This is a genomic window from Variovorax sp. 10N412, assembly GCF_056394985.1.
On sequence record NZ_JBFTIO010000006.1, the window covers coordinates 167,807 to 390,128 of the forward strand.

A 222,322-nucleotide genomic window follows, 5' to 3' on the forward strand; every position below is an offset into this window, starting at 1 on the left:
GCGCGAAAACCGTGCTGCGCTGCGGGCAGCCCTGGTATTGCAATCCCGTGACAGCTTGGGCATAGTGAATCGACCGCTCCAATTTCTGTCTCATTTCTCTTTCTTCCCCCCTTTCTCCCCCTTCTTTCCCACGCACACCAGTTCCCCCGGCCACGCTTCATTCCGGAGCGCGGCCATTTCCCCAACCGTCAATTCCAGGAGGTCATTCATGAATTTGACGATCAGCGGCCATCACCTCGACGTCACACCTGCCTTGCGGACCTATGTCACGAGCAAGCTGGACCGGATCACCCGGCATTTCGACCAGGTGGTCGATGTGAAGGTGATCCTCACGGTGGAAAAGCAGAAGGAAAAGGAACGCCGCCAAAGGGCGGAATGCAACATCCACGTCAAGGGCAGCGACATGTTCGCCGAATCGAGCCATGCTGATCTCTATGCCGCGGTCGACGACCTGGTCGACAAGCTGGACCGCCAGGTGGTGCGCCACAAGGACCGCCTGCAGGATCACCATCACGCGGCGCCCAAGCGCCTGATGTAGATCGGGCGCCTCGCGCTCCACTCACAGAGCCGCCTCCGGGCGGCTTTTTGTTTTCCGACTGTCACGCAAGGGCTTTGGCAGGCGCCCCAGGCGCCAAGGGGCCTGCGGGCAACATGTAGATAAAAAGTAAATACAGGGACTGGGGGTTTTTACCAACCGGGTGCATAATCGCCCCCGCTCTGCACCCACCATGAATCGCCTCGCGTCCATCCTGCCGCCCGCCCAAGTGCTTGTGAGCGTTGACGCTACCAGCAAGAAACGTGCTTTCGAAGAAGCTGGCCTTCTGTTCGAAAGCCTTCATGGGCTGGGACGCGCCCTGATCACCGACAGCCTGTTTGCGCGCGAGCGCCTCGGTTCCACCGGCCTCGGCCACGGCGTTGCCATTCCGCATGGCCGCATCAAGGGCCTGAAGGCGCCGATGGCCGCCGTGTTCCAGCTGGCCAACCCCATTGGGTTCGACGCACCCGACGAACAACCCGTCGCGCTGCTGATCTTCCTGCTGGTGCCCGAAGCGGCCACGCAGAAGCACCTCGAAATCCTGTCTGAAATCGCCGAGCTGCTGAGCGACGCCAGCCTGCGCGAACAGATCAAGTCCAGTACCGACGCGGCCGTGCTGCACGGCCTCATTGCCGGCTGGCAATCCACGCAAGTCGCCTGAGCGCATGCGTCGGCACGCGCGGCTGCTGATAAGCTGCGCGGCTCTTTCCGTCACTCCAACGCAATGCTGGCGCCCGTGCGCCGGTGCCTGAACGCATGAAGCCGACCGTCATCAGCGCCGATGCCATGTTCGAGGAGTTCCGCGGCTCGCTCCGCTGGGAATGGCTCGCAGGGCTTGGCGCGTCAGAACGCCAGTTCGACCCCGAGGTCATCAGCCGCGCGCAATCGGCGGCCGACCTGGTCGGCTACCTCAACTACATCCACCCGTACCGTGTGCAGATCCTGGGCGCCCGCGAAGTGGCCTACCTGACGCGTGGCAGCCCCGAGGACTGCGCCCGGCGCATCGCGCGCATCGTCACGCTGGAGCCGCCGATGCTGGTGCTGGCCGACGGCCAGGCCGCGCCGGACGAACTGCTCTCGATCTGCGAGCGCGCCCAGTTGCCGCTCTTTGCCACGCGCGAGTCGTCGGCGTTCGTGATCGACCTGCTGCGCGCCTACCTGTCCAAGCACTTCGCCGAGCGCACCTCGATGCACGGCGTGTTCATGGACATCCTGGGCATGGGCGTGATGATCACGGGCGAGTCGGGCCTGGGCAAGAGCGAGCTCGGGCTGGAGCTGATCTCGCGCGGCAACGGCCTGGTGGCCGACGACGCGGTCGACCTGTACCGCATCAACCAGAACACCATCGAAGGGCGCTGTCCCGACCTGCTGCTCAACCTGCTGGAGGTGCGCGGCATCGGCCTGCTGGACATCCGCGCGATCTTCGGCGAGACGGCGGTGCGCCGCAAGATGCGGCTCAAGCTCATCGTGCACCTGGTGCGCCGCGACAGCTTCGAGCGCGACTACGAGCGCATGCCTTCCGCGCCGCTCACCCAGGACGTGCTGGGCATTCCGGTGCGCAAGGTGATCATCCAGGTGGTGGCGGGGCGCAACATCGCCGTGCTGGTGGAGGCGGCGGTGCGCAATTCGATCCTGCAGCTGCGCGGCATCGACACCTACGCCGATTTCGTGGCGCGCCACCACAAGGCGATGGAAACCGGGCAGGATTGACGCGGCTTCAACCGCGCGGCTTCAGCGTTGCTTGACGCAGTCTCCGCAGAGGCCGTAGAGCGACATGGCGTGGTCCTGCAGGATCCAGCCCTTGTCCTTGGAGATCATCTGCTGGCGGCGTTCGATCTCGGCGTCGTAGAACTCCTCGACCTTGCCGCACGAGGTGCAGATCAGGTGGTCGTGGTGCGTGCCTTCGTTCAGTTCGTAGACTGCCTTGCCGCTCTCGAAATGGCTGCGTTCCAGGATGCCGGCCTGCTCGAACTGCGTCAGCACGCGATAGACCGTGGCCAGGCCGATGTCGGAGCGTTCGTTGAGCAGCACGCGGAACACGTCTTCCGCCGTCATGTGCCGTTGGCTGCCGGTCTGGAAGATCTCGAGGATCTTCAGGCGTGGCAGTGTGGCCTTGAGGCCGGTGTTCTTGAGTTCGTCGATGTTGGCCATGTTGGTTCCTGCGCCCTGGGCTGCGGCAAAGGCCCCGGAAAAGGGGCAGCCGCTACAATGGCCGATCATATCGCTACCCCCTTTTCCTCCCATGCCTGCCATTCTCCAACGCCGTTCCTGGCTGCTGGTCGCCGCCGTGGCCGCCACGCTCTGCCTGGGTGCCTGCAGCGGTTTCAGCGATCGCACGCGCAGCGCGCTGTCCGCGGTCACGCCCTACAAGGTCGAAGTGGTGCAGGGCAATTTCGTGTCGAAGGAACAGGTTGCGGCGCTCAAGCCGGGCATGTCGCGCCAGCAGGTGCGTGAAATCCTCGGCACCTCGCTGCTGAGCGACGTTTTCCACAACAACCGCTGGGACTACGTGTTCACCATCCGCCGCCAGGGCGTCGACCCGCAGGAGCGCCGCCTGACGGTGTTCTTCAACGGCGAACTGATGGACCGTTTCGAAGGCGACGAGATGCCGAGCGAAGAAGACTTCGTCGCCACGCTCGACACCCGCAAGAAAGCCGGCAAGGTGCCCCCGCTCGAGGCGTCGGAAGACGACCTCAAGAAGTTCGCCCCTTCCAAGGACGAGAAAAAGGGCGATACCGCCGGTGCGCAGGCTTCGCTCCCGCCACTGCCGGCCGCCTACCCCCCGCTCGAAGCCGCGCGCTGAAACGCGCCAGCAGCCAGACAGACAGCCGTAGCGGGCGGCGCCCGCCGAGCCAGGCAGTGCCCGTCCCGTGTTCCCCGTGTTTTTGCATGACTGAATCCGCGTGACCGAATCCACTTCCGCCTCCTCCCCTTCCGCTTCCGGCGCGCGCCGCATCGCCATTGCCGGCGCATCGGGCCGCATGGGCCACATGCTGATCGAGGCCGTGCGCAACGCGCCCGACCTGCGCCTGGCCGGCGCACTCGACATCGCGGCCAGCCCGGCCCTGGGCACCGACGCCGGCGCCTTCCTGGGCTTCGACAGCGGCGTGTCCATCGTGTCCGACCTGCGTGCCGGCCTGAAGGATGCGCAGGTGCTCATCGACTTCACCCGCCCCGAAGGCACGCTCGCGCACCTCGCGGTGTGCCGTGAACTCGGCGTGCAGGCGGTCATCGGCACCACCGGCTTCAGCGACGCGCAGAAGGCCGAGATCGCCGAGATCGCAAAAGACATCGCGATCATGATGGCGCCCAACATGAGCGTGGGCGTCAACGTCACCTTCAAGCTGCTCGAAATGGCGGCCAAGGCCATGTCGAGCGGCTACGACATCGAGATCATCGAGGCGCACCACCGCCACAAGGTCGACGCACCCTCGGGCACCGCGCTCAAGATGGGCGAGGTCATCGCCGACGCGCTGGGCCGCGACCTGAAGGAATGCGCCGTGTACGCCCGCGAGGGCATCACCGGCGAGCGCGACCCCTCGACCATCGGCTTCTCCGCCATCCGCGGCGGCGACATCGTGGGCGACCACACCGTGCTGTTCGCCGGCACGGGCGAGCGCATCGAAATCACCCACAAGTCGTCGAGCCGCGTCACCTACGCCCAGGGCAGCCTGCGCGCGGTGCGCTTCCTGGCCGGACAGCGCGCCGGCCTGTTCGACATGTACGACGTGCTCGGTCTTCGCTGAAGACATGCCGGGTCTTCGCTAAACAAAAGGACCGCCGATGAGCGTGCTGGAACTGCTGACCCATGGCGACGGCGTCAGCCGTTCGGTGGCCGCGCTGCTGCTTGCGATGTCGATCGCGAGCTGGGTCATCATTCTCTGGAAGGCCTGGCTGCTGCGCGGCGGTACGCGCGACGTGCTGCGCAGCATCGCGGCGTTCTGGCAGTCGTCCACGCTGGCCGACGCCGAACAGAAGCTCAAGGGCTTCGACAAGGCCGTGCTCGTTTCGCCCGCCGTGTCTGCCATCAAGGGCGTGGCCACCAGCGCGCCCGATGGCACGCTCGGCGCCACGGTCGAGCGCAACCAGCGGCTCACGCGCGTCCTGCGCGACGCCCTGCATGGCGCCCTGCGCCGGCTGCAGGCAGGCCAGATCGTGCTTGCCACCGTCGGCGCCACGGCGCCCTTCGTCGGGCTGCTGGGCACGGTGTGGGGCATCTACGGTGCGCTGTCGGGCATTGCGGGCCAGACCGGCGGCTTCACCATCGACAAGGTGGCGGGCCCCGTGGGCGAGGCGCTGGTCATGACGGCCTTCGGCCTGGCCGTGGCCATTCCCGCCGTGCTGGCCTACAACGTGTTCGGCCGCGTCATCGGCCGCATCGAAGCGGAACTCGAAGGCTTCGCGCACGACCTGCTGGGCAGCTTCGGCACCCCGCCGGCACCGCCAGCGCCGCCGCCCGCGCGGCCGATGCCGGTCTAGGCAGGCAAGGCACGCCGCACCATGGCCTTTGGACGCACATCACTGGGCAGCAGCGCCGGAGGCGGCGGGCGTGCCATGGGCGCGGGCGCGCAGCGGCCGCTGTCCGACATCAACGTGACGCCGCTGGTCGACGTGATGCTGGTGCTGCTGGTGATCTTCATCATCACCGCGCCGCTGATGGCCAGTTCGATCAAGCTCGACCTGCCGCAGACCGACGCGGGCCAGCCCAACGACGCGCCCAAGTTCGTGAGCCTGGCGGTCGATGCCGCAGGCAAGGTCTTCGTCAACGACCAGCCCGTGACCGACGAAGAACTGGCCACCCGCCTCGAGAAGGCCGCGGCCGACAGCAAGGACACCGAGGTGCAGCTGCGCGCCGACCAGACCGTGCCCTACGGCAAGGTGGTGGCGCTGATGGGCATCGCGAACAAGGCGGGGCTGAGCCGCATCGGCTTCGTGACCGACGCGCCGCCGCCCGCCACCGATTCCGTCAAGCGCTGAGCGCCGTCGGCCCGCCCTGAAGGCTCAGGGCTTGACCTCGACCATCGCCGTGTCGTGCGCCACGCCGTTCGTGAACTGCACGTCGTAGTCGAACTGGTCGCTCCCGCTGAACCCCGGCTCCGGCACGAACCAGATGCCCAGCCCTGACAGCGAGCGGCCGCTGCAATCGGTCGCACCGAACCGGGAGGGGCCGATGGCCACGGTGTCCGGCCGCACGGCCGTGGTGCCGTGCGCGGGCGGTGTCCGCAGGGTGATGCGCGGATCGGGGCCCTGGGAGCAATCCGAGCGGTGCTGCACGTAGGTGAAGATGCGCACCTCCTGCCCCGCCTGGGTGTTGCGCCGCCAGGTGCGCTGCTGCGGCGTGTTCTTCTGCGCATGGACGGCGGGGCCCAGCGCGAGGGCGGCCAGCAGTGCCATGGTGAAAGTCTTCATCGCAAAGCGTGTCATGGGAAATCCCTCTCAGGGCGTTGGCGGCCCCACGCAATGTCAAAGTCTGTTCAGCAGGCCGCCACCGCGGCAGGCCCCGTGTCGCGGCTCAGCCCAGCACCACCGGCTTGGTGTGCCAGATCTCGTGCGCGTACTGCGCGATCGTGCGGTCCGACGAGAACGCGCCCATTCCCGCCACGTTCAGGATCGCCTTGCGCGTCCACGCGTCCGAGTCGCGGTACAGCGCGTCCACCTCGCCCTGCTTGGCCACATAGCTCACGTAGTCGGCCAGCAGCAGGTAGTGGTCGCCCCAGTTCACCAGCGCGTCGTAGATGCCCTGGTAGCGCGCCGGCTCGCCCGCCGAGAACGCGCCGTCGCGAATGTCGTCGAGCACGCGCTTGAGCTCGGCGTTCTGCTCGTAGATGTCGCGCGGCTGGTAGCCGTGCGCGCGGATGTCCGCCACCTCCGGCGTCGTGTTGCCGAAGATGAAGATGTTCTCCGGCCCCACGTTCTCGCGCATTTCCACGTTGGCGCCGTCCAGCGTGCCGATGGTCAGCGCGCCGTTCAGCGCGAACTTCATGTTGCCGGTGCCCGAGGCTTCCGTCCCTGCGGTGGAAATCTGCTCCGACAGGTCGGCCGCCGGCATGATGATCTCGGCCAGGCTCACGCTGTAGTTCGGCAGGAACACCACCTTCAGCAGCTTGCCCACGCGCGCGTCGGCGTTGATGGTGCTCGCCACGTCGTTGATGAGCCGGATGACCAGCTTGGCCATCACGTACGCCGACGCCGCCTTGCCCGCGAACACCACCACGCGCGGCACGATGTCGATGGGCGCGCCCGTGGCGTGCGCGTCCAGGATGCGGTGGTAGCGCGCCACCACGTGCAGCACGTTGAGCAGTTGCCGCTTGTACTCGTGGATGCGCTTGACCTGCACGTCGAACATCGCGTCGGTGTCGATGTCGATCTTCAGGTTCTGCTCGACCCAGTTGGCCAGGCGCAGCTTGTTCTCGCGCTTGGCGTGGCGAAAGGCGCGCACGAAGGCCGGTTGCTCGGCCATCGGCCTGAGCGCCTCGAGCTGCGACAGGTCGCGCCGCCAGCCCTTGCCGATGCGCTGGTCCAGCAGCCCGGCCAGCGGCGGGTTGGCCTGCGCGAGCCAGCGGCGCGGCGTGACGCCGTTGGTCTTGTTGTTGAAGCGCTCCGGAAAGATCCTGTCGAAGTCGGCAAAGATCGACTGCTTCATCAGCTCCGAGTGCAGCCCCGACACGCCGTTGATCGAGTGGCTCGCCAGCACCGCCACGTAGGCCATGCGCACGCGCCGTTCGCCGGCCTCGTCGACCAGCGACAGCCTGCGCAGCAGCTCGACGTCGTTGCCCGCCTTCTGCGTGACCGTGGCGAGGAACTTCGCATTCATGTCGTAGATGATCTGCAGGTGCCGCGGCAGGATGCGCCCGAGCATCTCCACCGGCCAGGTTTCCAGCGCCTCGTGCATCAGGGTGTGGTTGGTGTAGCTGAACACCTTCTGCGTGTGGGCCCACGCGGTGTCCCAGTCGAGGCCGTGCTCGTCGAGCAGCAGGCGCATCAGCTCGGGCACCGCGAGCACCGGGTGCGTGTCGTTCAGGTGGATGCTGACCTTCTCGGACAACTGGTCGAAGGTCTTGTGGCTGCGCAGGTAGCGGCGCAGCAGGTCCTGCACGCTCGCGCTGCAGAAGAAGTATTCCTGGTGCAGCCGCAGTTCGCGGCCCGAGGGCGTGGAGTCGTCGGGGTAGAGCACGCGCGACACGTTCTCCGACTGGTTCTTGCTCTCGACCGCGCCCATGTAGTTGCCGCGGTTGAAGGCCGAGAGGTCGATTTCCTCGGTGGCGCGCGCCGACCACAGCCGCAGTGTGTTGGTGGCCTGCGTGCCGTAGCCCGGAATGATGGTGTCGTAGGCCACGGCGCGCACGTCGTGGGTGTCGACCCAGTCGGCCGCGCCGTAGGGAGCGTTGGTGCCTTCCCGCCTTTGCACGCGACCGCCGAAGCGCACGCGGTAGTTCACCTCGGGCCGCTGGAACTCCCAGGGGTTGCCGCGCGTGAGCCAGTAGTCGGGCGTCTCGACCTGCTGGCCGCCGACGATCTGCTGGCGGAACATGCCGTATTCATAGCGGATGCCGTAGCCCATGCCGGGCACGCCGAGCGTGGCCATCGAGTCGAGGAAGCAGGCCGCGAGCCGGCCCAGGCCGCCGTTGCCCAAGGCCGCATCGGGCTCGCGCTCGGCCAGCGCGTCCATGTCGACGCCGAAGTCGGCCAGCGCCTCGCGCACGGTGTCGAACAGGTCCACGGCCAGCAGCGCGTTGGTGAAGGTGCGCCCGATGAGGAACTCCATCGAGAGGTAGTACACGCGCTTGAGGTCCTGCGCGTAGTTGGCGCGCGTGGTCATCATCCAGCGCTCGACCAGTTGGTCGCGCACCGCCTGCGAGGTGGCGTTGAGCCAGTCGTCCTGGCTGGCGGCGACGGGGTCCTTGCCGACCGCATAGATCAGCTTGTTGGCCACCGCGCGCTTGAAGGCCGCCACGTCGCGGTCGGGGTGGTCGTAGGCGAAGTCTTTGATCGTCATGGTGGGCGCTCTGTGTGAGTGATCAGGTTTGAAGTCGAGGGGTCTTTGCGAGAACACCGCGGATCCGGCTTTGCCGGGCCGCAGGTGTTGCCCCCCGCAAGGGGGTTGGCGCAGCGACACGAAGTGCGCGAAGACCGGGGGTCATTCCACACTCTGCCGGTAAACGCCGATGTACTGCGCGGCCGCGCTCGCCCAGTCGGCAGGCCGCCGCATGGCATGGCCGCGCACGCGGCGCCAGTCGGGCGCGCGTTGGTAAAGGGCGAAGGCGCGCCGCACGGCGCGTTCGTAGTCGGCCACCTCGAAGCGGTCGAACACGAAGCCGGTGGCCTCGCCGCTGGCCATGTCTTCGAGCGAGCTGTCGACCACCGTGTCGGCCAGCCCGCCGACACGGCGCACCAGCGGCAGGCTGCCGTACTTCAGCCCGTACATCTGCGTGAGGCCGCAGGGCTCGAACAGCGAGGGCACCAGCGTCACGTCGCCGGCACCGAAGAGCTGGTGCGCCAGCGCCTCGTCGTAGCCGATGGTCACGCTGACCGACTGCGGCGCCGCGGCTGCACGCTGGCGGAAGGCTTCCTCGAGCCAGGCCTCGCCGGCACCCAGCAATGCGAGCTGGCCGCCCTGCGCGAGCAACGCGTCGAGCCCGCCCAGCACCAGGTGCAGGCCCTTCTGCTCGGTGAGCCGGCTCACGAGAATGAAAAGCGGCGCATCCGGCCGGTCGGCCAGCCCCAGTTGATGTTGCAGCACCGACTTGCATCGCGCCTTGCCCGCCATGTGGCGGCCTTCGGGCGTGTGGAAGCCCTGCACCAGCGCGGCGTCGCTCGCCGGGTTCCAGACCTTGTCGTCGACCGCGTTCAGGATGCCGCCGAGCACGCCGCTGCGCTGGCGCAGCAGGCCGTCCAGGCCGCAGCCCTGCTCGGGCGTCTGGATTTCCTGCGCGTAGGTCGGGCTCACCGTGGTGAGCCGGTCGGCGTAGCTCAGGCCGGCCTTCATAAACGACACCTGGCCGTGGTACTCGAGCCCGTTCATCTGGAACGCCGTGGCGGGCAGGCCCAGGTCGGCGAAGTTCCACGGCGCGAAGATGCCCTGGTAGGCCAGGTTGTGCACGGTGAACACGCTGCCCACGCGGGGGCCGCCGGCCTGCCGCGCGAAGTGCAGATAGGCCGGCGCGAGCGCCGCATGCCAGTCGTGCGCGTGCACCACCTCGGGCTGCCACAGCGGGTCGAGTCCCTGCGCCAATTGGGCCGCGGCCCAGCCGAGCAGCGCGAAGCGGCGGTGGTTGTCGCCGTAGGGTTGGCGCGACGCGTCTTCGTAGGGGTTGCCGGGCCGGTCGTAGAGCGCCGGCGCGTCGATCACGTAGGCCGGAAGGGCCGGCGCGCCGTCGGTGGCGATGTGCCCGAAGCGCAGCGCGAAGCGTTCGCCCCAGGGCGCGTTGAATTCGGCCACCAGCGCCAGGTCGCGCACGCCCGCCACGATGGCCGGAAACCCCGGCAGCAGCACGCGCGCGTCCTCGCCTTCGGCCCTGAGCGCGAGCGGCAGCGCCCCGGCGATGTCCGCCAGGCCGCCGGTCTTGAGGAGAGGGAACAGTTCGGCGCTGACCTGGAGGATTCGCATCGTGAAAAAAGCGTGGGCGTGGGGTGCAGTGGGCGTCGGTGGACCGGCGGTCAGTCGGTGCCCAGCCGCTTGAGCATCTCGCGCGTGACCAGCACCACGCCGGTCTCGGTGCGCTCGAAGCGCGCGGCATCGGCCACGGCGTCCTCGCCGATCACCATGTCGTCGGGGATCACGCAGCCGCGGTCGATCACCACCTTGCTGAGCCGGGCGCCCCGGCCCACTTCGACATCGGGCAGCAGCACCGCCTCGTTGATCTCGCAGAAGGAGTGGATGCGCACGCCCGAGAACAGCACCGAGCTGCTCACCTTGGAGCCCGAGACGATGCAGCCGCCCGACACGATGGTGTTCACCGTCATGCCGTGCTGGCCGTGGCGGTCGAGCACGAACTTGGCCGGAGGCAGCTGCCGCTGGTAGGTCCAGATGGGCCAGTCCGTGTCATAGATGTCCAGCTCCGGGGTGATGGCGGCCAGGTCGAGGTTGGCTGCCCAGAATGCATCAATCGTGCCCACGTCGCGCCAGTAGGTCTTGGCACCCGGCCCGCGCGAGGCCCGCGTGACGCACGACATGCCGAACGGGTGCGCCAGCGCGCGGCCCTGCGCCACGGCGCGCGGAATGATGTCCTTGCCGAAGTCGTGGCTCGAGTCGGGGTTGACGCTGTCTTCCTCCAGCAACTGGTAGAGGTAGGCGGAGTCGAACACGTAGATGCCCATGCTGGCCAGCGCCAGGTCGGGGTTGCCCGGCATGGCGGGCGGGTCGGCCGGCTTTTCGAGGAACTCGGTGATCTGGCGGTCGTCGTCCACCGCCATCACGCCGAAGGCCGTGGCCTCCATGCGCGGCACTTCGATGCAGCCGACCGTGCAGCCCAGGCCGCGCTCGGCATGGTCCTTCACCATGAGGGAGTAGTCCATCTTGTAGATGTGGTCGCCGGCCAGCACCACCACGTAGTCGTGCTTGGTGGAGCGGGTCTGGATGATGTCCAGGTTCTGGAACACCGCGTCGGCCGTGCCGCGGTACCAGTGCTCGTCGCCCACGCGCTGCTGCGCGGGCAGCACGTCGACCATTTCGTTGAGCTCGGCGCGCAGGAAGCTCCAGCCGCGCTGCAGGTGGCGCATGAGCGAGTGCGACTTGTACTGCGTGACCACCGCCATGCGCCGGATGCCGGAGTTCAGGCAGTTCGACAGCGCGAAATCGATGATGCGGAACTTGCCGCCAAAGTACACCGCCGGCTTGGCGCGCCGGTCGGTCAGCTGCTTGAGGCGGGAGCCGCGCCCGCCGGCCAGCACCAGGGCGATGGTGCGACGAACCAGTTGATGGGCCTGCAGCTCGTGCTGCGGCTGGGGGGGTGTGAACTTGTCCATCCTGTGTCTCCGTTCGTTCGTTTGTTCGTTGGAATTCGTCGTCAGAGTTTCTGCATCGAGACTAGCACTGCGACATGCATCTGGCTCCTACGTTCTTGCAATGCAGATGCCTGAGAAGGGGACCGTTGCCGTGTCGCCGAGGGGTGCGGCCGCATGGCCCGGGTCGAGCGCGGGATCGCTCGCCAGGCACAGGCGCCACGCACCGGGGGGCATGCGGAAGGCGACGTCCTGCGGGCCCGCATTCACCATCACCAGCCAGTCGCTTTCGTCGGGGTTCGTCGGGGTTGCTGCATTCGGAAACAGGAGTGCAAGGGCCGTGCCCGTCTGCCAGTCGCCGGGTGTCATCGGCGCGCCGTCGGGCCGCAGCCAGCGGAGGCCCGGCGGCATGCCTTGCGGGGGCTCGGTGGGCCACCAGCGGTTGCTGCGCAAGGCGGGGGCCTCGCGGCGCAGGGCGGCGAGCCGGGCGACGAAGGCGCTGAGCTGCGCCGCGCCGCCGTCGGGTGCCGACGCGCTCTGCCACGCGAGCCAGGTGGTCTCGTTGTCCTGGCAGTAGGCGTTGTTGTTGCCCTGCTGGCTGTGGCCGAGTTCGTCGCCGGCCAGCAGCATGGGCGTGCCCTGCGACAGCATCAGCGTGGCGAGCAGCGCGCGCTGCAGCCGGACGCGTCGGGCTTGCACGCCGGGGTCGTCGCTCGGGCCTTCGACGCCGCAGTTGTCGCTCAGGTTGTGGCCGTGGCCGTCGCGGTTGTCTTCGCCGTTGGCCTGGTTGTGGCGCTCGTTGTAGCTCACGAGGTCGCGCAGCGTGAAGCCGTCGTGCGCGGTGACGAAGTTGACGCTGGCCGTCGGCGCGCGGCCGTGGTGGGCGAACTGCGTGCTGGAGGCGGTGACGCGGTGTGCGAAGTCGCCCAGGCCGGCCTTGTCGTCGTGCGCCTGCCGCAGCCAGAAGCCGCGCTGCGTGTCGCGGTAGCGGTCGTTCCATTCGAGCCAGCCGGGCGGGAACTCGCCCAGCCGGTAGCCGCCGGGGCCGATGTCCCAGGGCTCGGCGATGAGCAGGGTGCGCGAGAGCACCGGGTCTTGCGCGACGGCGGCAAGGAAGGGCGCGCGCGCATCGAATCCGCGCTGCGCGTCGCGTCCGAGGATCGGTGCCAGGTCGAAACGGAAGCCGTCGACGCCCATTTCGCAGGCCCAGAAGCGCAGGCTGTCCATCACCATCTGCAGCACGCGCGGCTCGCCCAGGTTCAGGCAGTTGCCGCAGCCGGTCCAGTTCTCGTACAGGGCGCGGTCGTCGGGGCGCAGGTGGTAGTACAGGGCGTTGTCGATGCCGCGCAGCGACAGCGTGGGGCCGAGCTCGTCGGTCTCGGCGCTGTGGTTGTAGACCACGTCGATCACCAGCTCCATGCCGCGCGCGTGGATGGCGTCGGCCATCGCGCGGAACTCGCCGGCGGGGGTGGTGCCGGGGCGGCCGCTCCAGTAGCGGGCCTCGGGCGCGAACCAGCCGATGGTGGTGTAGCCCCAGTAGTTGCTCAGGCCCATGCGCTGCAGGCGCTGCTCGTCGGCGCGGTGCTGCACCGGCATGAGGCTCAGCGTGGTGACGCCCAGGCGCTGCAGGTGGTCGAGCACGGCGGGCTCGGCGAGGCCGGCGTAGGTGCCTCTGAGTGCTTCGGGCACCTGGGGGTGCAGCCTGGTTTGTCCCTTGACGTGGAGTTCGTAGAGGACGCGGTCTGCGGCGGGGATGCGGACGTGTCCTGGGCTTTCTGCTGCTGCTGCTGCTGCCGGGGCCACACGTGCCTTGAGGGCGACGGCGGCGTTGTCGCGCGGGTCCCGCTCTGCGGGGGCCGCGGGCACGTGACCCAGGAACAGGTCGCTGCCGTCGTAGCTGCCGACGATCTCGCGGGCGTACGGGTCGAGCACCAGCTTGGCGGGGTTGAAGCGCTGGCCCTCATGCGGTGTCCATGGGCCGTGGACCCGGTAGCCGTAGACCAGGCCTGGGCGGGCGCTGGGGAGGTGGCCGTGCCAGATGCCGTCCGTGCAGGACGGTAGTTGCAGGCGCTGCTGCTCGTTCTTTCCGGTGCTGTCGAAGATGCAGAGGTCTACGGATTCTGCGGAGGGGGCTGCCAGGGCGAAGTTGACGCCTTGTGGTGACGTTGTCGCGCCGAGGGGGAATGGGTTGCCGGGGCTCAGCATGCTGCTTGCTTTCTTTGGGGCTTGCTTCCCGAGGCCGGGACTCGCCCCGGCAGGCGAGCTACTTTCTTTTGCTTCGCCAAAAGAAAGTAGCCAAAGAAAAGGCGACCCCACTGTCTGCGACCCCTGCGCTTCGCTACGGGGCAACCTGCGGTGCTCGCGTTTCGCGGGGTCTCGCAGAACTCGCTTCGCTCAAACAGCTGCGAGCCCTGATCCGCGAAACACTCCGCTCCTCGGCGCAGCCAGAGGGGGTGGAGACCACCCGGGCCTTTGCTTCGCTCGGCCACCAAGTCGCCGCTGGCGCTGCGCGCCAGCGGCGGTTGGTATTGGCTCTTTGGGGTTGGCTGCTGGATGTTTGCTGTTGGGAGCCGAGCACAGCGAAGGCGTGTCGGTGTCCCAACCCCTTCTGGATGCGCCGAGGAGCGCAGCGTTTCGCGGGTCAGGGCTCGCCCTTGTTTGAGCGAAGCGAGTTTGGGCGAGACCCCGCGAAACGTGAGCACCGCAGGTTGCCCGGAGCGAAGCGCAGGGACGCAGCCAGCAGGGTCGCCTTTTCTTTGGCTACTTTCTTTTGGCGAAGCAAAAGAAAGTAGCTCGCCCGCCGGGGCGAGTCCCGGCCCCGGAACAAAAACCAAGCCCAACGCCCTCAAACCAGAACCCACATCACAGTCCCCAACGGCGGCAAGCTCACGGAAACAGAGTCCGCCTTCCCATGCCAGGGCAAAGAATCGCTCTGAACCACCCCGTTGCCAACTCCACTCCCGCCATAAACCGAAGCATCCGTATTGACGATCTCGCGGTAAGCCCCCGCACAAGGCACCCCCAGCCGATAGCCATGCCGAGGCACGGGCGTGAAGTTGCACACGGCAACCACGAACGACCCGTCGCGTGCCCGCCGCACGAAGGCAAACACCGACTGCTCCGCATCGTCGTGCACGATCCACTCGAACCCCGCCCCCTCGTTGTCCAGCTCGTGCAACGCGGGAAAGTGCCGGTACACATTGTTCAGGTCGCGCACCAGCCGCCGCACGCCTTGGTGCGACGCATGCTCCAGCAGGTGCCAGTCCAGCCCGCGGTCCGCGTTCCACTCCGCGTACTGGGCGAACTCGCCGCCCATGAACAGCAGCTTCTTCCCCGGATAAGCCCACAGGTACCCATACAGGTTGCGCAGGCCGGCGAACTTCTGCCATTCGTCGCCCGGCATCCGCCCGATCATCGAGCCCTTGCCGTGCACCACCTCGTCGTGCGACAGCGGCAGCACGAAGTTCTCGCTGTGCGCATACATCAGCCCGAAGGTGATCTGCTGGTGATGGTGCCTGCGGTAGACCGGGTCGGTGCCGGCATACGCCAGCGTGTCGTTCATCCACCCCATGTTCCACTTGTAGTGAAACCCCAGCCCCCCGTCTTCCGGCGGCCGGGTCACGCCGAGGAAGCTGGTCGATTCTTCGGCCACCGTGATGGCGCCGGGCCGCTCGACCCCCACCACATGGTTCATGCGCCGCAGGAAGTCGATGGCCTCCAGGTTCTCGCGCCCGCCGAGCACGTTGGGTACCCACTCGCCGGCCTTGCGGCTGTAGTCGCGGTACAGCATCGAGGCCACCGCATCCACCCGCAGGCCGTCCACGCCGTAGCGCTCCAGCCAGTACAGCGCATTGCCGACCAGGTAGTTGCGCACCTCGGTGCGCGCGTAGTTGAAGATCAGCGTCTGCCAGTCGTTGTGGAAGCCCTCGCGCGGGTCGGCGTACTCGTACAGCGGCGTGCCGTCGAAGTTGCCCAGGCCGTGCGCGTCGGTCGGAAAGTGCGCGGGCACCCAGTCGAGGATCACGCCCAGCCCCGCCGCGTGCGCGGCCTCGACCAGGTGGCGGAAGTCGCCCGGCGTGCCGAAGCGCGAGGTCGGCGCGTACAGGCCGATGGGCTGGTAGCCCCACGAGCCGTCGAAGGGGTGCTCGCTGATCGGCAGCAGCTCGATGTGCGTGAAGCCCAGGTCGCGCACGTAGGGCACCAGCGTGTCGGCCAGCTCGCGGTAGTCCAGCCACTCGTGGCCGTTCTTGCGGCGCCACGAACCCAGGTGCACCTCGTAGATGCTGATGGGCGCATGGCGCTCGTTCGCCTCGGCGCGGCCCTCGGGCAGCTTCACCGGCGCGGGCAGCGGCTGCACCACGCAGGCGGTGTCGGGGCGCAGCTGCGAAGAGAAGGCGAACGGGTCGGCCTTGCGCAGCACCTCGCCCTGCGCCGAAAGAATCTCGAATTCGTAGCGGTCGCCCACCGTCACGTGCGGCGCGAAGATTTCCCACACGCCGCACTCGCGGCGCAGCCGCATCGCATGGCGCCGGCCGTCCCAGTTGTTGAAGTTGCCGACCACCGACACGCGCCGCGCATTCGGCGCCCAAACGGCGAAGGCCACGCCCTTCACGCCGTCCATCTCGCGCAGGTGCGCGCCCAGCCGCTCCCAGGGCCGCAGGTGCGTGCCCTCGGCCAGCAGCCATACGTCGGTGTCGCCCAGCACGAAGGGAAAGCGGTAGGGGTCTTCGAGCCGCGAGGTGTGCGAGTCCCAGTCGACCTGGAACAAATACCCCATGCGGGCCTCGGCCGCGGGCACGAGGCCGCTGAACAGGTCCGACTCGTCGTGCCGCGTGAGGATGGCCAGCGGCCAGCCGGTGCGCGCGTGCAGCACGGCCACGCGCTGGGCGCCGGGCAGCAGGGCGCGCACGACGAGGCCCTCGGGCGTCTCGTGCGGCCCCAGCACGGCGAACGGGTCGCCGTGCTCGGCGCGCATCAGCGCATGGATTTCGGACTCGGGCAGCGGCTTCAGGGGCATGGTGGTCAGTGGTTTCCTGCGTCGGCGGGCGCGCCGATGAAGACGCCGTACGGCGCCAGCACCAGCATGCGCCTTTCACCTTCGCCCTGCACGGCGGCGGTGGTCGACAGCGGTTGCCCGGCAAGGGGCGACAAGCCCTTCGACCCGGACATCGGCAAGGGAATCGACACCGGCTCGCCGGCGAAGTTGAAGACGAGGTGGAGCGACCCGCCGGCGCCGCGCCGCTCGAAATGCAGCAGGGGCTCGGGCGCGTCGATGAAGGCGATGTCGCCGGTGCGCAGCAGGGGCTGGTCATGGCGCCAGTGCAGCAGGGCGCGGGTGAAGGCGAGCATCGAATCGGGGTCGTCCGCCTGCCGTTCGACGGCCAGCGGCAGGTGCGGGCCGTACACCGGCAGCCAGGGCGTGCCGGTGCTGAAGCCGCCGTTCGGCGCCTCGGCGGTCCAGGCCAGCGGCGTGCGGCAGCCGTCGCGGCCCTTGAATTCGGGCCAGAAGGCGCGGCCGTACGGGTCCTGCAGCAGTTCGAACGGCACCTCGGCCTCGGGCAGGCCCAGCTCCTCGCCCTGGTAGATGCTGGCGCTGCCGCGCAGCGTGAGCAGCAGCGTCAGCCAGAGCCGGTCGCGCCGGGTGTCCGCCGGGGCGGAGACCCGTGTCGATGTGCCGCCGCTCCAGCGCGTGGCCACGCGCGGCACGTCGTGGTTCGACACCGCCCAGCAACCCCAGCCGCCGGTGGGCGCCAGCGCATGGTCGAGCGCCTCGACCTGGTGGCGCAGGTGCTTCGGGCTGTGCTCGGCCGTCAGCAGGCTGAAGCTGTAGGCCAGGTGCAGGCGCTTGCCGAGTTCGGTGTACTGCGCCATGACGGGCGGTGCGTTCTCGTCGCCCACCTCGCCCAGCGCCACCGCGCCGTAGCCGTCGAGCAGCCGGCGCAGGTTTTCGAGGAAGGCCAGGTTCTCGGCCTGGCTCTTGTCGTACAGGTGCTGCTGCATTGCGTAGGGGTTGTCGGCGCGCACCGTGCTGACCTCGTCGATGGACGCCAGCGTGGCCGGCGGGTTGTCGCGCAGCAGCGCGTCGTGGAACTGGTGGTTGCAGGCGTCGAAGCGGAAGCCGTCCACGCCGCGCTCGCACCAGAAGCGCACCTCGCCGAGCAGCGCTTCCTGCACCTCGGCGCAATGGAAGTTCAGGTCGGGCTGCTCGGCCAGGAAGCTGTGCAGGTAGTACTGCCTGCGGCGCGCGTCCCACTGCCAGGCCGAGCCGCCGAACACCGACAGCCAGTTGGTCGGCGGCGTGCCGTCGGGCTTGGGGTCGGCCCACACGTACCAGTCGGCCTTGGGGTTGTCGCGGCTGCTGCGGCTCTCGGCGAACCAGGCGTGCTGGTCGGAGGTGTGCGAGAGCACCTGGTCGATGATGAGCTTCAGGCCCAGCGCATGCATGCGTGCGAGCATGGCGTCGAAGTCGGCCAGCGTGCCGAACAGCGGGTCGACCGCGCGGTAGTCGGACACGTCGTAGCCGAAGTCCTTCATCGGTGAGCGGAAGAAGGGCGAGACCCAGATGGCGTCGACACCGAGGCTGGCCACGTGGTCGAGCCGGGAGGTGATGCCGGGCAGGTCGCCGATGCCGTCACCGTTGCTGTCCATGAAACTTCGGGGGTAGATCTGGTAGATCACCGCGCCGCGCCACCAGTCGCTGTGGCTGTTCCTGATGTCGCTTTTGCTGCCCATGCCGGTCCCTGTGGTCGAAAAACATTGTGGCATGCGAAATTCGGGCCAGTGATACGGCCTTGCCCCGTCCTGCGCGCTGCGCGCCGCCGGTGACCACGGCGAGGTGTTTCAGGCGCAGTTGCAGGGGCGCGGGCGGCGCGAAAACCCGCGGCGCGGCAGGCGTTACCCGCACAACACACAGGTTACGTACCCCAAGTCCGGAGTCTGCGGGCCGGGGGCTTTGCCCGGGCGCGATAATCCGCCGTTCCCGGCCGCCTTGCGCCGGGCTCTTGCCGAACCGTCATGAACCCCAGCTACAAACCCAGCGACGTCGAGTCCGCTGCCCAGGCGCAATGGAGCGCCGCCGATGCCTACCGCGTCACCGAAGACGCGAGCCGCAAGAAGTACTACGCCTGCTCGATGCTGCCGTACCCCAGCGGCAAGCTGCACATGGGCCATGTGCGCAACTACACCATCAACGACATGCTCACGCGCTACCTGCGCATGAGCGGCTACAACGTGCTGATGCCCATGGGCTGGGACGCCTTCGGCCTGCCTGCCGAGAACGCGGCGCTGAAGAACGGCGTGCCCCCGGCCAAGTGGACCTACGAGAACATCGCCTACATGAAGGGCCAGCTGCAGGCCATGGGCCTGGCCATCGACTGGAGCCGCGAGATCGCCACCTGCGACCCGAGCTACTACAAGTGGAACCAGTGGCTGTTCCTGAAGATGCTGGAGAAGGGCATTGCCTACCGCAAGACCCAGGTCGTGAACTGGGATCCGGTCGACCAGACCGTGCTGGCCAACGAGCAGGTGATCGACGGCAAGGGCTGGCGCACCGGCGCCACGGTCGAGCGCCGCGAAATTCCGGGCTATTACCTGAAGATCAGCGACTACGCCGAAGAGTTGCTCGAGCACACCCAGCACAAGCTGCCGGGCTGGCCCGAGCGCGTGAAGCTGATGCAGGAAAACTGGATCGGCAAGAGCGAAGGCCTGCGCTTCGCCTTCACGCACGACATCAAGGACGCGAGCGGCAAGGCCATCCAGGACGGCCGCATGTACGTGTTCACCACGCGTGCCGACACCATCATGGGCGTGACCTTCTGCGCCGTGGCGCCCGAGCATCCGCTGGCCGCGCACGCCGCCACGCTCGACCCCAAGGTCGCGGCCTTCATCGAGGAGTGCAAGAACGGCGGCACCACCGAGGCCGAGCTCGCCACGCAGGAGAAAAAGGGCGTGCCCACCGGCCTCACGGTGACGCACCCCATCACCGACGAGCAGGTGCCGGTGTGGGTCGGCAACTATGTGCTGATCGGCTACGGCGACGGCGCCGTGATGGGCGTGCCCGCGCACGACGAGCGCGACTTCGCCTTTGCCAACAAGTACGGCATCGAGATCATCCAGGTGGTGCTGGTGGACGACGAACCGCACTTCGACTATCACAAGTGGCAGGACTGGTACGGCGACAAGCAGCGCGGCGTGACCATCAACTCCGACAACTTCAGCGGCATGACCTACAAGGAGGCCGTGGCCGCCGTGGCGCATGCGCTGGGCCAGAAGGGCCTGGGCGAGCTGCAGACCACCTGGCGCCTGCGCGACTGGGGCGTGAGCCGCCAGCGCTACTGGGGCACGCCGATCCCGATCATCCATTGCGACGAGCACGGCGCCGTGCCGGTCCCCGAGAAGGACCTGCCGGTGGTGCTGCCCACCGACTGCGTGCCCGACGGTTCCGGCAACCCGCTGAACAAGCATGAAGGCTTTCATGCCGGCGTGGTCTGCCCCGTGTGCGGCAAGGCCGCGCGGCGCGAGACCGACACCATGGACACCTTCGTCGATTCGTCGTGGTACTTCATGCGCTACTGCGATCCGAAGAACGACCAGGCGATGGTCGCCGAGGGCGCCGACTACTGGATGCCGATGGACCAGTACATCGGCGGCATCGAACACGCCATTCTTCACCTGCTGTACGCGCGCTTCTGGACCAAGGTGATGCGCGACCTGGGCCTGGTGAAGGCCGACGAGCCCTTCAGCAAGCTGCTGACGCAGGGCATGGTGCTCAACCACATCTTCTACAAGCGCAACGAGAAGGGCGGCAAGGACTACTTCCCGCCGACCGAGGTCACGACCGTGCTCGACGCGCAGGGCCGTATCACCGGCGGCACCACCGCCGACGGCACGAAGGTCGAGTACGGCGGCGTCGGCAAGATGGGCAAGAGCGAGCGCAACGGCGTCGACCCGCAGGACCTGATCGAGAAGTACGGCGCCGACACCGCGCGCCTGTACACCATGTTCACCGCGCCGCCCGAAGCCACGCTCGAGTGGAACGACGCGGCCGTGGAAGGCAGCTACCGCTTCCTGCGCCGCGTATGGAACTTCGGCGCCGCGCAGGCGGAGGCGGCCCCGGTGGCCCTTGCCGGCCAGACCTTCGGCAAGGGCGCCCAGGCGCTGCGCCGCGAGGTGCACACCGTGCTGCGCCAGGTCGACTACGACTACCAGCGCATGCAATACAACACCGTGGTGTCGGGCGCCATGAAGCTGCTCAATGCGCTGGAAGGCTTCAAGCCCGACGGCAGCAAGGGCGACGCGGCCGCGCTGCGCGAGGGCTTCGGCATCCTGCTGCGCTGCATGTACCCGGCCACGCCGCACATCGCCCAGCAGCTGTGGAACGAACTCGGCTACGACAAGGACCTGGGCGGCCTGCTCGACGCGGCCTGGCCCACGGTCGACGCCGGCGCGCTGGTGCAGGACGAGATCGAGCTCATGCTGCAGGTCAACGGCAAGCTGCGCGGCAAGCTGCTGGTGCCCGCCGGGGCCTCCAAGGACGAGATCGAGAAGCTGGCGCTGGCCTGCGACGACTTCGTCACCTTCGCCGAAGGCGCGCCGCCCAAGCGCGTGATCGTGGTTCCCGGCCGCCTGGTCAACGTGGTTCTCTGACGAACGACTCAAGCATGAACACTCGCAATGTCTCGCTGCCGCGCCGCGGCTTTCTCATCGGCCTGACGGTGGCGGGCGCCTCGCTCGGCCTGGCCGGTTGCGGCTTCGAGCTGCGCAAGGCGCCGGTCTTCGCGTTCAAGACGCTGTCGATATCGGGCAACACGGCCATGATCAACCAGATCCGGCGCGAGCTGCGGGCCACGGGCTCGGTGACGCTGGTGGCCGTCGAGCCTGCCGTGGCCGGCAGCCCGCCCCCGGTGTCGACGGCCGACGTGATACTCGAGATCCTGGGCGAGGATCGCGACCGCCTCGTCATCTCGACCAACTCGGCCGGCCTGGTGCGCGAGCTGCAGCTGCGGTTGCGCGTGCGCTTTCGGCTGCGTACGCCGGCCGGCAAGGACCTGCTGCCGTCCACCGAGGTCTCGCAGACGCGCGACCTGAGCTTCAACGAGACCAACGCGCTGGCCAAGGAAGGCGAAGCCGACCTGCTGTTCCGCGACATGCAGTCGGACATCGCCCAGCAGTTGATGCGCCGCATTGCCGCCGTCAAGGAGCTCTGAGCCGCTGCGCCCAGGTCATTCCCCGGTCATTCCATTTCCATGCAACTTGCCAGCGCCCAACTCGGGGCCCACCTGCAAAAGGGCCTGAAGCCGCTCTACACGATCCACGGCGACGAGCCGCTGCTCGCGCAGGAGGCGGCCGACGCCATCCGCGCGGCCGCGCGCGCGCAGGGCTACACCGAACGCAGTTCGTACACCGTGGCGGGCGCGCACTTCGACTGGAGCGCGGTGCTGGCGGCCGGGGGCTCGCTTTCGCTGTTCGCCGACAAGCAGATCGTGGAGATCCGCATCCCCGCGGGCAAGCCCGGCAAGGACGGCAGCGCGGCGCTGCAGCACATGGCCGAGGCCGCGCCTGGCAACGACAGCACACTCACGCTGGTGATGCTGCCGCGCCTGGACAAGGCCACGCGCACCGGCGCCTGGTTCTCCGCGCTGGAGAACAACGGCGCGAGCATCCAGGTCGACCCGATCGAGCGCAATGCGCTGCCGCAATGGATCGCGCAGCGCCTGGGACTGCAGGGCCAGCGCGTGATGCCCGGCGACGAAGGCCAGCGCACGCTGCAGTTCTTTGCCGACCGCGTGGAGGGCAACCTGCTCGCCGCGCACCAGGAGATCCAGAAGCTCGCACTGCTGCATCCGGCCGGCGAGCTGAGCTGGGAGCAGGTGGAAGGCGCGGTGAACAACGTGGCGCGCTACGACGTGTTCAAGCTGTCCGAGGCCGTGCTCGCCGGCAACCCGCAGCGCGTGGCGCGCATGCTCGACGGCCTGCAGGCCGAGGGCGAGGCCGAGGTGCTGGTGCACTACACGATCGCCGAGGACATCCGGGCGCTCAAGCGTGTGAAGGACGCCATGGCGTCGGGCCGCCCGCTGCCGATGGCGCTGCGCGAGAACCGCATCTGGGGGCCCCGCGAGCGCGCGTTCGAGCGCGTGCTGCCGCGGCTGGACGACCGCATGCTGGCGCGGCTGCTGCGTGCTGCCCACCTGGTGGACGGCATCGTGAAGGGCCTGAAGCAGCCCGACTGGCCCGCGAGCGGCTGGCAGTCGCTGCAGCGGCTGGCGCTGATGCTGTGCCGCGCGTGCAGCAGTGCGGCGGCTGCACCGCGACGCGGCTGATCCACGTCGAAGGCGTCTGTTCCGGTGGTGCGAGCCATCAAAAAGCCTGTGTCATCCGGGCCACAGGTTGGCATGGGAAAATGCGCAGATGAATGCGTTCAACGTCAGCGAGCACATGCAGACCCTCGGTCTGCAAGCCAAAGCCGCTGCATTCCTCATGGCCCGTGCGGATGCAGCTACCAAAAACATAGCATTGAAGGCGCTGGCCCGGCGCTTGCGCGAAGCCGGGCCGGCGCTGGCCGCCGCCAACGAGAAAGACCTGGCGCGCGCCACGGCCGCCGGCCTGTCGGCACCGATGGTGGACCGCCTCAAGCTCACGCCGAAGGTCATCGAGACCGTGGCCCTGGGCTGCGAGCAGCTCGCCGGCATGGCCGACGTGATCGGCGAGATCATCGGCATGAAGCAGCAACCCAGCGGCATCCGCGTGGGCCAGATGCGCGTGCCGATCGGCGTGTTCGGCATGATCTACGAGAGCCGCCCCAACGTGACCATCGAGGCCGCGAGCCTGGCCATCAAGAGCGGCAACGCGGCCATCCTGCGCGGCGGCTCGGAGGCCATCGAGTCGAACAAGGCGCTGGCGCTGCTGGTGTCCGGGGCGCTGGCCGAGGCCGGCCTGCCGGTCGAGGCGGTGCAACTGGTGCAGACCACCGACCGCGAAGCCGTGGGCCAGCTCATCGCCATGCCCGAATTCGTCGACGTGATCATTCCGCGCGGCGGCAAGGGCCTGATCGAGCGCATCAGCCGTGACGCCAAGGTGCCGGTCATCAAGCACCTGGACGGCAACTGCCACGTCTACGTGGACGACACGGCCGAGTTCGACATGGCGCTGCGCATCGTCGACAACGCCAAGACCCAGAAGTACAGCCCCTGCAACGCCGCCGAAGGCCTGCTGGTGTCGGCCACGGTGGCCGAGCACTTCCTGCCCGACATCGCCGCCATCTTCGCGGCCAAGGGCGTGGAAATGCGCTGCGACCCGGCCGCCGCCGCGATCCTGCGGGCCAGCGAGGCGCTGGGCGCCGCCGGTGCCAATGCCAAGATCCTCGATGCGGTGGAGAGCGACTGGTCCGAGGAATACCTCGCCGCCGTCATCAGCATCAAGGTGGTGTCGGGCGTGGACGAGGCCATTGCCCACATCAACCGCTATTCGAGCCACCACACCGACGCCATCGTCACGCGCGACCACGTGCATGCGCAGCGCTTCCTGCGCGAGGTCGATTCGGCCAGCGTGATGGTCAATGCGAGCACCCGCTTCGCCGATGGCTTCGAATTTGGCCTGGGTGCCGAAATCGGCATCAGCACCGACAAGTTCCACGCCCGCGGCCCGGTGGGCATCGAAGGCCTGACCTCGCTCAAGTACGTGGTGCTCGGGCAGGGCGAGGTCCGGACTTGATGCGCCCGCGCGCAGTCTTGTCATTGGGGCGGCCATCCCCAAATCCTACAATTCCGCTCCACCTTTAAGCACAAAACCAACAAGGCCGCCGCATGGTTCCGCATCTCGTCACTGCCCTGACCGGCCCGATCAATGAACTGGAGCAGCGGGTGCTCGACTCGATGCCCGCCATCGAGCGCTGGTTCCGGCTCGAATGGATGGAGCACACGCCGCCGTTCTACAGCGCCGTGGACATCCGCAACGCCGGCTTCAAGCTGGCGCCGGTCGACACCAACCTGTTTCCCGGCGGCTGGAACAACCTCACCAAGGAGATGCTGCCGCTGGCCGTGCAGGCCGCGCAGGCCGCCATCGAGAAGATCTGTCCGGAGGCGCGCAACCTGCTCGTCATTCCGGAAAATCACTCCAAGAACACCTTCTACCTGGCCAACGTCGCGCAACTGGTGCGCATCTTCCACATGGCGGGGCTCAACGTGCGCATCGGGTCCATCGACCCGGCCATCAAGGCGCCGAAGAAGATCGAGTTGCCCAACGGCGAGACCGTGACGCTCGAACCGGTGGTTCGTACCAAGCGCCGCCTGGGCCTGAAGAACTTCGATCCCTGCACAATCCTGCTCAACAACGAGCTTTCGGCAGGAACGCCCGGCATCTTGGAAGACCTGCACGAGCAGTACCTCTTGCCGCCGCTGCATGCGGGCTGGTCGGTGCGGCGCAAGAGCAACCACCTGCACAGCTACGAAGAGCTGTCCAAGCGCTTCGGCAAGCTGCTGGGCATCGACCCCTGGCTCATCAACCCGATCTATGCGCGCGCCGAGGGCGTGGACGTGGCCGAAGGCCGCGGCATCGACGTGCTGACCAGCCACGTGGAAGCGGTGCTCACCAAGGTGCGCCGCAAGTACAAGGAATACGGCATCAACGAGAAGCCGTTCGTGGTCGTCAAGGGCGGCCACAGCGGCAGCGGCAGCCCGGGCGTGGTGACGGTGCGCGACGCCAAGGAGGTCGAGGCGCTGATCGGCAAGTCGCGCACCAGCACGTCGTCGGCCGCCAGGATCTCGGGCGGGCGCGACCTGCGCGAACCCACCGAGCTGATCGTGCAGGAAGGCGTGCTGACCAACGAGCGCGTGCACAACGGCGTGGCCGAGCCGGTGGTCTACATGATGGACCGCTACGTGGTGGGCGGCTTCTACCGCGTGCATGCCGAGCAGGCCGCCGACGAGAACCTCAAGCTGCCGGGCGCGAGCTTCGTGCCGCTGGCCTTCTCCGAAAGCGCGCACATGCCGCAGCCCGGCGCCAAGCCCGGTGCCAGCGCGCCGAACCGCTTCTACATGTACGGCGTGGTCGGCCGGCTGGCCATGGTGGCCGCCAGCTACGAGATGGAGGCGACCGACCCGGACGCCGAAATCTACGAATGAAGGTCTAAATGAAGGGCCGCAGCTTGCGGCGGCGGCGGGCGACGGCAAAATAGCGGCCCCACAGCAAACGGAAACAAAAGGGCGGGAGGGGTGATGCGGGCGAGCGTACGGACGTTCGCCTTCGTCGCACCCCGGCGTGTCTGACGCGTCGATTCCAGCAGCCTGCCCTTTTCCCATCGACTTCGTGTCAGCCCCCAAAAACCTCTCAGCCGGCCTGATCGTCGGCGCCATCGGCGTCGTCTACGGCGACATCGGCACCAGCGTGCTGTATGCCGTCAAGGAAGTGTTCGGCCACGGCCACGTGCCGTTCACGGTCGAGAACGTCTACGGCATCCTGTCGATGTTCTTCTGGACGCTCACGGTCATCGTCTCCATCAAGTACGTGGTGCTGGTGCTGCGGGCGGACAACGAAGGCGAGGGCGGCCTCGTCGCCATGCTCGCGCTGGCGTCCCGCGCGGTGGCCGACAAGCCCCGGCTGCGCCACGTGCTGCTGGTGGTGGGCATCTTCGGCACATCGCTGTTCTATGGCGACGGGGTCATCACACCGGCCATCTCGGTGCTCTCGGCGGTCGAGGGCCTGGAGGTGGTGTCGCCGCACTTCTCGCACTACGTGATCCCCATCACCCTGGTCGTGCTGTTCTGCCTCTTCGCGGTGCAAAAGCGCGGCACCGCGGGCATCGGCAAGTTCTTCGGGCCGGTCACGCTGGCGTGGTTCGCGGCCATTGCGGTGCTGGGCGTGTGGCAGATCCTGCACCACCCCGAGATCGTCAAGGCGCTCAACCCCTGGTATGCGCTGAAGTTCATCTGGGACAACCCGGGCACCAGCTTCATCCTGCTGGGCGCCATGGTGCTGTGCGTGACCGGCGCCGAGGCGCTGTACGCCGACCTGGGCCACTTCGGCAAGAAGCCGATCCGCATCGCGTGGTTCTCGGTCGTCATGCCGGCGCTCACCCTCAACTACCTGGGCCAGGGCGCGCTGCTGCTGGAGAACCCCGAGGCCGTGAAGAACCCCTTCTTCATGATGGCGCCCGAGTGGGCGCTGGTTCCGCTGGTGCTGCTGGCCACGCTGTCCACGGTGATCGCGTCGCAGGCGCTCATCACGGGCGCGTTCAGCGTCACGCGCCAGGTCATCCAGCTGGGCTACCTGCCGCGCCTGAACATCGAGCACACCAGCGTGCGCACGGCCGGGCAGATCTACATTCCGCTGGTCAACTGGGGCCTGTTCGTGGCCATCGTGCTGGCGGTGGTGATGTTCCGCACGTCGAGCAGCCTGGCGGCCGCCTACGGCATCGCGGTGACCACCGACATGCTGATCACCACCATCCTGACCTTCTTCGTGATCCGCTACGCGTGGAAGCTGCCGCTGGTGCTTTGCATCGGCTCGACGGCCTTGTTCTTCTTCGTCGACTTCATGTTCTTCGCGTCGAACCTGCTCAAGCTGTTCGAAGGCGGCTGGTTCCCGCTGATGATCGGCGGCTTCGTCTTCACGCTGATGATCACGTGGAAGGAAGGCCGGCGCCTCATGGGCGAGGCGCAGCATGCCGATGCCATCGACCTGAAGTCCTTCCTGGGCTCGGTGTTCGTCAGCCCGCCGGTGCGCGTGGAAGGCACGGCGGTGTTCCTCACGGCCGAGCCCGGCACCGTGCCCAACGCGCTGCTGCACAACCTGAAGCACAACAAGGTGCTGCACGAGCAGAACATGTTCGTCACCGTGCGCAACCACGAGGTGCCCTGGATCCCGATGGACAAGCGCATCGAGATCGACGCGCTGGGCAACCACTGCTGGCAGGTGATCGTGCACTACGGCTTCAAGAACGACATCGACCTGCCGCGCGCGCTCGACAACGCGCGCCTGCGCGGCTGCCAGCTGGAGCCGATGACGACCAGCTACTTCCTGTCGCGCGACGTGGTGATTCCCACGCTGGGCAGCGGCATGGCGCCGTGGCGCGAGAAGCTGTTCGCGCAGATGCACCACAACGCGAGTGGCGCGGCCGCGTTCCTGGGGCTGCCGAACAATGCGGTGGTGGAGCTGGGCTCGAAGATCGAGATCTGACGCGGCCGCAGGCTGTGCGGCCGGGGCGGTTCAGCCCAGGCCCAGCATCTGCCCCAGGCTGCGCTGCGCGGCCGGCCGGTCCAGCGCGATGTTCCGCTCCAGCACCAGCAGGTGCGCTTCCATCAGGTGCACGGCCGTGTCCGCATCGCCGCGTGCGATGGCGTCGACCACTTCGGCATGCTCGCCGTGCTCGCACGCGGCGTTGCCGGGCGGCTCGTACAGCGCCACGATCAGCGAGCAGCGCGACATCAGCTCCGTGAGGTAGCGCTCCAGGATCGGATTGCGCGCGAGCCGCGCCACGCGCAGGTGGAACGAGCTGGCCAGCCGCGCCCATTCGGGCTGCGTGTGGCGGTGCATGGCCGCGTGTTCTTCCTTCAGGTGCCGACGCAGTTCGGCCACTTCGGCCTTGGTGGCGTTGCGCACCGCCATGCGCACCAGCGCGGCTTCGAGCGCGCGGCGCGCCTCGAAGATCTGCCGCGTTTCTTCCGGCGAAGGCATTGCGACGATGGCGCCGCGGTTGGGCCGCAGGTCCACGATGTGGTCGTGCGCCAGCCGCTGCAGCACCTTGCGCACCAGCGCGCGGCTCACGCCGAACAGCTCGCACAGCGAGGCCTCGGGCAGCTTGGTGCCGGGTGCCAGGCGCTGGTTGGTCACGCCCTCGAAGACCGAGCGGTAGATGCGCTCCTCGATGTCGCCTTCGTCACCTTCGCCCCCTGCCGGCGTGACCGGCGCGGCCGCCGCGGCCGCCGCGGTGGGTTCGGCGGCTGGCGACGGCTTGCGCCGGGCGGCGGCGGGCTTCGGCGGCGAGGGGGAACGGGCCATGGGGAGGAAAGCAGGCGGTGGGAACGCGCAGATTATCGAGCCCGCCCATGCACCCTGTGGTTCAGTCGAATTCTCCGGGCCGCTCCGCGGCCAGTTGCGTCATGTGCGCCGCAATGGCCCCCGGCGTGGTGAACCAGATGTCGCCCCGGTCGCGCGCCTGCGCCAGGTGCGCCAGCGCGGTGCGCAAATGCCGCAGCCGGTAAGGCTGGCCCACGATGTACGGATGCAGCGCCAGGCCCATCACCAGCGGCTGGTTGCGCGACTGCGCGAGCATTTCTTCGAAGTTGTCGACCACCATCGCGCTGAAGTCCTTCGCGTCCATCAGGCGGCCGACGATCATCGGAATGTCGTTGAGCTCCTGCGGGTAGGGCACCGACCACAGTGCACCGCCGCCGCGCGTGCGCATGAGAATCGGCTGGTCGTCGTGGCACCAGTTCAGCGTGTAGCCGTAGCCTGTCTCGGCCAGCAGGTCGGGCGTGACGGCGCTCTCCGAGATCCACGGCGACAGCCATCCCGAAGGCGCCTGCCCGCTCTCGCGCACCATGCGGTCGCGGCAGCGCTGCAGCAGCGCGCGCTCGTGCACTTCGTCGAGCACGCCCTGGCGTTCGGCGTTGCTGTGGCCGTGGCCGATCAGCTCGTCGCCGCGCGCCACCAGCGCCTGCACCAGCTCCGGGCAGTGGTCGTACAGCGCGGTGTTGATCAGCGCACCCGTGGGCAATGCGAGCGCGTCGAACAGCTCCAGGCAGCGCCATGCGCCCACGCGGTTGCCGTACTCGCGCCAGCCGTGGTTGAGCACGTCGGGCTGCGGCGAGGCCGGGCCGATGCAAGCGCCCAGCCCGTCGCCGAAGGCGAAGTGCTCCACGTTGAAGCCCAGGTACACCGCCAGCCGCGCGCCGTTGGGCCACACGTGGTCGGGCCGCCGGGTGATGGGCCGGTAGTCGAAGCGGTCGTGCGTGGGCAGCAGTTCGGGCCAGCGCGTGGTCATGCGCCGGTCCTCACAGCACCGCGAGGCCGGCGCGCACCAGCAGCCATTCGGCGCTGTCGTTCCACACGTCCATCTGCACGATGAGGCCGTGGCTCACCACGTAGCGGTCGACGTAGCGGTTGTCCTCGAAAGCGGTGCCGTCGGGCCATGCGCCGTACAGCGTGCCCAGGCTGTAGACCACGGTGGCCTCGGGCGTGCCGCCGGCCACCGTTTCGGTGCGCTCGATCTTCTTCTTCACCCACGCATAGCGCTTGGCATTGAAGGCCGAGGTGTCGCCGGGCGCCTGCATCGGCCGGTTGCCGGTGAAGCGGATGCGGATGCCGGGCGCGGTGAAGCGCGAGGCCGACTGCGGGTCGGGAATCATCACCAGGCGAAGGAACTCGTCCACCACGGCGGCGGGGTCGAGCGTGTGGGGTGCTGGTGCGGCGGGCGTGGTCATGCGGTTCTCCAGTCGTTGTGAGCCATGGCGGTGCACGGCGGTATGTCGTGGCGGAATCGTGCAATTCCTGTGCCTGATTGTTGACACGCTCGAATTTGGATTGTCGACAATTCGATGGATAAATTGTCAACTTGGCATGCCGCTTGCATCCGGGGCTGGCCAGTCGCTTCGGCGCATTTCGATGCACCTTGTTGGGTGCCTCATCCCTTGTCCATCCCCTGCTTCTCTTCGACCCAGGAGTCCGCCATGTCCCGTTCGCCTAGCTTCAACCGCCGCACGCTGTGCCTTGCAGCCGTTGCCGCTGCCTGCCTTTCCCACGGTGCGGCCTTCGCCGCCGAGCCGATCAAGATCGGCCTGGTCACGGCCCTGTCGGGCCAGTCGGCACTGGCCGGCGAAGCCATCACGCGCGGCCTCACGGTGGCCATCGACGAGATCAACGGCAAGGGCGGGCTGCTCGGCGGGCGCAAGCTCGAGCTGGTGCGCCGCGACGACGAGGCCAACCCCGCCAAGGGCGTGGTGGCCGCGCGCGAACTCATCTTCAAGGAGAAGGTGGCCGTGCTGTTCGGCGGCCTCGACACGCCGGTGTCGATGGCCATCGTGCCCATCGCCAACCAGGAGAAGACGCCCTTCATGGGCCCCTGGGCCGCGGGCACGCCCATCACGAAGAACGGCGCCAACCCCAACTACGCCTTTCGCGTGTCGGCGGTCGACGAGATCGTCAACGTGGGCATGCTCGACTACGCGCAGAAGAACTTCAAGGCGAGCAAGTTCGGCATGATCCTGGTCAACAACCCGTGGGGCGAATCGAACGAGAAGGGCCTGCACGCCGCGCTCGCCGCCAAGGGCCTGAAGGCCGTGGGCGTGGAGAAGTTCGACGGCAACGACGTCGACGTGGTGCCGCAGCTCACGCGCCTGAAGGCCGCTGGCGCCGACACGCTGTTCATGGTCGGCAACGTGGGCCCGTCGGCGCAGGTGGTGAAGTCGCTCGACCGCATGGGCTGGCAGGTGCCCATCGTGTCGCACTGGGGCCCGGCGGGCGGCCGCTTCACCGAGCTGGCCGGCCCCAACGGCAAGAACGTGCACTTCGTGCAGACCTACAGCTTCTTCGGCAAGCAATCGCCGGTGGGCGAGAAGGTGATTGCCGCGCTGAAGGCCAAGTACCCCGCCATCAAGGGCCCGGACGACATCACGCCCGCCGTGGGCGTGGCCAACGCCTACGACGGCATGCAGCTCGCGGCGCTGGCCATCGCGGCGGCCGGCTCGACCGACGGCGACGCGGTGCGCCAGGGCTTCTACAAGATCGGCAGGTACGAAGGCCTGATCAAGACCTACGACAAGCCCTTCTCGCCCGCCGTGCACGACGCCGTGACCGCCAACGACTACGTGTGGGCGCAGTTCATCGACAACCGCATCCTGCCCGTGGGCATGGTCGCGGCCAAGTAAGAAAAGAAGAGGGCTGCGCGCAATGCTGCTTTCCGCATGGATCAGCGGGTTGGGGCTGGGGAGCATGTACGGGCTGATCGCCCTGGGCTTCTACGTCACCTACGCCGTTTCGGGCACCGTCAACTTCGCGCAGGGCAGCGCGATGATGCTGGGCGCGGTCTTCACTTTCTGGTTCGCGCAGACCCTGGGCTGGCCGATGCCGCTGGCCATCGCGCTGGCGCTCGTGCTGTGTGGCGTGTACGGGCTGGTGGTCGAGTTCGTGGCGGTGCGTCCGTTCGCGAGCCGCGGCTCCGAAGCCTGGCTGATGGCCACGGTGGCGCTGGGCATCGTGGTCGACAACCTCGTGATGTTCACCTTCGGCAAGGAGCCGCGCAGCCTGCCGTCGCCGCTGGCGGTCACGCCGCTGCAGGTGGGCGACGTGGGGCTGGGCGTGTACCCGCTGCAGTTGCTCATTCCCGTGGCGGGCCTGGCGCTGGCCGCGGCGCTGCACATCGTGGCGCGGCGCACGCGCTGGGGCGTGGGCATGCTGGCCGTGGTGCAGAACCCGGCCGCCGCGCGGCTCATGGGCATTCCGATCCGGCGCGCGGTGGCCGCGGCCTTTGCGCTGTCGGCCGTGTTCGCGGGCGTGGCGGGCGTGCTGATCGCGCCGCTGTTCAACGTGCAGGCGGACATGGGCACGCTGTTCGGCCTGAAGGCCTTCGCGGTCGCGATCCTGGGCGGCATCACCAGCGCATGGGGCGTGATGGGCGCGGGGCTGCTGTTCGGCCTGGCCGAAGCGCTGATCACCGCCACGCTGGGTTCGGGCTACACGCAGATCCTGACCTTCGCCCTGGTGATCGTGGTGCTCGCGCTGCGGCCCCAGGGGCTGTTCGGCCGTGCGGCGGTGAAGAAGGTATGAGCGCCGCTCCTGGCATTTTGGGCATGCGCTGGCCCGCGCTGTTCGTGCTCGTGTCGGCAATGGCCGTGGGCGTGGCGCTCGCGGCCACGGTCAACGGCTACTACGTGTTCGTGCTCGCCAATGTGGCGCTGTTCGCGATCGTCGGCATCGGGCTCAACGTGCTGCTCGGGCTCACGGGGCAGATGTCGTTCGGGCATGTGGGCTTCTATGCGATCGGCGCGTACGCCGTCGCCATTCTCACGAGCAAGGCCGGCTGGAGCTTCTGGGCCGCATGGCCGGTGGGCGCGCTCGTCGCGGGCGCCATGGGTGCGCTGCTCGCGCTGCCCGCGTTGCGCGCCAAGGGGCCGTACCTCGCGATGATCACCATCGCCTTCGGCTTCATCGTGGAGCACGCGATCGTCGAGGCGCGCGACCTCACGGGCGGGCAGAACGGCATCATGGGCATTGCGGGTCCTACGCTCTTCGGGCTGGCGCAGGGCGAGCGCGCGGCGGCCATGCTGGCGGTGCTCACGGCAGGCGTGGCGCTCGTGGCCTTCGCGCTGCTGTCGCGCGGCGGCTGGGGCGCTGCAATGCGCGCGGTGCGCGACAGCGAGACGGCGGCCGAGTCGATCGGGCTCGATCCGCTGCGCATCAAGACCGTGGCCTTCGCGCTGTCGGCGCTGTGCGCGGGCGCGGCGGGCGGGCTGTTCGCGCCGCTGTCGGGCTTCGTCACGCCGCACACCTTCGGCTTCGGGCAGTCGATTCTGTTCGTGCTGGTCGTGATGATCGGCGGCGCGGGCTCGGTGGCCGGGCCGGTGGTCGGCGCGCTCGTGGTGGCGCTGCTGCCCGAGGTGCTCGCGAGCCTGGAGGAATACCGGCTGCTGTTCTTCGGCCTGCTGCTGCTGGTCGTGCTGTGGGCGGCGCCGGACGGTGCGGCCGGGCTGTGGCGGCGTGTGATGGCCCCCGTGCTTGCGCGCTTCGCCAGGCAGCCGGCGCCGCTGCCATTGTGCGCGGATGCCACGGGCCTGCCGCCCCGCGCGCCTGGCGCATCGGGCGCACCGATCCGCACCGAAGGCCTCACGATGCAGTTCGGCGGCGTGCGCGCCGTGAGCGACCTGGCCTTCGGCACGCACGCGGGCGGCATCACCAGCCTGATCGGCCCGAACGGCGCGGGCAAGACCACGGTGCTGAACATGCTGAGCGGCTTCTACAGGCCCACGGGTGGCGGCTTCCGCCTGGGCGAGGCGCCGCTGCAGGGCCTGCGCGCCTTCCGCATCGCACGCGCCGGCGTGGCGCGCACCTACCAGACCTCGCAGCTGTTCGGCAGCCTGAGCGTGGAAGACAACGTGGCGCTCGCACTGGGGCGCGGCACGCTCGGGCCCTTGCTGGGCGCGCGGCGCTACCGCTCGGCCGCGGCGCGCGCGCAGGCGCGGCAGCTGCTGGCCTTCTGTGGCTACGCGGGTTCGCCCGACACGCCGGCCGCCGACCTCGCGCACGTCGACCGCCGCCTTGTCGAGATCGCACGCGCCCTGGCCACCTCGCCGCAGGCGCTGCTGCTCGACGAGCCCGCGGCCGGCCTCTCGCGCGAAGACAAGACGCAGCTTGCCGCACTGCTGCAGCGCATCGCGGCGGCCGGCATCGGCGTGCTGCTGGTCGAGCACGACATGGAACTGGTCATGGGCATCTCCGACCACCTCGTGGTGCTCGACGCGGGGCAACGGCTGGCGGTGGGGGATGTCGCGGCCATCCAGGCCGACCCGGCGGTGCGCAAGGCGTACCTGGGCGAGGCGATGACGGCCGGCGCGTCCCCGAAGGCGCCGCGCCCCGCCTTGCCGGCGGACGCGCCCGAGGTGCTGGGCATCGGCGCGCTGGTGGCCGGCTACGGCGCCGAGCCGGTGCTGCACGGCATCGACCTGCGCGTGCGGCGCGGCGAACTGGTGGCACTGCTGGGCGCCAACGGCGCGGGCAAGTCCACCCTGATGCGCTCGCTGGCCGGGCTGCACCGGCCGGTGCAAGGCGGCATCCACCTCGAAGGCGCGGAACTGGCGGGCCTGCCCGCCGAGCGCATCGTGGCGCGCGGGCTGGTGCTGGTGCCCGAAGGCCGGCAGGTGTTCCCCGAGCTCAGCGTGCGCGACAACATCCGCCTGGGCGCGTTTCTCGACGGGCGCGACATCGACGCGCGCACCGAGGCCATGCTGGTGCGCTTCCCGCGCCTGCGCGAGCGGCTGCACCAGCGTGCGGGGCTGCTGTCGGGCGGCGAGCAGCAGATGCTGGCCATCGCGCGCGGGCTGATGTCGCAGCCGCGCGTGCTGCTGCTCGACGAGCCCTCGCTCGGGCTGGCGCCGAAGATCATCTCGGAGCTGTTCGAGGCGCTCGACACCTTGCGTGCCGAAGGGCTCACCGTGCTGCTGGTCGACCAGATGGCCGCGCTCGCGCTGGCGCTGTGCGACCGGGCCTATGTGATGGAAGGCGGGCGCATCGTGGCGCAGGGCAGCGCGGCGGACATCGCGGCAGACGGCGCCTTGGCCAAGGCCTACCTGGGCGCGGCCTGAGGCTATGAAACCCTGAAGCCGCCGTGCCGGCGCCCCCCGGCGCGGCGGCACAATCGCGCGATGCGATTTTTCAAGGACCTGAGCCTTTCGGCTTTCACCGCGGGCTTCGTCGCCGTGCTCGTGGGCTTCACCAGCTCGGTGGCCATCGTGTTCCAGGCCGCCCAGGCTTTCGGCGCCACGCCGGAAATGGCGGCCTCGTGGATGTGGGCGCTGGGCATCGGCATGGGCCTGGCCTCGGCGCTGCCCTCGCTGTGGTGGCGCCAGCCCGTCATGATCGCCTGGAGCACGCCCGGCGCGGCCGTGCTGGCGGTGGCGGGCATGGGCTACAGCATGAACGAGGCGGTCGGCGCCTTCATCGTCTGCGCCGTGCTGATGGCGCTGGCGGGCGCCACCGGCTGGTTCGAGCGCGTCATGAACAAGATCCCGATGGCCATCGCGTCCGCGTTGCTCGCCGGCGTGCTGGCGCGCTTCGGCCTCGGCGCCTTCATCGCTGCGCAAACGGCGCTGCCGCTGGTGCTGCTGATGCTCGGCACCTACCTCGTCGCCAAGCGGCTGCTGCCGCGCTACGCGGTGCCGCTCACGCTGCTGATGGCCATCGTGTTCGTCGCGGCCCGCGGCCAGCTGGCGTGGTCGGCGGTGCATTTCTCGCTCACCTGGCCGGTGTTCACGATGCCGGTCTTCAGCTGGCAGGCCATCGTCAGCCTGGCGCTGCCGCTGTTCGTGGTGACCATGGCCTCGCAGAACCTGCCGGGCGTGGCCGCCATCCGCGCGGCGGGCTACGGCGGGCTGCCGGTCAGCAAGCTCATCACCATCAGCGGGCTGACCACGCTGGTGCTGGCGCCGTTCGGCGCCTTCGCGCTGAACCTGAGCGCCATCACCGCGGCCATCTGCATGGGCCGCGAGGCGCACGAAGACCCGGCGCGGCGCTACACGGCCGCCGTGAGCTGCGGTGCGATCTACGTGGTGATCGGCCTGTTCGGCGCAGCCGTCACCGGGCTGCTGACGGCCTTTCCCAAAGAGCTGGTCGCGGCCATCGCCGGACTGGCGCTGCTGGGCACCATCGGCGGCGGCCTGGCGGCTGCGGTGCGCGACGAGTCGCACCGCGAGGCGGCGCTGATCACCTTCCTGGTCACGCTCTCGGGCGTGACGCTGGCGGGCATCGGCTCGGCCTTCTGGGGCGTGGTGGCCGGGGCGGTGGCGCTGGCGGTGCAGCAGATCGGCCGGTCGCCAAGCTCGAAAGCCTTTGAAAAGGCCCCGCCCGGCAAGGAGATCGCGCCTTCCGGCAACATCGCGCCCGACATCCCTGAGGCTGCCGCTCCCGGCGCCGGAAAGAACATCTGATGAAAAACATCCTCTTCGTCGCCGATCCGCTCGACCAGTTCAAGATCTACAAGGACACGACCTTCTCGATGATGCGCGAGGCCCAGCGCCGCGGCCACCGCATCGCCGCCTGCCTGCCGCAGGACATCCAGTGGAAGTCGGGCGGGCTGGTCACGGCCGTGGTGCAGCAGATCACGCTGACCGGGGATGCGAAAGACTGGTACACGGTCGATATCACCGAAAGCAAGGCGCTGAAGGACTTCGACGCCGTGCTGATGCGCAAGGACCCGCCCTTCGACGCCGAGTACATCTATTCGACGCACCTGCTGCAGCAGGCCGAGCGCGAGGGTGCGCAGGTGGTCAACTCGCCGCGCGCGCTGCGCGACCACCCCGAGAAGCTCGCGATCATGGAGTTTCCGCAGTTCGTCACGCCCACCCTGGTCACGCGCAGCGCGCAGGCCGTGCGCGACTTCCATGCGGAGCACGGCGACATCATCCTGAAGCCGCTCGACGGCATGGGCGGCATGGGCATCTTCCGCGTGAAGCAGGACGCGCTGAACCTGGGCTCCATCGTCGAGACGCTCAACAAGGACGGCGCCGAGACGATCATGGTGCAGCGCTTCGTGCCCGAGGTGGTGCAGGGCGACAAGCGCATTTTGATCATCGCGGGCGAGCCGGCGCCCTTCGTGCTGGCGCGCATTCCGCAGGGCACCGAGGTGCGCGGCAACCTGGCGGCCGGCGGCAAGGGCGTGGCGCAGCCGCTGACCGCGCGCAACCGCGAGATCGCCGAGGCCATCGGCAGCGTGCTGGCGCCGCGCGGACTGCTCCTGATCGGGCTGGACGTGATCGGCGACTCGGTCACCGAGATCAACGTGACCAGCCCGACCTGCTTTCAGGAAATCACCGAACAGACGGGCTTCGACGTGCCGAAGATGTTCATCGACGCGCTGGAGGCGCACCTCGCGCGGTAGCGCGAGGGCGCCGGCGGTCAGAAGTCGATCGTGCCGCTCACTGCAAAGGTTCGCGGCGCGCCCAGCACCAGGTAGTTGGATCCCTGCGTGCCGCCCACCGACGCCCAGTACGACTTGTTGAACAGGTTGTCGATGCGCGCACGCAGCGTGAGCGCGCGGCCGTTGCCCAGGTTGACCAGGTAGCGCGCGCCGATGTCAAAGCGCGTCCACGACGGCACCGACTGCGTATTGGTGGCATTGGCGTACTGCTTGGAGGTGTAGAGCACGCGAGCGTTCAGCGACAGGTTGCGCAGGCCGGGCACGTCCCATTCGGCGCCCAGGTTGGCCTGCTGCCTGGCCACGCCGATGGCGTCCAGGCCGTCGGTGGCACCGCCTTGCGTCTGCTTCTGCTTGGCGTCGAGCAGCGTCAGGCCGCCGAGCAGGCGCAGGCCCTTGGCGGGCTGGCCGAACACCGAGAACTCCAGGCCCTGGTTGCGCTGCTTGCCGTAGAGGCCGTAGGTCTGCCCCGAGTAGGCGTAGGTGGGCTGGTCGGTGGTGAAGAACGCGGCGCTGGCGCCGAGCGTGCCGCCGTCGTACTTGACGCCGACTTCCTTCTGCTTGGCCTGGTACGGCGCGAAGATCTCGCCGCTGTTGGTGACCGGGCGGTTGTTCACCGTGCCGGGCGCCACGTTGCCCTTGACCAGGCCTTCGATGTAGTTGGCGTAGGCCGACACGGTCGGCGTGATCTTGAACACGATGCCGGCCACCGGCGTGGTCTTGCTCTTGTCGTAGGTGCTCGTCTGCTGGAGCGTGGTGTAGGCGAAGCTGGTCTGCTCGATGGTCTGGCGGCGCGCGCCGAGCGTGACGAGCAGGCGGTCGTCCATGAAGGCCATGGTGTCGGCGACGGCCACGCTGGAGGTGTCGATCTTGTCGGTCAGGCGCGGGTCTGCCAGCGTGTTGCCGACGAAGCCGCCCGCGCCGTTGGCGATCGGATAGATCGAGGCATACGGCGCGTAGATGTTGTTGCGCACGCTGCCCGACGAGATGGCGTAGGCGTTGTCGCGGTCGTTGCTGTACTTGGCCACCGAGGCCACCACGGTGTGCTTCACGGGGCCGGTGGCGAAGGTGCCGCGCACGCCGAGTTCCGCCGTGCCGATGCGGTCCTTGCGGGTGTTGCTGAAGCGCGTGTTGCTGGTGTCGCCGAAGGCGTTGGTGAGCGTCGGGTTCGACAGCACGTTGTCTTCGTCGCTGCGGCGCACGCCGCCGGCGGCCCAGGCCGTGATGTTGTCGGTGATGTCGACTTCGCCGCGGAAGGTGGCGAACTTGTCCTTTTCCTTGGAATAGGTCCAGGGCTGGGCGAAGTTGGCGCGGGCGTCGGGCGCGCGCGGGATCGGCAGCGTGGAAGATGGCGTGACGCTGGGGCGGCCGTCCTTCAGGTCGAAGTCCTGGTAGCCGAAGTCGGCCGACAGGCGCACGTTGCGGTTGTGCCAGTCGAGGCCCACGCCGAAGGCGCTGACCTGCTGGCTCTCGTTCTTGATGCCCGTGCCGCCGTCGCGGCGCACCGCGTTCACGCGCACGCCCAGGCTGTCGTCGGGACCGAAGCGGCGAGCCAGGTCGAGGTTGACGAAGCCCTGGCCGCCGGTCTGCACGCCGAAGCCCACGCGCGTGAGCGGTTCGTTGGGCGCGCGCTTGGGCAGCAGGTTGATCGCACCGCCGATGCCGCTGCCGCCGGGGGCCGCGCCGTTCAGGAAGGTGTTGGCGCCGCGGAACACTTCCACGCGCTCGAAGAATTCGGAGGCGATGTACTGGCGCGGCAGCATGCCGTAGAGGCCGTTGTAGGAGACGTCGTCCGAGTACACGGGGAAGCCGCGCACCACGTACAGCTCCTGGAAGTTGCCGAAGCCGCGGGCCTGGCGCACCGACGGGTCGTTCAGCAGCACGTCGGCCACGCTCTTGGCCTGCTGGTCCTGGATCAGTTCGTTGGTGTAGTTGGTGCTGGAAAACGGCGCGCTCATCATGTCCTGGTTGCCCAGGATGCCGACGCGCCCGCCGCGCGCCACCTGCCCGCCCGCATAGGGCTTGGTGAGGCCTTCGGCCGAGGCGTCGGCGCTGGCTTCCACGTTCACCGTAGACAGCGTGCCGCTCGACGCCGCCGCAGCAGCGGGTTCGGCCGCGGGGGTCTGGGCCTGTGCTGCCACGGCGTTGAGCGCGAGCAGCGACGCGACCACGGTCGGCCGGAAATAGAACGAAGGAGTGGGCATGGGCGGATCGAAAGATGCAAATGAGAACCGTTATTGTTCCTATGTTTGCACCTGCCCACCGATACTTTCATGCACTGTTGCTAAAAAGTGTCAGGCTAAAGGCCGCACTTTGTCTGCAATCAGACCCCCGACAACCGCCCGTCCACGAACACATGCAGCTCGCCCGGTGCGAACTGCGTCCACGTCTCGTTGGTGGTGAGCGGCGCGGTCACCACCACGGCCACGCGGTCGGTGGGCGTGGTGTGCTGCGCGAAGTCGATCGCCAGGTCTTCGTCCGACAGCTGCGCCGTCACGAAGGGGTGCTGGCGCTCCACGTACCAGAGGTTGGTGGAGGCATGCGCCCACAGCGCTTGGCCGTTGGACAGCATGAAGTTGAAGGTGCCGTGGCTTGCGAGCTGCGGCGCCAGTTCGCGCAGCGTCAGCGTGAGCTCCTCGATGCTCGGCACGCCGGCGTGCGACTTGGCCAGCTCCTGCATCAGCCAGCAGAAGGCGTGTTCGCTGTCGGTGTTGCCCACCGGGTGGAAGTTGCCGTGCAGGCGCGGGCGAAAGTCCTTCAGGTCGCCGTTGTGGGCGAACACCCAGTAGCGCCCCCACAGCTCGCGCACGAAGGGGTGGCAGTTCTGCAGGTTCACCTCGCCCTGCGTCGCCTTGCGGATGTGCGCGATGACGTTGCGGCTCTGTATGGGGTAGCGGCGAATGAGCTCCGCCACCGGCGATTCGCACGCCGGCTGGTGGTCCACGAAGTGGCGCAGCCCCAGGTCCTCGAAGAACGCGATGCCCCAGCCGTCTGCATGGTGGTCGGTGCGGCCGCCGCGCTGCGCGAACCCCGTGAAGCTGAAGGTCACGTCGGTCGGCGTGTTGCAGTTCATCCCTAGCAATTGGCACATGGCAGTGATTAGACCGCGATTCGCGCCGGCCCCTGCACGCCGGGCGACTTGCCCGACCATCCGGTTGCCGCTAGCGGATGAATTTGCCTTCCTTGGTCACCCGCACCATCTCGATGAAGCGCGAACCCGTGTTGCTCGTGCCGGTGAAGTCGATCTCCATGCCGCCGATGCGCAGCTTCATCGCCTTCAGCGCGGTGTGCAGCCTGGCCCGCGTCAGGTCGCGGCCGGTGCGGCGCAGGCCCTCGATCATGACCAGCGCATTCACATAGCCCTCGTAGGCCAGGTAGCCGATGTCCACCTTGGCGCGTTCGGCCAGCTGGCGGAACTCGCGCGCGGCCGTGTCGACCTCGCTCCACGGGTAGGGCACGATCTGCGAAATGGCGAGCCCGCTGGTCTTGTCGCCCACGAGCTTGGCCGTGACGTCGCCCGGCACGATCGACATGCCGTAGTACATCTGGCGCCCGCCGGCCGCCCAGGCCGCCTTCATCACCTCGCCGCCGATGCCGCCGCCCAGGTACATGATCACGGCCTGCGCCTTGCTGTCGGCAAGCGCCTTGCCCGATGCCTCGTTGCCCGTGCCGTCGCCCTTGACCGCCACGGCGGCCTCCGGCTTCAGCTTGAGCGTGGCCAGCGCGGCTTCGACCAGCTGGGCCACTTCCGCGCCGCCGGGGTTGTCCAGGTACGCCACGCCGATGCGCGTCACGCCGATGGTGGTCAGGTGCTGCACCAGCGCCTGGGCCTCGCGGGCGAAGGTGGCGCGCACGAAGTACCCGGCGCCGCCCATCTTTTCGCGGGCCGAGTCCGACACCGCATAGCCGCCCACCGTCGGCGCGCCGCTCTGGTTCACCACCTTGGCGCCCGCGGCCGTGGTGCCCGAGCCCACGCAGCCGAAGAAGGCGAAGACGCGGTGCTCCGCCAGCAGCTTCTCGTAGTTGGCGAGGGCCTTCTCGGGCTTGAGTTCGTCGTCGAGCGAAACCACCTTGATCTTGCGGCCCGACAGCCCGCCCTGTGCATTGACCGCATCGAAGGCCAGCCCGGCCCCCGCCATCACCACCTTGACCGGCACGCCCAGCGGACCGCTCAGGATGCCGGTGTGGCCCAGCACGATGTCGGTGTCGGTGACACCGTTTTCCGCGGCGAAGGCGGACGAAAGAGGGGCAAGAGGGCCAAAGACGGCCCCGGCCGCGGCCGAGGCGGCGATGAAATTTCTGCGGTGCATGGGAACCCGATTGCGATCTGGACCATTTGGATACAACTGATAACAATTGAATGCCAAAGTCCCGCCATCCGTCGCCGGGGTTTACCCCGTGTTGCGTACAGGCCCACCGGCCGGTGTGGCGCCCGTGCGCAACTGCCAGGCGGCGCAGATGGCCAGCGCGCACAGCCCGGCCAGCATCGCGAACACCTCGTCGAAGGCCGCCAGCCGCGCCGGGCTGGTCATGGGGTTGGCCAGCGAATCGCCGTGCGCCGCCAGCCGCCACTCGAGCACGATGGCGCACAGGCTCACGCCGGCCGCGCCGCCCAGCATGCGCACGAAGTTGATGGCGCTCGCGCCCTGCGGAATCAGCGGCTTGGCCAGCGGGCGCATCGAGCCCAGGTTGAGCGAGGGCAGGATGAAGCCCAGCCCGATGCGCCCGACGACCGCGAAGACCACCAGCAGCCACAGCGCGCTGTCCAGCCGCAGCACGATCATCAGCGCGAACGACGCGGCCAGCAGCGCCAGGCCGATGGTCACCAGCAGCCAGGTCGGGTGCCGGTCGGCCAGCCGGCCCACGCCGGCGATGGTCAGCGCCAGCACCAGGCCTGCCGGCAGCAGGATCGTGCCCACGTGCGATGCAGACAGCTGCAGCCCCAGTTGCATGTACACCGGCAGCAGGTAGGTCGAGCCGAACAGCGCCGTGCCGTAGATGAAGGCCACCACGCCGCCCATGGCGAACTGCCGGTACTGGAACAGCGCCAGGTTCATCAGCGGCGTGCCGCCCGAGGCCGCCAGCCGCCGCTGCCACCACACGAACGCGGCGAACCCCGCCAGCGCGCCCGCCAGCAGCAGCGCGGCCTGCAGCGGCGAGTCGCCGCGCAGCGCCACCAGCCCGTGCAGCAGGCACAGCGTGCCTACCGTGCCCAGCGCCAGCCCGCGCGCGTCCAGCCCGCTGCCGCGCACCGCGGCCACGCCGCCGGGCGCCGTCTTCGGCACGAACTTGTAGGCCAGCCAGATCGAGGCCAGGCAGAACGGCACCACCATGAAGAAGATCGAGCGCCAGCCGAACAGGTCGACCAGCACCCCGCCGATGCTCGGCCCGATGGCCGGCGCCAGCACCACGCCCATGCCGAAGATGCCGCTCGCGCGCCCCTGCTCGTGCGGCTCGAAGGCGCGCAGGATGATGATGGCCGGAATGGGCTGCACCACGCCCGCCGCCAGCCCTTCGGCCACGCGCGCGAACAGCACCAGCGAGAAGTTGTTGGCCAGTCCGCCCACGATGCCGCCCAGCAGCAACAGCAACATGGTGCCGACGTAGGTGCGCCGGTAGCCGTAGCGCGACAGCAGCCACGGCGTGGTGAGCATCGACACCGTCATCGCCACCATGAAGCCCGAACTCACCCACTGCGCGCGCTCCTGGCCGAGCGAGAAGTGGTAGCTCATGCCGGGGATCGCCACGTTGACGATGGTCGAGGACATGATCGACGCCATCGTCCCCACCATCACAGACAGCAGCAGGTACCAGCGGTAGCGCTCGCCGTAGCGTTCGCGCAGGGTGCCGATGGACGGTGGGGCCGGCGCGGTCGCGGCTTCGGAAGGCTGTGGGGAGGTCATGGGGCGGCGGATGGTGTGGGGGTCCGTCGTCCTACAAGCATATCGGCGATTGCATGGCGAAGGGCGCGGCGGGCAATTGCACAATGCAGCGGCTGCGCCCTCCGCGTCAAGACCGACACCCCATGAATTCCCCCGTGAACGAACAAGCCGCCCCTGCACAAGACCTGGCGCCACAGTCCGAAGGCGCGACCACGCTCGCCACCGAACTGGCCGCACCCACCGTCAGCCGCTCTTACCGCTGCCAGTGCGGGCGCCCCGTGTTCCTGCGCAACAGCCAGTGCCTGGCCTGCCGCACGCCGCTCGGCTACGTGGCCGACCGCCTCGGCGTCATGCCGTTGGCACCGGCGCAGGGCGAGGGCGCGCCGCCCGACACCTTCACCGTGTTCGGCGACCCGCAGGGCCCCGTCTACCGCCGCTGCGCCAACCTCATGACCCCCGCGGCCTGCAGCTGGATGGTGCCCGCCGCGCGCGACGGCGATGCGCTGCCGGTCGACGTGCACGGCCTCGCGCCGGGCTATTGCCTGGCCTGCAGCGTGACGCGCACCATTCCCGACCTCTCGCAGGAGGCCAACGGCGTCTTCTGGGGCAAGCTCGAACAGGCCAAGCGCCGGCTCATCTCGCAGCTGCTGGCGCTCGGCCTGCCGGTGGTGAGCCGCCACGCCGACCCGGTGCACGGCCTGGCCTTCGACTTCCTGAGCAACATGCCCGGCGGCCCGCACGTGATGACGGGCCACGACGACGGCGTGATCACGCTGAACGCCGAGGAGGCCGAAGACGCGGTGCGCGAGCGCATCCGCGCCGAGATGCGCGAGCCCTACCGCACGCTGCTGGGCCACTTCCGCCACGAGATCGGCCACTACTACTGGGACCTGCTGGTGCTGCCCACGCCGTGGATCGACGACTTCCGCGCGCTCTTCGGCGACGACCGCGCCGACTACGCGGCCGCGCTGCAGGTGCACTACGACCAGGGCCCGCCGCCCGACTGGGCCGACCGCTTCGTGAGCAGCTACGCCAGCACGCACCCGTGGGAAGACTGGGCCGAGACCTGGGCCCACTACCTGCACATGGCAGACACGGCCGACACCGCGATGAGCTTCGGCGTCGACGCCTCCAACGTCGAGCTGACCAGCGACCTCTTCACCGTCGAAGACCTGTGGCAGCCCGACCATGCCGACGCGGGGAAGTTTCTCGATTTCATCAACGGCTGGGTCAAGCTCACCAACGTGCTCAACGAGCTGTCGCGCAGCATGGGCCAGCCCGACTACTACCCCTTCGTGCTGCCGCGCGCGGCGGTGGGCAAGCTGCAGTTCATCCACCGCGTGGTGACCGAGCAGCGGCCGGGCAGCGCGCCGACGATGGTGGTGGCCAGCGAGGTGACCGCGGCACCCGCGCTCGATGCCGTGGCGCCCATGCAGTCGCCATCGCAGGGCCAGTCGCAAAGCCAATCGCAGTCGCAATCACAGTCGCAGTCGCAGACGCAGACCCAGCCGCAGGATCTCGTTCAGTCCTGAGGCGCGGGCGCGTCCGTCGCGTCCATTGCACCCCTTGCGCAGCGCGCGCAGATGCATGCCAGGCCGCGCATGTCGGCCGGCAGGTTCGTCAGCGGCGCGTTGCTGAAGTCCACCTGCATGCACCAGCACGCGGGCTGCACCTGGCCGGTCTCGCGCTCGATCTCCATCGCGCAGCGGTTCGGGGCGCCGCACAGCGGGCAGCGCGTGGCGTCGATGACCGCTGCAGTGGGGGTCATGCGATCTCGAAGGCCTGCAGCTTCTTCGCCACCGCGACGTTCTTCAGCGTCACGTACACCGGCAGGCCGCCGCTGTAGGCCGGGTAATCCTCGCCCTCGATCAGCGGCAGCAGGTAGCGCCTGCATTTCTCGGTGATGCCGTAGCCGTCGTCCGAGATGAAATCGCGCGGCATCGGCTTCTCGACGTTGGCGACCGACTCGAGCGGCGCGCTGCCCAGGCGGTAGGCGTAGGGCACGTCGGACGTGCGCTCGATGGTCGGCATCACCGCGTTGCGGCCTTCCAGCGCGAGTTCGACCGCGCGCTGGCCCAGCTCGTAGGCCTGTTTCACGTCGGTGGCCGAGGCGATGTGCCGTGCCGCGCGCTGCAGGTAGTCGGCCACGGCCCAGTGGAACTTGTGGCCCAGCGCGTCCTTCACCATCTGCGCCACCACCGGCGCCGCGCCGCCGAGCTGCGCATGGCCGAAGGCGTCGCGCGTGCCCTGCTCGGCCAGGAAGGTGCCGTCGGGGTGGTGGCAGCCTTCGGACACCACCACCGAGCAGTAGCCGTGCTGCTTCACCAGTTCGTCGACGCGCGCGATGAAGCGCGCCTTGTCGAACTCGATCTCCGGGAACAGCACCACCACCGGAATGCCCTGGTCTGCCGCCAGCCCGCCGGCCGCGGCGATCCACCCCGCATGCCGGCCCATCACCTCGAGCACGAACACCTTGGTGGAGGTGGCCGCCATCGAGCGCACGTCGAACGAGGCCTCGATGGTGGACACCGCCACATACTTCGCGACCGAGCCGAAGCCCGGGCAGCAGTCGGTCAGGGGCAGGTCGTTGTCGATGGTCTTGGGCACATGGATGGCCTGCAGCGCATAGCCCATCGACTGCGACAGCTGGCTCACCTTGAAGCAGGTGTCGGCCGAGTCGCCGCCGCCGTTGTAGAAGAAGTAGCCGATGCCGTGCGCCTTGAACACCTCGATGAGCCGTTCGTACTCGCGCCGGTTCTTCTCCAGCGACTTGAGCTTGTAGCGGCACGAGCCGAAAGCACCCGAAGGCGTGGAGCGCAACGCCGCAATGGCCTCGGCCGATTCGGCGCCGGTGTCGATCAGCTCCTCGGTCAGCGCGCCGATGATGCCGTTGCGTCCGGCGTAGAGCTTGCCGATGCGCTGAGGGTGCTGGCGTACCGTTTCGATCACACCGCAGGCCGACGCGTTGATGACCGAGGTGACACCGCCCGACTGGGCGTAGAAGGCATTGGTGAGGTCGTTGGGCATGGAGATCCTTCGCGCGCAGGGAGGGCCATTCTGGCGCAATCGCCGTCCGCAGGCCAATGGCCGGGCCGGCGATCCGGGCGCGATTACAGTTCTTTTCCTTGTGCGCCGTGCACCGGTGCTGCAGAGCAATCCAAGGAGTCCTCGAGTGAGCATCTTTTCCCGTTTCTTCGGCCGCAAGGACGAGCCGGCCGACGCTGGCGCGCTGGTGGCGAACCCCGATCTGGAAGATCCCGTCGCGCTGACGGTCCTGTTCCCCGATTCGCAGAAGATCGACATCGCCGCGCTCGGCCAGGCGCTGCGCGCCTACCACCGGTCGACCGGCGACGCGCGTTGCGAGATCTCGCCCGACCCGGGCGCCTTCATCGCGCTGGTGGGCTGGCGAAAGCACGTGGTGCGGCTGGTCGGCTTCGATGCGCCGATGCCGGCCGACGCGCTCGAGCCCTGCGTCGCGCCGGCGCACTACCCGCAGGAACTCAAGGCGCAGGTGCGTGCCCACCGCGGCCACGTGATCCTCTACTACGCCGGGCGCGAGGCCTCGGTGCTCGAGCAGTACGTGGCGCTGGCCACCGTGGCCGGCGCGCTGGCCCGCCTCGGTGCGCTGGCGGTGGTGAACGAGGCGGCCCGCACCTCGATGCCGGCGGGCGTGTTCGACGCCGAGGTCGAGGGGGACCGCATCGAGCTGCTGCGCGAGCTCGACCTGCCCGCGCTGTACTGCGGCTTCGTCAAGTACGAGGTCGAAGGCGTCCAGGGCGTGTGGATGCGCACCCATGGCGCCGACCGCTTCGGCCATCCCGACTTCGCCGTGCTGGCCGAAGGCCATCACGAGGGCGAGACGTACTTCCAGCTGTTCGGCAATGTCCTGCGCTACCTGGTCGACAGCGGCGCGGACATGGGGCCGGGCCACACCATGCAGGTGGGCGAAGACCGCTTCATGCGGGTGCGCGCACCGGCCGCGACCGAGTACTTTCTCGACGGCCCCGGCACGGTGATGGTGGCCGAGCTGATCGGTGCCGACGAGATCGCGCAGCGGTCTCATTGACACGCCCCCGGGCTCACAGGCGCACGGTGGGGCCTGCCGTTCAGCGGCTCGGGAACTCGGGGGCGCGCTTCTGCAGGAAGGCGCTCACGCCTTCGCGGAAGCTGGGTCCGTCGATCAGCACGCGCTGGCGCTCGCTTTCGTAGTGCAGCTGTTCCTTGAGCGTGTGGCGCTCGGCGGCCTCGAAGGCTTCGCGCGCCTCGACCACCGCGTGCGCGGGCAGCCGTGCCAGGCGCTGCGCGATGGCGCGTGCTTCGTCCATCAGTTGCTCGTCGTCGGCGCAGGCCCAGATCAGGCCCCATTGCACCGCGCGCCCCGCGCTCAGGCGCTCGTCGAGCAGTGCCATGCCCATCGCGCGCGCCTTGCCGGCGAGGCGCGGAATGGCCCAGGTGCAGCCCAGGTCCGGCACGATGCCCAGCTTGGGCAGGAAGGGCAGGTAGAAGTAGGCGCTGCGCGCCGCAATGGTCACGTCGGCCGCCAGCGCCAGGCCCACGCCCGCACCCGCCGCCGGTCCGTTCACCGCGGCCACCACCGGCACGGGCAGCGTGCGCAGCGTTTCGATGAGCGGGTTGCTCAACGCCTGCATCGCCTCGGCGGTCTGCGTGCCGAGCGACTTGCCGGCCTCGCCCGGCGCCATCGCACTCAGGTCCGCGCCCACGCAGAAGGCCTTGCCCGCGCCCGTGAGGATCACGGCGCGCACCGCGCGGTCGTCGCGGATGCGCTCCAGCGCGTCGCGCAGTTCGACCTGCAGCTCGCGCGCGATCGGGTTGAGCTTGGCGGGCAGGTTCAGCGTGAGCGTCGCGATGCCGTCGGTCAGGTCGTACAGGATGAATTGCGGCTCGGCCATCACAGCCTCTCGACGATGGTCACGTTGGCCATGCCGCCGCCTTCGCACATGGTCTGCAGGCCGTAGCGCTTGCCGCGCTGGCCGAGCGCATGGATCAGCGTGGTCATCAGCTTGGTGCCCGAGGCGCCCAGCGGATGGCCCAGCGCGATGGCGCCGCCGTTCACGTTCAGCCGCGCCGGGTCGGCATCGAGCGCCTGCAGCCAGGCGATGGGCACGGGCGCGAAGGCCTCGTTCACTTCGTACAGGTCGATGTCGGCGATGTTCATGCCGGCCTTCTTCAGCGCGCGCTGCGTGGCGGGCAGCGGTGCCTCCAGCATGATCACCGGGTCGTGCCCCATCACGCTCATGTGGTGGATGCGCGCCAGCGGCTTCACGCCCAGTGCCTTCAGGCCGCGCTCGTTGACCACCAGCACGCCGCTGGCGCCGTCGCAGATCTGGCTGGCGGTGGCGGCGGTGCAGCGCCCGCCCTCGGCGATGAGCTTCACGCCCGCAATGCCTTCCAGCGTGGCCTCGAAGCGGATGCCTTCGTCCACCAGGTGCTGTTCGCCGGTGCTGGTTCCGTCGGCCGAGAGGATCTCGATCGGCACGATCTCGTCGGTGAACGCGCCCGCGCGGCTCGCGGCAATGGCGCGCCGGTGGCTTTCGAAGGCGTAGCGGTCCAGCGCGTCTTTCTCGATGCCGTAGTTGCGCGCGATCATCTCCGCGCCGGTGAACTGGCTGAACTCCACGCCGGGATAGCGCGCCTTCATCGCCGGGCTCATGTAGGTGCCCAGGCCCGCCTTGGCCGGCAGCGCATTGGGCGTGAACATGGGCACGCGCGTCATGCTCTCGACGCCGCCCGCGATCACCGCGTCCATCGCGCCCGACATCACGGCCTGCGCCGCGAAGTGCAGCGCCTGCTGCGACGAGCCGCACTGCCGGTCGACCGAGGTGCCCGGCACCGACTCGGGCAGCTTCGACGCCAGCACCGCATTGCGCGCGATGTTGGTCGCCTGTTCGCCCACCTGGCTCACGCAGCCCAGGATCACGTCCTCCACCGCCGCGGGGTCGATGCCGCTGCGCGCCACCAGCGCGTCGATCACCTGCGCCGCCAGGTCGGCCGGGTGCCAGCCCGCGAGCTTGCCGCCGCGCCGGCCGCCGGCCGTGCGTGCCGCGGCCACGATGTATGCCTCTGCCATGTTCAAGTCCTTCAGGTAACGGGAATGCGGGGTGCCCCAAGGCAGGAAGGCCGCCCGTCACAGACGACGGCGGCCTTCGAAGCGCAGTGACCCATGGGCATCGATGGTTCGATGCCCATGGGGTCCGGTCAAGCCGGGGACAACCCGTGGGACAGGAGTCGCCAAGGCGACCGCGCCGGCGTGCGCCGCGTCAGGGGGATCGCGGCGGCTTGCGCGTCCGACACGGTGATGCACGACGCCTCCAGCGCGGAGACCAGCACGCGCCGGTGGTCGGTGCTTTCGAAGCGCTCGCCGGGTGCGAGCACGATGTCGCGCGGGTCGCGGTCCAGCGTCACCCAGACCGAGCCGCTGCGGCATTCGATGCCCACGCCGGCGCCGTCGGGCACGGCGAAGACGGCGCGGTGCGGCAGGCTGACGTGGAAGCGGGAGGCGTCCGAAGACGGATAGGACAAGGGGTAGGAAGAAAGGCGGGCGGTGCTCATGGCAAGCTCCATTGCATTCGTGATACGAATGAATATAGTGAGCCGAGCTTGCCTTTACACACGGTCATTCGGAACTTGTTGCATGCATCCAGAGAATGCGAAAGCCTCCACCGCCGAACTGCCGCCGCTCGAGTTGCTGCGCAGTTTCGAGGCGGCCGCGCGCCGGTTGAGCTTCACGCTGGCGGCCGGCGAACTGCACCTGACGCAATCGGCCGTGAGCCGGCAGATCCAGCAGCTGGAAGCCAGCCTGGGCGTGCCGCTGTTCGAGCGCCGGCACCGCGCGCTTGCGCTCACCGAGGCCGGCGGCGTGCTGCAGCGCGCCGTCACCGACAGCCTGGAGCGGCTGCGCGACGCCACCGCACGCGTGCGCGCGGCCTCCGCGCCGCGCCAGGTCGCGATCACCACCACGCCGGGCTTCGCGTCGCTGTGGCTCATTCCGCGTCTTGCGCGCTTCACCGGCAACCACCCGCAGGTCGACGTGCGCGTGTCGGCCACGCTGGACGTGCTCGACATGGAGCGCAGCCGCATCGACGTCGCGGTGCGGCTCATGCCCGTCGGCAAGGGGGTGGGGCCGGCGCTGTTCGAGGAGTCGGTGGTGCCGCTGTGTTCGCCCGCGCTGGCCGATGCCTTGCGCGTGCCTGCCGACCTGGCCACGCTCACGCTGCTGACGGTCGACTATCCCGACCACAGCGAGGCGCCCCTGGCCGACTGGGAGCCCTGGCTCAAGGTGATGGGGCTGGAAGACCTGCGCATGAAGAGCACGTTGCGCTTCACGCAGTACGCCGATGCGGTGGCCGCCGCGGTGGCGGGGCAGGGCGTGGTGATCGGGCGCCTGCCCTTGCTGCGTGAACTGCTGCGCGAGGGCCGGCTGGTGGCGCCGCTGGGCGAGCAGGCCGTGTCGCGGCGCGGCTACTTCGTGGAAACAGCAAAGCGCGCCGCAGGCAACCGCGACGCGCTCGAGTTCGCGCAGTGGCTGCGCGACGAGGCAGAGGCTGCGCAGCAAACCTGAAGGCCCGCCGCGCCGGTGCCTCGCCGGGAAAGAATCAACCCGGCAGCAGCACCTTGTTCACGACGTGGATCACGCCGTTCGACTGGTACACGTTGGCGATGGTCACCATCGCCGTGCCGCCCTTGGCGTCGGTCACCAGCACGTTGCCGCCGCTCATCGTGGCGGTCAGCGTGCCGCCGCTGGCGGTCTTCAGCACGGCCTTGCCGCCGCCTGCGTTGATGGCGCTCATCAGGGCGGGGCCGTCCATCTTGCCGGGCACCACGTGGTACGTCAGCACCTTGGTCAGCGTGGCCTTGTTCTCGGGCTTGAGCAGCGTGTCGACGGTGCCGGCCGGCAGTGCGGCGAAGGCCGCGTTGGTCGGTGCGAACACGGTGAACGGGCCGGGGCTCTTGAGCGTGTCGACCAGGCCGGCGGCCTTCACTGCAGCCACCAGCGTGGTGTGGTCCTTCGAGTTCACGGCGTTGTCGACGATGTCCTTCGTCGGGTACATCGCGGCGCCGCCGACCATCGGGTTCGACGTCATGCCGGTGCTGCCGCTGCCGCTCATGCCCATGCCGCCCGCGCAAGCGCCGAGCAAGACCGAAACGCCGACTGCAATCATGAGTTTTTTCATTGGAGGCTCCTGGAAAGAATGGTTCTTGAGGTGTCTGTGGAAACCGCCAACAGCTCGGAGGCGCGATGCGCTTGGATCGAATACGGGGGCGCTTGGCGTTTGGATTCGCAGCCGGTTTCAGATTTGTTGCGCGTCGGCTTTGCGCCACAGCCGCGCAGGGCGCGCTTGCGCATCGCGCGCGTGCTCGCCAGAATCCGCCCTTCGTTTTTCAGCAACAGTTTCTTTTCACCGCGCCTGGTGACGATCGACCTCCCGGGCGCTCAACGCAATCAATGAACCGTTTCCTGAACACCTGACCCGCACACCGACCGCCCCGGCCGGATGTGCACCCATGCATCCGCCCGAGGCCCTGACGACAAAGGCCCCGCGCAGCCATTCGCCGGGGCTTTCTTGTTTCTGGAGTGTGCGCACATATGAGTGCTCAACGAAGGGCCCGCGACGACGACAAGCGTCTGGGCCGGTTTTACTTTTCGGTGCCCATGGCGGCACCGCGCAATCCCGTGGTGGCCGCGATGGCCCGGGGCGAATCCAGCCAGGGCGCTGGCCGCCACCTGCGCACGCACCGCGCGGAGCGGCGTGCGCAGAAGGTGGCGCTGCAGAAGGCGGCGCGCAGCCTGCACGCGGAGGACTGACGGCATGCGTGAAGACATGGACAAGGTCATCGTCGAGCGGCCGCGCCGCGGCGGCGGCGTGCAGGGCGACGGACGCCAGTGGCGCAACAGCAAGGAACGGGGCTCGCACCTGGGCATGACGCGGGGCTACAGCCATCCGAAAGGGCTCAACGAAAACCTCGCGCCGCTCAGGCGCTGGCTGCACAAGCAGGTGCACCGGCCGTGGGACAAGGTGTATGCCGAACTGTGCAGCGGCATCGACCGGCGCAGCACGGTGCAGGCGCACATCTTCGAGCACATCGACGACTTCGTCGAACGCAGGGCGGTGCTTCGTGACGGCCAGGTGTGGGTGCGCTCACGCCAGTGGAGCGACGTTGCTCGTGTGCCGCTGAGCGATGCCTCGCGCGTCGAGCTGTTCGTGCATCCGGCTACCGGCATCCTGCTGCCCAACCGGCTGCGACTCAAGGCGCGGCAGCGGGCGGTCGGGCAGGGCAAGACGCAGGCCGTGGATCGCCTCGTCGTCGACGCCTTGACCGAGTGGCATCGCGTCGACGGTTGCTGGTTCGAGGTTCGCCTGGCGCCGTTTCCCCCCAGCGGGGACGGTACCGACGACGACAAGCGCTTCGACGTGATGCGCGGCTGCCTCGTGACGCGGCACGGCGTGTGCCACGTCATGGCCGGCATGTCGCACCGGCCGGTGAGCTATGCGCGCGCGTTCGTCTACGCCGTGGGCAAGCGCCAGCTCAACCGCCGCGAAGTGCGTGCGCGGCTGGGTGACAGGCAGTGAAGGCGCTAGGCGGCCGGCGCCGATGCGGTGTCCGGCGAGCGCGGCAGCAGAAAGAACGCGACGGTGCCTGCGGCCAGCATGCCCGCCACCGTGAGGAACACCGCGCGGAAGGGCTCCGCGCCGTGGTCCACGGCCCACGACGCAGCCACACCGGTGGTCCATTGCATGAGCGACACGCCGAGGAACATGGCCATGTTCATCAGCGCCAGGGCGCGTCCCGTCATGGCCGCGGGGTAGGCGTTCTTGGTGTACGCGTACTGCAGCACGCTGTAGCCGGAGAGCAGGCCGTAGACGATCGGCAGGCCGATGTCGATCGCGCTCGAATGCGTGAACGCCATGGCCGCGAACATCAATGCGCCGGCGAGCGCGCAGCCCATCATCCAGCGGGCGCGCCGTGCGCCGCCCGGGTCCATGCGCCCGAACAGCGCCGGGCTGATCATGCCGGCGACCGTCATCACCAGCGCCACGTTGCCGCTGGCGACCAGCGACAGGCCGTGGCGATCGTGCAGCACCGGCCCGAGCCACAGGCCGCGCAGCGTGATGAACGCCGCGTACGACACGCAGGCGAAGCACACGAGGCCGAGCGTGTGGGGCATGGCGAACAGCGGCAGCAGTTCGCGCACCGCCTTGCCCAGCGACTTGCGTTCGGCCGGTGCAGCCTGTGGATCCGCGTGGTCCGCCTGGTCAGACGCACGCGCAGGTTCGCGCACGCGCCAGAAGATGACCAGCCACGAGAGCACCGCGAAGCCGGCCAGCACCGCATAGCCTGCGCGCCATGACGCCGCCTCGATCAGCAAGGCCAGCGGCGTGCCGGTGAACACGATGCCCAGGCCGGCCATGCTCATCACAAGCCCCGACATGGCGGTGAAGCGCGAGGCATCGAAGTGCCGCGCGATGAACACCGTGCACGCCAGGAAGGCCGGCGCGCAGCCGATGCCGATCAGCGCCTGCCCCAGCAGCAGCGCGTGGTAGTTCGGCGCCACCGCGCACAGCGCGGCGCCGGCGACGGCCAACGGGAAGGCGGTGAGCACGGTGCGGCGCACGCCGAACATGTCGATCGACACGCCCATCGCGAGTTGCATGATGCCGAAGGCGAAGTGAAAGGTGCCCGCCCACATGCCGAGTTGCTGCGGCGTGAGTCCGAAGTAGCCGGTGAGCGGCGTGGCCATCATGGCGCCGACCGTGCGGAAGGCCTGGCTCAGCGCAAAGGCCGAGGCCAGCGCGACCAGCATGGCGGCTGCCGAAGACGACCAACGGGGACGGGGAGGAGGCGATGCCTGCGCGGCATGGCCGGGGCGCGGCGGGGGCGGCGGGGCCGCGTTCGTGTTCATCGAGAGGGGAGGGCGCTGGAAGAAGAGAGAGCGGCATGGATGCTAATGGCATGCCGCCCTTCATGCAGAACGGCGCCCAGGGGCGCCGTTCGTTCGCTTCGTTCGCTCCAGCCCGGCGGGGTGCCGGGCAGGGAAAGGATCAGGCCTCGCCCTTGACCTTCAGGCGCCACGCATGCAGCAGCGGCTCGGTGTAGCCGCTCGGCTGCTCGATGCCCTTGAAGACCAGGTCCTGCGCCGCCTTGTAGGCCGCCGAGGTATCGAAGTGCCCGGCCATCGGCAGGTACTGCGCGTCGCCCGCGTTCTGTTCGTCCACCACCTTGGCCATGCGCTGGAAGGTCTCGTCGACCTGCGCCTTGGTCACCACGCCGTGCAGCAGCCAGTTGGCGATGTGCTGGCTCGAGATGCGCAGCGTGGCGCGGTCTTCCATCAGGCCCACGTTGTGGATGTCGGGCACCTTGGAGCAGCCCACGCCCTGGTCGATCCAGCGCACCACGTAGCCCAGGATGCCCTGCACGTTGTTGTCGATTTCCTGCTGGCGCTCTTCGGCCGTCCACTTGGCCTCGGCCGCGATGGGCACCTGCAGCAGCGCGTTCAGGATGTTGTCGCGCTCTGCGTCGGCGTCGATCTTTTCCAGCTCCTGCTGCACCGCGGTCACGCTCACCTGGTGGTAGTGCAGCGCATGCAGCGTGGCGGCGGTGGGCGAGGGCACCCAGGCGGTGTTGGCGCCGGCCTTGGGGTGGGCGATTTTCTGCTCGAGCATCGCGGCCATCAGGTCGGGCATGGCCCACATGCCCTTGCCGATCTGCGCCTTGCCGCGCAGGCCGCACGACAGGCCCACCAGCACGTTGTTCTTTTCATAAGCGCCGATCCACGCGCTGGACTTCATGTCGCCCTTGCGGATCATCGGGCCGCCCTGCATGGCGGTGTGCATCTCGTCGCCGGTGCGGTCGAGGAAACCGGTGTTGATGAAGGCCACGCGCGCAGCCGCCTCGGCGATGCAGGCCTTCAGGTTGACGCTGGTGCGGCGCTCCTCGTCCATGATGCCGAGCTTCACGGTGTTGGCGGGCAGGCCGAGCAGTTGTTCGACGCGGCCGAACAGCTCGCTCGCGAAGGCCACTTCGGCCGGGCCGTGCATCTTGGGCTTGACGATGTAGATGCTGCCGGTGCGCGAGTTGCCCTTGCGCTTCAGGTCGATGGTGGCGATGGTGGTGGTGACCACGGCATCGAGGATGCCTTCGGGAATCTCCTTGCCGCCGGCGTACAGCACGGCCGGGTTGGTCATCAGGTGGCCCACATTGCGCAGGAACATGAGCGAGCGGCCGTGCAGCTTCACGGGCTGGCCGTTGGCGCCCGTGTATTCGCGGTCGGGGTTCAGGCCGCGCGTGAAGGTCTTGCCGCCCTTGGCGACTTCCTCGGTGAGCGAGCCTTCGACGATGCCCAGCCAGTTCGAGTACGCGACCACCTTGTCGGCCGCGTCGACCACGGCCACGGAGTCTTCCAGGTCGAGGATGGTCGAGAGCGCGGCTTCGAGGACCAGGTCGCTCACGCCGGCCGCGTCGGTCTTGCCGATGGCGGTGCTGCGGTCGATGCGGATGTCCAGGTGAATGCCGTTGTGCTTGAGCAGCACCGAAGACGGTGCGGCCGCATCGCCCTGGTAGCCGATGAATTGCGCGGGGTCGGCCAGGCCGGTGCTGCTGCTCTGCAGGGTGACGACGAGCTTGCCGTCCTTCACGCTGTAGCCGGTCGCCATCTTGTGCGAGCCGTTGGCCAGCGGTGCGGCCTGGTCGAGCACATCGCGCGCGAAGGCAATGACCTTGGCGCCGCGCACGGGGTTGTAGCCCTTGCCCTTTTCAGCGCCGTCGGTTTCGGGAATCGCGTCGGTGCCGTAGAGCGCGTCGTACAGCGAGCCCCAGCGCGCGTTGGCGGCGTTGAGCGCATAGCGCGCGTTCAGGATCGGCACCACCAGCTGCGGGCCGGCCTGCAGCGCGAGTTCGGAGTCGACGTTCTCGGTGGTGGCCTTGGCGCCCTTGGGGGCGGGCAGCAGGTAGCCGATCTGTTCGAGGAAGGCGCGGTACGCCGGCATGTCGCTGATCGGGCCGGGGTTCTTCTTGTGCCAGCCGTCGAGCTCGGCCTGCAGGCGGTCGCGCTCGGCCAGCAGGGCGATGTTCTTCGGAGCGAGGTCGCTCACGATGGCGTCGAAGCCCTTCCAGAACACGTCGCTGGCCACGCCGGTGGCGGGCAGGACCTTGTCTTCGATGAAGCGGTGGAGCTCGGTCGCGACCTGGAGTCCGTGGGCGGTGGTGCGGGCAGTCATGGGGGTTCTCCTTGAGAAAGATGCAGTCTTGGGTCGAACTTTATTCGATACTTTGCTGGCCAGTAAGAGCCGGCGGCGGGATTTATCTGTGACAAAAATGCATGTAATCGGCGGCGTGCGGCCCGGTGTGCAAAGGGTAGGCACTGACGGGCCGTCGGGATGCGCGGGATATATTTAACTTCTTAAATGAATCCGGATTCGCTCCCATGATCCCCACGATCCTCCTCGCCTCCAACGAAAACCCCCTCGGCATGCCCGAATCGGCCCGGCGCGCGGCCGCCGCGGCGCTCGAAGGCGCGGGCAACTATCCCGACAGCAACGGCACCGCGCTGAAGAACGCGCTCGCGGCCCGGCTCGATGTGCCGCCCGACTGGCTCACGCTGGGCAGCGGGTCGAGCGAGATCCTCGAGCTGGCGGCGCAGGTGAGTGTGAAGCCGGGCGAGGGCGTCGTCTATTCCCAGTACGGCTTCGTCGTCTATGCGCAGGCCGCGGCGCACGCCCATGCGCGCGCCACCGTCGTGCCGGCGCGCGCGTTCGGCCACGACCTGGGCGCCATGCGCGCCGCCATCGGCGACGACACGCGGCTGGTGTTCGTCGCCAACCCGAACAACCCGACCGGCACCTTCATCGACGCCGGGCCCCTGCTGGCCTTCCTGCAGTCGGTGCCGTCGCACGTGACGGTGCTGCTGGACGAGGCCTACACCGAATACCTGTCACCCGCGCAGCGCTACGACAGCATCGCGTGGGTGCGGCGCTTTCCGAACCTGATCGTGGCGCGCACCTTTTCCAAGGCCTTCGGCCTGGCCGGGCTGCGCATCGGCTACGGCGTGTCGCAGCCGCCGCTGGCCTTGCGCATGAACGCGCAGCGCCCGCGTTTCAACGTGACCACGCCGGCGCAGGCCGCGGCGGTGGCCGCGCTGGGCGATGCGGACTTTCTGGCGCGCACCTACGAACTCAACACCGCCGGACGCGACCAGCTTGCCGCGGGCTTCACCGAACGGGGCCTGGCGTACATCCCGTCGTCGGGCAACTTCCTGATGGTGCAGGTCGGCGATGCGCAGGCCGTGCACGCGCGGCTGCTGGCCGCGGGCATCGAGGTTTCGCTGCTCGGCCCCTACGGCCTGCCGGAGTGGCTGCGCGTGAGCGTCGGCCTGCCGGATCAGAACAAGGCTTTGCTCGCCGCGCTGCGCTGACCTTGTTTGTGTTTCTCCCTCCCCCGCTGGGGGAGGGTCGGGGTGGGGGCAAGCGGCGTATCAAAGATCAGCCGCTGCTTGAAGGCCGCGTGCCCCCATCCCAGCCTTCCCCCGGGAGGGGAAGGAGCAATACCGAAGACCGCGTCAGACCTGCCCGCCGAGTTCCTTCGCCGCGGCGCGCACGGGCTCGATGTGGCGCTCGTCGTAGCGGTGCGTGGGCATCGTCAGCGTGACGGCCGCGGCCAGGCTGCCGTCCGCATGGAACACCGGCGCCGAGATGCCGGCCAGCTCGGCCGTGCGGTCGCCCACCACTGCGCAGTAGCCGTGCGCGCGAATGCCGTCGTACAGCTTTCGCTCCTTCGCGCCGCGCGGCAGCTCGGCCTCGGGCCCGAAGGCGATCAGCACCCGCGCGCCCGCGCCACGGTCGTTGGGCAGCAGGTCGCCCACGCGCACGTGGTCGCGCACCACGTGCGACGAATCGACCCGGAACTGGCACAGCCGCGCCCAGCTGTCGCCCTGGACTTGCCGCACGTGGTACGCCGCGCTTTCGCCCGTGGCCGCGGCCAGCGCGCGCAGCACCGGCAGCACGATGCGGTCGAGCGATTGCGACGCCGCGTACAGCCCGTGCAACCGCGCGATCTCCATGCCCAGCGCATAGCGTCCGTCGTCCTGCCGGCGGATCAGCCGCGCGTGCTCCAGCGAGGCCAGCAGCCGCAGCACCGTGCTCTTGTAGAGCTGCGTGCGCTCGGCGAACTGCGCGAGCGACAGGGCCTCGTCGCCCGGCTGAAAAGCCGACAGCAGGCTCAGCGCGCGGTCGACCGCGGCGGCGCCGCCGGGGGCGGCATTGAGGTCGGACACCGACTCGGTCTGGGCTTTGCGGGGCATGGGTGGACTTGACAGTGAAAGTCGATCGGCGGTCTAATTCTGTTTAACGGAATTTAGTTCTGTCTAACAGAACTGTCAAGCGGTCCAAGCCGGACTGCTTCAAGGAGACAAAGTCGATGACACCCCCCGACGTCCTCATCAGCGAGGTCGGCCCGCGCGACGGCCTGCAATCGGTCAAGGCCACCATGCCGACCGCGGACAAGCTGCGCTGGATCGACGCGCTCTACGCCGCCGGCGTGCGCGAGATCGAAGTCGCCTCTTTCGTGCCCGCGAAGCTGCTGCCGCAGATGGCCGACGCGGCCGACGTGGTGCGACACGCCGTCACGCTGCCCGGCCTCGTGGTGATGGCGCTGGTGCCCAACCGCAAAGGCGCGCAGGCCGCGCTCGAGGCCGGCGTGCACAAGCTCACGATGCCGGTGTCGGCCAGCGTGGCGCATTCGCTGGCCAACGTGCGCAAGACGCCGACCGAGATGGTCGAGGAGGTGCGCGCGATTGCCGACCTGCGCCGCGCCATCGCGCCGCAAGTGAAGCTCGAGGCCGGCATCTCCACCGCCTTCGGTTGCACGCTGCAGGGCCTGGTGCCCGAGGACGACGTGATCCGCCTGGCCGCGCAGTGCATCGAGGCCGGTGCCGACGAGTCGGGGCTTTCAGACACCGTGGGCTATGCCAACCCCGCGCAGGTGCGCCGCCTCTTCAAGCGCCTGCGCGCCGAGATCGGCAAACACGCCGGCGCGGCCCACATGCACAACACGCGCGGCCTCGGCATCGCGAACTGCCTGGCGGCATGGGACGAGGGCGTGCGCACCTTCGACGCCTCGCTTGGCGGCCTCGGCGGGTGCCCCTACGCGCCCGGCGCCTCGGGCAACGCCGTGACGGAAGACCTCGTGTTCATGTTCGAGGCCATGGGCGTTCGCACCGGCATCGACATCGAAAAACTCATCGCGGCGCGCGCGCCGCTCATGGCCGGCCTGCCCGGCGAACCGGTCTACGGCATGACGCCCGAGGCCGGGCTGCCCAAGGGTTTTGTCCAGGAATACACCGCACATGTCTGAAGCCCCCACCAGCAACCCGCTTGCGAACACCTTGCCCTACGCCGGCATCCGCGTCGTCGAGTTCACCCACATGGTCATGGGCCCGACCTGCGGCCTGCTGCTGGCCGACCTGGGCGCCGAGGTCATCAAGGTCGAGCCCATCGAGGGCGACAACACGCGCCGCCTGCTCGGCTCGGGCTCGGGCTTCTTCCCGACCTTCAACCGCAACAAGAAGAGCATCGCGCTCGACCTGAAGCAGCCCGAGGGCGTGGAGGCCGCGCTGCGCCTCATTGCCACGGCCGACATCGTGAGCGAGAACTTCAAGCCCGGCACCATGAAGAAGCTGGGGCTCGACTACGACACCTTGGCCAGGCTCAACCCGCGGCTCATCTACGTGAGCCACAAGGGCTTCCTGCCCGGCCCGTACGACCACCGCACCGCGCTCGACGAGGTGGTGCAGATGATGGGCGGGCTGGCCTACATGACCGGCCGTTCGGGCGACCCGCTGCGCGCGGGCACCAGCGTGAACGACATCATGGGCGGCATGTTCGGCGCCATCGGCGCCATGGCCGCGCTGCGCCAGCGCGAGCTCACGGGCAAGGGCTGCGAGGTGCAGTCCGCGCTGTTCGAGAACAACGTGTTCCTGGTCGCGCAGCACATGATGCAGTTCGCCGCCACCGGCAAGCCCGCCGACCCGATGCCCAGCCGCATTTCGGCCTGGGCCGTGTACGACGTGTTCACCGTGAAAGACGGCGAGCAGATCTTCCTGGCGGCCGTGAGCGACAAGCAGTGGGCCATCTTCTGCAAGGCCTTCGGCCTGGAAGACATGCTGGCCGACCCGCGCCTGAAGACCAACAACGACCGCGTGCGCGCACGCGACTGGATGATGCCGATCCTGCGTTCGCACCTCGCGAACCACGGCGCGGCGGAACTGGCGGCGGTGTTCGAGCAGAACGAACTGCCCTTCGCCCCCATCACCAAGCCGCAGGACCTGTTCGACGACCCGCACCTGAACGCCACCGGCGGCCTCGCGCCGGTGCGCATGAACGACGGCAGCATGGCCAAGGTGCCGCTGGCGCCGTTCACGCTGGGCGGCGAACGGCCCGGCATCCGGCTGCAGCCGCCGCACATCGGCGAGCACAGCCGCGAGCTGCTGAAAGAAGTGGGCTACAGCGATGAAGAAATCGCTGCGCTCGAGACACGCCACATCACCCTCGGAGACTGACCCCATGTTCATCACCACACGGCGTGCAACGCGCGTCGTCTTCACTGAACGGCGCGCACTGCTCGCCTGCGCCGCGGCCGCCGCATGCCTGAACGCCGCGCCCGCCCTCGCCGACACGGCGTGGCCCGACAAGCCCGTGCGCCTCGTCGTGCCCTACACGCCCGGCGGCGCCACCGACATCGTGGCGCGCCTCATCGCGCAGAAGCTGGTGGAGGACACGAAGTGGACCTTCATCGTCGACAACCGCGCCGGCGGCAACGGCAACATCGGCATGGACGTGGTCGCCAAGTCCAAGCCCGACGGCTACACCGTCGGCCTGGGCCAGACCGCCAACCTGGCGATCAACCCGACGCTGTTTCCCAAGATGCCCTACGACGCGCTGAAGGACCTGGTGCCGGTCGCGGTCGTGGCCTCGCAGCCGGTGGTGCTGGTGGTGCGCGCCGACGCGCCGTACAAGTCGCTCGCCGAGCTGGTTGCCGCCGCCAAGGCCAAGCCCGGCGAGATCAAGCAGGCGCTCGCGGGCACCGGCACGCTGGGCCACATGGCCGGCGAGGTGCTGGCGCAACGCGCGGGCTTCAAGGTGCTGAACGTGCCGTACAAGGGCGCCGCGCCCGCCATCACCGACCTGCTCGGCGGGCAGACCGACTACATGTTCGCCACGCCGCAGGGTGCGCTGGCCATGGTGAAGGGCGGCAAGCTGCGCGCGCTGGCCGTCACCTCGGCCAAGCGCCTGCCGGTGATGCCCGAGGTGCCGACCGTGGGCGAAAGCTACAAGGGCTTCGAGGCCGTGGACTGGAAGGCGCTGGTGGTGCCGGCCGGCACGAGCGCCGACATCGTGAAGAAGCTCAACGCCGCCGTCGACAAGGCGCTGGCCGAGCCGGCCACCATCTCGCAGCTGCTGGCCGAAGGCAGCACGCCCGTCGGCGGCAGCCCGGAGCAGGCGGCGCAATACGTCAAGTCGGAACACGCGCGCTGGGGTGCGGCGGTGCGCGCGGCCGGCGTTCGTCCTGAATAGGCCGGAACCAGCCGTGCGTGCCCGGCGGCGGGCGATATAGTTCCGCCGCCATGGACCGCCTCAAGCAGCTCGAATCCTTTGTCTCGGTCGCAACCCGGGGCGGGCTCACGGCCGCGGCCAAGGCCGAGGGCGTGGCGCCGGCCATCATGGGGCGGCGGCTCGACGCGCTGGAAGAGCGCCTGGGCGTGAAGCTGCTGGTGCGCACCACGCGGCGCATCACGCTCACGCACGAGGGCAGCGCCTTTCTCGAAGACTGCCAGCGGCTGCTCACCGAGTTCGCCAATGCCGAGGCCAGCGTGAGTGCCGGGGGCGTCAAGGCCAGCGGCCATTTGCGGGTGACCGCGCCGGCCGGCTTCGGCCGCCGCCACGTCGCGCCGCTGGTGCCGCGCTTTCATGCGCTGCATCCGGAAGTGACCATTTCGCTGAACCTGAGCGACCGCGTGGTCGACGTCACCGGCGAGAGTTTCGACTGCGCAGTGCGCGTTGGCGACCTGCCCGACTCTTCATTGGTGAGCGTGCGGCTGGCCGACAACCGCCGCCGCTGCGTTGCCACGCCCGAGTTCGTGCGGCGCCACGGCAGGCCGTTGCACCCCGGCGAGCTGTCGCGCTTTGCCTGCCTCACGCTGTCGAGCGACGCCTCGCAAACGCGCGGCTGGGCTTTTCGCATTGCCACCGAGGGCGGCGCGCAGGAGCTGATCCACCTGCGGCCCAGCGGCCCGCTCGACTGCTCCGACGGCCAGGTGCTGCACGACTGGTGCCTGGCCGGCCACGGCATTGCCTGGCGCAGCACCTGGGAGGTCGAGGCCGAGATCGACGCCGGCCTGCTGGTGCCGCTGCTCGACGACTTCGCCGCGCCGCCCAACGGCATCTACGCGGTGTTCGCGGGCGCCAAGCACCTGCCGCTGCGCGTGCGGCTGTGGCTTGATTTCCTCAAGGATCAGTACGGCAACCCGGAATTCTGGGGCGGCAGGGCGTAGCGCAACCTGGCGGCGGCACAATCTGTTCTCAATTGCAAACCCAGTGCATTGAGCAGAAAGCCATCGAATGACCCTCGAAGCCATCCTCGCGTACCTGCACCTGCTGTCCATCCTCACGATGGTCGTGTTCATTTCGAGCGAAGCGGCCCTGTGCCGCGTGCAGTGGCTCAACGCCGCGGTGGTGGAGCGGCTGGCCAAGGTCGACATGGTCTACGGCATCGCCGCCATCGCGGTGCTCGCCACCGGTCTCGCGCGCACCTGGTGGGGCGTGAAGGGCACGGCCTGGTACTGGACCAACCCGCTGCTGCACGTGAAGCTGGGGCTCTTCATCATCGTCGGCGTGCTCTCGATCTTTCCGACGCTGACCTACTTCCGCTGGCGCAAGACGCTGCGCGCCACCGGCAAGCTGCCGGCCGAAGAAGACATCAGGAAGACGCGCAAGCTGGTGATGGTGCAGGCCCACCTGATCGCGCTGATTCCGCTGGTGGCCGTGTTCCTGGCGCGCGGTTTCGGCAAGTAGGCCCGCGCCTCGCGCATGAAAAAGGCCCGCACTCGGCGGGCCTGCTGGGCGACAACTTCAGCGCAACGCTGTTTCAGCCCTTGGCTGCGTCCGCTTCGCACTTCTTGACGAAGCTGTTCTTGGCGGCGCCGGCCAGCGGCTTGCCGTTCTTGTCCATGGCCTTGGCGGCGCAGGCGGGAGCGGCGGCAGCCTTGGTGTCTTTCTCGCACTTCTTGATGGAGCTGGCCTTGGCGGCGCCGGCCAGGGGCTTGCCGTTCTTGTCGATGGCCTTGGCGTCGCAGCTGCCGCCGGCGGCGGGGGCGGCCATGGCGGCGGGTGCTGCCGCGGGCGCGGCGGCCTTGTCCTGCGCAAAGGCGCTGAACGACAGGCAGGCGCCGAGCGCAACGGTGGAGGCGACCAGGGAAAGGAGCTTTTTCATGGTGGGATGTGTCCTTGCAAGGTTGGGTGGAGTGACGGTTGCCCCGCCCCGGGGCCGACCACCCTAACGAGCGAAGGCAACAATCGGATGACGATCGTCAACTGAGTCCGGGTTTGCCCCCGGTAAAATTCCCGGATGCTATTGGTCAAACAGGAGCTGCTCGCGGCGCTCGCGAACACGCTCGAATCCCTCTCGCCCGGCGCTGGCTCCAAAGCCGCGTTCGAGTCGCCCAAGGTGGCTGCCCATGGCGATTTCGCCAGCACGGCCGCCATGCAGCTTGCCAAACCGCTGGGGCGCAAGCCCCGCGAACTGGCCGAGCAACTGAGCACCGCGCTGCTCGCCACCCCCGCTTTCGGCCAATGGGTCGAGGCCATCGAGATCGCCGGTCCCGGTTTTCTCAACATCCGTCTCAAGACGGCCGCCAAGCAGCAGATCGTGCGCGAAGTGCTGGCCGCGGGCGAAGCCTTCGGCCGGCAGCCGCCCACGGGCGAAAAGGTGCTGGTCGAGTTCGTCTCGGCCAACCCGACCGGCCCCCTGCACGTGGGCCACGGCCGCCAGGCGGCGCTGGGCGACGCCATCTGCAACCTGCGCGCCTCGCAGGGCGAAAACGTCTGGCGCGAGTACTACTACAACGACGCCGGCGTGCAGATCCAGACGCTGGCCAACAGCACCCAGCTGCGCGCGCGCGGCTTCAAGCCCGGCGACGCCGAATGGCCCAGCGGCGAAAAAGCCCCGGCCTACAACGGCGACTACATCGCCGACATCGCCGAAGACTTCAAGGCGAAGAAGACCGTCAAGTCCGAAGACCGCGAGGTCACCGGCAGCGGCGACATCGAGGACCTGGACGCCATCCGCGAGTTCGCCGTGGCCTACCTGCGCCGCGAGCAGGACCTGGACCTGCAGGCCTTCCGCGTGCGCTTCGACCAGTACTACCTGGAGTCCAGCCTGTACACCAGCGGGCGTGTCGAGGCGGCCGTGGCCAGGCTGGTGGCCGCCGGCAAGACCTACGAGCAGGACGGCGCGCTGTGGCTCAGGTCGACCGACTACGGCGACGACAAGGACCGCGTGATGAAGAAGCAGGACGGTACGTACACGTACTTCGTGCCCGACGTCGCGTACCACATCGCCAAGTGGGAGCGCGGCTTCCACAAGGTCATCAACATCCAGGGCACCGACCACCACGGCACCATCGCGCGCGTGCGTGCCGGGCTGCAGGCGGCCGGCGAAGGCATTCCCGAGGGCTACCCCGACTACGTGCTGCACACCATGGTGCGCGTGATGAAGGACGGCGAAGAGGTCAAGATCAGCAAGCGCGCGGGCAGTTACGTGACGCTGCGCGACCTGATCGAGTGGACAAGCACGGATGCGATCCGCTTCTTCCTGCTGAGCCGTAAACCGGATACCGAGTTCTTGTTCGACATCGACCTGGCGCTGGCGCAGAACAACGACAACCCGGTCTACTACGTACAGATGGCGCATGCGCGCATCTGCAAGATGATCCGGGACTGGGCCGGCGACACCGCGTCGCTGGGCGCGGTCGATCTGTCGTCGCTGGAGGCGCCGCAGGCCCAAACGCTCATGCTGCAGCTGGCTAAGTATCCCGAGATGCTCACGGCGGCTGCCAAGGATTTTGCGCCGCACGACGTGACTTTCTATCTGCGCGAACTCGCGGGCAACCTCCACAGTTACTACGACGCGGAGCGCGTGCTGGTCGACGACGAAACTTTGAAAAAGGCCCGCCTGGCGCTTGTCGCCGCCTGCGCGCAGGTGCTGCACAATGGCCTCGCGATTCTCGGCGTCAGTGCGCCGAGCAAGATGTGAACCTCACCATGAAGAAGACAACCAGACAACGCGGCAACATCGTCATCGGCCTGATCATCGGGCTGGTGCTCGGCCTTGGCGTCGCGCTGGGCATCGCGGTCTATGTGACCAAGGTGCCGATCCCGTTCGTGACCAAGACGCAAAAGGGCGGCGCCGAACAGGACGAGGCCGAAGCCCGCAAGAACCGCGACTGGGACCCGAATGCGCCGCTGGCCGGCAAGGCCGGCGCAGCCAAGCCCGCGCCGGTCGCCACCGGTCCGGTCAACCCGGTCACCGGCGAGCCGGCCGCCGCCGTGGCCCCAGGCGCCCCGCCGCCCACGACCGCACCGCCGGTGCCCGTGGTGGTGGCGCCCAAGCCACCACGCACGGCGCCGGTGCCGGCCGAGGCCAACGCGCTGCCGGCTTCGAACGACCCGCTGGGCGACCTCGCCCGCGCGCGCTCGGGCAGCGTGACCACCGCGTCGGCTGCGCCGAGCAGCAGCACCAACAGCAACGCCGCCAGCAGCTCCGGCGCCGATCCGTTCATGTACTTCGTGCAGGCCGGCGCCTTCCGCACCACCGACGACGCCGAGGCGCAGCGCGCCAAGCTGTCGCTGATGGGCGTGGAGGCCCGGGTCACCGAGCGTGAGCAGGCGGGCCGCACCGTCTACCGTGTGCGCGCCGGCCCGTTCAACAAGAAGGACGATGCCGACCGCCTGAAGGACCGGCTCGACGGCGGCGGCATGGAGTCGGCGCTGGTGCGCGTGCAGCGCTGACCCCGGCCTCCGACACGAATAGCCCTTAAGCTTCGCGCCGCGGCGTTTGCCGCCACGATTCATCGACCCGATCGCGCCCGGGCGCACCGGCTGCGGGGGAACTCCCCGCCGCGCGCCGGCTCAGTCTGCCGTACCAACTGGAGAACCCTTTCAATGAAACGTCGTGACTTTTCGCTGGCCGCCACTTCGCTCGGGCTGCTGTCCCTGGCCGCCAATCCGGCCCACGCCCAGGCGCGCGCGCCCAAGGCAGGCACCGAGTACCTGGTGCTCGACAAGCGCGCACCGGTCGACGCACCGGCCGGCAAGATCGAAGTGGTCGAGTTCTTCTCGTACAACTGCCCGCATTGCAACGACTTCGAACCGGCGCTGGAAGCCTGGGCCAAGACGCTGCCGAAGGAAGTCGCCTTCCGCCGCATTCCCGTGCCGTTCGTGGGCAACGACGTCGAAGCCAAGCAGCGTCTGTACTACGCGCTCGAGGCCATGGGCAAGGTCGACGAGTTCCAGCCGAAGGTGTTCAGCGCCATCCATGCCCAGCGCCAGAACGTGAACGGCGACGCCAACATCATTGCCTGGGCTTCGGCCAATGGCCTGGACGGCGCCAAGTTCAAGGAAACCTTCACCTCGTTCAGCGTCGCCAGCAAGGCCAAGCGCGCCTCGCAGATGACCGACGCCTACAAGGTGGCGGGCGTGCCGGCGATGGCCGTGGCCGGCCGCTGGTATGTGGATGGCGAGACCGCCGGTAACATGACCAAGGTGCTGCAGGTCGTCAACTACCTGATCGGCGAAGCGAAAAAAGGCTGACCCCCGGGGCTGCGCGCATTGACTGCCGCTGCCTTCTCCCTTTTTGCAAGGGATACCTGGCCCGCTTCGGCGGGCTTTTTCATCTGTGCGTGCGGGGCTGGCGCAATCAGCCGCATACAATGCCGAGCAAGTTTCGTGCCTCTATGACATTGCATTCTTACCCCACCACTCCCTCCTTCCTCCGTTGCATCGGCCGCCTGGCTGCCGCCGCGCTGTTGCTGGCCGGCTTCGCCTCGGGCGCCCTGGCCGAAACCGCCGACCGCACCAAGCCGATGAACATCGAGTCGGACGCCATGCGTTACGACGACCTGAAACAGACCAGCGTGTTCACCGGCAACGTGCTGGTCACGAAGGGCACGATCATCATCCGCGGCGCGCGCATGGACGTGCGCCAGGACGCCGAGGGCTACCAGTACGGCGTGGTCACGGCGGCGCCCGGCAAGCGCGCCTACTACAAGCAGAAGCGCAACGCGCCCGACGAATGGATCGAGGGCGAGTCCGAAGTCATCGAGTACGACAGCCGCGCCGACAACGTCAAGTTCATCCGCAACGCCGTCATGCGCCGCCTGCTGGGCGCCACGCCGAACGACGAGAGCCAGGGCGCGCTGATCGTCTACGACCAGAGCAACGACACCTACACCGTCAACGGTTCCACCGTGCCGGCGAACACCGCCGTCAACGCGTCCACCCCGGGCGGGCGCGTGAGGACCATCCTGACACCCAAGGCCGCGGCCGCGCCGGCCGCCGGTGCCTCGGCCCCGGCGGGCGCGAAGGCTGCGCCGCCGGCACCCACCCCGGCGCCCGGCAAGGGCCTGCGCCAGAGCACCACGCTCGACGACGGAGAAACCCGCAAGTGATCGAAACCGCTGGAACGCACGACGCCAACGGCGCGCCGGGCAGCCGCCTGGTGGCGCGCGGCCTGAAGAAGAGCTATGGCAGCCGCACGGTGGTGAAGGACGTCTCGCTCGACGTGCAGAAGGGCGAAGTGGTTGGGCTGCTCGGGCCCAACGGCGCGGGCAAGACCACGTCGTTCTACATGATCGTGGGGCTGGTGCGTGCCGACGCGGGCCAGATCACCATCGACGGCGAGCCCATCGCGCACATGCCGATCCACCGGCGCGCCCGCATGGGCCTGAGCTACCTGCCGCAGGAAGCCTCGATCTTCCGCAAGCTCACGGTCGAGGAAAACGTGCGCGCCGTGCTGGAGCTGCAGAGCGAGCCCGACGCCAACGGCAAGATGGCGCCGCTGTCCAGGCAGCACATCGAGGAGCGCCTGTCCGAACTGTTGTCCGACCTGCGGGTCGATCACCTGCGCGATTCGCCCGCGCTGGCGCTGTCGGGCGGCGAGCGCCGCCGCGTGGAGATTGCACGCGCGCTGGCCACGCAGCCGCGCTTCATCCTGCTGGACGAGCCCTTCGCCGGCATCGACCCGATCGCGGTGATCGAGATCCAGCGGATCATCAGTTTCCTGAAGGAACGCGGCATCGGCGTGCTCATCACCGACCACAACGTGCGTGAGACGCTGGGCATCTGCGACCACGCGTTCATCATCAGCGACGGGCATGTGCTGGCACAAGGCACGCCTTCGGAGATCGTCGACAACGCCGAGGTACGACGCGTCTACCTTGGCGAGCACTTCCGGATGTAAGGGCGGGTGGGCTCTCCATGAAGCAAGGGCTGTCCCTTCGCGTCTCGCAGCACCTGGCATTGACGCCGCAGCTGCAACAGTCGATCCGGCTGCTGCAGCTCTCCACGCTCGAACTGAGCCAGGAGGTCGAGCAGATGCTGGACGAGAACCCGTTCCTCGAACGCACCGCGGAAGAGGCGGCGCGCGAGGAATTCGGGCTCGACGCGGCCGATGCGCCGGTCCCGCGCGATGACGGCGGCGGCGATGGAGGCGACGGCATCGAAGGTGAAAGCGACTTCGCGCCGCCGGCGGCCAGCACCTCTCCTTCTTCCACCGAGACGACGACCAGCACCGCCGACTCCGACGGCCCGGCCACGGAAATCACCGAGCGCGAGCCCGACTGGGAAGGCGACGGCACCGTCGACATGGCCGCGCCCGACGACAGCGAGTGGGGCAGCGACGCCCCCGCGCGCCAGAACAATCTGGGCGACGACGAGCGCGCCGACGCCACCGAGCTCGCGCGCAGCCAGGAGTCGCTGCAGTCGTTCCTGCACCGCCAGGCGCTGAGCCTGCGCCTGAACGAGAACGACAGCGCCGCGCTGCGCTTCCTGATCGAGTCGCTCAACGACGACGGCTACCTCGAAGACTCGCTGCCCGCGCTGGCCTCGGGCCTGGCCGGCGACGACAACGACCAGTTCGACGACCTCGTGCACCACTTCCAGGTGGCGCTCGGCCTGCTGCAGAGCCTGGAGCCCGTGGGCGTGGGCGCGCGCGACCTGGGCGAATGCCTGGGCATCCAGCTGCGCGCGCTGGCCCGCCAGGACGAGACCGAGCAGGAACAGCTGGTCCGCAAGACCGCCATGGCCGTGTGCAAGCAGTCGATGGAACTCTTGGCGCGTCGCGACTTCAAGCGCCTGGCCACGCTCACCCGCACCAGCGAAGAGTTGGTGCGCCTGGCGCTGCAGATCATCGCGCGGCTGGAGCCCAAGCCGGGCCGGCGCTTCGTGGACGTGGAGCGCAACATCGTGGTGCCGGACGTGATCGTCACCAAGACCGGCCGCGGCACCAACATCAAGTTCCGCGTCATGCTGAATCCGGAGGTCATGCCGCGCCTGCGCGTGCACGACATCTACGCGGGCGCTCTCAAGGCGCACAAGGGCGAGGGCAGCCAGGCGCTGTCGCAGCGGCTGCAGGAGGCGCGCTGGTTCATCAAGAACATCCAGCAGCGCTTCGACACCATCCTGCGCGTGAGCAACGCCATCGTCGAGCGGCAGAAGAGCTACTTCGTGCACGGCGAGCTCGCGATGCGCCCGCTGGTGCTGCGCGAGATTGCCGACGAGCTGGGCCTGCACGAGTCGACCATCTCGCGCGTGACCACGGCCAAGTACATGTCCACGCCGTTCGGCACGGTCGAGCTCAAGTACTTCTTCGGCTCGGCGCTGGGCACCGAGACCGGCGGCAATGCGTCGAGCACCGCGGTGCGCGCGCTCATCAAGCAGTTCGTCAGCTCGGAAAGCATCAAGAAGCCGCTGTCGGACAGCCAGATTTCCGAGATGCTGAAAGAGCAGGGCATCGAGTGCGCGCGCCGCACCGTGGCCAAGTACCGCGAGGCGCTGCGCATCGCGCCCGCCAACCTGCGCAAGGCGCTGTAGCAAGCCGACCATGAGCCCTGGCCGCCAGCATCCGATGTCGCGCCGGGGGCTCGGGTTCTTCGCCTTGGTGGCCGTGCTGCTGTTCGCCGGCTGCGCCACCTTGCCCGACGAGGCGCCGCGCCCCGCCGTCAAGGCCATGGCCGTGTCGGCCGATACCGCCCTGGGCAAGATCGCGCTGGCGGCCCAGCCCGACCCTGACCTGAGCGGCTTTCGGCTCATGCCCGGCGGCGACTTCGCCTTCGATACCCGCATCCAGCTGGCGCGCCGCGCCCAGCGCACGCTCGACGTGCAGTACTACCAGATCGAGAACGACGAGACCGGCCGCTACCTGTTGCGCACCCTGCGCGACGCCGCGCTGCGCGGTGTGCGGGTGCGCCTGCTGATGGACGACCTCTACACCTCGGGCGAGGACGAGCTGCTGCTGGCCTTTGCCGCCACGCCCAACGTCGAGCTGCGCCTGTTCAACCCGTTCCCGGCCGGGCGCGGCAGCATCCTGAAGCGCTTTACCGCCTCGCTGTTCGACTTCAGCCGCGTGAACCGCCGCATGCACAACAAGCTGTTCATCGCCGACGGCGCGATGGCGGTGGCGGGCGGGCGCAACATCGGCAACCAGTACTTCCGGCGCACCGCGGGCGAGAACTTCCTCGACCTCGACACCTTCGTGACCGGCGCGCTCATACCGCGGCTGGGCAGCCTGTTCGACCAGTACTGGAACAGCGTCTACGTGCGGCCCATCGGCTCCGTGGTGCGCACCGATGTGCCGCGCGACGAACTGCAGCCCCGCTTCGAGGCCGCCACCGGCCCCGACACCACGCCACCCCCGCCGCCCCCCGCGCCCAACGACCTGCTCGGCTACAGCCCGATGGCGGACGACCTGAACACCGGCAAGCTCAACCTGATCTGGACCCTGGCCGAGGCCTACGCCGATTCGCCCGACCGCGTGATCGGCAAGACGGCTTCCTACGGCGGCGTGCCGCTGCTGGACGTCGACAGCGTGCGCTACAACGTGGTCGAGCAGATGCGCCGTGCGCGCTCCGAGGTGACCATCGTCTCACCGTACCTGATTCCCGGCGCCACCGGGCTGGAGGTGATGCGCGAGATTCGCCGGCGCAACGTGAAGATCAGCGTGGTCACCAACTCGCTGGCCGCCACCGACGAGCCGCTGGTGCACACCGCCTACCGCCGCTACCGGCCCGACATGCTCAAGCTGGGCGCCGACCTGTACGAGCTGAGTTCCAGCCGCACCCGGCGCAGCGTGCGGCTCGGGCTGTTCGGCACCTCGGTGGGGCGGCTGCATGCCAAGTCGGCGGTGATCGACCGGCGCACGCTGTTCGTCGGCTCGATGAATTTCGACCCGCGCTCCGAGTCGGCCAACACCGAGATCGGGCTGATCATCCACAGCCCCGAAATGGCGCAGCAGATGCTCAAGCTGCTCGACGTGCTCAAGCAGCAGGGCGCCTACCGGCTGCGCTTTGCCGAGGGCAGCAACGAGTCGCGCATCGAGTGGACCAGCGACGACGCCGGCAAGCTCACCGTGCTGACCGAGGAGCCTGACTCGGGCTTGTGGGACCGCACGATGCTCGAGATTTTGGCGCCGCTGACGCCCGAAAGCCTGCTCTAGCGGTGCGCTTGCCGCCCGTCACTTGCCGCTGACGGCCGACCACACCAGCCGCAGGCCCAGCAGTCCCATCACGCCGCCCGCGGCGCGGTCGATCCAGGCCTTGTAGCGCAGGTAGGCCGAGCGCGGCGCCGCTGAAGAAAGGGCCAGCGCGACGACGGTGTACCACCCGGTCTCGATGCAGAAGATGACCACCGGCACGGACAGCGCCAGCACCAGCGGCACGTCGCGCGGCAGGAAGGCCGCGAAGATGCTGGCGTAGACCACCGCCGTCTTCGGGTTGCTGACCTGGGTGGCCAGGCCGACAAGGAAGGTGCGCAAGGGGTGTGCGCCACTACCCTGCGCGCCTGGCGAGGTACCCCCCGGGGGCACCGCCGCCATGGCCAGCGGCTGCCGCGCGCCGCGCCAGATGCGCACGCCCAGGTACACCAGGTAGGCGCCGCCGAAGCCCTTGATGGCGAGGTACAGGCCCGGCACCGCCAGGAACGCCGCCTGCAGGCCGGCCAGCGCGGCGATGGCGAAGACCAGTCCGCCCGCGCCCATGCCCAGCGCGGCTGCCAGCCCGTCGCGCCTGGAAGCCACCGCCGTGCGGGCGACCATCACGAAACTGGGACCGGGACTCATCGCGCCGACGGCCATGGCGCCGGCAATGCCGAGCAGGGAAAGGGTGGTATTCATGGACTGAAAGGCGTGGCGTGGAGATCAAATGCGCGATCAGCGTGCATTAGTGCACGCTGATCGGGGGTTTGAAAACTAAACTTTAAGTAGTACTAGGGTAACTTTTGGTTTACATTTTCTGCACCGGAGTTACTGCGATGCAAAAAATGAAAAACCTCATCCTTCTGGCCGTCTGGGCTGTGGTGCTGTCGTTTTTGCTGAGTTTCTTCTACTGGAGCGACGCCCCGCTGGCCGAGCAGCTGCTGTTCGGGGCGTTCATGACGGTGGTCACCGGTGCCTGGATGCTGGTGCTGCTGAACCTGCCGCGTGCGTTCGTGGCCTCCCGCAACTGGCTCAAGGCCTCCAAGGACGACGAGCGCAAGCGCCTGGCCGGCCTTCATCACCCCGGCGCCTAGGGCTGGATGTTGACGGCTTCGACCTGCACCAGCAGTTTCACTTTGTTCTCGAAGCCGAAGTTCAGCCCCCAGGTCATTCCCCAGTCGCTGCGCTCCACGGTCGTCTCGAAGTCGCCGCCGCAGACCTGGCGGTTGATGAGCGGGCTCAGGTAGCAGTTGAAACGCGCGGCCTTCAGCGTCACCGGCCGGGTCTGGCCCATCAGGGTGAGCGTGCCGGGCACGTCGGCCACCTTGTCGCCGCTGAAGTCGATGCGATCGGCCACGAAGCGCGCAGTCGGAAACTCCGCCACATTGAAGAAATCCTTGCTCTGCACGTGACGGTTGAGCAGGTCGACGCCCGTGTTGATGGAGCTGATGTCCATCGTGATGTCGACCGCGCCGCTGGTGCCCGTGCCGTCGATCTTCACCGTGCCGTCCTTGGTGCTGAAGCGCCCCCGGTTGGTGGTGGTGCCGTAGTGGCCCATTTCGTACATCACGAAGGTGTGGGTCGGGTCGACCACGTAGCTGGCGTTTTTCACCGGTCCGCCCGCGGGCTTGGCGGCCACGGGCAGTGCCGTGTAGTCCTGGGCCGCGGCGGGGGTGCCGGCGAGGGCGCAGGCCGAGAGCGCCGAGGCGAGGATGAGCTTCTTCATCATGGCGTGAGGTGTGTGAGGCATGGCGGGTAGGAGAGGCGGTGCGGCGGTTCCGGGTCTCAAAGCGGCCCGAGGCCTGCGAGCGTGAACTTGAAGCGCACCTGCACTTCGTTGCCGACCATCGAGGTGTCGGTCCATTCGCCGTCGCCCACCTTGAAGTCGAGCCGCTGGATCGTAAAGCTTCCGGTGGCCACCGCGAAGCCGCCAGCCGCCGTGATGCTGACCGGCACCGTCACGGCCCTGGCCGTGCCTTTGAGGGTGAGCTTGCCCGCCATCTCGAACCTGCCGTCGCCCAGCGCCTTGATGGCGCTCGACTGGAAGCTCGCCTGCGGGAAGTGCGCGGCGTCGAACCAGGGCGCCTTGGGCAGCTCGGCGTCGCTCATGGGAATGCCGAAGCCGGCGCTGCCCGTGTCGATCTGCAGTGCCACGGTGCCGCCTTCTGGCTTCTTCGGGTCGAAGGCCACCTGGGCGTCGAACTTCTTGAAGGTGCCTTCCACCGGCACGCCCATCTGTTTGGTGACGAAGACGATCTGGCTCTTGTCGGCCGCCAGCTTGGTGGCCGTGGGCTCGGCAACAGCGAGCGCGGGCATGGCCGCCGCGAAAGCCAGTGCCGCGCAGGGCAGCAGGCGGTAGAAAAGGCGCGTCATCGAGCAGATTCCTTGCGTGGTGCGGGCCACATGCGTTTCATGAGACCGTCGCGGTCGATCCAGTGGTGCTTGAGCACCGCCGCCACGTGCAGCAGCGTGACGCCCGCCAGCGTGAAGGCGCTGTACTTGTGCAGCGGCTGCAGCGCCGCCTCGGCGAAGACCCGGTCGACCGGCACGAAGTCGGGCAGCGCCAGCACGCCGAACCACCCGACCGGCATGCCCATGGCCGAGCTGTAGGCCCAGCCCGAGAGCGGCACCGCGAAGAACAGCAGGTACATCAGCGTGTGGCTCACGCGGTAGCTCGCCAGTTGAAGGCGCGACATGCCCGCCGGCAGCGCGGGGGGCCGGTGCCCGATGCGCCACAGCAGCCGCACGGCCGACAGCGCCAGGATCGTGACGCCCGCCCACTTGTGCCAGCTGTACACCTTCAGGCGCAGCGGCGAGAACGGCAGGCCCGTCATGTAGAGCCCCACGCCGAGCGAGCCGACGATCAGGGCCGCGAGCAACCAGTGCAGCGCGATGGCGAACCCGTCGTAGCGCAGGTGGCGGGCCTCGGCGGGAAGGGAAAGGGAGGGGGTGTCGGCGGACATCGGAAGCAGGACCGGCGGCCTGTGCGCGAAGCATATATCGGAAGCAGTGACAGCTGCACTGCACGGCCCGTGCCAGCCGGGCCGCGCGCCTTCAGCCCTGCTGCTGTGCCCTCAGCAGCACCCCGTGCAGGTCGTCGGGCTGCACCGGCTTGCGCAGCGCATGCCAGCCGCGCTCGGTGGCGAGCCGTTGCGTGCCTTCGTTGATGTCCGCCGAAATCAGCGCGATGGCCAGCGAGGGCTTCTGTTCCTGCAGCGCCTGCGCCAGCGCAATGCCGTCGAGCGAGCCCGGCAGGCGGATGTCGCACAGCGCCGCGTCGAGCGCGCGCAGGTCGGCCAGCGCCAGCGCCTCCGCCGCGCTGGCGTACACGCGCGGCTCGACCTGCCATTGCCGCAGCAGCGCGCACAGGCTGTCGGCCACCACGGTGTTGTCTTCCACCACCAGCACCGCCAGCCCCGGGCGCAGCGTGCGCGCAGACGGGGCGCCGGCGGTGGGCGGCGTGCAGGCGGCGTGCGCGGGCACCACCGCGCCCTGCGACGCGGCCGGCAGCTCGAAGCTGAACACCGACCCCCGCCCCGGCGCCGAGCGCAGCGACACCTCGATGCCCAGCTGCGCCGCCAGCCGCCGCACGATGGCCAGGCCGAGCCCGTGGCCGCGCTGCAGGTTGCGCTCCACGTTGCCGATCTGCTCGAAGTCCTCGAACACGCGCGCCTGCGCGTCCGCGGCAATGCCGATGCCGCTGTCGCGCACTTCCACGCGCCAGGCCAGGGCGTGTCCGCGCCGGCGCGCGCGCACCGCCAGCAGCACCCGCCCGCGCGGCGTGAACTTGACGGCGTTGTCGACCAGGTTGGCCAGCACGCGGCGCAGCGACACGGCGTCGGTGAAGGCCACGGCACCGGCCGGGCAGCGCACCCGCACGCGGGCGTCGCCGGCCTGTCGCGCCAGTTCGTGCAGCAGCGGCGCCAGCGCCACCGCCGCCGGCCGCAGCGGATCGACCGCCGCCTCGATGCGGCCGATTTCCAGCAGCTGGTTGGTCAGCCCCTCGAGCGCCTGCTGCGCGCGCGCCAGCGAGCCCACGGTGTGCTGCACCGCCTGCAAGTCGGCGCCGCCATCCAGTTGCTGGCGCAGCACCTCTGCCTGCAGCCCGATGGCCATCACCGGCTGGCGCAGGTCGTGGTTGGCGGCCGAGAAGAAGCGCAGCCGCTCGGCCTGCGCCTGCTCGGAGGCGCGCAGGCCGGCCAGGGCCTGTTCGCGCAAGGTGCGTTCGTTGAGCCGCAGGCCGATGTTTTCCTCGAGCTGGCGCGACCGCTCGGCCACCAGCTTCCACATCATCGCGATCAGCCCGCAGCCGATGGCCGACACCGCCATCATCACCGGCGCCCCCAGCCAGAGGCCGGTGACGATGATCGGCGCCAGCAGCAGCGTGATCGCCAGCTGGGTGGCCGGCGTGTAGAACGACACCGAGAAGGCCGACGACAGCGTCATGCCCATCAGGATCAGGCCCAGCAGCAGTTGCAGGTCGGCACGCTCGGGGTTGAACAGCAGCAGCCCGGCCAGCCCGTGCGCCAGCTCCCAGACGGCCGTGCGCAGCGTGTGCGTGCGCTGCGCCTCGCGCAGGCTGCGCGCCGTGAAGGGCTGCGGCAGGCGCTGCGGGAAGAAGCCGCGCATGGCCGTGACGGCGGTGATCAGCGCGATCCAGACCAGCGCGCGCGGCAGCGAGTACTGCCAGGCGAACAGCGCCGCCACGCCGCAGTTCAACAGGTACTGCACCAGCAGCACCGGCCCGATGGGGCGGATGGACAGCCGCAGCACCTCGCACTGGATCTCGAAGCGGTCGCTGCCGCCGGCGGGTTCGGTCATGGGTGCGGGGGTGGGCGTGGGGGTCATCGGCGAATTGACTATATAGAGAAGGACTGTGACGCGGCGACAATGGAGCCCCCGAGTCGGGCTTCCCGATAGCGAAATTTCCCGTGAACGATCTCTCCTTATTCCTGCCTTGCGCCGCCGGCGTCGAGGAATTCCTCGCCCAGGAGGTCCATGCCCTGACCGGCCGCGCCGGGCAGGACCTGCTCACGCTGCGCGGCGGCGTGCGCGTGCGCGCCGACTGGCGCGACGCCCTGAAGCTCAACCTGCACAGCCGGCTTTCGCAGCGCGTGCTGGTCGAACTGGCCCATGCGCCCTACCGCAACGAGAACGACCTGTACGCCATCGCCAACGGCGTGGCCTGGGAGATCTGGTTCACGCCCAAGCAGACCTTCAAGATCGAGACCACCGCGCAGCACAGCCCGCTGCAGAGCCTGAACTTCGCCACCCTGCGCATCAAGGACGCCATTGCCGACCGCTTCCGCGCCAAGGCCAACGGCGTGCGCCCCAGCATCGAGACGCAGTGGCCCGACTGCCGCGTCTTCGCCCACCTGACCACCGAGACCTGCACGCTCTACATCGACACCTCGGGCGAGCCGCTGTTCAAGCGCGGCTGGCGCCAGGACAAGGGCGACGCGCCGCTGAAGGAAACCCTGGCCGCCGCCATGCTGGCCGCCAGCGGCTGGTGGAACCCCGAAACCGGCGACGTGTCGGCCCAGCCGCTGTACGACCCGTGCTGCGGCAGCGGCACCATCGCCATCGAGGCGGCGCAGATCGCGCGCGGCATCGCCGCGGGTTCGCTGCGGCGCTTCGGCTTCGAGAAGCTGCTGCCGTTCCAGCCGCACGTGTGGACGGCCATCAAGCAGGAAGCCGACGCGAAGGTGCGCGAGGGCAGCGTGGCGATCTTCGGCTCCGACGTGTCGCACCGCATGGTCGATTTCGCCGAACGCAATGCCGAGCGCGCCGGCGTGGCGCAGGCCATCGAGTTCCGCGGCGGCGACGCGCTGCAGCGCATGCCGCCGGTCGAGGCCGGCGTGATCATGCTCAACCCGCCGTACGGCGAGCGCATCGAGGTGGGCGGCGTGGCCGGGCCGGGCCGCTCCGGTGCGCGCGAATCGGCGCAGACCGCGCAGACCGCGCAGGGTGCGGGCGGAGAAGAAGGCGACGGCGGAGAGTTTTTTCCGCAGCTCGCCACCCACTGGAAGAAGAACTACGCCGGCTGGACCGCCTGGGTGCTCACGCCCGACCTGAAGCTGCCCAGGCAGATGCGCCTGAAGGAGTCGCGCCGCGTGCCGATGTGGAACGGCCCCATCGAATGCAGGCTGTTCCGCTTCGACATGGTGGCCGGCTCAGCGCGGAAGTAGCTCGCCCTCGGCCGCCGGCGGCGCTTTCGGCTCCCTTGGCCGCACGCTGCAGGCCGCGTTGACGGTGCGTCCCGCCAGGTCGCGCGGCGCGTTGCCCAGCGTCATGGGGCGCACGTCGTCGTCGGCGAAGTGCCGCACCGCGATGGGCTCGCCCACGAAGTTCGGCTGCCCGAAGTAGGTAGCGCTCACATAGCGCGCGTTGCGCGCCGCGCAGTCGACGTCGACCCTGGCGTCGAACGACCGGAACACGATGCCGTCGCGCGTGGTGCGGTCCTGCGCCAGGCTCAGGCGCAACCTGACGGTGCGGTGCGCGCCGTCGACTTCGACGCTGGTCGGATCGACCTGCACATAGCTGTTGCCTGCGTCGCCCGGCGAACCCACCAGGGTCAGCCACTCGGCCCGGGCACCCGCGCAGGCGAGCAGGGCGAGGCAGAGTAGCGGAAGTCGTTTCATGAAAGAAGAAATAAGAGGCTGGAAGGCGGGAGGGTACGGCCGCAGGCATTGTCCGCCCGCGAACCGACACCAGCCTGACGCGACCTCCCGATGGTGCAACATCGGGAGTATTCCCCCCACATTCCATGACGTTGACAGAACCCGCCCCCGTCGTCATCGACACCAACATCGCGCTCGACCTGCTGGTGTTCGACAACCCCGACTGCGTGCCCCTGCGCGCCGCGCTCGCGGCCGGCGCACTGCGCTGGCTCGCCACCGCGCCGATGCGCGGCGAACTCGCGCGGGTGCTCGGCTACCCGCTCATCGTGAAGCGCCTCGCGCAGCGGCAGATGGCTGCGGCCAGCGTGCTCGAAGCCTTCGACGCACGCGTGCATCTGGTGGCCGACACGCCGCCGCGTGCACCGTGCGTGTGCAAGGACCCCGACGACCAGGTGTTCATCGATCTCGCGGTCGCGCAGCGTGCGCGGCTGATCAGCAAGGACCAGGCGGTGCTCGCGCTGCGCAAACGTTTGGCTGCGCACGGCGTGGAGGTGCGGGCGGTGCTGGCAGCGGCCTGAACCTTCGTGGACGAGCGAAAAAAACTGACTTTGCGACGGCATCGCAACGGCTTCTAGACAACCACGGCCCGCACGTCTACTGAGCGGCAAATCACAGAGGGAGTTGCCGTTGCCCCAGCTGTCTAGACAACGCCGGCAGGTGTGCATGCCGCCTGCAGGACGCGCTTGCCATGCGCGCATATCTTCTGCCGTCGATCGCATAGGGTCTGGCAATTGCATGGCCCCGCCACTATCGTCCGGCGCGCCGAAGTGGTTGACGCACACCTCTTGCGGGCCCGTGTGAAGCGGGCCATGCCGACTTCGAAGACCGCGACCGTTTGCAGCGCTTTCGCGCCGTGCATCCGAGCGCTGCAAATGCCTTCCGTCCTTCAAGAAAAGTCATGCCGAGTTCACACCAGCGATCGCCGCGCCAACTGTTGCCCGAGCTCGAAGTCGAGCTCGCCCGTTCCACCGAACTGGGCTACGAACCCTCGGAAGAGGTAGGGCTGGTGCGCTGTCTCGAGCACGGCTTTCCCACGCCGCTGGCGCGCTGGCACTGCCACGAGGAGTACGAGCTGCACCTGATCGTGGCAACGTCGGGCCAGGCCTTCGTGGGCGACTGGATCGGATCCTTCGACCCCGGGCACCTCGTGCTGTGCGGCCCCAAGCTGCCGCACAACTGGATCTCGCTGGACGCGCCCGCCGAGGGCGTGGCGCAGCGCGACCTGGTCATCCAGTTCCTGCACGACCCGATCTTCGAAGCCGCCGAGCGCATTCCCGAGCTGCAGGAAGCCGTGCGCATGCTCCAGCGCGCGCGCTACGGCATCGAGTTCTTCGGCATGGCCGCGTGCGCGGAACAGCACTGGCACCGGGTGAAGGACGCGCGCGGCCTGAAGCGCTTCAGCCTGTTCTGCGACTTCCTGGCCGACATGGCGCAATGCACCGACTACCGCCTGCTGTCGGGCATGCAGACCGACGGGGAGAACCCGCTGGAAGCCATCAACGACATCGTGACGCGCATCGCGAGCGAACCCGCCAAGGACGTGAGCGCGGCCGACATCGCCGCGGAGCTCGGCATGAACGCGGGGCGCTTCGGCAGGCTGTTCCGGCGTGCCACGGGCCACAGCTTCCTGAGCTACGTGAACCAGGTGCGGGTGAACAAGGCATGCCTGCTGCTCATGCACAGCGACCGCTACGTCACCTCGATCTGCTACGACGTGGGGTTCAACAACGTGTCGAACTTCAATCGGCAGTTTCTCGAAATCAAGGGCGTGACGCCCACGGAATTTCGCAGGCAGAGCCAGCTGCGATTGGAGGGTGCAACGAGTTCCGCGAACTAAAGACCGCGAATTTCTTACGCCCAGTTGCAAACTGTTTCGCGAAAGTTATTTCGTATCGGCAATCGCAAAAAGTGTATCGAACGCAGTGCGAGAGCGTCCCTACGATCCGGCTGTCCTTTCAGCCACCTTTCAGGAAACTCTCTCATGCAAACACTTCGTCTGACCTCGCTGAGCCGCCGTATCGCCTCGCACATCAAGATCCGCGGCCAAGGCATGACCGAGTACCTCGTGATCCTCGGCCTGATCGCCATTGCCGCCATTGCGGTGTTCAGCTTCTTCGGCCAGACCATGCGCAACCAGGTCGCCGGCATGGCGCAGGAAGTGGGCGGCAAGACGGGCTCCGCGGAAGTCACCAACGCACAGACCGCCGCCGGCAAGGCTTCCACCAATGCCCAGGTCAACATGAACATGAGCACCTACACCAAGGGCGGGGCGGACGGCGCGAAATAAGCAGCGCGCCACACATCACGGCCTGACCGACATCGCGTGATGCCCCCAGGTAGCGCTTCGCTCCCCCTGGCACCCGCCCACGCGCCCACGCGCCGGCGCCAGTCGGGCCAGGCGATCGTGTACCTGGTGGCGATGCTGCCGATCATCTTCCTGAGCGTGCTGGTGGTCTACAACACCGCCACCTCCACGCGCGAGAAGATGAAGCTGCAGAACACGGCCGACGCAACCACCTACAGCGCCAGCGTGCTCACGGCGCGCAGCCTCAACTACCTGGCCTACACCAACCGCGCGATGGCCGCCAACGAGGCGGGCATCGCCACGCTGGCGAGCGTGCAGACCTCGGTGGCCATGCTCATCACCAGCGCGGCCAACATCCAGGAGGGCCTGGTGGTCGCCGAGGGCCTGAAGGGCGCGCGCAATCTGGAGAAGGCCCGCCTGCCGGTGGTGGGCCCGATCTTCCTGCTGGCGTGGTTCAACAACTTCCTGCGCGCGCAGCGACTGCAGCGCACGGCCGACCGCATCGCCAGCTTCGTCGAGCCCTCGGCCAAGCCGCTGCAGATCGGGGTCGACCTGCTGCGCGTGCTCAACCAGGGCATCTCCGCCAGCCAGGCTGCCATGCTCGTGGGCACCACGGCGCAGCTGCCCCAGCTCGTGAAGGACGTACTCAACGCCAACGACCCCGACGCGTCGGTGCCGCCGGCGGAAACCGCCATCTTCGTCACCAAGTTCGTGGCCGACGTGGGGCTCTATCTCAAGAGCTATCACCAGTCGGGCAGCGTCACGTTCAACGACGACGAATTCAACGAGGTGCTGCGCTTCGCGCATGCCGCGCAGGCCACGCGCGACGACTGGACCAAGAACCGCCGCTTCCTGCCCGACATCGGCAACTGGATCGCCACGGGCCTGTCGGGTGCCATGCAGGGCATGATTTCCGGCAGCCCGACCGCGCCGCCGGGCCTGGCCGACATCACCGGCGACATGATGGGCGGGCTGCTCGAGTGGAAGGGCGGCACCGAGATCGTCGCCACCGAAGGCCTCCCCGGCGACGAGACCGGCCGCATCCGCTGGCAGTCGGCCGATTCGATCGAGATCAAGCTGCCCCTGGGCGTGCTCTACACCGACATCTTCGGCCTCAGCGACGCGTTTCGCGGCCGCTTCGGCCTGGGCGCCGGCGCCGCCGCCGCGGGCGGCCCCAACTACAGGAGCAGCTGGGAAGGCCAGCGACTGACCCTGCGCACCTACAGCCGCGAAGGCCGCACCTACGGCGGCCTGAACCGCGAGGTGGGCGACACCGCCTACATGGAGCGCGACTCCTTCGACAACGCGTCGCGCGACAAGGACGGCGGCATCCTGCCGGGCACCTGGCCGGTGCTGGTGTTCAACGCCAAGCTGCACTACAGCCCGCGCACCGACATCGGCACCAGCTTCACGAAGAACTGGGCCATGCCCCGCTTCGTCGACATCAAGGACCATCCGCCGATGGTGGCCAACGAGTCCGACAACTGGCTCGCCGAAAACGGCTTCAAGGGCGCCAACCCGCTCAAGTGGGGCAAGAACACCGACAAGGGCCCGGCGTTCACGCTCGTGGTGCGAAAGGGCGGCGACAAGGTGCGCACGGGCGAGGTCGCCGGCTTCGGCAACTCCGCGGCGGACGGCAAGGCGGGCCTGCGCGACAACTTCCAGGGCCGCGAGATCAAGGCGGTGTCGACCTCGCAGATCTACTTCCGGCGGCCGCAGGACCGCTGGGCGCGCCGGGACAACGCGGTGTCCGATCCGGCGTCGATCGGCAAGTACAACGTGGGCTTCGCCGGCGGCTACATCGAGCACCGCAGCCTGTTCAGCCCCTACTGGCATGTGCACAACGTGGAGCCCTCGCTGTGGGCACGCGCCATCGCCATGGGCGGCGCGGCCGTCAGCGGCTCGCCCGACGAAGACAACGGCAACTGATGAAGGACGCCCGCGCATGACCCGCCAGCATCGACGCATGCCACTACGCCTGGCGCGTGCAGGCGCTGCCGCCGTCGCCGGTCACGCCATGGTCGAGACCCTGCTCATCGTGAGCTTCGCGGCCGTCACGCTGGCGGCAATTCCGGCGATTGCCGAGTACGGCACCAAGCGCATGCAGACCGTGGCCGCCGCCAGGCTGGTGGCCTGGCAGCGCACCGTGTGGATGCCCGAAGCGCAGGGCATCACGGCCGAGGAAGCCAAGGGCGCATCGGGCGCCATCAAGAAGACCGATGCCGAAGTCACGCGCGACCTGCGCCGCCATATCTTTCGCGACCGCACCGAGCCGGGCATTGCCATCCATGCGGCGAACATCGCCGAGTTCGAGCCGCTGGCGCCGCCCATCGACTACCGCACCACGGCCGTCACCGCATCGAGCACGGCCGCGCCCATGCCGTCGCTGCTGAATGCAAGCGACGTGGTGTTCAACGGCATCCGGGAGGCGCAGGCCGCGCTGGGCTCCAACGTGATCACGGGCTCGCTGAGCAAGTTCCAGTTCGTGAACAGCGGCTACATGCGCCACGAAGTGAAGGTGAGCCAGACCAACACCAAGTTCGACCTGGTGCCGGCGCTGGACATGAGCGAGCAGGTCACCATGCTCACCGAAGCCTGGAATGCCGGCGGCACCAACCGCGAGGAAAGCAAGATCGACGGCCTGGTGCCCATGAAGCTGCTCGACAGCGTCTTCTACCAGCAGCTGCGCGGCGGCATGCACCAGACGGCCTACCAGATCAAACAGGTCTATCCCGCCTTCGACATGAACAACCTCACCATGGGCTTCACGCCGGGCGATGCACTCGAGAAGACGCCGCTGGACCGCTTCGAGCGCATTCCGGCCGGCGCGACCGGCGAGACCGGCGGCGACGGCACGGGCAACGGCGCCAGCGTGAAGGACCATTTCCGCTACTACCGCGCCTTTCCGCCGACGCCCGTGGTCAACACGCTGCCCTGATGAGCCTGCCCGCAACGCTCCTGCGATGGATGTTCGCCGCCGCCTGGCTGTGCCTGTGCGGCGCGGCCGCCGCGGCACCGCCGCAGCGCGACTGGCCCGCCATTCCGTGGCCCTCGGGTGCCAAGGTGTTCTGGATCGCCGAGTACCTCGAGCAGAACACCGTGCCCATGCAGATCCGCGGCATCGAGTCGACGGAACCGGTGGCGGCCGTGTCGCGCTACTACGAGAAATGGCTGGCCGACAAGATGGGCTACGGCGTGAGCACCGTCGGCCCCCTGCGCGTGCTCGGCGCGCGCTTCGGCGAGTACCAGGTCACGGTGCAGCTGCGCGCGGGCCCGTCGGGCACGGTGGGCCGGCTGGTGGCCGCGGTGGTCTACGACAAGGCCGGGAGCGAGCAGGCCATGCAGGAGCGCGCCGAGCGCATCGGCAAGGGCTTTCCGCGCCCTGCCGGCTCGCAGGTGGTGTCGGACACGCTCTCCTTCGACGAGGGCCAGCGCAACCGCACCATCGTCGTCACCAACGGCGTGAGCGTGGAGACCAATGCGCTCTACCTGCGCGAACAGATGGTCCGCCTGGGCTGGTCGCTGCTGCAGGACCGCACCGTCGAGGGCGGCCTGCGCTCGGCGCTGGTGTTCCGTCGCAACAGCGAGGAGATGGTCGTGACCATCACCCGGCGCGACGACGCCTACTTCATCGTCGCCAGCCAGACCACGCCGGAATGAGCGCGCGCGCCATGCACCCCCGTCACCGCCCGCGCCAACGCCGTCCTTCTCCTTCTTCCCGCCGCGCCCAGCGCGGGCAGGTCATCGCCGAATACGTGATCGTCGCCGGCATCCTGGCTGTGATGCTGTTCGCCACCTTCCCCGGCTCCGACCGCTCGGTGATCGCGCTGCTCATCAAGGCCTTCCGCGATGCCTGGGCGACCTATTCGTACACCCTTTCCTATCCTTTGTAGCCAGGCATGAAATCATCTCCGGGACTTCTGAAGTTCAAGCAAAGCGTCAAACGGCTGTCCCCTCTCATCGGTGCCCTGATGCTCGGCCTGCTGGCCGCGGGCCTGGGCTGGTACTACCTTCGGGCCAGCGAGCGCGAAATTGCGGCCAGCCTGGAGAAGGACGCCGACAGCCAGCGCCGCGACGTGGTCGTGGCGCGCCAGGCGCTGGGAGACGGCACCACGGTGCTGCCCGGCATGGTGGCCAAGCGCTCGGTGCCCAACGAGTACGTGCACAACGACGCGCTCACGCCCGAGACCTTCGCGCAGTTCGCGGGCCGCCAGCTCACCGTGCCGGTGGCCGCCGGCAAGCCGCTGCTCGCGTCGTTCTTCTCCACGCCGCGCAAGGTCTTCGCGCAGGAGATCGAGCAGGGCGTTCGCGCCATCACCATTCCGGTGGACGAGATCAGTTCCATCTCGGGCATGCTGCGCGCCGGCGACCGCATCGACTTCATGTATGTGGTCGAGAAGACCGCCGCCAACGATCCCTCGGTGGTGATCCCGCTGCTGCAGGACGTCGAGGTGCGCGCCACCGGCCAGATCACCTCGGAGCAGTTCGCCTCGATGCGAAAGCGCGCCGACGTCTCGGCCGACACCGACCCCTATGCGCAGCAGCGCTACTCCACCGTCACCGTCGCCATCCAGCCGCAGGACGCGCAGAAGCTCATCCTGGCCCAGCGCCTGGGCAAGATCATCGCCACGCTGCGCAACCCCGACGACCGCGCCACCATGACCAGCGGCGTCGATGCCGTCGACCTCGACGCCATCGTGGCCGGTTTCAGGCCGCAGCGTGCGCGGCCGATGGTCGCCAGCGGACCTGCGCGGCCCGCGAGCCCCGGCGTCGAATACATCGTCGGCGGTTCGGGCAACCGGGGCATACCTGGTGCGCCCGGGCTGGGCGCCATGCTGCCGACGGGCGACGCCTTGCCGCGCTGAAGCCCCATCGCCCCGAACGCCGCCCCACTTCGCCTTCTTCGCCTTTAGGCGTGCCCGTTTTATTGATTTCCAGAAAAGTTCGATGAATCTCAAGCGATGCTCCCTGGCAGCGACGGCGCTGTGTCTTGTCTTCCAGGCCCAGGCCCAGGGTCCGTACCCCGGCATGCCCGCAGTACCCTCGTTGCCCCTGGGCACCGTGGCGCCCGCGCCCTCGGCGCAGCCCTCGGGCGCACCGGGCGCCACCGGCGCCACGGGTTCGGGCGGCGGCGAACGCTCGCCCGGCATCCGTGCGGCCGCGCCGCCGCCGCCGGCCTCCATCACCGAGGGCGAGCTGGCGCGCATCGCGGCGCGCGCCACGGTGATGCAGCGGCTGCCCGACACGCTCACGCTCTACGTCGGGCAGATGGTGCTGGTCAAGATGCCGGGCGTGGCGCGCGTGGCCATCGGCAACGGAAAGATCATCGAGGCCCGCGTGCTCGACGGCGCCAACATGCTCATCACCGCGCAGGACGCGGGCGACAGCACGCTGCATGTCTGGGACAAGAACGGCACCGTGCGCAAACTGAAGGTGCGCGTCAACGTGGTCGACCTGGACCGCATCGCCGACGAGTTGCGCGAGATCACGCACGGCATCTCGGGCGTGAACATCCGGCGCATCGGCGAACGCATCATCATGGACGGCAACAGCCTGGACCCCGCCGCGGTCGAGCGCCTGAACACCGTGGCCCACCTCTATGCGCCCGCGGTGGTGTCGCTGGCCACGGCCGAGCGCATCCGCGTGGACCGCATGGTCGACATCCAGGTGCGCATCGTGGAGTTCAGCAAGACCGCGCTGGACGACCTGGGCGTGCGCTGGCAGACCGGCGGCGACGGCTTCAACTTCGGCCTGTTCTCGGACATCGCCTCCAGCGGCAGCTACCGCATCCTGCCCGACGGCTCGGCGTTCAACGGGGCCAACACCGCCAACCTGCTGAGCCAGAACCGCCGCACGCCGGAGGCCTACTTCGGCATCGGCCTGAGCCTGACCTCGCGCATCAACCTGCTGGTGCAGCGCGGCAACGCCTTCCTGCTGGCTTCGCCCAACCTCTCGACGCGCAGCGGCGGCGAGGCCAAGTTCCTGGCCGGCGGCGAAATCCCGCTGCCCGCGCTCAGCACGCAGGGCGCCGGCTCGGTGGAGTTCAAGCCCTACGGCGTGCGGCTGAACATCAAGCCGATTGCCGACGGCGAAGGCAACGTGTCGGGCAGCATCCTCACCGAGGTGAGCAGCATCGACCGCAGCGTGGCGGTGCAGGGCATTCCGGGCCTGCTGATCCGGCGCACCGACACCGAGTTCAACGTGAAGGCCGGCGAGACCATCGTGCTGTCGGGCCTGCTGAGCCGCGAGTCCACCCGCTCCAGCGACGGCGTGCCGGGCCTGCGCAAGGCGCCGATCATCGGGCGCGCCTTCCGTGCCGACAACGACACCGACAAGGAACAGGAGGTGGTGGTGTTCATCACGCCGCGCGTGGTCGGCCCGGCGGACAGCCGCACGCGCATCGAGCGCGCGCGCCAGCTGGAGCAGGACGTGGGCAGCAACTTCGGCACGCTGACCGAAGACAGGTCGGACCCGCGCGGCGAGCGCCCGCCGCCCGCTGCCGCCGACATCGGCGGCATCCCCGCCGGCACGCCCGGCCAGCCCGTCGCTCCCTGACTCCCCGAGGCTCCATCGCCATGCACAAGGTCTTCGTCAATTCTCCGCAGCAGGGCGTGCGCGAGGTCCCGATCGACGTCGCTGAACTCCAGGTCGGCAAGGACAGCACCAGCCACATCGTGCTGTCGGGCTGGAACGTCGCCAAGCTGCATGCCCAGTTCGTGCTGCACGACGAGGAGGTGTTCGTGCAGGACCTGGGCAGCCTCTTCGGCACCTGGGTCGACGGCAACCGCGTCACGCGCTTCGGGCCGATGAAGGGCGGCGAGGAAATCATCATCGGCGGCCACACGCTGGTGGTGTCGCTCGACGTGGCGCTCAGGCCGGCGGGCAGCGACCCGCAGGACGCGGCCGATGCCGCGCAGATGGCCGAAACCTCGCTGGCCATCGAAGACCCGCTGCTGCAGTGGCGGCGCACGCTGCACCGCACCCTGCTGCAGCAGCTGGACAACCGCCGCATCGACACCGCGCAGATGAAGGACGAGGAGCTGCGCTCCAACATCCGCGCGCTCATTGCCGAGATCATTCGCGACACGCGCGAGCTGCCGCCCGAGCTCGACCGCGCCCTGCTGAGCCAGCAGCTGCTCGACGAAGCCATCGGCCTGGGCCCGCTCGAAGTGCTGCTCAAGGACGAGAGCGTGACCGAAGTGATGGTCAACCGCTTCGACGAGATCTGGATCGAGCGCGCCGGCCGGCTGGAGCGCACCAACGTCGCCTTCACCAGCAACATCGCGGTGCTGGGCGCCATCGAGCGCATCGTCACGCCGCTGGGCCGGCGCATCGACGAGAGCTCGCCGATGGTGGACGCGCGCCTCAAGGACGGCTCGCGCGTGAACGCCATCATTCCGCCGCTGGCCCTGCGCGGGCCCAGCATGACGATCCGGAAGTTTCCGAAGAATCGCATGGGCCACGAGGGGATGATCCGCACCGGCTCCATCACCGCGCAGATGGTGGAGTTCATGCGCATCGCGGTGGAAGAAAAGCTCAACATCATCGTCTCGGGCGGCACCGGCACCGGCAAGACGACGCTCTTGAACATGGTGTCGAACTTCATTCCGCCCAACGAGCGCATCGTGACCATCGAGGACGCGGCCGAGCTCTCGCTGGGCCAGCCCAACCTGGTGTCGCTCGAATCGCGTCCGGCCAACATCGAGGGCAAGGGCGCCATCGCCATTCGAGACCTGGTGCGCAACTCGCTGCGGATGCGGCCCGACCGCATCGTGGTGGGCGAGTGCCGCGGCGGCGAGGCGCTGGACATGCTGCAGGCCATGAACACCGGCCACGACGGCTCGCTCACCACGCTGCACAGCAACTCGCCGCGCGACGCCATGTCTCGCCTGGAGGTGCTGGTGACCATGGCCGGCATGAACATTCCGGTGGCGGCGATCCGCGAGCAGATCGCCTCGGCGGTCGACCTGATCGTGCAGCTTACGCGCTTTCCGTGCGGCAGCCGCAAGGTCACGCAGATCACCGAGATCACCGGCTTCGCCGACGGGATGATCCAGATGCAGGACGTGTATGCCTTCCGCAAGACCGGCGTGGACGAGTCGTTCAAGACCGTGGGCCACTTCACCGCCGCCGGCACCGTGCCCGAGTTCTTCGCGCGCCTGCAGGAGCACGGCCTGAAGCTCGACCTGGAATACCTCTTCGGGGAGACCGTGCCATGAAGGGAATGATCCTCTTGGCCTCCGTGCTGTGCGGCATGGGCTTCATCACGCTGTGCGGCTACCTGCTGCTGCAGCGCTCGCCGGAGCTGGTCGGCAAGATGATGACCAGGCTGCAGGCGAGCGGCCGCCGCACGCTGAACCTGTCGGAGTTCCAGGCGCAGCATGCGGTGGCTTTCGCATCGGGCCATGCCTTCCTGGTGGCGCTGTGCGGCGGCATCGGCTGGCTCATCTCGGGCAACCTGATCGGCGGCGTGGTGGCGGCGGTGGTGCTCTACCTGCTGCCGGCGCGCTGGTTCGCCTGGCAGCGCAAGAAGCGCAGGCAGCAGATCGAGTCGGAGCTGCCCGATGCGCTGCTCTTCATTGCCAGCGCGCTGCGCGCCGGCAGCGCGCTGTCGGTCGCCATCCAGGTGCTGGTGCGCGACCAGGTGGGGCCGCTGGGCCAGGAGTTCGGCCTGGTGCTCAAGGAGCAGCGCCTGGGCGTGAGCTTCGACGATGCCATCCAGAAGATGTCGCAGCGCCTGGGCATTCCGGACTTCGTGCTGGTGGTGGTGGCGTTGCGCGTATCGAAGGAAGTGGGCGGCAACCTGTCGGAGCCGCTGCAGGTGCTGGCCGAGACGCTGCGCCGCAAGGCCATCCTGGAAGGCCGCATCCAGGCGCTGACGGCGCAGGGGCGCATCCAGGGCCTGGTGATGACGCTCTTTCCGCTGCTGCTGATGGGCGTGCTCTACCTGATGCAGCCCACCATGGGCCTGCTGTTCTCCACGACCATCGGCTGGGTGGTGCTGACCGTGATCGCCATCATGCTGATGCTGGGCTACGCCATGATCCGAAAAATCGTGGCCATCGATATCTGAGAAGCAGGGGGCTTGCACCATGCGTTCACTCATCCTCCTGGCCATCATCTTCCTGTGCGCGACCACGGGCGTGATCCTGCTGCTGTACATGGTCTCGCTGATCCGCAAGGCCAGGCCTTCGGAGCGCACCCACATGGACCCGCTGCCGCGCATGCTGCGCCTGGTGTGGCCGGTGGTGAACATCCTGCAGTTCCATGTGTCGGAGATCGCGCCCACCTCGATGCTGGTCAAGCGCAAGCGCCAGCTGCAGCTCGCGGGCCTGGAGTTCGTGCTGAGGGCCGAGGAGTTCATCGCGGTGCAGTGCGTCTCGATGCTGGTGGTGGCCGCGCTGGGCCTGTGGACCGCGGGCCTGCTCGATGCGATGGCGGGCACCAAGGTGTGGGTCACGCTCGCGTCGTGCGTGGTGGGGTGGTACTACCCGGTGATGTGGATGCGCGACCGCCGCAAGAAGCGCGAGAAGGACATCCTGCGCACGCTGCCGGGCTACCTGGACATGATCACGCTGTGCTGCCAGGCCGGCCTGAGCCTCACCGGCGCCATTGCGCAGGCGGTGCAGAAGGGCCCGGGCGGCGCGCTGGGCCAGGAGTTCGACCGCATGATGCGCGAGATGCGCACCGGCGCGAGCCGCATGGACGCGCTCAATGCGCTGGCCGACCGGCTGGACAACAAGCACATCAAGAGCCTGGTGTCCAACCTCACCCAGGCCGAGTCGCTCGGTGCGAGCCTGGCCGACACGCTCTCCGCCATTTCGGACCAGCGCCGCACCGAGCGCTTCCAGATGGCCGAGAAGCTCGCCATGGAAGCGCCCGTGAAGATGATCGGGCCGCTGGTGATCTTCATCTTCCCTGTGACCTTCATCATCATCTTCTTCCCGCTGGTGATGCAGTTCCTCGAAACCCAGAAACTCTGAAGCCCCGAACTCGTTCCATGCGCATCGTCTCCCTCCGGTCCCGATCCCCCCAGGCCCAGCCCTTCGGTCCCGTGCGCGTGGCCGAGCGCGGCTGGGACCGCACGCGCGGGCTGCTCGGGCGCCCGCGCCTGTCCGCCTGCGAAGGCCTTCTGATCACGCGCTGCCGCTCCGTGCACACGGTGGGCATGCGCTATCCGATCGACGTCGTCTTTCTGGACCGGCACGGCGGCATCGCGCGCGTGGTCGAGGGCCTGCGCCCGATGCGCATGGCCATGTGCCTGGGCGCGGCCAGCGTGCTCGAACTGGCCGCCGGCCAGGCGAGGCGGCTGGCGCTGCGCCCGGGGTTGCAGTTGTCGGGCTGGTGAACACACTCAGGAGCAGCGGGCCATGCCATCCACTCTTCACACGCGCCGCCGCGCGAAGCAGCCGCGGGCGCAGCGCGGCGCCTCCATGACCGAGACGATGATCGCGCTGCCGGTGCTGATTCTTTTCGTGATGTGCGTGGTGCAGTTCGGCCTGATCTACCGCGCGCGCCTCACGCTGGAGTACGCCGCGCACGAGGCCGCGCGCGCGGGCTCGCTCAACAACGGCATGCCGCTGCCCTTCGTGTTTCGCATCGGCAACTCGACCGCGCCGGGGCTGGGCACGCTCAACAGCGCCGCGCTGGAGCTGACCACCAACGCGCTCACGCGCGGCAGCGTGTGGCAGGGGCTGGTGAAGGGCATGATGCCGCTGAACGTGCGCGACGCCAGCGTGGGCGGCATGTTCAAGGGCTGGGTGGACACCAACACCGACCTGATCCAGTCGGCCTGCATCGAGTACCTGAACCCCACGCAGACGTCCTTCGTGGACTGGGCCTTCGTCGAGAACTTCGGCGAGAACCGCTGGATCGTGCAGATCCCCAACGACACCATGCGCTACCGCAAGCCGCTGCCCTACGACTTCAAGGCCAAGGCCATGAGCACCACCGCGGGCATCGGCGATCCGTTGCCGCCCGACGCCGAGCTGCGCGGCAACGTGTCGAACAAGACGCTGGGCGAAGCCAGCGTGCTGCACCTGCGGGTGCACTACGGCTACCGGCTGGGCATTCCGGTGGCCAACAAGATCATCCTCACGGCGCTCAAGGGCTACCAGTTCGTGGGCGAGGCGTGGTTCAAGCTGCTGTCGGTCGACGGTGCCACCGCGCCGGGCACCGACTTCCGCCTGAACCAGCTGGACGCCTACTACATCGCCAACGGCAAGATCCCGCTGGCCGCCGACGGCGTGGTGGGCATGGAGTCGCCGATGTACTGGCATCCGTTCTATTCGTTCGGACCCAAGAGCGACCGCAGCATCGACCTGCAGTGGGACCCGGCGTGGAGCAACAACATCGGCATCAACGTGCTGGAGAAGCCGCAGGACGCGATGACCAACATCTTCGCCTTCGTGCGCAACAACAGCACCGAATGGGCCTCGCAGCTGACGGCCAAGGGCATCGACGCGCTGGCCGACAAGGTGGGCGACGGCAACTCCTTCTGCCCGGCCATCTGGGACGGTTCGGTGAAGGGCCAGCTGGACAAGGTGCCCAACCCGGGCAACCCCGGCTGATGCGCACGGCCGCGAACGCTGCTGCACAGGGTGGGCGCGCGCTGGCGCTGTGCGCATCGACGATCTTCGTCTCGGCCTTCCTGCTGTTCCTGGTGCAGCCGCTGATCGCGCGGCAGATCCTGCCGTGGTTCGGCGGCTCTGCCGCGGTGTGGACGCTGTGCCTGGTGTTCTTCCAGGTGGTGCTGCTGCTGGGCTACTTCTATGCCGACCGGCTCTCGCGGCGGCCGCTGCGCACGCAGGCCGTGGTGCATGCGCTGCTGCTGCTGGCGGCCTGCGCGATGCTGCCGGTGATTCCCGATGCGGCGTGGAAGCCAAGCGGGCAGGGCGACCCGGCGGCGGGCGTGCTCGCGGTGCTGGCCGCCACCATCGGGCTGCCGTACCTCGCGGTGTGCACCACCGGGCCGCTGGTGCAGAGCTGGGTCGCGCGGCTGCATGCGGGCGATGCGCCGCGGCAGGCGAAGGTGTATCGGCTGTTCGCGCTGTCGAACCTCGCGGCGCTGGCGGCCCTGGTGGTGTACCCCTTCGTGCTGGAGCCGGTGTTCGCGCTGCGTGCGCAGGCGGTGGCGTGGTCGGCAGGCTTCGGGCTGTTCGCGGTGCTGGCGATCGTGTCGGTGGTGGCCGTGGGCAAGGCACAGGCCGCGCAGACCGGGGCCCCTGCGGCCGCGACATCGGCCTCGGCCTCGGCCGCCCCCGCGGTGCCGCTGTCGTGGGCCGACCAGCTGCTGTGGCTGGTGCTGGCCGCGCTCGGCACGGTCGCGCTGCTCGCGGTGTCGGCCTTCGTCACGCAGGACATCGCCTCGGTGCCCATGCTGTGGATCGTGCCGCTCGCGCTGTACCTGCTGAGCTTCGTGCTGTGCTTCGACAGCGACCGCTGGTACCGGCGCTGGTTGTTCTGGCCGGCGGTGCTGTTGCTCACGCCGGTGATGGGCTGGTACCTGAACACGCCGCAGCGCTCGCTGCCGATCGCCGCGGCCATCGGTCTCTTCTGCGCGGGCCTCTTCGCGATCTGCATGTTCGCCAACGGCGAACTGGCGCGTGCGCGGCCCGGGCCCGCGCGGCTCACGCGCTTCTACCTGCTGCTGGCGCTGGGCGGCGCGGTGGGCGGCATCTTCGCGGGCGTGGCCGCGCCGCATTTCTTCAACGGCTACTGGGAGCTGCCGGCGAGCCTGGCGGTGCCGGGGCTGGTCATGCTATGGCTCTCGCGGGCGCGCCAGCAATGGGTGTGGCTGGCGTTCGCGTTCGCCGTCGTCGTGGGCTTCGCGGCGTTCCTGAAGATGGATGCGGTCGCGGTGTCCCTCAACGTGTTGTATGCGTCGGTCGCTGCGCTGGCCTGCTTCGCGGCGGGCTACACCGCATGGCGGGCACGCTCATGGGCGGCGGGCGCCGGCCTCTTCGGCGCGCTGGCGTCGGTGGCGGTGGCCTGGCTCTCGGTTTCCTCCGTGCTCGAGGCAGACAACCGCACGATGCTGCGCGTGCGCAATTTCTACGGCGCGCTGCGCGTGGAGCAGTTCGGCATTCCGGGCGCGCTGACCGCATCGCGCCGGCTGATGCACGGCGTGATCTCGCATGGCGAGCAACTGCAGGGCGCGGTGCAGCGGCGGCTGGCGAGCACCTACTACGGGCCGAAGTCGGGCGGTGGCCTGGCGCTGCTCACCCACCGAGGCGTGACGCAGCGCGTGGGCGTGATCGGTCTGGGCGTGGGCACGCTCGCGGCCTACGGGCGCGCCGGGGACACGCTGCGTTTCTACGAGATCAACCCGCGGGTGACGGCGGCGGCGCGTTCGCATTTCACCTATCTCGCCGATTCGCCCGCGAAGGTCGAGATCGCACAGGGCGATGCGCGGCTGCTGATGCAGCAGGAGCTCGATGCGCAGGGTTCGCAGCGCTTCGACGTGATCGTGGTCGACGCCTTTTCGGGCGATGCGATTCCGATGCACCTGATGACGCGCGAGGCGCTGGCGCTCTACGGCAAGCACCTGCTGCCCACGGGCGTGATCGCTTTCCACATCAGCAACCGGCATCTGAAACTCGCGCCGGTGGTCAAGCGCCTGGCCGAGGACGCGGGCATGCAGGCGGTGCGTGTCCAGTTCACGCCCGTGCCGGGCAATCTCACGCTCGAACACGCATCGGAGTACGTGCTGCTGACGCGCGACCCGGGCTTCCTGCAAGACCCCGTGATCCGCGAGCGCGGCGAAGCCATCGATGCCGGCGGCGTCTCGACCTGGACCGACGATCACAGCAACCTGCTGGCTGCGCTGCGTTGGGCCGAGCGCTGAACTGAAGGTCGCGCCTGCGAACGGCCGGGATCAGGCGGCCGGTGCTGTGTCGTGCCACTGCCCCAGCAACCGCGCCACGGCCCGCACGCGCTGCGTGTCGCGGCCCCAGCGGCGGCTGGCCGGCAGCTTCTGCGCCCACCGCATGCGGCGCGCCGCGTTGGCGATGCGCTCGCGCACTTCGCCGCTCACCCCTGCCAGCGCCGCGTGCCAGTGCTGGCCCGCGGCCTGCGGCGCGGCGGCCTCCAGCATCATGGCGGTGGAGTGCAGGTAGCTGAGCCAGTCGCGTGCCTGGCACTCGGCCAGCGTCATCACCTCGGCCGGGTCGTCCTCGAAGTCGATGTAGCCGATCACGCCGTCGGGGCACTGCACGAGGTTGCGGTCGAAGGCCTGGCTCAGGTGCTGCCCGCACACGTGCACGGCGGCGATGGCGGCCAGGCCTTCGCGCCACACGGCGAGCAGCGCGGCGGGGCCGGCGGCCGCGGCCTGGTCGAGCCGCTCCTGCAGCACCACGGTGGCACGGCCGCTTTCGCCGAGGTCCGAGATCAGCAGGCCGTCGGGCTGCTGCGCCAGCACGGTGGGCACACGCAGGCCGGCGGCCGCGAGCTGCTTCAGCCGCCGCGCCTCGGTGGCGATGGCCGCCTCGCCGCCCGGGTTGGGCACGGGCTTGATGATGTCCAGCCGCACCATGCGCGCGACCGCCGCCATCACGCGGTAGCCCCACTTGCCGTGCCGGGGGCCGGCCTTCTTGAGCCACACGCGCTCACTGCCGAAGCGGTGGCTGGCCACGTTCTTCTGCTGCCGGGGCAGCGTCACGCGCAAGAATTCCGCGTAGTCGCCGGGGGCCGGCGTGCGCGCCAGTGCGTCGAGGGGCGCGGGCGCCGAAGCGGCGCCCTTGCGCGATTGCAGGCGCGCGTTCGCGCCTCGTTTCAGTGGATTCATCAGATCGGTACCTCCGCACTGCGTGCTGCGGTACGAGCTTGCTCGGGGCGGTCCGGCGCTGCGCTCATGCGGCCATTGCAAAGCCCGACACCAGCCCTTGCGGGCCTTGCGTCACGGGCTGGAAACTCTCTGCACTGGCCAGCGGCCAGTAGGTGCGAAAAACGTTGTGCTGCGCGTCGAGCGCGCCGAGCAGCGCGCCCGGTTGCACCTGCATCACCAGGTTGCTCAGCAGGCGAACCTCGGTATCGGAGATGCGGCGCACGATGTGGTGCGCAGTGATCTGCTGCGGATGGTCCAGGCCCGCGGCCTGCACCAGCTCCTGCAGCGCATGCAGCGTGCTGCGGTGGAAGTTGCGCACCCGGTCGGCCTTGGTGGGCACCACCAGCGCCTGCTGGCGCAGCGGGTCCTGGGTGGTCACGCCGGTGGGGCAGTGGCCGGTGTGGCAGCTCTGCGCCTGGATGCAGCCCAGCGCCATCATGAAACCGCGCGCCGCGTTGCACCAGTCGGCGCCCAGCGCCATCATGCGGGCCACGTCGAAGGCGGTGATGACCTTGGCCGCGCAGCCGATCTTGATGCGGTGGCGCAGGTTCACGCCGACGAGCGTGTTGTGCACCAGCAGCAGGCCTTCTTGCAGGGGCGCGCCCACGTGGTCGCTGAACTCGACCGGTGCCGCGCCGGTGCCGCCTTCGGCCCCGTCGACCACGATGAAGTCGGGCGTGATGCCGGTGGCCTGCATCGCCTTGACGATGGCGAACCATTCCCACGGATGGCCCAGGCAGAACTTGAAGCCCGTGGGCTTGCCGCCCGACAGTTCGCGCAGCTTCGCGATGAAATGCATCATCTCGGTCGGCGTGGTGAAGGCGCTGTGCGACGAGGGCGAGATGCAGTCCACACCCACCGGCACGCCGCGCGCGGCCGCGATCTCGGGCGTGACCTTGGGCGCGGGCAGCACGCCGCCGTGGCCGGGCTTGGCGCCCTGGCTCAGCTTGACCTCGATCATCTTCACCTGCGGGTCGCGCGCGTTGGCGGTGAAGCGCTCTTCGTTGAAGGTGCCGTCGTCGTTGCGGCAACCGAAGTAGCCCGAGCCGATTTCCCAGATCAGGTCGCCGCCGTGCACCCGGTGGTGCTGCGAGATCGAGCCCTCGCCGGTGTCGTGCGCGAAGCCGCCCATCTTGGCGCCCTGGTTGAGCGCGAGGATGGCGTTGGCCGACAGCGCGCCGAAGCTCATGGCCGAAATGTTGAACACGCTCGCGCTGTACGGCTGCGTGCAGACCTGCGCGGCATTGCCATCCGCCGGCTGGGGCGTGCCGCCGATCACGATGCGAAAGTCGTGGTTCGCCAGCTGCGTCGGCTGCATCGAGTGGTTGATCCACTCGTAGCCCGCGATGGTCACGTCCAGCTGGGTGCCGAAGGGCCGGTTGTCGGGCTCGCCCTTGGCGCGCTGGTACACCAGCGAGCGCTGCGCGCGCGAGAAGGGCGCGGCTTCCGCGTCGCTCTCGATGAAGTACTGCCGCATTTCGGGGCGGATGTACTCGAGCAGAAAGCGCAGGTGCCCGATGACCGGGTAGTTGCGCAGGATGGCGTGGCGGGTCTGGCGCAGGTCGTGGACGCCTGTACCCGCAAGCACCGCGAAAACCACCAGCCCGACCCATGCGAGCCACAGGTGCGGAGACATCAGCACGAAAGCGAGGCAGGCCACAAGCCCGACCACGCACAGGGCAAAAGCGCTATAGCGCGTCGGAAACGGAATAATCGTGGGCATAGAAATAGTGTCGACCGAAGCCTGCTGCATCATAGAGGGCTGCCCCGAACCTGCCATGACGACCATTCCAGCCCCCACGCCGGCTCCTGAAGCCACCCCTGCCGCCCCCGCCACGTCCGACGCCCAGGCGCCGCTCGGGCCCGACGATTTCGACGCCCTCGACCAGGCGCTCGACGCCATGCGCGAGCACGACGAGGAAATTCCCCAGTGGGAGTTCTGCGAAGGCTTCATGGCCGCGCTGATCTGCACCCGCCGCCCGATCCCGCCCGCCGAATACTGGCCCGTGCTGCTGGGCGACGGCTTCTCGTCCGCGCAGCACATGGAGTTCGTCTGGAACTGGAAGCGCCGCTGGGCCGAGATCGTCGAGGGCCTGGACGCTCCCGTCGAAACGCTCGACGACGAGCGCAGCTGGCAGCCCGAGGTGCTCGACACCCGCGGCGCGATCGCCTCGCTGCCCGAGGAAGAGCGTGCCGAAGTGGCCGGCGAGGAAATTCCGTCCTTCGCCCAGGTCTGGGCGCTGGGCTTCATGTACGCGGTGGAAAACTGGCCCGAAGAGTGGGCCGCGCCACGCGACAAGGAAGCCGCGCAGATGCTCGACGACGCGCTCGACAACATCGTGGCGCTCACCGAGGACGACACCGCCAAGCCCACGCTGTCGATGTACAGCGACGACGCCCCGCCCAGCGTGAGCCAGCAGCGGCTGGACGACTTCGGCGCCGCCATCTGGGCCGTGTACGACCTGCGCCAGCTCTGGAAGAGCCTGGGGCCGAAGGTCGAGACCCTCCGCAAGGAGGCCGAGCCGGGCCGCAACGACCCCTGCCCGTGCGGCAGCGGCAAGAAGTACAAGAAGTGCCACGGTGCCTGACACCGCGGCCGGCAGCGCGCCCCTGGCGCCCCTGACGGCACGTGCGGCCTGGACGATGGTCCTGGCGCTGTGCGCCGGGGTGGCGCTCAGCCAGGCCTTCCGCACGGTCGGCGCCATCATGGCGAGCCCGCTGCAGACCGACTTTCACCTGTCCGCCCAGGCCCTCGGGATCTTCTCGGGGGCCTTTCACTTTGCGTTCGGCGCGATGCAGCTCTTCATGGGCATCGGCATCGACCTGCACGGCGTGCGGCGCACCGTGCTGGTGGCGTTTCCGGTGGCCATCGCCGGCGCGCTGCTGTCGGCGGTGTCGTCCAGCTACCTCGTGCTGGTGGCCGGGCAGGCGCTGATCGGCGTCGGCTGCGCGCCGGCCTTCCTGGTGTGCACCGTGTTCATCGCGCGGCACTTTCCGGCGGCGCGCTTCGCCACCGTGTCGGGCATGGTGCTGGCCATCGGCGGGCTGGGCATGCTGGTCACCGGCACGCCGCTGGCGTGGCTGGTGCAGGCGTATTCGTGGCGCGCGGGCTTCGTGGTGCTGGCCGTGGCCGCGGCGCTGGCCTGGCTGGCCATCTGGCACTGGGTGCACGAGCCGGCCTCCGCCACGCCGCGCACCCAGGAGTCGATTCCCGCGGCCATCCGCCAGTTCGGCGCGCTGTTCGCCATGCCGCACACGCTGGGCATCGTGGTGCTCGGCGCCGTGACGTATGCCGCCTTCATCTCGCTGCGCGGCCTGTGGCTCGGCCCGCTGATGATGGAACGCCACGGCTACTCGCTGGTGCAGAGCGGCAACGTGGCGCTGGCGGTGTCGGTGATCTCGCTCTTCGGCGCGCCGCTGTTCGGCCGGCTCGACCGCGACGGCGCCTCGCGCCGCCGCTGGATCGTGATTTGCGCGCTCGGCTACGCGGCCCTGTTCGCGCTCATCGCGGTGCTGCACTCGGCCTGGCTCGACATTGCGGGCATGGTGCTGATCGGCGTGCTCTCGGGCTTCATCGTGTGGCAGTACGCCGACGTGCGCGGCGCCTACCCGGCCACGCTCACCGGCCGCGCGATGGCCGTGTTCACCATGGCCATGTTCCTCGGCGTGGCCCTCATGCAGTGGGTGACCGGCGTGGCCGCCTCGGTGGCGTCGGCGCACGGTGGCGACCCGCTGACCGCCGTGCTGGGCACCATCGCCGCACTGCTGGTGCTGGGCATCGCGGCCTTTGCATGGCTGCCCGCGCCGAAGGCCGGCGCCCTCAGATCTTGAAGGCGCGCTGGATGTCCGGCCGCACCAGGTCGGCGTACTCGCGGTGCTTGCGGATGTACCCCGCGATGAACTGGCACACCGGAATCACATGCAGCCCGTTGGCGCGGGCCTCGTCGAGCACGTGTTTCGCAATGCCCGAGCCCACGCCCTTGCCTTCGTGTTCCGGCAGCACCTCGGTGTGCGTGAACATGATCGCGTCGGTCAGCCGGTTGTACTCGGCATAGGCGGCGAGCTTGCCCTCGAGCGCGGCTTCGTAGCGGTGCTGGGCTTCGTTGTTCGAAAAGACGAGGTCGGTGGTGCTCATGGCTGGCGTGCAAGGTAGTTGACAAGGTTGGCCGCGGCGGTGGCGCGCACCTTCTTGCGCAGCATCGGGCTCCAGCCCAGCAGCAGGCCCGGCGTACCGAGCGCCTGGCGCGACCAGGTCCAGAACGCGAAGCTGTCGCGGTGCGTGGCGATGAGCCCGTCGGGCGTGAAGGTGAAGCGCGCGTCGACGCTGTTGTCCACGATGCGCCCGGTGGCGCTGAAACGGTAGTGCGCGTCCCAATGGGCGCTGCCGGTGGTGTCGTCGGCCTTCACGTCGCGCCAGGTCAGTCGCCACACGTCGGCGCCCTTGGCCAGCGTGGCCGACGCCAGCATGCGCCACATGCCGCCCACTTCGCGCCGCCCGCGCAGCGAGAAGGCCTCGTCGTCGAACACCGCGTCGCTGGCGTAGCACGCCTGCATGGTGGCGGCGTCGAGCTTGGCGAACGCGCCGTAGAAGCGCTCGATGGTCTGGGCATTGGTGGCTGCGGTCATGGGGCCTCTCGGGGTTGCAAAAAAAGGTCAGCGGCCGAGCAGCTCGACCAGCGTGTGCAGCGCGTGCCGTACCGTGGCCGAGCGCACCGTGGCGCGGTCGCCGTCGAAGCGGCGGCGCTCGGTGCGCACGCTGCCGTCGACCGACCAGCCGAACCACACCGTGCCCACCGGCTTGTCGGGAGTGCCGCCGGTCGGGCCGGCCACGCCGGTCACGGCCAGCGCCACGCGCACAGGCACCGAGCGGGCCGAATGCGCGATGGCGCCCGTGGCCATGGCGCGCGCCACCGGCTCGCTGACCGCGCCGTGGGCGGCGATCACCGCCGCATCGACGCCCAGCAGTTCGGACTTGGCTTCGTTCGAATAGGTGATGAAGCCGCGCTCGAACCACGCGCTCGACCCGGCCAGCTCGGTGCAGGCGGCGCCGATCAACCCGCCGGTGCAGCTCTCTGCGGTGGCGAGCATCCAGCCCTTTTTCTGCAGCAGGCCGGCCAGCGCCACCACGAGCTCGGGCGTGTCGAGGTCGGCGGGTGCCGCAGCGGAAGCCGAAGACATCGGCAACGTCGAGGAAGAAGAGGAATCCATCAGGTTCACCAAGCGCGCCACAGCGCAATGACCAGCAGCGTGCAGAACGCCGCCACCAGGTCGTCGAGGATGATGCCAAAGCCCGCATGCCACCAGCGGATCTGTGCCGCGTCGCGCTGCTTGAAGAGCGCGTCGGCCCAGGCCACCGGGCCGGGTTTGGCGGCGTCGAAGTAACGGAACAGCGCGAAGGCGATGGCCTGCGCCAGCAGCCCGGCGGGCGTGACCAGCCAGAGCACGATCCAGAAGGCGACCACTTCGTCCCACACCACGGCGCCGGGGTCGGCCACGTTCATGTCGCGCGCGGTCACGGTGCAGGCCCACCAGCCGACGGGCAGCGACGCCAGGATGATCCAGCCGATGGTGGCGGGCGTGAACCACAGCTGCATCACCGCGAAGGCCGCCCAGGCCCACAGCGTGCCCACCGTGCCCGGCGCGAAGCGCGGCATGCCGGAGCCGAAACCCAGCGCGATGAAGTGCGCGGGGTGCGACAGCAGAAAGCGCAGCGTGGGGCGGCGCATGGAGGGTCGGGGCATGGCGCCGGCGTCGGGTGTCGGTGTGGAAGAAGCGGCTTGCATCAGGGGCAGGAGTGTCGCGCATCTGTGGCGGCTGCTGCGGCGGCATCTGCGCGGCGGCTTTTATTTATCAAAGTAATAGCTTGTTTAATTGGCGACCGCCGCCTAGTATCCGGGCTTCTTTTCGACCTTCGCATTCGTTCATGTCTTCCTCTTCCTCCGCCTTGCATCCACCCCCCGCCACTGCCGCCTGGAGTGAACTTTTCAGCGGCCGCAACGGCTGGCGCGCGCTGGCACTCACCGGCGGTGTCGCACTGCATGCCGTGAACGTGCACATCGTGACCACGGTGCTGCCGTCGGTGGTGCGCGAGATCGGCGGGCTCGACTGGTATGCATGGAGCACCACGCTCTTCGTGGTCGGCTCGATCCTCGGGGCCACGCTGTCGGTGCGGCTGCTCGCGGTGCTCGGGCCGCGCGGCGCCTGCCTGGCCGCGCTGGCGGTGTTCAGCGCCGGCTCGGTGGGCTGCGCGCTCGCGTCGGCCATGCCCTGGCTGCTCGCGGGCCGCACGGTGCAGGGGCTGGGCGGCGGGCTGCTGGCGGCGCTGAGCTACGGGCTCATCCAGCTGGTGTTCGAGCAGCGGCTGTGGCCGCGCGCGGTGGCGCTGGTGTCGGGCATGTGGGGCGTGGCCACGCTGTGCGGGCCGGCCGTGGGCGGGTTGTTCGCGCAGGCCGGGCATTGGCGCTGGGCCTTCTGGTTCCTGCTGCCGGTGGCGGCCGCGCAGGCGGTGCTGGTGCTGGTGCAGTTGCGCCCCTCGGCGGGGGTGACCCACGAGCCGCCGGCCACGCTGCCGCGCGTGCCCGGCGTGCAGATCGGCCTGCTAGCGGCCTCGGTGCTGGTGATCGCGGCCAGCGGCCTATGGTCCGGCCTGCTGGGGCAGGCCGCCGGGGTGGCGGTGGGCCTGGCCATCGGGTTTGCGGCCACGCGCATCGACAGCCGGGCCACCGTGCGCGTGCTGCCGAGCGGCGCCTATGCGATGAGTGCGCCGCTGGGCGCCATCTACGCGAGCGTGGCGCTGTTGCTGATCGGCACCACCACCGAGATCTTCGTGCCGTACTTCCTGCAACTGCTGCACGGCCACTCGCCGCTCGCGGCGGGCTACCTCACGGCCGCGATGGCGGGCGGCTGGAGCGCAGGCTCGCTGGCGTCGTCGGGCCGCACCGGGGCGGGGGCCGACCGCATGCTGCGCGCCGGCCCTGTGGTCTGCACGCTGGGGCTCGTGGCGCTCGCGCTCTTGCTGCCGGCGCCGGGTCGCTTCGGCGCGGTGTTCGAGACCGTGCTGGTCGCCCTTGCATTGGCGGCCGTGGGGCTCGGCGTGGGCATCGGCTGGCCGCACCTGCTAACGCGCGTGATGTCGCTGGCACCCAAGGGCGAGGAAGGCCTGGCCTCCGCCTCGATCACCACCGTGCAGCTCTACGGCATGGCCGTGGGCGCCGCGGTGGCGGGCCTGGTGGCGAATGCGGCGGGGCTCACCACGCCGGGCGGCACGCACGGTGCGCAGTCGGCCGCGGCCTGGCTGTTCGCGAGCTTCGCGCTCGCCCCCGCTGCGGCGCTCTGGCTTGCATACCGCGCTGTGGGCAGGCGCGGCGGCTGAGGGCCCGGCTGACCTGGCAAGACGCTGCAAGTCGCGGCGCTCGCCTGCATCGATGTCATTCGGCGCTCCCTATAATTTTTTGCTTTCACAACAAACACACGGGAGCGGACTGCCTCATGAGAAACATCGTTCAACGCATGGGAGCCCTGTCGCTCCTCGTGGCCTTCAGCTTCGCGCTGGTGGCCTGCGGCAACAAGGAGGCCGAGCAGCGCAAGGCCTTCACCACCTTCCTGCAGACCCGCGTGCTCGACAAGCCCGGCATTCGCGTGCCGACACCCAGCGCGGACGAGAAGGCTTCGTTCGGCGACTACGCCCAGCACTACGCCGTGATCACCGATTTCAACGAGGGCATGAACAAGTCGGTAAGCCAGCCCATGACGCAGATCATGGCCAAGGGCGGGCTGCGCTCCATCGGCGACCTGGTCTCGCGCCGCGACGACATCAGGGCCGCGAAGGAAGGCATGGCCGGCCTGCGCACCGCGCTCGACCAGCAGACCGCCAAGGCCGACGCCGCGCACGCGCAACTCAAGCAGCCCGACGACCTGAAGCAGGTCTACGACAAGGCCTACGACAAGACCGTGACGGTGCCTGCGGCCACCTTCAAGGAAGTGTTTCCCGCGCTCGACACCGTGTTCGACAGCGCGCTGGCCATCGGCGGCTACATCGAGCAGAACAAGTCGAAGATCCAGGTCTCGGGCAGCACCATCACCGTGACCGACCCGGCCGTGCAGGCCGAGCTCAACAAGATGCTGCAGCAGCTGAACGCCCAGTCGAGCGCCATCAACGCGGCGCAGCAGAAACTGCAGACGGTGGTGCGCGGCTCCTGAGCGGCGCGGCGCGCAGCAGGTCGATTCGCCCCTTCTCAGATGAAGTGGTCGAACGAGCCGAAGCGCTGTGACACCGGCGCGCCGGCCGCATCCACGATGCGCAGGCCGCCATCGGCCTCGATGCGGCCGATGCGCGTGACGCGGGTGGCGCTTTTCGCGCCGGCCTGCGCGACCGCTTCGCGCGCCGAGGGCGGTGCGGTGAAGACCAGCTCATAGTCGTCGCCGCCCGAAAGCGCGCAGGTGCGCAGGATCTCGGTGCGCAGGCCGGGCGCCTCGGCGGCAACGAGCGCTGTGGCGGCGTCGGCGTCGAGCACGGCACCGACCCGGCTGGCCGCGAGGATGTGGCCCAGGTCGCCGATCAGACCGTCGCTCACATCCACCGCCGACGAGGCGATGCCGCGCAGCGCCTGCCCCAGCGCCACGCGCGGCGTGGGTTGCTCCATACGGGCGCGCGCGGCCTCGAAGGCCTCGGCCGACAGCGCCACCGTGCCCCGGAACACCTCGAGCGCCAGCCGCGCATCGCCCAGCGTGCCGCTCACCCAGATGTCGTCGCCCGCGCGCGCGCCCGAGCGCAGCAGCGCCGCGCCGGCCGGCACCTCGCCGAACACCGTGATGCAGATGTTGAGCGGACCGCGCGTGGTGTCGCCGCCCACCAGTTCGCAGCCGTGGGCGTCGGCCAATGCGAACAGGCCGCGCGAGAAGCCTTCGAGCCAGGGCTCGTCCACGCCCGGCAATGCGAGCGCTAGCGTGAAGGCCAGCGGCTTCGCGCCGCAGGCCGCCAGGTCGCTGAGGTTCACCGCCAGCGCCTTGTGGCCCAGCCGCGCGGGCTCGACGGTGGACAGAAAGTGCCGGCCCTCGACCAGCATGTCGGACGACACGGCGAGCTGCATGCCCGCTGCGGGCGCCAGCAGTGCGCAGTCGTCGCCCACGCCGAGCGGAGAGCGCACGGCGGGGCGCTTGAAGTAGCGTGTGATCAGGTCGAATTCACCCATGGGGTGCGAGCATACGGGCTGGCGCCCGGGCTCAAGCCTGACCGCGAAACCTCAGCGCCGCCTGCCGCACCACTTCCGCCAGCAACCGCTCCTTGCCCTGCTTTTCCCGCAGCCAGCGCGCATCGTTGCGGTTGGCTTCCACGCTGGTGCGCAGCTCGCCCAGGGCCTGCGTGGCGTTGAGCGCCTCGCTGTGCCATTCGAGCTGGGTCATGGTCATCAGGATGTGGTCGCGCAGCGGCATGTGCTGGCCGGTGGCCGGGTCGACGTACACCGCGTCGAGCCCGAAGCGGCAGGCCTGGAAGCGGTTGTAGGTGTACACGAGGTAGTCGTCCTCGCAGGGCTCGAAAGGCTGCTCCTGCAGGAACCAGGCGGCCAGCGACTGCACGTAGCCCGCCAGCGCGGCGGCGCGCTCCACCGTGAGCGGCGTGTCGAACACGCGGATCTCGATGGTGCCGAACTCGGGCTTGGGGCGGATGTCCCAGTAGAAATCCTTCATGCTGCGCACGACGCCGGTGCGGGTCATGCGCTCGAAGTAGGCCTCGAATTCCTTCCAGCTCGTGGTGAAGGGCGCGCGGCCCGACAGCGGGAACGCGAACACCGAGTTCAGCCGCGCCGAGTCGAACTGCGTGTCCTGCCCCTGCACGAACGGCGACGAGGCCGACAGCGCGATGAAGTGCGGGATGTAGCGCGACATGCGGTGCAGCATGAGCAGCGCCGAGTCGGCGTCGGGGCAGCCGATGTGCACGTGCTGGCCGAAGATGGTGAACTGCTTGCTCAGGTAGCCGTACAACTCCGACAGTTCGCGAAAGCGCGGTTTGTCATAGATGCGCCGTTCGTGCCACTGCTGGAACGCATGCGTGCCGCCGCCCACCACCGCGATGTTGAGCTTGTCGGCATTGCGGATCAGCGCCTCGCGGATGGGCGAGAGCTGCGTGATCACGTCCTGCGCCGAATGGCAGATGTCGGTCGAGATCTCGATCATGCTCGACGTCATCTCGGGCACCACGCTGCCGGGCAGCGGGGTCTGCGCCATCAGGCGCAGCATGTCCTCGGCGTAGGGAGCCAGGTCGTAGTCGTGCGTGTTCACGAGCTGCAGCTCCAGCTCCACGCCGAGCGACAGCGCCTCCGACTTGTTGAAGGGCTCGAGCTTGACGACGCGGCTTGCCGGGTCGGCGGGCAGGGCGGCCGAGCGCACGTCGTCGCTGTCCGGATCGACGGGCGTGTGAAGGGTGGTGCTCATCGCTGCGTGTCCTCGGTGGTGCTGAAGGCCTGGGGCGCCCAGGGCACCGAACTCTCGCCCACCGCGTGGATGGCCACGGTGGCAAGCACCGCGCCCACCACTTCCATCAGCAGGATGGAAGGCAGCGCGACCTGCGTGATCATGGTGCCCAGCAACGGCGAGGCGGTGGCGAAATTGGAGGCGATGAGCAGCGCGATCGACGACAGCGGCGACATGGCGCAGCCGACCCAGAAGGCCTGCTTCCAGCTGGCGCCGCTGCCGGGGTTGGCAATGGCCACGCCCGCGATCTTGGCGACCAGGCGCACGCCGATCACCGCCAGCACCACGCTGGCCACGGGCAGCGTCCAGTCGGCCTGCGCCGCCACGATCGACACCAGCACGAACATCAGCATGGTGAGCAGCGAGGCGGCAGTGCCCAACTGGCGCTGCCAGGCCCAGGGCTTGGGGTTGAGCGCCTTCAGCAGCACGCCGCCGATCAGCGCGGCCAGCGGCGCCGAGCCGCCGACGTGCGCGGTGAGCGCGGCACCCGCCGCAATGATCGCCAGCAGCAGGATGGAGGTGTTCTCGCTCGTCGGGCTCATCACCCGCAGGGCCGAGCGCAGCGCCAGCGCCATGACGGCGCCCACCACGAACGACAGGCCCAGCACCACGCCCACCGGGTAGAGCTTTTGCAGCAGCGTCTGCGGCGCGCGCTCGATCAGCCCGGCCTGTGCGTAGCCCAGCGCCAGCGCATACAAGGTGTTGAGCGTGGCCAGCGTCATGGCGCGTTCGGTCACCGGGCCGGCGGCGCGGGTGTCGATGATCACGCGGCTGAGCACCGCGGGCGAGGCGACGATCGCCATCAGCGCAATGGGGTTGGCCACCGGCTCGGGCAGGCCCAGCATCGTCAATATCCAGTACACGCCGAAGTAGGTCAGCGTGGCTTCCAGCAGGCTCTGCACCAGCACCATCGGGTTGTGGCGGAACCAGCGCAGCGGCAGCCGGCCGCCGGCCTCGAACAGCACCACCGCCACGCCGAGTTCCAGCAGGAACAGGCTCAGGCCCCGCAGCGGCCAGATGGCGCCCTCGAAGCCGGCAAAGCCGACCACCGCGCCCACCAGCGAATAGCCGATGACCTTGGGCAGCCCCAGGTAACGCTGCACCAGGTGGCCGGAGGCCGCGGCCGCTGCCAGCAGCAGCGACCAGAGGATGGTGGGCAGGCCGGCCGAAGGGCGCACCCATTCGGACCAGAAGCCCAGCATGTCGTTGATGAAGCTCGTCAAATTCATGAAGGTAGGAAGAAGCTCACCGGCCGGCTGCGCCAGCGCGCCCAGATCGCGCGGCGGATGCGCGCGCGGTCGGCCAGGCTCACGCTGTGCGCGCGCAGCGCCAGCCGGAAAGCGAAATAGAAACTCACGCTCACATTGAGCGCGCCGATGACCGGAACGGCCGCCACCGCCCACCACAGGGCGGGCTGGTGCAGCACCGCGAGACCCGTGGACGCCGCGGCAGCGGCAATCTGCCCGGCCGACAGTGTCACGTGCCGCACGTCCAGCCCGAGCCCGAAGAAACCCGTGAACGCGGGCAGCAGCCCGAGCATGAGTCCCAGGGAAATGTTGGAGGCGAAGCCTGAGATGTGTGTGCGCATGAAGTCAGCCCAGCGGCGTGCCCGGGCGGCGCCCAGAAAAGCGCCGATGCGGGGGTTGTAACGCATGGCGGAGTCCAGGCGATGCAGGACAAAGGCGTTTTCTGTCCAACCCGCGATGATGCTGGCCGAAAACAGCAGGATGCCGGTGATTGCCGCATAAAGCGCGGTGGGGCCCGCCAGGGACAGCGAATCCAGCGTGGCTGCGGCATGCGCGGCGTCGAGCAGGGGCCGGCCCAGCGCCAGTTGCACCAGCAACGCCAGGGCCAGCATGGCCGGCACCACCACCAGCACGTTGCCCAGCACGGCGGCCACCTGCGAGCGCACGAGGTTGGCGACCTCGTCGACGAAGTCGACCACCGCGCCGTCCGACTTGATGTCGCGCAGCCGCGCCGCCAGGGCTGGCGCCGTCATCGCGGGCTGCTTGGTGGCCAGCGTCAGGTGCAGCAGCTGGATCGCGACGAAGCTGGCCGCGTACATCAGGCCGGCGGCCAGCCCGCTCCAGAAAGCCGACAGCGCCAGCGCGTAAATGCCGAACTTCAGCAGCACGGTGAATGCCGTGAGCGCGCCGCCGCCTGCGGCCTTCTTCACCATCTGCGCATAGCTGGCGCGGTCGCGGGTGATGTAGTGCTCGCCGGTCTCGGCGCTGCGCTCGGTCACCTTGGCGGCCAGCATCGACGAGTTGGAGGCAATCAGCGCGCGGATGCTGTTGCGCTCGCCGCCCGCCAGCACGAGCCGGCCGACGAGCCGCGCCACGCTGGGCGCCGGCACGGGCGACATCAGGCAGTCGAGCAGCTCGCGGATGCGCAGCACGCGCTCGCGCAGTTGGCGCAACCGGAACACCAGGCCCACCGAGATGCCGTTGTCTTCCAGGTGCGTGTAGACCGACGAGGCCACCGTGCGGCAGGCATCGAGCCGGTCGCGAAAGGCGATGAAGGCGCCCTGCAGGGCTTCCTCGTTGCGCGTCTGGGCGAACATCTGCTCGCGCAGTTCGTCCAGGTCGGCCATCAGCGAATGAAAGGGCCGCGTGGCGCCCAGCTCGGCGCTCATGCGCAGCCGCAGCTCCGGCGAGAAGCCGGCCGCCACCACCTGGCTGGCGCAGTAGGTGACGGCGTCCATCACCGTGTGGCGCCAGCGCGGCGCACCGTCGTCGTCGATGGCTGCATCGGCCAGCAGCATGCCGATGCGCGCGAGCGGCGCCTCGTCGAGCAGCGCGATCCAGCCCGCGTCGAACACACCGGGCAGCACCATGCGAAACAGGTCCGACGCGTCGGTGGTCTCCGGCGTGCCCGGCAGTATCTTGCGGCGCAGCCGTTCGGCCAGTTCGCTGGCAAAGGCCGTGCGCGGCGCGAAGCCGTAGTCGGCCAGCAGCGTGGTCAGGTCGACCGACTGCGTGAACACGCGCCACCAGGCGCGCAGGCGCTCGCGCAGCTCCGGGCGCGCCTCGATGGCGTCGAGCAGCAGCTGCACGCGGCCCATGGCCGCCTGGGGCGACGCACGGTCGCCGCGCAGCCAGTCGAAGAGGTTGATGAGCCAGATGTGGCGCTGCGCCACATCGGCCGTGGGGTCGAGGCCGGCAAGCAGCCCCTGCAAGTCGCGCGAAGCGGCTGCCATGGAGGGGAAGGAAAAGAAAAAGGGAGCGTCGTGGCGCTCAATGCAGGATGCGCGACACCGGGGTGCCGTCGACATCCGCTTCCAGCACGAACATCGGCACCGGCACGTCGAAGCGTTCGCCTTCCTCCGTCACCACCAGGAAGCTGCCATGCATGGTGCCGCTGGGCGCCTGCAGGCGGCAGCCGCTCGTGTAACGGAAAGATTCGCCGGGCGCCAGCAACGGCTGCTGGCCGATCACGCCGAGGCCCTTGACCTCTTGCGGATGGCCCGACGCGTCGTTGATGCGCCAGTGGCGGGCAATCAGCTGGGCCGCCACCGAGCCCGTGTTCGTGACGGTGATCGTGTACGAAAACGTGTAGATGTGGTCCTTCGGGGAGGACTGGTCGGCCAGGTAGCGCGGTTCGACCTGGACGCTGAAGGGGCTGTTTGACATGGGGCGCATGGTAACGGAGGCCTTTCGTCGGACTTCCATCGGCTGCGAGAATCGGGGACATGAGCACCCCGTTTCGCATTGCGCCCTCCATCCTGTCCGCCGACTTCGCGCACCTCGGCAAAGAACTGACCGACGTGATCGCGGCCGGCGCCGACTGGATCCATTTCGACGTGATGGACAACCACTACGTGCCGAACCTGACCTTCGGCCCGATGATCTGCCATGCGCTCAAGCCCTACGCCAAGACCGCCGACGGCACCCCGGTGCCCATCGACGTGCACCTGATGATCCAGCCGGTCGATGCGCTGGCCGCGTCCTTCGCGGAAGCGGGTGCCGACTGCATCAGCTTCCACCCCGACGCGTCGCCCCATGTGAACCGCAGCATCCAGGCGATCAAGGGCGCAGGCTGCAAGGCCGGGCTGGTGTTCAACCCGGGGCTGGGCCTGGAGGCGCTGGACTGGGCCATCGACGACATCGACCTGATCCTGATCATGAGCGTGAACCCCGGCTTTGGCGGCCAGAGCTTCATCGACTCGGCGCTGCGAAAGATCGAACTGGCGCGCAAGCGCATCGAGCAGAGCGGGCGCGACATCCGCCTTGAAGTGGACGGCGGCATCAAGGTCGACAACATCGCGCGCGTGGCCTCCGCCGGCGCCGACACCTTCGTGGCGGGCAGCGCGATCTTCAATGCCAAGGACTACGGCGCGGTGATCGCCGACATGCGCAAGCAGCTCCCCGGCGTTGCCGCGGCCTGAGCGTCAGCGCTTGACCTGCTCGTTGTAGACGCGGTCGGCCTCCGGGCCGCGGTCGGTGTCGACCACGCCGCGCTCCACGTCGTCATGGGCCTTGCGACCCACCTCGGACGGCTTGCCGTCCCGGGTCTGCTGGCTGTCCGACGACTGGTCGCGCTCGTTCGGCAGGCGCGGGGCCGGTTCGCCGCCTTGCTGCACCTTGGTCTTGCCGTCGTTCGCGTCCGCGGTCCTGTCGCTCGGCTGGGTCTTCGTCTTCGTGTTCATTGCGCTGCTCCTTGTGATTCGCTCCAGCGTGCCGCGAGCGCCCCGGCAGGGCGGTAGGACATGCAAGGCTGCCCCTGTAGGTGCGCGCTCGAACGCCATCGAATGCGCAGTGCCTTTGCGCAGTGCCATGGGGCTCCGCAATAATCCCCGGCATGTCCTCCGATCCTTTTGCCGGCGTGGCCACCGACAGCCTGCGCATCCACACTTTTGCCTCGCTGACCCCCGGACCGCGGTTGCTCGTGGTGGGCGGCGTCCACGGAGACGAAATCTCCGGCACGCTGGGCATCGAGCGCATCCTGGGTGAGTTCGACGCCGGCACGCTGCAGTTGCAGCGCGGCGAGCTCACCCTGGTGCCCGTGGCCAACCCGCTTGCGCGGCGCCGCCTGCAGCGCGAAGGCGAGCGCAACCTCAACCGGCTGTTTCGCCCGAGCGAACAGCCCGCCGACTACGAAGCCCGCATCACCAACGTGCTGGCCCCGCTGATCGCGCGCCACGAGGTGCTGCTCGACCTGCACTCCTTCCAGAGCGCGGGCGAGGCCTTCGCCATGATCGGCCCGCGCGACAACACCGGCACGCTGGAGCCCTTCGCCCGTTCGTTCGAGGAAGGCCAGCTGGCGCTGCACATCGGCACGCCCGTGGTGGTGGAAGGCTGGCTCGACATCTATGCCGCGAACCTGGCGCAGCGCGCGGGCGGCGCGCCTGCCGACGAGGCCGCGCTCGACTTCGGCCGCGGCACCAACGAGTACATCCGCAGCCGCGGCGGCTACGGCGTGACGCTCGAATGCGGCCAGCACCTGGACCCGCAGGCGCCCGAGGTGGCGTGGCGCGCCATTCGCCGCGCGCTGGCGCTGCTGGGCATGGCGGCGCTGCCGCCGGGGCTCTCGGGGGCGCCGGTGCAGGCGCCCCGGCTGCTGCGCCTGGCCAGCGTGACCGACCGCCTGCATGAAGAAGACAGCTTCGTGCGCGACTGGGCCACCTTCGACGAAGTGCAACGCGGCGAGCCCATCGGCATGCGCCACGACGGCACGCTGGTGAGTGCGCCCGACGACGGCTTCATCGTGTTTCCCAACGCCGTGGCGCTGCCCGGCACCGAGTGGTTCTACTTCGCGCATCCGAGCGAGCGGCAACTGGGGTCCGTGGCGGGTTCGACCGGCACCGCCTGACCGCGTCTGGGGCGGCGCTCCTACACCGGGCGGCCAGGGCAGGCGCAAAGTGCCATGCCGAAGGAGTGTGCCCATGCCCGTCTCTCAAAAATCCCCTGCGCCGCGCGTCCTCTGGAAAGGCGCGATCAGCTTCGGCCTGGTCCACATTCCGGTCGCGCTCTACTCGGCCACCACCGACCACGGCATCGACTTCGACTGGCTCGACAAGCGCACCATGGACCCGGTCGGCTACAAGCGCATCAACAAGAAGACCGGCAAGGAAATCGCGCGCGAGCAGATCGTGAAGGGCATTGCCTACGAAGACGGCGAATACGTCGTGCTCAGCGACAAGGAGATCGCGGCGGCCTACCCCAAGACCACGCAGACCATCGAGATCGAGACCTTCGTGCCGGTCGACGGCATTCCCTTCGTGTACCTGGAGCGGCCCTACTACGTGGCGCCCATCAACCGCGGCGCCAAGGTGTACGCCCTGCTGCGCGAGACGCTGCAGCGCAGCGGTCGCGTGGGGGTGGCGCGCGTGGTCATCCAGACCAAGCAGCACCTGGCCGTGCTGGTGCCGGTGGGCCCGGGACTGGTGCTGAACCTGCTGCGCTGGGGCGCCGACATCCGCCCCTGGGCCGACCTGCCGCTGCCCTCCGAAGACGTGAAGAAGGCGGGCCTGAGCGAGCGCGAGCTCACGATGGCCAGGCAGCTGGTCGAGGACATGAGCGCCGACTGGGACCCGAACGAATTCAAGGACGAGTTCAAGGACGAGATCCTGCGGCTGGTCGACAAGAAGGTGAAGGCCGGCCAGACCGAAACGGTGACGCAGCCCGAGCCCGAGGAAGGGCAGGCCGGCGAAGGCCGCGGCGCCAAGATCATCGACCTCACGGAGCTGCTGCAGCGCAGCCTGCGCAAGGGCGGCAGCAAGGCCAAGCCAACCGCTGACGACGACGAAGCGGAGGAGGGCGAAGCACCCCCTCCCAAGGCTGCCGCGAAGAAGCGCAAGCCGGCCGCGAAGGCGGCTGGCAAGACCGCCCCAGCCGCCAAGGCGCGCCGCGCCGCCTGACGCGGGCCGATCGCCATGGGCACCACCGCATCGGCCGCGAGCAAGGCGCTGGCGCGCTATCACGGCAAGCGCGACTTCACCCGCACGCCGGAGCCCAAGACTGGCGGCAAGGCGGGCAAGGGCGTGCTGTCTTTCGTCATCCAGAAGCACCACGCGAGTCATCTGCATTACGACTTCCGGCTCGAACTCGACGGCACGCTCAAGAGCTGGGCCGTGCCGAAGGGACCCTGCCTCGACCCGACGGTGAAACGCATGGCGGTGCATGTGGAGGACCATCCGATCTCCTATGCGGACTTCGAGGGCACGATCCCGCCCAAGCAGTACGGCGCGGGCTCCGTCATCGTCTGGGACCGCGGCGACTGGCTGCCCGACGGCGATGCGCGCCAATCGCTGGCCGCCGGCAAGCTCAAGTTCGAACTGCGCGGCGAGAAGCTGCACGGGCACTGGACGCTGGTGCGCATGCACGGCAAGGGCGACGAGTCGCACGAGCCGTGGCTGCTCATCAAGGAGCGCGACGGCGAGGCGCGGCCGATCGGCGACTACGACGTGCTCGAAGCGCAGCCCGCGAGCGTGATCACCGGGCTGGGCGTGGACGAGGTCGGCCAGCCGCCGAAGAAGGTCGCGACCAAGGCGCCCGCAAAGAAAACCGCTGCAAGGAAAGCTGTCGCAAAGAAGGCCGCCCCCAAGGCGGCGAAGAAAGTCGCGCTGCCCGCCACCCTGCAGCCCCAACTCGCCACCCTCGCGGCCTCGCCACCCGCATCGCCAGAGAACTGGCTCTACGAGCTCAAGTTCGACGGCTACCGCCTGCTGGCGCGCATCGACAAGGGCAAGGTGCGCTGCTTCACCCGCAACGGCCACGACTGGACCGCCAGGCTGCCCGCGCTGGCCAAGGCGCTGGCCAGGCTGCCCACCGATTCGGCCTGGCTGGACGGCGAGATCACCGTCGACGGCGAGAATGGCGCACCCGACTTCCAGGCGCTGCAGAACGCCTTCGACAGCGGCGCCACCTCGTCCATGGCGTACTGGCTGTTCGACGCGCCCTTTCTCGACGGCGAAGACCTGCGCGACCTGCCCGTCGAGGAACGGCGCGCGCGGCTGGCAAAGCTGTTGGGCAAGAAACCGCCCGCATCGCTGCGGCTGAGCGAGGCCTTCGACGTTTCGCCGCACGACCTGCTGGCCTCGTCCGCGCGCATCGGCTTCGAGGGCATCGTGGGCAAGCTGAAGGGCTCGCCCTATGTGTCGCGCCGCTCGGCCGACTGGATCAAGCTGAAGAACCAGCAGCGCCAGGAGTTCGTGATCGGCGGCTACACCGCACCCAAGGGTTCGCGTTCGGGCTTCGGTGCCTTGCTGATGGGCGTGCATGACGAGGCCACGGGACAACTGCGCTACTGCGGCAACGTGGGCACGGGGTTCGACGCGAACCGCCTTGCCGACATCAAGTCGCGCCTCGACAAGCTCGCCACCGAAACCTGCCCCTTCGAGCCCACGCCGGGCGGTGTGAAGGCGCAATGGGTCAAGCCCACGCTGGTGGCCGAGGTGGCTTTTGGGGAATGGACGCGCGACCACCGCGTGCGCCACGCGGTGTTCCAGGGCTTGCGTGCCGACAAGCCCGCGCGCGACATAAGCCGCGAACGGCCGCAGCCGGCCGGCGAATCCACACCATCACAAATGCGCAGGGGAGCAGGAACGCCCATGGCCCTCAAGATCACCCACGCCGACCGCGTGATCGACACGCACAGCGGCATCACCAAAGGCGAGCTCGCGGCCTATTACGACAGCGTGGCCGCGCTCATGCTGCCGCATCTGCGCGGGCGGCCCGTGTCGCTGGTGCGCGCGCCCGAAGGCGTGGGCGGGGAGCTGTTCTTCCAGAAGCACCTGCAGAACCGCGAGATCCCCGGCGTGAAGCTGCTCGATCCCGCACTCGACCCGGGGCATGAGCCGCTGCTGCAGATCGACACCAAGACAGGGCTGATCGGTGCCGCGCAGATGAACGTCATCGAACTGCACACCTGGAACGCCACCTCGCGCGCCATCGGCAAGCCCGACCGCATGACCTTCGACCTGGACCCGGGCGAGGGCGTGGCGTGGCCGCAGATCCAGGAGGCGGCGATGCTGGTGCGCACGCTGCTCGACGAGATGGGCTTGCCTTCCTTCCTGAAGACCAGCGGCGGCAAGGGGCTGCACGTGGTGGTGCCGGTGCGCCGCCAATACGACTGGGACACCGTCAAGGGCTTCTCGCAGGCGGTGGTCGTGCATCTGGCGAAGACCATTCCGCAGCGCTTCGTCGCCAAGAGCGGGCCGCGCAACCGGGTGGGCAAGGTGTTCGTCGATTACCTGCGCAACGGCTTCGGCGCGACGACCGTTGCCGCGTGGTCGGCGCGTTCACGGCCGGGGCTGGGCGTGTCGGTGCCTGTGGCGTGGGAAGAGCTGCCGGTGCTCACGAGCGCCTCGCAATGGACCGTGGCCAACGCGGCGGAGCGATTCGCCACCGGCAACAAGCCCTGGGAGGCGATGGAGCGCAGCCGCAAGGGGCTGGCCCCGGCGATGAGGCTGCTGGGCTACAAGTAGCGACTTGTCTTGCTCCCTCCCCTTCCGGGGGACGGTTGGGGTGGGGGCACGACGGCCTCAACCTTCTCACGGCGCTCGTTGGGCACTGCCCCATCCCAGCCTTCCCCCGGAAGGGGAAGGCGCAAGAAATCCAAGGCTGCTACAGCACTTCTTCCGTCGTCACATCGAAGCGCTGCAGCGTGTTCGCTCCGAACATCATCGTGATCGGCACGTCCGCCGCGTCGCGCCCGCGCGCGATCACGATGCGTCCGATGCGCGGCGTGTTGTGGCGCGCGTCGAAGGTGTGCCAGCGGTTGCCCAGGTACACCTCGAACCACGCGCTGAAGTCCATCGGGTAGCGCACCGGCGGAATGCCGATGTCGCCTAGATAGCCCGTCACGTAGCGCGCCGGAATGTTCATGCAGCGGCACAGCGTGATGGCCAGGTGCGCAAAGTCGCGGCACACGCCCGTTCCCTCGCGAAAACCCTCCAGCGCGGTGCGCGTGGCGCGTGCGTTCTGGTAGTCGAAGCGCAGGTGCCGGTGCACGAAGTCGCAGATCGCCTGCACGCGCGACCAGCCCGGCGCCACGTTAAGGAAGTTGGCCCAGGCGAACTGCAGCAGTTCGCTGTCGACCTCGCAGTAGCGGCTGGGCAGCACGAAGGGCAGCGTGGACACCGGCAGGTCGGCCGCCGCGTGCTCCATGGCGCCGAAATCGACGGGATCGGGCCAGCCGGTGTCGTACACCACGGCGTTGTTGCGCAACCGCACGCTGCTCACGCCGAACGGAATGTGCACGCGCGCGCAGTGGTTGTCGAAGCTGTCCTGGTAGTGGTCGGTGACCAGCGGCGGACTGATGGTGATGTTTTCCGGACCCTGCAGGTCCGCAGCCCGCGACGGATGGACCTGCAGCATGTAGATCAATGCCGTGGGCGCGGTCACGCCGAGTTCGATGTCGAAGCCGATCCTGATCTGCATGGGTGTCTTTCTTCCCTGGGTGATCCGGGCGGTGCGGCCGGCGCGCGAGACAAGGGACGACAAGCACGATTGATGCCGTCCCCTGCGATGTTCCGCGTCCATGCTATGCGACACAGCCCCGCGCGCCCCACGGCAAGGACGCGCGAACCCTCGTAGGCCGGGGCGATGTGCTGTCGGTGTGCTCCTACCGAAGCCGCACGTTTTCTCCCACAAATGGGGGAGGGCGGCCACTACGGGCTGCAGGCGGCACGAAACATAACCTTGCATTTCGCTTGCAGCCCCCCGATTGCAAGCAGTTCAACCCGCCGTTCGCCCGGTTCGTTCTGTTTGTTTCCTTGGAGGGAATCATGGACTTTGCTTCGCTTTTCGACACGCTCACCACCAACTGGGGCGACGAGATCCTCGTGTGGGCCGTCGCAGCCGTTGCGGGCTGCATCTGCCTGGTGGCCGTCGTCAACGTGCTCGACATGTTCCTCGACAACAACGAAATGGGCTGAGCGCCTTCCTCATGAAAGACTCCAGGTCCACGATGACGCCACAGAACAAGGCCGCAGCAGGCCGCCGCACCGGTGCCTCCAAGGCAAGCGATGGGGGCAACGCCAAGCAGCAGCAGCTCGAGGGCTTCACCACCGAGCATCCGGCGACGCTCACCACCAACCAGGGCCTGCAGATACCGGACAACCACAACTCGCTGAAGGCGGGTGTGCGCGGGCCGACGCTGCTCGAAGACTTCATCCTGCGCGAGAAGATCACGCACTTCGACCACGAACGCATTCCCGAGCGTGCCGTGCATGCGCGCGGCTCGGCGGCGCACGGCTACTTCCAGGTCTACAAGTCGATGTCGCAGTTCACCTGCGCCGACTTCCTGCAGGACCCGGATGCGAAGACGCCCGTTTTCGTGCGCTTCTCTACCGTGGCCGGCTCGCGCGGCTCGGCCGACACGGTGCGCGACGTGCGCGGCTTCGCCGTCAAGTTCTATACCCGCGAAGGCAACTACGACCTCGTGGGCAACAACATTCCGGTGTTCTTCATCCAGGACGCGATGAAGTTCCCCGACCTCATCCACGCCGTCAAGCCCGAGCCGCACCACGAGATGCCGCAGGCTGCGAGCGCGCACGACACCTTCTGGGACTTTGCCTCGCTGATGCCCGAGAGCACCCACATGCTGATGTGGGCCATGAGCGACCGCGCCATTCCGCGCAGCCTGCGCATGATGGAGGGCTTCGGCGTGCACACCTTCCGCTTCATCAACAGCCGCGGCGAGAGCCACTTCGTGAAGTTCCACTGGAAGCCCAAGCTCGGCATCCACGGCCTGGTGTGGGACGAGGCGCAGAAGATCGCTGGCAAGGATGCGGACTTTCACCGCCGCGACCTGTGGGAAGCCATCGAGAACGGCCACTTCCCCGAATGGGAGCTCGGCGTGCAGATGATCCCGGCCGACAAGGAGCATTCGCTCGGCTTCGACCTGCTCGACCCCACCAAGCTGATCCCCGAGGAAATGGTGCCGGTGCAGAAGATCGGCCGGCTGGTGCTCAACCGCAACCCCGACAACTTCTTCGCCGAGACCGAGCAGGTGGCCTTCCACCCGGGCCACGTGGTGCCGGGCATCGACTTCAGCAACGACCCGCTGCTGCAGGGCCGCCTGTTCTCGTACACCGACACGCAGATCTCGCGGCTGGGCGGCGCCAACTTCCACGAGCTGCCGATCAACAAGGCCGTGTGCCCGTTCCACAACATGCAGCGCGACGGCATGCACCGCCAGAGCATCGCGCGCGGCCAGGTGGCCTACGAGCCCAACACGCTGGGCAGCGGCACCGAGTTTCGGGTGGACGGCGGCAGCAACGGCTTCCAGTCGTTCCCCGAGGAGATCGATCCGCCCAAGGTGCGCCGCCGCAGCCCGTCGTTCGACGACCACTTCACGCAGGCACGCCTGTTCTTCAACAGCCAGAGCGCGCCCGAGAAGGAGCACATCATCGCGGCCTTCCGCTTCGAACTGTCCAAGCTCGAAGTGCCGGCCATCCGCCAGCGCATGGTCGACAACCTGGCCCACGTGGACGAGAAGCTCGCACGCCGTGTGGCCGAGCCGCTGGGCATCGGCGAGCCCGATGCCAAGGCCGCTGCCGGCCGCGCGGGCTTTCGCGACCACCGCATGTCGCTGCCCATCGACGAATCGCCGGCGCTCAGCATGGCCGACACCGGCGACGGTTCCATCCGCACCCGCAAGATCGCCATTCTGGTGGCCGACGGTGTCGATTCGGCCTCGCTGAAGCCGATTCGCGAGGCGCTCGAACAGGCCGGCGCGCAATGCAAGGTGGTGGGCCCGCGCCTGGGCACCGTGGCCAGCGCGTCGAAGCGGCAGATCGATGTCGACATGACCTTCTCGAACACGCCCTCGGTGATGTTCGACGCCGTGCTGGTGCCCGCGGGCAGCGAAGCCGCCGCAGCGATGGGTGGCATAGGCGACGCGGTGCACTTCGTGCTGGAGGCCTACAAGCACTGCAAGGCGATCTGCACGGTGGGCGAGGGCGTGAAGCTGCTGTCGTCGTTGGGCATCACGCCGGAGTCCGAGGCGCCGGCCGGTGTCGTCGTGGCGGCCACTCCGGTCACCAACATGGGCGACACGACGGCTGCGGCGCAGGTGGCGAGCGACTTCATTGCGGCGATCGCGAAGCACCGACATTGGGACCGGGCCAATGTCGACGCGGTGCCGGCATAGGCAAAAGGGCGCGGGAGAGAAGCGGAAGCGAATGGGCTAACGTTCGATCGGGGCCAACGTCACATGCACATGCCCCGAGGCGTCCGTCTGATTGGCATCGCCGATCCAATCCCATCGGATGTCCCCGGCTGCCACCGCGATCCCGCCTGCTCCGCGTAGCGCGGTTGGCACCGGGAACGGCTGGCCCTTTTCCATGTACGTTTGCTGCCCCTGCCCCTGCCCCTGCCCCTGCCCCTGCCCCTGCTCATGGAATACCGCGTGCTGCGCGTGTTCCTTCTTCAAGCGCGCATGCCAGATGCCGGTCTGCGGACAGAGAACGGTCCCGCTGCAGCTGCGGGGCACTTCCGGTGCCGGCACGTATCGCGCAATGCCCTGTGCGACATGCGGATTGATCGACAAGGCTTGCTGAACCGGAATGCCCTTGTAGTGCCAGGTCACTGCGCCATACCCCGGGGGTATTTGTTCGGCCAGATCGGGGAGGGCCTCGCCGCGTTTGAAATGCTTGGGCACCTGTGCTGCGTTCCAGTCGAGTTGCCAGTCACCCCGCACCACATCGATCCGAGGTTGCCAGTAGCCGGTGAAGTGAGCGTGCTGTTTGGCTGTGAAACCCCATGGTCTGCCGTGGCTGTCGCAGGCGTTCTCGCCGGGCGGCGATGTGACGTTGCTCGCTAGCACGTAGCCTTGAGCAATGTGTGCACGGCCGGTGCGGTTGGCCCCTGGTGTGGCGGGCGTTGGTTGCTTGACGATGACCGCTTTCGCTGCGTCGATCAACGTCGCGCGTTTGCCGTCCCAGAAGGGCAGCGCAGCGGGCGGCAGGGGAAGGACCTTGTCGAGATTTGGGAGACGAAGGTCTGGGTTGAGCTCGAGGGCCTCGTAAAACGTGCTGTAACGCTCAGCACGAGCCTGATCAATCAAGTTGCTGGTAAGCGGATCCTGATTTCTAAAGCTTGACGACAAGTAGCCAGCTGCGTCCTTGCTGCCAAATTTCACGCCTTCGTGAAGGACAACGAGCGCCCGGTCATAGTCTTTGTCGATATCCAGCGTTTGCCCAAGCCTGTACGCTGCTTCCCCAAATCCCTGCGCAAACGCGCACTCCAACATCTTGAGTCCCACGATGCGATTGCCCCAAACGCCCATCTGTGAATCGTCATAGGCGGCGTCGAGTTTGTTGCCGAGATATGTCTGCGCCGCGGGATTACCCATGTCCGCTGCGAGTTGCCAGAACCCGTAAGCCCGATCGATGTCCGGGTTGACCCCGATGCCGCGCCGGTGGTAGGTGCCCATCTTGTCGAAGGCGCTCGGCACCCCCTGTTTCATCAATCCTTCAACGATCAGCACTGCTCGTTCTGTATCCCGTTGCACACCCAGGCCGCGCTCAAGCAAGCCCGCAAGATTCATCGCGGCCTTCCAATGGCCCTCGGCTGCGGCCTGCTCCCAAAGCTGAGCCGCCTTCTTGTAGTCGCGCTGGTCGGGCCAGAGTCCGTTGCTGGTCACCGCCATTCCTTGCTGGAACAGCATTTCCGATTCGTTCGTGATCGCTGGCAGTTTGGACGCTTCGTGCATGCATATGAAATCGAGCCGGTGCGGGTTGAAGGCCTTGAGGTTCATGTTGCGGGGAAGATCATTCATGGCGCAGGCGGTCAGGGTGAAGAGAACAAACAGCGCTGCGCATGCTGCGCGCGGCTGAGCGGTGTTGCAAATACGGGGTAGCTTCAAGGTGATTAACCCAAGCGAATGGTGCTTGTGCGTTCGTCGTTGAATGCGACAAGAAAGCAGGACGGAGTTTCGCCGCGGACTTTCTTCTTAAAGTTGGTGCTGGCCTCCTTGTGCCAATCTTGAAACGTCTGAAACATCACCTTCTGATCCGTCGCATTCCCCCCCGAAAACTTCCCGTCGGTATGCTGCCCCCACACCCGCTCGCGCAGATTCGCAGCCGTGACCGCATCGTCGCTTGCGATGTTGATCTCGCTGTCCACCGCAAAGCTGCGCAGGTTCAGGTTGGCACTGCCCAGTGTGAACATGCTGTCGTCGATGATCATCAGCTTGCTGTGGATGTAGATCTCGCGATAGCGCGCCTTGTAAAGCTTGTCGCTCATGCTCTTGATGCGTTGGCGGTTCAGGCTGATGTCTTGCCCGCTCTTGTCGTACGTCGAGGTGCTGCTCCACTCTTTGAGCCTGCCCAGGTCGTCTTTCTGCTTGCTCTGCCAATTCGGATCGAAAGTCCACAGGCTGGCCACCAACGTGCGCATGGCGAACTGGCCCTCCAGCTCCTTGCGTGCCGTCTCATCGTCCTTGCCGCCGCCCGCGTCCTTGTAGGCCTGGGCAATGCTGGACAGGGGAGCCGGCGGTGGAATCGTGAGGGGATCCTTGCTTCGCCTGCGGGCTTCCTGCACGGCTTCGTAGCGCGCGATTTCTTCTTCCACCATCTTCGCCTGATTGGGCATGGACGAACCATGCCCCAGCTCCGTCACGGTGTTGTGTGTTCGCGGCACCATCTGCGCGCGTTCCGGCGTGGGCGTCACGACCATCACATGCAGCTTGGGCACGTCGGCCATGTCGAGCTTGCCTTTCTGGCAACCTGCGACTTGCTCCGCACGCAGGCGCTTGAGTTCCTTGACCCAGTCAGCGTGCTGGAAGTACTGGTTCTCTACATACAGATAGTGGCGCGCAAAGCTGATCGCGTGGTCATAGAGGCGGTGGATGGACTTCTCGCTGCCGTCCTCGGCAGGCAAGGTGCGCAGGATCTGCGCGCTCTGGCGCGGAGCGACCAAGTTCCTGGTTAGGTTCGCAGGCGTCGCCTTGAAATCGAACTTGCGGTTCACGTTGCTGCCCGCGCCTTTGCCTTTGGCTCCGGCCTTGTTCCAAGCCTCGGTGAAGTTCTTGCACACCACCGCCAGCACTTCGCCCTCGATACGGCAACCGTAGTCCTGGTAGGGCTTGAGCCCGGGCTCTGCGTCGTTCGCACCCTCCCAGCTTTTGCCGCGTCGGGGGTCGTCGAACTTGTGTGACGTGGTATCCCAGTAGTCGGTGACCGAGTTCAGTCCGAGCACATAGCCGCAGGGCCTTTCGCCCTCGTAGTCGATGACGATGGTCTTCTGGTGATGCGTGGCCAGGTACTCGAAGCCCAGGCGCTCGATGCGGCCCAGGCCTTTGGCGCTCGCTTCGCCCTGCAGACTGGCCATCACGTCGGCATGAACGCCGCCGCGCGTGCGCAGCGACAGGGCGTTTTGGCGTCCCGCCACAACATCCCTGTACCAATGCGAATTGAATATTTCCCGTCGATCACGCAAGGAAGGAGATGGAGGAAACAACAAACCCGGCTTGCTGTGTTCATAGAGCGACTCAGACTTGTAGCCCGGCATGTTGTTCACAGCGGCGCTGCCAATGAAGTCGTACCACACGAGCAGACGCACCTGCACCGGCTTTCCATTGTTGAAATCGCCTCGCGCAGCGCCCAGCAACAGATCGCCCCAGGTTTCGCCGCGCGGCCAGTGGTCGGCCGTGCCGCGTGTGAGCTCCATCGCCGGATCGAAGCCCCAGCAGACGAGGTCGATGCTGTGCTGTGCTTTTCGTATGTCGGCGGCGATCTGTTTGAAAGTTTCTTCGCCGCAGATGTAGAGGCGCAGATTGTTGTGCTGAAGTACCGGCGATTTCTCGTCCTCGCCCTTCTTCTCCAGGAGCCATTGCGCGCTGCCGATGGCGGTGCCTGTGCCAGTGCACAAAGGCACCGTCGATGTGTGCTGGGTGTCGTTCACGGGTCGCGGGTCGCTCATGAGTTGCCTTCTTTGTCGCGGTGCCGCAGGTAGTGCTGCATCCGGTTTCTGTTTTCACCGTGAGCCGCGCGATACCCGGAGGCAGCGAGCCTGTCATCGTCGGATTCAATTCCTGCCCTGACGGGCAACTCGTATTCGTTGCCGTTGGCAAGGCGCACCTTGTAGGAGCCCGTATCGCTCTGATGGTCTTCAATGAGGACTCGCCCATCGGCATCGGTGATGCCGTCGGCCACCTTCGCGCCGTCCTTGTACAAGGTGTAGGGCTCCAATCCGAGAGGCCGGCCGTCTTGCGCGTGCGAAAGAAGCACGAAGCTCAGCGCCCCTTTTTCCTTGAGGTCCAGGTTCGACATGCCACTCGCCGACCGGGTGGGTGCGTTCTTCGGCCCGACCATGCTGTGCGCGGCGGCGTATTCCACATGCTTGCCGGAGGTGGCATCTTCGATGCCTGCGGCATTCAGGCGTATCGTGCTTCCGCCGCCATTGAGAACGAGTTCCTCCTTGGCGGTGATGGTGATTCGGTTGGCGACTTGAACGATATCGAGCTTGGCCAGGATGTTGATGCTCTCCTTGAGCGCCTTGATGTCGATGTTGCCCCCGAATGCGAAGAGCCTCATCCCTGCCTGGTAGGCAAAGAGCCGAACCGCCTGCTTGGCACTGACCAGGAAGCTCTGGGCTGCGGAGATGCTGGTGTGCCCTCCGCTGGTCAGTGCGTTGTGCTTGGCGCTGGCGATATGGGTGGACCGCGACGTGGTGGTCTCGATGCCTGCGGGGCTGGCCAACACGAGATGCGGGTCGGCCAGCTCGGGGAAGCGATCTTTGCTTGCCGGGGCGCCGCCTTTGATGGCGTCGTTCTGCGCCTTCAGGGCCTGGGTGACTTCGTCCTGATCTCCCAAGGAATGCGCCTCGGCCTGCAGCGCCGATCCGGACAAGCCCTCGTGCTGTTCGCGGGCCTCTGTCAGCCGTGCCACTGTTTCGCCCATGTCGGTGATGTGGGCCCTGGCGTTGGCTCGCCCCTCGGTGGTGAGCAACAGACCCTGGGCGGCACGAATGGCGCCATGACCATCGGTGCGCAGTTCCAGGCCTTCGCCCCGAAGGTCCTTGCGCCCCGCGTTGTCCTCGATGCGCGTGATGTGCCCCAGGCTCAGCTGGCTGTGCTGGTGGTCGCTCTTGAGCTGCGCCTGGATCTTGCCGGCCGTGTCGTCGAGCGCGAGGTGGTTGCTGCGCCCGGCTGCGCTGTTGCCACCTTCCTCGGTCAGCTCCCGGCTTCGAAAACCCGACAGCGCCTGCTGGCCCGGCAACGCCCATGGCGGCAGGTTGTTCTGGTTGTAAGGCCGCCCGGTGCAGATCGGCAGGTCCGGATCGCCGCCGTAGAAATCGACGATCACCTCTTGGCCGATGCGCGGAATCTGGACGCCACCCAGCTGGTTGCCCGCCCACGGACTCGACACCCGTATCCAGCAGGTGCTGTGCTGGTTCTTCTGGCCGATGCGGTCCCAAGGAAACTGCACCTTGATGCGGCCGAGTTCGTCGGTCCAGATGTTCTGCCCGGCAGGCCCTACCACCAATGCGGACTGGGGACCGCGGGTGAACGGCTTGGGTTGCGTGGGCGCCGGACGCAGCGGCTCGGCCATCGGGTGCGCAGTGAAATCGACCTCGACCTTCCAGTGCTGCTTTCTGCCGGGTGCGGCATCCGGAATTTGACTGTCCTGCCCAACGTCTTCGATCAGGAGCTGGGTATCCAGGACCAGGTACTCGGTGTTGGCCTTCTCGCGCGGGTGCTTCTGCAACTGGAAACTGCAGCCCGGAACCATGCCGCGCAGGTTGCCGCCGGCCTTGGCACGGGCACCGTGCGTGCGCAGCGCCTGCATGCGCAGCAGGGCCAACTGGCGGCCTTCGCCCTGCGGGTCGTTGGGCTCGGCACTGCCTGCCTTGGGCTGTGCGCAGTGGCTGCCACCCCGGTCCGCATGCCATTGGTAGACCTCGCCATCGGACTGCCCGGTCGGACGCGGGTCGCTGCGCCCGATGCTCAAGTCGGCCCTCGGCCGCGTGTAGTCGTAGTCCCGGCTGGCGTACCGCCCGCTCGTCAGCTGGTTTTGGGGCACGAAACTGTGGATGTACTCGGCATCGATCTTCCAGCCCGGCGCGTGGTACTCGACCTCCTGGTACGCAGCGCTGTCGTTCTTCTTGTACGCCCCCATGTTGTCGATGAGCACCAGGCGCTGCCTGTCTTCGCCGTGCTCGAAGAAGTAGCTGATGCCCCATTCCTCGCACAACCGGCTGAAGAACTCGAAGTCGTTTTCGTTGTACTGAACCTGGTAGTCGCGCATCGGATAACTCTCGATCAGACGCTTGTCGACAGGGAAGTCGTAGCCGCCCAGCAGTTCATCGAGGATCTGGACGACGGTCTTGTTCTGGAAGATCTTGCAGTCGGTGGTGAGCGTGGCCAGGTGAAGCCAGGGGCGCAGCGTGAGCTTGTATTGCACATGGCGGCCTTCCTCGCCCAGCAGGCACGCGTCGGTGATCAGGGCGTTGATCTGGCGCACGCCCGCGCCGACATGGCCGATCGACGCACCCACGATGCCGGCAACGAACTGGCCCGCACCATCGAGCTGGACCGAACAGCAGATCTCGCGGCCGATGAATCCATCGAGATCGAAATCCATCGCGCCGCTGGCGCCGAGGTTCAGCGCATCAGGGGTCTTGAGCAATAGCTCGTAATCGAACAATGAGTTCAAGCCCTCGCGCCCTGACAAGCGAACGGGCTCCAGCGCAGGCTGTTCAAGAAAAAGAGGGATCGCGCTGGCGCGAACAGTGAGCGTGCGGGGCATCGGCGTCTTCCGTGACAGGAGAAGAAGCCGCGCAGTTTGCGAGAACCCATCCACTCACACTGCTAACAATGGTCACCCCGCCCAGGAATCGGCCTGTCCCTGCGAATTCAACGCGCAATGTGTGACGTACTGGACATTGACAAGTCAACTCTCCGATCCGGGTCGTAGTCCGTTTGCGCTAGACCTTCTTGCGAATAGCCGCCGCAGGAACCCCCTCCTAGACTTTCCCCACGAGGCCTGAACGGCGCGCACTTCTGCGACGCCGGCGGCCCGCCTCCGGCGGGCACACATGGGCCATGTGCGGGGGTCCAATGGTTTGGTTTTCGAGATGGGGATGTGCGCGCCCGGCGCTTCGCCGTGCGCGTGTCGCTGGCGAACTGGGTCTTGCGTTCCTGCTGGCCATGGGCTTCGGCCCGTGGGCCTGGGCGCAGCAGCAGCCTTCGGCGCAGGCCGTGTCGAACGCCGAGGCCGCAGGCAACCGCATGGAGCAGGCCCGGCTCGACGACACCGACAACCTGCTGGCACTGACCAGCCAGGGCGCCGTGCTGTACGGCGAGGACGCGGTCAAGCTCTCGGGCTACCAGTACTGCAGCCAGGCGGTCGCACTGGCCGAGGCCGGCGAGTTTCGCCAGAGCGTGCGTGCCGCCAGCAAGGCGCTGCACCTGGCCGGCGCCACCAACGACCCCAACCTGCTGGCCATGGCCAACCGGGACCTGGCCATCGTCTACAGCTACTCCGGCCAGCTCGAGAAGGCCGAGGAGTTCGCGCGCGAAGCGCTGCGCCACCCGGCCCGCGACCCGAAGCTGGTGGTCGGCCCGGTGCAGAAGGTGATCGGCGACGTGCGCACGCGCCGCGGCGATTTCGCGGGCGCCGTGCTCAGCTACGACGAGGCGCTGGCCAACAGCTCGGCGCGCTACGCACCGCTGGTGCAGGCCTCGCTGGTCAACGCGTTGATCGAGTCGGGCGATCCGGTGCGCGCACGGCAGGTGCTCGGCACCATGGCGCAGCCCAAGGATGCCCCCCTCACCGCCTTGCTCGACCGCACCCGCGCACGCCTGCTGCTGGCCGAGGACAAGCCGGGCGAGGCGCGCGACATGTACCGCGCGCTCACCGCGCGCCAGGTCGGCGCCGACACCGAGTACTACCGCCTCTGGGCCTGGGACGGCGTGGCGCGCAGCGAACTCGCACTGGGCCAGAAGCAGGCCGCCGCCGAGGCCGTGGGCCGTGCGCTGGGCGACGTCGACAAGGTGCGTGCCAAGTTCCGCAGCGAAGAATTCAAGATGGGCCTGTTCTCCGACCTGCAGTCGGTGTTCGAGCGCGGCGTGGCCATCTACAGCGACGCGGGCGATGCGCGCCAGGCCTTCGAGGTGAGCGAGCACAGCCGTTCGCGCGCGCTGCTCGACGCGGTGCGCGGCCGCGCGAAGATCAGCGAGCAGGCCGCCACCACCATCGACCTTGCCGCGCTGCAGCGCACGCTGGCGCCCGACGAGCGCGTGGTGCAGTTCCACGCGCTGCCCGACCGCCTGGTGGTGTGGATCGTGAGCCCGGACGGCATCGCCGAGAAGACGGTGGCGGTGAAGCGCGACGACCTCACCGAGCTGGTCGAGACCTTCCGCAACTCCATCGTGCGCGGGCGCCGCACGGCCATCGCCAACGCCGACAAGCTGGGCGCCGCGCTGCTCGGCCCGCTCGGCCTGGTGCCGGGGCAGCGGCTGATCGTGGTGCCGCACGGCCCGCTGCACTACCTGCCGTTCCAGGCGCTGCGGCTGGACGGCCGCTACATCATCGAGACGCACCCGGTGGCCGTGGCGCCGTCGATCAGCATCGCGGTGCAGCTGGCGCAGCGCACGCCGCGCGTGAACGCCGCGCTGGTGGCCTTCGGCAATCCGCGCATCGAGGACAAGTACGACCTGCCCGGCGCCGAGACCGAGGTGAAGCAGCTCGCGCAGCTGTTCCCGCGCAACACGGTGTACATGGGCGCGGCCGCCACCAAGACCCAGTTCCGCGACGTGGCCGCGCGCTCGCCGCTGATGCACGTGGCGGCGCATGCGGAGGCCGACGCGGTCGATCCGCTGTACTCGCGCATCCTGCTGGCCAACGAGGGCGGCAAGCAGAACTTCCTGGAAGCCCACGAGATCCTTGGCCTGCCGATGGACGGCACCGCGCTGGTCACGCTGTCGGCCTGCGAGTCGGGCCTGGGGCGCATCGCGCAGGGCGACGAGGTGCTGGGCTTCACACGCTCGTTCCTCTCGGCCGGCAGCTCCAGCCTGATCGCGTCGCTGTGGCCGGTGTCGGATGACGCAACGGCGGTGCTGATGAGCACGCTCTACGGCGAGCTGGCGAAGGGCCGCGACATCCAGAAGGCGATGCAGGCCGGGCAACTCGCCGTGTTGAAGGACCCGAAGATGTCACACCCCTTCTTCTGGGCGCCGTTCAACCTGATCGGCAACTGGCGCCTCACCGTGGGGAGCTGACCACATGTTGCCCGCCCCCCGAAAAAGAAGAACTGCCATGGTCACCGACATGCGCTTCAGCCAACGGTCCACGCCGATCGCCCTCGCAGTCACCGTTCTGGTAGGCGCGACGCTGCTGGTCGCCGCCCAGCGCACGCACGCTGGCGACACGACCGAACTGCTGACCACGCAAGACCCGTGCGGCACCTGCGGCCGGCCGCTCGCGCAGGCCACCGGTGCCGTGGCGCCGCAGAGCCTGCCCGCACCGCCGCGCCCCGCGGGCACGTCGTTCACGCTCAACGACCTGCGGCTCAACGGCGTGAAGGCGCTGAGCAACGAAGAGCTGCAGTCCATCACCGGCCCCTACATCGGCCGCGACGTCACGCTCGGCGACCTCGAAGCGCTGGCCAAGGCCATCACCGCGCGCTACAAGGAGCGCGGCTACTTCCTCGCGCAGGCCGTGGTGCCGGTGCAGACCGTGCGCGACGGCATCGTCGAGATCAGCGTCATCGAAGGCCGGCTGGGCAAGGTCGACGTCGTCGTCGCGCCCGATGCGCCCATCGGCGAGGCGCGCGTGCGCGGCTTTCTTGCACCGCTGCAACCCGGCGAGGCCGTGAACGCACCGGCTTACGAGCGCGCCATGCTGCTGCTGTCCGACCAGCCCGGCATCAAGGTGTCGTCAGGCCTGCAGGAAGGCGGGCAGACCGGCACCACCGACCTGGCCGTCGAAGTCACGGCCGCGCCGCGCTGGGCCTTCACCGGCGAGGCCGACAACCACGGCACCAAGGAGTCGGGCCGCTACCGCGTGGGCGGCACCGCGCGCTGGCTCAGCCCGTTCGGCATCGGCGACAACCTGGACGCGCGCGTGATGGTCTCCAACAGCAACGCGCTGCAGTTCGGCCGCATCGCGTACGAGGCGCCCATCGGCACCAACGGCCTGCGCGCGGGCGTGGGGCTGTCGCGCGTGAACTACGAGCTCGGCGGCGAGTTCGCCGACCTCGGCGCGCAGGGCCGCGCCGACGTGCTCGACTTTTCGCTGAGCTATCCGCTCATCCGCCAGCGCCAGCAGAACCTGTTCCTGCGCCTGGGCGCCGACATCAAGGACCTCACCGACGAGATCGACGCGGCCGACGTGCGCGTGAAGAAGCGCGTGCGCGGCCTGGGGCTGGGCTGGACCTGGGAGCGGCGCGACGACATGCTGGGCGGCGGCTACTGGGCCAGCTCGGGCACGCTGTACCACGGGCGCCTGTCCATCGACGACCCCGCGACGCGGCAGGCCGACCAGGGCCTGGGCGGGCGGGCCACCGAAGGCGGCTTCTCCAAGCTCAGCTTCCAGGTGTCGCGGCTGCAGAGCGTCGTGGCGAACCATTCGCTGTACCTCTCGCTCGGCGGCCAGTGGGCCAGCAAGAACCTCGACCCTTCCGAAAAGCTTGCGCTCGGTGGCGCGCGCGCGGTGCGTGCCTATCCGTCGGGCGAAGTGCTGGTCGACCAGGGCGTGATCGGCACCGTGGAGTGGCGCTGGTCGTTCAACGACGAGCTCACGCCCTTCGTGTTCTACGACGCGGCGCACGGCAAGCTCTCGCGCAGCCCCACGCCCCTGGACGTCGGCAACAGCCGCAGCCTGCGCGGCTACGGCATCGGCGTGAGCTGGTCGCGGCCGGGCAACTTCTCGATCAACGCGACGCTGGCCTGGCGCGACGGCACGGCGCCGGCACAGACCGACGGCGGCGGGCGCAACCCGCGCCTGTACGTGCAGCTTCAAAAGGCGTTCTGACCATGACGCAACGCAACTCCTCCTCGCGGGCCCGGCTGCAGCTGCTGCGCCTGCAGCCCCTGGCGCTCTCGCTGATCTGCGCGGGCGCGCTGCCCGCCGTCGCGCAGACGCTGCCCACCGGCTTCCAGGCCGTGGGCGGCAACGTCACCATGTCGCAGGTCGGCAGCGTGATGACCATCCAGCAGGGGCTGGCGCGCGGCATCGTCAACTGGACCGGCTTCTCCATCGGCGCGGGCGGCGTGGTCAACATCAACCAGCCGAGCGCCTCCAGCGTGCTGCTCAACCGCGTGACGGGCAACCAGCTTTCCACCATCGCCGGCCAGCTCAACGCCAACGGGCGCATCGTGCTGGTCAACCCCAACGGCGTGCTGTTCAGCCAGGGCGCCACGGTGAACGTGGGCGGGCTGATCGCGTCCACGCTGGCCATGACCACCAGCGACAGCGACTTTCTCAACCCGGCCACCACGCGCCTGGGCTTCGAGCGCGCCGACACCAACACCGCGCTGGTGGTCAACAACGGCCGCATCACCGCCAGCGGCGGCGGCCCCGTGGTGCTCATGGGCGCCACCGTGGCCAACGCCCGCGTGGGCACCGACGACCCCGACAGCGGCCGCATCGGCGCCGACGGCGGCACGCTCGCGCTGGCCTCGGGGCGCAAGATCACGCTCGACCTCGCGGGCGACGGGCTGACCAACATCGTCATCGCCACCGACACCATGGCCACCCATGCCAACGTCAGCAACAGCGGCACGCTGCAGGCCGACGGCGGGCGCGTGGCGCTCCTGGGGCGCTCGGCCACGGTGGGCGAGCTGGTGGTGAACCAGCGCGGCACCGTGCGTGCGCGCACCGTGGGCACGCGCAACGGCGAGATCTTTCTGGGCGGCGGGCAGGACAACGAGGTGCAGCTCACGGGCGGCACGCTCGACGCCACGGGCGCGGCGGCCGGCGAGCTGGGTGGAAACATCCGCGTGCTGGCCGGCAAGGTGACCATGCAGGGGCTGGGCGACGGCACCAAGGGCGTGGCCGATGCCAGCGGCCAGGCCGGTGGCGGCTCGGTGGCCGTGCAGGGCTACGACGTGGCGCTGTCGCCCAACGCGGTGCTGCGCGCCGACGCCACGGGCGCCGGTGCCGGCGGCACGGTGAGCGTGGGCACGGCCAGCGGCGCGGCCTTCGCGGCCTTCGCGGGCGATGGCGCCGGCACGCTGCCCGTGCGCGAATCGCACGTGCAGGTCTTCGGCGAGCTCACGGCGCGCGGCGCCGGCGGCGGCGCGGGCGGCAGCATCGCCACGGCGGGCGACTTCGTGCGCGTCAACCCGGCGCGCGTGGACGCGGGCGGCGGCGCGCAAGGTGGGGCGAACGGCCGCTGGACGGTGTCCACCGGCGCCAACCTCACGGTGGACGCGCCGGCCGACATGCCGGCCTACGACGGCGCCTACCCCGCGCTGTCCTTCAGCGACGTGAGCGCGAGTGACGTCGGTGCCGCGCTGGGCCGCGGCACCGACGTCACGCTGGCCAGCACGCGCACCGGGGACAACGCGGGCGTGAGCTTCGGCAACGACGCGCGGGTGGTGAAGAGCGAGGGCGGCAACGCCACGCTGCGCGTGGATTCGGCAGGCGGCATCGCGATGAACAGCGGCTCGGCCATCGACGCGCGCGTGGGCGCGCTGAACGTCGACTTCAACGCCGACTCGAGCGGGCTGGTCGCCAAGAACGCGGCGCAGGTGAACGTGGGCGGCGGCAACCCGAACTTCGACGCCGACTACGGCGCGTCCATCGGCCTGAGCGGCGCGACCATTCACGCCAACGGCGGCAACATCCGCTTCTTCGGCCAGGGCGACGCCGTCAACGGGCGCGCCATCGGCGGCTCGGTGTCGCACAGCGACGACGCGTGGCGCGACGGCATCTCGCTGAACGGCAGCACGCTCACCACCACGGGCAGCGGTCAGGTGTCACTGCGCGGGCAGGGCCGCACGCGCGTCGACGCGCAGGACAGCGACACCAACTTCGTCTACGCGGGCACCGGCGGCATCACGCTGCAGGGCAGCACCGTGCAGGCCGGCAGCGGCGGCGTGGCGCTCGACGCGCTGGCGGCGCTGGGCGGCGACGGCGTGCGCATCGGCAACGGCACCAAGGTGTCGACCCCGGGCAACGTGTCGGTCGTCGGCCGCGGCGCGACGTGGACCGACGACACGCTGCCGGCCGGCTCCATCGCCACCACCACGGCGGTGGCCATCGACAGTTCGTTCATCGACGCGGGCGGCAACGTGCGCATCGAGGGCACGGGCGCCGACCTGCAGGCGCTGAACAAGTACCTCGACTTCGCGGCCGCCGGCCGCACGGCCGGCGGCGGCAACGGCGTGGCGCTGTCGGGCGGCGTGACGGCGGGCGACGGCCAGCGCATCGACATCGCGGGCAAGGCGGGCAGCGCGGGCTTCAGCGCCGCGCTGGACGGCGGCGGCGGCATCGTCACCACGCCGACCAACGAGCCGCTGTACGGCGTGGCGGTCAGCGCCGACACGTCCCAGCCGAACCCGCTGCGCACCGCGGGCGGCACCATCGCCATCGACGCGCAAGGCACCGACATCGCGCTGCGCATGAACACCTTCGGCTCCGGGCTCAGCGGCGTGCCCGACGGCGCCATGCTGTCGGTGGCCAGCGCCACCGGGCAGGGCGGGCGCATCGCGCTGGCCGGGCGCAACGTGCTGGTGGACGGCGCGCAGAACTTCGACGACACGCAACTGGTCGCGCGCCTGGACGCCAGCGGCGCCACGGGCGGCGGCAGCATCGACATCGCGGCCACCAACGCGATTGCGCTGGGCCAGAACACCAGCCTGGACGCCAGCGCCACGTCGGCGGGCGGCAACGGCGGCAGCGTGAAGGTGGTGGCCGGGGACACGCTGCGCGCGCACGGCAGCCTGTCGGCACGCGGTGGTGCAGGGGGGGCAGCCACCGGCAACGGCGGCCTGGTGGAGACCTCGGCCCTGCACTTCGACCTGTCGGGCGTGCGCGTGGACGCCTCCACCAGCGGCGGCACGGCGGGCACCTGGACCATCGACCCCTTCGACGTCACCATCAACCACGGCACCGCGGCCGGCACGCTGCCCACCAACCCCTTCGACCCGCTGGCCACCTCGGTGGTGCTGGACGGCGACATCAACAACGCGCTGAACGGCAACACCAGCGTCACCATCACCACCGGCACCGGCGGGCCCGCCACGGGCGGCACCATCTCGCTGGGCAACGGCGTGCTGATCGAGCGCAACACCGGCACCGCGCCGGTCACGCTGCGGCTGGACGCGGCGGCGAACATCAACAGCTTCAACGCCACCACGGTGATCCGCTCGGACCGCACCGTGCCCGGCGTGGGCGCGCTGAACGTGGAGTTCAACGCCGGCCTGGGCGCCAACGGCGGCAGCATCTTCTTCGCCGGCACCATCGCCACCAACGGCGGCACGGTCTCGATGAACGCCAACACGCCCGCGAGCGGGTCGGCCATTTCGCTGAACAACGCCACCATCGACACGCGCACCGCGCAGCTGGACGCGGGGTCGGGCGGCGCCGTGACCATCGACGGGCGCTCCAGCGCCGTGGGCACCACCTTCTCGGCGCCCATCGTGAGCATCACCGGCTCCAGCATCAGCACGGCCACGGGCGACGTGTCGATCGCGGGGCGCGGGCTGGTCGACACCGGCGTGGCCATCGGCGGCACCACCCCCGCGCAGGGCGTGTTCACCACCGGCGGGCGCATCGGCATCGTGGGCGTGGGCAACGCGGCCTTCTCCAGCTCGACGCCGCTGGCGGGCTACGGCGTGCTGGTCAACGGCGCCACGCTGCGCAGCGTCGACGGCGACATCCGGCTCGACGGCCGCGTGGGCGCCGGCGGGAACCCCGCGCTGGGCAGCGGCGTGCGCATCGGCAACGGCGCGCTGGTGACTTCGCTGGGCAACGGCGACATCACGGTCACGGGCGAGTCGCAGGCCAACGGCGCGGGCGTGACCATTGCCGCGGCCACCGGCGGCACCTTCACGCAGCCGGCCGGGCGCATCGACGGCAACGACAACGTGGTGCTGCGCGCGGCCAACGACGGCGCCAGCGACGCGCTGGTGATCGGCGGCACGGTGCGCGCGGCCAACGTGCTCGACCTGCGTCCCGGCGGCGTGGACGCCGCGGGCAATGCCGGCGACCGCACGGCCAACCCCATCACGCTGGGCGGCACCGCGGCCACCGGCTTCGCGGTGTCGGCCGACGAGTTCACGCGCCTGAGCGCGGGCACCCTCGTGGTGGGCAGCAACGCGCATGCGGCCGACATCACGGTGGTGGCGCCGCTGGCGGTCGCTTCGCCGCTGACGCTGCACAACGGCGGGGGCGGCAACATCCAGCTCGATGGCGCGGTGAGCACGCCGCAGCTCGGGCTGGTGAGCGTGGGCGACATCCGCCAGGCGGCGGGCGCGGGCATTGCCGCGGGCACGCTGCTGGCGCGCTCCAGCGGCGGCAGCGTGGTGCTCGACGACCCGGGCAACCGCGTGGGCACGGTCGGCGGCGGCGCGGCGGGGCGCTTCGCGTATGTCGATGCCGACGCGCTCACGCTCGGCGCGGTGTCGGTCACGGGCTTCGACGCGGCCGGCAACCTGCCGCAGCCGGTGGCCGCGGCCTCGATGGCGGCCGACACCGTGTTCGTGCGCACGCTGGCCGGCGACCTCACGCTGGCAGCGCCCGTCACCAGCGCCAACGGCACCGACCTGGTGGCGGCCGCGCGCCTGCAGAACCCGGGCGGCTACGGCATCGGCGGCGCCAGCTGGCGGGTGTGGGCTGACACCTGGGTGGGCGAGACGCGCGGCGGCCTGGCCGGCTCGGCGCCGCTGCCCAACTTCTATCACTGCGCTTACCTGGGCCTGTGCACGGTGAGCGTGCCCGCCACGGGCAACCACTTCATCTATGCGCAGCAGCCGCTGGCCACCGTGACCATCGGCAACGCGCAGCGCGCGGGCGGGCTGCCGAACCCGCCGTTCGTCTACAGCATCTCCGGGCTGATCCTGGGCGACGCGGGCGCGGGCTTCAGCGGCTTCCTGAGCTCGCCGGCCATGCGCTTCAGCCCCGCGGGCTTCTACCCGATCAACGGCAGCTTCACCTCGGCCGAGGGCTACGCGGTGCGCGTGGTGCCGGGGCAGCTTCAGGTCGGCGGCTTCGTGGCGCTGCCCAGCGTGGACGTGGTGCGCGACCAGCCCACCACCTGGCTGTACGACCGCAACATCGGGCAGGCGCCGATCTGCCTGGCCACCGGGCCGCTGGACGGCGACCGCGCGCAGCAGGGCGGCGACGTGCTTGCGCGCGAATGGTCGCGCGTGCGCTCGCGGCCCAATCTGCTGAGCTGCGTGAACACCGAGCGGCGCAACGGCTGCGCCGACTTCTGATTCAGCCCGCGGGCGCTGCGTGTGGGTCCATCGACATGCGCGCGGCCAGCGCCAGGTAGCGCGCCTGCGAGCCCGCGGGCAATGCGCCGCGCTGCTCCAGCAGCAGCACGCAGCGCAGCGCCAGGTCGAACGACTGGAAGCACCAGTGCGCCACCATGGCCAGCTGCCTGAGCTGCGCGTCGCTCACGGCGTCGGGCCGCGTGAGGTCGCGCACGTACACAAGGTCGGCCTCGAGCAGCTGGCGCAGCGGCTGGCGCGGGTCGCCGTTGACCACGCAGGGCGCCACCGGCCACTGCTTGAGCGCGGCCAGGCAGTGCGGCAGGAAGCCCTGGCGGCGCAGCTCCAGGTCGATGTCGCCGATGCAGGGCTGCCCCTGGTAGAGCGGCACGAACGACACCTCCGCCTGCACCGCGACGGCCCGCGCCAGCTTGGCCGCGCCCGCGCGCAGCACGGCCAGCTCGCTGCCTTGCGCGTCGATCTTGAGGAAGTCGATGTGCGCGATCTCGTCGATGTCGTCGAGCCGGCGCGTGAGCACCGCGATGCGCGCGACCACCTGCGCCATCGGCCGCAGCAGGTCGAACAGCGCGAGCGCGGCCGGCTCGGGCTCCAGCAGGCTGGTCATGCCCGGCGCGGCGCACACCTTCAGCGTGTGCGCGCGGCCGTCGCCCAGGGCCCATGGAAAGTAGCGCTCCAGCGGCCCGCATCGGCGTTGCAGCGCGCGCAGCGCCTCGGGCTGCGGCTCGAAGCCGCTCACGCGGCACTGGCCCGCGGCGAGCATGGCGCGGTAGGGCGGTTCGCCGTCGATCGGGTTCGCGCCCACGTCCACCACCTCGGTGGGGCGCTCGAGCGCGAGCAGCGCCGCCAGGGTGTCGCCGGTCATGCCGGGGGGCCGCCGCGCGCCGCCAGCGCCTGCCCGAAGTGGCCCGTGTAGGTGCGCAGGCCCTGGTGCGACAGGTTGGAGCGCGCATCGATCCAGACCTTGCCGCCGATCGATTGCCAGCGCCGGCAGAAGGCGAAGTCCTCGGCCAGGTAGGCGCCGTTGTCGGGCTCTGCGAGCACGTCGAAGAAGCGGTAGTGGAAGGCCGCGCGCGACAGGTCGGCCGCGTCGGCGTGGCGCTCGGGCGTGTAGCGCAGCTGCGGAAACGACGCGGCCATGCGCTCGAACACGCCGCGCGCGATGAGCATGAAGCCCGTGGGCGCGTCCAGCACCTCGGCGAAGCCGTCCGCGTCGACCACCAGCCGCGTGCCCGCCGCGTTCGCCGCGAAGCGGGCATGGCGCGCCTCGAAGTCCTGCCGCGTGGTGCCCGCGGGCAGCGGCGCGTGCAGCCCGGCCTCGGGCCAGCCGTCGGTCTTGTGCGGGTAGATGCCGGCCACCACGTCGCGTCCGGCCAGCAGCAGGCGCAGCGCGGCCTCGGGTTCGAAGCCGATGTCCGCGTCGATCCACAGCAGGTGCGTCCAGCGCGTGTCGGCCATGAACTCGGCCACCAGCCGGTTGCGCGCGCGGGTGATGAGGCTGTCGCCGTCGAGAAAGCGCGTCTGCATCGCGAAGCCGTGCGTCCAGGCCAGGTTCACCAGGCCGAGCAGGCTGCGCACGTAGTTGCTGCTCATGGTGCCCGCGTGGCTGGGCGTGGCGACGAAGGGGCGGATGCCGGCCAGGGCGGCGGGGTCGAGCATGGGCGGGGGTGTCCGTGAAGGCGGCTCAGGCAGGCGCGTGCCGCCGCGTGGTGAGCAGTGCGCGCAGCTTGGCCGGCGCCACCGGCTTGGTCAACAGCATCACGCCGCCGTGGCGCAGGCGCTGCAGCACCTCGGGCCCGGTGGCGCCCGACACCAGCACGGCAAGCGCGTCGGGCTGCAGGCGCTTGGCGGCGTCGATCACGTCGACACCGTCGCCTTCGCCGGCCAGCTGCAGGTCGCAAAGCACCGCGTCGTAGGGGGTGTCGGCGGTGCCCAGGCGCGCGATGGCTTCCGCGCCGGTGGTCACGCATTCGACCTGGCAGCCCCATTGCGCCAGCAGCGTGCGGCTGCCGTCGAGGATGGCGGGGTCGTCGTCCACCACCAGGCAGCGCAGGCCTGCCAGCGGCGCCGATGCCAGCAGCGGCGGTTCGGGCGGCACCACGTCGGCGGCGCGCGCCGCGGGCAGCGTGAAGGCGAAGGTGCTGCCGGCCTGCAGCGCCGAGCGCACGGTGATGCGCGTGCCCAGCAGCGCGGCGATGCGCGCGCAGATGGCCAGCCCCAGCCCGAAGCCGCGGCGCCGGTCGCGCTCGGTGTTGGCCACCTGGTAGAACTCTTCGAAGATGCGGCCCTGGTGGATGGGCGCGATGCCCACGCCGTTGTCGCGCACCTCAATGCGCACTTCGTCCTGCGGACGCTCCGGGTGGCGGGCGGCGGCGCGCCGCGCGGCCACCAGCACCGTGCCGCCTTCGGGTGCGTGGCGCAGCGCATTGGCCACCAGGTTGCCGACGATGCGCTGCAGCATGGCCGCGTCGGTGCGCACGGCCAGGCCGCGGTCGCTCCAGCGCAGCCGCACGCGGGCTTCCGCGGCGGTGGCGGCGTGCTGCGCGTCGAGCTGGTCGAACAGCGCGGCCAGCGACACCTTGGCGATCGAGGGCGTGAGCACCTGCGCGTCGAGCCGCGAGATCTCGAGCAGGTCGTCCAGCAGCACGCCCATGAACTCGGTGCTCTCCTGCAGGCGCAGCACGGCCGGGCGCTGCGCGGGCGAGGCGCCCGGCAGCAGGCCGTCGATGAACAGGCCCATGGCATGCAGCGGCTGGCGCAGGTCGTGGCTGGCGGCGGCCAGGAAGCGTGCACGCGACAGCGCGGCCTGCTCCGCTTCGGCCATGCGTTGCAGCGCGACGGCGGTGGCCTCGCGCACGCGCTCCTCGCTGATCCGGCGGTTGCTTTGCAGGCGCTCGGCCAGGCGGTCGATGTCGTGCGCGAGCGTCGCGACCTCGTGCGTGCCGGGCGTGCCGCCTTCCACCACGCCGCAGCGCACCTCGAAGTGGCCCGACTCCAGCGCCGCCACGGTGCGCGACACGCGCCGCAGCGGCCGCGCCACCGTGCGCGCCATGTGGCGCACCGAGGCCCATGCCGCCAGCAGCGCGACCAGCGCGATGCCGACGCCCGCGAACAGCGAGCGGCTGCGCTCGCGCGTGTAGGCCGTGGTGTCGCGGAAAGTCTGCACCAGGCCGATGGGCGCATCGCCCGCCGCGGTGGAGCCCGCGGGCGCGAAGGCGCTGGCGCGCGAAGCCTCGCGCAGCGTGACCGGCGAGGTGAACATGCGCAGCTGTGCGAGCGACGTGGTCCTGGGCCCGGCCGTGACGTACACGCCGGCGCTGTTGCTGATTTCCACCCGCGTCACCTGCCCGCCGCGCAGCGCGGCGTTGGCCACGTTCTGCAGCGCCGGCAGGTCGCCCGCATAGAGGCTCAGGTCGGACATGGCCGCCACCTGGCGCGCCACGGCCTGGCCTTCGGCGTCGAACGCGGCTTCGAGGGTCTGCAGGCGGTTGTGCGTGAACCAGCCGGTGAGCGCCAGCGCCACCGCGGCGCACGGCACCACGCCCAGGCGGAACAGGTCGTGCTGCAGGTTGCCGCGCACCACCAGCGTGTGGGCGCCGGCGGTCCCTGCGGGCACCGGGCCTTCGGTGAGCGGGGGGGTGCTCATCGCGGGGCCGCGAGCCGCTCGGTCAGTTCCCGTTCCTCCGGCAGGCGCAGGCCGAGTCCGCGTGCCACGGTGGCGTTGACGCGCACGGTGGCGGGCGTCGCCGCTTCCACCAACGGCGCGTTGTTGTTGCTGTTGGTGTTGCTGCCGGCCGCGCTCGCCACTTTCTGGCCCAGCAGCCGCGCCTGCTGGGCGAGCTGCGACGGCGTGGAGACCGCCGCGGCGAGGCCGCCCGAGCGCACCATCCCCTCGCTGGCGCCGAACACCGGCAGGCCCGCGCCCGCGCCCGCGCGCAGGACCGACAGCGTGGCCGCCTGGCTGTCGCCGATCAGGTCGGGCAGCACCATCAGCGCATCGCTTTGCGGCACCACCTGGCGCAAGGCGCTGGCCAGCGACTTCGCGTCCGGCGCGTATTCCACGCGCACGTCCCACGCCGGGTTCGCACCCTGCGCGGCGCGCTGCAGCTCGCGCACCAGCGGCTCCGACTCGGGCGTGGCCACCACGCCGATGCGGTGCTTCTGCGGCAGCACCGCGTTGATCAGCGCGAGCTGGTCGGCCATGGCCGGGTCGCGCAGCAGCACGCCCACGCGGCGGTCGCCGCGCCGCAGGGCCGGGCTGCTGGCCTTGAGGGTTTCGTAGTCGAGCCGGCTCAGCATCGCCAGCACCAGCGGTTCCTGGCCCGGCCGCTCGACGGCGGCGCGGGCGGCGGCGGGACCCACCGCCATGGTGAGGGGCGCGTCGGCGGCGGCGCGCAGGCCGCGCGTGCGCACGCCGGCGTTGGCTGCGCGTTCGATGTCGGAGCCCGCGATTTCCGCTGCAGGCTGCGGCTCGGCGCCGCCGGGGGACAGCCGCACCAGGTCGAACTTGCCGTCCGGTCCCTGGTCCGCGCGCAGCTGCTGCACGAACTCGGAAGACGCCGCGGCGTCGTCGCCCATCAGCACCGTGAGGCTGGTGGCCGAGGCGCAGGTGCCCAGGCAGGCCGCGCTCACGGCCAGTGCGGCCAGCACCGTGTGCACGGCGCGGCTCGGCCTTGCGGCAAGGGGCGACAGGACGGGGTTCAAGGCGACGGGCATGGACTGCTTTCGCAGCAAGGGGCGATGGTCCAATGTACGGACGGGTCCCGCATCGCGCGATAAGGCAGAGGGCTTATGTCAGGCCCCGCGAGGGCCTGCCCGCGTGATGAATTCCACAGCGCGGCAGCCGCACGGCCTATGTCCGACGGACTACCTACGCCCCTACCTTCACACCGGCAGGCAGGTCGACCGGCCTGCCGCCCGGCATGTCCGCCCTCTGCCCGGTCGCCGCGCGCTGCGCCTGGATGGCCTGGCGCAGCACGCGCGGCGACACCGGCTTGTAGAGCACCGTGATGCCCGCGCTCGCCACTTCGCGCAGCCGGTCGGGCTTGGTCTCGCCCGTCACCAGCAGGCGTGCGGTGTCGGCGCCGATGCCGCGCGGATGGCGCTCCAGGGCCGCAATCACGTCCAGCCCGCTGTCGCCGCCCTGCAGCAGCAGGTCGCTGATGACCACGTCGGGCGGCTGCGCCCAGGCGTCGGCCAGCGCCAGCGCCTCGGCGCGGGTCTGCGCGGCCAGCACCTCGGCGCCCCAGTTGGCCAGCACCACGCTCAGGCCTTCGAGGATGGTGCGCTCGTCGTCGATGATGAGGATGCGCACGTTCGCCAGGCTTTCCTCCTCCACCATGGCGGCCGCCGCCGGCGAGGCGCCCGGCGCAGGCAGCACCGCCTGGGCCGCGCGCACCAGCACCCGCACGCAGGTGCCCTTGTGCAGCGTGGAGCTGAGTTCCACGCGCGTGTTCAGCAATTGCGCCAGCCGCTGCACCGTGGCCAGGCCCAGGCCCATGCCGCGCGCCCCGCGCGCCGCCTGGCGGCCGGTCGGCTCCACCTGGTAGAACTCTTCGAACACCCGCGCCTGGTGCTGCCTGGCAATGCCCACCCCGGTGTCGGCCACGTCGATGCGCACGCCCTTGCCGCGGCGCCGCGCGCCGATCAGCACGCCGCCGTCGATGGTGTGGCGCAGCGAGTTCGACACCAGGTTGTTCAGGATGCGCGAGAGCATCACGTAGTCGCAGCGCACCCACACGTCGGTCTTGCGCACCACCAGCCGCAGGCCCTGCTGCTCGGCCACCGGGCGGAAGTTGCGGCTGATCTCGTCGAACAGCCGGTCCAGCGGAAAGTCGGTCCACTGCGGCTGCAGCACGCCGGCGTCGAGCTGCGACAGGTTGAGCAGCTCGGAGAACAGCCGGTCGAGCGAATCGACGCACTCGCGGATGTGGCCGATGCGCTGCAGCTTCACCGGGTCGGTCTCGCCGTTGGCCAGGCCGTCGGAGAACAGCGTGAGCGCATGCAGCGGCTGGCGCAGGTCGTGGCTGGCGGCCGCCAGCAGGCGGGTCTTGGCCTGGCTGGCCACTTCGAGCTGCGCGTTCTTGCGGGCCAGCTCGGCCGTGGCCTCGTTGATGCGGCTTTGCAGCAGGCCGCGGCTTTCCGCAAGCGCGCGCGCGGCCTGGTTGAAGCCGTGCTGCAGGTGGCGCACCTCGGACATGCCCTCGATGGCCACGCTGGCATCTTCGCCCGCGCCCAGGCGGTCGACCGCCTTGCCCAGCGCGCGAATGGGCTCGCTGATGCGCCGCGCCGCCCACCAGCCCGCCAGGCCCACCCCCACCAGGCTGATCGCCAGCACCAGCCCCACGTTGAGCCAGACCGCGCGCCGCGCGCCCTGCACGGCGGCCAAGCTCATCTCGACCATCACCTTGCCGCTGTGCAGGCCGTCGTCGCTCACGATGGGCACCACCACCTGCAGGCCCTCGCCGCGCGCGCGGTCCACCGTTTCGGAGTTGGCCACGATCTCGCCGTCTTCCGTCCAGATCTGCACCTGCTGCACATGCGGCTGGTAGGTGCCCGACTGGGCGGTGCGCTGCAGCGCGCGGCGGTCCATGCGCGCCAGCGGGGCCTGCGCCACCGTGGCCACCTGCATCGCCACCGTCTGCGCGTTGGCGCGCATCAGTTCGGTGAGGTTGCCCAGGTGCTGGCGCGTCAGCACGGCAATGGCCGCCAGCGTGGCCAGCGTGGCCGGCACCAGCGCCAGCAGGATCAGCTGCTGCGCGAAGGTGAGGCGGGCCAGGCCGCGCAGGACGCGGAAGTTCCAGTTCATGGGGGCAGTGCAGGCATGGGTGCCGAGCTTAGGGGGGTTCACCGTCACAGGGAAGACATGAAAACATCACCGAAAAAGTTTGCATTTGTTATCTAATTGCACCCGCATTGACTTTGCCCGGTCCCGGCAGCCGCCGGGCTTTTCTGTCTTCCGGTTCAAAAATGCAGCCTTTCGCGCGCCGCTTCACCGATGCCTTCCGTGCCCTGCGCACCTCGCGCAAGGCCGTGCTCGCGCTGCTGCTGTGGCTGGCTGTTCCGCTGTGGGCGGGCGCGCAGGCGGGTGCCGCCGACACCGCCGTGCGCTTCGGCATCCTCCCGCTCGGGGGGGCCTTCGAGTCGCGCAGCGACTGGGACCCGCTGCTGGCCGAGCTCAGCCGCGCCATCCGCCGCCCGGTGAGCGTGCTGTCGGTCAACTCGTACGAGGCGCTGGAGCAGGCCATCCAGCGCGACGAGGTCGACATGGCCTTCCTGTCGGGAAAGATGGCGCTCGACGCCGTGACCCAGCGGCGCATGAAAGTGGTGGCGCAGGTGGTGCGCCACGACGGCCTGCCCGGCTACCGCGCGCTGCTGCTGGCGCGCAAGACGCCGCCGCTGAACTCGCTCCAGGCCCTGCTGGCGCAGCCCGAGCGCTGGCGGCTGGCGCGCGGCGAGAAGCAGTCGGTGTCGGGCTTCATCGTGCCGCAGCTGCAGCTCTTTCTGCCGAACCACATCGCGATGGAGACGCGCTTCCAGAGCGAGATCGTCGGCACCCACCAGGCCACCGCGCTGGCCGTGGCCAACAACGAGGCCGACGTGGCCACCAACAACACCGCCGACTTCGAGCGCTTCAAGCTGCGCTTTCCGGCCGAGGCCGAGCGGCTGCAGGTGCTGTGGGAGTCGGAGCTGATTCCGCATGCGCAGATCGTGGTGCGGCGCGAGTACCCGCCCGAGCTGCGCAAGGGCCTGCAGGCCTTCCTGACCGGCTACGGCCGCGCCAAGGGCCCGCGCGGCGACGCCGAGCGCGTGGTGCTCAAGTCGCTGCACGACCTGGCCGGCTTCGTGGCGGCCGACAACAGCTCGCTGCAGCCCGCGGCCAAGCTGGCCTACCAGCTGGCCCGGCAGAACGCCATGACCGCGCAATGGGTGAACGACGCCGCGCGGGAGGCGCGCCTGCAGCGCATCGACAGCGGGTATGCGCAGCAGGTCGGCGTGCTGCAGGACGTGTCGCCTTGACCAAGCCCGCATGGCGCCGGTGCGCGGGGCTGCTGGTGCTTGCGGCCCTGTGGTGGGCCGGCATGGCGCCTGCCATGGCGCAGGGTGCGGCCCAGAAGCCCGAGAAGAGCGACACCCCCGGCAAGCCCGCACCGGCCTCCACCCGGCTGATCCGCTTCGGCGTGCTGCCATTGGGCGGCACCGTCGAGTCGCGCGCGCTGTGGACGCCGCTCATGGCCGACATGAGCCGCGCCCTGGGCATTCCGGTGAGCGCCTATTCGGTGCCGTCGTACGAGGAACTCGACCGCGCCATCGGCCGCGACGAGATCGACATGGCCTTCCTGTCGGCCAAGATGGCGCTCGACGCCGTGATGCAGCGGCGCATGAAGGTGGTGGCGCAGATCGCGCGGCACCCCAGCGTGCCCGAGCACCGCGCCGTGCTGCTGGCGCGCAAGGCGGGCCCGCTGAACTCGCTCGAGGGCATGCTCGCGCAGCCCGAGAAATGGCGGCTCGCGCGCGGCGACAGCCGCTCGGTCACCGGCTTCATCGTGCCGCAGAGCCAGCTCTTCTTGCCAAACCACATCGAGATGGAGACGCGTTTTCGCAGCGAGTTCGTCGGCACGCACCAGGCCACCGCGCTGGCTGTGGCCAATGGCGACGCCGACGTGGCCACCAACAACACCACCGACCTGGAGCGCTTCCGCCAGCAGTTCCCGGTGGAGGCCGAGCGGCTGCAGGTGATCTGGCAGTCGGAGCCGCCGCCCGGCGCGCCGATGGTGGTGCGGCGCAACTACCCGCCCGAGTTCCAGGCGAAGCTGCAGAACTTCCTGACCGGCTACGGCAGGGCCAAGGGCGCGCGCGGCGACGCCGAGCGCGAGGTGCTGAAGAACCTGCGCGCGGCCTACGGCTACGTGGCGGCCGACGACAGCGCCCTGCTGCCGGAAGCGCGGCTGGAGTACCAGCTCGGCAAGCAGCGCGCCATGGCCGCGGCGTGGGTCAACGACGCGGCGCGCGAGCAGCGGCTGCAGCGCATCGAGAAGGTCTATGCGCAGCAGGTCGAGACGCTGCGGGCTTCGCCGGGCGCTGAGCGCTGAGCGTTTCCTACTCCCTTCGCCGTACCTCCAAAACCCCCCGCCTAGACCTTTAGGCGGATTTGCCTCCCGCCCCCCGCGCCGGAAACTTCGTGTTTCTTTTCAGGCACCCTTGCCGTTGACGGAGTGCGGATGAGTTGGCGAACCAAAGTGGTCTGGAGCGAGGGGATGCTGCTGCAGCCTCAGCACCTGCAGCAAAGCGAGCGTCATGGCGACCATGCGCGGCATGTGCTGTTGCGCTCGACCACCCCGTACGCCTGGGGCTTTGCCGAGCTCGAGATCGACACCGCCGCGCTCACGCTGGGCAAGCTCGCGCTGGTGCGCGCGGTCGGCATCTTCGGCGACGGCACGGTGTTCGACATGCCGGCGGTCGATCCGCTGCCCGAGCCCATCGACATTCCCCCTGCCATGCGCGACGAGGCCGTGGTGCTCGCGCTGCCGCTGCGCCGCGCCGGCGCGCGCGAGGCCGATGCGGAGGACTACGAAGAGCTGGTGCGCCACCGCGTGCTCGAGTCGGAGGTGCCCGACTCCAACACCGCCGGCGAGCGCACCGCGATGCTGCAGCTCGGCCAGCTCCACACGCGCCTGATGCGCGCCGGCGAAGCCACCGACGCCTGGACCACGCTGGGCGTGGTGCGCGTGGTCGAACGCCGCGTCGACAACCAGGTGCAGCTGGAGCGCGCCATGCTGCCGCCGCTGCTCGACGTGGCGGGCCACGCGGTCATTCGCGCCTGGCTCGACGAACTGCTGGGCCTGCTGCGCCAGCGCGGCGAGGCGCTGGCCGGGCGCATGACGCAGGGCGGCACCGGCGGCGTGGCCGAGATCGCCGACTTCATGCTGCTGCAGGCCGTGAACCGCAACGAAGCGGTGTTCGCGCACCTGGCCAAAAGCGCGATGCTGCACCCGGAGCGGTTCTTCGCGCACGCGTTGGCGCTGGCGGGCGACCTGTCGAGCTTTCGCGACTCGCGCCGCGTGGCACGCTTCGGCCCGTACATCCACGACGACCTCGCGCTGAGCTTTCGCCCGGTCATGGACGACCTGCGCCGCAGCCTGTCGATGGTGCTGGAGCAATCGGCCATCCGTATCGAACTGCACGACCGCAAGCACGGCGTGCGCGTGGCGATGGTGACGGACGTGGAACTGCAGCGCAGGGCGACCTTCGTGCTCGCGGTGAACGCGAACATGAGCAGCGAGGCCCTGCGCGCGCGCTTTCCCACGCAGGTCAAGATCGGCCCGGTGGAGCGGATACGCGACCTGGTGAACCTGGCGCTGCCGGGCGTCACGCTCACGCCGATGCCGGTCGCGCCGCGCCAGATTCCGTTCCACACGGGTGCCAACTACTTCGAGCTCGAAACACGCAACAGCGACCTGTGGCGCCAGCTGGAGCAGTCGGGCGGCATCGCGATGCACATCGCGGGCGACTTCCCTGGCCTGGACCTCGCGTTCTGGGCGATAAGAGCATGACCCCCGGTCTTCGCGCACTTCGTGTCGCTACGCCAACCCCCTTCCAGGGGGCAACACCAGCGGCCCGGCAAAGCCGGTTCCGCGGTGTTTCACGAACTGATGCCCTCAGCGTGGAGCCATCATGAGCACACCTCCCGATCCCTTCGCGGCCTTCGAGTCCGAGCGCACGGTCATCAAGCCCAAGCCGCGCACGCCGGCCGGCATGCCGAGCGCACCGGCGAGCGCGCCGTTCTTCGGCGGTGCCGACCCGGCGCCCGCCGCCGAGGTCGGCGAGCTCGGCCTGCTCAATCCGCTGGTCTCCGCCGCCGGCAAATTGCTGGTGCTCACGGCCAAGCTGCGCCACCTTGCGCAGCCGCCCAACGTGCCGGCGCTGCGTGCCTCCACCGCCGAGGCGGTCAACCAGTTCGACGCCGGTGCGCGCCGCGCGGGCGTGAGCAACGAATCGGTGCTGGCCGCGCGCTACGTGCTGTGCACCGCACTCGACGAGGCGGTGGCCAACACCCCGTGGGGCGTGCAGGCCGGCTGGAACAAGCAGAGCCTGCTGGTGCAGTTCCACAACGAGACCTGGGGCGGCGAAAAGGTGTTCCAGCTGCTCGCCAAGCTCGCGCAGGACGTGCCCACGCACCGCCAGTTGCTGGAGCTGATCTACAGCGTGCTCGCGCTCGGCTTCGAGGGCCGCTACCGCGTGGTCGACAACGGCCGCGCGCAGCTCGACTCGGTGCGCCAGCGCCTGGCCGACCTGATCGCCAAAGACCGTCCCGCCGTGGAGCCCGAACTCTCGCCGCACTGGCGCGGGCAGGGTGCGGGCACGGTGCGGCTGCGCGAGTCGCTGCCGCTGTGGGTGTTCGCGGCCGGCTTCGCGCTGCTGCTGGCGCTCGCATGGTTCGGCCTGCGGCTCACGCTGAACTACCGCTCCGACACCACCTATGCGGCGGTGTCCAGCCTGCGCGCGCCCAACCTGCAGATCGCGCCGCCCGCCCTGCCGGCGAAGACGCCGCGGCTGGCGCGTTTTCTCGAACCCGAGATCAAGCAGGGCCTGGTCACGGTGACCGACGAGGCCGACCGCAGCGTGGTGCGCCTGCGCGGCGACTCGTTCTTCGGCTCCGGCAGCGCCGAGCCCATGTCGCAGTCGCTGCCGGTGCTGCGCCGCATCGGCCAGGCGCTGGCCGAGGTGAAGGGCGAGGTGCTGATCACCGGGCACTCCGACAACCAGCCGATCCGCTCGCTGCGCTATCCCTCGAACTGGCACCTGTCGGCCGCGCGCGCCGACGCGGTGAAGGGCGCGCTCACCACCCTGGTCGACCCCGCGCGCATGCGTTCCGACGGCAAGGCCGACGCCGAGCCGGTGGCCGCCAACGACACGCCCGCCAACCGCGCGAAGAACCGCCGCGTCGACATCGTGCTGCTGAGCGAGCCCGACCGCGTTGCTGCCGCCACCGGAGCGACGAAATGATCAAGAAAATCTTCGGCTTCCTGTTCAGCCCGTTGTTGCTGACACTGCTCGCGTTGCTCGTCGTCGCGGTACTGGTGTGGTGGATCGGCCCGCTGGTGAAGATCGGCTCGCTCGCGCCGCTGGAGAGCGAGACGGTGCGCGCCGTTGTCATCGGCGTCATCGTGCTCATCGTGGTGGTGCGCGCGCTGTACCGCCGCTGGCGCGCACGCCGTGCAAGCCGGCACCTGACAGACGGACTCATGAAGGCGCCCGCCGCCAAGACCGGCGCTCCGGTCAACGGCGAGCAGCAGATCCTCGACACCCGCTTCAGCGAGGCCGTCGCCACGCTCAAGCAGATGCGCCTGCACGCCGCCGGCAAGAAGCCGGGCTGGCGCGACTGGATGTCGATTTCGGGCGGCAGCTACCTGTACGACCTGCCGTGGTACGTCTTCATCGGCGCGCCCGGCGCGGGCAAGACCACCGCGCTCGTCAACTCGGGCCTCTCCTTTCCGCTGGCCGAGAAGTTCGGCCCCGGCGCCATCCGCGGCGTGGGCGGCACGCGCAACTGCGACTGGTGGTTCACCGACGAGGCCGTGCTCATCGACACCGCGGGCCGCTACACCACGCAGGACAGCCACCAGTCGGAAGACAAGAGCGCCTGGGAAGGCTTCCTGGGCCTGCTGAAGAAGGCGCGCCCGCGCCGGCCGCTGAACGGCGTGTTCCTGACCGTGAGCGTGGCCGACCTGCTGAGCCAGGGCCCGGAGGCGCGCACCCAGCTCGCGGCGTCGATCCGCGCGCGCCTGCTCGAGCTCGACAGCAAGCTCACCACGCGCCTGCCGGTGTACGTGCTGGTCACCAAGAGCGATTTGCTCTACGGCTTCACCGACTACTTCGACGACCTCGGCAAGGAGCAGCGCGCGCAGGTCTTCGGCTTCACGCTGCCGGCCGACGAGAACGTGCAGCTGGAAGAAAAGGGCCTGTCCGAGGCCTTCCACCGCGAGTTCGCGCTGCTGCACAACCGCGTGAACGACGGCCTCATCGCGCGCATGCAGCGCGAGACCGACGGCACGCGGCGCGCGGCGATCTTCGGCTTTCCGGCCCAGTTCGGCTCCATCGGCTCGCTGCTGTCCGACCTGCTCGACCAGGTGTTCACCGGCTCGCGCTTCGCGCAGCCGCCGTGGGTGCGCGGTGTGTACTTCACCAGCGGTACGCAGGAGGGCAGCCCGATCGACCGAGTGATGGGCAGCCTGGCGCGCAGCTTCGGCATCGAGCGCGCCATGCTCGCGCCGCAAAAGAGCAGCGGGCGCAGCTACTTCCTCACGTCGTTGCTGCGCGAGGTGGTGTTCCCCGAGCAGCGCCTGGCCGGCGCCGACGTGAAGCTGGAGCGCCGCCGCCACACGCTGCGCGTGGTCGGCGTCACCGCGATGACGCTGCTCACCGTCGGCCTGCTCGCGGCCTGGGGCTACAGCACGCTGCAGAACCTCAACTACCTGAAGTCGGTCGAGGCCCGCGTCGAGCCCGCGAAGCAGAACCTGGCCGCGCTGCCCGCGCGCGTGCAGAACCTGGTCGAGGTCGCACCCGTGCTGCAGAGCCTGCGCGACATCTGGAAGACGCCCGACAACCGCCAGGGCGACGAGCCGCTGTCGATGACGCTGGGCCTCTACCAGGGCGACAAGCTCGACGCCGCCGCCATGCTCACGCACCAGCGCGCGCTGAACGACGCCTTCCTGCCGCAGATCGCCAAGCGCATCGAAGACCAGCTGCGCACCGCGCAGAAGGACAACCTCGAGTTCACCTACGAGGCGCTCAAGAGCTACCTGATGCTCTACCAGCCCGAGCACTTCGACCCCGAAGCGCTCAAGGCCTGGATCACGCTGGACTGGTCGCGCAACCTCGACCGCGGCATTCCCGAGGACCAGCGCAAGGCGCTGGAAGACCAGCTCGACGTGCTCATCGCGCAGGGCCCGCCGCGCTCGCCGCTGAAGATGGACGACAACCTGGTGCGCAGCGTGCGCGCCGTGCTCGCGAGCTACCCGCTGGAGCAGCGCGTGTTCAGCCGCCTGAAGCGCCAGCGCGCCACCAAGGACATTCCGGCCTTCAGCGTGGCCACGGCCACCGGCCCTTCGGGTCCGCTGGTGTTCGAGCGCATCAGCGGCAAGCCGCTGACCGAGGGCGTGCCGGGCATGTTCACCTACGACGGCTACCACAAGCGCTTCCAGAACGAGGTGACGGTGCTCACCGGCCTGCTGGCCAACGAAGACCCGTGGGTGCTGGGCCAGGACCGCAACGCGGCCGACCGCCTGCGCGACGTGGCCGCGCTCGGCGCGCTCACCGACCGCGTGCGCCGCCTGTACCTGGAGGAATACGTCAAGCAGTGGGAAGCGCTGCTGGCCGACGTGCGCCTGATCCGCGCAACCGGCCTGGAGAAGAACATCGAGACCGCGCGCATTCTCTCGGGCGTCGATTCCCCGCTCGCGAACTTCCTGCGCGCGGTGGTCCGGCAGACCACGCTGATCCCAGCGGCCGACGCCAACAAGGACGTGGTCAGCAAGGCGACCGAGACGGTGCGCAACACGCGCAAGGGCCTGGAAGACCTGTTCGGCAGCGACCCCGGCCGCCAGGTGGCACCGGGCAAGCGCATCGAGAGCATCGTGGACGACCGCTTCGAATCGCTGCGCCGCCTCGTCACCGCCGGCGGCCCCAACCAGCCGGCACCCATCGACGATGCGCTCAAGCTCTTCAACGAGGTGTACGTGTACCTCAACGCGGTCGACACGGCCGTGAAGGGCCGCACCTCGCCGCCGCCCGGCGACGTGGCCGGCAAGCTCAAGTCCGACGCGGGCCGGCTGCCCGAGCCCGTGCGTTCGATGGTCGAGAACCTCAGCCAGTCGGGTGCCGCGCAGGCGCAGACCGCCGAGCGCGGCAACCTGAGCCAGGACCTGCGTCCCGTGGCCGAGTTCTGCGCGCGTGCCATCGCGGGCCGCTACCCCTTCGTGGGCAGCAGCAAGCGCGACGTGCTGCCCGAAGACTTCGGCCAGATGTTCGGCCCCGGCGGCCTGATGGACGACTTCTTCCAGAAGCGCCTGGCCGCGCTGGTCGACACCAGCACCAAGCCCTGGCGCTACAAGCCCGTGGCCGAGCGCGGCGCCGTCACCACGCAGGCGCTGGCGCAGTTCGAGCGCGCCGCGCGCATCAAGGACATCTTCTTCCGCGGCGGCGGGCGCGGCCCGTCGATGCGGCTGGACTTCAAGCCGGTGGAGATGGACGCGGGCATCACGCAATTCATCCTCGACGTCGACGGCCAGCTTGTGAAGTACGCGCACGGGCCGGTGGTGCCGATGGCCGTGCAGTGGCCGGGGCCCAAGGGCAGCAACCAGGTGCGCATCCAGGTGAGCCCGCCGTCGACCACCGGCAGTTCGGGTGCCGCGGTGGACGGGCCGTGGGCGCTGTTCCGTGCGCTCGATGACGGGCAGCTCGAGGCGGGCGATGCGCCGGAGAAGTTCTTCATCACCTTCCAGGTGGGTGCGCGCAAGACACGCTTCGAGGTGACGACGAACAGCGTGCAGCATCCGATCCGCTTGCGCGAACTGCGGGAGTTTTCCTGTCCGGAGGGGCTGTGAACCTGGCCTCTTCTTCTTTTTCTTCATCGCTCTTCGTTTCGGCGGAGCTTCCCGGGTGGTACGGCAAGCTGCCGGGCATGGGGGACTTTGCGCACCGGCGCTTGCCCGAGTCGTTTCGCGCGGTGTGGGACGCGTGGCTGCAGCGCGGGTTGGCGCGGCTTCGGGAGCGGCATGCGGACTGGACCGACCGGTACCTCGAGGCGCCGATCTGGTGCTTTGCACTGGGCCCCCGGGTGGTCGGCGAGCGTGCGTGGATCGGGGTGTTGATGCCTTCGGTCGATGGGGTGGGGCGGTACTTTCCTTTCACGCTGGCAGTGGAGCTGAATGCGTCGGCGGGGACATCGCTGCAGGGCGAGGCGCTGGGCGTGGCGCTGCGGTGGTGGGGGCTTGGGACGCTGGCTGCGTTGGAAGGGCTCGAAGGGGATCTGGATGCGCTGCGGTTCGATGCGGTGCTGCAGCGGTTGTTTGTTGCTGCCGAGGCTTCCGAGGCCTTCGAGGCCTTGAGGAGCACCGTCGAGGTTGTTGCTTTGCCTGCGGCGGGGGCTTCCGTGTGGCTGGGGGATCCTTCGGTGGTCGAAGGGGTTCGGATGCTGAGTGCCGGGCTGCCTCTGGATGCGCAGTTCGAGGGCTTGTTTCTTGGCTTTGCGGAGGAGGGGTGAGATGAAAGCCTGTCTTCGTTTTGCTTTCCGAGGCCGGGTCTCGCCCCGGCAGGCGACTTACTTTCTTTTGCTTCGCCAAAAGAAAGTAAGCAAAGAAAAGGCGACCCTGCTGGCTGCGTCCCTCCGCTTCGCTACGGGCAACCTGCGGTGCTCACGTTTCGCGGGGTCTCGCAGAACTCGCTTCGCTCAAACAGCTGCGAGCCCTGATCCGCGAAACGCTCCGCTCCTCGGCGCATCCAGAAGGGTGGGGGCCCAACGGGCCATCGCTGCGCTCGGCGCCGGAATATCCGACAGCCTCCAGCACCAGTACCAGCACCACCAAAACTACCAGCACCCTGAATGCCAACCGTTGCAGGCGCGCAGCGCCTGCAACGGCTTGATGGCCGAGCGAAGCGATGGCCTGTGTGGTTTGCATTTCCCCTCTGGCTGCGCCGAGGAGCGGAGCGTTTCGCGGATCAGGGCTCGCCCTTGTTTGAGCGAAGCGAGTTTGGGCGAGACCCCGCGAAACGTGAGCACCGCAGGTTGCCCGGAGCGAAGCGCAGGGTCGCAGACAGTGGGGTCGCCTTTTCTTTGGCTACTTTCTTTTGGCGAAGCAAAAGAAAGTAGCTCGCCTGCCGGGGCGAGACCCGGCCTCGGGAAGCAACCCCTCATGCCAGTTCAAAAAGGAGCCAGTCGATGACCGACTCCAACAAGCAAGACGACCGCACCCGGGTAATGCCCAGGTCGCCAACCCCAACGACCACAGGCGACACCTCCGCCACAGTCATCACAGCCGGCGCAACTACCAGCCTCCCAGGCAACCCGCAAGCCACAGCAAACCACGACGCTGGCCTGCTCCCCGTAGGCAGCCGCCTCGCAGAATTCGAAGTCACCAAGGTCATAGGCCAGGGCGGCTTCGGCGTCGTCTACGAAGCCTGGGACCACACCCTCGAACGCATCGTGGCCATCAAGGAATACCTGCCGACCTCGCTGTCGACCAGGCAGCAGGACGGCACCGTCGTCCCCTTGTCGGAAAGACACAGGGAAACCTTCGACCTCGGCATGCGCAGCTTCATCAACGAAGCCCGCCTGCTCGCCCAATTCGACCACCCCTCGCTGCTCAAGGTCTACCGCTTCTGGCAGGAGAAGGGCACCACCTACATGGTCATGCCTTTCTACAGGGGCGACACGCTGAGAGAGGCCCTGGTAGCCATCCCCGCAGGCGTCGACGAGGCCTGGCTCATCCGCATCATGGACGGCGTCACGCAGGCGCTGGCGGTGATGCACAACGCCAACTGCTACCACCGCGACATCGCGCCCGACAACATCATCCTGCTCGAAGGCTCGGGCCGCCCGGTGGTGCTCGACTTCGGCGCCGCGCGCCGCGTGATCACCGACAAGACGCAGGCCATCACCGTCATCCTCAAGCCCGGCTACGCGCCCATCGAGCAGTACGCCGAGATGCCCGACATGTCGCAGGGCGCGTGGACCGACGTGTACGCGCTCGCGGCCGTGATGCACGTGGCCGTGTGCGGCCGCGCGCCGCCGCCGTCGGTGGCGCGCCTGCTGTCCGACAGCTACGTGCCGCTCGCGGGCAACGAGATCCTGCGCCAGCGCTACAGCCCGCGCCTGCTCGAGGCGATCGACGCGGGCCTGGGCGTGCGGCCCGAGCAGCGGCCGCAGTCGATGGCCGAGCTGCGCGAAGCGCTCGACCTCGACGCCGGCCACAGCATCGCGCCGACGCCGCGCACGCAGCCGCCGCGCCGCGCCGCAGAGACGACGAACGCCGACGCGGCCACCGTCATCGCCAGCGGCAACAAGGCCACCAGCAAGGCGGGCAGAAAGACGCCGTCGCCGGCCCCTGCGTCCGCAGGCAGCAACAGCAACGCAGGCAAGGGCGAGGGCAAGGGCAACAAGACGATGGCTGCACTGGCATCGCTCGCCGTCCTCGCGGCGGCAGCCGGCGGCGGCTGGTGGTGGTTGCAGGGTCGCGCGGGCAGTGGCGCGGAAGGCAGCGGCGGCAAGCCGCCCGTCGCCGTCACGCAGCAGCAGCAGCCGCCGCAGCAGCAACCCGACACCCAGGTCGCGCAAGCCCCTGCACCGCCGCCACCACCGCCCCCGCCGGCACCGCGCACGCCCACCGAATCGCTGCAGTCCCTCGCGGCGGGCGCCGCCGCGGGCTTCGACGTGACGGCCGCACCGAAGAAGCCCGAAGTGACCATCGGCAAGGACCGCCTGGCTTTCGAGGTGCGCAGCAAGCGCGAGGGCTTCGTCTACGTGTTCCTGCTGTCCAGCGGCGGCGAGATGTTCCTGCTGTTCCCCAACCTGCTGGACAAGTACAACAAGATCACCGCCGGCGGCGCGCTCTCGCTGCCGCGCGCCTCGTGGCCGATGGACGCCGGCGGCCCGGCCGGCACCGACCAGTTCGCGGTGCTGGTGAGCGAGCACGAGCGCGACTTCAGCGCCGCGGGCGTGCAGAACGACGGCGTGTTTCCGGTGTTTCCGCTGCCGGTGCTCGCCGCGCTGGAGGCCACGCGCGGCACCGGCCCCTCGCCGCTGCTGGGCAAGCCCGTGTGCGGGCCTGGCGCGCCATGCAACGACGTGTACGGCGTCGCGAATTTCAAAATTGTCGAGAAGTAATCGTCTGCAGGGTGTCGGCCTCTCCCGGGCCGCCGTTCTTCGGACAAGGAGGCTTTCATGAACACCCCGCAGCAGCAACGCGTCGTTTTCGCTGTTCCCGCGCTTCGATGGGCCGCGGCCGCCGCCGTGGCCTGCCTGGCCGGCTGTGCCATGCCGCCACCCGCGGCCAACACCGCCACGGCCACCCCGCCCGACGCCGCCACCACCCCGCGCCCGTCGGCGCCCGCCGGCGCCAGCGTGGCAGGCCAGGCGCGCACCTTCTCCACGCAGCTCGCCACCTACACCTCGGTCGGCTTCGACGCGGTGCCGGGCTGGTCGCGCGACGATTTCTCCGAGAGCTGGCCCGCCTTCCTCGGCAGCTGCAAGGTGCTCACCGGGCGCGGCGCCGAGTGGAAGGACGTGTGCGCCCGCGCGCTCAAGGTCGACGGCAAGAGCACCAACGCCATCCGGGGCTTCTTCGAAAGCGAGTTCTCGGCCTACCAGATCCGCGACGACGACCGCCGCCCCGACGGCGTTGTCACCGGCTACTTCGAGCCCGAGATCGCGGGCGCCCGCCAGTACGGCGCGCCGTTCATCTACCCGGTATACGGCCAGCCGGAAGACATGCTGTTCGCCGATGCGCGCAAGCTGCCCGCGGGCAACGGCACGGTGGCCGCGCGCGTGGAAGGCCGCAACGTGGTCGTGCAGACCGGCCTGAGCACGCGCGACATGGGCGCGCCGGGCCTGTATGCGCTCGACCTCTCGGGCATTGCGCGCGACACGCTCGACCGCAAGGTGCGCCTGCGGGTCGAGGGCAAGCAACTGCTGCCGTACTACACGCGCGAAGAAATAGAGACCAAGGGCGCGCCCAACGCCAAGGTGCTGGCCTTCGTGAGCAGCGCCACCGCGCTGTACGAGATGCAGATCCAGGGTTCGGGGCGCATCAAGATGGCCAATGGCGACATCGTGCGCGTGGCCTATGCCGAGCAGAACGGCCAGCCCTTCCGCCCGACGATCGCGCAGGCCGCCAATGGCAAGCCGCGCAGCGCGGTGAAGGTGCGTGGCTCGTCCATCGAGCTGCAGCTCGACGACGGCGGCGACGACGACGACGTGGGCGCGGTCGACAGCGGCGCGATCCGCACGCGCGGCTTCACGCTCGCGCGGCCGGTGGCCAGCGGCCCGGTGGTGGTGCCGGGGCGGCGCACGGCCGGTGCGGTGGCGGGCTCGGGCATCAAGGACCCGAGCTACGTGTTCTTCAAGGAGGCCACCTCGCCCGTGGGCGGGCCGGTGGGCGCCTTCGGCGTGCCGCTGTCGGCGGGGCGCTCGATTGCGGTGGACCCGCGCAGCACGCCGCTGGGCTACCCGGTCTTCGTGTCCACGCGCACCCCCGGCAGCGGCGCGCCGATGCAGCGCCTGACGATTGCGCAGGACACCGGCGGCGCCATCCGCGGCGCGGTGCGGGCCGACTATTTCTTCGGCAACGGCCAGCAGGCCGCGACCAACGCGCGCCGCATGAAGGAGCGCGGCCAGCTGTGGATTCTTCTGCCGCGCGGCCTGGCGGTGGCGCAGGCCGCGGTGTCTTCCACCATCCGCACGCGCGGCGCCGCGGTGGGCGCGGACCTGCCGCAGTGCCTGGTGCCTTCGGAAGGCAGCTGCGTCGACGACTGACCGACCGGGCGCCTCGAACCTCCATGCAGGAAACCCTTTCGTCCGCCGAGAGCTCTGAACTCGTTCGCCTGTGGCGGCGCAGGCAGACGCTGTCGCCGCATGACATGGGCGCCATGTACCGCATCGTGGGCGAGGCGCTGGGGGCCTGCAACCCGCCCGAGCTGCAGGTGCTGGGCGAGGGCCGGCAGGAGCTGGTGGCGCAGTTCATCTACGTGAAGGTGCTGCGGCTCGATGCCGACCCCGACGAGGCCGACGAACGCGCGGGCCACAGCGCGCCGTCCACCGCCTTCGCGCTGTGCGCGTACTTCCGCCGCTACCTCATCGACTGCACGCGCGCGAGTTCCTTTCGCCGCAAGCTGTCCATCGGCGAGCAGATCACCGAGGCGCAGCTCGAAGACGAAGTCGGCGCGGACGAAGACATCGAGGGCTGCCTGGCCGAGCACGGCCTGAGCGCGCAGCGCGTGCAGCTGGCCGCGCGGGCCTTCATCGCCGAGCTGCCCGAGCCCGAGCGCCTGCTGCTGTGCGAGGGCTTCGGCAAGGAGGCCGAGGGCGGGCTGTCGGGCATCGCGTCGCGCCACGCCATTGCGTCGTACCACTACCGCGCGGGGCGCCTGGGGCTGGTGCACAAGCGCGAGGGGCTGACGGCCGACTACGCGAAGACCCGGCTCGGCGGCTGGATCCAGCAGACGCTGGGCATCGCGCTGGAGCCCGACAACATGGGCGCGATCCTGCAGGTTTTCAAAATCCTGGGTGCTGAAGCGTCTTATGCCTGAAGACATAGCCATTCAGGAACAGACGCCATGACCCACGACCTCTGGCCCCCGCTCAGCGTGATCCGCAACGCGCTCGAAACCGGCGCCGCCGTGCCCGACGCCGAGGCGGACGATGAACCTGTTGCGCCCGGTGCGGTCGTCGTGGCCCTGCCGGGCGCGGTCCGCGGAACGAGGGCCGAACCCGTACCGAAGGCCCACGCCTCCGACCTGCTGCTGCCGCTGGACGAACTGGCAAGGCGCCGCGAGGCGGTCACGCGGCGCGCCTTCCCGGCGCGCTGGGCGCCGGGAAGGCTCGTCAGCGTGGTGCACGAAGGGCGGCTGCTCGGCGTGCTGCTCGACCGCTGCATCCACGGCGAGCTCTGGCAGGGCTGGATGGCCGCCGCCGAGGCCGACTGGGCCGGCGCCTTCGACGTGCTGCTGGAGCCCGGGGACGAGCCCTTCGAGCCGATGTTCGGCGTCGTGCAGACCTGGAACGTGCTCACGCTAGAACCCCGGGCGCAGCTGTGCGCGCGCGTGCTCGGCGAGCTGTCGGCCACGCGGCTGGCGGCGATCCGCGCGGTGCACGACGAATGGGCCGCGCACACCGCGCCGGACATCGCGCCCGAGCCGGGGCGCATCGCGCTGCGCACCGTGGGCGGTGTGTTCTGCGTGCTGTCGGGCACGCCGCTCGGGCCACAGGACCCGCGGGCCGACTACCAGGGGCTGTACCGCAATGCGGGGTTGGCGTTGAGCGGGGCGCTGGCGCAGCCGCGGGAAGAGGGCACTGAGCCGCCCACGCGCGCTCGGCCGCAGGCGCGGCCCGAAGGCGGCTGGTGGGGCAGCATCCGCCGCTGGTTCGGCGCGGAAGGCTGGGCGCGCCCGGCGTTCGCGGTGCTGGCGGTGTGCGTGCTGGTGCAGAACATCGGGCTGCTCGGCGGGCGCGATGCTGGCGAAGAAGACGAGGTGCGCTTTCGCGCCGTGCCGGCCGCGCCCGCGCCCGGGCCCGCAAGGGCCGACCTGGTGGTGCGCTGGAAGGACGGCGTGCGCATGGACGAGGCCGACCGGCTGCTGCAGTCGATCTCGGCGGACGTGGTGGGCGGGCCCGGTGGGGGCGGTGCATGGCTCCTGCGCGTGCCGGAGCCGGTGGACGCGCTGGCGGTGCTGGCGGATTCGCCGCTGGTCGAGTCGGCCGGACCGGTGTCGCAACGGCCATGACACGCGCCGCAGTGCCTTCGCGTTTCTCCCTCCCCCGYTGGGGGAGGGYMGGGGTGGGGGCSAGCGGCGYATCCATCGAGCGCTCTGCCTGCCCCCATCCCAGCCTTYCCCCAGAGGGGGAAGGAGCCATGCCTTYCTCCCTCCCCTTCCGGGGGAGGGCAGGGGTGGGGGCCAGCGGCGTATCCATCGAGCGCTCTGCCTGCCCCCATCCCAGCCTTYCCCCRGAGGGGGAAGGAGCAAGGCAGCAGCGCTTCTTGCAGGCGCTGCTCGTGCTGTGGCTGCTCGCCTGCGGCAGCCTCGCCTTCGCCACGCCGCGCGCGTTGCTCGTCGGCGTCTCCGAACTAGTCAACCAGCCGCAGGCCCTGTGGCTGCAGGCACCGCGCAACGACGTGATGCTGATGCGCGACGCGCTGCTCAGGCAAGGCTTCGCCGCCCCCGACATCACCGTGCTGGCCGACGGCGTCGGCGGCGCCGCGTTGCCCGAATCGCAAGCCATCCACGAAGCCCTCGCGCGCCTGCTCGCCCAGTCGAAAAGCGGCGACTTCGTGCTGCTGTATTTCTCCGGCCACGGCACCCGCCTGCGCGACACCGCCAAGCGCTACCAGGAGCCCGACGGCCTGTCCGAGAACTTCCTGGCGCGCGACGTGCGCGGCACGCTCGGCGCCGACACGGCGCTCACCGGCGACCTGCGCGATGTGGACTTCGACGCGTGGATCCAGTCCTTCCTTGCGAAGAACGTCTTCATCGCCTCGGTGTTCGACACCTGCTCCGCCAATTCCATGACGCGCGGCGCGGCCGATGTGCCCGCCACCGCCGAGGGCCCGCCCGACGACGAGGTGCGCTGGCGCGGGCTGCGCGCGACGCAGCTCGTGGGCGGCGATGCACCCGCGCGCGCAACGCCGGTGCCCCTGCCCGCCGACGCCGTTCCCCGCGCCCGCTACGTCGCCTTCTTCGCTTCCGAGAGCCACCAGATCACGCCCGAGCTGCGCCTGCCCCGCAAGGCGCGCAATGCCCGTCCGCAGGGCCTGCTGACCTGGGCCGTGGTCGAGGCACTGTCGCGCAGGCCCGCCACCTGGCGCGACCTGTTCGACGGCGTGCTCTCGCTGTATCCGCCGGTCATCGACGAACTGGCGCAGCGCTTTCCCACGCGCGAGCTGCCGTCGCCCGTGGCCGAAGGCAACCTCGACGCGCCGCTGTTCGCCAACAGCGCCGCGCCCGCGTCCACGCGCCCGGTGTGGCGCGCGCAACGCAGCGGCGACAGCCTGTCGGTCAAGGCCGGCCTGCTCGACGGCCTGGCGCAGCAGCAGGAGGTGCGTGTGCTCGCCACGCTCGACGACGGCGCGGTGCGCAGCGCCGCGGCCACCGTCGCGCAGATCAAGCCGGGCGCTGCGTGGCTTGCGCTGCCCGCGGCATTGAAGGAGGTGCCGGGCAGCGCCTTCTGGAGCGTCACGCCCTTGGGCGAACCCGCCGCCACCGCCTTGCGGGTGCGCGCCGACAGGCCCTTGCCCGCCGGCCTGAGCCTGGACTACCCGGCCGCGATCCGCGCGGCCGACGAGGCATCGGGCGCCGACGTGCGCTGGACCGACCTCGGCGCCGCGGGCCATCGCATCGAACTGCTTGCGCCGATGTTCGGCACCGCGGTGTCCAGCGTGGTCGTGCCCGACACCGCCGCGCTGCGCCGCCGCCTGCAGGCCCTGGCGCAGCTCAAGTGGCTTGGCCAACTGCAGGCCTACGGCAGCGGCGGCCAGCTCGACGGCTTCGACGCCGCGCTCGAAGTCTTGAACGCCGGCAACCTGCTGCGCAGCGTGAGCGTCGCGCAGGCCGCCAGCGTGCTGCCTTCGCTGCGCACGGGCGAGCGCATGCGCCTGAGCGTGCGCAACACCAGCGGCCGCTCGCTCGACCTCGTCATCGCCGGCATCGACGCGCGCGGCACGCTGCAGTCGGTGTACCCCGACGCGCTCGGCGAAACCAACCGCTTCAAGCGCGGTACGCCCGAGCAGCCGGCGGTCCAGCGTTTCGAGCTGCCCTGGCTCGACGCGGCGGGCGACGCGCGCCTGCTGGTCATGGCCGTGCCCGTCACGCCCTACAGCGCGCCGCGCCTGTTCGGCGTGGGCTTCACGCAGGCCGATGTGTCGCAGGTGCGCGTGCGTGGCGGGCAGCCGCCGCCCGAGCGCGGCGAGCGCGAGGTCTTTGCCGCGCTGCTGCGGCGCGGCGGCCCCTTGGACGGCGGGGCGCGGCCATGAGGCTCGCACGCCCGAGCCCGGTTCAGTCTTTTTCCGAACAACGGAGGTGATATGGCATTGATCGACGACGGCTCCTGGAGTCCTGAAGATGCGCGGCAGTTCTACGAGCTGGTGGGCGCCGGCTCGGCCGACACCGACCTGGTCATGATGATCGAGAGCAAGGGCGCGCCGGTCGAAGGCGAGCTCGAGCGCTCGTTCGAGGACGGCAAGGCGCGCCTGAGCATCGGCGGCTACTACTGGTCGGTGCAGGTGCCCGAGTCTTCCGCGCAGAACCAGGTGGTGCCCAACAACCTGATCGTGGCGCGGCGCAGCGACGCGGCCACCGCCACCCTCGCGAGCCTGCTGCGCGCGCAGGAGAAAGACCTGAAGGTGGTCATCAGCGCCTTCAAGTCGGGCGGCGACCAGCGTGCGCCCGACGCGCAGTCGACCTTCGAGATGGTGCTGGAGAACGCGCGCATCTGCCGCCTGGTGCTCAACTCCGGCGGCAACTGGGGCGTGCCCTCGGAGCTGATCTCCATCAGCTACCGCACGGTGAAGATCAAGTCGGCCCCGCAGAAGGCGACCGGCGCGCGCGGCGCGGTGCGCGAATGCCAGTTCACCCGCGCCTGAACACATCGCGCACACCGCAAGGAACACACGCCATGACGACCGCCGCCGAATTCCTCAAGGCCGCCGACCCGGTGGCCGCCCTCCAGGCCCTGAGCGACGATGTGCGCGCCAGGCCGGCCGACAGCAAGCACCGCGTCTTCATGGCGCAGCTGCTGTGCGTGCTCGGGCAATGGGAGCGCGCGCTCAACCAGCTCACCGTCGCGGCCGAACTCGACGCGCTGGCCGTGCCCATGAAGCAGGTGTACGGCGAAGCCGTGCGCTGCGAAGGCCTGCGCGCCGAGGTGTTCGCCGGCACGCGCACGCCGATGATCTTCGGCCAGCCCGACGAGTGGCTGGCGCTGCTCATCGAGTCGCTGCTGCGCGAGGGCCGCGGCGAAAGCGCACTGGCCGAAGACCTGCGCCAGCGCGCCTTCGACGGCGCCCCCGCCATGGCCGGAACCATCGACGGCACACCCTTCGAATGGCTCGCCGATGCGGACATGCGCCTCGGTCCGGTGCTCGAGGCCTTCGTCAACGGCAAGTACTACTGGATTCCCTACGCGCGGCTCGCGCACATCAAGATCGAGCCGCCCGAAGACCTGCGCGACTGCGTGTGGATGCCCGCGCACCTGCAGTTCGAGAACGGCGGCGAAACCCTGGCGCTGATTCCCACGCGCTACGAAGGCACCGAGAAGAGCGAAGACGGCGAGCTGCTTCTCGCGCGCAAGACCGAGTGGCGCGAGCTGCGCCCCGAGGTATGGGCCGGCCACGGCCAGCGCGTGCTCGGCAGCGATGCGGGCGAGTACGCGCTGATGGACGTGCGCGAGATCCTGTTCACGCCGGCCGCCGCGTCTGGGGTCGAGGGCGCCGAGGGCGTTGTCGATGGCTGAGCTCACCGCGCAGGAGCGCCTGCAGCCTTCGCTGCTCGACCGCCTCGTCGACCACGCGCCCACCGAGCAACGCGAGGGCGACGACAAGCGCACGCTGACCCGGCAGGCGCTGCGGCAGGCCGTGCTGCGCGACCTGGGCTGGCTCTTCAATGCCACGGGCTACGGCCTTGCGATGGACGACAAGCAGTACCCGAACGTGGCGCGCTCGGTCCTGAACTACGGATTGCCTATGCTGTCTGGCCAGTTCACCTCGTCGGTGCAGCGTGTCAGCATGGAACAGGCTTTGAAGAACGCAATCCTGCAGTTCGAGCCGCGCATTTTGTCCCGCACCCTCGAAGTGGAACTCGTCATGGAAGGCGCCGCACTGGACTCCCACAACAGCATCGGCCTGCAGATCCGCGGCATGCTGTGGGCGCAGCCCGTGCCGCTGGAGTTCCTGATGCGAAGCCGAGTCGATCTTGAAGAAGGCCGCATAGAGATCGTGGACATGGCGCAGAAACTATGAGCCCCCCGGCTTTTCACTGCGCTGCGCTTCGTGTAATTCGCCACCCCCCGAGGGGGAGGCGCGGCTCGCCTTGGGGCGGCCCGGCGGCGGCCGCCTTCCCGGAGCAATGACATGGACCCTCGGCTGCTGAGCCTGTACGAGCAGGAACTGCGCTACTTCCGCGAAAGCTCCGCCGAGTTCGCGCGCGCGTTCCCGAAGATCGCGCACCGCCTGGGCATCGAAGGCCAGGAAGTGGCCGACCCGTATGTGGAGCGGCTCATCGAGGCCACCGCGTTCCTGTCGGCGCGCGTGGGCCTGAAGCTGGACGCCGAGTACCCGCGCTTCACGGGCCACCTGCTGGACATCGTCTATCCGCACTTCCTCGCGCCCACGCCGGCGATGGTGGTCGCGTCGTTCGTGGCCGACCCCGACGATGCCAACCTCGCGACCGGTCCCACGCTGCCGCGCGGCAGCGGCCTGCGCGCGCGGCAGGCCGTGGGGCAGAACACGCACTGCGAGTTCCGCACCGCGAGTGCGCTGCGCATCTGGCCCATCGAGATCCAGCGCGCGCAGTACTTCACCTACGCGCCCGACCTGCCGCTGAACGTGCACCCGCAGTCGCGCGCCATTCGCGGCGGCCTGCGCATCGCGCTGCGCGCCACGGCGGGCCTGAACTTCAGCCAGATCGCGCTCGACGACCTGGTGCTGCACTTCAGCGGCGCCGAAGACGTGGCCTGGCAGCTGCACGAATGCGCGCTGGGCCAGCCCGTCGGCGTGTTGGTGCGGCCGCTCGCGCCCGGCGGCGCATTGCAAGGCACCGCGCGGAGCCTGCCGGCCAGCGCCATCGGCGCGGTCGGCTTCGAGGAAGACGAGGCCCTGCTGCCCGCGACCGCCACCGGCTTCTCGGGCTTTCGGCTGCTGCAGGAGTACTTCGCCTTTCCGCAGCGCTTCCAGTTCGTGCGCATCGGCGGCCTGAAGGCGCTGCTCGCGGCCATGCCGGTGACCGAGGTCGAACTCGTGCTGCTGTTCTCGCGCGGCGACGCGGCACTCGAAAAGCTGGTGAGCGCCGACAACGTGCAGCTGCACTGCGTGCCGGCCATCAACCTGTTCACCAAGCGGCTCGACCGCGTGCCCCTGACCGAGGGCGTGAGCCAGTTCCACCTGGTGCCCGACCGCACGCGCCCGCAGGACTTCGAGGTGCACACCGTCACCGAGGTCATCGGCCACGGCGCGCCCGGCGCCGACGCCACCGCGGCGGAGCAGGCGTTCCGGCCCTTCTATTCGGCCTTCCACGGCAGCCGCACCAGCCACCCGGCCTACTTCACCACCACGCGCGAGCCGCGCATGCTCTCGGTCCGCCAGCGCACCGAGGGCCATCGCAGCAGCCATATCGGCTCCGAGGTCTACATGCAGATCGTCGATCCGCAGCAGGCGCCGTATGCGGCCACGCTGCGCCAATTGGCGGTGAGCGCGCTGTGCACCAACCGCGACCTGCCGCTGTTGATGCCGCTGGGCCGCGAGAACGACTTCGACTGCGTCGATTCCTTCCCCGTGCAGCGCGTGCGCATGGTGCGCGGGCCGTCGCGGCCGGTGTCGCCGGTGGTGAGCCAGGGCCTCGGATGGCGCGTGGTCGACCACCTCGCGCTCAACTACCTGTCGCTGTCCGACAGCACGCCCGAGCAGGGCGCCGCCGCGCTGCGCGAGACGCTGATGCTCTACGCGGTGCATGCGGACGAGATGCGCCAGGGCCAGGTGCGCGGCCTGCTGTCGGTGAAGAGCAGGCCGGTGGCGCGTCGGCTGCCGCTGAAAGGGCCGATCGCCTTCGGCCGCGGGCTCGAAGTGACGCTCGAGGTCGACAAGGACGCCTTCCACGGCCACAGCGCGTTCCTGTTCGGCGCCGTGCTCGCGCGCTTTCTGTCGCGCCATGTCGAGGTGAACCATTTCGTCGAGACCGTGCTGCGCGTGGCGGGCCGGGGCGAGACCATGCGTTGGAGGCCGTTGTGCGGGACGCGGCAGATCCTGTGAGCGCCGCCCGGCCGCCCGAAGGCGCTCGCCCCCTCGCCCGCGAGGAGGGAGGCGACGTCCGCGAAGCGGCGAGCCCGGGGGAGTCGGTACGCACCCGGGTCGACGCGGCGCTGCGCGCGTGGTCGGCCGAGCCGTGGGCCTGCGACTATTTCGCGGTGATGCGCCGGCTGGAGTCGGTGGCCGGCACCACGCCGCGCTGGGGCCGCGCGCTGCTGCCCGGCGCCGAGCCGGTGCGCGTGGGGCAGGAGCCGTCGCTGTCGTTCGCGCCCGCCAGCTTCAGCCGCTTCGAGCCCGCCACCGCGCATTCGCCGCCGCGCCTGCGCCAGCAGTTCTTCGGCTACATCGGCCCGAACGGTCCGCTGCCGGTGCACCTGAGCGACTTCATCCGCGAGCGCAGCCTGAACCACGGCGACCCGACCTGGCTGGCCTTTCTGGACAGCTTCTCGCACCGCTTCTCGCTGCACTTCTACCGTGCCTGGGCGCAGTCGCGCCCGGCCGTGGCGCTGGACCGGCCGGGCGAAGACCGCTTTCGCCTGCAGGTGGGCGCGCTGGTGGGCATCGGCACGCCGGGGCGCACGCAGCGCGACGAGATCCATGACGACGCGCGCCTGCATTTTTCAGGCTGGCTCGCGCGCCGCGTGCACAACGTGGAGAGCGTGGAGCGCGTGCTGTGCAGCTACTTCGGCGTGCCCGTGACGCTGGAGCGCTGGGTCGGCCACTGGATGCGCCTGCCCACCGAAGAGCTCACGCGGCTCGGCCAGGGCGAGAGCTCGCGCTCGATGGGCATGGGCGCGATGCTGGGCACGCGCGCATGGGACCGCCAGCACCGCGTGCGGCTGCACCTGGGACCGCTCACGATCGCGCAGTACCGCATGTTCCTGCCGACAGGCGATGCGCGGCCCGTGCTGCAGCGCTGGATGCAGCAGCTGCTGGGCGACGAGCTCGAATGGGACGCCGAGCTCGCGCTCGAAAAGGCCCAGGTGCCGCCCACGCGCCTGGGCAGTGCCAAGGGCAATGCACCGCGCCTGGGCTGGGTCTCGTGGCTCGGCGAGCGGGCGCGCAGCCGCGATGCGGCCGACGTGCGCATCGGCAGTCAACCGGTGGGCGCGCGTTGATGCGGCCCGGCCTTTCAGTACGTCTTTCAAACCACCCAGCTTCATTCGTCCAGAAGAGATACGGAGTCCTCCATGAGTGAAATCAGCCGCACCGCCCTGTTCGGAAAACTCAATTCGCTGGCCTACAAGGCCATCGAAGGCGCCACGGTGTTCTGCAAGATGCGGGGCAATCCCTACGTGGAGCTGGAGCACTGGTTCGCCCAGCTGCTGCAGGCGCAGGACTCCGACCTGCACCGCGTGATCCAGCACTACGGCCTGGACGTGTCGGTCGTCGCGAAAGACCTGACCGCCGCGCTCGACCGCCTGCCGCGCGGCGCCACCGCCATCAGCGACTTTTCGCCGCACATCGAGAACGCCATCGAGCGCGCGTGGACCTACGCCACCCTGCAGTTCGGCGAGGCGCAGGTGCGCACCGGCTACATCCTGGTGGGCATGCTGAAGACGCAGAGCCTGCGCAACCCGCTGTTCAACCTGTCGAAGCAGTTCGAGAAGGTCAAGGCCGAAGACCTGGCCGACAACTTCGCCAGGATCTGCGATGCGTCGCCCGAATCGCAGATGCGCGCGCAGGACGGCACCGGCTTGGGGCAAGGCGCCCCCGGCGAAGACTCGGGCGCGATGGCGCCGGCCGCCATGGGCAAGGGCGACGCGCTGAAGAAATTTGCCGTCGACCTCACGGAAAAAGCCAAGAAGGGCGAGATGGACCCGGTGACCGGGCGCGACGAAGAGATCCGCCAGATCGTCGACATCCTCATGCGTCGCCGCCAGAACAACCCGCTGCTGACCGGCGAGGCCGGCGTCGGCAAGACGGCGGTGGTGGAAGGCTTTGCGCAGCGCCTGGCGCGCGGCGACGTGCCGCCGCAGCTGAAGGACGTGAAGCTGCTCACGCTGGACATCGGCCTGCTGCAGGCCGGCGCGAGCATGAAGGGCGAGTTCGAGCAGCGCCTGCGCCAGGTGATCGACGAGGTGCAGAGCTCGCCCACGCCCATCATCCTTTTCATCGACGAGATCCACACGCTGGTGGGCGCGGGCGGCGCGGCCGGCACCGGCGATGCAGCCAACCTGCTGAAGCCCGCGCTGGCGCGCGGCAACCTGCGCACCATCGGCGCGACGACGTGGGCCGAGTACAAGAAGTACATCGAGAAAGACCCGGCGCTCACCCGCCGCTTCCAGGTGGTGCAGGTGCCCGAGCCCGACGAGGTGAAGGCGATATTGATGCTGCGTGGCGTGGCCAGCGTGCTGGAGAAGCACCACCGCGTGCAGCTGCTCGACGAGGCCATCGAGGCCGCGGTGAAGCTCAGCCACCGCTACATTCCCGCGCGGCAGTTGCCCGACAAGGCGGTGAGCCTGCTCGACACGGCCTGCGCGCGCGTGGCCGTGAGCCAGCACGCCACGCCGCCCGAAGTGGAAGACTGCATGCGCCGCATCGAGGGGCTCACGGTCGAGCAGGAAATCATCGGCCGCGAGGAGGCCATCGGCATCGACGTGACCAAGCGTGCGGCGCAGGTGAGTGCGCTGCGGGCGGAATCGAAGGTGCAGCTCGATGCGCTGAATGCGCGGTGGAAGGAAGAGAAGGGGCTGGTGGATCGGCTGCTTGAACTGCGTGCCAAACTGCGGGCGGGGAACAAGCCGGTGGATGCTTCTTCACTCCCTCCCCCCCCGGGGGAGGGCGGGGGTGGGGGCTCGACGGCCTCGACATCATCGTCGGCCATTGATGCGCCGCTGCCCCCACCCCAACCCTCCCCTGGAGGGGGAGGGAGCGAGAACCGCGCCGCGCTGCTGGCCGAACTGCACGAGCTGCAGGCCAAGATCCAGGCGGTGCAGGGAGAAAGCCCGCTCATCCTGCCTTCGGTCGACGAGCAGGCCGTGGCCTCCGTGGTCGCCGACTGGACCGGCATTCCGGTCGGCCGCATGGTCAAGAACGAAGTGGAGGCGGTGCTGAAGCTCGCCGACACGCTCAACCAGCGCGTGATCGGCCAGAAGCACGGCCTGGAGATGATCGCGCGCCGCATCCAGACCTCGCGCGCGCGCCTGGACAACCCGCAGAAACCCATCGGCGTGTTCATGCTGTGCGGCACTTCGGGCGTGGGCAAGACCGAGACGGCGCTGGCGCTGGCCGAGGCGCTGTATGGCGGCGAGCAGAACATCATCACCATCAACATGAGCGAGTTCCAGGAGGCGCACACGGTCTCCACGCTCAAGGGCGCGCCCCCGGGCTACGTGGGCTACGGTGAGGGCGGCATCCTGACCGAGGCGGTACGCCGCCGGCCGTACAGCGTGGTGCTGCTCGACGAGGTCGAGAAGGCCCACCCGGACGTGCACGAGATCTTCTTCCAGGTGTTCGACAAGGGCTGGATGGAAGACGGCGAGGGCCGCATGATCGATTTCAAGAACACGATCATCCTGCTCACCACCAACGCGGGCAGCGAGCTGGTGATGAGCATGTGCCGCGACCCCGAACTGCTGCCCGATTCGAACGCGCTGGCCGATGCGCTGAAGGCGCCGTTGATGAAGGTGTTCCCGCCCGCGCTGCTGGGCCGCATCGTCACCATTCCCTATTACCCGTTGTCGCCGGACATGATGAAAAAGATCGTGCGGCTGCAGCTGGGCCGCATCAAGAAGCGCGTGGAAGCCAACCATGGCGTGCCCTTCGACTACAGCGAGGCGGTGGTGGACCAGGTGGTGGCGCGGTGCCAGGACCCGGAGTCGGGCGGGCGCGTGATCGACGCGATCCTTACCAACACGGTGTTGCCGACGATCTCGGTCGAGTACCTGCAGCGGCTGGCTTCCGGTGGGGAAATTCGCCGTGTTGCGCTCGATGTGAAGGACGCGGACTTCACTTACGCCTTCGACTGAAATGAACAGCTGCTTTTCGTTGTGTCGCTGCAGGGTTCATTCGGGGCGCACTCACGCCGACGGGGTGCCTTGCTCCGCGAATGTCCCCCGGGGCTGCGCCCCTCCTCCTTTATTTCGCTGCGCAAGGCACCCGATCGGCGTGAGCGTTGTTCGCAGCGGTCGTTGGTCGAGCTGCACGACGGCCGCGCTCGGTGTGCACAGGGCGTCGGGTGCTCCCCGCAGCGAAATAAAGGAGGAGGGCGAAGCCCGGGGGACATTCGCGGAGGGGAGTACCCGGCGGCCTGTGCACACGCCCTGAACAGCAGCGCCAAAGAAAGACAGCAAAAGAGAAAACAATGGCCGACAACGAGTTCCGCATAGACAGCGATTCCCCCGCCAAGGACGACCTCATGTTCTGGCGCATCGTGGGCCACGAGGCGCTGGCGCGTCCGTCGGCCTACGAGCTCACGGTGCTGTCGAAGAACAAGGCGCTCGACGCCAAGGACATCCTCGGCCATGCCTTCGACGTCGTCATCGTATTCAAGGACGAAGACGGCGGCACGCACGAGCGGCACTGCCAGGGCCACGCCGTGCGCTTCGTGCGAGCGGGCCACATGGGCCGGCACTGCGAATACCGAATCACCCTGCGCTCCTGGTTCTGGCTGCTCACCAAGCGCGCCAACTCCCGCATCCTGCAGGACAAGAAGATTCTCGAAGTGCTCGACGCCGTGTTCGAAGACAGCCCCATCAAGCGCTTCAAGAAAACCAAGGCCGACAACGTCATCGGCACGCACAACCCGCGGCGGTACTGCGTGCAGCACCAGGAAAGCGACTACCAGTTCCTGTCGCGCCTGCTCGAGGACGAGGGCATCTACTACTGGTTCGACGCGCACGACGCGCCCGGCACCATGCACCTGTCGGACGCCAGCGACCTCGCGCACGACAAGCTGCCCGTGGCCGACACCCTGCGCCACATGGCCGCCAACGCCGCCGAGCCGCGCTTCAACGAAATCTCGCGCTGGGTGAGCGCGCGCCAGTTCGACACCGGCAAGCATGCCTCGCGCGACAGCGACTTCAAGGCCATCAAGAAGAAGCTCGGCGCCGACATCGATTCCTCCGACGACCACGAACTGGCCAACCTCGAAGTGTTCGAGTTTCCCGGCGGCTACTTCACGGGCGACGACGCCGAAACCCGCGCCAAGCTGCGCGGCGACGAACTCAATGCGCGGCGCGACCGCCACTGGGCCGTGACGCCGTGGCCCGACGTTGCCGCCGGGCGCGGCTTCAAGTTCGAGGGCGACCCCGACGGCACGCGCAACGGCGACTACGTCATCGCGGCATGCACCTTCGTGGCCAGCCACCGCGGCTACGAAGGCGTGAGCGCCGCCAAGGCCGCGGCGCGGTCCGTGCACGACGCGCTGGCCGACGTGCTGCAAGACGACGCCGTCAACGCCGACACGCTGCCCGTGCTCCAGGAGCTGATGGCCGCCACCCCCGCGCTGGCCGCCGCACAGACGGGCGCCAGCATCTTCCTGCTCACCGTGATGCCGGCGGAGCGCCTGTTCCGCGCGCCGCGCCTCACGCCGCGCGTGACCATGCCGGGCCCGCAGACCGCCATCGTGGTCGGCCCCAAGGGCGACGAACTGCACGTGGACGACCACGGCCGCGTGAAGGTGCACTTTCACTGGGACCGCTACGACGAGAGCAACGAGAAGTCCACCTGCTGGGTGCGCGTGTCGCAACCCTGGAGCGGCAAGGGCTGGGGCGGGTACTTCATTCCGCGCATCGGGCAGGAGGTGATCGTCGACTTCCTCAACGGCGACCCCGACCGCCCCATCATCGTGGGCCGCGTCTACAACGACGACCAGCCCATTCCCTACAAGTCGCCCACGCAGAGCGGTTTCAAGACCCGCTCCACGCCCGGCGGCGGCCCCGCGAACTACAACGAGATCATGTTCGAGGACAAGAAGGGCGAGGAGAACATCAACATCCACGCCGAGCTCGACATGAGCCGCAGCGTGGAGCGCGACGACGGCACCACGGTGGACCGCGACCAGAGCATCACCGTCAAGCGCGACCAGACCCACCATGTGGAGCGCGACCGCAAGAGCACCGTGACGCGCAACGACACCAACATGGTGGTGGTCGACCAGAAGAACACCGTCAAGGGCAAGCAGAACAACCAGGTGGTGGGCAACCGCGACACCTTCGTGGACAGCAACGACACGCTCACGGTGACCGGCACGCACACCACCGACGTGACCGGTGCGCGCAAGGACACCTCGCGGGCCGGCGAAACCCGCAGCGTGATCGGCAACCAGACCGTCACCGTGAGCGGCAACCTGACCTACAAGGCCGCGAAGATGAGCTTCGAGGCCGGCCACATCGACTGGCTGGTGACGGGCGCCAGCTCCAAGTACATCACCGTGCCCACCGGGCCGCTGGGCCTGATGGCCAACAAGATCAAGATGATGAGCAACACCGGCATCGAGATGATGGCCGTGGGCAGCATCGACGCCACCTCGGTCGGGGCGAACACCACCATCCTCGGGCCCAACACCAGCGGCTACATCGGCATGAACAGCGAGGCCAACCTGGGCATCGCGCGCTCCACCTTCATGGGCATGAGCATCGAGAGCGCGCTGGCGATCTCCATCTCCAACTTCGTCGGCGTGGCCATCGAGAACTCGCTGGGCGTGAAGCTGCTGAACGGCGCGGCGCCCGAGATCAAGTCCTTCGCCATCGACCTGCAGCAGGCCGGCCTGCACACCTTCACGCCGGGTGTGGGCGCGGGCGCCGGCGACGCGGCCGCCGTGGCGGGCATCCTGGGCGCGGTGGTGGGCGCGGCGGGTGCCGACGCCGACATTGCCGCGACGCTGAAGCAGTACGCCGACGCGGCCAAGGCGCTGGACGAGGCGGCGCAGGAAGCGGCCGACCAGGGCCTGCCGGGCCTCGCGGGCCGGCTGGCGAGCCTGGCCGGCGCGACGCGGGGCCGGCAGGCGGCCGGCCAGTTCGGCTCGGACTCGCTGTTCGGCACGGTCGGCATGATCGTGGGCGAGGGCGCCATGGCCACCTTCGGCATCGACACGCCGGCGGAGACGCTGGGCAAGGAGCCGTCCATCAACTCGGACGGCTCGGCCATACCGCCACCACCGCCGGCCGCGCCCGCGGGGGGCGGTGCCAGCGCCGGCGCCGGCGCCAGCGGCAGCAGCGACGGCGCAGGTGCGGGCGGTGCCGGGGGGGCCGGTGGCGCCAGCGGAGGAGCGGGCGCAGGTGGTGCCGGTGGTGCGGGCGGCGGTGCGGGTGGCAGCAGCGCCGGCAGCGCGGGGGGCGCGGGTGGCGCAGGTGGCGCCGGCGGTGCCAGCGGCGGCAGCGGCAGTTCGTCGTAGCAGGCGATCCACAGGCACGCAGCCATGCAGATCCTCAAACCCCAGGCACTCGGCCTTTCCACGCGGCCCATCGAGTTCCGCAAGCGCTACGGGCTCAGCATCAGCGCGTACCTGCACCTGCCGTTCGCGCAGGGCGAGCGCGGTTGCCTGTGGGCCGAGCAGTCGATGTGGTCCTTCCTGGCGAAGGAAATGGCGCAGCCGCTGATCGACGAAGGCGTGGTCAAGCTCACGCCCGAGTTCCTGGTGCACGGCCAGGCCTTTGCGCCTGCGGACCGGCCGAACGCCTGCGCCGTGCGCGCCCGCTTCGGCACGCAGGAAAAGACCCTGCTGGTGTTCGGCGACCGCTACTGGGACGGCGCGCAGCCCAGCACGCCGCAGCCCTTCACCGCCATGCCGCTCGGCTGGCCGGCGGCCTACGGCGGCCCCGGCTTCGCGCCCAACCCGCAGGGCAAGGGACGCGAGGCGCGCGACGGCCTCACGTGGCTGCCCAACATCGAGTTGCCCGGCGACCGGCTGCTGCGGCCCGACCAGGCCGTGGCGCCGGCCGGCTTCGGTGCGCTCGACCTCATGCACCCGCAGCGCGCGCAGCACCGCGGCACCTACGACGCCGGCTACCTGAAGCAGCACGCCCCGGGCTTCGCACCCGACACCGACTGGCGCTTCTTCAACCTCGCGCCCGCCGACCAGTGGATGGGCGGCGCGCTGGCCGGCGACGAGACCTTCGCCTTCGACCACATGCACCCCGACATGCCGCGCATCGAGGGGCGCCTGCCCGGCCTGCGCGCGCGCGTGTTCGTCGGCTACAAGGTCGAAGGCGCCGAGCCGAAGGTGCGCGAGGTGCCGCTGCGCCTGACCACCGTGTGGTTCTTTCCGCATGCGCTGCGCTGCATCGCCATCTTCCAGGGGCTGGCCGAGGTCGGCACGGACGACGGCAGCGACGTGCTCAGCCTGATGGGCGCGGTCGAGCGCAACGGCCAGGTGCGCACCGACCGGCACTATCTCGACGCCGCGGCCAAGCGCGCCGACCCGAAGACCGGGCCGCTGTACGCCATCGTCGACAGCGACCTGCTGCCCGAGGGCGTGAGCACCGCCGACCCCGACGTCGAGGTCGCCAAGGCGCCCTTCGCCATGGCCGGCCTGCAGGGCGAGGCGCAACGCCGCCGCGCGCAGGTCGATGTGGAGCTCGCGCGCCAGAAAGCCCGCGACATGGGACAGGACCCCGACGCCCTGGGCATTCGCATGCCGCCGCGCGAAGAGGTGCCACAGGGTGACGCCCTGCCGGCCTACCTCGACAAGGTGGCCAGCGAGATGCAGGCGCAGCAGTGGGCCGCCGTGGAAGACGCCGTCACCACGCTGGAGAAGGCCTATGCCATGTCGGCGCAGCAAAAGATCGACCTGGGTGCGCTCAAGCACCGCGGCCCGCCGCTGTACAAGGCCGACAGACACCTGGCCGAACTGCGCGCGCAAGCCGCGGTGGGCTCGCGCCCACCCGACCTGGCGCCGCTGCTGCCCAAGCTGCAGCAGCTGGAAGACACGCACCGCCAGGGCTACCTGGAAACCGCGCACATGCAGCCGCCCGCCTTCGCCATGGCCGCCACGGAGGCCGCCGCGCTGCGCCAGGAGATGCCGCGCGCCATCGCGGCGGGCATCCGCTTCTTCGCGGGCATCGACTTCACCGGAGCCGACTTCTCGGGCCTCGACCTGCGCGAGCTCAACTTTCAAGGCGCCTGGCTGGAGAGCGTGGACTTTCGCAACGCCAACCTCTCCGGCGCCGACTTCACCGGTGCGGTGTTGGCGCACGCCAGGCTCGAAGGCGCCATCGCCATCGGCGCGAAGTTCTGCAAGGCCAACCTCGGCAAGGCCGCGCTCGCAGGCGGCGTGTTCGACGGCGCCGACTTCTCCGGGGCCGTGCTCATGCGCTGTGCACTGGCCGGCACGCAGATGCGCCGCGCGCAGTTCGCCGGCGCCAACCTGCTCGAAACCACTTGGGGCCAGGCCGACTGGGAAGGCGCGCTGCTCGCGGGCCAGACCTTCCACAAGCTCGACCTGCGCGGCATGCGCTGGCCCGCGGCCGACCTGTCGGTGTGCAACTTCATCGAGTCGGACCTGTCCGGCGTGGACCTGCAGGGCGCGAAGCTGGAAGGCGCGACCTTCGTCACCTGCACGCTGACCGGCGCCAACCTGCGGATGGCGCAGTGCGCCGGCGCGGTGACCGTGAAGAACACCCGCCTGGCCGGCGCGGACCTGGGCGGCGCCGACCTGCGGCGCTTCAACTTCGGCGGCGCAGACCTGCGCGGCGCGACGCTGGTGCGCGCGGTGCTCGACGGCGCCAACCTGTGCGAGGCGCTGCTGGACGGCGCCGACCTGCGGCTGGCCAGCGCCAAGGGCGCGCTGCTGCGCATGAGCCGCTGCGCCGGCGCGCTGCTGTCGGGCGTGAACTTCAACGACGCGGTGCTGCAGAAGGCCGACCTGCGCGGCGCCGACCTGCGGCGCAGCAACCTCTTCGGCGCCGACCTGAGCCGCGTGCGGCTCGACGGCGACACCCAGTTCGACGGCGCGCTGCTGACGCGCGCACGCACCTGGCCGCGCCTGACCCCCGAACAACAGGCGGGCGCATGACCCCGACGCTGCTGGCCCTGGCGGTGCGCGTCGGCGAGACGCTGGAGGGCCTCGACCTGGGGCAGGGCCATTTCGCCGGGCTGGCGCTGGGCGGCGGCGTGTTCTCGCGCGTGCGCTTCGCCGAAGCCGACCTGCGCGGGGCCGACCTGCGCGAGGCGGTGTTCGACCAGTGCGACCTGCGCGGTGCGCTCGCCGCCGGCGCCAACCTGCGCCGCGCGGTGTTCAACCGCTGCCTGCTCGACCATGCCGACCTGCGCCAGGCCAACCTGCACGGCGCGGTGTTCACCGAATGCGACCTGCAGCATGCGCAGCTGGCGCAGGCCGTGCTCACCATGGCCACGCTGGCCAAGAGCACGCTGGCGCACGCCAACCTGCGCGGCGCGCAGCTCGGCTCGGCGGTGTTCACCCAGTCGGTGCTGCTGGACGTGTGCGCGGACGACACCGACTGGCCCTACACCACCGTCAACGAATGCGACCTGTCCCACCTCACGTGGGCCGGTGCGCGCATGCAGCGCAACGTGTTCTTCAAGACCTCGTTGAAGGGCATGTCGTTCGCGGGCCTGGCGCTCGACGGTTGCCAGTTCTCGTCCACCGACCTGAGCGGTGCCGACTTCAGCGGTGTGGTGCTGCAGCAGTGCAACTTCCAGGGCGCGACGCTCGCGGGCGCGAAGTTCGTCAAGGCGGTGGCGCCCTCGGCCATCTTCTGCGAGGCCAACGGCCGGAGCGCGGACTTTGCCGGCGCGCGGCTGCGGCAGGCGCTGTTCACCGGAGCCGCGCTGCCGCAGGCCAACTTCGCAGCCTGCGACCTCTACCAGACGCATTTCGCGGGCGCGAAGCTGCAGGGCGCCAACCTGGCGGGGGCCGACCTGACCTACGCCGACTTCCGGCATGCCGACCTCGGCCGCGCCGACCTGCGCCGCGCCACGCTGCAGCGCACCGTGCTGCACGGCGCGAACACCGAAGACGCGCAGATGACCGACCGCGCGCACGCCATCGAGAACGACCCCGAGCTGGCGGCGGCCGAACGCTGGCAGCCGCTGGTCGCATGACATCCGCACGCATCCAGACACAACGAAGGAACTGGCCATGAACGACACCACAGCGACATCTGCAGCGGCACGGGCCCCCGCGCCTTCGCGCGGGCGCAGGCGGCAGCCCGCCGAAGCCATCGGCGGCACCTGGTGCGTCGGCATCCTGGCCTTCGATGCGGCGGGCCGGAGCGTGGTCACCAGCGGCGCGCTGCGCCTGCAGGCCGCGCGCGCGGCCAGCTGCCTGCTCGAACCGGCCGCCGGCGACAGCGTGGCCTGCCTGCGCATCGCGCCCGACGAGGTCTGGATCATGGCCGTGCTGCAGCGCGAGGAAGGCACGGCCAACGTGGTGGGCTGCCCCGGCAACCTGCGCATCGCCGTGGAGGGCGGGGCGCTCGACATCGATGCCCGGCAGCTGCGCGTGAGCGCCGACACCGCCGAGCTCGTCGGCCGGCAGCTGAGCGTGGTCGGCACCGGCATCAAGCTCGTGGGCTCGGTGCTGTCCTCGGTGATGGACCGGGTGCAGCACTTCAGCCGGCACTACCTGCGCACCACCGAGGGCATCGACCGCGTGGCCGCCACGCACGTCGAGGTCGAGGCGAAGCAGCTGCTGCGGCTCGAAGGCGAGCACACGCTGGTGAACGGCCGCGAGCTCATCAAGGCGCGCGGCGCGCAGATCCACTTCGGCTGAAGCCGCAACCCACCCAGGGAGCAGACGAGATGTTCGCCAACTGCCAGCTGATGGGCACCGACATGGGCTTTCCCGATGTCTGCATCACGCCCGCCGCGCCGTCGCCCATTCCGGTGCCGTACCCCAACATCGCGATGGGGCCCATGGCCATTCCCAACTGCCCCACCATTTTGGTGATGGGCGCACCGGCCCACAACCTGGGCACCAGCATTCCGATGACCAACGGCGACAACCCCGGCGTGCTGCTGGGCGTGGCCTCGGGCACCGTGATGGGACCGAGCCGCCATCTCACGGGCGCCTTCACCGTGCTGTGGAACGGCATGCCCGCCACGCGGCTCACCAGCGTGTCGCTGCAGAACAGCACCAATTGCCCGGGCGTGCGCACCGTGCCGAGCCAGCCGCTGGTGGTGCTGCTGGCGCCGTAGGCTGCGCGGCTGCGTTGGCGGTGTGGCGGTGCGGTTCGGGAGGGGAACGAAAGAAAAGGGGCGGAAAGCATGGCCGATCACAAGTTCAGCATCCAGGGCGATTCGCCCGTAGTCGACAAGCTCATGTTCTGGCGCATCGTGGGCCACGAGGTGCTGGCGCGCCCCTCGGCCTACGAACTCACCGTGCTCACTGACAACGAAAGCATCGATGCCGCGGACATACTGGGCCGCTCCTTCGACGTCGTGATCGAGTTCGCCGATGCCGACGGCGGCACCCACAAGCGGCACTGCCAGGGGCATGCCATGCGCTTCATGCGCGTGGCGCAAAGTGGACGCTTCACCGAATACCGCATCAGCCTGCGCTCGTGGTTCTGGCTGTTGAGCAAGCGCGTCAACGCACGAATCTTGCAGGACAAGCCGGTGCTGGGCGTTATCGATGCCGTGCTCGAAGACAGCCCCGTCGGCAGCCTCAAGAAGATCAAGTCGGGTGGCGTGGTCGGCCCCCACGTGCCGCACGTGTACTGCGTGCAATACCGGGAGAGCGACTACCAGTTCCTCTCGCGCCTTCTGGAAGAAGAGGGCATCTACTACTGGTTCGACGCGCACGATGCGCCCGGCACCCTGTACCTGTCCGACACCAGCACGCTGGCGCACGACAAGCTGCCCGTTACTGACACGCTGAACCACGTCGAGCGCGGCGCATCGGAAGGGCGCTTCAACGAGATCACGCGTTGGATCAGCTCGCGCCAGTTCGAGTCGGGCAAGTTCGCGTCGCGCGACCGTGATTTCAAGGTCATCAGCAAGCAGTTGCGCGCGGACAAGGGCGACCCCGACACGCATGAGCTGGCGGACCTGGAGGTGTTCGAGTTTCCGGGCGGCTATGCCTCGGGCGACGACACCGACAACGTCGCGCAGCTGCGGCTCGACGAACTCGTCGGCCGGCGGCAACGCCACTGGGCACTGACCGGCTGGCCCGACGTGACGGCCGGGCGCAGCTTCACGTTCAAGGGGGACCCCGACGGCAAGCGCGACGGCGACTACCTGATCGCGGCCTGCACCTTCGTCGCGAGCCACCCCGGGTACGAAGGCGCGAACTTTCCCGAGAACCGGCGTTCGATCGACGTCGTGCTGCACGACGCGCTGGCTGACGACCCCGTCAACACCGGCCTGAGCGGACTGGTGGGCGACCTGATCGCAGAGACGCCGGCGCTGAGCACCGGCCAGCGCGCGAGCAGCAGTTTCTTGCTCACGGTGATTCCGCTGAACACGCCCTGGCGCCCGCCGCGCCTGACGCCGCGTGTCACCATGCCCGGCCCGCAGAGCGCCATCGTCACGGGCCGCAGCGGTGAGCAGATCTGGACCGAGGAGCACGGCCGCGTGAAGGTGCAGTTCCACTGGGACCGCTACGGCAAGAACGACGAGAACAGCTCGTGCTGGGTGCGCGTGTCGCACCCCTGGGCCGGCAAGAGCTGGGGCGCGATCAGCATCCCGCGCATCGGCCAGGAAGTGATCGTCGATTTTCTGGACGGCGACCCCGACCAGCCCATCATCGTCGGGCGCTTCTACAACGGCGAATCGATGGCGCCCTTCGGCCTGCCGGCCGGCGCCGTGGTGAGCGGCATCAAGTCGAACACGCACAAGGGCAAGGGCTACAACGAGCTGTCGATGGACGATACCGCCGGCAAGGAGAAGGTGACCATCCACGGCCAGTACGACATGAACACCACGGTCGAGAACAATCAGACGACCACCGTGCACAACAGCCGCACCGACACCATCGATGTGGACGACTCGGAGAGCGTGGGCAACAACCAGACGCAGCACGTCGGCGTCAACCAGACCATCTCGATAGGCTCCAACCGCGGCGAGACCGTGGGCGGCACCGAGACCATCACCATCACCGGCCATCGCACCGAGACCGTGAACGGCGGCGAGACCGTGACCGTGACCGGCGGGCGCAGCCATACCGTCAATGGGATGCAGACCACCACGATCTCGGTGGCCGAGGCGCATACCGTGGGCGCGGGCCGCATGCACAGCGTGGGCGCGGGAGAGGCCATCAACGTGGGCGGCGTGCAGACCGTGAGCGTCGGCGGTGCGCAGATGGTGAGCGTGGGCGGGGTGCAGAAAGTGAGCGTGGGCGCGCTGCAGTCGATCTCCGTGGGCGGCCCGCACAAGCTCTCTGCCGCGGTGATCTCCGAAACATCGAAGGGGCCGATCAAGATCAAGGCGGGCGCCATCTGCATGGTCGAGGCGCCCACCATCATGCTCAAGGCGGGCGGCAGCAAGATCGTCATGAACGCCAGTGGCATCACCATCAAGGGCGCCAAGATCACCATCAAGGCCGACGGCACTGCGTCGTTCAAGGCCGGCGGCTCGATCAAGATCAAAGGCTCCAACCTGGGGGAGGACTGAGCCGTGGAAGACCACACCGATCTCCGGAGCGCGCGCAGCGTGCTGCACAGCGTCGCGGCCTGGTCGAAGCTGTCGGGCCAGGGCGTGGCGGTGGCCGCCTTTGCCGGCTTCGATGCCGAGGGGCGCTTCCTGGTCACGCTGGGCGAAGGGATGGCGCCGGTGCAGGCGCTCTCGACAGTAGGCCTGGCGCCTGGCGATGCAGGCGCGGCCATCGTCGTGGCCTTCGAGCAGGGCGAGGTGCGACACCCGGTCATCGTCGGACGCGTGCAGCCGCCGCGCACCGAGGCACCTCCGGCGCTCGATGTGCGCGTGGATGGCGAGCGCGTCGTGCTGCAGGGGCGCGAGCGCATCGAGCTGCGCTGCGGCGACGCCAGCATCGTGCTCACGCGTGCAGGCAAGGTGCTGATCAACGGCAACTACGTGCTCTCTCGCTCGCGCGGCGCCAATCGCGTCAAGGGTGCCTACGTTGGCATCAACTGACGAACGAGGCACACCCGATGTGGCAGCTCGACAACCGCACACCCTATGCCGCCGAACGCACCTGGGTGCGCGACCGCGACGGAGCGGAGATCTGGCTCGTGGCGGTGAAGTGCAGCTTCGATATTTCGCCCGATGGCGAGACGAGCGTCGCCGCCGAACAACCACCTGTCGCGCAGGCGCCCGTCTTCGTCGACGAGGCCGCGCCCCGGCCCAGCCTGCTCTACGAGATGGACCTGGTGCGCGCCAAGCAGACGACCGACGTGCTGCTGCTCGGCAATGCGCATGCGCCCGGCGGCGTGCCCGTGACGCAGCTCGACGTGGGCCTGCGCGTCGGCCCGATCGCCAAGCGCCTGCGCGTGACCGGCGACCGCGTGTGGCTCGGCGGCGCGCCATCGGAGCCCGAGCCTTTCAGCACCATGCCGCTGGTGTGGGAGCGCGCATACGGCGGCGTCGATCCGTGGACTCGCGATGCGCCGTTGCCGCAGTTCGATCTGCGCAATCCGGTGGGCACGGGCTTCGTGATGGAGGCCGCGCATGCGGAAGGTGTGCGACTGCCGAATATCGAATATCCGGATCAATGCGTTCGGGCATGGAGTGACAAACCGGAGCCTGCGGGGTTCGGGCCGCTGTGCAATCACTGGCAGCCGCGCGCGGCGCTTGCGGGGACGTATGACGAGGTGTGGCAACGGGATCGGTTGCCGCTGCTGCCGGTGGATTTCGATGATCGGCATTACCAGTGCGCGCCTGTGGACCAGCAGGCGCCGCAGTTTCTGATGGGCGACGAGCCGGTGCTGATGGTGCATCTGGCGCCGCAGCCGCAGATCCGCTTCGCGCTGCCTCGTGTGCTGCTGGGCTTCGAAACCTTCTTCTCCGACGGCACGCAGGTGCTGCATGAGCGACCGCAGTTGCACACGGTGATCCTCGAGCCGGCAGTGATGCGCGTTTCGTTGGTCTGGCACAGCGCGCTGCCTTGCCACCCCAAGGTTCATAAGCTGCGGAAGACGCGCATCGTGGAGAAACGGCTACTGCGCCTGGGCGAGACCGTGCCCGAGCAAGCGGTGGAGGCCTGAGCATGGCCGCCAGCGCATTGCAGATCCTGGGGCTCGGCGCCAGCACCCCGATAGGGCGCAATGTGTGGGCCAGTGCCGCGGCTGCGCGCGCTGGCGTGTGTGGCTTCTCCGAGCACCCTTACATGGTCGACACGGCCGGCGAGGCGATGCGTGTCGCGCGAGCGCCCTGGCTCGACGTGGGCCTCGACGGTGCCGCGCGCCTGGGCGCGCTGCTGCTGCCGGCCATCGAGGAAGCGTTGGCACCGTTGACGGAGCTTGGCGGAAGCGTGTCACCGCGCATCGGCCTTGCACTGGCACTGCCGCCGCCGCGCCCCGGGCAGCCTGATGGCTTGGGCGATGACGTGTTGAAGGCCATACGGCAGCGCATGGGTGATCGATTCCCCCGCATCGCCCGCTTCGAAGTCGGCCATGCAGCAGGCCACATGGCCGTCGCCGCCGCCGAGGCTGGTTGTGCGCGTGACGCCTTCGATGCGTGCGTGGTGGCGGGCACCGACTCGTACCTCGCACCCGAGACGCTCGAATGGGTCGAAGCCTGCGATCAACTCCACGGCGGCGGCCCGTTCAACAATGCCTGGGGCTTCATCCCCGGCGAGGCCGCCGGCGCGGTGTTGTTCGGAACGCCTCGCTTGGCGCAGCTGTGCTGCATCGCGCCGCTGGGTGAACTGGTGTCGGTTGGGATCGGCATGGAGTCCAAGCTCATCAAGACGGACTCGGTGTGCATCGGCGAGGGCTTGACCCAGGCCTTTCGCTCCGCGCTGCGGGGCCTTGCACCTGGCGAGCAAGTGCACAACGTGTTCTGCGATCTCAACGGAGAGCCCTACCGGGCCGACGAGTTCGGCTTTGCCACGCTGCGCAACGGAGAACACTTTCGGGCGGCATCGGATTTCATCGCGCCAGCCGACTGCTGGGGTGACGTGGGTGCGGCGGGGTCGCCGCTGCACATGGCGCTGGCTGTCATCGCCAATCGCAAGCGCTACGCCAAGGGGCCGCTGTCGATGGTATGGGGCAGCTCCGAATCGGGCGAACGCGGGGCGGTGCTGGTGCGCTGCGCCGAACCGATGAGAGGCTGAGTCATGCCGCTCACCATCAGGGTCAATGGCACCAGTCTCACGCTGGTCCACAAGTTCAGCATCGGCATCAGCACCGCGACGATCCCCGACGTGTGCAAGACGCCTAGCCCCGGTGGTCCCGTGCCGGTCCCCTATCCGAACATCGCCAACTCGATCACGCTGTCGAGCGGCACCAGCACCGTCAAAGGCGACAAGGCGATGGCTGCGAACAAGGGTTCGAAGTTCGCCATCTCCAACGGTGACAACGCAGGTGTGGCGGGGGGCGTGAAGTCCAGCACCTTCATGAAGGAGGCAACCTGGATCCTCTACTCCTTCGACGTGAAGATGGACGGCAAGAACACGGCCCGGCTCACGGACAAGATGTTCCACAACTCGGAGAACGCGGCGAATCTGGGTGGGGTGGCTCAGCAGCCGCTGATCGATAAGCTGGACGACGACCAAGCCTTGGCGCAGAAACTCTGCGAAGCCGCCTGCAAGGCGATGGAAAAGAAGAAGAAGGGCGACAACAAGGCCAAGAAGAAGGCCAAGCAGAACAAGAAGAAGCAGAAGCCCTCGACCAGCAAGTTCCAGAATGAGATGCGCAACCTGCTGGACCCGCGCAAGCGTGGGACCAAGAATCCGGGGCTGCTCACGGAGGTCGGGCAGGCGGGCAAGGACCTCATCGGCAAATGGGGTTCCAAGGTCGCCAATGGTCGTGCCTTCGTCAAGTGGGACATCGTCATTACCGCGGCTGGAGTCACCCCCGGAGTGAAGTCGCTGGAAGTCAAGGACATCAAGCATTTCGTCGAGGTCAAGTTTCCGAAAGACACGCTCACCAAGAATCAGCAGTCTCTGATGGACTCGATGCCGAAATCGCAGAAGGACAAAGTAACTACCATGACCGTCGGCACCGATCCCAATGCCAAACCCCCTCCCGACTGTTTGTGCACTTGAAAGGACGTCATATGGATGCCGAGAAGTTCACCCTTAAATTCGACAAGCGCGTGGCGGTGGTGCCTTGTCTGGAGCTCGTCGCGTTTTCGTTCGGAGTTCCCACCGACGGCGCCGGGTTCGCGAGATTCCTGCGTGTGTTCTGCGAGGCGTTTGGTGATCGCCTGTCGGTCTATCGCACGGGCGACATGAAGCGCTTCCGTCCCTTCGATCCCCAGGTACTCGAGGGACCGCGCCACTGGTTCTCCGACCCCGCGCTGTTGGCGACCAAGGTGCTGGGATTCGAGGCGCATGCGGGTGCTACTGCGCGCGACATCGCCGCGCCGGCGCTCGACATATCGTTGATGGGCAACTTCGAACCCCAGCGCTATGTGTTCCGAATGGTCCTGCCAGTCGAGTCGGGCGACAGCCCGGACCAGGTGGTGCGGCTGGCCCAGGATGCGCTCGCCGAGTTTCCGTTGGCGAGCGGCTACTGCGGCTACTCGCTGCTTTGGGACCGCGACCCTTCGGTGGACCAGGTGATCTGCGAGTGGGCCGCCCCATTGTTGCGACGCCATCCGGGCCTCGGCTATGGCAAGCCGCTGTCTATCGCGAATGCCTCCGAGACGGGCCTGGCTGTGGTGAGCTGGTTGACCCTGCTCGGCCCCGCATTGACGGCCGCGCTGGGGGGGGGCGAGGCATTGGCGCGGAACGCGCCCGCGGAAGTGAGCGTGCTGCCGCTGAGTCCGGGCGGGGTGATGTTGCGCGCCGGAGAGGCGCCTGCACTGGGGGATTTGAACCGGCGCGATCCTCTGCCCGTCTACCACGCCGTCGGCCGCCTGGCAGCGCCCGTCGTGGCGCCGGACGAGGCACTCGACGAGGTCGCGGTCGATGGCATGCAGGGAGACGACGCCTATGAGTGGTTTCGACGTTTCTTCGTCTGAGCGCTACAGCGGTCTGCTCCTGCTGGAGGTGACACCGGCGCAGCGTCCCGCAGGTGCGATCGAGGTGGTGGAGCGGGGGCTTCGCAACTTCATCGATGCGATCGGCGCTGGCTTCTTCTTCCCCGCAAGGCTGCGTCCTTCGGCGCCGCTGGAACTTTGGGTCGCAGGTGCGTCAGTGCACGGCCGGGTGGACGTCGACGATCTGCCCGTGACGGCCCTGGGCGTGCTGGCCGGCATGCTGGCGGATGGGCGCCACAGCGACGCCTTCATCCAGTCCGCGCATGCCGTTCTCGGACATCGCGAGTTCGACCTGCTGGCCGATAGTGGGGTGCGTCCGGCGATGCCGGATTCCCCGCCCTTCGAAGTCGAGTTCCCGGAGGACATGGGAGGTAACTACGCCCTGCTTGTGGAGATCGAATTCGCGCTGCCGGTGCCCCCGGATGTGAGCCCGAAGCTTCTCTCCACCCTGGCGTTGTGGGACGCCCTCACGTTGGCCTATCCTCTGGATCCTGACCTTCCCGTGGAAGTCGGCGGTGCGCAAGCCATGTTCAACGATCCGCGCACGATCCACTATCACGAATGGGTCTGGGACAACGCCGACGCCGAGGCGTGGGATCTCATCGTCAATCTGTGCTGCGCCTGGCACGAGACACTGCCCATCGTGCGGCTGCACTTCGAATAGGAGCTTGCCTGTGGACTACGACACGCTGTCTTCCGTTGTCGCCGAGCACGCCGACGAAGCCTCTTTCCTCTGGCTCCAACGCGCCAGCGCAGTCCACGCCCCCAACTACTCGCCCCAGCAATTCGCCGACCTCGACGAGCGCCTCTCCGCCCACATCGACGGCCTGCGCGTTGCCGGCGATGAAGGCTGGCAGCATGCCCTGGCGATCACCGACAACGAAGGCCCCGAAGACTTCTTCGTCGCCGCCGTGCTCGCCGTCGAGGCAGTCGCCGGCCGTTTCGACGATCTGGTCGAGCGTGCCAAGGACCTGCCCGAGGTCGTGCCCGGCCTGATCTCCGCGCTGGGCTGGGTCGAGCCGAAGTATCTTGGCGGCCGCGTCAAGGCCTTGCTCGAAGACGCCTCGCCATTGCGGCAGAAGCTCGGCGTGGCGGCCTGCGCGCTGCATCGACGCGATCCGGGCGCATTGCTTGGGCAACTGCTCGCAGGTGCGCCAGACAGCGTGCGTATCCGCGCACTGCGTGCAGCCGGCGAGCTGGGCCGTGCCGACCTGCTGCCGCAGGCCCAAGCGCTGCTCGGCGAGCCCAAGCCCGAGCTGCGCTTCTGGGCCGCGTGGGCGGCGGTGCTGCTCGGCGACCGGGCGCAGGCGCTGGATGTGCTCGCAGCCTCTGCGCTGAAGAGCGGGCCGCGCCAGCCGCGCGCCTTCCAGCTCGCGCTGCAGGCGATGGAGCTGGCATCGGGTCACGCGCTGCTGCTCGACAGCGCCGCGCTGCCCGAGGCGCAGCGCCTGCGCATCATCGGCTCTGGCTTCATCGGTGACGCGCGTTACGTGCCCTGGCTCATTGAGCAGATGGCGCAGCCGGCCACGGCGCGCATCGCGGCCGAGGCCTTCGTGACCATCACGGGCGTTGACTTCAACCTCGCGCAGATGGAAGTTCCGCCACCCGACGGCTTCGAGGACGGTCCGACCGACGACCCCGATGACGACAACGTGGAGTTGCCCGAGGACATTGCCCTGCCCTGGCCCGACATCGACAAGATCCGCGCGTGGTGGCAGCAGAACGGTGCGCGCTTCGCCCCCGGCGTGCGGCTCTTCATGGGGCAGCCGGTCTCGCCCGACGGCTGTACGGGCGTACTGCGTGAGGGATTCCAGCGCCAGCGCGTGTCAGCGGCGCTGCATCTTGCGCTGATCGATGCGCGCGCGCCGCTGTTCGCAACCAGTGCGCCGGCGTGGCGGCAGCAGCGCTGGCTCGGCGACGGCATACCTCTTTAGGTGAGATTGCCAACACGCCCCACGGAATGAATACTCCTTGCGAGTTTGTTCGGGCGCATTCAGGCACAGAGCCTTCGGGGGCCGATTCATGATCCATATCGCTGTCATCACCCGGCAAGGCGCTCCGGCGGGGCAGGCCATTGCCGCGGACTTCGGGCCCAGCGGCGGCACCATCGGGCGCGCCGACACCAACACGCTGGTGCTCGACGACCCCGACCGCACCGTGTCGCGCGTGCATGCGCAGGTGCTGTGCCGTGACGGGCACTACTTCGTGATCGACCGCGGCAGCAACGCGATGCAGTGCAACGGCGTGCCGCTGGGCTCGGGCAAGGAAGCGGCGTTGACCGACGGCGCGCGGCTGGTGGTGGGCAGCTTCGAACTCGCGGTGCGCGTGCAGGCATCGGCCGCCACGCCGGCCGCACCGGTGATTCCGAGCACGCTGATGGGCGGGCCCGCGGCCGCGGCATCGAGCGACGATCCCTTTGCCGACCTGCTCGCGGGGCTGGGGTCGCCGGCATCGGCCCCATCGGCCTCATCGCAGGTTGCGGCACCGTCCGCCGCGCACGCCGACGCGCTGCTGTTCCCCGACCCGATGGCCGGCGGCTCGCGCAACGCGCAGGCCGACAGCATCGACCCCTTCGCCAACCTGCTCGGGCCCGCGTCGTCCGCCGCGCCCTCGCGCGGCGCCGGCGCGCTCGACGACTTCTCCGACCTCGGCGCGCCGCCCGCGCACGGCAGGGCCGCGGGCATCGACGACCTGTTCGGTGGCATGGGCAGCGGCGGCGCGGGCGGTGGCATCGGCGGCGACCCGCTCGCGCTGTCGCCGCTGGCCGATCCGCTGCTGCAGCCCAACACCGCCTCCGACGCCGACCCGCTGGCCGCGCTGCAACGCGCGGCGCCGGCCACGTCGGCCGCGCGCGCCGACCATCTGCCGATCGATCAGTTCGGCTTCAACCCGCCGAAGGCCATCACCCCACCCGCGCCGCCCGCGCCCGTCCAGCCTGTCGCGCAGTTCGACGACATGACCGGCCAGCCGATCCGCATCGTCGGTCCCGAGGGCCCGGCCAAGGCCTTCGAGCCATCACCTCCTCCTTCTTCTCCTCCGCCTGTCTACGCGGCGCCACCGCCGCCGGTCCAGCGCCCGGCCGCGCCGCCCGCCCCGCGCACCGCCACCGACGACGAACTGCTCGCGGCCTTCCTGCGCGGCCTGGCCAGCACGCACCAGGCGCCCGAGCTGCTCACGCCGGGCCTGATGGAGCGCATCGGCGCCATGCTGCGCAGCGCCACCGAAGGCACGCTGCAGCTGCTGCTCACGCGCCAGGAGTTCAAGCGCGAGGTACGCGCCGAGGTCACCATGATCGCGGCGCAGGCCAACAACCCGCTGAAGTTCTCGCCCACGGTCGAGGTGGCGCTGGCGCACCTGCTGGGTCCGGGCGTGCGCGGCTTCATGCCACCCGAGGCCGCGATGCGCGACGCCTTCAACGACCTGCGCGCACACCAGTTCGGCGTGATGGTGGGCATGCGCGCGGCGCTGGCCCATGTCATCGGCCGCTTCGAGCCGGCGGAGCTGGAGAAGAAGATCAGCGCGAAGACCGCGCTCGACGCCCTCTTCAGCGCCAACCGCAAGGCCCGGCTCTGGGACCAGTTCGTGTCGCTGTACGGCGGCATCGCGACCGAGGCCGAGGACGACTTCCACAGCCTCTTCGGCAAGGCCTTCCTCGAGGCCTACGAAGAGCAGATGGCGCGCCTGAAGCACAACGACGCCGGCAACCCCCACAGCTGAAGCGAGGCACCCGCTTGGAAATCGAAATCGTCACGCTCTCCCGGCAGGGCGGGCGCAGCTACAACGAGGACGTGCACGGCCACTGGCACGACGAACGCTTCGTCGCCTGCCTGGTGGCCGACGGCGCGGGCGGCCATGGCGGCGGCGACGTGGCGGCGGCCACCGCGCGCGCCAGCGTGCTGGCGGGCTTTGCGGCTGCGCCGGGGCTCGACGAGCCCACGCTGCGCCGGCTGGCGGAGCAGGCCAACCTCGACGTGGTGGCGCGCCAGGCCGAGGGCGGCAAGCTCGCGGGCATGCGCTCGACCCTGGTGTTCGCGGCCATCGACCTGGAGAGCCAGTCGCTGGCCTGGGTGCACAGCGGCGACAGCCGGGCCTACCTTTTTCGCGGCGGCGCCATCGTGGCGCGCACCACCGACCACAGCCTGGTGCAGCAGATGGTGGCCGGCGGCATGCTCGACGAAGAGGGCGCGCGCCTGCATCCGCAGCGCAACATGCTGCTGTCGGCGCTCGGCTCGGTGGAAGAGGCGCCCGACATCGCCGTGTCGGACCGCATGCGCCTGCTGCCGGGCGACGTGCTGCTGCTGTGCAGCGACGGCGTGTGGGAGCCGCTGGGCGACGAGCGCCTGATCGACACGCTGCACGCCTCGCGCACGCCCAGCCAGTGGACCGAGCTGATCGACGCGCAGGTCAAGGCCAACGCCAAGCCGGGCTACGACAACTACACCGCGCTCACGCTGTGGGTGATCGAAGAGGATGCCGACGAGACGCGCCTGATGGAGCCGGTGGCCGAGCCGAAGCCGAGCGCCTGAACACCTTCAGGCGCCGGTGCAGCCGGCTAGGCGCTCACCAGCAGGTGCGCGTTCAGGTCGAACGGAATACCGGCCGCGTCGAAGGCGTGCTGCGCGTAGCAGTCGGCGTTGTGCGTGCGTTGCCAGGGCAGCAGCTTCTGGTACTTGCCGTCCTTGTGGTGTGCGTAGGCGTAGTCGGTGACGCTGTTCTGCGTTTCCGCGACCGGGCCGACGTAGTGCGCCGTCTCGTGGATCAGCACGTAGGAGAAGGCGTCGCTGTCGAGGTTCTGCATGCGGGCGCACAGGTAGATGCTCCCCCGGGGGATGCCGTTCCAGTTCTGGTTGCGTTGCGAAAGGTCGTAGCCGCCGGCGAAAGTGAAGGCGTAGGCGCCTTCGTTGCTGGTGACCGGCTCGTCCGTCGCCAGCACCAGTCCGCGCGGCACGTACCCGAGCGCCGTCTGCATGTTGAGGTAGATGCTGTCCACGAAGCCCAGGGCGGTGCTCCAGCCGCTGGCACCGGGGAACTTGTCGATCTGGAAGTGCTTCGCGGCCTTTTCCCAGTCGGACTTGCCGATGCCCCAGGTGTTGGGCTTGCCGGTCTTGAAGTAGCGTGCCCGGTCGACCGACATCCGTGCCAGGTTGATGATGTGCATGGCGCGTGCGCGATGCTTCTGCATTTCGGCGGGCAGGTCGGCATAGGTGCCTGCGGCGCTGCACAGCGCCTTGTCGGTCCGCTTGCCCGGATCGATCACGCCGTCGGCGCCTTCGAGGCCGAAATGCTTCTTCTGGAAACCGGTCACGCCCTTCAGCGTGAGCGGCCCGAACTTTCCGTCCACGACCAGCGCGGGGCTGGGGCCGCCTTCCAGCGGCGTGAAGCGGTTGAGCGCCTCCTGCACCTTGCGCACGTCGGGTGCCGTGTTGCGGCAGCGCGCCGCCGAGCCGACCGGGGCACTCAGCCCCAGCACGGTGCCGGTGGAACTGCCGAGGCTGTCGAATTGCCGGCAGCCGTCGGTTCCACAGAATGCCGTCATGCCTGTGTTGCTCATGGGTTCAGACCTTTTCTGCAGTGAGTGCGCCGCCGCGGTTGGAGCTGCCCGTCATCGCGCCGCCGGAGCCCTTGAAGGTCTCGACCGTCGCCACGTTCGAGGTGAGCGGCGTCCAGTTGATCTTCAGCCCGCTGCTGCCGGTGAAGGTGCAGGCGCCGCCGTTCTGGCGGTTGCTCATGGGCGCGGTCGGCGTCATGGGACGCGTGTAGGTCCAGCTCGCCCCGCTCTTCGCATCGATGAGGTAGTAGTAGACCTGCCCTTCCTGCTGCACCTTCCACCAGCCGCGCGCCCATTCGGGCGTGGGCGTCTTCGGGGCGCTCACCGGCAGGCTGGCGAACATGGTGTCGAGGATGGCGTCGACCTCCTCGTCGCTCGCGGTCTTCAGGAAGATCTTCAGCGCGGCCTCGAAGCCGGTGCGCTGCGACGAAGGCGGCTGCTTGTACGGATTGGTGGCGTAGGTGGCGCCGGTGTTCTTCATGCTGAAGTTCACCCAGTCGATGTGGATGTGATCTTCATGGCGGGTGTCGGCGCTGTAGTTGCCGGCTTCCAGCTTGCGCCCGCCGTAGCCGGTGCCGTCGGCGCCGCGCACCCAGAAGTGCACCGGCCCGCCGGAGCCGGGGTTGCGCACGGTGAAGATGAACGCCGACCACTGCATGGCCTCGAAGTTCTTCACCAGGCCGGCCATGATGCGCCGGCCGATGCGCGCGTCGGCGTCCCTCTTGTAGTTCAGCATGATGTCCAGCGCGATGCCGGAGGTGTGCCGCGTGCCGGGCTGGATGTTGTTGCCGGCGTCCAGCTTGACGTTCGGGAACTCGTCCTTCAGCACCGTCATCAGCGTCGCGATGGCAGGCGAGATCTCGGCCATGGTGTGTTCTCCTTGGGGCCAGGTCGGGGCGCCGCCCTTGCGGCGCGCACGATCGCATTTCCGATGCGTTCCCGCGCGCTCGCTCAGCGCGTTTCGGTCGAGCGCGTGTCCCAGCCGAACTTGATGTCGCCACCCATGGTGCCGTCCGCCTTCTGCGGCTTGTAGGCGATCTCGATGTCGCCGTAGGAAACGGCCACGCTCTCGTGCACTTCGCCGCCCTGCGCCGCGCTCACGTTGAAGTCGGCGATGCGCACTTCCTTGAAGGTGATGGTCATGAAGGTCTGCTGGCCTTCGCCGGACTTGGCCATCACGAGCGTGGCCTTGTCGAAATGCTTGCCGTTGGCGCAGGCCTTGGCCAGCGTGGGCGAAGAGCTGTCGAACTTCTTGGTCAGGGTGACCATGCCCGGCGAGCCCTTGCCGACGGAAGAGCCGCCGCCGACCGTGCAGGTGGCGTTGTGCACGTTCCAGCTCCAGCTCATGAGCTCGATCTCTTCCTTGTGGTCCTTGTGCGCGGCTTCGCCCTTGACGCCGTCGATCTTGAAATGGCAGTCGATCATGTTGCTTCTCCTGAGTGGCCTTGCGATGCGGCCGGGGTTGCTGAAAATGCGCTTCGAGGCCCATCCTCGAATTCCTCGCCGGCGGGAGCCTTGTGAAGTCCGTCGCCCGGCTGCTTCTAGAACGAAGACGCTGGGCGGGTTTCAAAGGCGTTGCGGCGTGTCTTTCACAAAAAAGATGCGGTCCGTGTGTGGCTCGTATGTGGCTCGTATGTGGCCCGTCTGTGGCCTCCGTGCCGGCCTACTTGCCGCCCTTGGCCGACGGCAGCTTGGACACCAGCCGCAGCGACACCGTGAGGCCTTCGAGCTGGTAGTGCGGGCGCAGGAAGAACTTGGAGGTGTAGTAGCCGGGGTTGCCCTCGACCTCTTCCACCACCACCTCGGCGGCGGCCAGGGGCTTTTGCGCCTTGGTGGTCTCCGACGAGTTGACGGGGTCGCCGTCCACGTAATTCATGATCCACTTGTTCAGCCAGCGCTGCATTTCCTCGCGCTCCTTGAAGCTGCCGACCTTGTCGCGCACGATGCACTTGAGGTAGTGCGCAAAGCGGTTGCAGGCGAACAGGTAGGGCAGGCGCGCGGCCAGGTTGGCGTTGGCGGTGGCGTCGGGGTCGTCGTACTCGGCCGGCTTGTGCAGCGACTGCGCGCCGATGAAGGCCGCGAAGTCGGAGTTCTTGCGGTGAATGAGCGAGAGCAGCCCGGCCTTGGACAGCTCGGCCTCGCGCCGGTCGCTGATGGCGATTTCGGTGGGGCACTTCTGGTCGACGCCGCCGTCGTCGCTCGGGAAGGTGTGCAGCGGCAGGTTCTCCACCGCGCCGCCCGACTCGATGCCGCGAATGCGCGAACCCCAGCCGTACAGCTTGTACGAGCGGTTGATGTTGGTGGCCATGGCGTAGGCGGCATTGGCCCAGGCGTACTTGCCGTGGTCCGCGCCGGCGGTGTCTTCCTCGAAGTCGAACTCCTCCACCGGGTTGGTGTTGGCGCCGTAGGGCGTGCGCGCCAGGAAGCGCGGCATGCACAGGCCCAGGTACTTGGCGTCGTCCGATTCGCGCAGCGAGCGCCAGCCGGCGTACTCGGGCGTGAGGAAGATCTTGGTCAGGTCGCGCGGGTTCGCAAGCTCCTGCCACGACTCCATCTGCATCAGGTTGGGGCTCGCGCCGGTGATGAAGGGCGCATGCGCCGAGGCGGCGATCTTGGCCATCTCGCCGAGCAGTTCCACGTCGGGCGGGCTCTGGTCGAAGTGGTAGTCGCCCACCAGCGCGCCGAAGGGCTCGCCGCCGAACTGGCCGTACTCCTGCTCGTAGATCTTCTTGAACATCGGGCTCTGGTCCCAGGCCGCGCCCTTGAATTTCTTGAGGTTCTTGGCTAGGTCCGTCTTGGAGATGTCCATCACGCGGATCTTCAGGTGCTCGTCGGTCTCGGTGTTGTTCACCATGTAGTGCAGGCCGCGCCACGCACTCTCGAGCTTCTGGTAGTCGGGGTGGTGGATGATCTTGTTCACCTGGTCGGTGAGCTTGGCGTCGATCGCGGCGATCATGGCCTGGATCGACTTGGTCACGTCCTTGCCGATGACGGTGCTGTTGCTCAGCGCCTGCTGCGCCAGCGTGAGCACCGCGGCTTCGACGGCGCTCTTGGCTTCGTCGCTGCGCGGCTTGAATTCCTTTTGCAGCAGCGACGAAAAGTCGCTGCCCGCGTACGCGACATCTTTCAGCGCGCTCTGTTCGAGTGCTTCGGCCATGGTGGGTTACTCCTCGTGTACCGGTGGTTCAGGCGAATGGGGTTCAGGCGGCGGGGGCGCTGCCGTCTTCGGGCTTCTTGCTGGCGGCCAGCGTCTGCAGCAGGGCCGGGTCTTCGAGCACCTTGGCGAGCAGGTCTTCGGCGCCGCCCTTGCCGTCCATGTAGGTCACCAGGTTCGACAGCTGCGTGCGCGCCTCGAGCAGCTTGTTCAGCGCACCGACCTTGCGGGCCACGGCGGCGGGCGAAAAGTCTTCCATGTTCTCGAAGGTGAGCTCCACCTTCAGGTCGCCCTCGCCGGTGAGCGAGTTCTCCACCGCGAATGCAGCGCGCGGCTTCATGGCCTTCATGCGCGAGTCGAAGTTGTCGACGTCGATCTCCAGGAACTTGCGATCGGCCACGGCCGCCAGCGGGTCGGCCGGCTTGCCCGACAGGTCGGCCAGCACGCCCATCACGAAGGGCAGCTGCACCTTCTTCTCGGCGCCGTAGAGCTCCACGTCGTACTCGATCTGGACCCGGGGCGCCCGGTTGCGGGCGATGAATTTCTGACTGCTCTTGGCCATGGAGATGCTCCTTGCGATGTGAATGAGGGGCGGGGGTGGAAGGCGTGGAAGTTGGTGCTCAGTCGGACGGGCGGCGGCCCGTGACCGTTTCGATGGTGTCCATCGCGTTCGGCGCGAGGTTGGCCATGATCTCGAGGAAGCTCACGCCGATGAGCTTCTTGGCGCGCTCGATCAGGAGCGGCGCGGGGTTGCCGGGCTCGGCCTGCTCGAGGTAGCGGATCACGCGGTCGAGCATCTGCACGGCGTCCTGGCGGTTCTGGATCTCGCCGCGCGCCGCGGCGCGCGGCGAGGAAGCGCCCGCGGCCTGCGGGTCGGAACCGTCATCGGCGGCGCTGTCCGCCGCCGCATCGGCCGGCGCACCGCTCGCGGCGGCGCAGGCCTTGTTCAGCACGCGGGCGATGGCGCGCAGCGGATCGAGGTCGACCACGTCGGCACGGCCGGTGCGCTCGACGACGAGCTTCTGCAGCCGGTCGACGAACCCCGCCACGTCCGCGGCGGCGCGGATCGCTTCGGGCTGCTCGGCCTGGATGGCCTCCAGGCCGCCCTGCACCTGCGCCATCGAGTAGGTGGCCTCGCCGCCGACGGCGGTGAGCGTGTTGTGCGCAATGGCGATGTCGCGCACGCGGACCGGCCCCACGCCGCGCGCCATGCCGACCTGCGCCTCGTACAGGTCGCGCAGGCCCATGGCCTCGTCGGTGAGCGGTGCGAGCGCGTTCAGGCGCATCGTCGGGTCGTTGTCGTCGTCGGCATCGAGCTTTGGATGTATGCCGTCCCAGAAGGTGTCGAGCAATCCGTCGAGCAGCTGCAGCCCTGCGGCGAAGCCGGTCACGCCCTGCAGGTGCGCGGACGCACGCAGCAGCAGCACGGCGGCGCGCACGTCCTTGCTGCGCCGCAGGATGCCTTCGGCGCGCTCGCCGACGTCGCGCCAGTCGGGTTCGACCGCGGGGATCACGGTGTCGCCGAACTGCTGCTCGGCCTTGCCTTGCGCGGCTGCGACGAGCGCCATGAAGTCGGCGTCGTATTCCAGATCGTCGCCGCACGGCGCAGCCTCGCCGATGGGCGCGAGCAGTGTGGCTGCAAGTTCTTGATTCAGCATGTTGCCTGTTCGAGTTCGCTGGTGATAATCAAAGAAGCACCTGAACCGGTCAATGCAACGAAGGGAATAGCATGCGCACGCTGGGTACACACCATTCGTCCTATGAGGGTCTCCTTGCCGCTGCCGCGCGACGCCGCATCGCCGTTCTTGGCCTTGCTGCAGCGGGTCTTCTGATGGCGGGTTGCGCGGCCAAGCCGGTGGTCACCACGGTGGCCGTCACGCTCACGGCCGGCGCCGATGCCAACCCCGATGCACGCGGGCGCGCGTCGCCGCTCACGGTGCGCGTGTACGCCATGAAGGCGCCGGGCCCGTTCGAAGGCGCCGACTTCTTCTCGCTGTTCGAGAAGGACCAGGCTACGCTCGGCGCCGAACTCGTGCAGCGCGAAGAGGTGCTGCTGCGCCCCGGCGAAAGCAAGAAGCTCGACTTCAACCTGCCGCCCGATGCCAAGTCCATCGGCGTGATGGCGGCCTACCGCGACCTGGACCGTGCGCGCTGGCGCGAGGTGCGGCCCGTGACCACGGGCAAGGCGCAATCGCTCGACGTGAACTTCGGCGCGCGCCAGATGCGCATCGAAAACAAATAGGCTCGAGAAATAGGCTCGCCCCCAGGCTGCGCGCACTTCGTGTCGCTTCTCCTTCCCCCTACCGGGGGCAACACCTGCGGTCCGGCGAAGCCGGTTCCGCGGTGTTTCTTGAAGGGCCCGGGCGCATGCCTTTCATGACGGCGCTGTGGACGACGCACGCCCCGGCCGCACCAGCGGCTGGTCGGCGGGCAGGAAGTGCTCGAACAGGTCGTGCACGAACGCACCGCCGGTGGCCTGCGACGCGCAGGCCGTGAGGTAGAGCCCGCGCCAGCGCGGCGCGCGCGAGCCCTTGCCGTGGGGCTCTAACAGCACCTGCGCGAACTGGCGCAAGCCGGGCTGCAGCGCGCGCACCGCCTCCACGAATTCATGCACTGCCAACCGGTCCGCGGCACCTGGCTGCTCGCGCAGCAGCGCTGCGCGCAGCGCATGCAGCCGCTCCGACAGCGGACCGAACACGGCGTCGAAGCGTTCGCCCGCCGGCGTCTCTAGCGACGCGGAGGGTTCGGTCAACCGGTGGCCCAGCGCCTGCGACAGCACCTCGGGCGGCAGCGCGGCGCGCACCGCCGCATAGCCCGTGAGCTGCTCCAGCCCGGTCACGACGAGGTAGGCGGGCAGCTGCAGGCGCAAGGTGTCGCCGGTCTCGTCGAGCAGGCGGCGCATGCGCGCGGCCAGCGACTTCAGCTCGGCTGCGTCGGCGTGCAGCAGCTCGCTGGCCGCCACGCACGCCACCAGGCCGTTGAGCGGCAGCCGGTCGCGCCGCTCGGCCAGCGCGAGCAGCGACTGCAGCCACAGGCCGCGCAGCGGCGGCGTGCCGGCCGTGTCGCCGACGACGCAGGGGTGCACTTCGACGGCCACGGTGGCGCCGGTCAGCCACCAGTGCCACCACCTGCCGTCGAAGGGCGAGGCATCGGAGGCGGGGTCCGGCGGCGGCACGCGCTCGCCGTGCGCCGTGGCGAGCAGGCCGGGCAGGTTGGCGGCGGCGTCGCCGAAGCACAGGAACCACGGCACCGGCACGGCGGCCTTCGCCAGCGGGTGTCGGGTGGCCCGCCCCGATGCCCGCTGTGCCTGCAGGGCCTGCGCCATGACCTCGCGCATCGCGTCGACCGTGCGCTCGTCCGCACCGCACGCCGGCTCGCCGAGCGCGGCGATGCGCCTGAGCAGCGCTCGGCGCCGCGCGCCGCGGCCCGCATCGCGCACCACCGCATACAGCAGGCCGAAGCCGAGCAGGCACAGCGACAGCAGCAGCCAGAAGCGGTGGGCGGGCGACAGCAGGGCGGTCATGTCAGCGCGACACGGTGTCGAGGAACACGAAGTCGGCGATCAGCCGCTCGCTGTTCTTGCTGGCCGCGAGGGCCTCGCGCAGGCGCAGCAGGTAGGCCGAGGCCAGCTCGAAGGGCGGCCGGTCGGCGGCCTCGGCAAAGGGCACCGGCGACGACAGCACCGTGATCAGCACGCTGCCGAAGGGCGGGCTGACCAGCCAGCTCGACGGAATGTCCCGGCCCATCTCCAGCGTTTCGCCGCTGCGCAGCGGCACCGGCGTGTGCCCGGCGTTGAGGTGCATCACCGAGCCGTCGGCGGTGTAGTAGTCGACCCAGATGTAGCTGTCGTGGCGCGGCGCGGTCACCCGCACGCGCACGCTGTCGCCTTCGCGCAGCTTGCCCTCGCGCGCGGACGGCGCGTCCACGTCGAGCCCGTAGGCCTTCTCGCGGTTGCGCGTCTGGTAGGGCTTGAGGATGGCGAACACCTCGCAGTGCGGCCACACGCGCAGGCCGACGTCGAACTGCGGCGCCTGCACGCCCGGCATGCCGCCCACCTCGCGCTCGACGCGCGGCAGGTCGCCGGGCAGGGAGACGAAGCCGCTCACGCGGGTGCGGCCCTGCGTGTCCACGGCGGCGCTGAGGTCGGCGCACGCAAAGGTCTGCAGCTGCTGCTCGATGCGCTGGCCCAGGCCGGTGGCGACGGCCGGCGGGCCGGTGGACCAGAGCCACAGCAGGTAGAGCAGGGGCAGCATCAACGCCAGCGAGGCGCCGCTGCGCAACAGGGTGCGGTCGCGCCGGCGCGTGTCGTTGGGCCCGCGCGGGTCGGGCACGCCGTAGGGCTGCGGGGTGATGCGCTCCTGCGCCAGGCTGCCGGTCGCCGCGGGATGCAGCGCCAGTTGGCTGCCGTGCAGGTCTTTCAGCTTGCCGAGCTCGCCGCGGTCGCCGTCCTCGAAGTAGTACTGGCCCTTGAAGCCGAGCGCCAGCGCGTGCCAGTAGACCTCGCGCACCGCATCGTCGTCGGCGCCCAGGGCCGAGAGGTGATGGAAGAACTCGCTGTGCGCGTTGTTCGAGTTGAAGAGCTGCACCTGCAGGGCCGGCGTGCCGTTGGCGCCTGGGTGGCGCGCCAGGACTTCGTCGATCCAGGCCACCATGGCGAAGGCCGCCAGCTCGACCTGCGCGGCGGGCGTGCCCTGGGCGTCGGCGGCACCGCGCGCCGCTTCCAGCAGGCGGCGTGCCTCCTGCTGCGCCGCACCGTGCGCCAGCATCGGCATGCCGGCCGCCACCGATGCGTCCAGCGCCAGGCCGAACGAAACGAGGGCGGAAAAACAGTCGTACAGGCGTGCCATGGGCGCTGCCCGCTCAGGCGTGCGTGGCGAAGGATGCCTTGTACCGGCGTCTGCTGCGATGGCACATGCCCATGTCCCCGGTTCCTTCGAGTAGGCGTTCATTCTTTCAACGGGCCCGCCGCGGGCGCCATACCGCTTGGGGCCTATGCCGTTGGTACGGCCGGAGCCCTTGTGGTGCGGGGCATTCGCCGGTATCTTCTGCCGCTGCAAGTGCGCTGCACGCTGGGACACGGGGAACTGCCATGAAAATCCTGATCGCCGACGACCACAGGCTCGTCCTCGAGGCGGTCAAAGCCAAGTTGTCGGAGCTGGAGCCCGGCATCGAATTCGTTCTGGCGATGAGCGTCGACGAATTGCTTGCCGGCGCCACCGACGACCTCGACCTGGCCCTGATCGACCTGAACATGCCCGGCGCCGACGGGCAGGCCCACATCGACGCCATCCGCCGCCGCCATCCGGCCGTGCCGGTCATCGTGCTGTCGGGCTACGAAGACCCGGCCATCATGCGCAGCGCGCTGGAGCGCGGCGTGCTCGGCTTCATTCCCAAGGCCTACTCGCCCGAGGTGATGCTTTCGGCCGTGCGGCTGGTGCTGGCCGGCGGGGTGTACGTGCCGCCGATGATGCTCACGGCGCTGCCGCCGGGCATCGTGGCCGGCGTGTCGCCGCAGGTGGGCGCCGAACCGCCGGCGCGCAACGGCGGCGGCTTCCAGACGCTGGAGCACCTGCGCAATGTGCTCACCGAGCGCCAGGTCGAGGTGCTGCAGCTGCTGTCGCAGGGCAAGCCCAACAAGCTGATCGGGCGCAGCCTGGGCATCAGCGAAGGCACCGTGAAGATCCACCTGGCCGCGATTTTCCGCGCGCTCAATGTGCGCAACCGCACGGAGGCGGTGGTGGCGGCGCAGGCGCTGACCGAGGCGCAGCAGGCCTAGGCTGCGCGCAGTTCGGCGACCGGTGCGGAGGCGGCACCGTGGGTGGCGTTCGCGCGCATTCCCTCTTTTCTTTGCGCAATGGCCTGCGCCAGGAACTCCGCGTCCCGCGCCACGCCCGAGAAGCGGCCTGACCCCCAGGTGTGCAGCCACGGCAGCCCCAGGAAGTACAGGCCGGCTTCGTTCGTCACGCCGCGCACATGCACCGGCGCGCCGCGGCCGTTGAACACCGGCGCATCCACCCAGGCGAAGTCGGGCGAGAAGCCGATGCACCACACCACGCTGGTGATGCCCGCCGCGGCGAGGTCGAGCCGCGTGCGCTCTTCCTGCGGTTCCCAAACCGGCGTGTAGACCGACGGCGGCGGTGCCTCGATGCCCTGGGCGGCGATGTACCGGTCGATGGAGGCGTTGATGCGGTTGTAGGTGTCGTCGGCCGCATCGAGGTTGTCGCGCAGGTTGGGCTGCAGCGCGAAGCTGCCGTCGTCGAAGCCTTCGAGCAGCCCGTAGAGCTCCATGCCTTCGCGCGCGAAGCGCCGCAGGTCGATGTCGCGCCCGCCGTCGCGCCCGGTCACGTAGTGGTTGGTGTTGTCGCGCACGCCCTCGCGCAGCGGGTGCTCGGTGACGGGCATGTCGTAGTACTTCATGTCGGCCAGCCAGTCGACCACTTCGCGGCCGCGGTAGAAGCGCGCGCAGCGCGGGGCACGGCCGGTGGCCAGGTGCACCTTGCGTCCGGCCAAGTGCAGGTCTTCGGCAATCTGCGCACCCGACTGGCCGCAGCCCACCACCAGCACGGCGCCTTCGGGCAACTGCGCCGCGTTGCGGTACTGCGCCGAATGGAACTGCGCCACGTGCGCCGGCAGCTTCTCGGCCAGGCGCGGCACGATGGGGCGGTGGTAGCCGCCCGAGGCCACCACCACCTGGTCGGCGGTGTAGGTGCCGGCGTCGGTCTGCACGCTGAAGCGCTCGCGCTCGCCGGCGCCGGGAACGCGCGAAACCCGCTCGACCGTCACGCCCTCGATGGCCGGCGCCTTCACATGTTCGACGAAGCCGGCGAGCCATTCGTTGATCTGGTCCTTCACCATGAAGCCGTGCGGATCGCTGCCCAGGTAGCCCCAGCCCGGCAACTGGCACTGCCAGTTGGGCGTGACCAGGCAGAACGAATCCCAGCGCTGCGTGCGCCAGGTGTGGACCAGGCTGCGCTTCTCGATCACCAGGTGGTCGATGCCGCGCTGCTGCAGGCCGTGGCTCAGCGACAGGCCGGCCTGGCCGCCGCCGACGATGACGACGCTGTAGTGGCTGCGCCCGCCGTAGGGAAAGGAGGGGGGGGTGGGATGGGACATGGGGTGCTTCTTTCTCTGGAGGGGAGGGACGTCAGTCGAAGGCGACGACGGTGACTTCGGCGTCGGCCCCGTCGGCGGACGGGGCGAAGCGCGCGGCGATGTGCTCGATTTCGGCGAGCTGGTCCATCGCCTGCGAACAGGCGAAGCCGTACCTGGCGCGCACCCGCTCCGAGCCGATGCCCAGCGCCTCGCGCGTGCGCGCCAGAAAGTCGCCCAGGGCGTAGCGCTGGCCGGGTGTCAGGTACTCCCGCACCACCAGCGAAGGCGAATAGCAGCGGGTCTCGCTGGCGTCGGGCCAGCGCACGTGGAAGTGCATCACGGGCATGGCAGGGTCTCGGTCATGGCGGGCGGCTGGATGAAGGCGTCGCGGCCGAAGTCCCAGAGCAGCGCTTCGTCACCGGCCTGGCGCAGCCGCACCTGCCGGGTGGCGTCGACCTCGCCGATCACGCCGCAGGCGATGTCGCGCGCGGCAAAGCGCGCCAGCACCGTGGCCACCTGCGCGGGTGCCACGCTCAGCACGAAGCCGTAGCTCGGGAACGACGAGAGCCAGCGCATCAGCGGCACGCCGTCGGGCCGGGGCAGCGCGTCGAGGTCGATGCGCGCGCCCACGCCGGAGCATTCGAGCAGCATCAGGGCCGTGCCCACGGCGCCGGCCATGCTGATGTCCTTGGCCGCGCCGCACAGCCCGTCTTCGGCCAGCAGGGGCAGCAGCTCCAGGTCGGCGCGCAGCCGTGCGGCCGGCGCCCGGGTGGAGGCGTTCCAGTAGGGAAAGGGCTCCTCGTACGCGCCGCGCAGGTCGGCCGCCATCACCAGCAGGTGGCCGGGCTTCGCGTCGAAGCTGGTGAGCAGCTTGCGTGCGTGGCCGAGGATGGCGACGGCCAGCTGCGGTCGCTCGCTGCGGTTGTTGCTGTGCCCGCCCACCACGGGCACGCCGTAGCGCACGGCAGCCTCGGCCAGCCCGCGCAGCACGTCGTCCGCAGGGTTCATTCCGGTGCTCCACAGCGCGTCGACCACCGCCGTCGGACGCCCGCCCATCGCGTAGATGTCGCTCACGTTGACCATCACGCCGCAGTAGCCGGCGAACCAGGGCATGCGCACGATGAAGTCTTCGACCAGGCCCTCGATGGCGAACAGCAGGTAGCCGCCGTGGCCGTCGGGAATGGCCGCGCAGTCGTCGCCGATGGGCACGGCCTGGGCGAGCGCGGCATGGCCGCCGGGCAGCGAGCGGCCGAGCGCGGCCACCACGTCGCTGATGTCACGCTTGTGGGCGAAGCCGCGCGTGGCGCGCAGGGCTTCGGCGATGGCGTGGACGTTCGCGGGCTCGGTCATGCCGCCACCTTCGCGCGCGTGACGAAGCCGCTCACGGGGTCGTGGCAGGGCGGGTACCAGCCGAGGTCGGCCTGCATGCGCGCATGCGCACGGCCATGCACCTGGGTCTCTGCCAGCAGTTGCCAGCCGAGCTTCCTGAACAGCGGCACGTTCTGCAGCTGCACCTGGGCAAGAAAGGTCTCGCAGCCCAGGGCGTGGGCGCGGGACACGGCCAGCCGGATCAGCGTGGCGCCCAGGTGCCCCTGGCTGCGGAACGCGGGGTGCACGGCCAGCCGCGAACCCCACCATTCGCCCGCTGCCTCGCCGCGGTGGATGCGCACCGTGCCCACCACCTGCTCGGGCATGCCGCCGTTGCACGACATGGCCACCAGCAGCCGCGCATGGTCGTCGGTGGCGTCGCGGTCGTCGCGCGCGAAGATGCCCTGCTCGATGCAGAACACCGCGCGGCGCAGCGCCATGGCCTCGTCGCGCTCCCACTGCTGCGCGGCTTCGCGCACCAGGTACTCGACGGGCGCATAGTGGTCCGCCATTTCGAAGAGGTCGTCGATGCACAGCATGGTCAGCTTTCGCCTTCTTTTTCGTAGATCGACAGCGACGAGCAGGCGCCGCACTTGCCGCAGCCGGCCTTGATGTCGCCCGAGCGCAGGCCCGCGGCCACCACGCGCTCGCCCAGCGGCGCGAGCAGCGACCTCATGAACTCGGGCGTGGGCGCGGGGTGGTCTTCGAGCGGCGTGCCGCTGATCGGCACGAAGGGCACCACGAACGGGTACACGCCGCGCGCGAGCAGCTGGTCGCAGATGTCGAGGATGGCCTCGCGCGTGTCGCCCAGCCCGGCCAGGATGTAGGTGCTGACCTGCCCGCGGCCGAACACGCCCACCGCCGCCTCGAAGGCACTCATGTAGCGCGACACCGGCACGCTGGCCTTGCCCGGCATGAGGCGTTCGCGCACCTCGGGCGTGACCACTTCGAGGTGCATGCCCAGCGTGTCGATGCCAGCGGCCTTCATGCGGTGGAACCACTGGTCGTCGTCGGGCGGCTCGCACTGGCCCTGGATCGGAATGTCGACCGCCGCCTTGATGGCGAAGGCGCTCTCGCAGAGGATGGCCGCGCCCCGGTCGGTGGCGTTGGGCGTGCCGGTGGTCATCACCATGTGCTTCACGCCGTCGAGCAGCACAGCGGCGCGCGCCACCTCGGCGAGCTGTTCCGGCGTCTTGCGCGCGATGGTGCGGCCGGCCGCAAGCGACTGGCCGATCGCGCAGAACTTGCAGCTCTTCCTGCGGCTCTCGTAGCGGATGCAGGTCTGCAGCACGGTGGTGGCCAGCACGTCGCTGCCGTGCAGCGTGGCGATGTGCGAGTAGGGCACGCCGTCGAAGGTCTGCATGGCGTAGAAGCGCGGCTGCTTCGGAAAGCTGATGCTGGCAATGGGGATGCTGCCGCGCATCACGCGGCTCATGCCTTGCGCGTCGGGCGCCTCGGCGGTGAAGGGCGAGTGCCAGGCGGTGGAGGTGTGCACCGGCACCATGATCGTGTGGCCGTCGACCGTCACGGCCTTGTGGTCCGAAGGCCCGGCGCCGCCGCGGCGGCTTGCAACGCCTGCTGACGGGTCAACCAGCCGCAACCCGAAGGACTGGAGCTCGGTCATCAGTTGCCGGCTGTCCTGGGGTGTCGTCGTTGCGGTCGTGGTGGTCATGGTCTGGGCTCCGTTGAACTGAGGGTTGCGTGGCGTGCATCGGCACGGTGGTCTGCGCCGGCCGGTCGTTGATGGCGAGCGACAGCAGTTCGGGCCGCGCGTAGTGGCCGACCGAATCCATCATTCGCTTGCGCTTGGCGATCAGCGCCATGTCGAGGTCGGCCACCACCATGCCTTCGCCCTCGGTGAGCGGCGCGGCGAGGTGCTTGCCCTCGGGCGAGACGATGGCCGTGTGGCAGCCGCCGCGCAGCGCCTTCTGCAGGTTGGGGTCGGGCGTGACGCTGCGGATCTGCTCGTCGGTGAGCCAGCCGGTGGCGTTGATGACGAAGCAGCCGGACTCGAGCGCGTGGTGGCGGATGGTCACTTCCATCTGCTCCGCGAAGATCGGTCCGACCAGCGAGCCGGGGAACTGCGCGCAATGGATCTCTTCGTGCTGCGCCATCAGCGCGTAGCGCGCGAGCGGGTTGTAGTGCTCCCAGCAGGCGAGCGCGCCGACGCGGCCGACGGCGGTGTCCACCACCTTCAGGCCCGCGCCGTCGCCCATGCCCCAGACCATGCGCTCGTGGTACGTGGGCGTGATCTTGCGACGCTTGAGCGCGAGCGTGCCGTCGGCGTCGAACACCAGCTGCGTGTTGTAGAGGCTGCCGTGGTCGCGCTCGTTCACGCCGAGCACCGCCACCATGTTTCGCGCGCGCGCCCGCTCGGCCACGGCCTGCGTGACGGGGCCGGGCACCACCACCGCGCGCTCCACCAGCTGCAGGTGCGGCGCACCCTGCAGCACCGGCGGGAGCACGAAGCTGAAGTACGGGTAGTAGGGCACGAAGGTCTCGGGGAACACCGCGATCTGCGCGCCCTTGGCCGCGGCCTCGTCGATGGCGCTGCACACCCGCTCGAGCGTGCCGTCGGGGCGCTCGAAGTCGGGCGCGATCTGGATCGCGGCGGCGCGCACGATGCGGGGGGTGGAAGCCATCTCCTTGTCCTGCCTTACAAGGTCCAGGTGTCGAGGATCACCGCGCCGGCCTTCTTGTGCAGCAGCACGATGTCCAGCACGTCGAGCGGGTTGATGGGCTTGATGCCCTCGATCAGCGCGCCTTCGCCGTGGCCGTACAAAGCCTGCAGCGCGAAGCGGCAGGCGTAGACCTTGCCGCCTTCTTCCATGAACTTGACGATCTGCTTGTTGAAGTTCTGGTGGCCCGGAAAGGCCTCGTCGCCCAGCGTGGGGAAGCCGCGCTGCACGCCCAGCGTCACGCCGGGGCCGTACAGCAGCACCGAGGTGTCGTAGCCCTTGCGCTTCAGGCGCGTGGCCTGCAGCAGGTTGACGAAGCCGATGGAGCCTTCGAAGGCCACGGTGTGGAAGGTGACGAGCGCCTTCTCGCCGGGCTCGGCCTTGACGTCTTCGAACACCTTCTCTTCGTAGTCGACAAGGAACTCGCCTTTTTCGTTGCGGGGGCGGGTGACTTTGGGCATGGGGTACTCCGGGTTGGGTGAGGGGTACGCAGGTCTTGCGTGCCTTTCTCATCGCAGGCGATGTGCCAGCGCCCGGAGGCGGCCGTGCGATCAAGTCGCGATCAATGAGCGGCGGTGCGGGCCGCGTGGCGACAAAATTTTTTGCGGCGCCCGAAATTGCCCGGCCTGTGTGGGAAGAGGCAGACCGTTTCGCACCGGGACGACGCATGTCCCGTGCGATCAATGCACCCGATCAATGGGGTTGATCGCACCGCATCGAAGCATTCTTCCGGCGCCTTCGCCCTCTGGCGGCCATGAATCCCGGCGCGATTCCTGCGTGTTGATGGGCGGCCAGATGCAATCAATGAATGCAATCAACTTGCCGGACCCTCCCCGATGCCTACCATCACCGCCCACTGGCGCAGGCAGTTGCGCACCACCGCCAAGCCGGCCTACCTGCTGCTGGCCGACCTGATCGCCGACGACATCAAGACCGGCCGCCTGGGCGTGCGCGACCGCCTGCCCACGCTGCGCGAACTCGCAAGCGACCTGGAACTGAACTACACGACGGTGGCGCGCGGCTACGCCGAGGCGCGCAAGCGCGGGTTGATCGACTCGCGCGCGGGCACCGGCACCTTCATCCGCTCGGGCAGCCCCAGCCTGCGGCTGCGCGGCGGCAGCGGCGCCGAGATGACGATGAACATGCCGCCCGAGCCCGACGACGCGCACCTGATGGCGCGGCTGCACGACAGCGCCAGCAAGGCCTTCGCGCAGCTCGATCTGCACGACCTGCTGCGCTACCAGGACTTCGGCGGCACCGCGCACGACCGCGAGGTGGCGATGCAGTGGCTGCGGCCCTTCGTGCCGCATGCGAGCGTGGACCGCATCCTGGTGTGCCCCGGCATCCATGCGGTGCTGACCGCGCTGTTCTCGCAGCTGGCGCGCCCGGGCGAGCTGATCTGCGTGGAGTCGCTCACCTACCCGGGCGTGAAGGCCATCGCGGCGCAGCTGGGTGTGCAGCTGCATGCGCTGCAGATGGACGACGACGGACCCATTGCCGACGCCTTCGAGCACGCCTGCAAGACGCTCAAGCCCAAGGCGCTGTACTGCAACCCCACGCTGCTGAACCCGACCGCGGCCACCGTGTCGCGCGCGCGGCGCGAGGCGCTGGCCGACGTGGCGCTGCGCTACGCGGTGCCGATCATCGAGGACGACGCCTACGGCATGCTGCCGCGCCAGACGCCCGCGTCACTGGCCACGCTGGCGCCGGGGCTCACCTACTACGTGAGCGGGTTTTCCAAGTGCTTCGGCGCCGGGCTGCGCAGCGCGTATGTGTGCTCGCCGACGGTGGTGCAGTCGCAGCGGCTGGCCGGCGCCATGCGCGCGACCACCGTGATGGCCTCGCCGATCACCAATGCATTGACCACGCTGTGGGTGGAAGACGGCAGCACCGAAGAGATGCTGCAGGCGGTGCGCGCCGAGTCGGCGGCGCGGCAGCTGCTGGCCATGCGCTACCTGGGCGACAGCGGGTTGCAGGCGCACCCCGAGGGCTTTCATGCCTGGCTGCCGCTCACGCCCGGTTGGAGCCCGGTGGAGTTCGCGTCGTACCTGCGCACGCAGAACGTGGGGGTGGTGGCGAGTGCGGCCTTTTCCACCGACGGCGACCCGCCCGATGCGGTGCGCATCTGCCTGGGCGGGCCGATGTCGCGCGAACAGTGCGACCAGGCGCTGCGCCTGATTGCGGACACGCTGGCGCATCCGCTGCACCCGCACGCGACGCTGCGCTGAGACTGCGCGGGGCAGCCTGCGTCTGTGCTTCAGCCCGTCACTCGGCCACGGCCGCGACGGCTGCGACAGCGCCCGCAATGCCCGAGAAGCCGGCGGCACCCGCCAGCAGCCGGGCGTCGCGGGTGTTCGCGCCGGCCCGTTCGCGCCATGCCAGGTAGAGCAGGAGCGCGGAGAAGCCGAAGATGCAAAGAGAGATTTCGTTCATGGCGCTTTCTTCTTCAGCGCTTGGCGAACACGCCGTTCCATGCGAACACCGAGTTCGGCGCGTTCACATGCCGCAGGCTGGGCTCGGTGCGCACAGGCGACGCTTTCTTGCGCGTCGGTTCGTCGTCGACGCGCAGACCCTTGGCGAGCTGGTCGTCGACCAGGCTCTGCAGCGTGACGGAGCCGAGGAACTCCATCACGTGGTGCTTGGCGGAGGCCCAGAGGGCTTCGGTGGAGTAGCAGCCGACTTCGGCCGCGTCCTGCTTGCTGTCACGCGGGGGTGTGTCGGCGTCCGCCGGAACCTGGCCATCGACCGACGCCAGGATGTCGGCCACGGTGATCTCCGAAGCCCTGCGCGTCAGCGTGTAGCCGCCGCCGGGCCCGCGTGTCGCCTTGATGAGGGCATGCTGGCGCAGCTTGCTGAACAGCAGTTCGAGCGAGGAACGGGCGATGTGCTGTCGCTGGCTGATCGATGCCAATGGCACGGGGCCGTCCCTCTCGCGCAGCGCGACATCGATCATGGCTGTCAGGGCGAAGCCGCCCTTGGTCGTCAGACGCATGGAGTATTCCTCGTGGATGGGCCTTGCATGGGCAAGGCGGTGAAGGGGTGTCCGGCGCGTTTGCGCGAGACAGGTACGGCCTGTAGGTGTCTGAACGCCGGTAAAAGTTTCCGGCGCGGGCCTGGCCGGGTTGCGACGACCAGTGCGCGCATCAACTTCGGCGGCAACTCTCAAATCCCGTTTTGAACTCTTTTGGCATCTACCCCCACCCGGGATGTCGCAGCACGGTTCGGGAATTACGTTGATTGCACGGGGGTTGCCGCAAGCATCAAGCAATGGAGTGCAAGACACGCCTGCGGGCTGTTGTTCCACACCGGTCGGTCGTGTGGGCGCCGCGCGGGGGTCCCTCAATGTGCATATCGGTATTGATCGTGCCCGAGGCGGCACGTTCAAGTTCACTGCGCATTCATTCGACAGAAATACCCGCGCGGAATAGAGCTCAGGCGGAGCACCTCCATCGACAGCCTCAAGTGTGGCCGGTCGACCGAGGCAGCGCCTGCCGGCAGAAGCAAGCCGAATTTGCTCGGAATTCGCCTCCAGTGGGCATGCTAATTCCCATCTAATTTTGAAATCAGTCAGTGGTCAGTCAAATGCGGAGCGGGAATTGGATGGGGGCGATGGCGCCTCCATTTATTAGCGAAGAATTAGCAATGAATTAGCGAGCGGCGGCGCCGTTTTTTGACACAAAGACGTCATTCGCAATTCCTACATTTCTCCTCGATGTGGCGTTTTGCATTCAAAACGCACGATGCCCGCAGTCCGATGCAGGCCGGTCAAAACCATCCATAACCAACTTCCCAACCTATATGATGATTTTCGAAAGAAGAGTTTTGCTGACGTCATTGACGGCAGTTGCGGCTTGCGTGCTCGCCGCTTGTGGGGGAGGGAGTGACGGAAACAGCGGCTTCTTCCCGATCAGCACGCCGCCCGCCAGCACGGCCGGCACGACACTCAGCGGCGTGGTCGCGGCCAGCGGCTACGCGCCGGGAAGCACCACGGGCAACCCGACCCTGAAGGCCGGCTACTACCAGAAGGCCACGGTCTTCGTCGACACCAACGGCAACGGCGTGCTCGACAGCGGCGAAACCTCGACCACCACCGATGCCAGCGGCAAGTTCACGCTGACGACCACCAGCACCGGACCGCTGGTCGCCGACATCGGCACCAGCGCGACCAACACCGCCACCGGCGCCGCCGTGGCCAGCCACCTCATCCTGCGCGCCTCGACCGACCAGATCGCCGACCAGGGCGCGGGCAAGATCGTCATCAGCCCGCTGTCGAGCGAAGCGCAACGCCTGGTGGAAGCCAACGGCAGCAGCTATGCGGCCGAAAAGGCCAACCTCGTCGCACGCATGAATGGCCCGGCCTTCAATCTGGGCGACGCCAAGTTCAGCGACCCGCTCGCGGACGTGAACACCCTGAGCGGCGCCACCCAGTACGCCGCGCTGTACCAAGACAACGAGCTGACCAACCGCTACACCTATGCGACGGCCAAGCTCGACCGCAAGGACCTGTTCCCCGACAACCTGGCCGTCCTGGGCGGCGACCCCCGCCTGGCCGGACTGTCGAGCGCGACGCTCACCAACGCGGACGGCACCAAGGCCACCCCCACGGGGCCGCTGCAAAAGCAGGCGCCCATCACCTTTGCCCAGGCGCAGCAGGCGGCCTTCAACGTGGAAGGCGTGCCGGCGTACGACAACATCTTCGTCATCGTCGAAGAAAACAAGTCGACCGATGCAATCGTCGGCAACCCGCGGGCTGTGAACGTCAATCACATCCTGAACAACTACAACCAACTGAGCACGTACTATTCGACCGGCAACCCGTCCGAGCCGAACTACACCGCGCTGGGCGGCGGCGACGACTTCGGCATCCACGACGACAACTGGTTCGGTTGCGGTGCTGTCGGCCCGTATGCGGTCACCGACGTTGCGTTCGCCGGTGCAACGGCCTCCGACGGCCAGCCCTTGCCCGCGCAGGCCAAGCTCCCGCCGGCGACCAGCGCCCACCGCGCCGGCTACAGCGCGGCCAGCACGAGCTGCGGCGACACCCCGACCGGCGGCACCGTGCACAACGTCCCCGGCGACAACCTGTTCACGCTGATGTCCAGGACGGGCCGCACGATCCGCACCTACAGCGAGTCGATGAACCCCGGCCAGGACGTGCGCGCCGACAGCATTGCCGACACCAGCGTGGTCGCCACGTACGACACGAGCCGCCTGAAGGGCGTCACCAACCTGGACGGCTCCGCCATTCCCGCCCTCGTCGGCACGCCCAACTTCGCGGTGGTGAACGGGCTGTACAAGGTCAAGCACGGCCCGTCGATCGCTTTCCAGGAAGCACGCAAGCTGCCCGAGTTCGCGGCCACCAACCGCACCATCTTCGGCACGCAGTACCAGGAAGCGGACTGGCTCAAGACCACGGCCTACCAGGTTCCGAGCGGCTGGGTCTACGACCAGTTCACCAAGGACCTGGCCGCGGGCGATGTGGGCAACATCAACTTCATCGTTCCGGACCAGTGCGACGACATGCACGGCGTCGGCAGCGACACGAGCTGCCAGGGCGGCAACGACGGCCAGGGCCCCAACATCAAGCGTGCCGACATCTACCTGGGCATGACGGTCAAGGCGATCCAGAACTCGGCGCTGTGGAAGAACCCGAACAAGCGCGTTGCGATCGTCGTGATGTTCGACGAAGGCGAAGGCGGCAGCAACGGCTCGTGCTGCGGCTGGAACGCGGGCGGCCCGAATTCCGGCGCCGCACCGGTGACCGTGGACGCAAGCGGCAAGGCGACCGCCACCACGCCGCCGGCCAACTACGCCGGGGGCAATTTCGGCCACGGCAATTCGATCTTCGGCATCCTCACCAACCAGCAGGACGTGGGCACGGCGAAGAAGAAGGTTGCTGACAGCGACGCTTACAGCCACTTCTCGTTCGTGCGGACGCTGCAGGACATGTTCCAGCTTGCCGACCCGGCTGTCGATGCGACGTACCTGAACCGCGCCAAGTACTCGGAAGCGTTCATCACGGCCAACATCCTTGCGCTGCCGGAATACCAGAACAGCGCGGACACGCACTTCGACTCGGTGCGGCCGATCAACCATGCCTACGTGATCCCGGCCAACTACAAGCAGAAGCTGTACGCGAACGACATCGTCGGCGTTCAGGACCCGGACACGGGCAAGCTTGAAGGCCAGATCACGCCGCAGGTCGGTGCCGACGCGAGCCAGAGCAGCGTCTGGGCAACGAAGTAAAGCGAAGACCGGCCAGACAGACAGACGACAGAAAAGCCGCGGAGGGTTCGGGGGCCGGACGCGAGGCGTCTCGCCTGCGGGCCCCCGCGGCGCAGCATGAAGCGATTTTCCTTTTGATGAATCTGGTCACGGACAAGATGGTCCCGCTCGTCATGGCGCTCTCGGTAGCGCTGTTGGCTTTGACGGCTTGCGATGGCAAGAACGCCACGGCGGCGGCAAGCACCTCCGGCCCGCGCAAGCAGGTCCTGAGCACCCAGGCCCAGGTCGGGCAGCTGGCCTTCTTCGACAAGAACCTGTCGAGCGGCAAGAACATGTCGTGCGCGAGCTGCCACGACCCGCAATACGCCTACGGTCCGCCGAACAGCATCTCGGTGCAGCTGGGCTCCGATGTCACGAAGACCGGCGCGCGCGCCGTGCCTTCGTTGCGCTACAGGGAATCGACGCCGGCCTTCAGCGAGGACGCACCGAACCCCGACGGCGTGACCTCCAGCTCGCCGGGTGGCGGCTTCATGTGGGATGGCCGCGCGACGACGCTGGCGGCACAGGCCGGGATGCCGCTGCTCAACCCGCTCGAGATGAACAACACCTCCAAGGAAGCGGTCGTGAAGGTGGTTCAGGGCAGCACCTATGCCGGCCTGTTCAAGCAGGCGTTCGGCGCCGATGTGTTCGACGACACCGATGCCGCCTTCGACGCCCTGGGCCGCGCGATCCAGGCGCTGGAGACCGAAGACCTGAGCTTTCACCCGTACAGCAGCAAATACGACCTCTATGTCTTCAACAAGATCGGTGGCGTGCTGACGCCAGCCGAGCGTCGCGGCGAGGTTCTGTTTCACAGCACCGGCGTCACCAACTGCTCGGGCTGCCACTACACGGGCGCCAACTTCAACGGCAACTCCGGCCTGATGACCGACTTCACCTACCAGGCCCTGGGTGCGCCGCGCAACGACAGGTCGATCCCGAACAACCCGGATCCGATTCCGGCCAACGACGACCCCAGATACTTCGACATGGGCCTCTGCGGCCCCTACCGCACCGACTACACGCCCGCCACGCCGGACACGCCCCACCCGTACTGCGGCATGTTCAAGGTGCCGGTGCTGCGCAACGTGGCGACGCGCGGCGCCTTCTTCCACAATGGCGTGCTCCATTCGCTGGACCAGGTCGTCAACTTCTACAACACGCGGGACACCAACCCGGAGTACTGGTATCCGGCGCGTGCCGACGGCACCGGCAAGCAGCAGGCCAACCCGGGCTGGGCGCTGCAGCCCACCTCCGTGCCGGGCGCAACGGTCGACAAGTTCAACGACCTGCCGCAAGTGCAGCAAGGCAGCATCGACGAGGAATTGCCGATGGGGACCGGCGAGGGCGGCGACAAGACGCTTGCCAGCGGCACGAAGCCGCGCCAGCCCGGCTCCCCACCGGTCATGACCCCGCAGCAGATCGCCGACCTGGTCTGCTTCCTGGGCGTGCTGAGCGACGGCTACCAGCCTCCCTCCACCCCACCGACCACCGGCAGGTGCGTGAAGTGAAGGCGAACAGAGCCCCAGCCCTCGCGCGCCGCGTCGGTGGCGCCGCGTTGCTGCTGATGCTGCTGGCCTCGCTCGCCGGTTGCGACAACGAGCAGGCGCGCTTTGCGAACCGGGGGAACTTCACCGCGACGACGAACGACTACCTCGCCCAGCGCGGGCACGTGTGCCTGGCCAAATACGAATGGCCGATCACGGTCGCGGCCGGATCGCACGAAGCCGATGCGCAGCAGATGCCCGTGCTTGAGAAGCTGGGCCTGGTGACCGGCAAGGATGTCGTCGCCACCACCACCAAGGACACCACGGCGACCGTGCCAGCCCGTGAATACGCGCTGACCGATGCAGGGCGCAAGTACTACCTGCAGGTGCCCGTGGTGATACGTACGACGACGCAGACGCTCACGCACCCGGCCGACTTCTGCGCGGCCACGCTGAGCCTGGATCGCCTGATCGGCTGGGATCCGCCGCAAACACGCGACGGCCGTACCGCGACCTCGCTGCTCTTCACGTACCGCATCGCACCCGAGCCCTGGGCTGGAACGCCCGAGGTGCTGCAAGCCTTCCCGTTGCTGGCGCGCGCCATCCAGCGCGAAGGAACGATGCAGGTGCGCCTTGGCGTTCACCTGACGCGGCACGGCTGGGTTGCGGACGAGCTCGATGCGCACTGAGGCCGCGATCGTCACGCCGCCCGCCACCGTCACCCATCAATCAACAAGAGACCGCATGAATTTCCGCTTTACCCGCCCGAGCCGACGCACCCGGACTTCGATCAAGGCCCTGACCGGCATCGCCATGGTCTGCGCGCTGGCCGCATGCGGCACCGGCAACGATGCCAAGGCACCCACGGCCGACAATCTCGCGGCCCCGCTGGACGACTACCTGGCCCGGAGCGGCGACCTCTGCCTTGCCATGTTCGACTGGCCGATCGACCTGACCGAAGCCGAGGCCGGTTCAGGTGCGCGCCATGCCGTTCAGTTTCCGGTGATGGAACAGCTGGGGCTGGTGCACAGCACCATCGTCCCCGCGCCGAAGAGCGCCGAGAACCCGGACGGCGCAGTCAAGCGATTCGAACTCACCGAGGCCGGCCGCAAGTTCTACAAGCCGCGCGTGCAAGCGGCCCGCGGCACCGAACACGCCAACGACTTCTGCGTGGCTCATCTCAAGCGCGAGAAGATCGTCGACGTCAAGCTCGATGCTTCCGACGCACAACACAAGCTGGCGGTGGTGAGCTACACCTACCAGGTCGACCCGGCGCCGTGGATGCAGGACGCCGACGCGCAGCGCGTGTTCCCGATGGTCACGCGCATCATGAACGGCGCGGGCGGCAAGTTGCAGCTGCGCCAGGGATTCGCGCTCGGCGACCAGGGCTGGGTCGCTCACGCGGGTCCGGTGTGACGCGCTCATGAGTGCCGCGCCAAGGGTGCACCCATGAGCACCGTCGTCCGCTTCTCGCCAGACCTCGGCCGCTGGGTCACGCGCAACCTCGACGCCGGCCAGGCGCCACAGTCGCTGGTGGCCACGATGCGCGTGCAGGGCATGAACGAGCGGCCCGCGCAGGCCATCGTCGCGGCCTTCGTCGAGGCGCGGCAACGCGGCGTGGCCATGCCGGCCGACGCCATCGAACTGCCCGACGAGGCCTCTTCCAGGCCCGCGGCGCGGCTCGCGCCGGGCACGCGGATCCTGACGGGCGACCGTGAGATCGCCGTGCACTCGCGTGGCGAAGACCCGGTCTTTGCCGCGCTTGGCAACGTCGTGGACGCCGACGAATGCAGGTCCATCATCGACATGGCGCGGCCGCGCCTGCAGCCTTCCACCCTGGTCGATCCGATGAGCGGCCGCGATGTGGTGAGCGACAAGCGCGCAAGCTGGGGCATGTTTTTTCGCCTCGAGGAAAACGACCTGGTCGCTCGCCTCGATCGACGCCTCTCGATGCTGATGAACCTTCCGTTGGAAAACGGCGAGGGGTTGCAGGTGCTGTACTACCCCACCGGTGCAGGCAGCGAACCTCACCACGACTATCTGGCGCCGACCAACGCCGCCAACCGTGAATCCATCGCGCGAAGCGGTCAGCGCGTGAGCACCCTGGTGACCTATCTGAACGAAGTGCCGGACGGCGGCCAGACCGTCTTCCCGCAACTGGGCCTTGCGGTCTCGCCGATTCGCGGCAATGCCTGCTACTTCGAGTACTGCGACGACAACGGCCGCGTCGATGCGAGGTCGCTGCACGCCAGCGCGAACGTGACCCGGGGCGAGAAGTGGGTCATGACGAAGTGGATGCGCGAGCGCCGATTCGTGGCCGCCGAGGGCGTGGGTCGCCGCTGAAAATTGGTGCCGTTGCACAGTCCGAATTCGGGCCGGCACCTTCTCCTCTCGGTCGGGTCTTCGAAATGTTTCAAACGCCATTTTTCGATGCTCGGTAAAGTGCGGGATCGTTTTCGCAACTCCATTTTTCTGTTTTGAACTCCATGCGCTTCGACCACTCCCGCTTCGACGCCGCCATCGTCGACCTCGACGGCACCATGGTCGACACGCTCGGCGATTTCGCCGAGGCGCTCAACCGCATGCTGCGCGACCTCGAACTGCCGCCGGTGTCGGCTGCCGCCATCGAGCGGATGGTGGGCAAGGGTTCGGAGCACCTGATTCATTCTGCGCTCGTGCATGTGATGACGCCTGACGGCGCGGCAGGCGCCGATGCGAAGGCGAGGGCGCTGTTCGACCGCGCGTGGGAGCGCTATCAGCACCACTACCTCGGCATCAACGGGCAGCACTCGGCTGTGTACCCCGGTGTGATCGAAGGCCTGAAGGCGTTGCGCGCGCGAGGCCTGCGGTTGGCTTGCCTCACCAACAAGCCGGCGTCGTTCGCCAAGCCCTTGCTGGCCGTGAAAGGGCTCGATGGATTCTTCGAGCTGGTGTTCGGTGGCGATGCCTTCGAGCGCAAGAAGCCCGATCCGCTGCCGCTCTTGAAGACCTGCGAGGCGCTGGGCTGCGCACCCGCGCGCACGCTGATGGTCGGCGACTCGAGCAACGATGCGCGCGCAGCCCGGGCGGCGGGTTGCCCGGTGGTGCTCGTGACCTACGGCTACAACCACGGCGAGCCGGTGCGCAGCGTGGATGCTGACGGCTTCGTGGATTCGCTGGCCGACCTCTGAAGTCGCCGGCGTTGCCGGTCAGGGCTTGATGCCGAGCAGCGCGTCCTTCAGCTTCCAGTCGGCCGGGTTCGGGCCGAGCCAGATGCGCAGCAGCGCATTGAAGAAGGCCGGCTCTTTCACGGGGTCGGGCTGCGGCACGCCGCGCACGGTGATGAGCGTGCCGGTGCCGGGCAGCCAGTCGATGGTGAAGGTGTCGCCGGTCTTGAGCTGTTTCTGGTCGGCGAACATCTGTCCCATGCGCAGCAGGCCCGGAATGAGGTTGACCATTTCGCTCTTGGGCGAGTTCTCTTCCACGCCTTTGGTGAAGAGCTTGCCCAGTTCGTTGGCGTCGATGTCGCGCAGCATGGTGATCGCCACGCGCTTGGGGCCGGGCGCCGCCAGCGCTTCCTGGGGCGTGGACACCTTCTGGCCCACGTACAGGCCGGCCGTGTAGACCTTGAAGATGGCCTTGTAGCGCACGCCCGCGCCGTTCAGCTGCAGGGCGGTGCCGCGCAGGTCCATGCGGTCTTCAAGCTTGACGCCGGCCACGTCGACCTGCGCGGCGAACGCGCCGAAGGCGGTTGCAAGGCAAGCCGCCACGATGAGGCGGGCACACACGGTCGGGAGCGAATGAGCGGGCACGGGGAGTCTCCTTGGAGTTTTGCGAACGGTCGTGCGAATGTATCTTTTTGTTTTACGTGGCAGCCTTCGGGGGAACCCTGAAGACCGCCAATGGCAGCCTTGTTGCGCGCCTTTTTCGTTTTCGTGGGCTAAACTCCGCGCTCCATGTTCGTTCATCACATCATTCAAACAGGTGAAGGCAGCCGGGGAGCCTGGCCCTGGCGTAGCCATACTTCGCTGACTGTTTGATTGCACGGCGCACGCCGTGCGCCCGCGGTTCCGGCTCGCCACAGATGCCGGACCACCAGTGAATGACCTTGCCACCGGCCGAAGGCGCGCCGTCTGGCAACTGGAGAACGAATCCGTGATCACCGAACTTGAATTCAAGAGCCTCAGCGCCCAGGGATACAACCGTATTCCGCTGATGGCCGAGGCCTTTGCCGACCTCGAAACCCCCCTGTCCCTCTACCTCAAGCTGGCCCATTCGCAGGGCGGCGGCAAGCACAGCTTCCTGCTCGAATCGGTGGTGGGCGGCGAGCGCTTCGGGCGCTACAGCTTCATCGGCCTGCCCGCGAAGACGCTGCTGCGTGCCTCGGGCTTCGGCGAGGAGGCCCTGACAGAGGTGGTGACCGACGGGCAGGTCGTCGAGACCGCGCGGGGCAACCCGCTCGACTTCGTGGCCGAGTACCAGAAGCGCTTCAAGGTCGCACTGCGGCCCGGCCTTCCGCGTTTCTGCGGCGGCCTGGCGGGCTACTTCGGCTACGACACGGTGCGCCACATCGAGCGCAAGCTCGAGAAGAGCTGCCCGCCCGACACGCTGGGCTGCCCCGACATCCTGCTGCTGCAGTGCGAGGAACTGGCGGTCATCGACAACCTGTCGGGCAAGCTGTACCTCATCGTCTACGCCGACCCGAAGCAGTCCGAAGCCTATGCCACGGGCAAGCGCCGTCTGCGCGAGTTGAAGGACAAGCTCAAGTACTCGGTGAGTGCACCCGTCGTCAAGCCCACGCAGGCGCATCCACCCGAACGCAGCTTCGCCAAGGCCGACTACATCGCGGCCGTGGAGCGCGCCAAGGAAATGATCGCCGCCGGCGACTTCATGCAGGTGCAGGTGGGGCAGCGCATCAGCAAGCGCTACACCGAGTCGCCGCTGTCGCTGTACCGCGCGCTGCGTTCGCTCAACCCCTCGCCCTACATGTACTACTACCACCTGGGCGACTTCCACGTGGTGGGCGCCTCGCCCGAGATCCTGGTGCGCCAGGAGAACACGAGCGACGGCGAGCAGAAGATCACCATCCGGCCGCTGGCCGGCACGCGCCCGCGCGGCGCGTCGCTCGAGCTCGACAAGGCCGCGGAAGAAGAGCTCATCAACGACCCGAAGGAGCGCGCCGAGCACGTCATGCTGATCGACCTGGCGCGCAACGACATCGGGCGCATCGCCAAGACCGGCACCGTGAAGGTGACCGAGGCCTTCGCGGTGGAGCGCTACAGCCACGTGATGCACATCGTGAGCAACGTGGAAGGCACGCTGAAGGACGGCATGACCGCCATCGACGTGCTGAAGGCCACGTTCCCGGCGGGCACGCTGACCGGCGCGCCCAAGGTGCATGCGATGGAGCTCATCGACCAGCTGGAGCCCACCAAGCGCGGCCTCTACGGCGGCGCCTGCGGCTACATCAGCTATGCCGGCGACATGGACGTGGCCATTGCCATCCGCACCGGCATCGTGAAGGACCAGATGCTGCACGTGCAGGCCGCGGCCGGCGTGGTGGCCGACTCGGTGCCCGAGCTGGAATGGAAAGAAACAGAGGCCAAGGCACGCGCACTGTTGCGCGCCGCCGAACTGGTCGAGGAAGGCCTGGAATGAGCACTGCACCTGATATTCAGAACGACTTTTCGCACGAGATCATCGGCGCCGCCGTCGAGGTGCAGCGCGTGCTCGGCACGGGGCTCGACGAAGGCGCCTATGCCGCGGCGCTGGCCATCGAGCTCGCCGAGCGCGAGATCGGCTTCACGCGCGACGTGGCGCTGTCGGCCAGCTACAAGGGCCGCTCGCTCGGCGATGTGTACCGCGCGGGCTTCGTGATCGAGCAGTCGGTCATCGTGGAGCTCAAGGCGGTCGACGTGCTGACCGACCTGCACCGCGCGCAGGTGCTCGCGGCGTTGCGCCTGTCGGGGCTGAAGCTGGGCCTGCTGATCAACTTCAACGTGTTCCCTGTCGTGAAGGGCGTGCACCGGATTGTGAGCAAGCCATGAAACTGCTGATGATCGACAACTACGACAGCTTCACCTACAACATCGTCCAGTACTTCGGCGAGCTGGGTGCGGATGTGCAGGTGCATCGCAACGACGAGATCACGGTGGCGCAGATCGGCGAGCTGATCGCCTCGGGCGTCACGCGGCTCGTGGTGTCGCCGGGGCCCTGCTCGCCGGCGGAGGCGGGCGTGTCGGTGGCGGCCATCGAAGCCTTCGCGGGCCAGCTGCCGATTCTGGGCGTGTGCCTGGGCCACCAGGCCATTGGCGCGGCCTTCGGCGGTAGGATCGTGCGCGCGCAGCAGCTGATGCACGGCAAGACCAGCGAGATCACGACCACGCGCGAAGGCGTGTTCGCGGGGCTGCCCGAGAAGTTCGTCGTCAACCGGTATCACTCGCTGGCCATCGAGCGCGAAAGCTGTCCCAAGGACCTGGCCGTCACCGCCTGGACCTATGACGGCGAGATCATGGGGGTGCGGCACACTGGATTCGCGCACGAGGTGCGCATCGAAGGCGTGCAGTTCCATCCCGAATCGATCCTTACCGAGCACGGCCACGCCATGCTCAAGAACTTCCTGGACTGAGCCACCATGACCGATCGCACCTCCCTCGTCGACCTGCGCAGCGACACCGTCACGCAACCCACGCCCGCGATGCGCGAGGCCATGATGGCGGCGCCGTTGGGCGATGACGTCTTCGGCACCGATCCGAGCATGAACGCGCTGCAGGAAAAGATCGCGGCCTTGCTGGGCTTCGAGGCGGCGCTGTTCGTGCCGACCGGCACGCAGAGCAACCTGTGCGCGATCCTGTCGCATTGCGGCCGCGGCGACGAGTACATCGTCGGCCAGCAGGCGCACTGCTACCGCTGGGAAGGCGGCGGCGCGGCGGTGTTCGGCAGCGTGCAGCCGCAGCCGCTCGACCATGCGAGCGACGGCACGCTGCCGGTCGCGCAGATCGAAGCCGCCATCAAGCCCGACGACGCGCACTTCGCGCGCACGCGGCTGCTGGCGCTGGAGAACACGCTGGGCGGCAAGCTGCTGCCCTTCGAATACGTGCAGGCCGCGACCGACCTGGCCAAGCGCAAGGGACTGCAGCGGCATCTGGACGGGGCTCGTCTTTTCAACGCGGCCACGGCGCAGGCTGCACTGAACAACCGCAGTGACATCCGTGCGGAAGCGCGCCGCATCGCGCAGTGCTTCGACAGCGTGTCGGTGTGCTTCAGCAAAGGGCTGGGCGCACCCATCGGCTCGGCGCTGGTCGGTTCGCGCGAATTCATCACGCGGGCGCACCGCATTCGCAAGATGGCGGGCGGCGGCATGCGGCAGGCGGGGCTGCTGGCCGCGGCGGCGTCGCATGCGCTCGACCACCATGTCGATCGCCTGGCCGACGACCATGCGCTGGCGCAACGGCTCGCACAGGGGCTCGAAGGCATCGAAGGGCTGACGGTGGAGGCGCCGCACACGAACATCGTGTTCGCCGATCTCACGGGCGACGCGCAGGCGCGCTCCTCGGAGCTGATCGCGAGCCTCAACAGCCAGGGCATCTTGGCGACGGGGCTGTACCGCCTGCGCTTCGTGACGCACCTCGATGTCGATGCCGCCGGCGTCGACCGGGCCGTCGCCGCGATCCGCGCCTTCTTCAACGCCTGAGCCCTGCGAGGACGCGATGCCTGATTTGCCCCATCTGCTCGCCTTCATCGCCGCCGGCTGGCTGCTGAACCTCACGCCCGGGCCCGACGTGCTGTACGTCGTGGCGAACTCGCTGCGTTCCGGCGTGCGCGCCGGCATCGTGGCGGGGCTGGGCATCACGGCGGGCTGCTTCGTCCACATCTTCGCGGCCGCAGTGGGCGTCGGCACGCTGATGGCGACATCGGCTGCGGCCTTCACCGTGCTCAAGTACGTCGGCGCGGCGTACCTGCTGTACCTGGGCGTGCGCATGGTGCTGTCGCGCCCGGCGCCGGCGGCCGACATCGACCAGGCGGCTGTCGCGGCGGGTGCGCAGCGCAGCCTCAAGGCCATTTTCATGGGCGGCTTCTGGACCAACGTGCTCAACCCGAAGGTGGCGCTGTTCTTCCTGGCTTTCGTGCCGCAGTTCATCGCGCCGGGCGCCGACGACAAGGCGCTGTACTTCGTGCTGCTGGGCGTGCTGTTCAACCTGAACGCCATTCCCGTGAATGTGGGCTGGGCCCTGGCAGCGGGTTGGATGGCGAAACGCGGCGCGGTGCGCAAGGGCATGCACTGGCTCGACCGTGCGGCCGGCGTTCTTTTCATCGGCTTCGGCCTCAAGCTCGCGTTCACCGACGCGCCCGCCGTTCGCATCGGCCGCTGATTCACTCTCGAGGAGACTTGTCATGATCACCCCCCAGGAAGCGCTGCAGCGCACCATCGAACACCGCGAAGTCTTCCACGACGAGATGCTGCACATCGTGCGCCTCATCATGAGTGGCGAGTGCTCGCCCGTGATGATGGCCGCGCTGATCACCGGCCTGCGCGTGAAGAAGGAAACCATCGGCGAGATCACCGCCGCCGCGCAGGTGATGCGCGAGGTGTCGACCAAGGTGCCCGTGAAGGACACCACGCACCTCGTGGACATCGTGGGCACCGGCGGCGACGGCTCGCACACCTTCAACATCTCGACCTGCTCGATGTTCGTCGCGGCCGCCGCGGGCGCCAAGGTGAGCAAGCACGGCGGGCGCAGCGTGTCGAGCAAGTCGGGCAGTGCCGACGTGCTCGAGTCGCTGGGCGTGAACATCAACCTGAAGCCCGAGCAGATCGCGCGCTCCATCGAGGAGTGCGGCATCGGCTTCATGTTCGCGCCGAACCACCATCCGGCCATGAAGAACGTGGCGCCGGTGCGCAAGGAGCTCGGCATCAAGACGATCTTCAACATCCTCGGGCCGCTGACCAATCCGGCCGGCGCGCCGAACATCCTGATGGGCGTGTTCCACCCCGACCTCGTGGGCATCCAGGTGCGCGCGCTGCAGCGGCTCGGCGCCGAGCATGCGGTGGTGGTGTACGGGCGCGACGGCATGGACGAGATCTCGCTCGGCGCCGCCACGATGGTGGGCGAGTTGAAGGACGGCGAGATCCGCGAATACGAACTGCACCCCGAGGACTTCGGCTTCCAGATGTCGAGCAACCGCGCGCTGCGCGTGGAGACGCCCGAGCAGTCGAAGACGATGCTGCTGGGGGTGCTCGACAATCAGCCGGGCCCCGCGCTCGACATCGTTTTGCTGAATGCCGGCGCTGCGCTGTATGCGGCGAACGTGGTCGACTCCATCGCCGCAGGTGTGGAGCGCTCGCGCAGCGCCATTGCGTCGGGCGCCGCAAAGGCCAAGCTGGCCGAGCTGGTCCAGGCCTCCACGACCGTCTGAGTCCCCAGTCACCCGAGAGAACACCGAAGTTATGTCCGACATCCTCGACAAGATCGTTGCCGTCAAGCGCCAGGAAGTGGCCGCGGCCTTGAAGCGCGCGCCGCTGGAAGCGGTTCGCTTCGACGCCGAAAGCCGCGTGCTGACGCGCGACTTCGAAGCCGCGCTGCGCGCCAGGATCGCCGCCGGCCACGCCGCGGTGATCGCCGAAGTAAAGAAGGCGAGCCCTAGCAAGGGCGTGCTGCGCGAAGAATTCATTCCGGCGGACATCGCTCAAAGCTACGCCGAAGGCGACGGCACCATCAGCGCCGCCTGCCTCTCGGTGCTGACCGACAAGCAGTTCTTCCAGGGCGGCGTGGACTATCTGAAGCAGGCGCGCGCCTCGTGCGACCTGCCGGTGCTGCGCAAGGACTTCATCATCGATGCGTACCAGGTGTACGAATCGCGTGCGATGGGCGCCGATGCGATCCTGTTGATCGCCGCCTGCCTGGACGACGCGCAGATGAAGGACTACGAAGCCATTGCGCGCGGCCTGGGGATGGCGGTGCTCGTCGAGGTGCACGATGCGGCCGAACTCGATCGGGCGCTCAAGCTCAAGACGGCGCTGATCGGGGTCAACAACCGCAATTTGCGCAACTTCGAGGTGTCGATCCAGGCGACCATCGATCTGCTGCCCAGGCTGCCGGCCGACCGCCTGCCGGTGACCGAGTCGGGCATCGCCACGCGCGCAGACGTCGCTACGCTGCGCGCGGCGGGCGTCAATGCCTTCCTGGTCGGCGAGGCGTTCATGCGCGCCAAGGAACCCGGCGAGGCCCTCGCTGCGTTGTTCCAATGAGCCGGCCCGATCAGCTGTCGAGCAGCGACCCGGCGGACTGGCCAGTGGCGCCGGGCTGGCAGCCACTGGTCGATGACTTTTTCAGGGGTGCCGTGGGGCAGAAGCTGCGGGGCTTTTTGCGAGAGCGCCTCGATGCTGGCGCCGTGATCTTCCCGCCTCAGCCGCTGCGCGCGCTGGAGTTGACGCCGCCCGACGATGTCCGGGTGGTGATCCTGGGGCAGGACCCGTATCACGGGCGCGGCCAGGCCGAAGGGCTGGCGTTCTCGGTGGCGAGCGGTGTGGCCCTGCCGCCGTCGCTGCGCAACATCTTCAAGGAACTCCATCGCGACCTGGGCACGCCCCCGCCGCCGTTTCCCGATCCGGGCGGCAGCCTGGTGAAGTGGGCGACCCACGGCGTGCTGCTGCTCAACACCTGCCTGACGGTCGAAGAGGCGCAGCCGGCCAGCCACGCCGGCAAGGGCTGGGAGGTGCTGACGGACGCCGTCATCCGTCATGTTTCGGCTGGCGCCAAACCTGTTGTTTTTATGCTATGGGGTGCTCATGCCCAAAGTAAGCGTGCGTTGATTGACGTTGAGCGCCATAAGGTGCTGATGTCGAATCATCCGTCGCCGCTTTCCGCGTTGCGCCCGCCGGTTCCGTTCATCGGCTGCGGCCATTTCGGAGAAGCGCGTGCTTGGCGAGAGGCTCAGCGGCCGGAGGCCTGAACTTCGCTGATAATCGAAGGATTCGTCCTCGGGCAGATCTTCCGCATTGTTGTGATGCTGGGATTTCTGGGTAGTCACGAAACCGTGCTATATTTCGAGGTTCGCCGGAGAGGTGGCCGAGTGGTTAATGGCAGCAGACTGTAAATCTGCCCTCTAACGAGTACGCTGGTTCGAATCCAGCCCTCTCCACCAGCGATGAATTTGGTTTCTAAGAGCGATTGGATCTAGCGCTTTGGGTGCCTTGAAGTGCCCCCGATGCGGGAGTAGTTCAATGGTAGAACCCCAGCCTTCCAAGCTGATGACGCGGGTTCGATTCCCGTCTCCCGCTCCAGAGGCCCGGTTTGTTGTTGAGGCGATGTGAATTCGTAACTTTGTTACAAAAGCCCTTTTGGCTCAGTGGTAGAGCACTCCCTTGGTAAGGGAGAGGTCGCGGGTCCGATTCCCGCAAAGGGCACCAGTTTTGGGGGTTGCAGCGGCAGCTTTGCAACCCATCTGCATACGTTGAAAACGTTTTTTTCGGAGTCGAAAAATGGCAAAAGGTAAATTCACCCGCACCAAGCCTCACGTCAACGTGGGCACGATCGGTCACGTCGACCACGGCAAGACCACGCTGACGGCTGCGATCGCTACGGTGCTGTCGGCCAAGTTCGGCGGCGAAGCCAAGGCCTACGACCAGATCGACGCAGCGCCTGAAGAAAAGGCCCGCGGCAT

General features: G+C 68.8%; 187 protein-coding genes and 3 tRNA genes. 120 read left to right on the plus strand and 70 right to left on the minus strand.

Translation table 11 applies throughout. The features are described 5' to 3' along the window. Positions 1 to 208: 208 nt before the first annotated feature. The 3 genes from hpf to hprK all read left to right on the plus strand — a co-directional run bounded on the left by hpf (position 209) and on the right by hprK (position 2,245). On the plus strand, positions 209 to 538 hold the full coding sequence (gene hpf, locus AC1DJH_RS16670; RefSeq protein WP_435438958.1) for a ribosome hibernation-promoting factor, HPF/YfiA family: 330 nt from the start codon (positions 209 to 211) through the stop codon (positions 536 to 538). A 190-nt stretch (positions 539 to 728) separates the two neighbouring features. After that, entirely contained in the window at positions 729 to 1,196 is a 468-nt protein-coding gene (locus AC1DJH_RS16675) for a PTS sugar transporter subunit IIA (protein ID WP_124458504.1), read from the plus strand. Positions 1,197 to 1,291: 95 nt separating this feature from the next. Then, positions 1,292 to 2,245, plus strand: coding sequence for an HPr(Ser) kinase/phosphatase (hprK, locus tag AC1DJH_RS16680; RefSeq protein ID WP_108141382.1), 954 nt, complete (start codon positions 1,292 to 1,294; stop codon positions 2,243 to 2,245). A gap of 21 nt (positions 2,246 to 2,266) precedes the next feature. On the opposite strand, the gene fur is transcribed toward hprK, so the two are convergent. Beyond that, complete coding sequence (gene fur / locus AC1DJH_RS16685) at positions 2,267 to 2,686, minus strand: ferric iron uptake transcriptional regulator (RefSeq protein WP_435438959.1); 420 nt, start codon at positions 2,684 to 2,686, stop codon at positions 2,267 to 2,269. Between the two features lie 91 nt (positions 2,687 to 2,777). On the opposite strand from fur, the gene AC1DJH_RS16690 reads away from it, so the two are divergent. From AC1DJH_RS16690 to AC1DJH_RS16705, 4 genes are all read left to right on the plus strand, one after another. Beyond that, positions 2,778 to 3,338, plus strand: a complete 561-nt coding sequence (locus tag AC1DJH_RS16690; protein WP_472125844.1) for an outer membrane protein assembly factor BamE — start codon at positions 2,778 to 2,780, stop codon at positions 3,336 to 3,338. A 100-nt stretch (positions 3,339 to 3,438) separates the two neighbouring features. Next, on the plus strand, positions 3,439 to 4,281 hold the full coding sequence (dapB, locus tag AC1DJH_RS16695; RefSeq protein WP_472125841.1) for a 4-hydroxy-tetrahydrodipicolinate reductase: 843 nt from the start codon (positions 3,439 to 3,441) through the stop codon (positions 4,279 to 4,281). A 37-nt stretch (positions 4,282 to 4,318) separates the two neighbouring features. Further along, positions 4,319 to 5,014: a MotA/TolQ/ExbB proton channel family protein gene (locus tag AC1DJH_RS16700; protein WP_478186422.1), complete on the plus strand. Its 696-nt coding sequence runs from the start codon at positions 4,319 to 4,321 to the stop codon at positions 5,012 to 5,014. A 21-nt stretch (positions 5,015 to 5,035) separates the two neighbouring features. Next, positions 5,036 to 5,512 carry an ExbD/TolR family protein gene (locus AC1DJH_RS16705; protein ID WP_478186423.1) on the plus strand — a complete coding sequence of 159 codons (477 nt, stop codon included), beginning with the start codon at positions 5,036 to 5,038 and terminating at the stop codon, positions 5,510 to 5,512. Positions 5,513 to 5,536: 24 nt separating this feature from the next. Here AC1DJH_RS16705 and AC1DJH_RS16710 read toward each other — a convergent pair whose 3' ends face one another. From AC1DJH_RS16710 to AC1DJH_RS16740, 7 genes are all read right to left on the minus strand, one after another. After that, positions 5,537 to 5,959, minus strand: a complete 423-nt coding sequence (locus AC1DJH_RS16710) for a hypothetical protein (protein WP_478186424.1) — start codon at positions 5,957 to 5,959, stop codon at positions 5,537 to 5,539. 88 nt (positions 5,960 to 6,047) lie between these two features. Beyond that, the gene (locus tag AC1DJH_RS16715) at positions 6,048 to 8,531 is read right to left on the minus strand and encodes a glycogen/starch/alpha-glucan phosphorylase (protein ID WP_472125830.1); all 2,484 of its coding nucleotides are present in this window, start codon (positions 8,529 to 8,531) and stop codon (positions 6,048 to 6,050) included. Positions 8,532 to 8,672: 141 nt separating this feature from the next. Continuing rightward, complete coding sequence (gene glgA / locus AC1DJH_RS16720; RefSeq protein WP_478186425.1) at positions 8,673 to 10,142, minus strand: glycogen synthase GlgA; 1,470 nt, start codon at positions 10,140 to 10,142, stop codon at positions 8,673 to 8,675. A 50-nt stretch (positions 10,143 to 10,192) separates the two neighbouring features. Then, positions 10,193 to 11,500 (minus strand): glucose-1-phosphate adenylyltransferase, encoded by a 1,308-nt coding sequence (glgC, locus tag AC1DJH_RS16725; RefSeq protein WP_478186426.1) that lies wholly within the window; start codon positions 11,498 to 11,500, stop codon positions 10,193 to 10,195. Between the two features lie 87 nt (positions 11,501 to 11,587). Continuing rightward, complete coding sequence (gene glgX / locus AC1DJH_RS16730) at positions 11,588 to 13,681, minus strand: glycogen debranching protein GlgX (protein WP_478186427.1); 2,094 nt, start codon at positions 13,679 to 13,681, stop codon at positions 11,588 to 11,590. A 640-nt stretch (positions 13,682 to 14,321) separates the two neighbouring features. Continuing rightward, positions 14,322 to 16,493 carry a 1,4-alpha-glucan branching protein GlgB gene (gene glgB / locus AC1DJH_RS16735; RefSeq protein ID WP_478186428.1) on the minus strand — a complete coding sequence of 724 codons (2,172 nt, stop codon included), beginning with the start codon at positions 16,491 to 16,493 and terminating at the stop codon, positions 14,322 to 14,324. 5 nt (positions 16,494 to 16,498) lie between these two features. Further along, a complete protein-coding gene (locus AC1DJH_RS16740; RefSeq protein ID WP_478186429.1) occupies positions 16,499 to 18,208 on the minus strand; it encodes an alpha-glucosidase in 1,710 nt (569 codons plus the stop codon). 282 nt (positions 18,209 to 18,490) lie between these two features. Between AC1DJH_RS16740 and leuS the strand changes: the two genes are divergently transcribed. The 6 genes from leuS to AC1DJH_RS16770 all read left to right on the plus strand — a co-directional run bounded on the left by leuS (position 18,491) and on the right by AC1DJH_RS16770 (position 27,646). Then, a complete protein-coding gene (leuS, locus tag AC1DJH_RS16745) occupies positions 18,491 to 21,121 on the plus strand; it encodes a leucine--tRNA ligase (RefSeq protein WP_478186430.1) in 2,631 nt (876 codons plus the stop codon). Positions 21,122 to 21,135: 14 nt separating this feature from the next. Then, on the plus strand, positions 21,136 to 21,681 hold the full coding sequence (locus AC1DJH_RS16750) for an LPS-assembly lipoprotein LptE (protein WP_478186431.1): 546 nt from the start codon (positions 21,136 to 21,138) through the stop codon (positions 21,679 to 21,681). A gap of 39 nt (positions 21,682 to 21,720) precedes the next feature. After that, positions 21,721 to 22,794, plus strand: a complete 1,074-nt coding sequence (gene holA / locus AC1DJH_RS16755; RefSeq protein WP_478186432.1) for a DNA polymerase III subunit delta — start codon at positions 21,721 to 21,723, stop codon at positions 22,792 to 22,794. Positions 22,795 to 22,882: 88 nt separating this feature from the next. Beyond that, on the plus strand, positions 22,883 to 24,184 hold the full coding sequence (locus AC1DJH_RS16760) for a glutamate-5-semialdehyde dehydrogenase (RefSeq protein WP_478186433.1): 1,302 nt from the start codon (positions 22,883 to 22,885) through the stop codon (positions 24,182 to 24,184). Between the two features lie 92 nt (positions 24,185 to 24,276). Then, entirely contained in the window at positions 24,277 to 25,593 is a 1,317-nt protein-coding gene (gene gshA, locus AC1DJH_RS16765; protein ID WP_472126061.1) for a glutamate--cysteine ligase, read from the plus strand. A 184-nt stretch (positions 25,594 to 25,777) separates the two neighbouring features. Then, positions 25,778 to 27,646, plus strand: coding sequence for a potassium transporter Kup (locus AC1DJH_RS16770; RefSeq protein ID WP_472126064.1), 1,869 nt, complete (start codon positions 25,778 to 25,780; stop codon positions 27,644 to 27,646). Between the two features lie 30 nt (positions 27,647 to 27,676). On the opposite strand, the gene AC1DJH_RS16775 is transcribed toward AC1DJH_RS16770, so the two are convergent. The 3 genes from AC1DJH_RS16775 to AC1DJH_RS16785 form a co-directional block, all read right to left on the minus strand. Continuing rightward, complete coding sequence (locus tag AC1DJH_RS16775; protein ID WP_478186434.1) at positions 27,677 to 28,468, minus strand: GntR family transcriptional regulator; 792 nt, start codon at positions 28,466 to 28,468, stop codon at positions 27,677 to 27,679. Between the two features lie 61 nt (positions 28,469 to 28,529). Next, positions 28,530 to 29,453, minus strand: coding sequence for a polysaccharide deacetylase family protein (locus AC1DJH_RS16780; protein ID WP_478186435.1), 924 nt, complete (start codon positions 29,451 to 29,453; stop codon positions 28,530 to 28,532). A gap of 10 nt (positions 29,454 to 29,463) precedes the next feature. Then, positions 29,464 to 29,892, minus strand: coding sequence for a nuclear transport factor 2 family protein (locus AC1DJH_RS16785; RefSeq protein ID WP_478186436.1), 429 nt, complete (start codon positions 29,890 to 29,892; stop codon positions 29,464 to 29,466). Positions 29,893 to 30,138: 246 nt separating this feature from the next. Here AC1DJH_RS16785 and AC1DJH_RS16790 point away from each other — a divergent pair, with 246 nt between their 5' ends. Genes AC1DJH_RS16790 through gshB form a run of 5 tightly spaced genes read left to right on the plus strand, consistent with a single transcriptional unit; the run spans position 30,139 to position 37,055 of the window. Further along, positions 30,139 to 31,335, plus strand: coding sequence for an ABC transporter substrate-binding protein (locus AC1DJH_RS16790; RefSeq protein WP_478186437.1), 1,197 nt, complete (start codon positions 30,139 to 30,141; stop codon positions 31,333 to 31,335). Between the two features lie 22 nt (positions 31,336 to 31,357). Continuing rightward, the gene (locus AC1DJH_RS16795; RefSeq protein WP_472126078.1) at positions 31,358 to 32,233 is read left to right on the plus strand and encodes a branched-chain amino acid ABC transporter permease; all 876 of its coding nucleotides are present in this window, start codon (positions 31,358 to 31,360) and stop codon (positions 32,231 to 32,233) included. Beyond that, positions 32,230 to 34,764: a branched-chain amino acid ABC transporter ATP-binding protein/permease gene (locus tag AC1DJH_RS16800; protein ID WP_478186438.1), complete on the plus strand. Its 2,535-nt coding sequence runs from the start codon at positions 32,230 to 32,232 to the stop codon at positions 34,762 to 34,764. The genes AC1DJH_RS16795 and AC1DJH_RS16800 overlap by 4 nt, the downstream gene beginning before the upstream one ends. 60 nt (positions 34,765 to 34,824) lie before the next feature. After that, positions 34,825 to 36,105, plus strand: a complete 1,281-nt coding sequence (locus AC1DJH_RS16805) for a benzoate/H(+) symporter BenE family transporter (RefSeq protein ID WP_478186439.1) — start codon at positions 34,825 to 34,827, stop codon at positions 36,103 to 36,105. Then, a complete protein-coding gene (gene gshB, locus AC1DJH_RS16810) occupies positions 36,105 to 37,055 on the plus strand; it encodes a glutathione synthase (protein WP_478186440.1) in 951 nt (316 codons plus the stop codon). The genes AC1DJH_RS16805 and gshB overlap by 1 nt, the downstream gene beginning before the upstream one ends. Before the next feature lie 17 nt (positions 37,056 to 37,072). Here gshB and AC1DJH_RS16815 read toward each other — a convergent pair whose 3' ends face one another. The 4 genes from AC1DJH_RS16815 to AC1DJH_RS16830 all read right to left on the minus strand — a co-directional run bounded on the left by AC1DJH_RS16815 (position 37,073) and on the right by AC1DJH_RS16830 (position 42,994). Then, positions 37,073 to 39,295, minus strand: a complete 2,223-nt coding sequence (locus AC1DJH_RS16815) for a TonB-dependent receptor (protein ID WP_478186441.1) — start codon at positions 39,293 to 39,295, stop codon at positions 37,073 to 37,075. A gap of 119 nt (positions 39,296 to 39,414) precedes the next feature. Next, entirely contained in the window at positions 39,415 to 40,182 is a 768-nt protein-coding gene (locus AC1DJH_RS16820; protein WP_435487967.1) for a class II glutamine amidotransferase, read from the minus strand. A gap of 70 nt (positions 40,183 to 40,252) precedes the next feature. Then, on the minus strand, positions 40,253 to 41,401 hold the full coding sequence (locus AC1DJH_RS16825; RefSeq protein WP_478186442.1) for an ABC transporter substrate-binding protein: 1,149 nt from the start codon (positions 41,399 to 41,401) through the stop codon (positions 40,253 to 40,255). Between the two features lie 81 nt (positions 41,402 to 41,482). Continuing rightward, complete coding sequence (locus tag AC1DJH_RS16830) at positions 41,483 to 42,994, minus strand: DHA2 family efflux MFS transporter permease subunit (RefSeq protein ID WP_478186443.1); 1,512 nt, start codon at positions 42,992 to 42,994, stop codon at positions 41,483 to 41,485. 122 nt (positions 42,995 to 43,116) lie between these two features. Between AC1DJH_RS16830 and AC1DJH_RS16835 the strand changes: the two genes are divergently transcribed. Further along, a complete protein-coding gene (locus AC1DJH_RS16835) occupies positions 43,117 to 44,505 on the plus strand; it encodes a zinc-binding metallopeptidase family protein (protein WP_478186444.1) in 1,389 nt (462 codons plus the stop codon). Here AC1DJH_RS16835 and AC1DJH_RS16840 read toward each other — a convergent pair. After that, the gene (locus tag AC1DJH_RS16840; protein ID WP_478186445.1) at positions 44,496 to 44,741 is read right to left on the minus strand and encodes a cysteine-rich CWC family protein; all 246 of its coding nucleotides are present in this window, start codon (positions 44,739 to 44,741) and stop codon (positions 44,496 to 44,498) included. The genes AC1DJH_RS16835 and AC1DJH_RS16840 overlap by 10 nt on opposite strands. Beyond that, positions 44,738 to 46,000 (minus strand): 6-phosphofructokinase, encoded by a 1,263-nt coding sequence (locus tag AC1DJH_RS16845; protein WP_478186446.1) that lies wholly within the window; start codon positions 45,998 to 46,000, stop codon positions 44,738 to 44,740. The genes AC1DJH_RS16840 and AC1DJH_RS16845 overlap by 4 nt, the downstream gene beginning before the upstream one ends. Positions 46,001 to 46,145: 145 nt before the next feature. On the opposite strand from AC1DJH_RS16845, the gene AC1DJH_RS16850 reads away from it, so the two are divergent. Beyond that, a complete protein-coding gene (locus tag AC1DJH_RS16850; RefSeq protein ID WP_478186447.1) occupies positions 46,146 to 47,039 on the plus strand; it encodes a DUF4261 domain-containing protein in 894 nt (297 codons plus the stop codon). A gap of 40 nt (positions 47,040 to 47,079) precedes the next feature. Here the strand turns inward: AC1DJH_RS16850 and AC1DJH_RS16855 are convergent, their stop codons facing one another. The 3 genes from AC1DJH_RS16855 to AC1DJH_RS16865 all read right to left on the minus strand — a co-directional run bounded on the left by AC1DJH_RS16855 (position 47,080) and on the right by AC1DJH_RS16865 (position 49,543). Beyond that, entirely contained in the window at positions 47,080 to 47,883 is an 804-nt protein-coding gene (locus AC1DJH_RS16855) for an enoyl-CoA hydratase-related protein (protein ID WP_478186448.1), read from the minus strand. Then, the gene (locus tag AC1DJH_RS16860; RefSeq protein ID WP_478186449.1) at positions 47,883 to 49,061 is read right to left on the minus strand and encodes an acetyl-CoA C-acetyltransferase; all 1,179 of its coding nucleotides are present in this window, start codon (positions 49,059 to 49,061) and stop codon (positions 47,883 to 47,885) included. Before AC1DJH_RS16860 ends, AC1DJH_RS16855 begins: the two co-directional genes overlap by 1 nt. Positions 49,062 to 49,189: 128 nt before the next feature. Further along, positions 49,190 to 49,543, minus strand: coding sequence for a DUF2917 domain-containing protein (locus AC1DJH_RS16865; RefSeq protein WP_478186450.1), 354 nt, complete (start codon positions 49,541 to 49,543; stop codon positions 49,190 to 49,192). Positions 49,544 to 49,625: 82 nt separating this feature from the next. Here AC1DJH_RS16865 and AC1DJH_RS16870 point away from each other — a divergent pair, with 82 nt between their 5' ends. Then, on the plus strand, positions 49,626 to 50,552 hold the full coding sequence (locus tag AC1DJH_RS16870) for a LysR substrate-binding domain-containing protein (protein ID WP_478186451.1): 927 nt from the start codon (positions 49,626 to 49,628) through the stop codon (positions 50,550 to 50,552). 34 nt (positions 50,553 to 50,586) lie between these two features. Here the strand turns inward: AC1DJH_RS16870 and AC1DJH_RS16875 are convergent, their stop codons facing one another. Continuing rightward, on the minus strand, positions 50,587 to 51,165 hold the full coding sequence (locus tag AC1DJH_RS16875; protein WP_435438993.1) for a fasciclin domain-containing protein: 579 nt from the start codon (positions 51,163 to 51,165) through the stop codon (positions 50,587 to 50,589). A gap of 36 nt (positions 51,166 to 51,201) precedes the next feature. Here AC1DJH_RS16875 and AC1DJH_RS16880 point away from each other — a divergent pair, with 36 nt between their 5' ends. The 3 genes from AC1DJH_RS16880 to AC1DJH_RS16890 all read left to right on the plus strand — a co-directional run bounded on the left by AC1DJH_RS16880 (position 51,202) and on the right by AC1DJH_RS16890 (position 52,563). Next, entirely contained in the window at positions 51,202 to 51,441 is a 240-nt protein-coding gene (locus tag AC1DJH_RS16880; RefSeq protein WP_478186452.1) for a hypothetical protein, read from the plus strand. A 137-nt stretch (positions 51,442 to 51,578) separates the two neighbouring features. Then, entirely contained in the window at positions 51,579 to 51,797 is a 219-nt protein-coding gene (locus tag AC1DJH_RS16885; RefSeq protein ID WP_478186453.1) for a hypothetical protein, read from the plus strand. A 4-nt stretch (positions 51,798 to 51,801) separates the two neighbouring features. Then, positions 51,802 to 52,563, plus strand: a complete 762-nt coding sequence (locus tag AC1DJH_RS16890) for a hypothetical protein (RefSeq protein WP_478186454.1) — start codon at positions 51,802 to 51,804, stop codon at positions 52,561 to 52,563. 5 nt (positions 52,564 to 52,568) lie between these two features. Here the strand turns inward: AC1DJH_RS16890 and AC1DJH_RS16895 are convergent, their stop codons facing one another. Together AC1DJH_RS16895 and AC1DJH_RS16900 are read right to left on the minus strand one after the other, a co-directional pair. After that, the gene (locus AC1DJH_RS16895) at positions 52,569 to 53,894 is read right to left on the minus strand and encodes an MFS transporter (RefSeq protein ID WP_478186455.1); all 1,326 of its coding nucleotides are present in this window, start codon (positions 53,892 to 53,894) and stop codon (positions 52,569 to 52,571) included. A gap of 139 nt (positions 53,895 to 54,033) precedes the next feature. Beyond that, on the minus strand, positions 54,034 to 56,208 hold the full coding sequence (locus AC1DJH_RS16900; protein ID WP_478186456.1) for a malate synthase G: 2,175 nt from the start codon (positions 56,206 to 56,208) through the stop codon (positions 54,034 to 54,036). A 206-nt stretch (positions 56,209 to 56,414) separates the two neighbouring features. Here AC1DJH_RS16900 and hisC point away from each other — a divergent pair, with 206 nt between their 5' ends. After that, positions 56,415 to 57,401, plus strand: coding sequence for a histidinol-phosphate transaminase (hisC, locus tag AC1DJH_RS16905; protein ID WP_478186457.1), 987 nt, complete (start codon positions 56,415 to 56,417; stop codon positions 57,399 to 57,401). Between the two features lie 144 nt (positions 57,402 to 57,545). Here the strand turns inward: hisC and AC1DJH_RS16910 are convergent, their stop codons facing one another. Beyond that, positions 57,546 to 58,286 (minus strand): IclR family transcriptional regulator, encoded by a 741-nt coding sequence (locus AC1DJH_RS16910; RefSeq protein ID WP_478186458.1) that lies wholly within the window; start codon positions 58,284 to 58,286, stop codon positions 57,546 to 57,548. A gap of 116 nt (positions 58,287 to 58,402) precedes the next feature. Between AC1DJH_RS16910 and AC1DJH_RS16915 the strand changes: the two genes are divergently transcribed. From AC1DJH_RS16915 to AC1DJH_RS16935, 5 genes are all read left to right on the plus strand, one after another. Continuing rightward, the gene (locus tag AC1DJH_RS16915) at positions 58,403 to 59,338 is read left to right on the plus strand and encodes a hydroxymethylglutaryl-CoA lyase (protein ID WP_472125296.1); all 936 of its coding nucleotides are present in this window, start codon (positions 58,403 to 58,405) and stop codon (positions 59,336 to 59,338) included. Next, positions 59,331 to 60,542 (plus strand): CaiB/BaiF CoA transferase family protein, encoded by a 1,212-nt coding sequence (locus tag AC1DJH_RS16920; protein ID WP_478186459.1) that lies wholly within the window; start codon positions 59,331 to 59,333, stop codon positions 60,540 to 60,542. Before AC1DJH_RS16915 ends, AC1DJH_RS16920 begins: the two co-directional genes overlap by 8 nt. A gap of 4 nt (positions 60,543 to 60,546) precedes the next feature. Next, on the plus strand, positions 60,547 to 61,557 hold the full coding sequence (locus AC1DJH_RS16925) for a Bug family tripartite tricarboxylate transporter substrate binding protein (protein WP_478186460.1): 1,011 nt from the start codon (positions 60,547 to 60,549) through the stop codon (positions 61,555 to 61,557). 50 nt (positions 61,558 to 61,607) lie between these two features. Beyond that, entirely contained in the window at positions 61,608 to 62,534 is a 927-nt protein-coding gene (locus AC1DJH_RS16930; protein WP_478186461.1) for a LysR family transcriptional regulator, read from the plus strand. A gap of 67 nt (positions 62,535 to 62,601) precedes the next feature. After that, positions 62,602 to 63,054, plus strand: coding sequence for a DUF2214 family protein (locus tag AC1DJH_RS16935; RefSeq protein ID WP_472125286.1), 453 nt, complete (start codon positions 62,602 to 62,604; stop codon positions 63,052 to 63,054). Between the two features lie 73 nt (positions 63,055 to 63,127). Here AC1DJH_RS16935 and AC1DJH_RS16940 read toward each other — a convergent pair whose 3' ends face one another. Beyond that, positions 63,128 to 63,472 carry a hypothetical protein gene (locus AC1DJH_RS16940; RefSeq protein WP_435487949.1) on the minus strand — a complete coding sequence of 115 codons (345 nt, stop codon included), beginning with the start codon at positions 63,470 to 63,472 and terminating at the stop codon, positions 63,128 to 63,130. A gap of 135 nt (positions 63,473 to 63,607) precedes the next feature. Here AC1DJH_RS16940 and argS point away from each other — a divergent pair, with 135 nt between their 5' ends. The 7 genes from argS (at position 63,608) to AC1DJH_RS16975 (ending at position 71,749) form a co-directional block, all read left to right on the plus strand. Continuing rightward, positions 63,608 to 65,293, plus strand: coding sequence for an arginine--tRNA ligase (gene argS, locus AC1DJH_RS16945; protein ID WP_478186462.1), 1,686 nt, complete (start codon positions 63,608 to 63,610; stop codon positions 65,291 to 65,293). 8 nt (positions 65,294 to 65,301) lie between these two features. Further along, complete coding sequence (locus tag AC1DJH_RS16950; RefSeq protein WP_435487947.1) at positions 65,302 to 66,048, plus strand: SPOR domain-containing protein; 747 nt, start codon at positions 65,302 to 65,304, stop codon at positions 66,046 to 66,048. Positions 66,049 to 66,201: 153 nt separating this feature from the next. Next, positions 66,202 to 66,849: a thiol:disulfide interchange protein DsbA/DsbL gene (locus AC1DJH_RS16955; RefSeq protein WP_472125281.1), complete on the plus strand. Its 648-nt coding sequence runs from the start codon at positions 66,202 to 66,204 to the stop codon at positions 66,847 to 66,849. 143 nt (positions 66,850 to 66,992) lie between these two features. After that, positions 66,993 to 67,706 (plus strand): lipopolysaccharide transport periplasmic protein LptA, encoded by a 714-nt coding sequence (gene lptA, locus AC1DJH_RS16960; protein WP_435439011.1) that lies wholly within the window; start codon positions 66,993 to 66,995, stop codon positions 67,704 to 67,706. Next, on the plus strand, positions 67,703 to 68,497 hold the full coding sequence (lptB, locus tag AC1DJH_RS16965) for an LPS export ABC transporter ATP-binding protein (RefSeq protein WP_472125278.1): 795 nt from the start codon (positions 67,703 to 67,705) through the stop codon (positions 68,495 to 68,497). The genes lptA and lptB overlap by 4 nt, the downstream gene beginning before the upstream one ends. A gap of 17 nt (positions 68,498 to 68,514) precedes the next feature. Further along, complete coding sequence (rpoN, locus tag AC1DJH_RS16970) at positions 68,515 to 70,128, plus strand: RNA polymerase factor sigma-54 (protein ID WP_478186463.1); 1,614 nt, start codon at positions 68,515 to 68,517, stop codon at positions 70,126 to 70,128. Positions 70,129 to 70,138: 10 nt separating this feature from the next. Beyond that, complete coding sequence (locus AC1DJH_RS16975; RefSeq protein WP_478186464.1) at positions 70,139 to 71,749, plus strand: phospholipase D family protein; 1,611 nt, start codon at positions 70,139 to 70,141, stop codon at positions 71,747 to 71,749. Between the two features lie 18 nt (positions 71,750 to 71,767). Here AC1DJH_RS16975 and AC1DJH_RS16980 read toward each other — a convergent pair whose 3' ends face one another. Further along, positions 71,768 to 72,424: a LysE family translocator gene (locus AC1DJH_RS16980; RefSeq protein ID WP_478186465.1), complete on the minus strand. Its 657-nt coding sequence runs from the start codon at positions 72,422 to 72,424 to the stop codon at positions 71,768 to 71,770. A 137-nt stretch (positions 72,425 to 72,561) separates the two neighbouring features. Between AC1DJH_RS16980 and AC1DJH_RS16985 the strand changes: the two genes are divergently transcribed. Beyond that, positions 72,562 to 72,819, plus strand: a complete 258-nt coding sequence (locus tag AC1DJH_RS16985) for a hypothetical protein (RefSeq protein WP_472125266.1) — start codon at positions 72,562 to 72,564, stop codon at positions 72,817 to 72,819. Here AC1DJH_RS16985 and AC1DJH_RS16990 read toward each other — a convergent pair. The 4 genes from AC1DJH_RS16990 to AC1DJH_RS17005 all read right to left on the minus strand — a co-directional run bounded on the left by AC1DJH_RS16990 (position 72,816) and on the right by AC1DJH_RS17005 (position 76,546). Further along, complete coding sequence (locus tag AC1DJH_RS16990; protein ID WP_478186554.1) at positions 72,816 to 73,451, minus strand: YceI family protein; 636 nt, start codon at positions 73,449 to 73,451, stop codon at positions 72,816 to 72,818. The genes AC1DJH_RS16985 and AC1DJH_RS16990 overlap by 4 nt on opposite strands. A gap of 59 nt (positions 73,452 to 73,510) precedes the next feature. Beyond that, positions 73,511 to 74,098 (minus strand): YceI family protein, encoded by a 588-nt coding sequence (locus tag AC1DJH_RS16995; RefSeq protein WP_478186466.1) that lies wholly within the window; start codon positions 74,096 to 74,098, stop codon positions 73,511 to 73,513. Further along, positions 74,095 to 74,688 carry a cytochrome b gene (locus AC1DJH_RS17000; protein ID WP_478186467.1) on the minus strand — a complete coding sequence of 198 codons (594 nt, stop codon included), beginning with the start codon at positions 74,686 to 74,688 and terminating at the stop codon, positions 74,095 to 74,097. Before AC1DJH_RS17000 ends, AC1DJH_RS16995 begins: the two co-directional genes overlap by 4 nt. A 91-nt stretch (positions 74,689 to 74,779) precedes the next feature. Continuing rightward, entirely contained in the window at positions 74,780 to 76,546 is a 1,767-nt protein-coding gene (locus tag AC1DJH_RS17005) for an ATP-binding response regulator (RefSeq protein WP_478186468.1), read from the minus strand. Positions 76,547 to 76,656: 110 nt separating this feature from the next. Between AC1DJH_RS17005 and AC1DJH_RS17010 the strand changes: the two genes are divergently transcribed. Beyond that, a complete protein-coding gene (locus tag AC1DJH_RS17010; RefSeq protein ID WP_478186469.1) occupies positions 76,657 to 77,913 on the plus strand; it encodes a THUMP domain-containing class I SAM-dependent RNA methyltransferase in 1,257 nt (418 codons plus the stop codon). Here the strand turns inward: AC1DJH_RS17010 and AC1DJH_RS17015 are convergent. Next, entirely contained in the window at positions 77,899 to 78,366 is a 468-nt protein-coding gene (locus AC1DJH_RS17015) for a surface-adhesin E family protein (protein WP_472125256.1), read from the minus strand. The two genes, AC1DJH_RS17010 and AC1DJH_RS17015, sit on opposite strands and share 15 nt — an antisense overlap. A 125-nt stretch (positions 78,367 to 78,491) precedes the next feature. Here AC1DJH_RS17015 and AC1DJH_RS17020 point away from each other — a divergent pair, with 125 nt between their 5' ends. The 15 genes from AC1DJH_RS17020 (at position 78,492) to AC1DJH_RS17090 (ending at position 94,556) form a co-directional block, all read left to right on the plus strand. Next, positions 78,492 to 78,923 (plus strand): putative toxin-antitoxin system toxin component, PIN family, encoded by a 432-nt coding sequence (locus AC1DJH_RS17020; protein WP_478186470.1) that lies wholly within the window; start codon positions 78,492 to 78,494, stop codon positions 78,921 to 78,923. Between the two features lie 380 nt (positions 78,924 to 79,303). After that, entirely contained in the window at positions 79,304 to 80,242 is a 939-nt protein-coding gene (locus tag AC1DJH_RS17025) for an AraC family transcriptional regulator (RefSeq protein ID WP_478186471.1), read from the plus strand. Positions 80,243 to 80,386: 144 nt separating this feature from the next. Further along, positions 80,387 to 80,692 (plus strand): Flp family type IVb pilin, encoded by a 306-nt coding sequence (locus AC1DJH_RS17030; RefSeq protein ID WP_435439024.1) that lies wholly within the window; start codon positions 80,387 to 80,389, stop codon positions 80,690 to 80,692. 39 nt (positions 80,693 to 80,731) lie between these two features. Beyond that, a complete protein-coding gene (locus AC1DJH_RS17035; protein ID WP_472125248.1) occupies positions 80,732 to 82,639 on the plus strand; it encodes a pilus assembly protein TadG-related protein in 1,908 nt (635 codons plus the stop codon). Positions 82,640 to 82,676: 37 nt separating this feature from the next. Continuing rightward, positions 82,677 to 83,648, plus strand: a complete 972-nt coding sequence (locus AC1DJH_RS17040) for a hypothetical protein (protein WP_478186472.1) — start codon at positions 82,677 to 82,679, stop codon at positions 83,646 to 83,648. Further along, a complete protein-coding gene (locus AC1DJH_RS17045) occupies positions 83,648 to 84,370 on the plus strand; it encodes a hypothetical protein (protein ID WP_478186473.1) in 723 nt (240 codons plus the stop codon). Before AC1DJH_RS17040 ends, AC1DJH_RS17045 begins: the two co-directional genes overlap by 1 nt. 11 nt (positions 84,371 to 84,381) lie before the next feature. After that, on the plus strand, positions 84,382 to 84,603 hold the full coding sequence (locus AC1DJH_RS17050) for a hypothetical protein (protein WP_435439028.1): 222 nt from the start codon (positions 84,382 to 84,384) through the stop codon (positions 84,601 to 84,603). Positions 84,604 to 84,609: 6 nt separating this feature from the next. After that, entirely contained in the window at positions 84,610 to 85,575 is a 966-nt protein-coding gene (cpaB, locus tag AC1DJH_RS17055) for a Flp pilus assembly protein CpaB (RefSeq protein WP_478186474.1), read from the plus strand. Positions 85,576 to 85,657: 82 nt separating this feature from the next. Beyond that, on the plus strand, positions 85,658 to 87,265 hold the full coding sequence (locus tag AC1DJH_RS17060) for a type II and III secretion system protein family protein (RefSeq protein ID WP_478186475.1): 1,608 nt from the start codon (positions 85,658 to 85,660) through the stop codon (positions 87,263 to 87,265). Positions 87,266 to 87,285: 20 nt separating this feature from the next. After that, positions 87,286 to 88,929, plus strand: coding sequence for an ATPase, T2SS/T4P/T4SS family (locus AC1DJH_RS17065; protein WP_478186476.1), 1,644 nt, complete (start codon positions 87,286 to 87,288; stop codon positions 88,927 to 88,929). Then, entirely contained in the window at positions 88,926 to 89,783 is an 858-nt protein-coding gene (locus AC1DJH_RS17070) for a type II secretion system F family protein (RefSeq protein ID WP_478186477.1), read from the plus strand. Before AC1DJH_RS17065 ends, AC1DJH_RS17070 begins: the two co-directional genes overlap by 4 nt. A 19-nt stretch (positions 89,784 to 89,802) precedes the next feature. Further along, entirely contained in the window at positions 89,803 to 90,693 is an 891-nt protein-coding gene (locus tag AC1DJH_RS17075) for a type II secretion system F family protein (protein ID WP_472125232.1), read from the plus strand. Positions 90,694 to 90,710: 17 nt separating this feature from the next. Continuing rightward, the gene (locus tag AC1DJH_RS17080; RefSeq protein ID WP_435439034.1) at positions 90,711 to 91,058 is read left to right on the plus strand and encodes a DUF192 domain-containing protein; all 348 of its coding nucleotides are present in this window, start codon (positions 90,711 to 90,713) and stop codon (positions 91,056 to 91,058) included. Positions 91,059 to 91,080: 22 nt separating this feature from the next. Continuing rightward, positions 91,081 to 92,280 (plus strand): TadE/TadG family type IV pilus assembly protein, encoded by a 1,200-nt coding sequence (locus AC1DJH_RS17085; RefSeq protein WP_478186478.1) that lies wholly within the window; start codon positions 91,081 to 91,083, stop codon positions 92,278 to 92,280. Next, positions 92,280 to 94,556 (plus strand): spermidine synthase, encoded by a 2,277-nt coding sequence (locus AC1DJH_RS17090; protein ID WP_478186479.1) that lies wholly within the window; start codon positions 92,280 to 92,282, stop codon positions 94,554 to 94,556. Before AC1DJH_RS17085 ends, AC1DJH_RS17090 begins: the two co-directional genes overlap by 1 nt. Before the next feature lie 30 nt (positions 94,557 to 94,586). On the opposite strand, the gene AC1DJH_RS17095 is transcribed toward AC1DJH_RS17090, so the two are convergent. After that, complete coding sequence (locus AC1DJH_RS17095) at positions 94,587 to 95,495, minus strand: BUD32 family EKC/KEOPS complex subunit (RefSeq protein ID WP_435487925.1); 909 nt, start codon at positions 95,493 to 95,495, stop codon at positions 94,587 to 94,589. Positions 95,496 to 95,559: 64 nt separating this feature from the next. Then, entirely contained in the window at positions 95,560 to 97,257 is a 1,698-nt protein-coding gene (locus tag AC1DJH_RS17100) for an FMN-binding glutamate synthase family protein (protein ID WP_478186480.1), read from the minus strand. 55 nt (positions 97,258 to 97,312) lie between these two features. Here AC1DJH_RS17100 and AC1DJH_RS17105 point away from each other — a divergent pair, with 55 nt between their 5' ends. Together AC1DJH_RS17105 and AC1DJH_RS17110 are read left to right on the plus strand one after the other, a co-directional pair. Next, entirely contained in the window at positions 97,313 to 98,122 is an 810-nt protein-coding gene (locus AC1DJH_RS17105; RefSeq protein ID WP_478186481.1) for a UPF0149 family protein, read from the plus strand. A 55-nt stretch (positions 98,123 to 98,177) separates the two neighbouring features. Further along, positions 98,178 to 99,365, plus strand: coding sequence for an MFS transporter (locus AC1DJH_RS17110; protein ID WP_478186555.1), 1,188 nt, complete (start codon positions 98,178 to 98,180; stop codon positions 99,363 to 99,365). Here the strand turns inward: AC1DJH_RS17110 and AC1DJH_RS17115 are convergent. Genes AC1DJH_RS17115 through AC1DJH_RS17130 form a run of 4 tightly spaced genes read right to left on the minus strand, consistent with a single transcriptional unit; the run spans position 99,355 to position 101,275 of the window. Beyond that, a complete protein-coding gene (locus AC1DJH_RS17115; protein WP_478186482.1) occupies positions 99,355 to 99,669 on the minus strand; it encodes a GNAT family N-acetyltransferase in 315 nt (104 codons plus the stop codon). The two genes, AC1DJH_RS17110 and AC1DJH_RS17115, sit on opposite strands and share 11 nt — an antisense overlap. Further along, entirely contained in the window at positions 99,666 to 100,160 is a 495-nt protein-coding gene (locus tag AC1DJH_RS17120) for a nuclear transport factor 2 family protein (RefSeq protein ID WP_478186483.1), read from the minus strand. Before AC1DJH_RS17120 ends, AC1DJH_RS17115 begins: the two co-directional genes overlap by 4 nt. Positions 100,161 to 100,187: 27 nt before the next feature. Next, positions 100,188 to 100,712 (minus strand): CinA family protein, encoded by a 525-nt coding sequence (locus AC1DJH_RS17125; protein WP_478186484.1) that lies wholly within the window; start codon positions 100,710 to 100,712, stop codon positions 100,188 to 100,190. Positions 100,713 to 100,747: 35 nt separating this feature from the next. Then, positions 100,748 to 101,275, minus strand: a complete 528-nt coding sequence (locus tag AC1DJH_RS17130; RefSeq protein ID WP_478186485.1) for a phosphatidylglycerophosphatase A family protein — start codon at positions 101,273 to 101,275, stop codon at positions 100,748 to 100,750. Between the two features lie 182 nt (positions 101,276 to 101,457). On the opposite strand from AC1DJH_RS17130, the gene AC1DJH_RS17135 reads away from it, so the two are divergent. Next, the gene (locus tag AC1DJH_RS17135; protein WP_478186486.1) at positions 101,458 to 102,906 is read left to right on the plus strand and encodes an MFS transporter; all 1,449 of its coding nucleotides are present in this window, start codon (positions 101,458 to 101,460) and stop codon (positions 102,904 to 102,906) included. A gap of 116 nt (positions 102,907 to 103,022) precedes the next feature. Further along, positions 103,023 to 103,733, plus strand: coding sequence for a DUF3053 domain-containing protein (locus tag AC1DJH_RS17140; RefSeq protein ID WP_478186487.1), 711 nt, complete (start codon positions 103,023 to 103,025; stop codon positions 103,731 to 103,733). A 35-nt stretch (positions 103,734 to 103,768) separates the two neighbouring features. Here AC1DJH_RS17140 and thiL read toward each other — a convergent pair whose 3' ends face one another. From thiL to apaG, 5 genes are read right to left on the minus strand one after another with little or no spacing between them, the layout of a single operon-like run. Next, positions 103,769 to 104,725: a thiamine-phosphate kinase gene (gene thiL / locus AC1DJH_RS17145; RefSeq protein ID WP_478186488.1), complete on the minus strand. Its 957-nt coding sequence runs from the start codon at positions 104,723 to 104,725 to the stop codon at positions 103,769 to 103,771. Between the two features lie 31 nt (positions 104,726 to 104,756). Next, entirely contained in the window at positions 104,757 to 105,965 is a 1,209-nt protein-coding gene (locus AC1DJH_RS17150; protein ID WP_472125196.1) for a YbdK family carboxylate-amine ligase, read from the minus strand. Then, positions 105,962 to 107,233, minus strand: coding sequence for a cation:proton antiporter (locus tag AC1DJH_RS17155; RefSeq protein ID WP_472125194.1), 1,272 nt, complete (start codon positions 107,231 to 107,233; stop codon positions 105,962 to 105,964). The genes AC1DJH_RS17150 and AC1DJH_RS17155 overlap by 4 nt, the downstream gene beginning before the upstream one ends. Further along, positions 107,230 to 109,203: a site-specific recombinase gene (locus AC1DJH_RS17160; protein WP_472125191.1), complete on the minus strand. Its 1,974-nt coding sequence runs from the start codon at positions 109,201 to 109,203 to the stop codon at positions 107,230 to 107,232. The genes AC1DJH_RS17155 and AC1DJH_RS17160 overlap by 4 nt, the downstream gene beginning before the upstream one ends. A gap of 37 nt (positions 109,204 to 109,240) precedes the next feature. Further along, on the minus strand, positions 109,241 to 109,636 hold the full coding sequence (gene apaG / locus AC1DJH_RS17165) for a Co2+/Mg2+ efflux protein ApaG (protein ID WP_435439050.1): 396 nt from the start codon (positions 109,634 to 109,636) through the stop codon (positions 109,241 to 109,243). 59 nt (positions 109,637 to 109,695) lie between these two features. Here apaG and rpe point away from each other — a divergent pair, with 59 nt between their 5' ends. Then, positions 109,696 to 110,391 (plus strand): ribulose-phosphate 3-epimerase, encoded by a 696-nt coding sequence (gene rpe / locus AC1DJH_RS17170; RefSeq protein ID WP_478186489.1) that lies wholly within the window; start codon positions 109,696 to 109,698, stop codon positions 110,389 to 110,391. A gap of 3 nt (positions 110,392 to 110,394) precedes the next feature. On the opposite strand, the gene AC1DJH_RS17175 is transcribed toward rpe, so the two are convergent. Continuing rightward, the gene (locus AC1DJH_RS17175; protein WP_478186490.1) at positions 110,395 to 110,652 is read right to left on the minus strand and encodes a hypothetical protein; all 258 of its coding nucleotides are present in this window, start codon (positions 110,650 to 110,652) and stop codon (positions 110,395 to 110,397) included. 152 nt (positions 110,653 to 110,804) lie between these two features. Between AC1DJH_RS17175 and AC1DJH_RS17180 the strand changes: the two genes are divergently transcribed. From AC1DJH_RS17180 to ligD, 3 genes are all read left to right on the plus strand, one after another. Beyond that, positions 110,805 to 111,815, plus strand: coding sequence for a M14 family metallopeptidase (locus AC1DJH_RS17180; protein ID WP_478186491.1), 1,011 nt, complete (start codon positions 110,805 to 110,807; stop codon positions 111,813 to 111,815). Positions 111,816 to 111,888: 73 nt separating this feature from the next. Next, positions 111,889 to 112,863 (plus strand): non-homologous end joining protein Ku, encoded by a 975-nt coding sequence (gene ku / locus AC1DJH_RS17185; RefSeq protein ID WP_478186492.1) that lies wholly within the window; start codon positions 111,889 to 111,891, stop codon positions 112,861 to 112,863. Positions 112,864 to 112,878: 15 nt separating this feature from the next. Further along, the gene (gene ligD / locus AC1DJH_RS17190) at positions 112,879 to 115,431 is read left to right on the plus strand and encodes a DNA ligase D (protein ID WP_478186493.1); all 2,553 of its coding nucleotides are present in this window, start codon (positions 112,879 to 112,881) and stop codon (positions 115,429 to 115,431) included. 139 nt (positions 115,432 to 115,570) lie between these two features. Here ligD and AC1DJH_RS17195 read toward each other — a convergent pair whose 3' ends face one another. Continuing rightward, on the minus strand, positions 115,571 to 116,386 hold the full coding sequence (locus AC1DJH_RS17195) for a transglutaminase-like domain-containing protein (RefSeq protein WP_472125176.1): 816 nt from the start codon (positions 116,384 to 116,386) through the stop codon (positions 115,571 to 115,573). 347 nt (positions 116,387 to 116,733) lie between these two features. On the opposite strand from AC1DJH_RS17195, the gene AC1DJH_RS17200 reads away from it, so the two are divergent. Both AC1DJH_RS17200 and katE read left to right on the plus strand, forming a co-directional pair. Next, entirely contained in the window at positions 116,734 to 116,883 is a 150-nt protein-coding gene (locus tag AC1DJH_RS17200) for a hypothetical protein (RefSeq protein WP_435437749.1), read from the plus strand. Between the two features lie 32 nt (positions 116,884 to 116,915). After that, complete coding sequence (gene katE, locus AC1DJH_RS17205; RefSeq protein ID WP_472125173.1) at positions 116,916 to 119,102, plus strand: catalase HPII; 2,187 nt, start codon at positions 116,916 to 116,918, stop codon at positions 119,100 to 119,102. A 36-nt stretch (positions 119,103 to 119,138) separates the two neighbouring features. On the opposite strand, the gene AC1DJH_RS17210 is transcribed toward katE, so the two are convergent. The 3 genes from AC1DJH_RS17210 to AC1DJH_RS17220 form a co-directional block, all read right to left on the minus strand. Next, on the minus strand, positions 119,139 to 120,731 hold the full coding sequence (locus AC1DJH_RS17210; RefSeq protein WP_478186494.1) for an SEL1-like repeat protein: 1,593 nt from the start codon (positions 120,729 to 120,731) through the stop codon (positions 119,139 to 119,141). A gap of 92 nt (positions 120,732 to 120,823) precedes the next feature. Further along, positions 120,824 to 122,857 carry a phospholipase D-like domain-containing protein gene (locus AC1DJH_RS17215; RefSeq protein WP_478186495.1) on the minus strand — a complete coding sequence of 678 codons (2,034 nt, stop codon included), beginning with the start codon at positions 122,855 to 122,857 and terminating at the stop codon, positions 120,824 to 120,826. Positions 122,858 to 122,871: 14 nt separating this feature from the next. Continuing rightward, the gene (locus AC1DJH_RS17220; RefSeq protein ID WP_478186496.1) at positions 122,872 to 125,703 is read right to left on the minus strand and encodes a type VI secretion system Vgr family protein; all 2,832 of its coding nucleotides are present in this window, start codon (positions 125,701 to 125,703) and stop codon (positions 122,872 to 122,874) included. A 401-nt stretch (positions 125,704 to 126,104) separates the two neighbouring features. Here AC1DJH_RS17220 and AC1DJH_RS17225 point away from each other — a divergent pair, with 401 nt between their 5' ends. From AC1DJH_RS17225 to AC1DJH_RS17235, 3 genes are read left to right on the plus strand one after another with little or no spacing between them, the layout of a single operon-like run. After that, positions 126,105 to 128,177 carry a CHAT domain-containing protein gene (locus AC1DJH_RS17225; RefSeq protein WP_435488179.1) on the plus strand — a complete coding sequence of 691 codons (2,073 nt, stop codon included), beginning with the start codon at positions 126,105 to 126,107 and terminating at the stop codon, positions 128,175 to 128,177. Between the two features lie 37 nt (positions 128,178 to 128,214). Then, positions 128,215 to 129,930 (plus strand): ShlB/FhaC/HecB family hemolysin secretion/activation protein, encoded by a 1,716-nt coding sequence (locus AC1DJH_RS17230; RefSeq protein WP_478186497.1) that lies wholly within the window; start codon positions 128,215 to 128,217, stop codon positions 129,928 to 129,930. Between the two features lie 2 nt (positions 129,931 to 129,932). Continuing rightward, positions 129,933 to 135,341: a two-partner secretion domain-containing protein gene (locus AC1DJH_RS17235; protein ID WP_478186498.1), complete on the plus strand. Its 5,409-nt coding sequence runs from the start codon at positions 129,933 to 129,935 to the stop codon at positions 135,339 to 135,341. 1 nt (position 135,342) lies between these two features. On the opposite strand, the gene AC1DJH_RS17240 is transcribed toward AC1DJH_RS17235, so the two are convergent. The 5 genes from AC1DJH_RS17240 to AC1DJH_RS17260 all read right to left on the minus strand — a co-directional run bounded on the left by AC1DJH_RS17240 (position 135,343) and on the right by AC1DJH_RS17260 (position 142,164). Then, complete coding sequence (locus AC1DJH_RS17240) at positions 135,343 to 136,221, minus strand: FkbM family methyltransferase (protein ID WP_478186499.1); 879 nt, start codon at positions 136,219 to 136,221, stop codon at positions 135,343 to 135,345. After that, on the minus strand, positions 136,218 to 137,015 hold the full coding sequence (locus AC1DJH_RS17245) for a hypothetical protein (RefSeq protein WP_478186500.1): 798 nt from the start codon (positions 137,013 to 137,015) through the stop codon (positions 136,218 to 136,220). Before AC1DJH_RS17245 ends, AC1DJH_RS17240 begins: the two co-directional genes overlap by 4 nt. Positions 137,016 to 137,040: 25 nt before the next feature. After that, entirely contained in the window at positions 137,041 to 139,002 is a 1,962-nt protein-coding gene (locus AC1DJH_RS17250; RefSeq protein WP_478186501.1) for a hybrid sensor histidine kinase/response regulator, read from the minus strand. Beyond that, complete coding sequence (locus tag AC1DJH_RS17255) at positions 138,999 to 140,072, minus strand: ABC transporter substrate binding protein (protein ID WP_472125146.1); 1,074 nt, start codon at positions 140,070 to 140,072, stop codon at positions 138,999 to 139,001. The genes AC1DJH_RS17250 and AC1DJH_RS17255 overlap by 4 nt, the downstream gene beginning before the upstream one ends. A gap of 154 nt (positions 140,073 to 140,226) precedes the next feature. Then, the gene (locus AC1DJH_RS17260) at positions 140,227 to 142,164 is read right to left on the minus strand and encodes an ATP-binding response regulator (protein ID WP_478186502.1); all 1,938 of its coding nucleotides are present in this window, start codon (positions 142,162 to 142,164) and stop codon (positions 140,227 to 140,229) included. A 161-nt stretch (positions 142,165 to 142,325) separates the two neighbouring features. Here AC1DJH_RS17260 and phnD (AC1DJH_RS17265) point away from each other — a divergent pair, with 161 nt between their 5' ends. From phnD (AC1DJH_RS17265) to AC1DJH_RS17420, 32 genes are all read left to right on the plus strand, one after another. Next, entirely contained in the window at positions 142,326 to 143,375 is a 1,050-nt protein-coding gene (phnD, locus tag AC1DJH_RS17265) for a phosphate/phosphite/phosphonate ABC transporter substrate-binding protein (protein ID WP_472125142.1), read from the plus strand. Beyond that, on the plus strand, positions 143,372 to 144,448 hold the full coding sequence (phnD, locus tag AC1DJH_RS17270) for a phosphate/phosphite/phosphonate ABC transporter substrate-binding protein (RefSeq protein ID WP_478186503.1): 1,077 nt from the start codon (positions 143,372 to 143,374) through the stop codon (positions 144,446 to 144,448). Before phnD (AC1DJH_RS17265) ends, phnD (AC1DJH_RS17270) begins: the two co-directional genes overlap by 4 nt. A 129-nt stretch (positions 144,449 to 144,577) precedes the next feature. Beyond that, a complete protein-coding gene (gene tssK, locus AC1DJH_RS17275) occupies positions 144,578 to 145,909 on the plus strand; it encodes a type VI secretion system baseplate subunit TssK (RefSeq protein ID WP_478186504.1) in 1,332 nt (443 codons plus the stop codon). 121 nt (positions 145,910 to 146,030) lie between these two features. After that, complete coding sequence (locus AC1DJH_RS17280) at positions 146,031 to 147,362, plus strand: DotU family type VI secretion system protein (RefSeq protein WP_478186505.1); 1,332 nt, start codon at positions 146,031 to 146,033, stop codon at positions 147,360 to 147,362. Then, a complete protein-coding gene (tssM, locus tag AC1DJH_RS17285) occupies positions 147,359 to 150,961 on the plus strand; it encodes a type VI secretion system membrane subunit TssM (protein ID WP_478186506.1) in 3,603 nt (1,200 codons plus the stop codon). Before AC1DJH_RS17280 ends, tssM begins: the two co-directional genes overlap by 4 nt. Continuing rightward, entirely contained in the window at positions 150,958 to 151,620 is a 663-nt protein-coding gene (gene tagF / locus AC1DJH_RS17290; RefSeq protein WP_478186507.1) for a type VI secretion system-associated protein TagF, read from the plus strand. Before tssM ends, tagF begins: the two co-directional genes overlap by 4 nt. A gap of 675 nt (positions 151,621 to 152,295) precedes the next feature. Continuing rightward, on the plus strand, positions 152,296 to 154,239 hold the full coding sequence (locus tag AC1DJH_RS17295; RefSeq protein ID WP_478186508.1) for a protein kinase domain-containing protein: 1,944 nt from the start codon (positions 152,296 to 152,298) through the stop codon (positions 154,237 to 154,239). Between the two features lie 57 nt (positions 154,240 to 154,296). Then, positions 154,297 to 155,886, plus strand: a complete 1,590-nt coding sequence (mltA, locus tag AC1DJH_RS17300; protein ID WP_478186509.1) for a murein transglycosylase A — start codon at positions 154,297 to 154,299, stop codon at positions 155,884 to 155,886. A gap of 23 nt (positions 155,887 to 155,909) precedes the next feature. Beyond that, positions 155,910 to 156,659, plus strand: coding sequence for a hypothetical protein (locus AC1DJH_RS17305; RefSeq protein ID WP_472126912.1), 750 nt, complete (start codon positions 155,910 to 155,912; stop codon positions 156,657 to 156,659). A gap of 27 nt (positions 156,660 to 156,686) precedes the next feature. Next, on the plus strand, positions 156,687 to 157,853 hold the full coding sequence (locus tag AC1DJH_RS17310) for a hypothetical protein (RefSeq protein WP_478186510.1): 1,167 nt from the start codon (positions 156,687 to 156,689) through the stop codon (positions 157,851 to 157,853). A 254-nt stretch (positions 157,854 to 158,107) separates the two neighbouring features. After that, positions 158,108 to 160,096 carry a caspase family protein gene (locus AC1DJH_RS17315; RefSeq protein WP_478186511.1) on the plus strand — a complete coding sequence of 663 codons (1,989 nt, stop codon included), beginning with the start codon at positions 158,108 to 158,110 and terminating at the stop codon, positions 160,094 to 160,096. Between the two features lie 51 nt (positions 160,097 to 160,147). Next, positions 160,148 to 160,705: a type VI secretion system tube protein Hcp gene (locus tag AC1DJH_RS17320; RefSeq protein WP_472126812.1), complete on the plus strand. Its 558-nt coding sequence runs from the start codon at positions 160,148 to 160,150 to the stop codon at positions 160,703 to 160,705. A 32-nt stretch (positions 160,706 to 160,737) separates the two neighbouring features. Further along, positions 160,738 to 161,574, plus strand: coding sequence for a type VI secretion system accessory protein TagJ (locus tag AC1DJH_RS17325; protein WP_478186512.1), 837 nt, complete (start codon positions 160,738 to 160,740; stop codon positions 161,572 to 161,574). Beyond that, entirely contained in the window at positions 161,567 to 162,079 is a 513-nt protein-coding gene (gene tssE / locus AC1DJH_RS17330; protein WP_472126818.1) for a type VI secretion system baseplate subunit TssE, read from the plus strand. Before AC1DJH_RS17325 ends, tssE begins: the two co-directional genes overlap by 8 nt. A 111-nt stretch (positions 162,080 to 162,190) precedes the next feature. Beyond that, positions 162,191 to 164,083 (plus strand): type VI secretion system baseplate subunit TssF, encoded by a 1,893-nt coding sequence (gene tssF / locus AC1DJH_RS17335; protein ID WP_478186513.1) that lies wholly within the window; start codon positions 162,191 to 162,193, stop codon positions 164,081 to 164,083. Then, entirely contained in the window at positions 164,080 to 165,198 is a 1,119-nt protein-coding gene (gene tssG, locus AC1DJH_RS17340) for a type VI secretion system baseplate subunit TssG (protein WP_478186514.1), read from the plus strand. Before tssF ends, tssG begins: the two co-directional genes overlap by 4 nt. A gap of 72 nt (positions 165,199 to 165,270) precedes the next feature. Next, complete coding sequence (gene tssH / locus AC1DJH_RS17345; RefSeq protein WP_478186515.1) at positions 165,271 to 168,051, plus strand: type VI secretion system ATPase TssH; 2,781 nt, start codon at positions 165,271 to 165,273, stop codon at positions 168,049 to 168,051. A gap of 335 nt (positions 168,052 to 168,386) precedes the next feature. Further along, positions 168,387 to 171,419, plus strand: coding sequence for a type VI secretion system Vgr family protein (locus AC1DJH_RS17350; protein ID WP_478186516.1), 3,033 nt, complete (start codon positions 168,387 to 168,389; stop codon positions 171,417 to 171,419). 24 nt (positions 171,420 to 171,443) lie between these two features. After that, the gene (locus tag AC1DJH_RS17355) at positions 171,444 to 174,038 is read left to right on the plus strand and encodes a DUF2169 domain-containing protein (RefSeq protein ID WP_478186517.1); all 2,595 of its coding nucleotides are present in this window, start codon (positions 171,444 to 171,446) and stop codon (positions 174,036 to 174,038) included. Beyond that, positions 174,035 to 175,087: a pentapeptide repeat-containing protein gene (locus AC1DJH_RS17360; protein ID WP_478186518.1), complete on the plus strand. Its 1,053-nt coding sequence runs from the start codon at positions 174,035 to 174,037 to the stop codon at positions 175,085 to 175,087. The genes AC1DJH_RS17355 and AC1DJH_RS17360 overlap by 4 nt, the downstream gene beginning before the upstream one ends. Positions 175,088 to 175,124: 37 nt before the next feature. After that, the gene (locus AC1DJH_RS17365) at positions 175,125 to 175,757 is read left to right on the plus strand and encodes a DUF3540 domain-containing protein (RefSeq protein WP_472126682.1); all 633 of its coding nucleotides are present in this window, start codon (positions 175,125 to 175,127) and stop codon (positions 175,755 to 175,757) included. Between the two features lie 29 nt (positions 175,758 to 175,786). Then, entirely contained in the window at positions 175,787 to 176,182 is a 396-nt protein-coding gene (locus AC1DJH_RS17370) for a DUF4150 domain-containing protein (RefSeq protein WP_435437781.1), read from the plus strand. A gap of 69 nt (positions 176,183 to 176,251) precedes the next feature. After that, positions 176,252 to 178,597 carry a type VI secretion system Vgr family protein gene (locus tag AC1DJH_RS17375; protein WP_478186519.1) on the plus strand — a complete coding sequence of 782 codons (2,346 nt, stop codon included), beginning with the start codon at positions 176,252 to 176,254 and terminating at the stop codon, positions 178,595 to 178,597. 3 nt (positions 178,598 to 178,600) lie between these two features. Next, entirely contained in the window at positions 178,601 to 179,077 is a 477-nt protein-coding gene (locus AC1DJH_RS17380; RefSeq protein ID WP_478186520.1) for a DUF6484 domain-containing protein, read from the plus strand. A 17-nt stretch (positions 179,078 to 179,094) separates the two neighbouring features. Next, entirely contained in the window at positions 179,095 to 180,147 is a 1,053-nt protein-coding gene (locus AC1DJH_RS17385) for a DUF2169 family type VI secretion system accessory protein (protein ID WP_478186521.1), read from the plus strand. 2 nt (positions 180,148 to 180,149) lie between these two features. Continuing rightward, positions 180,150 to 181,217: a hypothetical protein gene (locus AC1DJH_RS17390; protein ID WP_478186522.1), complete on the plus strand. Its 1,068-nt coding sequence runs from the start codon at positions 180,150 to 180,152 to the stop codon at positions 181,215 to 181,217. 3 nt (positions 181,218 to 181,220) lie between these two features. After that, positions 181,221 to 182,150 carry a DUF4150 domain-containing protein gene (locus AC1DJH_RS17395; RefSeq protein ID WP_478186523.1) on the plus strand — a complete coding sequence of 310 codons (930 nt, stop codon included), beginning with the start codon at positions 181,221 to 181,223 and terminating at the stop codon, positions 182,148 to 182,150. 11 nt (positions 182,151 to 182,161) lie between these two features. Continuing rightward, positions 182,162 to 183,070: a type VI immunity family protein gene (locus AC1DJH_RS17400; RefSeq protein ID WP_478186524.1), complete on the plus strand. Its 909-nt coding sequence runs from the start codon at positions 182,162 to 182,164 to the stop codon at positions 183,068 to 183,070. Further along, a complete protein-coding gene (locus AC1DJH_RS17405; protein ID WP_478186525.1) occupies positions 183,042 to 183,752 on the plus strand; it encodes a hypothetical protein in 711 nt (236 codons plus the stop codon). The genes AC1DJH_RS17400 and AC1DJH_RS17405 overlap by 29 nt, the downstream gene beginning before the upstream one ends. A 10-nt stretch (positions 183,753 to 183,762) precedes the next feature. Further along, positions 183,763 to 185,022, plus strand: coding sequence for a TIGR02270 family protein (locus tag AC1DJH_RS17410; RefSeq protein ID WP_478186526.1), 1,260 nt, complete (start codon positions 183,763 to 183,765; stop codon positions 185,020 to 185,022). Positions 185,023 to 185,110: 88 nt separating this feature from the next. Further along, positions 185,111 to 186,805: a type VI secretion system-associated FHA domain protein TagH gene (gene tagH / locus AC1DJH_RS17415; protein ID WP_478186527.1), complete on the plus strand. Its 1,695-nt coding sequence runs from the start codon at positions 185,111 to 185,113 to the stop codon at positions 186,803 to 186,805. Positions 186,806 to 186,819: 14 nt separating this feature from the next. Then, on the plus strand, positions 186,820 to 187,614 hold the full coding sequence (locus AC1DJH_RS17420; protein ID WP_478186528.1) for a PP2C family protein-serine/threonine phosphatase: 795 nt from the start codon (positions 186,820 to 186,822) through the stop codon (positions 187,612 to 187,614). A gap of 26 nt (positions 187,615 to 187,640) precedes the next feature. Here the strand turns inward: AC1DJH_RS17420 and AC1DJH_RS17425 are convergent, their stop codons facing one another. The 6 genes from AC1DJH_RS17425 to tssA form a co-directional block, all read right to left on the minus strand. Next, positions 187,641 to 188,624, minus strand: a complete 984-nt coding sequence (locus AC1DJH_RS17425; RefSeq protein WP_478186529.1) for a peptidoglycan-binding domain-containing protein — start codon at positions 188,622 to 188,624, stop codon at positions 187,641 to 187,643. A 19-nt stretch (positions 188,625 to 188,643) separates the two neighbouring features. Continuing rightward, on the minus strand, positions 188,644 to 189,504 hold the full coding sequence (locus tag AC1DJH_RS17430) for a hypothetical protein (RefSeq protein ID WP_478186530.1): 861 nt from the start codon (positions 189,502 to 189,504) through the stop codon (positions 188,644 to 188,646). A gap of 83 nt (positions 189,505 to 189,587) precedes the next feature. Then, the gene (locus tag AC1DJH_RS17435; RefSeq protein WP_409171041.1) at positions 189,588 to 190,061 is read right to left on the minus strand and encodes an Hcp family type VI secretion system effector; all 474 of its coding nucleotides are present in this window, start codon (positions 190,059 to 190,061) and stop codon (positions 189,588 to 189,590) included. A gap of 238 nt (positions 190,062 to 190,299) precedes the next feature. Further along, positions 190,300 to 191,793 (minus strand): type VI secretion system contractile sheath large subunit, encoded by a 1,494-nt coding sequence (gene tssC / locus AC1DJH_RS17440; RefSeq protein WP_472126647.1) that lies wholly within the window; start codon positions 191,791 to 191,793, stop codon positions 190,300 to 190,302. Positions 191,794 to 191,836: 43 nt separating this feature from the next. Further along, positions 191,837 to 192,352, minus strand: coding sequence for a type VI secretion system contractile sheath small subunit (gene tssB / locus AC1DJH_RS17445; protein ID WP_472126644.1), 516 nt, complete (start codon positions 192,350 to 192,352; stop codon positions 191,837 to 191,839). Between the two features lie 58 nt (positions 192,353 to 192,410). Further along, positions 192,411 to 193,448, minus strand: a complete 1,038-nt coding sequence (tssA, locus tag AC1DJH_RS17450) for a type VI secretion system protein TssA (RefSeq protein WP_478186531.1) — start codon at positions 193,446 to 193,448, stop codon at positions 192,411 to 192,413. Positions 193,449 to 193,519: 71 nt separating this feature from the next. Here tssA and tssJ point away from each other — a divergent pair, with 71 nt between their 5' ends. Continuing rightward, a complete protein-coding gene (gene tssJ, locus AC1DJH_RS17455; RefSeq protein ID WP_472126638.1) occupies positions 193,520 to 194,032 on the plus strand; it encodes a type VI secretion system lipoprotein TssJ in 513 nt (170 codons plus the stop codon). Between the two features lie 132 nt (positions 194,033 to 194,164). Here tssJ and AC1DJH_RS17460 read toward each other — a convergent pair whose 3' ends face one another. Together AC1DJH_RS17460 and AC1DJH_RS17465 are read right to left on the minus strand one after the other, a co-directional pair. Beyond that, positions 194,165 to 195,313 (minus strand): type VI secretion system protein, encoded by a 1,149-nt coding sequence (locus AC1DJH_RS17460; RefSeq protein ID WP_478186532.1) that lies wholly within the window; start codon positions 195,311 to 195,313, stop codon positions 194,165 to 194,167. Between the two features lies 1 nt (position 195,314). Further along, on the minus strand, positions 195,315 to 196,637 hold the full coding sequence (locus tag AC1DJH_RS17465) for a DotU family type IV/VI secretion system protein (protein WP_478186533.1): 1,323 nt from the start codon (positions 196,635 to 196,637) through the stop codon (positions 195,315 to 195,317). Between the two features lie 242 nt (positions 196,638 to 196,879). Between AC1DJH_RS17465 and AC1DJH_RS17470 the strand changes: the two genes are divergently transcribed. Then, complete coding sequence (locus AC1DJH_RS17470; RefSeq protein ID WP_435488221.1) at positions 196,880 to 197,566, plus strand: response regulator; 687 nt, start codon at positions 196,880 to 196,882, stop codon at positions 197,564 to 197,566. On the opposite strand, the gene AC1DJH_RS17475 is transcribed toward AC1DJH_RS17470, so the two are convergent. From AC1DJH_RS17475 to AC1DJH_RS17505, 7 genes are read right to left on the minus strand one after another with little or no spacing between them, the layout of a single operon-like run. Further along, positions 197,563 to 198,903 (minus strand): MSMEG_0569 family flavin-dependent oxidoreductase, encoded by a 1,341-nt coding sequence (locus AC1DJH_RS17475; RefSeq protein ID WP_478186534.1) that lies wholly within the window; start codon positions 198,901 to 198,903, stop codon positions 197,563 to 197,565. The genes AC1DJH_RS17470 and AC1DJH_RS17475 overlap by 4 nt on opposite strands. A 31-nt stretch (positions 198,904 to 198,934) precedes the next feature. Beyond that, complete coding sequence (locus AC1DJH_RS17480; RefSeq protein ID WP_478186535.1) at positions 198,935 to 199,228, minus strand: MSMEG_0570 family nitrogen starvation response protein; 294 nt, start codon at positions 199,226 to 199,228, stop codon at positions 198,935 to 198,937. Continuing rightward, positions 199,219 to 200,232: a sll0787 family AIR synthase-like protein gene (locus AC1DJH_RS17485; protein WP_472120460.1), complete on the minus strand. Its 1,014-nt coding sequence runs from the start codon at positions 200,230 to 200,232 to the stop codon at positions 199,219 to 199,221. The genes AC1DJH_RS17480 and AC1DJH_RS17485 overlap by 10 nt, the downstream gene beginning before the upstream one ends. Beyond that, on the minus strand, positions 200,229 to 200,789 hold the full coding sequence (locus AC1DJH_RS17490; RefSeq protein ID WP_472120461.1) for an MSMEG_0567/Sll0786 family nitrogen starvation N-acetyltransferase: 561 nt from the start codon (positions 200,787 to 200,789) through the stop codon (positions 200,229 to 200,231). Before AC1DJH_RS17490 ends, AC1DJH_RS17485 begins: the two co-directional genes overlap by 4 nt. A 2-nt stretch (positions 200,790 to 200,791) precedes the next feature. Then, a complete protein-coding gene (locus tag AC1DJH_RS17495; RefSeq protein WP_478186556.1) occupies positions 200,792 to 201,874 on the minus strand; it encodes an MSMEG_0568 family radical SAM protein in 1,083 nt (360 codons plus the stop codon). Beyond that, positions 201,837 to 202,892, minus strand: coding sequence for a Nit6803 family nitrilase (locus AC1DJH_RS17500; protein WP_478186536.1), 1,056 nt, complete (start codon positions 202,890 to 202,892; stop codon positions 201,837 to 201,839). Before AC1DJH_RS17500 ends, AC1DJH_RS17495 begins: the two co-directional genes overlap by 38 nt. 14 nt (positions 202,893 to 202,906) lie before the next feature. Continuing rightward, positions 202,907 to 203,389 carry an MSMEG_0572/Sll0783 family nitrogen starvation response protein gene (locus AC1DJH_RS17505; protein WP_108142592.1) on the minus strand — a complete coding sequence of 161 codons (483 nt, stop codon included), beginning with the start codon at positions 203,387 to 203,389 and terminating at the stop codon, positions 202,907 to 202,909. 375 nt (positions 203,390 to 203,764) lie between these two features. Between AC1DJH_RS17505 and AC1DJH_RS17510 the strand changes: the two genes are divergently transcribed. Next, entirely contained in the window at positions 203,765 to 205,156 is a 1,392-nt protein-coding gene (locus tag AC1DJH_RS17510) for an aminotransferase-like domain-containing protein (protein ID WP_478186537.1), read from the plus strand. Between the two features lie 37 nt (positions 205,157 to 205,193). Here the strand turns inward: AC1DJH_RS17510 and AC1DJH_RS17515 are convergent, their stop codons facing one another. Both AC1DJH_RS17515 and AC1DJH_RS17520 read right to left on the minus strand, forming a co-directional pair. Continuing rightward, positions 205,194 to 205,361 (minus strand): hypothetical protein, encoded by a 168-nt coding sequence (locus tag AC1DJH_RS17515; protein WP_478186538.1) that lies wholly within the window; start codon positions 205,359 to 205,361, stop codon positions 205,194 to 205,196. A 13-nt stretch (positions 205,362 to 205,374) separates the two neighbouring features. Then, positions 205,375 to 205,920, minus strand: coding sequence for an Rrf2 family transcriptional regulator (locus tag AC1DJH_RS17520; RefSeq protein ID WP_435488229.1), 546 nt, complete (start codon positions 205,918 to 205,920; stop codon positions 205,375 to 205,377). A gap of 809 nt (positions 205,921 to 206,729) precedes the next feature. Here AC1DJH_RS17520 and AC1DJH_RS17525 point away from each other — a divergent pair. The 6 genes from AC1DJH_RS17525 (at position 206,730) to AC1DJH_RS17550 (ending at position 213,849) form a co-directional block, all read left to right on the plus strand. Continuing rightward, positions 206,730 to 209,174, plus strand: coding sequence for an alkaline phosphatase family protein (locus AC1DJH_RS17525; protein ID WP_478186557.1), 2,445 nt, complete (start codon positions 206,730 to 206,732; stop codon positions 209,172 to 209,174). A 116-nt stretch (positions 209,175 to 209,290) separates the two neighbouring features. Next, positions 209,291 to 210,703 carry a cytochrome-c peroxidase gene (locus tag AC1DJH_RS17530; protein ID WP_478186539.1) on the plus strand — a complete coding sequence of 471 codons (1,413 nt, stop codon included), beginning with the start codon at positions 209,291 to 209,293 and terminating at the stop codon, positions 210,701 to 210,703. Next, complete coding sequence (locus tag AC1DJH_RS17535; protein ID WP_478186540.1) at positions 210,700 to 211,368, plus strand: hypothetical protein; 669 nt, start codon at positions 210,700 to 210,702, stop codon at positions 211,366 to 211,368. The genes AC1DJH_RS17530 and AC1DJH_RS17535 overlap by 4 nt, the downstream gene beginning before the upstream one ends. 55 nt (positions 211,369 to 211,423) lie before the next feature. Further along, a complete protein-coding gene (locus AC1DJH_RS17540) occupies positions 211,424 to 212,095 on the plus strand; it encodes a hypothetical protein (protein ID WP_478186541.1) in 672 nt (223 codons plus the stop codon). Positions 212,096 to 212,128: 33 nt separating this feature from the next. Then, complete coding sequence (locus tag AC1DJH_RS17545) at positions 212,129 to 213,022, plus strand: 2OG-Fe(II) oxygenase (RefSeq protein ID WP_478186542.1); 894 nt, start codon at positions 212,129 to 212,131, stop codon at positions 213,020 to 213,022. A 143-nt stretch (positions 213,023 to 213,165) separates the two neighbouring features. Continuing rightward, positions 213,166 to 213,849, plus strand: coding sequence for a phosphoglycolate phosphatase (locus AC1DJH_RS17550; RefSeq protein WP_478186543.1), 684 nt, complete (start codon positions 213,166 to 213,168; stop codon positions 213,847 to 213,849). An 18-nt stretch (positions 213,850 to 213,867) separates the two neighbouring features. Here AC1DJH_RS17550 and AC1DJH_RS17555 read toward each other — a convergent pair whose 3' ends face one another. Continuing rightward, positions 213,868 to 214,470 carry a chalcone isomerase family protein gene (locus AC1DJH_RS17555; RefSeq protein ID WP_478186544.1) on the minus strand — a complete coding sequence of 201 codons (603 nt, stop codon included), beginning with the start codon at positions 214,468 to 214,470 and terminating at the stop codon, positions 213,868 to 213,870. Positions 214,471 to 214,813: 343 nt separating this feature from the next. Here AC1DJH_RS17555 and trpE point away from each other — a divergent pair, with 343 nt between their 5' ends. The 12 genes from trpE to AC1DJH_RS17615 form a co-directional block, all read left to right on the plus strand. Further along, positions 214,814 to 216,316, plus strand: coding sequence for an anthranilate synthase component I (gene trpE / locus AC1DJH_RS17560; RefSeq protein WP_478186545.1), 1,503 nt, complete (start codon positions 214,814 to 214,816; stop codon positions 216,314 to 216,316). Further along, positions 216,313 to 216,705, plus strand: a complete 393-nt coding sequence (locus AC1DJH_RS17565; protein WP_354359134.1) for a GxxExxY protein — start codon at positions 216,313 to 216,315, stop codon at positions 216,703 to 216,705. The genes trpE and AC1DJH_RS17565 overlap by 4 nt, the downstream gene beginning before the upstream one ends. Then, complete coding sequence (locus AC1DJH_RS17570) at positions 216,702 to 217,286, plus strand: aminodeoxychorismate/anthranilate synthase component II (protein ID WP_472120478.1); 585 nt, start codon at positions 216,702 to 216,704, stop codon at positions 217,284 to 217,286. Before AC1DJH_RS17565 ends, AC1DJH_RS17570 begins: the two co-directional genes overlap by 4 nt. A gap of 6 nt (positions 217,287 to 217,292) precedes the next feature. Continuing rightward, positions 217,293 to 218,351, plus strand: a complete 1,059-nt coding sequence (gene ltaE, locus AC1DJH_RS17575; protein WP_478186546.1) for a low-specificity L-threonine aldolase — start codon at positions 217,293 to 217,295, stop codon at positions 218,349 to 218,351. A 16-nt stretch (positions 218,352 to 218,367) separates the two neighbouring features. Next, positions 218,368 to 219,030: a LysE family translocator gene (locus AC1DJH_RS17580; protein WP_472120482.1), complete on the plus strand. Its 663-nt coding sequence runs from the start codon at positions 218,368 to 218,370 to the stop codon at positions 219,028 to 219,030. A 22-nt stretch (positions 219,031 to 219,052) separates the two neighbouring features. Continuing rightward, positions 219,053 to 220,075, plus strand: coding sequence for an anthranilate phosphoribosyltransferase (gene trpD, locus AC1DJH_RS17585; protein WP_472120483.1), 1,023 nt, complete (start codon positions 219,053 to 219,055; stop codon positions 220,073 to 220,075). Positions 220,076 to 220,106: 31 nt separating this feature from the next. Then, positions 220,107 to 220,907 carry an indole-3-glycerol phosphate synthase TrpC gene (gene trpC, locus AC1DJH_RS17590; RefSeq protein WP_478186547.1) on the plus strand — a complete coding sequence of 267 codons (801 nt, stop codon included), beginning with the start codon at positions 220,107 to 220,109 and terminating at the stop codon, positions 220,905 to 220,907. Beyond that, positions 220,904 to 221,611 (plus strand): uracil-DNA glycosylase, encoded by a 708-nt coding sequence (locus tag AC1DJH_RS17595; RefSeq protein ID WP_478186548.1) that lies wholly within the window; start codon positions 220,904 to 220,906, stop codon positions 221,609 to 221,611. Before trpC ends, AC1DJH_RS17595 begins: the two co-directional genes overlap by 4 nt. A gap of 106 nt (positions 221,612 to 221,717) precedes the next feature. Beyond that, a tRNA-Tyr gene (locus tag AC1DJH_RS17600) sits at positions 221,718 to 221,803 on the plus strand. A gap of 65 nt (positions 221,804 to 221,868) precedes the next feature. Further along, positions 221,869 to 221,942: transfer RNA gene (locus tag AC1DJH_RS17605), tRNA-Gly, on the plus strand. Between the two features lie 51 nt (positions 221,943 to 221,993). Next, a tRNA-Thr gene (locus AC1DJH_RS17610) sits at positions 221,994 to 222,068 on the plus strand. Positions 222,069 to 222,140: 72 nt separating this feature from the next. Continuing rightward, positions 222,141 to 222,322: GTP-binding protein (locus AC1DJH_RS17615; protein WP_478186549.1), on the plus strand; the 182-nt coding region annotated here is incomplete at its 3' end.

Coding starts and splice junctions, on each gene's coding strand:
- AC1DJH_RS17495 (WP_478186556.1), bottom strand. CDS start 201,874: ATGACCGAGCTCCAGTCCTTCGGGTTGCGGCTGGTTGACCCGTCAGCA.
- AC1DJH_RS17005 (WP_478186468.1), bottom strand. CDS start 76,546: ATGACCGAACCCGCCGGCGGCAGCGACCGCTTCGAGATCCAGTGCGAG.
- tssC (WP_472126647.1), bottom strand. CDS start 191,793: ATGGCCGAAGCACTCGAACAGAGCGCGCTGAAAGATGTCGCGTACGCG.
- AC1DJH_RS16780 (WP_478186435.1), bottom strand. CDS start 29,453: ATGACCACGCGCTGGCCCGAACTGCTGCCCACGCACGACCGCTTCGAC.
- AC1DJH_RS16775 (WP_478186434.1), bottom strand. CDS start 28,468: ATGGCCCGTTCCCCCTCGCCGCCGAAGCCCGCCGCCGCCCGGCGCAAG.
- AC1DJH_RS17250 (WP_478186501.1), bottom strand. CDS start 139,002: ATGAGCACCCCCCCGCTCACCGAAGGCCCGGTGCCCGCAGGGACCGCC.
- AC1DJH_RS17475 (WP_478186534.1), bottom strand. CDS start 198,903: ATGTCCCATCCCACCCCCCCCTCCTTTCCCTACGGCGGGCGCAGCCAC.
- AC1DJH_RS16985 (WP_472125266.1), top strand. CDS start 72,562: ATGCAAAAAATGAAAAACCTCATCCTTCTGGCCGTCTGGGCTGTGGTG.
- AC1DJH_RS17160 (WP_472125191.1), bottom strand. CDS start 109,203: ATGGCAGCCGCTTCGCGCGACTTGCAGGGGCTGCTTGCCGGCCTCGAC.
- AC1DJH_RS17390 (WP_478186522.1), top strand. CDS start 180,150: ATGGCCGCCAGCGCATTGCAGATCCTGGGGCTCGGCGCCAGCACCCCG.
- AC1DJH_RS16900 (WP_478186456.1), bottom strand. CDS start 56,208: ATGACTGCCCGCACCACCGCCCACGGACTCCAGGTCGCGACCGAGCTC.
- AC1DJH_RS16840 (WP_478186445.1), bottom strand. CDS start 44,741: ATGACCCCCACTGCAGCGGTCATCGACGCCACGCGCTGCCCGCTGTGC.
- AC1DJH_RS16795 (WP_472126078.1), top strand. CDS start 31,358: ATGCTGCTTTCCGCATGGATCAGCGGGTTGGGGCTGGGGAGCATGTAC.
- AC1DJH_RS16915 (WP_472125296.1), top strand. CDS start 58,403: ATGACACCCCCCGACGTCCTCATCAGCGAGGTCGGCCCGCGCGACGGC.
- lptA (WP_435439011.1), top strand. CDS start 66,993: ATGACATTGCATTCTTACCCCACCACTCCCTCCTTCCTCCGTTGCATC.
- AC1DJH_RS17075 (WP_472125232.1), top strand. CDS start 89,803: ATGCGTTCACTCATCCTCCTGGCCATCATCTTCCTGTGCGCGACCACG.
- AC1DJH_RS17355 (WP_478186517.1), top strand. CDS start 171,444: ATGCAGATCCTCAAACCCCAGGCACTCGGCCTTTCCACGCGGCCCATC.
- AC1DJH_RS16935 (WP_472125286.1), top strand. CDS start 62,602: ATGACCCTCGAAGCCATCCTCGCGTACCTGCACCTGCTGTCCATCCTC.
- AC1DJH_RS16760 (WP_478186433.1), top strand. CDS start 22,883: ATGAATGCGTTCAACGTCAGCGAGCACATGCAGACCCTCGGTCTGCAA.
- AC1DJH_RS17500 (WP_478186536.1), bottom strand. CDS start 202,892: ATGGCTTCCACCCCCCGCATCGTGCGCGCCGCCGCGATCCAGATCGCG.
- AC1DJH_RS16750 (WP_478186431.1), top strand. CDS start 21,136: ATGAACACTCGCAATGTCTCGCTGCCGCGCCGCGGCTTTCTCATCGGC.
- AC1DJH_RS17025 (WP_478186471.1), top strand. CDS start 79,304: ATGCCGAGTTCACACCAGCGATCGCCGCGCCAACTGTTGCCCGAGCTC.
- AC1DJH_RS17180 (WP_478186491.1), top strand. CDS start 110,805: ATGTCCTCCGATCCTTTTGCCGGCGTGGCCACCGACAGCCTGCGCATC.
- AC1DJH_RS16875 (WP_435438993.1), bottom strand. CDS start 51,165: ATGAAAAAACTCATGATTGCAGTCGGCGTTTCGGTCTTGCTCGGCGCT.
- AC1DJH_RS16870 (WP_478186451.1), top strand. CDS start 49,626: ATGCATCCAGAGAATGCGAAAGCCTCCACCGCCGAACTGCCGCCGCTC.
- AC1DJH_RS17065 (WP_478186476.1), top strand. CDS start 87,286: ATGCACAAGGTCTTCGTCAATTCTCCGCAGCAGGGCGTGCGCGAGGTC.
- AC1DJH_RS17400 (WP_478186524.1), top strand. CDS start 182,162: ATGGATGCCGAGAAGTTCACCCTTAAATTCGACAAGCGCGTGGCGGTG.
- ku (WP_478186492.1), top strand. CDS start 111,889: ATGCCCGTCTCTCAAAAATCCCCTGCGCCGCGCGTCCTCTGGAAAGGC.
- hpf (WP_435438958.1), top strand. CDS start 209: ATGAATTTGACGATCAGCGGCCATCACCTCGACGTCACACCTGCCTTG.
- AC1DJH_RS17050 (WP_435439028.1), top strand. CDS start 84,382: ATGCACCCCCGTCACCGCCCGCGCCAACGCCGTCCTTCTCCTTCTTCC.
- AC1DJH_RS16825 (WP_478186442.1), bottom strand. CDS start 41,401: ATGCACCGCAGAAATTTCATCGCCGCCTCGGCCGCGGCCGGGGCCGTC.
- AC1DJH_RS17125 (WP_478186484.1), bottom strand. CDS start 100,712: ATGTCTTCGGCTTCCGCTGCGGCACCCGCCGACCTCGACACGCCCGAG.
- trpC (WP_478186547.1), top strand. CDS start 220,107: ATGTCCGACATCCTCGACAAGATCGTTGCCGTCAAGCGCCAGGAAGTG.
- AC1DJH_RS17515 (WP_478186538.1), bottom strand. CDS start 205,361: ATGAACGAAATCTCTCTTTGCATCTTCGGCTTCTCCGCGCTCCTGCTC.
- hisC (WP_478186457.1), top strand. CDS start 56,415: ATGATCCCCACGATCCTCCTCGCCTCCAACGAAAACCCCCTCGGCATG.
- mltA (WP_478186509.1), top strand. CDS start 154,297: ATGAACACCCCGCAGCAGCAACGCGTCGTTTTCGCTGTTCCCGCGCTT.
- AC1DJH_RS17080 (WP_435439034.1), top strand. CDS start 90,711: ATGCGCATCGTCTCCCTCCGGTCCCGATCCCCCCAGGCCCAGCCCTTC.
- cpaB (WP_478186474.1), top strand. CDS start 84,610: ATGAAATCATCTCCGGGACTTCTGAAGTTCAAGCAAAGCGTCAAACGG.
- AC1DJH_RS17095 (WP_435487925.1), bottom strand. CDS start 95,495: ATGAATCCACTGAAACGAGGCGCGAACGCGCGCCTGCAATCGCGCAAG.
- argS (WP_478186462.1), top strand. CDS start 63,608: ATGCTATTGGTCAAACAGGAGCTGCTCGCGGCGCTCGCGAACACGCTC.
- AC1DJH_RS17365 (WP_472126682.1), top strand. CDS start 175,125: ATGAACGACACCACAGCGACATCTGCAGCGGCACGGGCCCCCGCGCCT.
- AC1DJH_RS17085 (WP_478186478.1), top strand. CDS start 91,081: ATGCCATCCACTCTTCACACGCGCCGCCGCGCGAAGCAGCCGCGGGCG.
- AC1DJH_RS16690 (WP_472125844.1), top strand. CDS start 2,778: ATGCCTGCCATTCTCCAACGCCGTTCCTGGCTGCTGGTCGCCGCCGTG.
- tssM (WP_478186506.1), top strand. CDS start 147,359: ATGATCAAGAAAATCTTCGGCTTCCTGTTCAGCCCGTTGTTGCTGACA.
- AC1DJH_RS17175 (WP_478186490.1), bottom strand. CDS start 110,652: ATGAACACGAAGACGAAGACCCAGCCGAGCGACAGGACCGCGGACGCG.
- AC1DJH_RS17565 (WP_354359134.1), top strand. CDS start 216,313: ATGAGCACTGCACCTGATATTCAGAACGACTTTTCGCACGAGATCATC.
- AC1DJH_RS17520 (WP_435488229.1), bottom strand. CDS start 205,920: ATGCGTCTGACGACCAAGGGCGGCTTCGCCCTGACAGCCATGATCGAT.
- holA (WP_478186432.1), top strand. CDS start 21,721: ATGCAACTTGCCAGCGCCCAACTCGGGGCCCACCTGCAAAAGGGCCTG.
- katE (WP_472125173.1), top strand. CDS start 116,916: ATGACGCCACAGAACAAGGCCGCAGCAGGCCGCCGCACCGGTGCCTCC.
- AC1DJH_RS17120 (WP_478186483.1), bottom strand. CDS start 100,160: ATGACCGCAGCCACCAATGCCCAGACCATCGAGCGCTTCTACGGCGCG.
- thiL (WP_478186488.1), bottom strand. CDS start 104,725: ATGGGTGAATTCGACCTGATCACACGCTACTTCAAGCGCCCCGCCGTG.
- AC1DJH_RS17020 (WP_478186470.1), top strand. CDS start 78,492: ATGACGTTGACAGAACCCGCCCCCGTCGTCATCGACACCAACATCGCG.
- ltaE (WP_478186546.1), top strand. CDS start 217,293: ATGACCGATCGCACCTCCCTCGTCGACCTGCGCAGCGACACCGTCACG.
- glgA (WP_478186425.1), bottom strand. CDS start 10,142: ATGCGAATCCTCCAGGTCAGCGCCGAACTGTTCCCTCTCCTCAAGACC.
- AC1DJH_RS17295 (WP_478186508.1), top strand. CDS start 152,296: ATGACCGACTCCAACAAGCAAGACGACCGCACCCGGGTAATGCCCAGG.
- AC1DJH_RS17510 (WP_478186537.1), top strand. CDS start 203,765: ATGCCTACCATCACCGCCCACTGGCGCAGGCAGTTGCGCACCACCGCC.
- AC1DJH_RS17485 (WP_472120460.1), bottom strand. CDS start 200,232: ATGACCGAGCCCGCGAACGTCCACGCCATCGCCGAAGCCCTGCGCGCC.
- AC1DJH_RS17530 (WP_478186539.1), top strand. CDS start 209,291: ATGAATCTGGTCACGGACAAGATGGTCCCGCTCGTCATGGCGCTCTCG.
- trpD (WP_472120483.1), top strand. CDS start 219,053: ATGATCACCCCCCAGGAAGCGCTGCAGCGCACCATCGAACACCGCGAA.
- AC1DJH_RS16830 (WP_478186443.1), bottom strand. CDS start 42,994: ATGACCTCCCCACAGCCTTCCGAAGCCGCGACCGCGCCGGCCCCACCG.
- AC1DJH_RS17505 (WP_108142592.1), bottom strand. CDS start 203,389: ATGCCCAAAGTCACCCGCCCCCGCAACGAAAAAGGCGAGTTCCTTGTC.
- rpoN (WP_478186463.1), top strand. CDS start 68,515: ATGAAGCAAGGGCTGTCCCTTCGCGTCTCGCAGCACCTGGCATTGACG.
- AC1DJH_RS17405 (WP_478186525.1), top strand. CDS start 183,042: ATGAGTGGTTTCGACGTTTCTTCGTCTGAGCGCTACAGCGGTCTGCTC.
- AC1DJH_RS17385 (WP_478186521.1), top strand. CDS start 179,095: ATGTGGCAGCTCGACAACCGCACACCCTATGCCGCCGAACGCACCTGG.
- leuS (WP_478186430.1), top strand. CDS start 18,491: ATGAACCCCAGCTACAAACCCAGCGACGTCGAGTCCGCTGCCCAGGCG.
- AC1DJH_RS17060 (WP_478186475.1), top strand. CDS start 85,658: ATGAATCTCAAGCGATGCTCCCTGGCAGCGACGGCGCTGTGTCTTGTC.
- AC1DJH_RS17580 (WP_472120482.1), top strand. CDS start 218,368: ATGCCTGATTTGCCCCATCTGCTCGCCTTCATCGCCGCCGGCTGGCTG.
- AC1DJH_RS17375 (WP_478186519.1), top strand. CDS start 176,252: ATGGCCGATCACAAGTTCAGCATCCAGGGCGATTCGCCCGTAGTCGAC.
- AC1DJH_RS17465 (WP_478186533.1), bottom strand. CDS start 196,637: ATGGCACGCCTGTACGACTGTTTTTCCGCCCTCGTTTCGTTCGGCCTG.
- gshB (WP_478186440.1), top strand. CDS start 36,105: ATGAAAAACATCCTCTTCGTCGCCGATCCGCTCGACCAGTTCAAGATC.
- AC1DJH_RS17105 (WP_478186481.1), top strand. CDS start 97,313: ATGACGACCATTCCAGCCCCCACGCCGGCTCCTGAAGCCACCCCTGCC.
- AC1DJH_RS16800 (WP_478186438.1), top strand. CDS start 32,230: ATGAGCGCCGCTCCTGGCATTTTGGGCATGCGCTGGCCCGCGCTGTTC.
- AC1DJH_RS16820 (WP_435487967.1), bottom strand. CDS start 40,182: ATGTGCCAATTGCTAGGGATGAACTGCAACACGCCGACCGACGTGACC.
- AC1DJH_RS16910 (WP_478186458.1), bottom strand. CDS start 58,286: ATGCCCCGCAAAGCCCAGACCGAGTCGGTGTCCGACCTCAATGCCGCC.
- AC1DJH_RS17370 (WP_435437781.1), top strand. CDS start 175,787: ATGTTCGCCAACTGCCAGCTGATGGGCACCGACATGGGCTTTCCCGAT.
- AC1DJH_RS17195 (WP_472125176.1), bottom strand. CDS start 116,386: ATGCAGATCAGGATCGGCTTCGACATCGAACTCGGCGTGACCGCGCCC.
- tssK (WP_478186504.1), top strand. CDS start 144,578: ATGAGTTGGCGAACCAAAGTGGTCTGGAGCGAGGGGATGCTGCTGCAG.
- AC1DJH_RS17230 (WP_478186497.1), top strand. CDS start 128,215: ATGGTCACCGACATGCGCTTCAGCCAACGGTCCACGCCGATCGCCCTC.
- AC1DJH_RS17320 (WP_472126812.1), top strand. CDS start 160,148: ATGGCATTGATCGACGACGGCTCCTGGAGTCCTGAAGATGCGCGGCAG.
- tssA (WP_478186531.1), bottom strand. CDS start 193,448: ATGCTGAATCAAGAACTTGCAGCCACACTGCTCGCGCCCATCGGCGAG.
- hprK (WP_108141382.1), top strand. CDS start 1,292: ATGAAGCCGACCGTCATCAGCGCCGATGCCATGTTCGAGGAGTTCCGC.
- glgB (WP_478186428.1), bottom strand. CDS start 16,493: ATGCCCCTGAAGCCGCTGCCCGAGTCCGAAATCCATGCGCTGATGCGC.
- AC1DJH_RS17395 (WP_478186523.1), top strand. CDS start 181,221: ATGCCGCTCACCATCAGGGTCAATGGCACCAGTCTCACGCTGGTCCAC.
- AC1DJH_RS16700 (WP_478186422.1), top strand. CDS start 4,319: ATGAGCGTGCTGGAACTGCTGACCCATGGCGACGGCGTCAGCCGTTCG.
- tssF (WP_478186513.1), top strand. CDS start 162,191: ATGGACCCTCGGCTGCTGAGCCTGTACGAGCAGGAACTGCGCTACTTC.
- AC1DJH_RS17255 (WP_472125146.1), bottom strand. CDS start 140,072: ATGCCCGTCGCCTTGAACCCCGTCCTGTCGCCCCTTGCCGCAAGGCCG.
- AC1DJH_RS17155 (WP_472125194.1), bottom strand. CDS start 107,233: ATGAATTTGACGAGCTTCATCAACGACATGCTGGGCTTCTGGTCCGAA.
- AC1DJH_RS17200 (WP_435437749.1), top strand. CDS start 116,734: ATGGACTTTGCTTCGCTTTTCGACACGCTCACCACCAACTGGGGCGAC.
- AC1DJH_RS16940 (WP_435487949.1), bottom strand. CDS start 63,472: ATGAAAAAGCTCCTTTCCCTGGTCGCCTCCACCGTTGCGCTCGGCGCC.
- AC1DJH_RS17240 (WP_478186499.1), bottom strand. CDS start 136,221: ATGACCGGCGACACCCTGGCGGCGCTGCTCGCGCTCGAGCGCCCCACC.
- phnD (WP_472125142.1), top strand. CDS start 142,326: ATGCAGCCTTTCGCGCGCCGCTTCACCGATGCCTTCCGTGCCCTGCGC.
- AC1DJH_RS17260 (WP_478186502.1), bottom strand. CDS start 142,164: ATGAACTGGAACTTCCGCGTCCTGCGCGGCCTGGCCCGCCTCACCTTC.
- AC1DJH_RS17595 (WP_478186548.1), top strand. CDS start 220,904: ATGAGCCGGCCCGATCAGCTGTCGAGCAGCGACCCGGCGGACTGGCCA.
- AC1DJH_RS16990 (WP_478186554.1), bottom strand. CDS start 73,451: ATGAAGAAGCTCATCCTCGCCTCGGCGCTCTCGGCCTGCGCCCTCGCC.
- fur (WP_435438959.1), bottom strand. CDS start 2,686: ATGGCCAACATCGACGAACTCAAGAACACCGGCCTCAAGGCCACACTG.
- AC1DJH_RS17425 (WP_478186529.1), bottom strand. CDS start 188,624: ATGACGGCATTCTGTGGAACCGACGGCTGCCGGCAATTCGACAGCCTC.
- AC1DJH_RS17035 (WP_472125248.1), top strand. CDS start 80,732: ATGCCCCCAGGTAGCGCTTCGCTCCCCCTGGCACCCGCCCACGCGCCC.
- AC1DJH_RS16955 (WP_472125281.1), top strand. CDS start 66,202: ATGAAACGTCGTGACTTTTCGCTGGCCGCCACTTCGCTCGGGCTGCTG.
- AC1DJH_RS16920 (WP_478186459.1), top strand. CDS start 59,331: ATGTCTGAAGCCCCCACCAGCAACCCGCTTGCGAACACCTTGCCCTAC.
- AC1DJH_RS17435 (WP_409171041.1), bottom strand. CDS start 190,061: ATGATCGACTGCCATTTCAAGATCGACGGCGTCAAGGGCGAAGCCGCG.
- AC1DJH_RS17235 (WP_478186498.1), top strand. CDS start 129,933: ATGACGCAACGCAACTCCTCCTCGCGGGCCCGGCTGCAGCTGCTGCGC.
- AC1DJH_RS16925 (WP_478186460.1), top strand. CDS start 60,547: ATGTTCATCACCACACGGCGTGCAACGCGCGTCGTCTTCACTGAACGG.
- AC1DJH_RS16860 (WP_478186449.1), bottom strand. CDS start 49,061: ATGGCAGAGGCATACATCGTGGCCGCGGCACGCACGGCCGGCGGCCGG.
- AC1DJH_RS16675 (WP_124458504.1), top strand. CDS start 729: ATGAATCGCCTCGCGTCCATCCTGCCGCCCGCCCAAGTGCTTGTGAGC.
- AC1DJH_RS17210 (WP_478186494.1), bottom strand. CDS start 120,731: ATGAATGATCTTCCCCGCAACATGAACCTCAAGGCCTTCAACCCGCAC.
- AC1DJH_RS17525 (WP_478186557.1), top strand. CDS start 206,730: ATGATTTTCGAAAGAAGAGTTTTGCTGACGTCATTGACGGCAGTTGCG.
- AC1DJH_RS17550 (WP_478186543.1), top strand. CDS start 213,166: ATGCGCTTCGACCACTCCCGCTTCGACGCCGCCATCGTCGACCTCGAC.
- AC1DJH_RS16815 (WP_478186441.1), bottom strand. CDS start 39,295: ATGCCCACTCCTTCGTTCTATTTCCGGCCGACCGTGGTCGCGTCGCTG.
- AC1DJH_RS16785 (WP_478186436.1), bottom strand. CDS start 29,892: ATGACCACGCCCGCCGCACCAGCACCCCACACGCTCGACCCCGCCGCC.
- AC1DJH_RS17540 (WP_478186541.1), top strand. CDS start 211,424: ATGAATTTCCGCTTTACCCGCCCGAGCCGACGCACCCGGACTTCGATC.
- AC1DJH_RS17460 (WP_478186532.1), bottom strand. CDS start 195,313: ATGACCGCCCTGCTGTCGCCCGCCCACCGCTTCTGGCTGCTGCTGTCG.
- tssE (WP_472126818.1), top strand. CDS start 161,567: ATGGCTGAGCTCACCGCGCAGGAGCGCCTGCAGCCTTCGCTGCTCGAC.
- AC1DJH_RS16980 (WP_478186465.1), bottom strand. CDS start 72,424: ATGAATACCACCCTTTCCCTGCTCGGCATTGCCGGCGCCATGGCCGTC.
- AC1DJH_RS16975 (WP_478186464.1), top strand. CDS start 70,139: ATGAGCCCTGGCCGCCAGCATCCGATGTCGCGCCGGGGGCTCGGGTTC.
- AC1DJH_RS17350 (WP_478186516.1), top strand. CDS start 168,387: ATGGCCGACAACGAGTTCCGCATAGACAGCGATTCCCCCGCCAAGGAC.
- AC1DJH_RS16705 (WP_478186423.1), top strand. CDS start 5,036: ATGGCCTTTGGACGCACATCACTGGGCAGCAGCGCCGGAGGCGGCGGG.
- AC1DJH_RS17570 (WP_472120478.1), top strand. CDS start 216,702: ATGAAACTGCTGATGATCGACAACTACGACAGCTTCACCTACAACATC.
- AC1DJH_RS16895 (WP_478186455.1), bottom strand. CDS start 53,894: ATGAACACGAACGCGGCCCCGCCGCCCCCGCCGCGCCCCGGCCATGCC.
- AC1DJH_RS16885 (WP_478186453.1), top strand. CDS start 51,579: ATGAGTGCTCAACGAAGGGCCCGCGACGACGACAAGCGTCTGGGCCGG.
- AC1DJH_RS16710 (WP_478186424.1), bottom strand. CDS start 5,959: ATGACACGCTTTGCGATGAAGACTTTCACCATGGCACTGCTGGCCGCC.
- AC1DJH_RS17100 (WP_478186480.1), bottom strand. CDS start 97,257: ATGCCCACGATTATTCCGTTTCCGACGCGCTATAGCGCTTTTGCCCTG.
- AC1DJH_RS17045 (WP_478186473.1), top strand. CDS start 83,648: ATGAGCCTGCCCGCAACGCTCCTGCGATGGATGTTCGCCGCCGCCTGG.
- AC1DJH_RS16715 (WP_472125830.1), bottom strand. CDS start 8,531: ATGACGATCAAAGACTTCGCCTACGACCACCCCGACCGCGACGTGGCG.
- AC1DJH_RS17545 (WP_478186542.1), top strand. CDS start 212,129: ATGAGCACCGTCGTCCGCTTCTCGCCAGACCTCGGCCGCTGGGTCACG.
- AC1DJH_RS16740 (WP_478186429.1), bottom strand. CDS start 18,208: ATGGGCAGCAAAAGCGACATCAGGAACAGCCACAGCGACTGGTGGCGC.
- AC1DJH_RS17220 (WP_478186496.1), bottom strand. CDS start 125,703: ATGCCCCGCACGCTCACTGTTCGCGCCAGCGCGATCCCTCTTTTTCTT.
- tssJ (WP_472126638.1), top strand. CDS start 193,520: ATGCGCACGCTGGGTACACACCATTCGTCCTATGAGGGTCTCCTTGCC.
- AC1DJH_RS16845 (WP_478186446.1), bottom strand. CDS start 46,000: ATGCCCAACGACCTCACCAATGCCTTCTACGCCCAGTCGGGCGGTGTC.
- AC1DJH_RS17430 (WP_478186530.1), bottom strand. CDS start 189,504: ATGGCCGAGATCTCGCCTGCCATCGCGACGCTGATGACGGTGCTGAAG.
- AC1DJH_RS17115 (WP_478186482.1), bottom strand. CDS start 99,669: ATGAGCACCACCGACCTCGTCTTTTCGAACAACGAAGCCCAGCACCGC.
- AC1DJH_RS17070 (WP_478186477.1), top strand. CDS start 88,926: ATGAAGGGAATGATCCTCTTGGCCTCCGTGCTGTGCGGCATGGGCTTC.
- AC1DJH_RS16835 (WP_478186444.1), top strand. CDS start 43,117: ATGAATTCCCCCGTGAACGAACAAGCCGCCCCTGCACAAGACCTGGCG.
- AC1DJH_RS17480 (WP_478186535.1), bottom strand. CDS start 199,228: ATGCCCGTGATGCACTTCCACGTGCGCTGGCCCGACGCCAGCGAGACC.
- AC1DJH_RS17225 (WP_435488179.1), top strand. CDS start 126,105: ATGGGCTTCGGCCCGTGGGCCTGGGCGCAGCAGCAGCCTTCGGCGCAG.
- AC1DJH_RS17280 (WP_478186505.1), top strand. CDS start 146,031: ATGAGCACACCTCCCGATCCCTTCGCGGCCTTCGAGTCCGAGCGCACG.
- AC1DJH_RS17040 (WP_478186472.1), top strand. CDS start 82,677: ATGCCACTACGCCTGGCGCGTGCAGGCGCTGCCGCCGTCGCCGGTCAC.
- ligD (WP_478186493.1), top strand. CDS start 112,879: ATGGGCACCACCGCATCGGCCGCGAGCAAGGCGCTGGCGCGCTATCAC.
- AC1DJH_RS17305 (WP_472126912.1), top strand. CDS start 155,910: ATGCAGGAAACCCTTTCGTCCGCCGAGAGCTCTGAACTCGTTCGCCTG.
- AC1DJH_RS16890 (WP_478186454.1), top strand. CDS start 51,802: ATGCGTGAAGACATGGACAAGGTCATCGTCGAGCGGCCGCGCCGCGGC.
- AC1DJH_RS17135 (WP_478186486.1), top strand. CDS start 101,458: ATGTCTTCCTCTTCCTCCGCCTTGCATCCACCCCCCGCCACTGCCGCC.
- AC1DJH_RS17490 (WP_472120461.1), bottom strand. CDS start 200,789: ATGCTGTGCATCGACGACCTCTTCGAAATGGCGGACCACTATGCGCCC.
- tssB (WP_472126644.1), bottom strand. CDS start 192,352: ATGGCCAAGAGCAGTCAGAAATTCATCGCCCGCAACCGGGCGCCCCGG.
- AC1DJH_RS17310 (WP_478186510.1), top strand. CDS start 156,687: ATGACCCACGACCTCTGGCCCCCGCTCAGCGTGATCCGCAACGCGCTC.
- AC1DJH_RS16930 (WP_478186461.1), top strand. CDS start 61,608: ATGGACCGCCTCAAGCAGCTCGAATCCTTTGTCTCGGTCGCAACCCGG.
- AC1DJH_RS17140 (WP_478186487.1), top strand. CDS start 103,023: ATGAGAAACATCGTTCAACGCATGGGAGCCCTGTCGCTCCTCGTGGCC.
- AC1DJH_RS17360 (WP_478186518.1), top strand. CDS start 174,035: ATGACCCCGACGCTGCTGGCCCTGGCGGTGCGCGTCGGCGAGACGCTG.
- AC1DJH_RS16805 (WP_478186439.1), top strand. CDS start 34,825: ATGCGATTTTTCAAGGACCTGAGCCTTTCGGCTTTCACCGCGGGCTTC.
- AC1DJH_RS17030 (WP_435439024.1), top strand. CDS start 80,387: ATGCAAACACTTCGTCTGACCTCGCTGAGCCGCCGTATCGCCTCGCAC.
- AC1DJH_RS16855 (WP_478186448.1), bottom strand. CDS start 47,883: ATGGCCGAGCCGCAATTCATCCTGTACGACCTGACCGACGGCATCGCG.
- AC1DJH_RS17470 (WP_435488221.1), top strand. CDS start 196,880: ATGAAAATCCTGATCGCCGACGACCACAGGCTCGTCCTCGAGGCGGTC.
- AC1DJH_RS17325 (WP_478186512.1), top strand. CDS start 160,738: ATGACGACCGCCGCCGAATTCCTCAAGGCCGCCGACCCGGTGGCCGCC.
- AC1DJH_RS17090 (WP_478186479.1), top strand. CDS start 92,280: ATGCGCACGGCCGCGAACGCTGCTGCACAGGGTGGGCGCGCGCTGGCG.
- tssH (WP_478186515.1), top strand. CDS start 165,271: ATGAGTGAAATCAGCCGCACCGCCCTGTTCGGAAAACTCAATTCGCTG.
- tagH (WP_478186527.1), top strand. CDS start 185,111: ATGATCCATATCGCTGTCATCACCCGGCAAGGCGCTCCGGCGGGGCAG.
- AC1DJH_RS16790 (WP_478186437.1), top strand. CDS start 30,139: ATGTCCCGTTCGCCTAGCTTCAACCGCCGCACGCTGTGCCTTGCAGCC.
- AC1DJH_RS17000 (WP_478186467.1), bottom strand. CDS start 74,688: ATGTCCGCCGACACCCCCTCCCTTTCCCTTCCCGCCGAGGCCCGCCAC.
- glgX (WP_478186427.1), bottom strand. CDS start 13,681: ATGCTGAGCCCCGGCAACCCATTCCCCCTCGGCGCGACAACGTCACCA.
- apaG (WP_435439050.1), bottom strand. CDS start 109,636: ATGTCAAACAGCCCCTTCAGCGTCCAGGTCGAACCGCGCTACCTGGCC.
- AC1DJH_RS17130 (WP_478186485.1), bottom strand. CDS start 101,275: ATGCCCCGACCCTCCATGCGCCGCCCCACGCTGCGCTTTCTGCTGTCG.
- AC1DJH_RS16950 (WP_435487947.1), top strand. CDS start 65,302: ATGAAGAAGACAACCAGACAACGCGGCAACATCGTCATCGGCCTGATC.
- glgC (WP_478186426.1), bottom strand. CDS start 11,500: ATGGACAAGTTCACACCCCCCCAGCCGCAGCACGAGCTGCAGGCCCAT.
- AC1DJH_RS16865 (WP_478186450.1), bottom strand. CDS start 49,543: ATGAGCACCGCCCGCCTTTCTTCCTACCCCTTGTCCTATCCGTCTTCG.
- gshA (WP_472126061.1), top strand. CDS start 24,277: ATGGTTCCGCATCTCGTCACTGCCCTGACCGGCCCGATCAATGAACTG.
- AC1DJH_RS17245 (WP_478186500.1), bottom strand. CDS start 137,015: ATGCTCGACCCCGCCGCCCTGGCCGGCATCCGCCCCTTCGTCGCCACG.
- rpe (WP_478186489.1), top strand. CDS start 109,696: ATGAGCACCCCGTTTCGCATTGCGCCCTCCATCCTGTCCGCCGACTTC.
- AC1DJH_RS16995 (WP_478186466.1), bottom strand. CDS start 74,098: ATGACGCGCCTTTTCTACCGCCTGCTGCCCTGCGCGGCACTGGCTTTC.
- AC1DJH_RS17150 (WP_472125196.1), bottom strand. CDS start 105,965: ATGAGCACCACCCTTCACACGCCCGTCGATCCGGACAGCGACGACGTG.
- AC1DJH_RS17110 (WP_478186555.1), top strand. CDS start 98,178: ATGGTCCTGGCGCTGTGCGCCGGGGTGGCGCTCAGCCAGGCCTTCCGC.
- AC1DJH_RS17015 (WP_472125256.1), bottom strand. CDS start 78,366: ATGAAACGACTTCCGCTACTCTGCCTCGCCCTGCTCGCCTGCGCGGGT.